We start from the raw sequence: 226,361 nt of genomic DNA on the forward strand, positions 1-226,361 counted from the left end.
TGGCGCCCTCCGCAGCGGTGAAGGCGACGAGTTCCGTCACCCCCGGCAGCCCGTCCGCGAGCCGGCGGGACTGGCCGGGCCAGAACTGCTCGTCCTCCGGGTCGGTGACCAACAGCGGCGTCGTGATCGAGCCGGCGAGGTCGCCGAGCCGGTACTTCAGCACCTCGGTGAGGGTGTCGAAGTACGAGTCCATCCGACGGTAGGGGCGCGCCCGGAACCGCCAGGTGCGTTCGAGCCGGCCCGACAGCCGCATGCCGAAGGCCATGTCACGGTCGAACTTCTCCCGGTCGCCCTTTTCGAGCAGCTCGATCATGTTCTTCGGCATGTGGGCGAGCCACGACGCGGCCACGTCGACCACACCCGGGTCGGCGATTGCGGCGGCGATCCGGTGCTCGAAGGCCAGTGCGCGCGGAACCCAGTATCCGCCCTGGCTGATCCCGTAGAGGGCGATGCGCGAGTCGTCGACCTCCGGGTATCGGAGGAGGAAGTCCACGATCGGGGTGATCACCGCCTCCCAGTCGTGCCGGAACGGCACGCCGCGCTCGAACAGCATGGACTGCTGGCCCGGTCCGTCGAAGAACAGCACGTTGTAGCCGCGCGCCAGGGCGCCGGCCCCGGCGGCGGTCCACAGGCTGCTGATCGGTCCGTCGCTGCCGTTGTTCAGGATCAGCGTGGGGCGGGGCTCGCGGGTCTCCTCACCGAGCGGACGGAGCAGGTAGCCCGGCAGGAAGCCGTCCTCGTAGGGAATGTCGACCCGTTCGGCCGGGTGCGGGGTGGTCTCGACGAACCGGTCCCACGCCGCCCGATGCTGCCGGAACGTCGGCAGCAGCGGGCCGTCGTCGCCCAGCCCGTCGACGGAGTTGACCGCGGTGGCGAAATACGTTGCCGCACGCAGGTATGCGCCCGCGGCACTGACCGCGTGCCCGGCCTCGGCGGAGGCATCGGCGAGGCGTCGGACGCGAGTGCCGAGCGCAACCCAGGCGTCGAACCACTTCTCGTGGTCCTTCTCGCCGAGCGGGGCGATCGTGGCGAGCACTTCGCCGACGTCCGCCGCGCCGTGCACGGCCTGCCCGAGCAGGAAGCGGACGTCGAAGTCGAAGTCCTCGTCGCGGTAGAAACCTGCCGTGAACGCCTGGTGGGGATGCGCGAAGAAGGATGCGGGCATGTGAGCTCCCTCGGGCGGTGGCGGGGCACACCCACCGTACGCCCGAACCGGTCGTCCGGCTCGATTTCCGGTCACAGGCGGTGCAGTGCGACCTCGCCCAGTGCGCCGTCGGCGACGGCGGCGGTCATGAAGGAGCAGAACGGTTGTCGCCGGCGGTCCGTCGGCGACCCCGGGTTCAGCAGCCGCAGCCCCGTGGCCGTGGTGGTGTCCCACGGGATGTGGCTGTGCCCGAACACCAGGACGTCGGTGTCCGGATACGCCGCCGACATCCGCCGGTCGCGGCCCGCCGAGGCTCCGGTCTCGTGGACGACCGCGAAGCGCACATCCTCCAGCGTCACGCGTGCGATCTCGGGCATCCGGCCCCGCAATTCGGCACCGTCGTTGTTGCCCCAGCACGCGACCAACCGGGCCGCCCGCTCGGACAGGGCGTCGAAGAGGGCGATGTCGACCCAGTCACCGGCGTGCAGCACCACATCGGCGCGGTCGACCTCCTCCCACACCCGCGCCGGCAGGTCCCGCGCGCGGACGGGGACGTGGGTGTCGGCCAGCAGCAGCAACCTCATGCGACCAGTGTGCCGCCCACCGGGACATCCGAGGTTTCGCACGGCTCCCACCGGGCACCCGGCCCCGAGTACGCGACGAACGCATACACGACGAACGATGCCCACGGCGGACGGCGGGCACCACCGGGAGGAACACCATGGCCAACGTCGCCGACGGGATTGTCGACCGGCTCCGGGCCTGGGGCGTGCACCGCGTCTTCGGTTACGCCGGAGACGGTATCGACCCCATCCTGGCCGCGCTCGACCGCGCGGGCGAGCACATCGAACTCGTCACGGCCCGGCACGAGGAGATGGCCGCGTTCATGGCAACCGGCCACGCCAAGTACACCGGCGAGGTCGGGGTGTGCCTGGCCACCCAGGGACCGGGAGCGGTGCATCTGCTCACCGGGCTGTACGACGCCAAACTGGACGGCAAGCCGGTGGTGGCGATCGTCGGGCACGTGGTGACGACGGCCCAGGGCAGCGGCTACCAGCAGGAAGTCGCGCTGCCCACCCTGTTCAAGGACGTGTGCGCCCAGTACGTGCAGACCCTCGACACCCCCGAACAGCTCGGCGCGGTACTCGACAACGCGTTCCGCACCGCCCGGGCGACCTCGAGCCCGACGTGCGTGATCGTCCCGCACGACGTGCAGCAGGCGGGCGTCGCGGAGGACGAGCACACGCACGGCGTGGTTCCCAGCGCCGCGACGGTCGCGGTCCCGCGGGTCCTGCCCACCGACGCCGACCTCGACCGGGCCGCCGACCTGCTGAACTCCGGGCAGCGGATCGCGCTGCTCGTCGGCCAGGGCGCATACGGTGCGGCCCGGGAGATCGACGAACTCGCCGACCTGCTCGGTGCGGGGGTGACGACGTCGCTGCTCGGCAAGCCGGTGATCGACGAGTCCCGGGACTGGGCCTGTGGTGTCATGGGGCATCTCGGCACCACCGCCGCGGCGGACCTGACGGCCGGCTGCGACACCCTGCTGATCGTGGGCAGCAACGACCCGTGGACGGAGTTCTATCCCGCTCCGGGCCAGGCGCGGGCCGTGCAGATCGACATCGAGGCCCGCAACCTCGGTGCCAAGTACCCCGTCGAGGTGCCGCTCGCCGGAGACGCCCGCGAAACCCTGCATGCCCTGCTGCCGCGGCTGCACCGGACCGACCGTCCGTGGCGCCGCGATGTCGAGCAGATGGTCCGGACCTGGCGGCGGATCGCCGCCGCACGATGCGCGGAGCCCGCGGACGGGCTCGATCCGCAGGCGGTCGTCGCGGCCCTGTCCGATCACCTCCCACCCGACGCCCAGGTGGCCGTGGATGTCGGCTCGGTCGTGTACTGGTACGCCCGGTTCCTGCGACTGCCACCGGGGGTGCCGGCACACCTGTCGAGCACCCTCGCCTCGATGGGGTCCGCGATGCCGTACGGGCTGGCCGCCAAGCTCGCCCACCCGGATCGCCCGGTGGTCGCGCTGGCCGGGGACGGCGCCATGCAGATGAACGGCATCTCGGAGCTCATCACTCTCGCCCACCGCTGGCGTGACTGGGCCGATCCCCGCTTCGCCGTCCTCGTCCTCGACAACGGCGACCTCACCGAGGTGTCCTGGGAGCAGCGGGAAATGGAGGGCGACGCCCGCATCCCCGCCTCGCAGACCGTCCCGCCGTTCCCCTACGCCGACTACGCCCGCCTGCTCGGTCTCGAAGGCATCCGGGTCGATCGGCCCGAGGACGTCGACGAGGCATGGCGCACCGCCCTGACCGCCGACCGTCCGGTGCTGATCCAGGCGGTCGTCGACCCGGCCACCCCGCTGCTGCCACCGCGTGCCTCCGCCGACAAGGTCAAGACGATGCTCGACGCCCTCGAGCGGGAGGGCGCCCACACGGCCGCACAGCGGCTGCGCCGGCAGCGCGAGCAGGAAACAGCGAACTGACCTCGGCGGTCGGACGAGGTTCCACCTCGGCGGTCAGACGAGGTTCCACCTCGGCGGTCAGACGAGGTTCCACCTCGGCGGTCAGACGAGGTTCCACCTCGGCGGTCAGACGAGGTTCCACCTCGGCGGTCAGACGAGATTTCGCGGGATCCGGCGGTGCCAGTTCTGCGAGTGGACCCGATTCTCCACCGGCCGCGGATCGACGTCCGGATTTCCCAACTCGAACGCGTCCAGTCGCGCGTCGATGATGAATTCGTCTGCCGTGCAGCGCAGCACGGTGTTCGTCGTGATCTCGGTACGCCAGTCGCCGCGTTCGAGGCGGCGCACGGTCCGCGTCTCGCCCCGTACGGAATCGACGTCGTTGCCCCGGAAACTGAACCATTCGGTGGTGGCGCGGCGGACCGTCGTGCCGACGTCGTCGAGCAGGATCGTGCCCTGATCGTTCTCGATCTCGAGGGTGGAGACCCCGGTCGCCAGATCCCGTTCGACCTTCCAGTGGTGCCTGCCCGGTTCCAGGTGCGTCGCGGGCGCCTCGGGAGCAACCTCGGGGGGACCGAACGCTCGTAGTCTCTCGTCGTCCCCGGGACGCTGGGGGCGGTGGGGCAGCGTCAGGGTGCTGGTTCCCGTATTCACCGTCAGCATCACAGGTTCCGGCGACGGCCATGCCAGCGGCCAGTACGACGAGGACACGGACAACCGGATGCGATGGCCGGCGGGGAACGAATGCGCCATTCCGTTGAGCGGGACACGCACGTGATACGTCCGGCCCGGCTCGAGGGGTTGCGGGTCGCCGCTGCCGTCGCGGTGGGTGAGATTCAGCAGGCCGTAGGTGACGCGGGTGGCCTCGCCGTTCGGCGCCACATCCGACAGACGCGCCGCCACCATCGCATTGGGCCGGTCCGCCGACACGTCCAACTCGAGCGTCGGCAGCCCGAACACCTCGAAGGTGTCGCCGAGCGGTTCGGTCTCGAACACCAGCGATCCGCCGTCGTCCTCCCGCTGATCGCCCGGCAGGTCCGGCGTCGCGGCATACGAGGCCCACTTGCCGGCGAACATGCCCACGCTGAGCGGCGACTGCAGCCGGATCCGATGGTGATCGGCTTCCTCGGCGGGCTTGTCGGACAACGAATGCCGGGTCAGGGTGTATCGCCGGTCCTCGATGTTCGGGGACGGCCAGCACGGTTCCGACACCCAGCGACCGGGCCGGTCCGCGTACGACGGCTGCGGCGGGATGCTGTCCTGCATCCAGGCCCGCAACACCGGCTCGTCCATGATCCCGGTGTCGCGGCCCTTGAGCCAGTGGTCCCACCAGCGGACGAGTTCCTGCAGGAACCCGATCGCCGGCCCGGGCACGCCCAGGTGCGGATACCGGTGCCCCCACGGGCCGATCAGACCGAGACGTGGAACGTGGAGATGCTCGAGCAACCGGAAGATCGCGTTGGTGTAGCCGTCGGCCCAGCCGCCCACCGCGAGCACCGGACACTCCACGTCGCCGTAGTTCTCGTTCACCGACGCGCGCTTCCAGTAGTCGTCGCGGTGCTGATGCCCGAGCCACTTCTCGATCCACAATCCGCTGCCGGACAGGCGCTCGTGCCACATCTCCCGCCACCGGTCACCGACGATCGCCGGATCCGGGGGCAGGCTGTTGAACGCGAACATCACCGTTGCCTCGGACAGGTTGTCCGAGAGCAGGCATCCGCCCATGTAGTGCATGTTGTCGACGTACAGATCCTCGGTGGCGGAGGCACTGACGATCGCCTTGAGCGCCGGCGGGCGGCGGGCGGCCACCTGCAGGCTGTTGAACCCGCCCCACGAGATGCCCATCATGCCGACGTTGCCGTCGCACCACGGCTGTTCGGCGAGCCACGCGATGACGTCGCAGGCGTCGTCGTGCTCGGCGTCCAGATACTCGTCGGCGAGCACCCCGTCGGAGTCGCCGCTGCCGCGCATGTCCACGCGCACGGACACGTAGCCGTGCCCGGCGAGATAGGGATGGTTGAGGGCATCCCGCGCCCGGGTCAGGTCCCGCTTCCGGTACGGGATGTACTCGAGCACCGCCGGGAGCGGTTCGTCGGTGATCGGTTGCCATATCCGGGCGGCTAGACGCGCGCCGTCGCGCATGGGAATGAACACGTTCTCGACGTCTCGCACCTCGTACGGGAACGACTCGACCGTGTGCACTAGGTGACCTCCTCGAATTCGAAGGGCAGTGCCTCGAGGCAGTCGCGGTACCGCTGCTCCAGTTCGTCGTGACCGGAAGCGCCGAGGTAGAGGGTGGCGAGCTTGTACCGGTAGGCGTCCTGGTTGGGCAGGTCCGACAGCCGGGTGCCGGGCCGCACATCGATCCGCACGACCGTACCGGGGAAACGTGCCTGCAGCGCGGCGATCTCACTCTCGCTCGGGACGCGGGTGACGATGCCGTCGTCGTAGCGGGGCACCATGCACTGGGCCGCCACCGCGAACTCGCCCTGCCGGTGCGGCATCCGCGGCCGGCGGCCGAGGGCGACGTCGATGGCCACCGCGTGGTTGGACGCTCCGTCCACCTTCGCGAACAGGTCGCTGTGCGACTGCGAGATGCGGGTGTTCACCTCGATGAGCCACAGTTTGCCCGTGTCGGCGTCCCACATGAATTCGGAGTTGAAGCAGCCGTTGTCGTAACCGGTGTGCCGCAGATAGCGCTCGGTGACGTCGATCATCTGCTGCTGCACCTCGGGCGGGACGGTGCGCGCGGGATAGTCGAGATGATCGAAGCTGTGGCCGGCCTCGTCCTTGCGCATGTCGAACACGCCGTGCACCCCGAACTCCCCTTGGAAGATCGACCCTTCCGGTGCAGCCTGCGTCCCGGTGACGATCTGTTCGGCCAGGCAAGTGCGTGCGCCCGCGGCACGCGCCTCCGCCGGGACGTCCACGTGAGCCAGCGCCTGGTCGAAGGGACTCGCGATGCGGCCGATCTCCTCTCGGATGCGGGCGGTGGCGGAGGCGAACTCCTCGGCGTTCGAGACCTCGAATCCCAGCTGGGACGAGTGCGCCTTGATCGGCTTGACCCAGAACGGGAACGGGACGTCGATCTTGTCGAGTGCCTCGGGGTCGAAGGGATCGAAGGCGTCGAAGGCCGGCACACACTCGGGCACGACCTCGCGTTGCAGGATGCGGCTCCACAGCTTGTGTTCGCTGCGGATCACACTCTCGAGGCTCGGGGACGGCAGACCGCGTTCGGCCGCGAGAACGGGCACGAGCACGCTGGTCGGAAAGTCCCAGTGGGCGATGATCGCGTCGACACTGCCCTCGAAGGAATCGAGCTCCTTGTCCGCTCTCTCGAGCAAGGCGTCGAAGTCGAAGCTGTCGGCGGAGACCAGCGACTCGTAGTCGAGCAACCCGTGGAGGGTGAACCCTTCGGGAACCTCGACGGTGCCGAGCTCTCCGCGCTGCAGATCGGTCAGTCCGGGTACGAAAATGTTCTTACTCATCGTGAACGGGCTATCCCCGTCCGGTCGCCCCGAAACCTCGGCCGTCCGTTCGGACCGTATTGCGGAGATCGTCGGACTTCGTGCCGCGACGGTCGACGGCCGGTTCGGGGACAACTCGTCGATGCGGGTATACCGGCGGCCGGCTCGGGGTATGTCTTCCCGACAGCAACGGAGGACAGCGCAGTGGATCGGTACATGAGGGCTTCGTTCGATCAGCAGTTGCGCGATCTCACCGATCGGCTCCGGGGCCTCGCCGAACTCGCGGCGAAGGCGCTGGAGCTGTCGACACGCGCGCTGCTCGACGGCGACGTCGTCGCGGCCGAGGAAGCGCTCGACCTCGGCGAGGACATCGAGACATTGCACACGGAGTGCAGCGAGCGGGCCGTGGCGATCCTCGCGTTGCAGCATCCGGTGGCCGGGGATCTCCGGTTCGTGTTCTCCGCGGTGCGCATGAGCAGCGATCTGGCGCGTATGGGCCAGCTCGCCCTGCACATCGCGCGCGCAGCCCGGCGCCGCACCCCCGGCGAGCTCGTCCCCGATCAGGTCCGGGGCGACATCACCCGGATGGGTGAGCTCACGGCCACGATGGTCCGCGCCCTGTGCGATGCCTTCCGCGAGCCGAAGCTGGAGCCGGCCTCGCAGATCCGGAGCACCGACGCAGAACTCGACCTCGTCCACGCCCGCGTCCTCGGGACCCTGCAGGACCCGTCCTGGACGCACGGCGTGACCCCCGCCGTCGACCTCGCCCTGGTGGCACGCTTCTACGAACGCTTCGGTGACCAGGCCGTGGACGTGGCCGAACGGGTCGTCTTCCTGATCACCGGACGTCGCCCCGACGGCGATCCAGCTCTACCCGGGCGGCCCTGAGAATGTGCCCGGGCCGGTCCGGGTTCACGGTCCGTTCGAGGTCGGCGACGAACTCCTCCACGCGCTCCGTGGGCCACGATTCCAGGCCCCGGCCCGTGCGCTCGGGGTAGGCGGCATGGACGACGTCGAGGATCCGGTGCGCCAGCCGGCTCGCGTCCGCCACGTCGAGACGGTGGGTCGTGCCGTTCAGTGTGACGTCCAGCCCGTCGCCGGTGTCGGTCACGGCAAAGGTGGTCATGTGCGCCTCCTGTGCTCCCCCGCGTGAGGTTACTCGAGACGACCACCCGCCGACCACCGATGACGTGTCGGCGCCCGGCGAGTGGGTACTCGCCGGTCATGAGCATTCCCGCACACGAGCGGCTCGCGATCGTCACCGGTGCCGATTCCGGAATCGGCAAAGCCACGGCCGAGGCGCTGGCGTCGGAAGGATTCGACGTGGGCATCACGTTCCATACCGACGACGCCGGCGCCCGGAACACCCGGGAGGGGATCGAGGAGCGCGGCCAGCGCTGCTTCGTCGTCCGCCAGGATCTGACCAGTCCGGACACCGCCGACGTCGTCGACACGCTCGCCGAGAAGCTCGGCGGGCTGGGTGTTCTGGTCAACAACGCCGGAACCGGGCACATGGACCGGGTCCTCGACCTCGGCTACGAGACGTGGCGCGAGGTGCTCGCGACGGACCTCGACGGTCCGTTCCTGTGCGCCCAGCGCGCGGCCCGCCGGATGATCGCCGGTGGCCGCGGGGGCCGGATCATCAACGTCACGAGCGTGCACGAGCACATCCCCCGGCTCGGGGCCGCCGCCTACTGCAGCGCCAAGGCCGGCCTGGGCATGCTCACCAAGTGCCTCGCGCTGGAGCTGAGCCGGCACGGGATCCTCGTCAATGCGGTTGCGCCCGGCGAGATCTCGACACCGATGACGGGCATGGACGAGTCGCAGGCGTTTCACGAGGACCGTCCCGGAAATCCGGTCGGCCGGCCCGGGCACGTCCACGAAGTCGCCTCGGCCATCGCGTTTCTCGCCTCGCCGCGCTCGTCGTACCTCACGGGCGGTTCGATCCCCGTCGACGGCGGGCTGATGCTCATGGCCGCGCACGGTCACGACATGACCGAGGAGAGCTGGCGCGAGATCTGACGTCACACCGGCTCGACGTCCGGCAGCCGCCACGTCCTGTCGAACCACGGTGCGAGGGGACCGTACAGCCGGAACATGGCCCACCAGCTCTTGCCGGGCACGGTCTGGATCCAGTTGTGGCCGTCCTCGGGCTGCTCCGGACCGAAGTGGATGTCGACGGAACCGTCGTCGTTCGTGGTGAAATCGCGGTCCTGGCTCGTCACCGACGGCCACTCCTGCCCGGTCTGCAGCATGGACCGGGTCTGGGTGTCGTAGACGAGGACCGACCAGAAATCGGCTGCCGGAACGTCCGCAGGGACGCGGAGCCGGTAGGCGCTTCCGCCGTCGAACGGGGCCCCCTCGGAGTCGACGCAGGCGACGACGTACTGGGAGCCGGCGCCGACCTTCTCGACGTCCTCTGCCGGACTGATGCCGATGACCGAGAAGTTGAACTGCGCGGCCGCGTCGAGCAGGGCGACCCCGTCCTCCTCGAACCGGTGGCCGCCGAGGAAGATGGCGCGCCAGGCACCGCCCGGGTGGCGGTAGGCCGCAGGCTCCCGGAACCGGTAGGTGAGGGCGCGACCGGTGGCGTCGCCCACCGCGGCGGCCTCGGTGAGGATCGCCCGCATGCGCTCGTCGGGGTCGAACGGCCGGCCACGCCGGATGCCGATCGAGGCGAAGAATCCGAGGGTGAGCGGATCCGACGACTCGGCCGGCTCGGACTGCACCACCTCGTCGAGCATTTCCCACGCCCGGAAGTCGGCGGGCGGGACGCCGACCATCGGTTCCGGCGACACGTTCACGAACCGCATGGACGGTGGACGATCGGCGAGGGCGAGAGGGTAGGCCCGGGTCCGGGCCTTGACGACCTCGACGGCGGGGTGGGGATCGCCGTGCTCGTCGAGGAAACCCCGCGCGAACAGCACCATCCCGAAGCTGTCGGTCCGCACCACGAAGTAGCCGTCGGGGACCTCACCGTCGTAGCCCGGGGGCAGCAGCAGGTAGGCGCCGCCCTCACCCTTGTCGGGGCCGGACACGCCGACGTCGGCCACCCAGCGTCCCCAGCTGTCGTTGATCGCCCCCAGCACACCGGGCGGCGCCTCGACCACGAGCGGACCGTCGCGCAGGTCGATCCAGATGGCGGTGTAGGAGGTACTCGTGTTCGCCGTGAGCCAGACGGTGCACGGGTGCATCAGGTCTTCGAAGACGTACGCCGTCGAATTGACCGGGCCCCACTTCAGCAGGGCCGTGCGCATTGCTTGTATGTTCAGCACCGGCAGAGCCAGCAGGTATGCCTGGACGGCGCGCTGGAAGTCCAGGTTGTCGAACAACGTCCGGACCGTCGCGTCGTCCGGAACGCCGTCGAAGAACCGCAAGGTGCCCACCCGGGTGTGCACCTGGTCCGGCGACTCGATGCCGGGCGGGATGGGGGTTGCCTTCGTCATCGCCGGCCTCCTCGTCACGATGCCCGACTCCGACGCTACGAATCCCTGCACCGGCCCTCAAGGGCCGAAAGCCCACAGTTCGGCCCCTGCCCGTCGTTCGCCCCTGAGGATCGGCGTTCGGTGACGCCGCAGCGTAGGCGGTCCCGCTCGTGTCGCCGGGCTCGGATCCGAGGCCGCCGGGAGGAGGGACGACGGGTGCTCTCACACAAGCTTCACATTCCGGAACGGGAAGTCTTCACCGACGGTGCGTTGACTCGGTGGGGAGAGAAAGGTGGTGCCGGCAATGAACACACGGCGCAGGACTGTGGCCGCACTCGCGGCAGGGGTGGCGATCGGAATCGCCGGATTCGGAACGGCCGTTGCGACCGCCCAAGCGCCCGAGGGCAATACGAGCGGCGGTGCGCTGTCCACGCAGGAGCAGTCCGATCTGGTGGCGATGCGCGAGGAGAAACGGCTGGCGCGAGATCTGTACCAGCAGTTCGCGCAGAAGTGGGGGGTGCAGACCTTCGAGCGCATCTCCGACAGCGAACAGCGCCACTACGATGCCGTCGGCGGTCTGCTCGACCGGTACGGCGTGAGCGATCCGTCGGCCGGGCTCGCGGCGGGAACCTACGGCGACTCTCGACTGCAGGGCGCCTACGACAGTTGGCTGGCCCGCGGTCTGACCTCCGTCGAGGAGGCGTACGCGGTCGGCGCCGAACTCGAGGCCGCCGATATCGCCGAGTTGTCCCGCGCGATCGATGTCAGCGACGAGGACGCGATCGACCGCGTGTACGGCAGGCTGCGCACCGGTTCCGAGCATCACCTGCAGGCCTTCCAGGCAGCCGCGGCCGGCGAGGAGCTACCCGGCGGCCAGGGGCAGGGGCAGGGGCAGGGGCACGGCCAGGGGCACGGCCAGGGGCAGCAGGGGCACGGCCAGGGGCCGCAGCACCCGGAGTAACATCTGGCAGCCGGCTCGCTGTCGGAGTGCAGCCCGCCGGGAACCTACGGCACGCGGGCCGGTCCGACTCGGACCGGCCCGGCGTCAGTCTCCGGCCGGATGGCGGTTTCGGGTGGGCAACTGCAGTGTGAACCGTGATCCGTGACCGCGGCCGGGGGACTCGGCGGACAGGTCGCCGCCGTGGGCGCGGGCGATTCCCCGGCTGATGGTCAGGCCTATGCCCGAACCTGGATCGTGCTCCTGCCGGCGCCGGGACGGAACACGGTAGAACCGCTCGAAGATCCGTTCCACATCGTCGGGCTCGAGTCCCTCGCCGGTATCGGTGACGGTCACGGTGGCGACGTCCCGACCGGCGGTGACGTCGATGCTCACCCCGCCGGTCTCCGTGGCGGCCAGGGCATTGCCGAGCAGATTGGTCAGCACCTGCGTGATCCGGTCGGCATCTGCCCACACCACGACCGGGCGGGACGGCGGGAGTACGGTCACGGTCAGGCCGGCGTCGTCGAACTGGGGGCGCAGCCGGCCCGCGACCTGGGTCACCAGCCCGTACAGGTCGACCTCGACCGGCTGCAGGTCCAGCCGGCCCTCCTCCGCCCGGGACAGGGTGGACAGATCGTCGGCGAGCCTGCGCAGTCGACCCACCTCGGCTTCGATCCGGACCAGCTCTGCCGGCGCGAAGACCCCGTCGAGGACGCCCTCGGCGTAGCCGTCGATCACGGTCAGCGGGGTGCGCATCTCGTGCGCCACCTCCGACAGCAGCCGGACCCGCCGGGCTTCCGTGTCGGCGAGTCGGACGGCGAGATCGTTGACGTCGCCGGCGACCGCGGCGAGTTCGGACTCCGGCGGCACCGGGATACGGTGCCGGTAGTCACCGGTGGCGATTGCCCGGGTACCCGACCGCACCGACCGCAGCGACCGCAGCAGGCGGCGGGACGCCAGCAGACCCAGCGCGGCGGCCGCGATCACTCCGGCGAGCACCCCGAGCAGCAATGCCGTCGTCACGGCATCGGACACGACCTCCCGCAACGGCCCAGACCCGTTCGCACGACCGCGGCCGTTGCCGGGGCCGGCGGCGCGTTCTTCGAACAGCGCCGGTGCCGCGGCGCGGACGACGGCGAAGGTGACGAGCGCTCCGACCACCGCCACCAGCACGTGGGAGACGAACAGTCGCATCGTCAGGCTCGGCACCGGGAGCCGGAGACCGCGGTTCACCGGTCGACCTCGCTCGCGGCCACGAACTTGTAGCCGACACCGCGGACCGTCCCGATGAAACGAGGGGCGGTGGCATCGTCGCCGAGCGCCCGGCGGATGCTGCGGATGTGCACGTCCACGACCCGCTCGTCGCCGAAGAAGTCTCCGCCCCAGACCTTCTCGAGCAGCTGCCGCCGCGAGTACACCCGGCCCGGGGCCTGCGCCAGGGCCAGAAGCAGATCGAACTCGAGCGCGGACAGTTCCACGGGCATGCTGTCGACCGTCACCTCCCGGGTCTCGGGGTCCACCGTCAGACCGGCGGCCACGACCCGGGAGGGCGCCCCGCCGGTGCCGCGGGCGCGGCGCAGGACGGCACGGACGCGGGCCGCGACCTCGCGAGGCGCGAACGGTTTGGTGATGTAGTCGTCGGCGCCGACCGCCAGTCCCACCAGCTTGTCGACCTCCTCGGCGCGGGCAGTGACCAGCACGACGTACACGTCCGAGAACCCGCGGATCCGGCGCAGCACCTCGAGGCCGTCGAGATCGGGAAGGCGGATGTCGAGCAACACCAGGTCGGGGCGGCGGGACTGCACCGATGTCAACGCTTGTGAGCCTGTTGCGGCTTCGATGACGTCGTAGCCGTCCGCCTCCAGATAGCCGCGCAGGACACGACGGATGTGAGGTTCGTCGTCGACGACGAGGACGCTGTGGGGCACCGTCTCCCCTTTCGATCCGACGGACCGGTTCGGCCGGGCGTCCGGACAGCTGTGGACAGGAGGGTCCGTCGAGGTGTTCGACGGGCAGACCGAGGGTAATCCAGCCGTGCAGTCCTCCGTGGAGTTGCCGTCGCACGCTCCGTCCCCGGTGCGTCCGCCGATGTGTGCGCCGTTCGGTGGGGCTCGCATCACCGGTCGCCCGGAGGTCGAGGTGACGAGGTTGTGGACGTGAGACGAGGTGGAACGCGTGCCGTCGGAGACCGAGCAGAAGAAGAAGTTGTCGCTGACCGGGTCGGTCGCGCTGGGAACCGGGGTGATGATCGGCGCGGGCATCTTCGCCCTGGTCGGGCAGGTGGCGGAACTGGCCGGGTCCTGGGTCCCCTGGGCGTTCGTCGCGGGCGCGGTGGTGGTGGCCTTCAGTGCCTACTCGTACGTGCGGTACTCGAGCACGAACCCGTCCTCGGGCGGGATCGCGATGATCCTGAAAGCCGCCTACGGCCCCGGGGTGGTGGCCGGGTCGTTCTCGTTGTTCATGTACGTGTCGATGATCCTGGCCGAGAGCCTGCTGGCCCGGACCTTCGGCACGTACCTGCTGCGTCCGTTCGGGATGCAGGGCTCGGCGGTGTGGGTGCCGGTCCTGGCCGTGGTGGCGATCGCGGCCGCGACGGTGGTCAACCTGGTCGGCAACCGGTGGGTGGAAGGGTCGGCGACGGTGACCGCCGCGATCAAGATCGTCGGGATCGCGGCGCTCGCGGTGGCCGGGATCGCCGCCACCGGGGTGTCGGCCTTCTCCCGGCTGGTCACCGGGGGTGCGGACGCGACGCCGCCGGACAGCGGACTGCTCGGATTCCTGGCCGGCATCGCTCTGTGCATCCTGGCGTACAAGGGCTTCACCACGATCACCAATCAGGGTGACGATCTGCGCGATCCCCAGCGCAACATCGCGCGCTCGATCGTGATCGCGATCGCGGTGTGCACGGTGCTGTATCTGCTGCTGACGGTCGCGGTCACCGGGAGCCTGTCGGTGCCGGAGATCGTCGCCGCCCGGGACTACGCACTGGCCGAGGCCGCCGAGCCGCTGTTCGGGTCCTGGGGCGTGTGGCTGACGGTGGCGGTGGCGGTGGTCGCGACCCTGTCCGGCTTGGTGGCGAGCCTGTTCTCCGTGTCGCGGCTGTACGACATGCTGCGGGAGATGGGACAGGTGCCCGGGTTGCCGGGGTCGGTGAACCGGCAGTCGTTGCTGATCACGGCCGCGCTGGCGTTGGTGACGGCGACGGTGTTCGACCTGAGTCAGATCGCCTCACTCGGGGCGATGCTGTACCTGTCGATGGACATCGCCATCCACTGGGGCATGGTCCGCCGCCTGCGCGACGAGGTCGAGTTCGCGACCTGGGTCCCGGCCGTGGCGATCGCGCTCGACGTGCTCGTGCTCGTGCCGTTCGTGATCATGAAGGTGCGCACGGATCTGTTCACGGTGGTTGTCACCGCGGTGGTGGCCGCAGCCGTCTTCGCGAGCCAATGGCTGATCGTGCGCCGCCACGTGGCACACCGCCGGCGGTCCACCGGACGCTCGGCGCAATGACGGTGGGCACCCGCCGATCGTCCAGCCCAGCGGCCGAGCGTCCGGTGTTCGCGGCAAGGGTGGTGACGGCGGACTCTCAGCCGAGGGAACCGATCAGGTCCCGGCAGGCCTGCTCGCATCGCCGGCACGCATCGGCGCACGTCTTGCAGTGCGCGTGACGGGAGGCGTGCTGCGCGCACTCGTCCCCGCAGGACTTGCACGCCGCCGCGCAGGTCTCGAGCACCGAACGGGTCAGGTCGGCGTCGTAGCCGGTATGGCGCGAGAGGACCCGGCCGGTGGTTTCGCAGATGTCGGCGCAGTCCAGATCGGTGCGGATGCACTTGATCAACTCCGCCACCGAATCCTCGCTCAGGCAGGCATCGGCGCAGGCGGTGCACGCCTGAGCGCATTCGATACACGCCTCGATGCACGCGGCGAGCTTGCCGGTGTCGACGCCGTCGAGGTCCTTCGGGTAGCTGTCGAGCATGGTCGCTGCAGTGCTCATGAATGTGCGTCCTTTCGTGGGGACTCGTTGTTCGGCTGATCCGGATCGGTGTCGACCGAGATCCGGTACCGACTCGCGTACCCACAGGATCGACGAGATAACACCAGACACACGATTCGTTCCCCGAGGCGATTCCGGTTGCAGGGCGTCCTGTTACGAGGCGCTCACCGGCCGATGCCGGTGGTCGTCAGCGAAGCGTTCGCAGATCTCGTCGACGGTTCCGCCGGTGTGGAGGAACCCGGTGTCCAGACGCCCGGCGAGGCGACGGGTCTGTTCGTCGAGGATCGCCGCGGCCCGGCGGACCTCGACCGCGGACGACCCGGCGCCCGCGGCCGCGAGTCGCGGTGCATACGACAGAGCGGCGGCGAACGAGAGGTCCGCGTCGGATTCGCGGAAGAAGTAGGTCTCGCCGTACTGCATCAGGTCCAGTTCGCACGTGATCAGCGACTCGGTGACCGAGTCGAGCCACTGCACGGCGATGCTCGCCTCGGCGGCGGGAAGGATCTGCTCGGTGCCGGTGGCCGTCAGAAGCACGAGCCGGCGGGCGGTGGCGCGGCGACGGCTCAGCGCCGGATAGATCTGCAGCACCCAGGAAATGGCCGCAGTGAACAGCACGAACCCCATCAGCGCCTGCAACGGAATCAGCAGTCGCAGCGCCGGATAGGCAGGGGTGATGTCCCCGAAGCCGAGGGTGCCGACGGTCACCAGGGACAGATACAGCGCCATGACCGGGTCCGACGCGGCCGACGGGCGCAGCGCACTGGCGAAGTAGAACCCGTCGGGCATGTGCGGCAGGTAGATCAGTGCCCAGCCGAGCACGATCATCGTCGCCCACACCCCGGCGGTGACGACGAGTCCGGCCGGCCCGACCGAGCCCAGCAGCCGCCCTCGTCGCCCGGCGTGGTGCGCCCCACGCCACAGGACGACGAACACCCCCCGGGAGATCGTGCCCAATCCCCGGGGATGCCACAACGTGACGAAGATGTCCCGCAGTGCCCCGACGATCAACGCCGCGCCCACCACGCTCGAGATCCAGATCATGATGTCTGCCATCGTCCTTCGAGGGCGTCGCCTACCTGACGGGTGAGCTCGTCGAAGTGCCCACGCGTCGCGGTACCGTGGCCGGGGATGTGCTCCCGCAGTCGACCGAGCTGGTCCGTGATCGCCGCACGCTGTTCCGCAGTGGTGGCCTTCCATGCCAGCTCCCGCAGCATCGAGAGCAACGCGTCCAGCACGACCGGATCGTCGGCGCCGTAGAGCCGCGGCTGGGTGCACACCAGATCCAGCAGTTCGGCGAAGGTCGGTCGCGCCAGCACCACCCGGACCCGGTCGTGTTCGTCGCACAGGGGGTACGGGCCGAGCTCGAGGTCGAGCAGCTCGCCCAGGACCGCGGTGCACGAGACCAGGCCGTGCACCGCGGTGGTCGGATCGTTGATGCCGGGCGACAGGGCCCGCACCACCACGTCGGTCAGCTGCCGCAGTCCGTACCCGAGGTCCTGGACGGCGGTGCGTTCGCTACCGGTGCGCAGGGCACCGCGCACCCGGTCGCACAGCCTTCGGGCCTGGTCCTCGGTCAGGGGCTGCGGACGCAGGGACCACCACGACGCGACCGGCGTGCCCGCCAGCACCGGGCTGCCCACCGGTCGGTTCACCCACACCACGGCCTCGGCCTCCTCGGCCGCCGCGAGCAGCGCGTACTCGTCGAGCTCGACCAGGAATCCGGACGAGTCCGCTTCGACGACATGCGGGGCCGGCGGGGGGACGGGCAGTGTGGGCCGATCCTGCCGATCCGGAGGTAGCAACCTGGCGGCGGTCTCGCAGGTGTCGGCGCGCACCTGTTCGAGCACGGCCTCGACGCGGATCTGCCGGACCAGATGCCCGAGGAACAGCACGAGGGCGATGACGCTGGCGACCGCGAGCAGGTACGCCGTCGTGACCGCCAGCTGGGGGACGAAGGCACTGTCGTCGGTGTCGTCGGTGCCGCTGCGGACCGTGCGCAGCACGGTCAGCGCGTAGACGAACGTCGCGAGGAACAGTCCCAAGGTGCGTTGGACGACCCGGTCGGCGGCGAAGGTGCGCAGCAACCGCGGTGAATACTGACTACTGGCCAGCTGCAGGGTCACCAGGGTCAGCGAGAACGTCAGCGAGGTGACGGTGATCAGCGAGCCGGCGATCGCACTCAGCACCTCGCGGGCGGCGTCGGCACCACCACCGAACAGATACCCCGCCACCGTCGGTGGCAGCCGGTCGTCGATGGCGGCGTCGAGCTCGGGTATGCCGATGCCGGCCAGCACGGCCACCAGCACCGCAGCTGCCGGGACCGGCCACAGCCGCGACCGTATCGCTTCGACGAACACCTGCCGGCGTTTCAGCGCAGCCCCGATCGGTCCCTGTCGTGTCCGGGTCCGGGAGTCGTCGGTCATCGCAGGCTCACTCGGTGCTGCATCACCGAGCCCACCAGCAGCACCCGCACAATTTCCGACCACGTCTCGAACCACATCTCCTGCGAATACCCCGGGAACGGCCCGGCAATCACACTCGGAACCGGGGCGGCGCTCACCGGTGCCGCTCGGGGGACCGCGCCGCCGGAGCCGTGGCCCGCCGGTACAGCACCCGGCCGGCCACCGCGGTGACACCGAAGATCACCGTGCTCGCCGCCAGCACCAGCGACCCCGCCGCCAGCACCGTCTCGTCCGCACCCATCCGCTCCGCTTCGAGCGTCAGGTAGAACAGCGCCGACACCCCGATGGGACCGAACCAGCCCAGATACAGAGCATCCGGCATCGACAAGCGCAGCGGACGGCGCAGCAACAGCAGAACCGGCACCCGGCGCAACGCCAGCACCGCCACCACGAGACCAACCCCCGCCCAGCCCAGCTCGGCCCACTGCGGCCAGGGCAGCGCCGCCCCCAGCAGGACGAACAGCGGCAACACCGCAAAGCGGTTGATCGCCTCGTCGATCGGCACCTCTGCCGTCCGCTCGCTGCCGGTACTGGTGAGGTTGAATGCCAGCCCGCCGACGAACACCGCCAGCACCCCGTCGACATGGATCAACCCGGCGACACCCAGAATTCCCAGCGCGAGCACGACGGTGAAGAACAGGGCCGGCGCCGGATCCGTCGCCCCGTACCTTTCACCCCAGCGCAGGGCCCGGCCACCGGCCCATCCGCTCGCGGCCCCCATCAGCACGGCCCCGGCCACCTGCCACAGCGACTCCAGTGCCGCCGTGCCCGCTCCCATGCCTCCGGCGACGGCGACCGCGGCCAGCACCAGTGGCAACGCCAGACCGTCGTTCGCCCCGGACTCGAGCGAGAGGACCTGCCGGTTCCGGGCGGGCAGATCCTCCTCGGCCGCCTCTCCGGTGACGACATTCGAGGCGAGAACCGGGTCCGTCGGGCACAGGGCCGCGCCCAGCAACACGGCCGTGGCCAGGGGCATGGACAGCAACGCCCACCCCAACCCGGCGGTGACGGCCGCCATCACCGGCATCGCTACGGCCAGCAACACGGCGACGGGACGCCATTGCCGGAGCACGTCCGCCATCGGATACCGCAGCGCCACCGCCATCACCGATACCGCCAGCAGTATCCGGCTCGCCTCGTGCAACAACCCGTGCTCGGCCGTCAGCGGCGGTAGGGACAGCACATCGAGCACGTACGGTCCGAGCAGCACACCCGCTGCCAGTCCGAGCAGGGGTTCGGACAGCGGCAGGCGGCGCATCTTCGCCGACAACGCCGCCACACCGACCCCCAGCACCCCGACGGTGGCGAGAACGATGTCGATGCTCATGCGTGCAGTGTTGCCCGGAGAACGGCACCGTCAATCCTCTCCGGATTCGGAGAGGGGCAGGCACATCCGGACTTCGGTGCCGTGCGGGTCGTTGGGCAGATAGCGGATGCTGCCCCCGTGTCGCTCGACGATGTGCTCCGAGATGATCAGACCGATGCCGGAACTGTCCTGCTTGGCCGAGAACGCCCCGGAGGCCAGCCGGTTTCCCGAGGCATCATCCATGCCCCGTCCCTGGTCGAAAACGGAGACACAGGCCCACTCTCCACGCCGAGCGGTCCGGACGGTGAGCTCCTTGACGGCGGTCGAGGGCAACACGATCTCGTCGATCGCGTTGAAGCAGAGGTTGATCACCACCTGCCCGATCAGCACGCTCTCCCCTACCACGGGCAACGGCGAACGGGACCTGTCGAGCGAAATGTGCACCCCCCGTTCGGCTGCCCGCAGCCGAACGAAGTACAGGCTCTCGTCGACCGTCTCGTTGAGGTCGATGGCGGCCTTGGTGCTCTCGATCCGCCGCACATAGCGCTTCACGGAGGACACGATCTCCGCCGCCCGGCCGAGCTGCTTCTCCATCCTGTCCAGCCCGTAGCTCAGGGCCTCGGGGTCGAGGGATCCATCGGAGATCCGTGCCTTGAGGCCGCTCAGGTAGTTCGTCGAGGCCGCGAGGGGCTGCCCGAGTTCGTGAGCGAGGATCATGGCCATGTCCCCCATTGCGTTGTACCGGCTGAGGTACTGGAGGTTGGCCTCCTGGTAGGCATGACGGCGTTCCCACTCCACACGATCCGTGACGTCACAAATCGTCAGCACCCGTGACGTCATTCCGTCGTGCACCACGGCCTCGAGGAAGCCGGACAACCAGGTCGTCGTCCCGTCGCTCTTCTCGATCTCCTGCATGATGCCCACCGGTCCTGCCGCCGCGTCCAGTTTGGCCACGACGGGCTCGGCGGTCAGCCGGGGCTCACAACGGCCCAAATCCTCGAGATACACCCCGGACAGTTCGTCCGGGGTTCTGCCGAACAGCCGGGCCGCGAGCGGCGAGATGTCTTCGATGCAGTTCGTCTCGTCGAGCACCACGATGCCCGCCGACGTGTGCGTCATGATGCGCTGCAGCGACTGTGACACCCAGCTGAGTTCCTCCTGCAGCTCCACCTCTTCCGCGATGTTGCGGAACTCGACCATCACGACCTGCCCGTCCTGGAACGTCAGGCGTGAGGCGACCGCATCGGCCAGGAAGTCCTGCCCGTCCTTGGTCCGGTACTTCCATTGTCTGCGGCTCGAACCACGTACGACGGCGTCCTGCAGCCACGCCACCCCGACCGAGCGCCGGTACTGACGCTCCTGGCTGCTCATGTGGTGGGCCTTCAGCGGTCGCAGCTCCTCGAGCGTGAAACCGAACATCCGGCACGCAGCCGGGTTGGCCCAGAGGATGTTCTTCGACGCCGCCTCGTGGATGAGGATCCCCGTCTCCGTCTTCTCCACCATCTCCTGGAAGTCGCGGCCTGTCGGGAACATCGATCCTCACTTCCGGGTGCCGTGACGGTTCATTGTCGACCCACGATCGGCGGATCGACCATAGGGGATTGCTTTACGACCGGCGGAGGAAATCCCGATACCGCCTCGTCCGAACCTTTCCTAGCGTTCTCCTCAGCGCGACACGACGAGGTGGATGGAGACGACGATGGCGATCCGGAGCACGATGAATCCAGTGCGGGCCGCGACAGCGGGCCCCGCGCGGGAGAAGGCCTTCGAGGACGCTCTCGCCGTGCTGCGGGACCGGCGCGACGAGTTCAACCGGCAACGATTCGTACCGAGGGACTTCGTCGCGCTCCTCAAGCGCGCCGGGCTCTACCGCGCGTCGACCCCCGCACAGTTCGGCGGCGAACCGATGGCCCCCGCCTCCTTCATGAAGCAGGTCGAGCGGATCTCCGCGGTGGATCCGGCCACCGGCTGGGTGGCAAGTTTCGGGTCCTCACTCGTGTACTTCGCGGCCCTGCCGGTCGAAACCCAGGAGAAGATCTACTCCGACGGCCCGGACGTCGCCTATGCGGGCGGGCTGTTCCCCATGCAGAAGGCCGAGAAGGTGGACGGCGGCTACCTGTGCAGCGGCCTCTGGCAGTTCGCCAGCGGATGCCTGGGCGCCGACATCCTCGGCATCGGCCTCGCCGGCGGTCCGGAAACGAACGGCAAGCCGCTGACCGCCCTCGTCGACCCCGCCGACGTCGAGATAGTGGAGAACTGGGACGTCGCAGGCATGAAGGCGACGGGATCACACGCAGTGAAGGCCGACAGACTCTTCGTCCCCGAGGAGATGACGTTCGTCCGCGGCGGTGCTCCCCGAATCGACGAGCCGCTCACCCGGTATCCGACGCTCGCCTACGCGGCCCAGGTGCTGGCGGTGGTGACTCTCGGTGCCGCACGGGGGGCTCTCGACTACGCCCACGAGGTCGGGGCGGTGCGATCCAGCATCACCGGCGGTGACAGCAAGGGAAACCGTCCCGCGTACAAGACCGGGCTGGCCCGCGCCGAGGCCGATCTCCGCTCCGCTCGGGCCTTCTTCTACGAGATCACCGACGAGGTGTGGGATCTGGCGGTCCGCGGCGACGAGATCACCGCCGAACATACGGCCCTGCTCCGCCTGGGAGCGACCCAGGCCGCCCACGTCGGCCGCAATGTCGTGCTCGCCGCGTTCGACCTGGCCGGCACCGGGGCGATCTACGAGAGCCACCCGCTGCAGCGCTACCTGCGGGACGCTCTCGTCCCGGCCCAGCACGCCATGCTTCAGACCAACACCTTCGAGGCGGCCGGAGCCGTCCTGCTGGGCCTCGACCCCGGCATTCCCAGCTTCCCCTGACCGGGACACGACCGTTCGAGACCAGTTCCTGCCTTCCCCGCGAAAGGACGCCCATGACCGCCGAACCGTTGCGCACCCTGTTCTGCATCGGCAACAACCAGAACTTCTTCGACCTGCCGAAGGCGGAGATCGGCCCGGTGTGGGTCGGCATCTCCACCATGCTCTCGGCTCTCGCGAACATGGACGGCGTCCAGGTCATCGGCACCTTCGACGACGACGCCCACATGGTCGGCCCGTCCGACGGCTGGCCTTGGACCTGCTACGTCCTGGCCGACGTGAAGGACCAGGAAACCGTCCGGGCGGCGTGCAACTTGTTGCGGACGACGATGATCGGCGAGTACGCCCTGTGGAAGTACTTCAAGATCGAGGCCCGCATGGGCCGGGAACTGACGATCCGCGCGGACGTCGCGGTCTGACCCGTGACCGGCACCGACCAGCGCCTCGAGGTCGTCGAGGCGAAGGACGCCGTCCGTGACTGCATCGCTCGCTACCTGGACCTGTGCGATGTGCCCGGACCTCTGCAGAGCCCGGAGCAGCTCGGCGTCCTGTTCACCGACGACGCGACGTGGGAAGGGCTGGGTCCGGAGTACGCCGACAAGTTCGGAATCGCCCGTGGGCGAGACGAAGTCGTCACTCTCGTGTCCCGGTACCTGCCGCCGGCCGACCACTTCCTCCGCAACGTGCACCTCCTCGGCAGCGAGCAGATCCGTCTCGACGGCAACCGTGCGAGCGGACGGTGGATCATGCAGCAGTTCTCGCTCCATCCGACGGGAACGGCCGAACTTCTCTGCGCCCGGCTCACGATCGACTTCGACCTGGACCGGGCATCCGGACGGACGGCGGCCCGCATGAGCCGATTCCGCACCCGGCGGATGTTCGCCGCGCCGCTGCCGACCGACGCGATGGCCCACCTATCCGGGGCGACCGCCCGACCTCACGAACGAAGGATGACATGACGACGACAGAAGAACCCACCGCACGCACCTACGCGGACCTCGTCGCGAAGGACCGGGTCGCGGGCCGGCTGTACACCGACCCGGACATCTTCCAGGAGGAGATGAAGAGGATCTTCTACAAGACCTGGGTGTGGGTGGCACACGAGAGCGAGATCCCGGAAGCGGGTTCGTTCAAGACCACCCAGGTCGGGGATCAGCCGGTCATCGTGACCCGGGATCGCAAGGGCAACTTCAACACCCTGCTGAACCGGTGCCGGCATCGCGGTGCGACGGTCTGCGATCAGCGCAGCGGTAAGGCCAACGGCTTCACGTGCCCGTACCACAACTGGTCCTACGCACTCGACGGACGCCTTCGTGGCATTCCCTACCCGGACGGATACGAGGGCGTCGTCGACAAGAAGGACTTCCCGCTCCAGACCCTGCGTACCGAGAGCTACCTGGGAATGATCTGGGCAACATTCGACCCGGACATCGAACCCCTCGAGGACTTCCTGGGGGACGCGAAGATCTGGATGGAGCGCTTCTTCAAGCAGAGCAACGGATTTCCGACCAAGGTGATCGGAGTTCACAAGTTCCGTTTCAAGGGGAACTGGAAGATCCAGCTCGAGAACACCACGGACGGCTACCACTTCCCGATGGTGCACAAGTCGTGGATGGCCTCGGTCGACGCCGAGACGGCGGACATGATGTCGTTCATGGACGACCCCACGGCCGAGACCCACGCCCTCGGCAACGGACACAGCGTCGCGATCATGGCCGCAGCCCACGCGGATCTCGACATCGACGACGGCAGCGAGGAAATCCAGCCTCGGTTCCAGCACCTGGTCGACGAGCTCGCCGCCGCGGGAGAAAGCCCCGAACGGATCCGTCGCTACATGCGGTCCATGCACGGTTGCGGCTTCAATCTCAACACTTTCCCGAACGTCGCGATGTCGTCGTCGTTCTTCCGCGTCCTCATCCCCCTCTCCGTCGACGAGACCGAGATCTGGCACATGGCACTGGGAATGGACGGCGGACCCGAGAGCATCAACCGCGAGCGGCTGAGGATCCACGAGCACTTCCAGGGCCCGTTCGGTTTCGGCAGCCCCGACGACGCCGAGGGGTGGATCCGGGTGCAGATCGGGGCCGGCGGCAATCCGAACATGCCGATCCTCGTCAACCGCGGCGAGGGACGCGAGTACACGACCGAAGAAGGCTGGCCCACCTCACATGTCACCGACGAGACGGGCATGCGGGAGGCCTACGCGATGTGGAAGAAGATGATGAGCAATGACTGAGGCCCTGACGATGTCGACCCTGACGGACTCCCGCACCCTCCGCGCGATCGAGCTCGTCTGGAAGGAAGCACAGGTCCTCGATGCCAAGGACTATCGGACCTGGGAGCAGATGTACACGGACGACGCTCACTACGTGATTCCCATCGATCCGCACACCGACGACTTCGCCGCAGGCCTGAACATGGTCTACGACGACAAGCGCATGCGGCACCTGCGCGTCGAGCGGATGATGCAGGGCTATTCGCCTTCTGCGGTGGCCGCGGCCCGGACCGTGCGGATCGTCTCGCGGTTCACCGTGGAGGACGTCACCGACACGTCGGTCACCCTCCGGTCGGCCCAGATCCTCAATGCGTTCAAGCGCAACGAGTTCACGACCGTCGGTGCCGAGCTGACCCACCGGATCGCTCTCGGAGAGGACAGGGACGCGATCGCCCTCAAGGTCGTTCGGCTCATCGACAGCGAGGACGCGGTCAGCGCCTCGGGTTACCTGCTGTAGGGGGCCGATGTGATCTCTCAGTCCACCGGACCCGGCATCGCCGTCGTCACCGGCGCGGCCGGAGGTATGGGTGCGGCGATCGCCCGGAAACTCCACACCGACGGTAGGAGGGTACTGCTCACCGACATCGACACGGCCGGTGTCGAAGCCCTCGCAGCGGAGTTGTCACGCGACGGGTCGACCGCACGTGGCCTCGAGCTCGACGTCAGCCGCAAGGACGGATTCGAGGAAGCGCTGGCGACCTGCCGGCAGATCTGGGGCGTCCCCACGATCGTCGTCAACAATGCCGCCGTCACGCAGGCAGCGGATCTGATGAACCTGGCGGAGGCGGACTTCACGAGCGTCCTCACGACGAACGTGAACAGCATCTTCTTCGGTTGCCAGGTGTTCGGTGCGGCCATGGCCGAGCGGGGCTTCGGACGGATCGTCAACATGGCGTCGCTCGCCGGACAGAACGGCGGGACGGCGACCGGGGGCCACTACGCGGCCTCCAAGGGAGCGATCCTGACCACCACCAAGGTCTTCGCGCGCGAGCTGGCGGGCCGGGGAGTGACCGTCAACGCGATCTCTCCCGGCCCGCACGACCTCCCGGTCGTGCGCGCGACGGTGCCCCCCGACAGACTCGAAGGCATCGTCGCCGGGATCCCCGTGGGACGCTTGGGAAATCCGTCGTTCGTGGCCGACATGGTCGGGCTGCTCACCTCGGACGACGCCTACTTCGTCACGGGCGCCTGCTGGGACGTCAACGGCGGACTGTATCTGCGCTGACCGGAATCCTCCTGCCCGGGAGGGTCCGGTCGGCACTTCCGTCCGGAGAAATTCACGAGGAGAAACGGACATGGCACTCATCGACGTCACCGTCGCCGAGATCGTTCAGGAATCACCCACCGTCAGATCGTTCACGCTGACGAAGACCGATGGGTCGCCACTGGGTACGTACCGGCCGGGTGCGCACATCGACGTCGTCGGGCCCACCTCGATCACCCGTCAGTACTCGCTCTTCAGCACACCCGATGCGCAGGATTCGTTCGCGTTCGCGGTCAAGCGCGAGGAGAACTCCCGCGGGGGTTCAGCGGCCCTCCACGAGCTGCGGGTGGGCGACGCTCTCCGGATCAGCCCGCCACGGAATCTGCTGAGCATCGCGGCGGACGCCACGCACCACGTCCTGGTCGCGGCCGGCATCGGCATCACGCCGATGCTGAGCATGGCACGCTACATGGACGTCCACGGCATCAGCTTCGAACTGCACTACTTCGCCCGCAGCGAGACGGAAGCCGCCTTCCTGCCGCTGCTGCGCGAGCGCTGCCCGGACAAGCTCCATGCCCATCTCGGGGTGGGCCGGGACGAGCAGGACGAGATTCTCGGAACCATTTTTGCGGGAACGGATCCCGGAACCCACGTCTACACGTGCGGACCCGACGGGTTCATGACCAAGGTCGTTGCGCTCGCGAGCCGGCACGTCCCGGCCGGATCGATCCACCTCGAGAACTTCCACGCGACGGAACAGCCGGACGCATCCGAGAACTCCGCGTTCGAGGTGGAACTGGAAGGGGAGACCTATCGGGTCCCGGCCGACCGGAGCATCGTCGAGGTGCTCCAGGAGAACGGCTGCGACGTCGACACGTCCTGCCAGGAGGGCATCTGCGGTACCTGCATCATGCAGGTGGTCGCAGGGACTCCGGTCCACCGGGACAACGTTCTCACGCGGTCCGAGAAGGAGTCCGGCGAGGTCATGGCGGTCTGCGTGTCGCGGGCCGCCGGCGAGCGCCTGGTGCTGGACTACTACTGATCCTCCACCGGCACGTCCACCCCGTACCGGAGCACGTCCCGTACGAGGGTGCTGATGCTGTCGGCGTCGGTCTTGCTCTTGATGCGAGCGCGGTGGACGTCGACGGTCTTCACGCTCATGCCGAGTTTCCGGGCGATGTTCTGGCTGGGCAGACCTTCGACCACCAGGGCCAGGATCTGGCGCTCGCGCGGGGTGAGGGACGAGACCTTGCTCCGCACCGATTCTCGCAGTACGTGATCGGTGAAACGGAGGCGGGCCTTCTCCACCCCGGCCTGCACGGCGTCCAACAGCCGTTGCGGATCGTAGGGCTTCTCGAGGAAATCCAGAGCACCCGCCTTCAGGGTGGAGACGGACATCCGGATGTCACCGTGGGCGGAGACGAAGATGATCGCGACGTGCGGCGCGAACTCGTTGAGCTTCTCCTGCAACCGCGTCCCGCTCATACGGGGCATGCGCACGTCGAGGACGATGCAGGCCGGCCGGCTGCCGTCGTAGGCGTCGAGGAACTGCTCGCCGCTGTGGCAGACCACCGGTCTGATCCCGATGCTCTCCAGCAACCAGTCGACGGATTCGCATACTTCGAAGTCGTCGTCGACCACGTACACCGTCGTCTCGGCTCGGAGGTCTTCCGCGCTTTCCACCATGGCTCGTCACCACCTCCGAATTCGGGAGCCAGGGCTTCTCCCCGACTCCCGACATTGTCCCCGCCCCCGCCGGGCGGGAACGACCGGTTCACGCAACGTCCGCCGGAGCGTCGTCCCAGCAGGCATCGGCAGTCCAATAGTCCATTCCCGCGGCGCTCACCCGGTGCTGCCACTCCGTGGTCCGTCGCAGGAGCGGTTCCTCTCTGCGAACCGACTCGTCGGCCGCCTCCGGGCCGTCGGCCTCCACTGTCCAGTGGACCCAGTTGACCTCACGGCCGTACTCGTCGTGGACGAACAGATCGACGTGGTGCCAACCGCGGTCGAAGGTGTCCTCGTAGCAGGTGAGGAACATCCTGTGATGGTTGGTCGGGCGGGGCTCGAGCATGAGCGGTCCTTTCTACCGAGCGAGCAGATTCACCGAGCCGAGCGAGCAGATTCACCGAGCCGAGCGAGCAGATTTCACCGAGCCGAGCGAGCTTGCCGGCTCAGACGGCAATCTCCGGCAGTTCGCGAAGGAGCACTTCGAGCTTCTCGCCCACGGCGAGCAGCCGGTCCTCGTGCCCCGGTAGCCCGACGATCTGAAGACCCAGTGGCAGTCCCGCGGACGTGCGGGCACCTGGCACGACCACGACCGGCAATCCGAGCAGCTGCCACGGGCGGCTGAGTATCGGCGACCCGGTTGCGGACAGACCGAGCGGGGCCGGTCCCAGCGCTGCAGGGCCGACGATGATCGGATCGGAGGCCAGAATCGCGTCCAGCAGTTCCCGGGAGCGGTCCCGACGGGTCAGGGCCGCGGAATACTCGGTTCCGGCGATCCTGCGGCCGTTCTCCAGCAGATCCCGGATCGGCGCGCTCAGTGCACCCGCGTGTTCGTCGAATTCGTGGGCCCGCGCCCGCGCGGCTTCGTACGACATGACGGTGACGTGGTCCTCGGACAAGGTCTGGACATGATCGTCCCAGTCGAGAGGCTCGGCCTTCACCCCGATCTCCTCCAACAGGGCGGGCACATGTTCCAGCAACGCCGACATTGGGGGCTCCACGGGGTGGAGGGCACCGGCGTTCCAGACCAGGCCCCGAGTCACCGGCTCCGGAGCCGGGACCTCCGAGTGCCCGTGGCCGCTGAATGCGTTGTGCACGAAGCGAAGATCGGACACGGACCGGGTCAGCAGGCCGAGGGCGTCCAGTGACTCGCTCAGACCGGTGATGCCGGACATGTCCGTGGTGCCGTGCGCGAGAACCATGCCGGCGGCTCCGCAGTACGAGGCCGGCCGGGTCAGCGAGCCGGCCGTCTGGGTGCCGAGCGCGAGGGGCACGGTCCCCGCTGCGACGGCCGCAGCAGAGCCACTGGAGGACCCGCCGGGGGTGTGACCGAGGGCGTGCGGGTTGCGGGTGGGCCCGGGGGTGAAGTAGCCGAACTCCGTCGTCACGGTCTTGCCCTGGACGATCGCACCGAGGGAACGCAGGCGGCTCACGCAGGCGGCGTCGGTGCCGACCAGATTCGGGGAGGTCACTGCGGAACCGCCGCGCGTCGGCATCCCGGCGACGTCGATGAGGTCCTTGACTCCGACGGACAGCCCGGCCAACGGTGCAGAGCCGGGGTCCCGGTCGACGGCACGGGCCTGCTCCGCAATCGTCGACGACAGGCACACCCACGCACCGAGTTCCGGTTCCCGCAGCTCGATCGCTCGTCTGACCTGCGTAGCAAGGTCCTCGGCCGTCACCGACCCGGTTCGGACAGCCCCGACCTGCTCACCCAGGGACAGGTCCGACGCGCGCGTGCTCATAGTCCTCCTCCGGTCTCGACCCCTTCATTCTGGGTGAACACGGCGGGAGCCGACAGTAAAGGTTTCCCTCCTACCGCAGTAGGGATGCGTGGAAATAGCTTCTGAACCACTGTCGACTCGCCGACGGATTCAGCATCCGCGGCTCGCTAGGAAAGGTGGCTGCTCATGGCTTCGACCGTGGCGCCCGATGTCTCCGCCTCCCCGGAAAACGGGGAGAAGAGGATCGACTTCCACAGGATGAACCGCAAGGCGTGGATAGTGACGGCGCTGCTCGTCCTCTTCCAGATCGTGGCCTTCGCCGACAAGGCCGTACTAGGCCTGGTGGCCTCCGAGGCCATGCCCGATCTCGGAATCTCCGCCGTCGAGTTCGGATTCATCGGCAGTGCGTTCTTCTTCCTCTACGCAGTGGTCTCCGTGATCACGGGTTTCCTGGCTGCCAGATTCTCGGTCAAGTGGATCATCCTCACGATGGGCGTCGTCTGGGCGGTCATGCAGTTCCCGATGCTCCTCGGTGGCGGTGCTGCGGTGCTGCTGATGACCCGCATCGTCCTCGGCGGCGCTGAAGGCCCCGCGACGGCGATGTCCCTCACCTCGGCTCATTCGTGGTTCGAGCCGCGTCGTCGCGCATTGCCGTCCAACTTGGTTGCTGCCGGCTCGACCCTGGGACCGGTCATCGCCGCGCCTGCCCTCGCCTGGGTGATCGTCGCCTGGGGTTGGCGCTGGGCCTTCGGCGTCCTCGGCATCGTCGGATTCGTGTGGGTCGTCGCCTGGCTCCTGATCGCCGACGACGGTCCGTTCGCCGGGCACGGCAAGCAGAATCGCGCCGACGCCCGTACCGGCGACCGGAAGCCGGCGGACCGCACCGCGGAGGTCGCCACGGCCGATGTGGACGAGCAGAAGCCTGTCGTCGTCTGGCGTGCGCTGCTCAGCATGACCTTCCTCGCCGCGGTGATCGGAGGGGCCTCCAACTTCTGGGTCCAGGGTTTCGTCACGACCTGGTTGCCCCAGTACCTCGGCACCGTGGTCGGCCTGTCACTTCCTCAGGTAGGCACCGTCACCACCATTCCCTGGATCCTCGGAGCCGGCGTGCTGCTGCTGCTCGGCTTCCTCGGCCACCGGTTGATGAAGCACGGCCACAACGCGCATCGCGCGATCGCGGTCCCGTTCGGTATCGCAGCGCTGGTGGCCGGAATCTGCTTCATCCTGGTCCAGACGACGTCGGGTGTGCCGGCCGTCGCCCTGCTGTGCCTCGCCGCCGGCTGCAGCCTCGCGTACCCGATGACCGCCTCTGCGATCGCTTATGCGGTCGGCGCCAAGCAGCGGCCGATTCTCATGGCCACGCTCGGCGGCGTGGCCTCGATCGGTGCCATCGTCTCCCCGACGCTCGTGGGCTGGCTGATGGCCCGCGCCGGTTATGTCTCGCCCGCTGCCGGCAGCACACTGGCTCCCGAGATGGCGACGAACATGGCGGTCGGTGTGCACCAGGCATTCACCATCACCGGCATCATCCTCCTCGTCGGCGGCGTGCTCTGCATCCTGTTCCTCCGGCCCGAGAGCCTCGGCCGGAAACTGCAGTCCGAGTACGTCAAGCATTGAACCGGCATCTCGATGCACGCCGGAGCCATCCCGTCCCCGAGATCAGGAGGACCGCAATGACGGATATCGCGACCCCGGTCGACCGAGGGCTCTTCCGGGAGGTGATGGGGCACTACCCGACCGGTGTGGCCGTCGTGACCGGCCGTGCGGACAACGGCGAACTGCTGGCGCTGGTGGTCGGGACCTTCGGGTCGGTGTCTCTCGATCCGCCCCTCGTCTCCTTCATGCCGATGAAGACGTCGAAGACGTTCGCCAAGCTGCGGGAGTGCGCGTCGCTGTGCATCAACATCGTGGGCGGTGAGCAGGAGGAACTGGTCTCCGCCCTCGCCCGGCGCTGGGAGAACAAGTTCGACGGAATCGACTGGTTCCCGTCCCCGTCGGGGGATCCGGTGCTGGCGGACTCGGTGGCATGGATCGACACCCGCATCACCGACACGGTGGAGGCGGGCGATCACTGGATCGTCCTGTGCGCTGTGGCGGACATGGCCGTCACCAACCCGGTGGCCCCGCTGATCTTCTTCCAGGGCGGTTACGGGAGCTTCGTCGGAACCTCGTTGCTGGCTCGGCTGGAGCACCGGCTGCTGTCGGAGATCCAGGAGGCGGACTGCGCCCGGACGGCCGTCGAGGACCTCGCGCACGACATCGGCTGCGAGGTCACGGTCTACACCGCGGTGGGTCGGGACGAGATGGCAACGGTACTCTCGGCGTCGGCTCCCGGAATCGATCCGGAGAACGGCCTGGCGCAGCGAGTTCCGATCGTGCCCCCGATCGGTGACTCGCTCGTGTTCGATCTCCCGCCGGAAGATCAGGAGCGGTGGCTCGCCAAGGCCCGCGGCGTCGAGGAGCCGGGGAGGCAGCTCTACCGGGACCGTCTCGACTTCGTCCGCGCCCACGGGTTCCTGCTGTCGTTCCTTCCTCGGGAAGGCGGAGCCGCATACGAAGGGATGCGCGACGCCACCCACCGTTATGCGAACGGGAGACTGACCCCGGCCCAGGAGCGGAACATCCGGGAGCGCGTGGTCGAATCGGCGGTCGACTACACCTTGCGCGACCTCGAGGAAGAGGAAACCTACGACATCGGTTCCGTCGTACTGCCGGTTCGCGACCGAGCGGGCGGCTACACGCGCACGCTGCGTTTGGGGCAGCTTCCCCGCCGGGTTTCCGGGACGCGAGTACGGGAGTGGATCGCCCGGGCCGAGGAGGTTGTCGACATCCTCGAACTCGGGGGCGGTTCCGACAGGTAATCCGTTCCCGCGGAATTGTCTTCACCACGGGAGTCGGTGCTCGTGGACGAGTACCGGTCAGCCCGTGACCATGATCTGCGCGGCGCTCTCCTTGAGTTTCGCGTTGGCCCAGCGCAACTGACGCAGGGTCTGCGGGTGGCAGCGTTCGGCCGTGGCGAGCAGTTCCCGGTCCTGCATGGCCTGCGCGGTCTGGGCCAGGATCTCCCAGTCCAGTGAGACCCCGGCTGCCATCCGGTGGATCTCGCGCAGGTCGTGCAGGAGCAGCAGGCCGGGCTCGTGGCGCCGGCCGAGCAGTTCGCTGCCCTTCTGCCGCAGGCGGGCCAGGATCGTGTGGTCGTCCTCCGGTTCGGCGTCGAGGTCGAGGTCGTAGTCGCGCCCGACCCGGGCGAGTTCGCGCACGTGTTCCTGGGACCAGCGCGCGAGATCCCTTCCGAGGTAGAAGATCTCGTGGTCGGCCTTCTGCCGGTCCGAGATCTGCAGCAATTCCCCCGCCAGGTCGTTCTCGGCGCGGTGCAGTTCGCGGATTGCCAGACCTACCTTGTTCACGATGCGCCTCCGCTCGTGTCGACGACGGTCTCGGTCGCGGTGCCGGCAGGACCGCCCACGGTGTCGGGAACGTCGGTGCCCACCGGTCGTGAGGCGGTGGTCGTCGGCGCGGCGGACGGTGTGCCGTCCCCGGCCAGGAGACGCTCGGCCCGGGCGGCGCCGGTCTTGAACAGTGGCTGTTTCGACGCCGGATCCCAGTCGGTGACGGTCAGTTCGTTGGCGGCGCGGCCCTCGGCGTCGCCCGGCTCGTGCCCGCCGGGGGTGTCCCAGTAGCCGTAGTGGAACGGCAGGAACAGCACGCCGGGACGGATGCCGCTGATCCGCAGCCGTGCCTCCACCCGGCCACGCGGGGTGGTGATGCGCAGCAGGTCGCCCTCCCCCCAGCCGTGCCGCTGGGCGTCGGAGGCGGACATCTCCACCCACACCTCGGGGGCGGCGTTCTGCAGTTGGGGCGCCCGCCCGGTCTTGGTACGGGTGTGGAAGTGATACAGGGTCCGCCCGGTGGTCAGCAGGTAGGGGAACTCCTCGGAGACCACCTCGTGCGGGGGCAGATACTCCCCTGCCTTGATCACGGCCTTGCCGAGGGGGTTCATCGCCTTGTACTCGGTCGGTTCGAGCGGGGCGCCGGTGACCATGTCGCGGCCGTAGCTCTCGCAGTAGTCCGGTGCGCTCCAGAACTTCCCGTCGGCGTAGAGGCGCTCGGTGCCGTCGGGGTGCTCGTCGTTGCAGGGCCATTGGATGCCGCTGCCGCCGCGGAGCCTGTCGTACGAGAGGCCGGTGTAGTCGCACGGCCGTCCCGCGGTGCACTGCTTCCAGGCTTCGAACGCCTCCTCCGGCGTGGACCACTTGACCAGGGGCTGCCCGTCCTTGTCCTGCAGTCCCAGCCGGCGGGCGTAGTCGAGGAAGATGTCCAGATCGGGCCGGGCCTGCCCGGGCGGGTCGACGGCCTTCTCCGACAGGTGCACGGTGCGGTCGACATTGGTGAACGTGCCGGTCTTCTCCCCCCACGTGGCGGCCGGCAGCACGACGTCGGCGAGTTGCGCGGTCTCGGACAGGAAGATGTCCTGCACGACGAGGAAAAGCCTTTTCTGGGACAGGATTTCGCGGATGCGGCCGAGTTCCGGCAACGACACCGCCGGGTTGGTGCCGTTGACGTACAGGAACCGGATCGAACCGTCCTCGACGTACCGCATCATCTGCATCAGGTGGGTGGGCGCGGTGTAGTGCGGGATCCGCATCGGGTCGATGTTCCACACCCGCCCCAGCTCCTGGATGTGTTCGTCGTTGGCCCAGTTCCGGAACGCCGGCAGGTCGCCGTCGGCCCCGCACTCGCGGGTGTTCTGCGCCGTGGGCTGGCCGTTCATCTGCAGCACCCCGCACCCCGGCTTGCCGAGCATGCCGCGGATCAGGTGCACGTTGTTCACCTGGACGGCAGCGGCGGTGGCCTGATGGGACTGGTAGAAACCCTGCAGCACGGTGGACAGCAACCGTTCGGCGGTGCCCAGGAGCCGGGCGGCCGCCCGCAGGTCGGCGAGCGGGACGTCGCACACCTGCGCGACCTTCTCCGCCGGGTAGCCCTCGAGTTGCTTCTCCAGCTCGTCGAAGCCGACGGTGTGGGCGTCGACGTAGTCGCGGTCGATCCAGCCGTGCCGCACGATCTCGTGCAGCAGCCCGTTCATCAGCATCACATTGGTGCCGGGCCGGGGTGCGAGGTGCACGGTGGCCGCGCGCGCCACCGGCGTCTCCCGCGGGTCGACGCAGACGATCGCCGGGGGGTTCGGGCCGGCGAGCCGGTCGAGCACCCGGGTCCACAGCACACTCTGGGTCTCGGCCATGTTGTGCCCGTACAGGGCGATCACGTCGGCGTGGTCGATGTCGGTGTACGACCCCGGTTGACCGTCGCACGCGAAGGACTCCTTCAGCGCCGCGGCCGCCGTCGCCGTGCACAGCCGGGTGTTGCCGTCCATGTGGTTGGTGCCGATGCCGCCGTGTCCGATCAGCGCCAGCGTGTAGTACTCCTCGAGGAAGAGCTGACCGGTGGTGTAGAAGCCGATCGAACTCGGACCGCGTTCGGCCAGCAACTCCTTCGTGCGCCCGGCGACGGCGTCCATCGCCGTGTCCCAGTCCGTCTCCACGAGCGCACCGTCGCGCCGGATCAGCGGTGTGGTCAACCGATCCGGCGAATGGTTCGCCTGCCAGCCGAACAGGTCCTTCGGACCGAGCCGGCCGTGATTGACCCGGTCGACCGCCCGGCCCCGCACGCCCACGATGCGCCCGTTCTCGACGGCGATGTCCAGCCCGTCCCCGTTCGAGTGCAGGATCGTCGCCGACTGCACCCAGGTGTCGACGTCGTCCTCGTCCACCCCCTCGGCGAGATACATGTCCACCCTGGTCGGCCACGTCTCACCGGGACCGTAGGGAGTGCGAGCACCCCACGGGTCCCGGATCCGGTCCGTACGCGTCATACCGGAGGCGCTACCCCCTGCGCAACGAACCAAACCTGCCGCCGACGGAACTCAGTGGGAACGAGGAAGGCGCACGATGTGGAGGAAGAAGTTGTCGATCCGCCGGATCACCTCCGCGAACTGCGGGAAGTCGACCGGCTTGGTGATGTAGGCGTTGGCGTGCAGCCGGTAGCTGCGGAGCAGGTCCTCCTCGGCGGCGGAGGCGGTGAGCACCACCACCGGGATGTGCCGCAGTTCCGGGTCGGCCTTGATCTGTGCGAGGACCTCCCGGCCGTCGTAGCGGGGCAGGTTCAGGTCGAGGAGGATCAGATCGGGCCGCGGCGCGTCGGCGTAGGGGTCGCGCCGGAAGAGGAAGCTCAACGCCTGCTCACCGTCGCGTACGACGTGCAGTGCGTTGGCCAGTTTGTGGTCCTCCAGGGCCTCGCGGGTCATCAATTCGTCGCCGGCGTCGTCCTCGACCAGCAGAACGACGATGGGTTCGGCGGGCTCGGTCATGTGGTGGGCTCCTGAACCAGGGGTGCACGGAACGTTCTCCGACCGTACGCGGTACGGCAGCGACTGCGGTTCGGCCCCCATGACCGGCCGCCGCGCCGGCAGTCGGAGAGCACGGCGTGTCCGATGTTGTGCCAGACTCCGGAACATGGCTGTCGATCCACGTGGTGCCGACCTGAAGCGCTTTCTCGCCGAGGACCCGGGCGGGCCGGTGGTGATGCTGAACCTGCTGCGGTTCGGCACCGGTGGTCGCGAGATCTACGCCCGCTACGCCGACGCCCTCCACGAGACGTTCCTGCCGCGCTACGGCGGCGAGGTGCTCTACGCGGGCGACGGGTCGACCGCGCTCGTGGCGGAGACCGGGCAGGACTGGGACGCGGTCCTGCTCGTGCGCTACCCGACGCGGCGTGCCTTCTCCGAGATGGTCGCCGACCCCGAGTACCAGCGGGTCACGGCGTGGCGCACCGACGCGCTGCAGGAGGCTGTCCTGCAGGCGACGGTGCCGTGGCCGGTGCAGTCCTGACACCGGCCGTCAGTAGCGCAGCAGGGCGCCGATGCCGTCCGCCGGCGTGAGGCGCTCGTCCATGCGGAGCACGGCGGCGCCGGTGGCCACGGCCGCGAACGGCAGGGCTTCGTCGGCGCGGCAGACGCGCTCGCTGCCCGAACCCATCTCGGACAGCGCTCCTGCGTCGGCAGCCACGAGCGACGGGTCGTCGCCCACGAGCACCGTGGTGTCGTCGAGGTCCCCCAGGATCAGCGTGTCGACCCGCCGTTCGCGCAGCGCCGCCGTCACCTCGGTCACCCCTTCGACGGCCAGGCCGGTTCCGGCGCCGGCCCGATAGCGCTCGGCCACGTCGTCCATCTCGGCGAGGCGACGCTGCGCCAGTTCCTCCTGGATGACATCCCGGATCCGCTCGCGGTCGGAGCCGTCGGCGCGAGAACCGGTCTGCACCTGCACCAGGACGTCGCCGGTGCGCTGGGGCAGGGCCTCCGCCAGGTCCGTGCGGGAGCGGACCTCGCCGATCACGAACACCGGCTCGGCGTGGTGCTCGTCGGCCAGTTCGGTGATGCGGTCGGCGGCGGCGGCGATGTTGCGGCGCCGCTGCTCCTCGACGTTGGGTTCGGGATCCCCGTAACCGGGCGACTGGGCGCCGGCCGCCTTGTGGATCGGGTAGCCCTCCCCGGCGACCGTCTCCTCGTGGAGCACGCCGCCGTGCCGGTCGTAGACGGTCAGGTCGCCGCCCGCGTGGTCGACGGCGGCCACGAGGTAGGGCCGGCCGCTCGTGCCGTGTTCCACCAGCGGGAGCAGGTAAGGCATGTCGGACAGTCGCACCTCGGTGCGCAGCGGCGGGCGCACGAGCCGCTCGTGCACGAGTACCCCGTCCGGGTTCGCGACGATCGCGCGGCCACCGCTGCCGACCGCCGCCGGCGCCTCGGTCACCGCGCGCTCGACGTGGCCGAGCACGGCCTGCGGAGTCCCGAGTTGTTCCAGTTGCTCCGCGATGGAACGCCAGGTCAGTTCCGCAACCTTTGCGGCATCCTCGGTCGCGTGCGAATCCTCGTAGTACACCGAGGCGAACGGGCCGGTCGCGGTGGTGAAGTCTGCGAATCGATCGGCGTGCACAGCTACTCCTTCGTCGGTGCCTCACGGTCTCTCGATTCGTGTGCCCCCGACCCACGCGAGTAAACGTGCCCGCACCGATCCGGCGGCAATTTCCGTCCGCGCGGTTTACCTGCCGCAGAATCGGCAACCCTGCACCCATGGCGTCCTCGGTGAACGTGCCGTCGTGGCACGTCCACGGCTCGTCGATGCCCCCGCACGTGATGCCCCCGCACGTTCGGAGTCCGGACCTGCACCACGACCGGCGGTGGGTCCGCGGGTCGTACGCGCGGTCGGGCGGCGCGACGAGGCTGTCAGGCGAGGCGCTGTCAGGCGAGGCGACGGGCACGACGATCCGCAGAAGGGAAGGGCCATGAAGATCGCGATGGTGTCCGATCACGCAAGCCCCTTCACGGTCCCCGGCGACGTCGATGCGGACGGCCGGAAGGTGCACGTCGCCGAGCTGTCGGCGGCGCTGGTGCGCGCAGGACACGACGTGACCGTCTACACCCGTCGCGACGACCCCGACATACCCGAGCGAGTCCCGACCGACGACGGGTACGAGGTGGTCCACGTCCCCGCCGGTCCGCCGGCTCCGCTGCCGGCGGACGAGCTGCTCCCACGGATGGGTGAGCTCGGTACCTTCCTCGAACGGGAATGGACGAGGGATCGGCCCGACGTCGCCCACGCCCACTGCTGGATGCCGGGGATCGCGACGCAGCTCGCCGCCCGCACCGTCACGGTGCCCACGGTGCAGACCTTCCACACCCTGGGTGTGGTGGAGAGCCGGCACCGGGGCGGGGCGCAGACCGGGTCGCCGAACCGGATCCGTATCGAGCGGCTCCTGGCGCGCGGCGCGAGCCGGGTCGCCGCGACCTGCACGGACGAGGTGTTCGAGCTCGCCGCGCTGGGCCTGCCCCGCACCCGCACGTCCGTCGTGCCCTGCGGGGTGAACCTCGCGCAGTTCGCGCCCACCGGCCCCGAGGCTCCGGCGCGCGGGCCGGGGCGCCGCATCGTCGCTGTCGGGCCGCTCGTGCCGCGGATGGGCTTCGACGTGGCGATCCGGGCGCTGGCCCTGCTCCCCGGCACGGAACTGGTGATCGCCGGCGGACCGGCGGACGACGGCGCCCCCGACGAGGCCGCACGTCTGCGCGCCGTCGCCGGGGACCACGGCGTGCTCGACCGGGTGCACATGACCGGGCACGTGTCCCGGACGGACATGCCGGCGCTGTTGCGGTCGGCGGACGTCGTCGTATGCACGCCCTGGTACGAACCGCTCGGCCTGGTGCCGCTCGCAGCCATGGCATGCGGGCGGCCGGTGGTGGCCACCGCGGTCGGCGGCCTGCTCGACACGGTCGTCGACGGGGTCACGGGCACGCTGGTGCCCCCGCACGCGGCCGACGCGGTCGCGGCGGCGGTACACACCCTGCTCACCGACGACGTCCAGCGCACCGCCTTCGGTCTCGCCGGCCACGACCGGGCGAGCACCCGCTATTCGTGGGACCGTTCCGCGGCCGACGCCGTGCGCACCTACGAGAGGTGCGTCCCGGCGGATCCGCGGTCGGTGCGGTCCGTACGCTCCGGAGCCCGCTGAGATGCTCGGGCCACGGCCGCGACGGGACTTCCGGGATCTTCACGGAATCTTCACGGATTCGGCCTACGGGCACGCCGCGGAGACGTTACTCTTGCAAACAAGGTTGAGAAGCAGCCGGTTTCGTCTCGTAGAGGCGACTGCTGCGCTCCCTGCCCGGACGGGCGTTGCTCCAGCAGTCGGAAGTGTCGACGGAGGAACAGCCATGGTCCATCTGCTCGCCATCCTGACCACACCCCGCGGGTGCGGTCTCCGAAGCGCGGCACGGCAGGTGCAGCCGTGACCGCCAATGTCGTCCTGCTGCTGTTCGTGCTGGCAGCAGGTATCGGCGGCACCGCAGCGTTGCAGGGGGCGCTGCGGCGTCGCCGCTGATTCCACAGCGGCATCACCGCCGATACGACAGCGGCGTCGCCGCCGATGTCACAGCGGCGTCGCCGCTGATTCCACAGCGGCGTCGCCGCCGAGTGCTCGGCGCGTTGGTAGTGTCTGCGTCAGCTGCCCCGGTCGCCCAGACCCCCGGGAACGGAGAAGCGCGATGCACGACGAACACGTCGACGTCCTGATCGTCGGCGCCGGACTCTCCGGTATCGGCGCGGCCTGTCACCTGCAGGACGAATGCCCGGACAAGACCTTCACCGTCCTCGAGGCACGCGACGTCATCGGCGGCACCTGGGACCTCTTCCGCTACCCGGGCATCCGGTCCGACTCGGACATGTTCACCCTGGGGTACTCGTTCGAGCCGTGGGCCGAGCCCGAGACCTTCGCCGACGGCCCGTCCATCCGCGACTACGTCCGCCGCACCGCACGGGATCGCGGCATCGACGAGAAGGTCCGGTTCCGGCATCGCGTGGTCCGCGCCGAATGGTCCACGCCGGCCGCCCGCTGGACCGTGACGGCCGAGCGCACCGACACCGGGGAACGAGTTCGCCTCACGTGCGGCTTCCTGTTCGTCAATTCGGGCTACTACCGCTACGACGAGGGCTACACCCCCGAGTTTCCCGGCGTGGAACGGTTCACCGGCACCCTCGTACACCCACAGCACTGGCCAGAGGACCTGGACTGCACCGGCAAGCGCGTCGTCGTCGTCGGCAGCGGCGCCACCGCCGTGACTCTCGTCCCGGCACTGGCGAGGACGGCCGCACACGTGACGATGCTGCAGCGCTCTCCGAGCTACGTCATGTCGCGTCCCTCGATCGACCCGGTCGCCGGCGCGTTGCTCGGCCGGATACCGCTGAAGCTGGCCTACCCTATCGTCCGCTGGGCGAACGTGCTGGGCAGCATGGCCTTCTTCCAGTTGAGCCGGCGCCGGCCCGATCTGGTCAAGCGGCTGCTACGCAAGGGCGTGCAGAGCCACCTGCCCGCGGACTACGAGGTGGACGTGCACTTCCGGCCGCGATACGACCCGTGGGACCAGCGCGTCTGTTTCGTGCCCGACGGCGACCTGTTCCGGGCGCTGCGGGAGGGCCGGGCGACGGTCGTCACCGACACGATCGACACCTTCACCGAACACGGGATCCGCCTGGAATCCGGGCAGGAACTCGCCGCCGACGTGATCGTCACCGCGACGGGACTGAACCTGCTTCTGCTCGGCGGGATGGCCGTGAGCGTCGACGGTCGCGACGTCGAGATGGGAAAGACGCTGGCGTACAAGGGGATGATGCTCTCCGGGGTGCCCAATCTCGCATTCACCGTCGGATACACCAATGCGTCGTGGACGTTGAAGGCCGATCTCGTCGCCGGATACGTGTGCCGCCTGCTGCGCCACATGGACGCCCGCGGATACGCCTACTGCACCCCGACGGCCCCCGCGACCACGACCGCGACGTCCCCGTTGGTCGATCTCGCGTCCGGGTACGTCCTGCGCAGCATCGATTCGATGCCCAGGCAGGGCCCCGCGGCGCCGTGGCGGCTGTTCCAGAACTACGTCCGGGACCTGGTGATGATGCGCCGCGGACGACTCGAGGACGGCGCCGTGCGCTTCTCCCGGGCAGCGCTTCCGGCAACGGCGCAGTCGGTGGCCTGAGGTCGCGGGCGAAAGAACCAGCGTAGGAGCGCGGTTCGAGGCCGAGCGCGACACTGCGCACATCCGCCGCATAGACTTCCGGTGGAGGAGGCGGTCGATCCTTCCGGTGCACGGATCCGCAGCCACAGCTACTTCCAGGGGCGGAGAGTGACAGATGCAAGTTGGTGCCCTGTTCGGCAGGTATCGCCTGGACCGTCCACTGTCGGTGGACGCGACGGGCGAGGTATGGGCCGCGTTCGACACCACCACCGGCCGGAACGTCGCGGTGCGGGCGCTGCCACCCGAGGTGACCGAGGACGACGAGTACCGCGCTCGTTTCGAACGCGAAGCCGAGATCGCCGCCCGGATCCGGAACCCTCGTGTGCTCCCGATCCACGACTTCGGGCAGATCGGCACCCGGCTCTTCCTCGCAACGCCCGTCGTCGAGGGCACCGATCTGCAGACGATGCTCCGGTCCACCGGCGCGATGGACGTCCCGCGGGCAGTCGGTGTCGTCGAGCAATTGGCGTCGGCGCTCGAGGCCGTGCACGCGGCCGGGCTGGTCGAACAGGAAGTGACGTCGGCGAACGTCCTGGTGCAGGGCGACGGAAATGTTCTCCTCACCGACGTCGGGTTCCCCCCGCATCCCGGCGCGGCGACGGGCGTCTACGGCCTGGCGACGGTGCTGTACGAATGCCTCACCGGCAGACTCTTCCAGTCCTCGGGTGGACGAGCGGGGGCCCCGCAGTCGTCGTCGGCGGTCTCGGATCTTCCGGCCGGCATGGTCGAGGTCGTCGCACGCGGAACCGCACCCGAACCCGCGCGGCGCTACGGATCGGTGAGCGAGCTGGCCGCGGCGGCACGCGCCGCGGCCGCGCCGTCACATCCCACCGGCAGGTCCGTTCCCGCGGTCGCTCCGCTCACCCGGAACCGGCGCGTCATGATCCCGGTTCTCGCGGCGATCGTCGCCGTCCTCGTCGTCGGCGGCGTGGCCCTCGGGGCCGTGTCGTCCGACGACGCCGACCCGACGCCCGTCCCCATCGCGGTGCAGCCGGCCTCTCCGACGTCCACGCCCTCGGCCGCACCGACCACCTCGACAGCCGCGGAACAGGAGCCGACGCCACCTCGGACGGAGTCCCAGGCTGCCGAGGTTCCAGCCCAGGACGGCGAAGTTCCACCCCAGGACGCCGCCCCCGCGAGGCCGGCGCCTCGATCGGCACCGCCGGCTCCTGCCCCTGCCCCCGTCCCGGCTCCGGCACCTGCGCCCGCAGGACCACAGGTTCTGCCGTGCTACCCCGGCTACGAGCACACCCCGCCGCCCGACGGACCGTGCCTTCCCGCCGGGTCGGCTCCCGCGCCCGCCCCGGCACCTGCACCGGCGCCCGCAGCACCACAGGTACTGCCCTGCTACCCCGGCTACGAACACACCCCGCCGCCCGACGGACCGTGCCTTCCCGCCGGGTAGGCGCCGGCCGCCGCGGAGCGGTAGCGCTCGACCGTCCGCTCCATCCGGACGGCGCGGTCACCGTGCGTTCCGGCTCGTGCTCGTCACTACGCGTGCGCGCCGGCGAGTCGCACCTGGACCGACTTGGCCATCGGACACCGTTCGACGGCCCGCAACGCGAGGGTTTCCCTGGCATCACGATCCTCGACACGAGGCAGCCGCACGTCGACCTCGGCGGAGAGATCGAACTCCTGGTTGCCCCGTGAAGTGAGTTCGACGCGGGCGTCCACGGCGCACTCCCCCAGGTCGTGATCGCCGGCCGACGCCGTCGCGATGAGGGTCTGGTACACGCACGCCGCCAATGCCGCCGCATACAGTTGCTCGGGCGTCACCGCGTCGAACCCGGCGGCGTTGTCCGGCGTCGTCACGCGCAGGTCCGGTGAATGCCCGTCGATGCGCACCGAGGTGTCCTCGGCCGTTGCGGTGTATCGATACGAATTCGGCTCTGTCATCAGGTGTTCCTCCGGTCCGCACTTCGCTCTGAGCGCCGGCGCCGCTCGCTACGGCACCGATGCGATCACCCGGGTGCCCGAACCGAGCCCGGGGAAACCCGCGGCCGGGGATTGACACCCACCGGACCGGGTAACCGCACCCATGACCACCCTTCGTGCCCTCGCCCTGAACTGCACACTCAAACCGTCCCCGGCGGAGTCCAGCACCGACCTGATGGTGTCGCATGTCCTGTCCGCGCTCGCCGGGCACGGCGTGACCACCGAATCGGTGCGCGTCGTCGACCACGACGTCCGTCCCGGTGTGGAGGCGGACATGGGTGACGGCGACGAGTGGCCGGGCCTGCTCGAACGCGTCGCCGCCGCCGACATCCTGGTCGTCGCCACGCCGACCTGGGTGGGCCACATGTCCAGCGTCGCCCAGCGCGTGCTCGAACGCCTCGACGCGGAACTGTCGAGCACCGACGACGAGAACCGGCCACGCATGGTCGGGAAGGTCGCCGTCGCCGCGGTCGTGGGCAACGAGGACGGTGCGCACAAGATCGTCGCCGACCTGTTCCAGGGTCTCAACGACATCGGGTTCAGCATCCCGGCCCAGGGCTGCACCTACTGGAACGGGGAAGCGATGTCCGGCACGGATTTCAAGGACCTGTCCGAGGTTCCGGAACAGGTATCCACGACCACGCAGGCACTGGCACGGAACGCCGTCCATCTGAGCACCGTGCTGCGCGAACGGCAGTACCCGCCGTATCCGGGCTGAGCCCGCCCGCCGCATGCCGCCGGTTCGCCCGCATGCCGCCGGTTCGCCCGCATGCCGCCGGTTCGACCGAATGTCACACGCGTTCGATCGAATCGAACGTATGTGACATTCGGTCGCCGACACCGAGGCGAGCACCGGTCGTCGCGGAGAAGAAGTAGACCTCCCCCGGCTGCGGGAGCAGGTACACCTGCTCCCCCGGACCGATCGCAACTCGTCGATCCACCCGTACGACGACCTTGCCCGTCGCGCTCGACCAGTCGGCCGGCCCGGTCGCCGTCGCATGGACGAAGGCCTCCGCGCCGAGCTGCTCGACCAGGTCCACCGTCAGGGACAGCGTCCCGGACCGCCACGCGCCCACGGGGGTCCATGCCTCGGGCCGCACCCCGACGACGATCCGGTCGGCGCCGACGTCGGCCGGAACCGGCACTCGTAGGGCGCCGAGCACGGCCGCGCCGTCGCGGACGGGTGCGTCGAGCAGGTTCATGCCGGGCGAACCGACGAACCCGGCGACGAAGGTGTTGACGGGGTTGTCGTACAGGACGCGGGGTGCGGCGACCTGCTGCAGGCGACCGCCGTCGAGGACGGCCACCCGGTCCCCCATCGTCATGGCCTCCACCTGGTCGTGGGTGACGTACACGGTCGTCGTGCCGAGTCGCCGCTGCAGTCCGGCGATCTGCGAACGCGTGCTGACGCGCAGCTTCGCGTCGAGGTTGCTCAGCGGTTCGTCCATGCAGAACACCGCGGGCCGTCGCACGATCGCCCGGCCCATGGCCACGCGCTGTCGCTGCCCACCCGAGAGCTTGCCCGGTTTGCGGTCGAGCAGCGGCTCGAGTTCGAGCATCCGCGCGACGTCGAGCACCCGCGTCGTCCGTTCCACCCTGCCGACGCCGGCGTTGCGCAACGCGAAACCCATGTTCTCGGCCACGGTCATGTTCGGGTACAGCGCGTAGTTCTGGAACACCATCGCCACGTCGCGGGCCTTGGGCGGCAGTCCCGTCACGTCGGCCCCACCGATGTCGATGCGACCGTCGTCGACCGCCTCGAGGCCCGCGAGCATGCGCAGGCTCGTGGTCTTCCCGCAGCCCGACGGCCCGACCAGGACCAGGAACTCCCCGTCCGCGACATCGAGGTCGAGGCGGTCCACCGACGGCCGATCGGCACCGGGGTAGCAGTGGGTGACGGACCGGAAACGTATGCTTGCCAAGGCTTTCCCTACAGATTCGGGGTGATCTGACGGTCGATGATCTGCTGCAGCTGCCGCGCGACGTCGCCGAACGCCGTCGGCACGTCGGCCCCCTGCAGCGCGATCTGTTCGAGGCCGGTGCCGATGATCTGGTCGCCGCCGGGCACGAAGACGCGCGCGTAGTCCTGCGACCGGGTGCGCGCGAGCTGATCGACAGCGGTGCGGGCGTTGGGGTTCTGCTCGAGGAATGCTCTCATCCCGGGATCCTCGGTGGCGGACTTGCGCACCGGCATGTAGCCGATCTTCTGCGAGAAGTAGGCGGTGTTCTCCCCGTTGGTGACGAAGTCGACGAACTTCAGCGCGTTGCGCTTCCGCTCGTCGGAGATGTTCGCCGGAATCGCCAGTCCCGCACCGCCGGTGGGGCATCCCGGCGTCCCGTCGGGGGCGGGCAGGAACGCGGTGCCGAAGTCGAACGCGGCGTTCGCGGTGATGCCGGACAGATCGCCGGTCGAGGCGATGGTGGACGCGATGATCCCGGCGGAGAAGTCGTTGGCGATGTCCGTGGACACGCCCGCGTACCTCCCGGTGTGGATCATGTCCTTCAGGAACTGACCCGCGGCGATCGTCTCCGCGTCGCCGAAACGCAGCCGCCAGCCGTCGGAGTAGGCTCCGCCGAACGTCCAGATCGGTCCTTCGAACGTCCAGCCGAGGTAGTCCTTGGCGTTACCCCAGCCGTGTGCCAGCTTGCCGGACCCGACCACCCGCTGCAGTTCGGGACCCCACTCGGCGAACTCCTGCCAGGTGGCGGGTCCGCGGTCGGGAAGACCGGCCTGCCGCCAGACGTCCCGGTTGTAGTAGAACAGCGGCGTCGAGCGGGCGTAGGGCAGCGCGAAGTGACGGCCCTCGAAGAGGTAGTCGGCCAGCAGGGAATCGACGTAGTCCCCGGTGTCCACGCCGACCTCGGCGAAGAGGTCGTCGAGCGGGGTGATCGCGCCGGTCAGCGCGTAGTTGAACCACCACACGTCCGACAGGACGACGACGTCGGGCAGGTCGCCTCCGGACAGGGCCGCGTTGAACTTCTGCGACACCTCTTCGTAGTTCTTGCCGCCGTCGATCAGGTCGACCGTCAGGTCCGGGTACTTCGCCTCGAACCGGGCGATGAGCTCGCGCTCCACGTCCTGGGACTTGCCCGGGTGGTTGGACCAGAACTTGATGGTGTTCGCCGCGGATGCGGATTCCGAGGACCCGGACGACCCGGTGCCGGCGCACGCCGCCAGCGCGGCGCTCGCGGCGACGAGCCCGGTCAGTCCCAGAAATCCACGCCTGTCGATGTTCACGAAATTGCTCCTGGAGAGTTCAGCCCTTGACCGCACCGGAGGTGAGGCCCTTGATCATGTGACGTTGCAGCGCGAGGAAGATCACGAGGATCGGCAGCATGGCCAGCACCGTGCCGGCCATCACCGGCCCCCAGTTGGTGACGCCGTCGTTGTTCTGCAGCTGGGTCAGCCCGATCGGCAGCGGCGCCACGGACGCGTCGTCGGCCATGAGAAACGGCCACAGGTATTCGTTCCACTCGTTGACCACGGTGATGAGCGCGAACGCGACCAGGGTCGGTCCGGACACGGGTAGCACGACCCGCCACAGCAGGCGGACGTGCCCGGCCCCGTCCATCCGCGCCGCCTCGATGATCTCGGCGGGAATGGACAGAAAATGGTTGCGCAGCAGAAACGTTCCGAATGCCACACCTGCCAGCGGCACGATGATCCCCTGGAAGGTGTTGCGCCACCCCCATTCCGCCACCAGCGCGTAGTTGGAGATGACAGTGATCTGGTTCGGCACCATCAGCGCGGCGACGATACCGAGGAACACGAGGTTCTTGCCGGGGAAGCGCAGGAACACCAGACCGTAGGCGCTCAGGATGCCGAGGACGAACTTCACGCTCGACAGCACCGTGGTGATGATCAACGAGTTCCGCAGGAACGTGCCGAACGGCACCGAGGTGACTGCCTCCGTGTAGTTCCGGGGATGGAACACGGAGGGCCACCAGGTGACCGGCAGCGTGTAGATGTCGGGTCGCTGCTTGAACGAGGTCACCACGATCCAGTACAGCGGCAGCGCCACGACGAGCAGTGCCACGACCATCGCGGCGTAGGCGAGTACCCGGATCGTGCGCTCGCGACGCCGATACGGCTGCGCCGCTGCCGGTTCCGTGGTCGTGACCGGGCGCTCCAGGAGCGTCGTCATTCCGCACCCCCCGTCCGCTGGACCGACCGAATGTCACATGGCTTCGATGTGATCGAACGCGTGTCACATTCGGTCGCACGCCCACGCCCACGCCTACCCCCACGCGCGCGCCGGGGACGGCGGGCGGGGCGCGCAGTGTCGTCGCGGTCCATCAGGCGCACCTGGTAGACCGTGACGGCCAGCAGCACGAGGAACATGATCGTCGCGACGGTGGCACCGTAGCCGGCCCGGAAGTTCCGGAAGGACTCGTTGTAGACCTGGTAGACCATCGTGGTGGTGCCGGTACCGAGCGGCCCGCCCCGGGTCATCACGTTGATGATGTCGAAGACCTGGAAGGAGTTGAGCAGCACGGTGATCGACAGGAAGTACGTGGTGGGACGGAGCTGCGGCAGCAGGACGCGTCGAAAGACCGTCCACGACGAGGCGCCGTCGATCGCGGCGGCCTCGGACAGTTCGGGACGCAGGCCCTGCAGGGCCGCCAGATAGATGACGAACGTGTAGCCGAGGTTCTTCCACAGGTAGGTGAGGGTGACCATCACCAGCGCCCAGGCCGGATCCTGGTAGAAGTCCGGGGTGTTGAGCCCCAGCCTGCCCAGCAGGTCCTGGACGAGGCCGAAGTTGGGATCGAACACGAACTGGAACGCCACCCCCACCGCGGCACCGGAGATGACGAACGGAGCGAAGAGTGCGGACCGGACGAGGTTGCGGCCCAGCAGTTTCCGGTCCAGCAGCAGAGCCAGCGCCAGTCCGAGCAGCATGGAGCCCGCGACGGTCGCGACGGTGAAGACGACGGTGTTGCCGACGATCTGCCACGTGTCGGCACGGCCGAACCACTCGCGGTAGTTGCCCAGTCCGACGAACGTCGCGGTGGGGCTCGAGATGTTCCACTCGAAGAACGACAGTCGGATGTTGTCGACGAGCGGCCGGTACGTGAACAGGACCAGCAGCGCGAGATTCGGTCCGATCAGCGCGGCGAACAGCGCGTAGTCGCCCCACGGGCGTCCCCACGGACCCCGGTCGGTTCGGGGCAGTACTCTTTCCGGACTCGAGCGCACTGCGGCAGTGTGTCTGCCGCGGACGAACCGGAGGTTACGCCGGTCTGGCGCCGACGAGTACTCTCGTCACCGTCGAGGTACGAAGTGCTCGCCGGCGCCGGCCGTTGTCCGGCTAGAGGTTCCAGTCACCGAGGCCGTCCCAGCCGTTGAGGATGCCGCCCCCGGTGTTCTGCACGATCACCGGGTCACCCTTCCGGGCGTTCTCGAAGAACCAGCGGCCGTCCTCGGTGCTCACGTTCAGGCAACCGTGGCTGACGTTCGTGTTGCCCTGCGCCCACTCGGACCACGGCGCCGCGTGCACGAAGATGCCGCTGTTGGAGATGCGGGTCGCGTACTCGACGTAGGTGCGGTACCCCTCGGGCGAGTCCACCGGCACGCCGTACGTGGACGAGTCCATGTACATGTCACGGAACTTCTCGCCGACGATGTAGGTGCCGTTGGGCGTCTCGTAGCCCGGCTTGCCGAACGACGTCGGCATGGTCTTGACGACCTCACCGTTGCGGGTGACGGTGATGGTCTTGGTGGCGTCGTCCGCGACGGTGATCAGCGCGTCGCCGACGGTGTACGACGACTGCGTGCCCCCGGCGTTCACGGTGACCTGGGTGTGGGCGGGCCAGAACTCGTAGGGCCGCCAGCGCACCTGCCGGTCCGACGCCCAGTAGAAGTGCCCGTCGACGGGCGGGTCGGCCTGGACCTCGATGTGCCGCTCGGCGGCGGCGCGGTCGGTGATCGGCTCGTCGAAGCGGATGATGATCGGCTGCGCGACGCCCACCGTCTCACCGTTCGACGGGTTGATCGACGGTGCGGAGAACGGGGCGGGTTCCGGCGCCTGGCCGGGCAGCCGTTCGACGAGTTCCTGCACGCTCGGCAGTTCGGGTCCGCCGGGCCACAGGGGTACCGCGGCGGCGGGTCCGGTCATGGTGAGCGTGGCGGCGCCGACGCCCACCAGCGCGGTGACGACACGGCCGGACCAGCGTCCGGCGCGGCCGCGACTGTTCGGCCGACCCTTCTTCTCGAACATTCGACAACCCATCGTTCGTTCGTGCCGTCGCACCCACGTCCGCCCCGACAGCGACGACTTGGCGCACCCATTAGACACAGCACACCTGCGGGCGGGCAATTCGACCGCGCCCGTCCGGGTGGCCCGTCGGGAGCTCGACGCCAGGTCAGGACTCGATTCGGGAGGCAGCGAGGAGATCGTCGACAGCGACGAACTTCACGCGGGAGCGGCCCACAGCACCGCCCCGGGCGCGTTCCTGCTTGTCGATCTGCTGCCAGCCCCGGTAGTCCACATAGTCCGGCCGGCGCTCGGAGATCAGCGCCGCGAGCTTCTCCCGGTCGGCGACGGGGGCGACGAGGCGGCCGGCCACGAAGTCCTGGACCAGATGCTCGACGGTCTGCGCGGAGCACTGCTTGTTGGTGCCGATGACGCCGGTGGGCCCGCGCTTGATCCAGCCTGCGGTGTACACCCCGGGCAGGGGCTCGTTCGTTTCCGGGTCCACGACCCGGCCTTCCTCGTTGGGGAGGATGCCGCGCGTCTCGTCGAACGGCAGATCGGCGACGGGACGCCCCCGGTAGCCGACCGACCGCAGGACCAGGCCCGTGGGCAGGGTCTCGGTCTGCCCGGTGCGGTGCGCCTCGAGGCGGCCGTTGGTCTCGGCCAGTTCGGTGCGTTCGAGGGTGATCGAGTCGACCCGGCCGTCCCCGTTCAGCGCGACGGGTGCGGCGAGGAAGCGCAGCACGATCCGCTTGTTGTCCTCGGTCGGGGTCCGGCGGGCGAAGCCCTGGACCTGTTCGACCTTCAGTGCGATCCGTGGTTCGACGGCGGGGTCGTCGACGAGGGCCCGGCTGGCCGGGTCGAGTTCGGCGTCGGCCGGGTCGACGACGACGTCGACGCCCCGGAGCTGACCGAGGGCCAGCAGTTCCGGATTGGTGTAGGCGGCCTGGGCGGGTCCGCGCCGTCCCACGACGACGACCTCGCGGATGTTCGACGCGCGCAGGGCGGCGACGGCGTGATCGGCCATGTCGGTCTTCGCCAGCTCGTCCGGGTCGGCGACCAGTGCCCGCGCGACGTCGAGGGCGACGTTGCCGTTGCCGATGATCACCGCGCGTTCGCCGGACAGGTCGAAGGTGCGGTCGGCGTAGTCGGGGTGCCCGTTGTACCAGGCGACGAACTCGGTGGCGGCGTGCGAGCCGGGCAGGTCCTCGCCGGGCACGTCCAGGTGCCGGTCGGCGGCGGCACCGACGGCGTAGATCACGGCGTGGTGGTGCGCGAGCAGTTCCTCGTGGCTGATGTGGGTGCCCACCTCGACGTTGAACCAGCACTGGCTCTTCTTGTGGCCGAGGGCGCTGCGGAACAGCTCACCGACGGACTTGGTGCTCTGGTGGTCCGGGGCGACACCGGCGCGGACGAGTCCGTACGGGGTGGGCAGACGGTCGAAGATGTCGACCTCGACGCGGGACCGGCTGGTCAGCTCCAGCGCGGCGTAGCAGGCGGCCGGGCCCGAACCGACGATCGCGACCCGCAGGGAGCCGAGTTCGGCGGGGATCTTGGTGCGGTCGCGCTCCTCGGGCCAGTCCGGTCCGATCGGGTAGCGCCGGTAGTAGTCCTCGGCGATCTTCAGGTACGGCTCGTGCTCGGCGGGAAGCTCGTTGTCGGCGTAGATCGCGTCCACCGGGCATTCGTCCACGCACGCGCCGCAGTCGATGCAGGTGTCCGGGTCGATGTAGAGCATCTCGGTGGTGGCGAACGGCGCCTCGTCGGGCGTGGGGTGAATGCAGTTGACGGGGCAGACCTCGACGCACGAGGCATCGTTGCAACACGCCTGGGTGATCACGTAAACCACGGTGGATACCTGCCTGAAGTGCCGGGGGTTCGACGACCCCCCCAGACTATAACGTGTTCCAATTCCGGTCGAGATCCGGTTCGCTGCACCTGCTCTCCCGGCGTGTCCCCCGCGCCGGGGGTCAGCCGTCGCTCGGCTCGATACGGAAGCCGATCTTCACGGTCACCTGGAGGTGCGCGACGGCCCCGTCGTCGATGTGGCCCCTGACGTTCATCACCTCGAACCACTCGAGATGGCGCGTGGTCTCCGCCGCCCGCGCGACGGCCTGCTTGATCGCGTCGTCGACGCTGTCCGTCGACGACCCCACCACCTCGATCACCCGGTACACGTGGCTCACAGCTTCGCTCCCTCCGTATCGAACTGCTTCGAACACTCGTGGCCGTCCTCTCACGCGCGACGGGCGAGTTCACGCGCCACCGCACCCAGTCGCGCGAGCCGCAGATCGCCCAGCGCGATCGGGCCGCTGCCCAGTCGGTTCGTCGTGAACGCGAGCGACAGGCCGGTGTCGAGGTCGGCGAAGGCGCCCGAACCGCCGACCCCGTAGTGGCCGAGCGCCCCGCGCGGCCGTTCCCGGCTGACGAACACCGGCTGGTGGTAGCCGAGGCGCCACGCCATCGGGACGCCGAGCACGTAGTCGCGCCCGCGTACCCGGACCTCGTTCATGGCCTCGACGGTCTCCGGCTTCAGGAACTGCACTCCGTCGATCGTGCCGCCCGCGGCGATCGCCCCGTACATCCGTGCCAGCGCCCGCGCCGAGAACACTCCGTTCCACCCGGGCATCACCGCGTCGTGCACCGACGGATCACGCACCAGCTCGTCGAACTCCTCCGGCATCGCAGCCTCCGCGAGACCGCGGGTGAGGCTCACCCGCGACAGCACCGAAGCGGTCATCCCCCAGTGCAGTCCGGCGGGATTGATCCGCGGGAACAGCTTGGCGATGCGGTGCCGCTGGTCCTCCGGAACCCGGAACCAGAATTCGGGGGTGCCCAGGGGTTCGGCGATCTCCTGCCGGACGACGTCGACGAACGGCAGCCCGGTCACCCGCTGCACGATCTCCGCGACGAGCCAGCCGTAGGTCACCGCGTGGTACCCCGGTCCGCTCAGCCGCCGAGAATCGGGCGGCGCCGCCGCCAGCGCACGAACCGTCGCGTCGTAGTCGACGATGCCCATCCGGCCGGGCCGCAGGTTGCGCACCCGGTGCAGTCCGGCCCGGTGGGTGAGGACGTCCGCGACGGTGACGTGCTCCTTACCGGCCGCCGCGAATTCCGGCCAGTACCGGGCGACCGGCGCGAAGTAGTCGATCAGGCCGCGGTCTGCGAGGCGGTGCACCACGGTCGACGCCACGCCCTTGCCGGTGGAGAAGGACAGCGACACCGTGTCGCGGTTCCACCGCCGGTCGCGGGTGGCCCAGCCCGCCCAGATGTCGAGTACCTTCTCGCCGTCCAGGTAGGCGGCGAGGGCACCGCCGCCGTGCCGGGGCAGCCGGTACAGGTCGAAGAAGCGATCCGCGAGCGGCAGGAATCGCCGGTCGACGTGCATCTCGGTCGGCGGCGGGTCCTGGACCGCCGCCGCGCCCCGCACCGGTCGGGCTGTCATCCGTGATACCTCCCAGTCGACTTCGTGCCGCCAGGCTACGTCGCAGCGTCCGTTCCCGAACGGGTTTTGCCGAAGGGTCCCGTCAGGGGGCGACGTACCGGAACGTCCCCAGCACGACGCAGCCCCGTCCCGTGGTGAGGTTGACCGCGGTCGCGGCGGACCCTTCACACAGCACCGGATCGCGCAGGTCACCGATGAACGCCTGGGACTGCGGGCCGGCCACGACGAGCGCGGCCGCGGGCTCCTCGACGATCCCCAGTGCCAGGGCGTTCTCGCCGTAGCCGACGGCGGCGAGAGGACCTCCCGCAGCTTCGCCCGCCCCGACACCCCCAGCCAGTCCGGCCGCGAGCACGCGCGCCCCGGTGCGGGCGTCGGCGAAGCCGACTCCGCCGTCGCCGTAGCCCCACGCGCCGCTCGGCGCATCCGCGACCGCACCGCACGCGGTCCGCCCGTCGAGCTGGGTGACCGAGGTCGCCGAACCCGGGGGCGCCGCGCACGTCACCGCCTGGGCGGGCGGTGCCGCGACGAGTGCGGCCGCGACACCCGCGACCACCACCGCACCACCGCCGAGCACCCGAACCGACTTCCGTGCATCCGCTACCACCGACACGGTGACTGCCTCCTCCGGCCTCGTCCCCCGCAAACCGAATCCCCTCAGGGGAGTCTACGGAGACGCGCACCGGTTCACCGGGTGGGCGGGCATCGATGCGGTCACGGGACGTCACCGCTCCGGTGACTACGCCCAGCGGAATGCCTAACCGGGCCGCTTGCGATCCGTGTCGCGCGACGGCTGCACCCGTTTCGGCTCGCCCGGCATCTTCGGGTGGGTGGGCGGGTAGGGCAGGTCGCCGAGGCCTGCGGCGGCGTCCCGCTCGGCCATCTCGAGCAGCACGTCGAGCGTCTGCGCGGTCTCGTCCATCGCGGCCATCGGGTCACCGCGGCGTTCGAGCAGCCCCGGCACGGTCGCGATCGTGAAATCGTCCGGGTCGGCGTCGGCGAGTTCGTCCCACGTCAGGGGTGTCGACACCGTCGCGATCGGGGTGCGCCGCACCGAGTAGGCCGATGCGATCGTCTTGTCCCGGGCGTTCTGGTTGAAGTCGAGGAAGATGCGCTGCCCACGCTCCTCCTTCCACCACGCGGTGGTGGCCCGTCCGCCGCTGCGACGTTCCACCTCCCGCATCAGGGCGATCCCGGCGCGGCGCACACCGACGAAGTCCCATTCCGGGACGATGCGCACGTACACGTGCAGGCCGCGGCCCCCCGACGTCTTCGGGAACCCGACCAGACCCAGTTCGTCGAGCAGCGGCCGCAGCACCTCGAGGGCGACCGCCCGGGCGTCGTCGAAGGCGGTCCCCGGCTGCGGGTCCAGATCGATGCGCAACTCGTCGGGGCGGTCGACGTCCCCGCAGCGCACCGCCCACGGATGGAACGTCACGGTGCCCAGGTTCGCCGCCCACACGACGTCCGCGGCGGCGCGCACCCGCAGCACGTCGGCGGTGCGGCCGGACGGAAACGTGACCTCGCATGTCGCGATGTGGTCGGGCCGGCGGGCAGGCACCCGCTTCTGGTAGATCTCCTCGCCCTCGATCCCGTCCGGGAACCGCTGCAGGTGCGTGGGCCGCTCCCGCAGCGCCTGCAGCAGCGGCGCCGAGCCGGCCGTCGCGACGGTCCGGTAGTACTCGACGAGGCGGCGCTTGCTGCCGGCCTCACCGAGGCGGGGAAAGTAGACCTTGTCGGGGTTGGACAGGCGGACGGGCACACCGCCGACGTCCAGTTCCATCGCGGGAGAGCGCTTCGCGTCGGGCACCGCAGGTCACACTCCTGTCCGGTCGAGGACGTCGGCGAGGTCGTACCGCACCGGCACGTCCAACTGCTCGAAGGTGCAGCTGCGCGGATCGCGGTCGGGCCGCCACCGCAGGAACCGGGCCGCGTGCCGGAACCGCAGGCCGGCCTCCGCGTTGCCCTCCATCTGGTCGTAGGCCACCTCCAGGACCCGCTCGGGCCGCAGCGGTATCCAACGGCGGTCCGCGGCCGTCCGCCACCGGCTCGGCTCGCCCTCGGCGACGACGTCGGCACCGACCCGCAGCGGCGCGAGGTCGGCGAGCAACTCCTGGCGCTGCTCGACGGTGAACGCCGACGCGCCCCCGACCATCACCGGTTCGTCCCCGCCGTCGTACAGCCCCAGCAGCAGGGACCCGACCCCGTCGATGCTCTTGTGCGGGCGGTAGCCGATGAGCACACAGTCGGCGGTGCGGGCATGCTTGACCTTGCGCATCTCCCGCTTGTCCGGCACGTAGGGTCCGTCGAGACGCTTGGCGACGACCCCGTCGAGGCCGGCGCCCTCGAACTCGGCGAACCATCGGCCGGCGATCTGCGCGTCGAGGGTCGCGGCGGTGACATGGCAGCTCGGGCCGCCCCCGACCGCCGCCCGCAGCCGCTCCCGGCGCCGCGCGAACGGCGTCTCCATCAGGTTCTCGTCGCCGAGGGCGAGCAGATCGAAGCCGACGAACTGCGCGGGGGTCTGTTCGGCGAGCAGCGCGATGCGGCTCGCCGCCGGGTGGATACGCTCCGACAGGGCCTGCCAGTCGAGCCGGCTGCGGCCGTCGTGCGGGCGCGGCACCACGATCTCCCCGTCGACCACGCACCGGGCGGGCAGCTCCGCCCGCACCGCGGCGGTCAGTTCCGGGAAGTAGCGCACCAGGTCCTTCCCGCCCCGCGAGCTCAGCACCACCTCGTCGCCGTCGCGGAACACGACAGCCCGGAAGCCGTCCCACTTCGGCTCGTACGACCACTCGGGGTCGCCGTCGGCAGGCTGGGCCGGAACCTCGGGCACGGCCTTGGCGAGCATCGGTGCGATCGGCGGTTCGACTGGCAGCTGCACCGGCTCATGGTCGCACCCGGGGCCGACACGTGCCCGCCGGATCTGTGAGAAATCGCCCTACGGTTCCCGCCCGAGGCGGACATTCCGTACTCTCCCCCCATGAACTTCATTCGACGGGTGAGCGGCACCGTCGTCGCGGTGGCTGCGGCGGCTCTGGTGCTCGGCGCGTGCGGATCGGACGTCGAGCCCCGGGCGGTGCCCGAGCCCGGGTCCGAGACCACGTCGGCGAGCGCATCGGATACCCGGACGACCACCGGCCGTCCGACCACCACCACGGCACCGACGTCCCCCGGCTCCTCCGGTCTGGACATCGACGTCGAGATCGGTGACTGCGTGCGCCTCGGTGGCACCGTCGACGACGCGACCATCGAGAATGCGACCTGCGGCAGCATGGATTCGAACTACAAGGTGATCGACATCGTCGAGACGAGCGATCAGTGCGTCTCGGACGCCGACCAGACCTACTACGAGTCCTCCGCCGGGGTCGAGGTGGGTGCCCTGTGCCTCGACGTCGACTGGGTGGTCGACAGCTGCATGGACATCTCCGGCGAGGACCCGCAGCGCATCGACTGCGCCGCACCCGGCCCCGAAACGGAGAAGGTCACCGAGATCCTGCAGAACACCGACAACGTGAACGACTGCTCCGTCTCCGAGGGTGGATTCGTCTACAGCGAGCGTCGTTTCGTGGTCTGCACCGACACGCTCTGAGGCCGCCGTCCGCCGCGGCCGGCTACAGCCAGCCGCGGCGGCGGAAGATCGCGTAGAGACCCGCGCACGTCATGACCATCATCAACAGGGCCATGGGATAGCCTGCGGCCCAATGCAATTCCGGCATGGTGTCGAAGTTCATCCCGTAGACCGTGCCGATCAGCGTGGGCGCGAACAGAATTGCCGCCCACGCCGAGATACGCTTGATCTCCTCGTTCTGCTCGATGCTCGCCCGGCTGAGATTGCGCATCTCCTCGTTCTGCATCTGCGACACCATCGTCGCGTTGACCGTGAGGATGTTGCCGAGCAACTGCCGGAAGCTGTCGACCTGCTCGACGACCGTCGTCGCGTGGTCGGTGACGTCCCGCAGGTAGCGTTGCAGTTCGTCGTCGGTGCGGTACTTGGCGAAGCCCGACGACAGACCCGACAGCACGGTGAGCAGCGGTTTGGCCGCGCGCTGGAACTGGATGACCTCGCGGGAGAGTTCGTAGATGCGGCGCGAGACCCCGGGATCCCCGCTGAAGACCTCCGTCTCGATCTCGTCGATGTCGTTCTGCAGGCCCGCGACCACCGGAGCGTACCCGTCGACGACGGCGTCGAGGATCGCGTAGAGAACCGCCTCGGGACCGAGCCGCAGCAGATCGGGCTCGCTCTCCATCCGGTCCCGCACCGCCGACAGGTCGGGCGATTCGCTGTGCCGGACCGTCAGCACGAACGTCGGTCCGACGAAGACGTGCACCTCACCGAAGTCGACCCGCTCGGATTCGTCGACGTAGCGGGCAGCGCGCAGCACGACGAACAGGGTGTCGCCGTAGCGCTCGAGCTTCGGGCGCTGGTGGGCGGCGATGGCATCCTCGACGGCCAGTTCGTGCAGTCCGAATTGCTCTGCGGCGGCATGGAGTTGCGCGTCGGTGGGCCGGTACATCCCGATCCAGGCCATCGAACCGGGCTCGGGCAGGCAATCGAGGGCCTGCGCGAGTGTCGCCGGCGACGCGACGCGGCGGCCGTCCCGGTAGACCGCGCTGTCGACGATGCTGTTCTCCGCCCGCGCCGCACCGTCCCGGCCGGGGCTCTGCGCGGCGGCAGGATTCAGGGACGCGCCGAAACCGGCGGACGGGTCGGTGGTCGCCGGGGCGGAGCGACGCGGCAGCAGGGCACGGACGGAACGGTTGGGCAGCATGTCGGCACGGCCTTTCGGAGGCACGGAGGGCGACGGCGAGGGTGGTCGCCGTGGGACGCACACGCGACGGCAACCGTCGCGCACCGACAGGGCGCGTACGGGCTGCCGTCAGCTGGTACTCGGAGGTCGACTGCGCATCGCGAGTCCCACCTCCTCCACATCACCCGGAACCGTGCCGGGGGCCTGACGAACCCCCAGCAGCGTACGCCTTCGTGCCGTGCGGAGCCAGCCGGTCCCGTGCACGGCGTCGCGCCGCGCGCGGTGTCGGTGGCTGCGGCCACAATCGCCGTGACCGACCCGACCGACCGACGACAGGACCCCCCGATGACGCACTGGCCCGATCGACCGATCTGCGCGTTCGACCTCGAGACCACCGACCGCGATCCGCGGGTCGCGCGCATCGTGACTGCGTCCGTCGTCGTCCTCGACGGCGACACCGTCTCGTCGCGGACGTGGCTGCTCGATCCGGGCATCGAGATCTCGGAGGAGACGGCGGCGATCCACGGCGTGACCACGGAGCGGGCGCGCGCCGAGGGCCTCGAGTACACGGCCGGCTACACCCAGATCCGCGAGGCGCTGTGCGAGGCGTGGGTCCGCGATCACATCGTCGTGGCGTTCAACGCCAGTTACGACCTCACGGTGGTCGACGCCGAGGGCCGCCGGCTGGGCCTGCCGGGACTCGAGACGGGCCTGGTGTTCGACCCGTACGTCGTCGACCGCGAGATGGACCGCGACCGCGAGGGCAGCCGCACCCTGCAGGCGGTCTGCGATGCGTACGGCATCGCGCTGACCGCCGCGCATCAGGCCGAGGCGGACGCCCTCGCGGCGGGGCAACTGGCGCGGGCGCTGTGCACCCGCTTCCCGCAGCTCGCCGACCTGGACATCATGACGGACCAGGCGGCCTGGCACGCGGAGCGGCAACGCACGTTCGCCGAGTATCTCGCGGGTCTCGGGCGCGACGTGTCGGATGTGGACCCGCAGTGGCCCATTCGCGGTATCGCTTGAGAGCTGTTGCCGCGCCCGGGTTTCGACGTCGACCCTCACGACACCGCCCGGCGGGGCGACCGAATGTCACATCGCATCGATGTAGGGGGTTGTTGCAGAATCGTGGGTCGGCCCCGTCATGTCACGGCGGGGCTGACCTGCGGTTTCGTGTAGAATCCGTTGGTGGCCAAAGGATATCGACCCGTCGATCGTGACCAGCAGTTCCTGATCCCCCCGGACATGCGCGACTGGCTCGGCACCGACCATCCCGTGTGGACGGTCATCGACATCATCGACCGGATCGACACCACCGCATTCCATCGGACCGCCAAGACCGGTGGCGCCGGCCGTGCCGGCTACCACCCGGACATGCTGCTCACCTTGCTGGTGTGGGCCTGGTCCCGCGGGGAACGCTCCTCCCGCCGCATCGAACGGCTGTGCACCGAGGACGTGGCCTACCGGGTGATCTGCGCCCAGGACATCCCCGATCACGTGACGATCGCCCGGTTCCGCAAAACCCACGCCACCGCCTGCGAAGACCTGTTCACCCAGGTCCTGCTGCTGGCTGCAGCCCTGGGACTGGGCCGGCTGGAGACCATCGCGTTGGACTCGGTCAAGATCGCCTCCAACGCCTCGGCCGGCGCCAACCGCACCGAATCGTCGGTGCGGGCCGAAGCCGCCGCCCACGCCCGAGCAGTGGCGGCGGCAGCGGTGGCCGCGCATGCGGCCACCGATGCCGCCGAAGACGAACCCCACGATCACGGCGACCGCGGTCCCGGTTCGGTCCCACCGGCGTTGACCGACCCCCGGTCACGGGCAGCGCGGATCAGCGAGGCGATCGCCGCACTCGACGCTGCCCGCGCCGCCGACGAGCAGGCCCGGGCCGACAAGGACACCTCGGCCCGTCTGTATCTCGAGCAGGCCCGCGGCGGGCAGATGCCGATGGGTGCCCCGCCCGCCTCGGCGGCGGTCGCGGCAGCGGAACTGGCGTTGGAGAAGACCCTGGCTGCCCATGCCGCGAAAGTTCGGCGGTACGAGCAGCGGCGGGCCGAAGCGGCAGCGAAAGGCCACCGATACGGTGGCTGGGTGATCCGGCCGGCCGGGCAGGACCCGAAGGTGATCAAGGCCCGGGCACGTCTGGCTCGTGCCACCGCCGCAGCGGCGGCGGCGACTGCGGTCGCGGCGGCACGAGCCGATGCCGACACCGAGGGCCGGCCCGAGCGGGTGGTCAACACCACCGACCCGGAGTCCGGGTTGCAACCGTTGCGTGGTGGCGGCTGGGTGCAGGGGTTCAACTGTCAGGCCGTGACCAGCGGTGACGGGCTGATCATGGCGGTGTCGGTGGCGGCCAATCCCACCGATGCGCCGACGTTCGTGCCGATGATGCAGGCGGCGGTGGCCGCTGCCGGGTCGATCATCGCTGCCCGCCCCACCGGCACCGCCGATACGGACGGCACCGACGGCACCGACGGCGAGGGGATCGGGATGCTGCTCGCCGATGCCGGGTACTTCTCCGAAGCCAACATCACCGCGCCGGGACCGGACCGGTTGATCGCCCGCGGCAAGGCCCGCCACCTCGAACACGCGGCCCGGCACACACCGGTGTCTGGGCCGGCGCCGGTCGAGGCTTCACCGGTCGAGGTGATGGCCCACCGGTTGCGCACCGAGGAGGGAATCGCCACCTACCGCAAGCGTTCTCACATTGCCGAGACTCCGTTCGGGCATGCCAAACACAATCTGAATTTTCGGCGGTTCACCGGCCGGGGACTGGTCCGTGCCCGTGGTGAGTGGAGTTTTCATGCCGCGGTGCACAACATCGGCAAGATCCTCGCTGCGGTGGGTGGGGGCGGGTTGCCGGCCGCTGTGTGAGGCGGTGGTCCCGGGGCGGGAGACCCCGCCCCGGGACCGGCGCTTTGGTTCGCGGTCGCGGACCCTCGGCGATTTCGCAACAGCCCGGTAGTCGACCGAATGTGACATTCGGCCCAGGGCGGGGGTGCTTACCCCTTGACGACGCCGAGCGGCACGAGCCGTGCGACCCGACGGGCCAGACCGGCCCGCTCGCTCACCTCCGTGACCGCGTCGATGTCCTTGTACGCCTGCGGCTTCTCCTCGGCCAGTCCCCGCCACGAACTCCCCCGCACGAGCACGCCGTGGGACTCGAGCGCGTCGCGTACCGCCCGGCCGTCGGTGTGTCGAGCGGCGCGGTGCCGGCTCTGCACCCGGCCGGCCCCGTGCGCGGTGGAGAAGAACGCCGGGTTCCCGGCGACACCGGCGAGCACGTACGAGGCGGTGCCCATCGTGCCGGGAATGAGCACGGGCTGACCGACGTCCGCCAGGTCCTCGGGGACGTCGGGATGGCGGGGCGGCAGTGATCGCGTCGCGCCTTTGCGGTGCACGCACAGGGTGCGGACCTGCCCGTCCACCTCGTGCCGCTCGATCTTCGCCAGGTTGTGCGAGACGTCGTAGAGGAGGTCGAGAGTGGTACCGGCCGTGTCCTCGAAGACCCGGCGGGTCGCCTCGGTGAGCAACTGCCGGTTGGCCCGGCCGTAGTTGGCCGCCGCCACCATCGCCCCGAGATACGCCTCCCCCTCCGGTGACCGGACCGGCACGCACGCCAGCTGTCGGTCGGGAACGTGAATCTCGTAGCGGCCCATCGCCTTCTCCATCTCACGTACGTGGTCGGTGCAGATCTGGTGGCCGAGACCGCGGGACCCGCAGTGGATCATCACGCACACCGTGCCCACGTCGAGACCCATCGGCCGGGCAACGGCCGGGTCGAAGACCTGCTCGACGGCCTGCACCTCGAGGAAGTGGTTGCCCGACCCCAGGCTGCCGAGCTGACCGAGGCCCCGCTCGACGGCCCGGTCGCTCACCGCGGCCGAGTCGGCGCCGGCCAACACGCCCCGGTCCTCACACCGCTCGAGATCGCGGACGACACCGTGCCCCTGGTCCACCGCGAACCGGGCGCCGCCCTCGAGCACCCTATGCAGCACGCTGCGGTTCGGCAGCTCCCACACGCCCCGGGTCTGCATGCCACGGGGCACGACGTGACCGAGCCGGTCCATCAGCAGCCCGAGGCGCGGCGCGAGCGCGGACCGGTCGGCGTCACGCGCGATCAGCAGCCGCACGCCGCACGAGATGTCGAAGCCCACCCCACCGGGAGAGACGACGCCGCCGTCGTCGATGTCCGTCGCCGCAACTCCACCGATGGGAAAGCCGTAACCCCAGTGCACGTCCGGCATGGCGAACGACGCGGTGACGATTCCCGGCAGGGTCGCGACGTTCGCGACCTGGGTCAGCGCCTCGTCTCCTTCCGCGGCGGGAAGCAGGGACCGGGCCGCGAAGACGATCCCGGGTACGCGCATCGCGCCGGTCCGGTCGATCCGGAACCGGTACTGGGTCTCCTCGACGATCCTCATCACTGTCCGATCCGGGGCGGAGAACGCGGCGTCGGCGGCTTCGTTCCACCATAGAATCTGCAATGCCCGCTGCACAGGAGCGCGTCATGAACGAAAGCGGATACCGGTCGGTGCCGCACACGGCGGACCTGCGCATCGAGGCGTGGGCACCCACCCGTGACGAGTGCATCGCGCAGGCGGTGCACGGCGCCGTCGCGAGCTTCGCGGAAACCTCCTCCGCCGGGCCGGTCCGGGTGCGCACCCGCCGGCTGACAGCCGACGGCGACGAGGACCTGCTCGTCGCGGTACTCGACGAGATCGTCTACCTGCTCGACGCGGCCGGGGAGGTCCCGGTCGATGTGGCCGTCGACTCCGGTGCCGGCACGGCGGAAGTGCGGTTCTCGATGGCCGACGTCGCCTCGGTCACACAGGTGGGTGCGGTCCCGAAGGCCGTGTCGCTGCACGGGCTGCGCCTCGAGCGCGGACCGGGAGGATGGTCGTGTTCGGTGACGCTGGATGTGTGAACCGGCGCCGCACACGCGGTCCCTGTTGCGGCGCGCCGCGCAGGCGACCGTGGGGGTGTTCCCGCCTGGGATCTTCCACTGTAGACGGCCGGAACTGCCGGCTGGGGCGGGCCCCGGACAGTCGGCGAGATGCGACGAGCGGTGGCGCTACATCGGCATGTTCATCATGGGCATCCCACCCATCTCGTGGAGCCACATCATCAGCTGGTGCAGCAGGGTGTGCGCTTGGTCCATCATGCCCATCATGTTCACGGCCGTGACCTTTCCTGGAGCCGAGTAGTCCTCGGGGAGGGATCGTCCCACTATCGCCCGCCGACGATCCCGATGTGCCGCCTCGAGTGCGAGATCCGGGATCTTCAACAGATCTTCACGGGATCTCGACCATCGGGGTCCCGGCACGGCAGGAGGAGGTGCGGTTGCCCGCTCGGAGGTCAGTCCGCAGCGATGAGGGGGGTGCCGCGGTCGGCCAGCCACTGCGCCGGGTCGGTCTTGGCGCCGGAGGGGTCTTCGACCTCGAAGTGCAAGTGGGGTCCGGTGGAGTTGCCGCGATCTCCGATGGTGGCGATCTTCTGCCCGGCTTCGACTCGTTGCCCGACCTTCACCAGGTTGGCGTTGTTGTGGCCGTAAGTGGTCACCGTGCCGTCGTCGTGCCGGATGCGTACCCACAACCCGTAACCCTGTGCCGGTCCGGCGCTGACGACCTCTCCGTCGGCGACGGCGACGATCGGTGCGACCATGGTGTTGGCGATGTCGATGCCTCCGTGTCCGCGCCCGTCACCGAAGGTGGAGGTGATCACCCCGGCGGTCGGGGCGACGGGCCGGCCGGTCCCACCCCAACGCCCGCCCTCGGCCGGGCGCGGCGGGGTAGGGCTTGCCGGTGCGGCGCCGGGGTCTTCCAGCCGGGTGGCGCCCTCGTTCCCGGGGGCCGTATCGGGTGCGCCCGCAGCCGGCGCATCGTCTTCCTCGGGTGGCGTCCCGGGCTCCGGTGCCGGGGGGCCGTGACGACCCGGTGCCGTAGGTGTACCGGGGTCGGCGGCCAACGCTGCCAGCAGACGCGGAGCGATGCTGTAATCCAGTCCGGCCAGTTCGGTGCGGCACACCGACAACAGGCTTGCCCCGGTGCCCTGGGCGCTCCATCGGGCCGCGCAGCCGGCCAGGGACTGCAGGGTGGCGACCGTGTCGTCGAGTGCGCCGTTGTCCCGGGCGGCGCGCACGCCGGCGGCGGCGATGTTCGCCACCGTCTGCCATCGAGCGGGATCGACCACCTGCCCGGCCGGGTCGGCTCCGGTGATGGTCAGCGCATCGGCCACGGACGCCGCCACCGGCTCCGGTGACAGATGCGTCGCTCCGGCCGTCGGGGCCGTGAGCAACGGACCGTCAGTCCCGCCGTCGACGCTCCCAGGATCAACGCGGCCCACCGGCCGCTGTGCGTGCGGTGCATGGCACTTCCTCCCGCCGCCTCACGAGAAATGTCCGATTGGAGAGGTATATGGGGGTTTGTCAAGGCGACACACCGTAACGCTAGTGCACTTTCATCACTTGTGTCTCTGTAATCGCATCCTCACCCACTGACCCAGCAGTGTCGGAGCGGGTGCCGAAACGGGGCGACGGGATGTACGGTCGGCCGGGTCGCCGGTGCTGCACTGCTACAGTCGGGAAGTTGTGACGGCCCGATCGACTTCTCCGCCCCTGCGGACCGCGGTCGCATTGGTCGTCCTCTACCTTCTCGGCTACACCCTGGTGCAGTGCGGTCTCACCGTGGCGGACGGCCATCATCACGACGATGTGCACGTGAGTGCGACCGCGCAACCCGGTGCGGAAACGGCGCCCGGGCATGCCCATGTCGATCACGACTCGTCCGGCCTCGATCCTCACCACGATCAACTGTTCCTCGGCCCTCGTGCGGACAACGCCGGGCGTCCGATCGCGGTGGTCACGGTGGTCGCGGTGGTGGTTACGGCCGCGATCGCCCGGCGGCACGCCCCGACCCTGTCGCGGGCCCCGCCACCGGCGCCCGCCCCGGCCCGCAGCGGCCGGGCGATCCTCGACGAACTCTGTATCAGCAGGTGCTGATCGGCAGCGGACCGGCCGCAGGGACCCCCTGTCGGCCCGTCTCGTGCTGCCCATCGCATCGTGCGCTCATTGCGCGCCACCACAGAGATGACTCGTCATGAACAGTGCTGTCTTCCCCGTTTCCACTCCGCCGCAATCGTCGGCTCGGCTGTTGACCTCTGCCCCGTGCTGCCCGGAGCCGACCACCATGGTCGGCAACACGCCGGTGCTGTGGATCGGTGAACCCTTCGCCGATGCCGGCGCCGGGTTCTGGGCCAAGCTCGAAGGGAACAACCCGGGCGGCATGAAGGACCGCCCCGCCCTGCACATGGTCGAACGCGCCCGCAGCCGGGGCGAGCTGGCCCCCGGGGCCCGCATCATCGAGTCGAGCAGCGGCACTCTCGGACTCGGCCTGGCGCTGGCCGGCATCGTCCACGGTCACCCGGTGACCGTGGTCACCGACCCCGGTCTCGAACCGATCATCCGTCGCATGCTCGCCGCCTATGGTGCCGACGTGGAGCTCGTCACCGAACCGCACCCGACCGGCGGATGGCAACAAGCCCGGCGGGACCGGGTGCGTCAGCTGCTCGAGGCCCACCCCGGCTCCTGGTGCCCGGATCAGTACAACAACCCCGACAACGTCGAGGCCTACCAGTCACTGGCCCTGGAACTGCTCGGCCAGCTCGGTCGCGTGGACATACTCGTCTGCTCGGTCGGTACCGGTGGGCATTCGGCCGGCATCGCCCGGGTGCTGCGCCAGTTCTGCCCCCAGTTGAAACTGGTGGGCGTCGACACCGTCGGCTCGGCCCTGTTCGGCCAGCCGGTCACCTCCCGCCTGATGCGCGGGTTGGGCTCGAGCATCCATCCGGGCAATATCGACTACGGCGCGTTCGACGAGGTGCACTGGGTCGCTCCGCGGGAAGCGGTGTGGTCGTGCCGCACCCTGGCCGCCACTCACCACGCCAGCGGGGGCTGGAGTGTGGGGGCGGTCGCCCTGGCCGCCGGCTGGCTCGCCCGCACCCACGCCCCCGACCTTCGGATCGCCGCGATCTTCCCCGACGGCCCCCAGCGGTACTTCGACACCGTCTACAACGACGACTTCTGCGCCGAGCACGGCCTGCTGGACGGACCGGCGCCGACCGAACCGATGACCATCGACCATCCCACCGACCGCGTCGTACGCTCGTGGACGCGGTGCGCCACCGTCGTCGACCCCGCGGAGTTGCGGTCGTGAAGGCGCTGATCACCCGATTCCGCAGTTTCGACCGCCCCAGCCAGGTGCTGATGGTCAACCAGTTCTCCATCAACGTCGGCTTCTACATGCTCATGCCGTACCTGGCGAGCTACCTGGCCGGACCGCTCGGATTGGCAGCCTGGGCCGTCGGGTTGGTGCTGGGGGTGCGCAACTTCTCCCAGCAGGGCATGTTCCTGGTGGGCGGCACCCTGGCCGACCGGCTGGGTTACAAGCCGCTCATCGTCGCCGGTTGCCTGCTACGGACCGCAGGGTTCGTGCTGCTCGCCGCCGTCGACTCGCTGCCGGCGGTGCTGGTGGCCGCAGCAGCCACCGGATTCGCCGGCGCGTTGTTCAACCCCGCGGTGCGGGCATACCTGGCCGCAGACGCCGGGCCCCGCCGCGTCGAGGCCTTCGCGGTGTTCAACGTCTTCTACCAGGCCGGGATCCTGCTCGGTCCGCTGGTCGGTCTGGCGTTGACCGCGGTGGACTTCCGGATCACCGCGCTGGTGGCAGCGGCGGTATTCGCGGCGCTGACGCTGACGCAGATCCGAGCGCTGCCGGCGCAGACCGTCGAGGCCACTACCCCTGCCGGACCCCGCCCCTCGATACTCGACGACTGGCGCACGGTGGTGACCAACAGGTCGTTCGTGCTGTTCGCGGCGGCGATGATCGGCTCGTACGTTCTCTCGTTCCAGGTGTATCTGGCCCTGCCGCTGCAGGCCGAGGTCGTCGCCCCGGACCAGGTATCGGCCACGGTGCTCGTGACCTCGCTGTTCGCGGTCTCCGGGCTGGTGGCGATCGCCGGGCAGCTACGTATCACTTCTTGGTGCGGCAACCGGTGGGGACCCGGACGCAGCCTGGCCGTCGGGATGGTGGTCATGGCGACCGCGTTCGTACCCGTAGCGGTGTTCTCTTCCCCCACTGGGACCGGCTGGGCGATGGCCGCGGGGGCGTTGGTGCTGTCGGCGGTGATCCTCTCCGTCGGTACGGCGGCGGTGTTCCCGTTCGAGATGGACACCGTCGTCGCACTCTCCGGGAACCGGCTTGTGGCCACCCACTACGGGTTCTACAACACCGTCGTCGGGGTCGGCATCCTGCTGGGCAACCTCGGCACCGGGGCGGTGTTCGGGTGGGCCGCCGACGCCGGCCTGGAATGGCTGATCTGGGTGCTGCTCACCGCGATCGGGATCGGGTGCGCGGCAGCGCTGTTTCTGCTCCACCGCACCGGCCGGCTCACCGCGCCACCCCCGACGCCGACCGACGAGCAGGTCTCGGCCTCGGCATGATGCCCCCGCCGGCACCCTTTCGTCCGGCCCGAAGAGAGGAATCCCCGTATGTCTGTGTCCCGCCTGCCGGGCGCCGTGTCGGCAATTGCCGCAGCCGCCTTGCTCGTGGCAGGGTGCTCGTCCCCCGACACCCGGAGCGCGGCGACCGCACCTCCCGGCGCTGTCGTCGCACCGCACGTTGCGTTGTCCCCGACGCTCGATCACGTGCACGGGCTGACCGTCGATTCCGCCGGCACTATCCTGGCCGGCACCCACAGCGGACTGGTCGCTCTCGCGCCGTCCGGCACCACCACCGAGGTCGGCACCTCCGACGACGACTTGATGGGGCTGGCCGGGGTGCCCGGCAGCGACGTCCTGGTCGCCTCGGGCCACCCGGGGCCGTCGAACCCCGGTCCGAACCCGCTGGGACTGCGCCGTAGCGACGACGGCGGGCGCACCTGGACCGATCGGTCCCTGGTCGGAGAGGTGGACTTTCATGCTCTGGCCACGGACGGCACGGTGGTGGTCGGTTTCGACGGCACCCGCGGGATCCGGGTATCCACCGACGCCGGCACCACCTGGAGCGCCGGTGCTCCCGTGGCGGCTGCGGCCCTGGCGCTGACCCCGGCCACGGTGTGGGCGATCACGCCGGCCGGGCTCGAGCGCAGCACCGACCTGGCACACACCTTCACCCCGGTCGAGGACACACCCGCCCTCGTGCTGCTCACCGGCACCGGCGACGGACTGTGGGGCATCGACACCGACGGCTACGCCTGGCGCAGCCGGGACGGAGCCGCCTGGGAGCAGCGGGTCTTCGTCGGGGCGGTGGAGGCGCTGACCGCCACAGGGTTCGACACCGCCTACGCCGCTACCGCCGAGGCCTTGTACACCCTGACCTGACGCGACCGGCCGCGCTGCGGCCCAGCAAACCGGTAAGGCCCGGCACACGTGTGTGCCGGGCCTTGCCGTGTCGGTCCCGCGAGCTCACCGACTCTCTCGTGATCACAACGAGGACAGGATGTTCTCCATCGTCGCGATCTCCTGCTGCTGGGTCTCGGCGATGGTGCGGGCCATGGCCACCGCCTCGGGATTCTGCCCGGTATCGATCTCGGTCTGCGCCATTTCGATCGCGCCGCGGTGATGTTCGATCATCTGGGTCAGGAACAGGCGGGAGGCGTCGACGCCTTCCGCGTTCTGCAGCGCGGCCATGTCTTCGGCCGACATCATTCCGCTCATGCCGCCGCCCATCTGTCCGCCGCCGGGCATGGGGGTGGACTGCATGGGCATGTCGTGACCGGGCATCTCCATGCCGGGTGACGACATGGGCATGTTCGGTGTGGTCATCGGCATGCTGGTCGTGCCCATGGGCATGGTGGGCTGCCCCCAGTCGGCGAGCCAGCTCTGCAGCTGTTCGATCTCCGGACCCTGGGCGGCCTTGATCTGCTGGGCGAGTTCGGTGACCCGTGGGTCGATGCCCTCCTTGGCCAGGATGACATCGCTCATCTCGATGGCTTGGCTGTGGTGCGGAATCATCTGTTGGGCGAAGGTCACGTCGGCTTGGTTGTGGTCGGCGGCAGCCTCGGCGGAGGCACTCGCGGTCGCCGTCGCCGACGGGCTCGCCTGCGAGGCCTGATCGTTGCCGGAGTCGCTGCAGGCGGCCAGGGTGAGCGCCGCGGCAACTGCCACCGCGCCGGTGGCCAGGGACTTCTTCCTCACAAGCACATTCCTTTCCGTTGTGTACGCGCACCGGCAGGCCCCGCGGTGGCGATATCGCAAGCATCCCCTCACAGGGGAGGCGGCAAACCCGGTCCCGTTACGGGCCCCTCGTCGGGACGCGGACCACTGCGGGCGCCGGCGCTGCAGACCGGCCGGTGAGCCGGTGCACCTTGTTCGGATCCGAGCCTGGCAGCTGCACCCGGTGGCAGCCCGGACCATTCTGTGAAGATTTCCTGAAGAACTCCACCCGGGCGTCCGAGCGGCCGTCACCGGAGTTCTTGAGCAGATCTTCACGAAAACGACGGAGAAGAACGCACCCGGGCCGGGCACCGTGGACAGCGCAGAACCGGGATCGCGCCGCTGAGCACGGGACCGGCACTGTGGGCCCTGTGCGGGGGCCGGACAGTCGGTGCACGGGCACCGACCGAGGAAGGGTGGTTGACGATGATGTTCTGGTACGGCGACGGCATGAGCGGTTGGGGTTATGTGCTCATGACAGTCGGGATGGTGGCGTTCTGGGCCCTGGTGATCGTCGGAATCGTGATGCTGGTGCGCGCCGCGGCTCCCCGGTCGACACCGCCCCCGTCGGGCTATGCCCCGACGCCGGAAGAGGTCGTAGCCATGCGCTTCGCCCGGGGCGAGATCGACGAGGACGAATACCGGCGCCGTCTCGACGCCTTGCACACCCATCGTCCGGACCCGAAAGCGTGACCCCTGCAATCGGATTCGATCGCTCCGCCCACGTCCGCTGCGCAGGGACCGGAAGCGGCGGTGTCAGCGACGGTAGTGGCGACCGGTGGAGTCGTCGGTGACCAGGCGGTACAGCACATAGACCGAGAACCAGACGATCAGCACGGCCACCAGCACGAGCGCGATCTCGTATACGAGGACCACACCACCGATTCTACCGCCACGCCGGCCCACCCGACTTCTCGTCGGTGCCCACTGATGCACCGGCACCCCGAAAAGGATCAGCGGCCCGAAAAGGATCAGCGGCGCGGACTGGTGGGAATCGGCTCCGGCGCCGGGCGCGGGGCCGGCTGCTCCTGCGGTGGGGACGGCAGTTGCAGCCGCTTGAGCATCAGCGCGTTGACCGCGACGATCAGACTCGAGCCGGACATCGACAGCGCCGCGATCTCCGGGCGGAGCACCAGTCCGAAGGCGGGTTCGAACACGCCGGCGGCGATCGGCAGCGCAATGGTGTTGTAACCGATCGCCCAACCGAGATTCTGCCGCATCTTGCGCAAGGTGCCGCGGCCGATGCGCAGCGCGATCGGCACATCCAGCGGGTCCGAACGCATCAGCACCAGGTCGGCGGTTTCGATCGCGACATCGGTGCCGGCACCGATGGCAATGCCCAGATCCGCCTGCGCAAGAGCCGGGGCATCGTTGACACCGTCGCCGACCATCGCGACCTTCTTCCCGCCGCGTTGCAGTTCGGCGATCTTGTCGGCCTTGTCACCGGGCAGCACCTCGGCGATGACGGTGTCGATGCCCAACTGCCCGGCGATACGCCGGGCCGTGGCCTCGTTGTCGCCGGAGAGCATGACCACCTCGATGCCGAGATCGTGCAGCGACGCCACCGCCTCGGCCGAGGTCTCCCGGGCGGCGTCGGCCAGGGCGACCACCCCGACGCCGCGGCCGTCGACCGCCACGAGCACCGCGGTACGCCCGGTCGAGGCCAGCTGGTCGCGCCGGTCCGTCAACGCGCCGAAGTCGACGTTCTCGGCCACCATCAGCTTGCGGTTGCCCACGGCCACCCGCCGGCCCGCCACCTCGGCGACCGCGCCGTGACCGGGCACGTTGCGGAAGTGCCCCAACGACACCTCTGGAATGTCACGGGCGGTCGCGTAGCGCACGATCGCCCCCGCCAGGGGATGCTCCGATTCGCGTTCGACCGCGGTCACCAAGGCCAGCATCTCGTCCTCCGGCAGCCCGTCGGCCACGACGTCGGTGACCTCCGGCTCGCCCTTGGTCAAGGTGCCGGTCTTGTCCATCACGACCGTGTCGATCCGCGCCGAGGTCTCGAGGGCGGTGGCGTTCTTGAACAGCACGCCGCGCTTGGCGCCCAGGCCGGTGCCGACCATGATCGCCGTCGGGGTGGCCAGCCCCAGCGCGTCGGGGCAGGTGATCACCACGACGGTGATCGCGAACAGCAGCGCCCTCTGCACGTCACCGTCGACGAGCCACCACACCAGGAAGGTGCTCACCCCGCCGATCAGGGCGACCAAGACCAGCCAGAACGCGGCCCGATCGGCCAGGCGCTGACCGGGCGCCTTCGAGTTCTGCGCCTCCTGCACCAGGGCGACGATCTGGGCGAGGGCCGTGTCGGAGCCGACCTTGGTCGCCCGGACCCGCAGGGTGCCGGTGGTGTTGATCGACGCACCGATCACCTCCGCGCCTTCGGCCTTGGTCACCGGCAGGGACTCACCGGTGACCATCGACTCGTCGACCTCGGAGCTGCCCTCGACGACGACACCGTCGACCGGGATCTTCGCCCCCGGCCGGATCAGCAGCAGATCCCCGACCACGACCTCGGCGGTGGGGACCTCCACCGGCTCACCGCCGCGCAGCACCACCGCCTTCGGGGGCGCGAGTTCGAGCAGGGTGCGGATGGCATCGTTGGCGCCGCCGCGAGCACGCATCTCGAACCAGTGCCCGAGCAACACGAAACTCGCCAGCACGGAAGCGGCCTCGTAGAACACCTCGCCGCCGCCGGTCAGGGTCACGCCCACGCTGTAGAGCCAGCCGGCGCCGATGGCGACGGCGACGAGCACCATCATGTCCAGGGTCCGGGCCTTCAGAGCCCGGTAGGCGCCGTCGAAGAAGATCCAGGACGAATAGAAGATCACCGGCAGGCTCAGCACCAGGGCGAACACGTCGTCGCGCAACCCGAAAGGCGCCGGCGTCGTGAAACCGAACATGTCGCGGCCCATCGGCGACCACAACATGATCGGAATCGACAGCGCCAGCGCCACCAGGAACCGGTTGCGCATGTCCCGAACCATCGCATCCATCGACATCCCCGCATGCCCGCCGTGACCCATCATCTCCTGGGCGGAGCGGGTGCCGTGCTCGGCGTGGGGGCGGTGCTCCTTCCCGGCAGGTCCCTGTTGTTCGACGTGGCTGTGCGCCGCCGGGTGCGGGGGATGTGCGGGTGCGCCGGGGCCGGGAGCCGGTTCGCTCATCGGGTCGCACACGTGCTCGGGCACCGACCGTCCGGCGCAGTGATAGCCGCAGTCCCGCACCCACCCCGACAGCTCCACCACCGACGTGCGGTCGGAGTCGTAGGTGACAGTGGCGGTCTGATTCACCGCATTCGCCTCCACCGCGGACACCCCCGGTCGGCGCAGCAAGGTGGATTCGATGGCCGACGTCGACGTCGCCCAGTGCAGGCCGCCTACTTCCAGAACGGTGGTTCGGTTCATACGATCCGGTCCCTCCCTCTCATGGCCGGGCACGCAATGCCCGCCCTCTGCGCGGTGCGATGCTCCGATACCGCTACCGATGGTCGGCACCGATACACGCTCGTCGCCGACCGTGTCCGAGTCTGCTCGGCCCCGCCGTGGCATCTTCTGGCGGTTGGATGAAGATTCGTTGAAGAACTCCGGGTCTCGGGTCAGGGTCCGTGTTCGTCCGAATGCTCTCGCTCGGCCCCCTCGTCGGTGCCGTGACCGGGGGTGGTCGACGTGGGAAGCGGTAACTGGGTGCGGCTGCCGGCCACCGCAGGCGAGCGGGGAGAGAAACTGACCCCGTTGGGCCGCTCGCCCACCGGCACGGTCGCCACCACGGACAGGCTGGGCAGATCGACCACGGACACCGTGTCGTCGTAAGTGTTCGTCACCCACGCCCGCGTACCCGAGGGATCGATCACCACCCCGTGCGGACCGGCGCCGGTGCCGACCGCCCCGCGGATCGTCATCTCGGCTGTATCGATCACCGAGAGGGTGCTCCCGGGCTGCTGCCGGGTGCCCTGGTCTGCGGAGACCACGGTCTTCTCGTCCGGGGACAGGTACAGCTGCACGGGCGCGGCCGGCACCGGAGCGGCACCCACGACCAGGCGGGCAGCGAGATCCACCTTGACCACCGCGGCCGGCTCGGTGGTCCCGGCGTAGGCGAACCGTCCGTCGCCGGTGACCGCGACCTGAGCCGGGGCGGCGCCGACGGGTACCGCCCCGATGGCCCGATCGGCGGCCGGGTCGATCACGTGCACCACGCCGGCTGCGGTGTCGGCGACCACGATCACCGAGCCGCCGGCCGCGGGCCGCAGACCGTGCGGCATCCCGCCGAGCTCGATTCGCCCTGCCGGCTGCAGTCCGGGGGTCGCGAACACCGAGACCGTGCCGTTCCCCGCATCGGTGACGTACACCTTGCCGTTGGGTGCGTCGATCACGTGTGCCGGCGCTGCACCGGTGGGCGCGACGGCGCGCACCGCATAGGTGGCGGGATCGATCTCGATCACCCGGTCGTCACCGCTGACGGTGTACACGGTCGCACCGTCGCGCCCGACCTGAACATTGTGCGGGGAGTCCACCCCGGTCACGGTCGTCACCACCTCGTCGGTGGCCGCGTCCAGGACCGTGAGGCTGTTGCCGTCCTCGTCGGCGACCCACACCGACCCGGTCACAGGCCCGGGCGGGCCGGAGGTGGCCGCCGTCGAGGCCGGACCCGGGGTGGGACCGCTTTCCTCGGAACACCCTGCCAGCGCCACCGCCGTGAGAAAGACCGTGGCGGTCACCGCACTCCGGCGCCGACGTCGGGACCGAAGAGACGGTCGGGACGCAACCGGCTCACCGATGACGTTCACCTTGCACCTCCGGCAGCAGTTCGGGGACGGTCAATGGCGGTGACTGCCGGCTGAGGCCATCATCATCGCCATCATCGCCACGCAGACGACCGCGAACACGAGCCCGCCGACGCTCACATTTCCGGTCACTACCAGCACCCCGGCAATGATCAACATCGGTACGCAGCAGACGAGCATCATCCAGCGGTGACGGATCCGTCCCCCGGTGCCCGCCGGTTCCGTCGGGGGGTCGGAGGCCACCGATTCCCTGGGACGCCAGTCGTGTGCGTTCGTCTCGTTCATCGCGATTCCGTCCTCGACGACGTCGGCACGCAGCTGAACTCGTGGTACAGCGGCCAGTGTCCGATCGCTGCGGTGACCGGCAGGTCCACCCCGGCCGCCGGCGGCAGCACCGCCGGCACGACGGTCCATCCGGTGGCGCCGCCGAGGAACATCCGCCCCACGCGTTCGACTCCGGTGATGTTCACTCCCGGCGCGTCGACCATCTCGCCTCCTCGGATCGGCGATGTGCGGGTGGAAGTACCACGCCCACCGATGACTCTTCCGGTCCCGGTACGTGTTTCGGCTGGCGGTTCCGTGAAGATCGGTTGAAGATTCGGAGGTGGGCATCGCAGGTGGCCCGGACCCGTACCGGCCGATCCTGCGGTGCCAGTTGCTCAACCGCCGTGGTGTTCGCCGTGGTCGGCCGGAACGGTGGAGGTCGGCACCGGACTCGGTCCCGGCGCCGGATCGGGATCCGAGCGGCCGGTCAGGGCCGGTCCGATCACGAACGCCGACAACGCGAACATCACCGCGAACACCACCAGGGCGATCGTTGGGGCCTTCCAGGTGGCGAACCGCCGATACAGTCGGCGCAGCAACGGAATCGAGAGCACCACCCCGAGGGCGAAGAACAACAGGTTGCCCCCGGCTCCGGTGACCAGCGCGGCGCCGGCGATCAGGCCCACGTGATGCAGCACGTGCGGCACGAGCCCCATCACCGCGCCGAGGGTCGCGGACACGGCGTTCCAGGCTGCGGCCAGCGGACGCTTGTGTGACGGCAGGGCCGCCGAGGGGATACTCGTGGCTTCGGCGGTGCCGGGACGGTCACCGGGAGGAGTTGTCATACGCAGGCTCCGTTGTCTCCAGGCGCTTCTTCAGGCGCGGTAGGACAGGGTCGTCATCATCCCGGCTTCCTGGTGGTAGGCGTTGTGGCAGTGCAGGGCCCACTGGCCGGGGTTGTCGGCGTCGAACTCGATCTCCACGGTCTGCATCGGGCGCACCGTCACGGTGTCCTTGCGGGCTCCGCCGTCGACCAGGGCGAAGGTGTGGCCGTGCAGGTGCATCGGATGGAACATGTCGGACATGTTCCGCAGCCGCATCCGCACCCGTTGTCCCTCGGCGACGGTCAGCGGCGCGGCGTCGGGGAAGGTGGCGCCGTTGAGCATCCACCGGTACGGCATCATCGTGCCGCCCATGTCGACGCTCAGGTAGTTGTCGTGGGAGCGTCGGGGCAGGCGAACCTGCTCGGCCGGGGACAGGTCGGTACCGAGCAGCACCAGTCGATCCAGCTCGTCGGGCCGGGTATCGGTGGTGGCTGTCCCGGCGGCGGTGCGCACAACGGCCACCGCATGACCGGGTTTGCCTTCGGCGTCGGCGAAGAGCGGGAACACCCCGTCGGCGAGGGTGACCAGCACATCCAACCGTTCGCCCATGCCGAGCAACACCGCGTCGGTGTCGACCGGTGTCACAGGAAAGGCGTCGCTGTGGGTGACGGTCATCGCATGTCCGCCGAGCCCGACGCGAAAGGCGGTGTCCGAGGCGGCATTGACCAGCCGGATCCGCACCCGCTGTCCCGGCGCGGCGGTCAAGGTCACCGGGTCGACAGGGGTGCGGCCGTTGAGCAGGTAGTACGGGTAGTTCACATCGCCGGCGCCGCCGAGCAGGTCCGAGCGCATGCTCTCTGCACCCATCATCGAGCCCATGTCGCCCATCGCGCCGTGGTCCATCATCGAGCCCATCCCACCCGTGCGGGGGGCGGGCCGGCCGGGGGCCGGCATGCCGAGCTCGCGGGCGACATCCTCGGGGGTTCGACCGGTGCCGTCGACCCAGTCGTCGAGCACGACGACCCATTCGTCGTCGTAACCGCCTGGCTCGGCCGGATCGTCGATCACCACCACTCCGTACAGTCCGCGGTCGAGTTGCAGCCCGCTGTGCGAGTGGTAGAAGTAGGTGCCTGGGTGCGGGGCGGTGAATTCGTACGTGAACGACTCCCCGGCCGTGATGGGCTGCTGCGTGAGTCCCGGGACCCCGTCCATGTCGTTGCTCATCGCGATGCCGTGGAAGTGGATGCTGGTGTCGACGTCGAGCCGATTGTCGACCTGCACTCGCAGCAGATCTCCGGCTCCGGCTCGCAGCAGCGGACCGGGCAACGAGTCACCGTATCCCCAGGTCGACACCACCGCACCGCCGAGTTCGACCTGCACCGGCCGCGCTGTCACCTGCGCGGCGACCACCGTCTGCCCTGCGGTACGGCGCTGGGCCTCGAGCCGGCGCACCACCTCGGCACTCGGCCCGACCGGATCTCCCGCCACACCGGGGCGGGCGCAGCCGGTCAGCCCACCGAGGGCCATCGCCCCGGCGGCTGCGGACGCACCGAGCAGAAACGAACGGCGGGACATCTGCATCACACGATCTCCTGGATCGACTGGCGACGACAACGCACGACACGGGGTCGGCGCCACTCACGGTTGGGGACGCAGGGCCCGACGCCGGGCCCGGTACTCCTCGGCGTCGATCTCGCCCCGGGCGAACCGGTCGTCGAGGACGCGCAGTGGATCCCCCGATGTCGGGCGCGGTGGCTTACCGGTGCGGAACACTGCGGCGATGCCGAAGACCACCAGGGCCCAGAAACCGATCATCACCAGCCCCATGACCATCCAGCCGGCCCAGCCCATCGCACCCGTACCCCACATCACGGCTGCTCCCTTCTCGAAAGTCTCGCATCCGAGTCTGGGTGCGTTACCCGACGCCGGGGGTGGGGGTTCGATGAAGGTTCGCTGAAGAACGTCGCCACCAGCCTGCTGCGACGGCCACGATAGGACCATGGCCTCCGGTTCCGATCAGCTCGTCCCTGTACCCGCCGCGACCGCACCGGGCCCCCCGACCGGTCTGCGGGCGCTGGTCGTCGAAGACGAAATGGCGCTGGCCACGGTGGTAGGCACCTACCTCGAACGCGCCGGCTTCGAGATCACGCTCGTACACGACGGGCTCGCTGCCGTCGAGCGTGCCCGCCAGGTCGATCCGGATGTCGTGGTGCTCGATCTGGGGTTGCCGCGTCTGGACGGGATCGAGGTGTGCCGGCAGCTGCGCACGTTCTCCGATGCCTATGTCGTGATGCTCACCGCCCGCGCCGACGAGATCGACACCCTCGTGGGGCTCTCGGTCGGCGCCGACGACTACATGACCAAACCCTTCAGCCCCCGCGAACTCATCGCCCGCATCCAGGCAATGCTGCGTCGCCCCCGGCCCTCGACCGGCGACAGCATTGCGTCTGCGTCGTCCGGCGCCGACACCGGCCGCCGTACCTTCGGATCATTGACCCTCGATGCCGCCGGACGCGAGGTGTGGGTCGACGGCGTCCCGATCGCATTGACCCGCACCGAATTCGACATCCTCGCTGCGCTGTCGGCGCACCCCCACGTCGTGTTCACCCGGGCGCAGCTCATCACCGCGGTGTGGGGGCCGAGCTGGGTCGGTGACGAACACCTGGTCGACGTGCACATCGGGCATCTGCGTCGCAAGCTCGGTGACGACGCCACCCGCGGGGTGTTCGTCCGCACCGTGCGTGGGGTCGGATACCGCATGGGAGCCGGGCAATGACGACCCCACCCGCGGCCGCAGGACGGAGGTCCGGGCGTCGCAGTGCAGGCTTCGGCAGCCGACTACTGGCCGCGCAAGCGATCGTCGTCGTCGGCGGCGCAATCAGCGCCTGGCTGGTGGCCGCCGCCGTCGCCCCGGGACTGTTCCACAATCACCTCCAGCAGGCCGGTATCGAGCACGTCTCGACCGAGGCGGCGCACGTCGAGGAGGCGTTCACTTCGGCGATGATCATCTCGTTGGCCATCGCGCTGGTGGTCTCGGCGCTGATGGCGCTGGCGGTGAGCTGGTATTTCACCCGCAGGGTGCAGCGCTCGGTCACCGGCGTGGCCACCTCGGCCACCGAGATCGCCGGCGGCCACTACGACGTGCGTCTGCCCGGCCCCGGTCTCGGCCACGAGTTCGACCAGCTCGCCGAAACATTCAACAAGCTCGCCGATCGGCTGGACTCGGTGGAAACCACCCGGCGGCGCATGCTCTCGGATCTCGCGCACGAGATGCGCACCCCGCTGGCCACACTCGATGCCCACATCGAGGCCCTCGAAGACGGCATCCGGGTTCCCGACGCCGAGACCCTCGCGGTCCTACGGTCGAGCACTGCCCGGCTCGGACGGCTTGCCGAGGACATGGGCGCCGTCTCCCGTGCCGAAGAAGGCCGGCTGTCCGTCACGCCCGCGCGCACCGACACCCGCTCCCTCGTCGACGCCGCCGTCCGCGTCGCCGCCGACCGCTACGCCGCCAAGGGCGTTGCGCTTGTCGAAGACGTCGAGCACCCCGACGCGGTCACGGCCGACCCGGATCGGATCGGGCAGGTGCTGGGCAATCTGCTCGACAACGCCCTGCGGCACACGCCGACCGGGGGCACGGTCACCCTCGCCGCCACCACCGTCGACAGCGACGTCGAGATCACCGTTACAGACACCGGCGACGGCATCGCCCCCGAACACCTGAGACACCTGTTCGACCGGTTCTACCGTGCCGACCCCTCCCGTCGCCGGCAAGAAGGGGGCAGCGGCATCGGGTTGACCATCGCCCGCGCCCTGGTCGAGGCCCACGGCGGTACGCTGACCGCCTCCAGCGGCGGACCCGGAACCGGCGCCCGATTCACCGTGCGCCTGCCCGCCACCGCCGCCGCAGGTGCCCGCAGCACCGCGCGCACCATCCCTGCCCGCGGTACCGCGCAGGCCGGCACCAGCGGACGGGGGCGGCGATGAGGAAGCTCTCGCTCGACGCGCTCGCCCGGCACCTGGCCGCGCATGCCGCCACCGCATCCAGCGGTCGAAGTGCCGAAACCGTTTACGGTGGGCACGACCATGTGCTGCGGCAGACTCTGATGGTGTTGCAGGCCGGGCAGTCCACGGCCGAGCACGTCGGTCCCGGTGAGGCAACGGTGTACATCCTGCGCGGGCGGTTGCGGGTCGTCGCCGACCAGGCGAGCTGGGACGGGCGCGGCGGGGACCTGATCGCCCTGCCCCGCACCCGGCACCGGATCGACGCCGTCGCCGACACGGTCGCGCTGCTCACCGTTGCCAGCTACTGACCTGCCGGGTGGTTCAGAGCCCGGCGCCGGGCCGCGGTGTGCTTGCCGGGGCCCGGCGGAACAACCAGGCCGCCACCGCGGTGAGCCCGACCAGCCACCCCAACGCGGCCAGCAGCGGGCCGGCGGTGTCGAAGCTGTCGGTCAGCCCGCCGTCGAGGATCATCCGGGTCGCGCCGTAGCCGGGCAGCAGCTGCGCCCACTGCGGCGGCTGCGGACGAAGCATCGGACTCTGCCCGATCCCCAGATCCAGGAAGGGCACCAAGAACGCGATGAACACGCCGCCGACCCGCCCGAACAGCGGCCCGAGGCACACGCCCACCAGCCCGTAGGTCCATGCCAGCAGTAGATTCCCGGCCGCGTACAGGCCCCACTGACGGGCATCGAACACCGCGGCGGTGACCAGCAACGACGAGGCGGTCACCACCATCGCCGCCACCGCGATCACCGTCAACCGGACCGCCAGCAGCACCCCGGCGCCGAAGCCGGCCAGCGACAGTCGCCGATCACCGCTGCGCGCATCGAGCACCACGAACAACCCGGCCAGCGCCGACAGCGACGCAATCGCGATCGGAGTCATGGTCCCGGCATGCACGTCCGGCAGCCAGAACACCTCCGTCACCGCCTGTCCGTCCTCGACCAGGGAGAACATTCCGAACTCGGGGACGGTCATCGCCTTCGACAAGGCGATGAACACGATCGGCACCACCACCAGCAGCACCCACAGCACCGGATTGCGGCGCCAGTCCCGCAATCCCATGGTCAGACCGACCGAGAACCGGTCCGCCCGCCCACCCCGGCCGGTGCGCTTGCGGTGCCCGTGCAATCCCCCGACGGTGGCGGTGACCACCATCGCCCCGAGCAGCAGCGCCCCGGCCATCCACACCAGTGCCCATCCCAGGTCCCCGACCTTCCCGCCGTGTCGGGAAGGCACATCCACCATCCACAGCGTCACGAAGTGGGTGGGAAATCCGCGGGTGGCCACCCGCTGCGCCGAGCCGATCGCCGGCCCGAAGAACACGTCGACGATCCAAACGAACAGGATCAGCACGGTGCCGTTGACCGGGTTGCGCACCAGTGCCCCGACCATCGCCCCGATGGCCAGATAGATCACCGCGAACATCATCGTGCCCACCGTCACCCGCACCGGAGCATCGATTCCGACCCGCACCGCCAGCGCCAGCAACGCCACCGCCGAGACCAGCACCGCCAACACCACTCCGGTACCGAGCCGGGCCAGCACCAGCCGCCGTGCCGTCAGGCCCGCCGACACCAGTCGACGGTCCGCCGCGCGGGCGGCATTGATCTGGAAGTACATCGCGATCCCGGCCAGGAAACCCGCCGCCCACCCGGCCGTCGCCGTTTCCACCGCCGGGCCGCTCGCACCCCCGAGCAGCCGGGCCGCATCGGCCATCGCGCCGGCCGCAACGATCACGAACACCACCGGCACAACCACCAGCACCAGCAGATTCACCGGGTTGCGGGCGTAGTCGGCCAGGAACCGGCCGCTCAGCGCCCGGACATCGTCGACCGCGGACCGCGCGGTGGGGGTGAGGATCATCGCGGCACCGTCCGCCCCTCCCGCAGATCGACGATGCGATCGAACCGTTGCTCGTCCGCCACGAAATGACTGATGATCAGCACCGAGCGACCCGCCTGCTGACGCTGCGCCACGATCTCCCAGAACCGCAGATAGGTGTCCCAGTCGAACCCGGCATACGGCTCGTCCAGCAACAACACCTCCGGATCGGCCAGCAGCGCCAGCCCCAGGTTCAGTTTCGCCAGCGTCCCGCCGGACAACCGGTCGGCACGGGTACCGGCGTAGCGGTCGAACCCCAACGCGGTGTACAGGCGGCCGCGGGAGAGGTGCGCGGCCTCCGGACTCATCCGGTACGCCCGTCCGAACAACTCGAAGTGCTCGTCGCAGGTGAGCCGGTCGTAGACCACCGGCTGCTGCGGGCAATAGCCCAGTCGCCGCGGACGACGCACACTGCCGGCATCGGCCCGCAGATCCCCGACGAGAATCTTCATCAGCGTCGATTTGCCCGAGCCGTTCTCCCCCACCAACCCCACCACCTCGCCGGGGTGCAACTCCAGTTCCGCCCCGCGCAGCACCGCGGTGCGGTGCCGCCGCGGCCACCAGCCACGACCGAAACTCTTCTCGACCCCCTCTGCCGTCAGCAGCGGGGCCTGGGTCGAACCACCCGATCCACCTACGGATTCCGCAGAACCAGCTTCGGGTGCAGACATCTCTCACCTCGGAGGCATGCGCGCGCCACCGGCGCCTTCTCCGACCGCGGTTGCGGCGGGTTCACCCACCGTAGGTGTCCACTTCTGTAGTCGGGCACGAAATCCCGTGAAGATCTGTTGAAGAAGCTCATCCGATACCGGTGCTGCCCACCGCTACCGGCTGGCGCCGAGCCGGGAATCCGACTCGGTCCGCTACGCAGGTGGGCTGCGACAAAGCTTCGCTAGGGCAGCAGGCCCTGCCGACGGGCCTCGACGACGGCCTCGTGCCGGCTGCCCACCTCGAGCTTGCCCATCAGGTTGCGCATGTAGCTCTTGACGGTCTCCACGCTCAGCGCCAGCCGCTCGGCGATCTCGGCGTTGCGGCACCCGAGCGCCACGTACGCCAGCACGTCCCGCTCCCGCGCCGACAGCCGCACCGCCGGTGCCGCGTTCCCACCGGTCAGCGTCCGCAGCTTCTCCTCGACCTCCCGCAGGCGCGCTTCGATCGCCGGGTCGGACGTCTGTGCCGCGATCTCCCGCAGGGCCAGGTAGCTCTCGGTGATGCCCTCCGACACCGCCGCGGACACGACCGGCGGGGCCGCGGCGCGGGCGTTGTCGAGGAGGGCGACCCGCCGGTCCACCTCGTCACGGATCTCGATTTCGCGGGCGAGGGTGCGGGCCGACCGCAGCACCTGCTCGACGACGACGTCGCCGATGGGCAGGTTGGTGCGCAGGCCGCCGTACAGGGCGGCGCGGGTGCGGCGGCGCACCACCACCGGCACGGCGAGCAGCGACTCGATGCCCTCACCCGCGACCTCACGGTCGTACTCGTGGGAGATCTGGCGGGAGTTGAAGTAGTCCGACACCGCGCCGGGCCGCTGCTCGGCGACCACCTTGCCGCCGAGCCCGCACTCGGAGCTGATCACCAGGTCGCGGAGGATGCCGCTGCGCGTGCCGACGAACCCGGACAGGAGCATGTCCCCGCCGTGCACGGTGCCGCCGAACAGCACGGGCATCCCCGTGGAGGTCTGCAGCCGGCGCAGCTCGGCGCGCAGCGCGTCCTCGTCGCTCGGCCGCAGCTGCGCGTGCCGGCCCGGCCGCGTCGGCGCAGCAGTCGACGTCCCGAGCTTCTCCGACACAGAACTCACCGGAACCACCTCCGAGACCACGAATACCCACTTCGGAGGGTAGCGGGGGATCTCCCGTGACCCATAACCTCCACCCGTTCCGGTGTTGCAGCGATCACAATGGCGTACACCGACCGAGTGCCGAAGTTCCGGAGGTATCCGTGTCCACCCCGTCGTCCACCCTCACGTCCAGCTCCGCCGCCCGAACGGCGAACCACACCCCGCTCAGCCCGCTGCGGTTCCTCGAACGATCGTCGTCCGTGTTCCCGGATCGCACCGCGATCATCCACGGCGACCGCCGCTACACGTACGCGCAGTTCGCCGACGAGGCACAGCGCTTCGCACGGGTTCTGCGCAGCCGCATCCAGCCCGGCGACCGGGTGGCGTTCCTGGCGCCGAACGTGCCGGAACTTCTCATCGCGCACTTCGCGGTGCCGCTCGCCGGTGGCGTGCTCATCGCGCTGAACTCCCGGCTGGCCGGACCCGAGCTCGAGTACATCCTCGGTCACGCCGAAGCGTCGCTGCTGTTCGTCGACTCGGAGTTCGTCGGCTCGGTCGCGGGCGTCGCGGACAGCGTGCCGTCGCTGACCGAGGTCGTGGAGGTGCCGGATTCGACGGTTCCGTACCCGGACGTTCCGGCCGGGATCGTCACCGCCCGGTACGACGAGTTCCTCGCCGCCGCCGACGGCCTCGACGACACCCCGCTGCACTGGGGCGTCGACGACGAGGAACAGGTCATCACCCTGAACTACACGTCGGGCACCACCGGCAAGCCGAAGGGCGTGATGTACACGCATCGCGGCGCGTATCTCAATTCCTTCGGCGAGACGTTCCACAACGCGTTCGACGGGAAGACGCAGTACCTGTGGACCCTGCCGATGTTCCACTGCAACGGGTGGTGCACGCCGTGGGCGGTGACGGCGGCGGGCGGGACGCACATCTGCCTGCGCGCCGTGCGGGCCGACGCCATATGGGACGCAATCGACAACCTCGGGGTCACCAACCTGTGCGGCGCTCCGGCGGTGTGCTCGACCATCGCCGAAGCCCCGCAGGCCCACCGGTTGGACCGGCCGCTGCGGATCACCACGGCGGGCGCGCCGCCGTCGCCGACGGTGATCGCACAGCTCGAGAAGATCGGCGTGACCGTGGTGCACGTGTACGGCCTGACCGAGGTCTACGGGCCGTACACGATCTGCGAGTACCAGGACTCGTGGGACGACAAGCCCGCCGAGGAACGCGCGGCGCTGCTGTCGCGTCAGGGCGTGGGCATGCTGCAGGCGGAGAACGCGCGGGTCGTCGACGCGAACATGAACGACGTGCCCGCCGACGGGCAGACGATGGGCGAGATCGTGCTGCGCGGCAACAACGTCATGGCGGGCTACTTCAAGGATCCGGAAGCCACGGCGAAGGCGTTCGAGGGCGGCTGGTTCCACACCGGCGACCTGGGCGTGATGTACCCGGACGGCTACATCCAGCTCAAGGACCGCGCGAAGGACATCATCATCTCCGGGGGCGAGAACATCTCCACCGTGGAGGTCGAGCAGGCCATCGTGAGCCACCCGGCCGTGCTGGACGTCGCGGTGGTGGGCGTGCCCGACGAGAAGTGGGGCGAGCGGCCCAAGGCGTTCGTGATCCTGAAGAAGGACGAGACCGTCACGGCCGAGGAACTCATCTCCTACACCCGCACGTTGCTCGCCGGGTACAAGGTGCCGCGGGAGATCGTGTTCCCGCTGGATCTGCCGCGCACGCCGACCGGCAAGATCCTCAAGTTCGAGCTGCGGGCCGCGCACTCGCCGCAGGCCTGAGGCCGGCCGCGGCGCAAGGATCGGCGGCGCGGCCGTTTCGACTTCGATGCGGCGGATTGGATACTGACAACCATGGCACTCGGTCCCGACTCCACCCGCCGCATCGACGCGACCGGCCCCGATCCCGCCCAGTTCCGGGTGCACGTGGTGACGCAGGCGATCCGCCTGTTCTCCGAGTACGGCTACGAGTCGACCACCGTCGAGCAGATCGCGTCGGCCGCGGGGGTCTCGCGCCGGACCTTCTTCCGGCAGTTCCGCTCGAAGGAGGACGTGATCTTCGCCGATCACGAGTCGCTGCTCGAGCAGGTCGCGCGGTACCTGTCGGGGCATTTCGCGGATCCGTGGGCGGCCACCGCCGAGGCCGCGGAGCTGGTGTTCGGGCACTTCCGGGACAAGCGGGAGCTTGCGGTGTGGCGGTACCGGGTGGTGCAGCGGGTGCCCGCGCTGCGTGAGCGGGAGCTGGTCACGACGTACCGCTACGAGCGGCTGTTCACCGACTACCTGCGTTCCGCCGTGCCGTCGGAGTCGGGGGTGCGGATCGTCAGCTTCGCGGCCGCGATGACCGCGACGCACAACTTCCTGCTGCGCGCGATGATCCGCGGCGACGAGTCCGCGACGGCGGAGGAACTGCGCCGCGCGCTGCTCGAGGTGCGACGGTCGTTCGGTGTCGCACCGGGACAGGGCGGGGCCCCCGATGCCGCGCACGCCACCGGCGAGCGGGCGATCACGGTCGTGACCTATCCGCCGGGTACCCCGCCTGCGGAGGTCGCCCGTCGGGTGCAGGCGCAGCTCGAGGGGACACCGGACTGACGTCGCGGGGGACAACCGACCAGCACAGCCATTGACTTGGCACTGAGTGCCGTGCTTCACTTGATGCAATTTCATGACGTCGCGCGCCCTACGTCCGCTAGGGTGAAGGCGACACCAACTCAGATACTGGCACTGCGTGCCGATAGGAGTCCGCCGTCATGGCCTTCAACCCGGAGTTCGGTCTGTTCAAGCTGAACGAGGAGCACGACGAGCTTCGCGCCGCGATCCGCGCGCTGGCCGAGAAGGAGATCGCGCCCTTCGCCAAGGACGTCGACGAGAACTCCCGCTTCCCGCAGGAGGCGCTCGACGCCCTCAACAAGTCCGGCCTGAACGCGATCCACGTCCCCACGGAGTACGGCGGCGACGGCGCCGACTCCGTCGCCACCTGCATCGTCATCGAGGAGGTCGCGCGCGTCTGCGGTTCGTCCTCGCTGATCCCGGCCGTGAACAAGCTCGGCACCATGGGCCTGATCCTGTCCGGCTCCGAGGAGCTCAAGCAGAAGGTCCTGCCCGACCTGGTCAAGGGCGAGATGGCGTCGTACGCGCTGTCCGAGCGGGAGGCCGGCTCCGACGCCGCGGGCATGCGTACCCGTGCCAAGGCCGACGGCGACGACTGGATCCTCAACGGCTCGAAGTGCTGGATCACCAACGGCGGCAAGTCCAGCTGGTACACCGTCATGGCCGTGACCGACCCCGACAAGGGCGCCAACGGCATCTCCGCCTTCATGGTCCACAAGGACGACGAGGGCTTCGTGGTCGGTCCCAAGGAGAAGAAGCTCGGCATCAAGGGCTCCCCGACCGCCGAGCTGTACTTCGAGAACTGCCGCATCCCCGGCGACCGCATCATCGGCGAGCCCGGCACCGGCTTCAAGACCGCCCTCGCCACGCTGGACCACACCCGGCCCACCATCGGTGCGCAGGCCGTGGGCCTGGCCCAGGGCGCGCTCGACGCCGCGATCGCCTACACCAAGGACCGCAAGCAGTTCGGCAAGCCGATCTCCGACTTCCAGGGCGTGCAGTTCATGCTCGCCGACATGGCCATGAAGGTCGAGGCCGCACGCCTGATGGTGTACACCTCGGCGGCACGCGCCGAGCGCGGCGAGCCGAACCTCGGCTTCATCTCCTCCGCCGCCAAGTGCTTCGCGTCCGACGTCGCGATGGAGGTCACCACCGACGCCGTGCAGTTGTTCGGCGGCGCCGGATACACCACCGACTTCCCGGTCGAGCGCATGATGCGCGACGCCAAGATCACCCAGATCTACGAGGGCACCAACCAGATCCAGCGGGTCGTCATGTCCCGCGCGCTGCTGCGCTGACCCCGCGGCAGTAAGTTCACCCTGGTCCAACCTTCGTAACGAGGAGAATCCCCCGTGGCAGTGGAATTGATCGGCGTGGTCGGTGGCGGCACGATGGGTGCCGGCATCGCCGAGGTGTGCGCCAAGGCCGGCAGCGACGTCATCGTGCTCGAGACCAGCGAGGAATTCGCCGAGGCGGCACGCAAGCGTGTCGCCGGCTCGATCGGCAAGGGCGTCGCCCGCGGCAAGATCACGCAGGAGGAGGCCGACGCCGCCGTCGCGCGGGTCCGCGTCACCACCGACGTCACCGATCTCGCCGACCGTGATCTCGTCATCGAGGCGGCGCCCGAGATCGAGTCGCTCAAGGTCGACATCTTCACCAAGCTCGACGCGGTCGTGAAGCCGTCCGGCATCCTGGCGACCAACACCTCGTCGCTGCCGGTGATCAAGATGGCCCAGGCGACGTCGCGTCCGGGTCAGGTCGTGGGTGTGCACTTCTTCAACCCGGTGCCGGTGATGCCGCTGGTGGAGATCATCTCGGCGCTGACCACCGAGGAGGAGACGGCGAACGCCGTCTTCGACTACGTCAAGAACACCCTCGGCAAGACGACGGTCCGCGCCGGCGACCGCGCAGGCTTCATCGTCAACGCGCTGCTGATCCCCTACCTCACCTCCGCCGTGCGGATGCTCGAGTCGGGCTATGCGACGAAGGAAGACATCGACGCCGCGATGAAGGGCGGCTGCGGCTACCCGATGGGTCCGCTCACCCTCATCGACACCGTCGGCCTCGACGTCACGCTCAACGCCGCCCAGTCGCTGTACGACGAGTTCGCCGAGCCGCACTACGCGCCGCCGGCGCTGCTGCGCCGCATGGTCGACGCCGGCCGTCTCGGCCGCAAGACCGGCCAGGGCTTCTACAGCTACAACTGAGCCTCACACCGCGGACCCCCGTCGAGTTCTCGGCGGGGGTCCGTGCCGTCGTCGTCCCCGCGCGGGGTGGTGCTGTATGCGCCCGTAAATGCCCGCGCGACAAGGTTTTGCGCGCGCAAGTGCACGGCCGGGCCTAGGCCGGCGGCGCCTCCTGCTGCGACCCGGCGATGCGGTCCTCCATGCGCCGGTGCAGGGCGCCGATCCGCGAGTCGAGGTCGCGGGCACGCTCGGCTGCCGCGCCCAGCTCGTCGAGCATCTCCGGAGGCAGGTGATCGGCGAATCCGGTGCGCAGCCGGGTCGCCACGAACTCCCACGATTCCATGATCCCGGTGCGGATCTGCACTTCGACGCGCACCGCGCGCACGCCGTCCGACCGTGCCACCGGAACCTCCACGACGAGGCACAGACCCCGGTATCCGTCGGGACCCGCGCGTCTGATGTAGTCCCGCGCCTCCACCACCCGCACGTCCCGCCGGACGGCGAGCAGATCCCGCAGCCGGTACACGTCGGCGTTCACTCCGCACGTGATGCGGATTCCGGCGAGCCCGGCCGACGGCGCGGCAGCGGCTGTCCACGACTCGACGTGTTCGACGGGGTCGTAGCCGTGACGATCGACGAACTCGTCCCGCACGATTCCGACCTTGGTCCGCAAGTCCTCCAGGGCGAACCCGCCGGACCTGCCGACACCGGCCGGATCCCGTCGGGGGCTGTCAGTCCGCTCGGGTCCGATCCCCGCCATCGCCAGCCTCCTCGACGCGCGTCGGCGACTCCACCGGCGGCCCCGCGCGACGACCGTCGCGCAGCACCTGCCGCAACGTCCGCGGCGATACGCCCGCCTCGCGGCGAGCCTTGCCGCGGGTGACGAGCACCCCGACGATCGCCACGATCCACACGGGATACTGCGCCAGCCAGGCGACCCGGAACGCCTCGAAGGTGTAACCACCGAGACGCTGCAGGATCACCCCCATCGCCTGGATCACCAGCAGGGACGCCAGGAATCCGCCGATGTTGACCATGCCCTGGGCGGTGCCGAGCGCGGTGCTCGGGTTGAATGTCCGCGCATAGTCGAATCCGATCATAGACCCGGGCCCGCCGACCGAGATGATCACGATCAGCAGGACGAGCAGCCACATCGGGGCCGGCGCCGGCAGCAGCAGCACGATCGTCCACATCACCGCGTTGCTCACCATGATCGACAGCACCAGCCACGAGCGGTGCAGCGGGAAGCGGCCGCTGAGGATCCCGAGCACCGGGCCGGCCGCGATCGCCGACACCACGGAGAGGGTGAGCAGCGAACCGGCGGCGGCCGCGGACAGTCCCTGCGCCGACTGGAGATACGGCATGCCCCACAACAACGCGAACGTGGTGATGGAGAACTGGGTCCCCATGTGGGTGAAGAACCCGAGCCGCGTCCCCGGCCGGCGCCACACCACCCCGAGCTGCCCGAGCACCTGCCGCATCCCCGCAGCCTGGGTCCGCACGACCACGCCGGGCGGTGCATCGCGCACCACGGCCACGGCGAGCACGCACGCGAGCACCCCCAGAGCGGCAGCGCTCGCGAAGGCCGCACTCCACCCCGATCCGTTCAGGATCAGCACGAAGGGCAGCGCCGAGAGCACCTGCCCCAGTTGCCCGAGGATGCCCGTGAGCTGGGAGACCAGCGGCACCCGTCGCACGTCGAACCACACCGGCACCAGTCGGAGCACCGAGATGAACGTGAGCGCGTCGCCCGCGCCGACGAAGACTCGGGCCGCATAGGCGGCGGGCAGGGATTCGGTGAACGCCAGCACCAGCTGCGCCGACGCCATGATCGCCGCACCCGAGGCGATCATCACCCGCGAACCGAACCGGTCGAGCAACACCCCGGCCGGGATCTGCATGCTCGCGTACACCACGATCTGCAGGACCACGAATCCGGAGAGCACGGCCGGAGTGATGTCGAAACGTTCGGTGGCGGCGAGACCGGACACGCCGAACGACGTGCGATGCATGACGGCCACGACATAGGCGAAGACACCCACGCCCCACACCCACCACACCCGTTTCATGATGAAACGACCCTACGCGGCGAGGCGTCTACCCGCCGGTAGTCACTCCCGGCCCCACGACACCCAGGTCGGGTCCGCGGCCCGCCCGCCCACGACGGTGTCGGCGAGGGCGTCGAGCCGGACGAGCTGCTCGTCGGTGAGCCGCACGTCGAGTGCCCCGGCGTTCTCGGTGACGCGCGCGGCGTAGCGGCTGCCCGGGATCGCGATCGACGGCAACCCGAACTGCTGCGCCCTGGCGTCGAGCCACGCCAGCGCCACCTGGGCGACGGTCGCCTCCGCCTCGTCCGCGACCGCGCGCACCGCGGCGCGCACCTGCAGGTTGGCGGGCAGCGCCTCGGCGTCGAACCGGGGGAAACGCCGGCGCAGATCCCGGTCGCCGATCTGTCCGGCGTCGAAGTCGTCGGTGAGCAGACCCCGGCTGACCGGCGAGTACGGCACGAATCCGATGCCCAGCTCGGCGGCCGTCGGCACGACGTTCTTCTCGACGTCACGGGAGACGATGCTCCATTCGGACTGGATCGCGGCGATCGGGTGCACGGCGTGCGCGCGCCGCAACTCGTCGCCGGTGGCCTCGGACAGGCCGATGTGCCGGATCTTGCCCGCCTGCACCAGCTCGGCGAGGGCGCCGACGGTGTCCTCGATCGGGACGGTCGGGTCCACGCGGTGCAGGTAGTACAGGTCGACGCTGTCCACCCCGAGCCGGCTCAGGGACTCGTCGATCGCCCGCTTCGCGTATTCGGGGCGGCCGTCGATACCGCGGTTGCCGGTACCCAGCGCGCCGACCAGGCCGAATTTGGTGGCCACCTGCACCTCGTCGCCGCGATCCTTCAGCAGCTTCCCGACGACCCGCTCGCTGGTGCCGTCGCCGTAGACGTCGGCGGTGTCGACGAACGTGATGCCGAGATCGACCGCGTGATGCAGCGTGGCGAGGGCCTCGTCGAGGTCGACCGGGCCGTAGGCGGGCGAGACGGACATCGCGCCGTATCCCTGGGCACTGACGGTCAGGCCGGGCGCGAGGGCGACGGTGGGGACGGGCATGAATTCTCCAGTGCATGTCGGACGAGCGGGAGGCGCGCCGGGCGCGCCTGCTCGATCCTTCCGAACATCGGCATCCGGCGCACGTCCGGGAAACCCGGTGCCGTCGCCACCACCCGCCTACGCTGAATCCATGTCGTACGACTGGCTCGAATTGCAGCGCATCGCCCGGCAGGGTTTCGAGAACCGGCTCTCGGCGGTCACCGACTGGTCCGCCCCCACCCCCGACACCGAATGGGACGTCGCCACGCTGGTCCGGCATGTGGTGGACGAGCAACGGTGGGTGCCGCCCCTCCTCGCCGGAAAGACGATCGCCGAGGCGGAGGCCGACCTCGTCCCCCTCGGCGACGACCTGTCGGCCGAGTGGGACCGGCACGCGGTCGACGCGTCCGTCGCGTGGGCGTCCACCGATCCGGACAGACAGGTACACCTGTCGTACGGGATGGTCCCCGCGCGGGACTATCTGCGACAGCAGGTGGGCGACATCGCGATCCACACCTGGGATCTGGCGCGGGCCGTCGGCGCCGACGAGACCCTCGACCCCGACCTGGTGACGGCCGTCTGGGAGGACCTGCAGCCACAGCGCGAGATGCTGGGTGCGAGCGGGCTGTTCGCGCCGCCGGTGCCGATGCCCGACGACGCGCCCCTGCAGGACCGGTTGCTGGCGCTGACCGGGCGCGACCCCCGGCCGGGAGGAATGCGATGAGCAGGGCGACCGAGCCGGAGGCGAGCAGGGCGACCGAGCCGGAGGCGAGCAGTGTGACCGAGCCGGAGGCGAGCAGGGCGACCGAGCCGGAGGCGAGCAGGGCGACCGAGCCGGAGGCGAGCAGGGCGACCGAGCCGGAGGCGAGCAGTGTGACCGAGCCGGACATCAAGCCCCGCAGCCGCGACGTCACCGACGGCCTCGAGAAGACCGCCGCACGCGGCATGCTCCGTGCGGTCGGCATGGGCGACGACGACTGGGACAAGCCGCAGATCGGGGTGGCCTCGTCGTGGAACGAGATCACCCCGTGCAACCTGTCGCTGGACCGGCTGGCGCAGGCGGTCAAGGACGGCGTGCACGCCGCCGGCGGCTACCCGCTCGAGTTCGGCACGATCTCCGTCTCCGACGGCATCTCGATGGGCCACGAGGGGATGCACTTCTCGCTGGTCTCACGCGAGGTGATCGCCGACAGCGTGGAGACCGTCATGCAGGCGGAGCGGCTCGACGGGTCGGTGCTGCTCGCCGGGTGCGACAAGTCCCTGCCCGGGATGCTGATGGCCGCCGCGCGTCTCGACCTGGCGGCCGTGTTCCTGTATGCGGGGTCGATCCTGCCGGGCGTCGCGAAGCTGTCCGACGGATCCGAACGCGACGTGACGATCATCGACGCCTTCGAGGCGGTCGGCGCGTGTGCCCGGGGACTGATGAGCCGGGAGGACGTCGACGCGATCGAGCGGGCCATCTGCCCCGGCGAGGGCGCGTGCGGCGGCATGTACACGGCGAACACGATGGCCAGCGCGGCCGAGGCGCTCGGTATGTCGCTGCCGGGCAGTGCGGCGCCGCCGGCGACGGACCGCCGCCGCGACGGATATGCCCGCCGCAGCGGCCAGGCCGTGGTGAACCTGCTGCGCCGCGGCATCACCGCTTCCGACATCCTCACGAAGGAGGCGTTCGAAAATGCGATCGCCGTGGTGATGGCGTTCGGTGGGTCGACCAACGCGGTGCTGCATCTGCTGGCGATCGCGCACGAGACGCGGGTCGAGCTGACGCTGGACGATTTCTCCCGCATCGGTGCGCGCGTCCCGCACCTGGCCGACGTCAAGCCGTTCGGCCGGCACGTGATGCAGGACGTCGACCGCATCGGCGGCGTGCCGGTGATCATGAAGGCGCTGCTCGATGCGGGTCTGCTGCACGGTGACTGCCTCACCGTCACGGGGCGGACCGTCGCCGAGAACTTGGCCGAGATCGCCCCGCCCGATCCGGACGGCAAGGTGCTGCGCGCCCTGGGTGAGCCCATCCATCCCACGGGTGGCATCACGATCCTGAAGGGCAGTCTCGCCCCGGGTGGGGCGGTGGTGAAGTCCGCCGGTTTCGACGAGTCGGTGTTCGAGGGCACCGCCCGGGTCTTCGAGCGCGAGCGGGCGGCGATGGATGCCCTCGAGGACGGCACGATCACGGCGGGCGACGTGGTGGTGATCCGGTACGAGGGCCCGAAGGGTGGGCCGGGAATGCGGGAGATGCTCGCCATCACCGGCGCGATCAAGGGCGCCGGGCTCGGCAAGGACGTGCTGCTGCTCACCGACGGCCGGTTCTCCGGGGGCACGACGGGCCTGTGCGTCGGGCACGTGGCGCCGGAAGCCGTGGACGGCGGCCCGATCGCGTTCGTCCGCGACGGCGACCCGATCCGGCTGGACGTCGCGAACGGCACCCTGGACGTGCTGGTCGACGACGACGAACTCGCGTCCCGCCGGCAGGGGTGGGAGCCGCTGCCTCCCCGCTACACGCGCGGGGTGCTGGCCAAGTACACGAAGCTGGTCGGTTCGGCGTCGGGCGGGGCGGTCTGCGGCTGACCCGATTCGCGGATCCGTCGGGACGGTGGAGAATCGGCCTGCGCGACGGCGCCCTACCGATCGAGGCCGAGGTCGACTTTCCGGCCGTCGAGGGCGCCCCGCAGGTTCGCCTGGTCGGCCAGGTCTTCGGCCAGGAATTCCCGGAGCAGGTCCACCGCCTGCACGATCTTCCGGCTGCGCAGCGAGTAGAAGACGTTGTTGCCGGAACGTCGCGCGTTCACGATCCCGCGCTCGCGGAGAACGGACAGGTGCTGGCTGGCGTTGGACTGGCTGAAGCCCAGCGCCTCGCACAGGTCACCGACGCTGAGTTCACCGTCCCGGAGTTCGTTGATGATGAGCAGTCGCTTGGGGTCGGCGATGGCCTTGCAGACTCGGGCGTGGAGTTCCTGCAACTGTGCCGCGATGTCTTGTTCCATCACTCCTCCGAGCGTCGGGTGCCGAGTATAGGTGTGCCGGTCGGGGGGCAGCGGCGTCCCGGATCGCGGCCGGGGCGCGAGCGCGGCGAGCGTGCTGGTGTCGTCGGCGGCCGTGCCGCTCAGTGGGCGGCCTTCAGGGAGGTCGAGGCCGCGCATTGGTTGCGGCCGACGTCGAGGACGTCGATCTCGTCGTCGGCGGGAGCGAGTTGTCCGGCGTTCACGCGGCGGATCGTCTCGTAGGTGTCCGGGGCGGCGGGCAGCGAGTTCACGATCTGCTCGACGAAGCGTTCGAGGGCGTGCTCGTTCAGCAGTGTGGCGGTGAAGATCTCTTCGAGCGTGGTGACGACCAGTCCGTCGGCGTTGATCTCCTCGTTGCTCGACCAGTGGGCCGGGGCGATCGTCGTTCGCGGGTCGAGGGGCCGCAGCCTGTCGTGCACGCTGCGGAACAGATCCCGCGCCAGCTCCTCGGCCCGGCCGGTCAGGTCGGGCCGGCCGAGGCCCCGGACGAAGACGGTGTCGCCGACGAGCAGGACCGATTCGCTGACCAACAGTGCCGTCGTGCCGGGAGTGTGGCCCGGCAGGTGCATGGTCATGGCCCGGACGGCGGCGGATCCCAGGTCGAGTTCGTCGCCCTCCTTCAGCGGCCGGTTGGGGAACGGGACGATGCCGCCGGCGTCCTCCGGCGGCAGGTGATACTCCGCATCGAGCCGGGCCGCCAGCGCCGGGCCACCACTGACGTGGTCCGCGTGCACGTGGGTGTCCACGACGTGCACGATCGAAACATCTTGTTTTCGAGCGAGTTCCAGGTATGCCTCGGTCGACCTGGCGGGGTCGACGACGATGCCGCGGCCGCCGGGCACGCCGACGAGGTACGACAGGCAGGCCTTCGCCGGGCGCTGGAACTGCCAGATGCGCACGTCGCCGGGCAGTCCGGCGATCTCGACGGGAACGAGGAGCCGGTTCCACGCGTCGGTACCGCCCTCGAGGGAACGGGTGCGCAGGCCCAGCGTCTCGAATTCCTCGGCGACCAGTTCGGAGCCGTTGCCCTGCCCGCAGACGACGACGGCACCCGACCGCGTGGCGGCGGCCTGTTCCTCGAGCTCTTCCATCACCCGATAGACCGGGACGTGGCGAGTGGGAACGGGCCGGGGTCCTTCGATCCTGCCGGCCCGGAAATCCTCGGTGCTGCGGATGTCGAGGATCTCGGGAACGGTGCCCGCCCGGAGCTCGAGAAACAGCTCCGAGGCGGTGACGGTATCGGCCACGTGTCCTCCCAGGGACGAAACGGGCGGGTGGTCCGCACACCGGGAGGGCGACTTTCCGAACCATCTTGCGGTATGCGCATACACGAATGTAGTGTCCTGGATCACATATCGCAACACTCCGCGCGAAGGCCGGACAAGGCCTCCCCGGCAACCACGAAAGGGGCCGGCGCATGTCGGACAACCCGCAGCGTGACGTCGACGACGAGAGCATGACGATCGTGGCCTGGAGCGGCGATCTGGACAGGATGTGGCCGGCGCTGATCCTGGGCTCCACCGGTGCCGCCTACGGAATGTCCACCACGATCTTCTTCACCTTCTGGGGACTGTTCCCCCTGGTGCGCGACGACGTCCGGATCACCGGGACCGACGCGATGACCAAGGCGCTGGCCGGCATGAACCGGCCCGGGATGCAGCACATGAAACTGTCCAAGCTCCACCTGGGTGGCGCCGGCCCGTGGATGATGAAAAAGCTTGCCCGCCAGAAGAATGTGGCCCATCCCGCCGAGCTGGTCGAGATGTGCACCGAAATGGGGGTGAACCTGTGGCCGTGCGAGATGAGCATGGACCTGCTCGGTGTGCGCCACGACCAGCTCATCGAGGGCGTCGGCGAGCCCGTCGGTGCAGCCACCGCCCTCTCCGCCATGAGCAGGTCCCAGATCAGCCTGTTCATCTGATCCGTTCCCGACACAGGAGCCGACCGTGGACTACCAGATCGACGTCGTCGTCGACGCCAAGGGACAGAAGTGCCCGATGCCGGTGCTGCTCGCCTCGCGCGCGATCAAGAAGCTCGAGTCGGGGCAGATCCTGCTCGTCGAGGCCACCGACGGCGGATCGAGACGCGACATCCCCTCGTGGGCGAACGACACGGGAAACGAACTGCTGGACAACAACAGCGAAGACGGCATCCACCGCTACCTCATCCGGAAGAAGTGATTCGGTGCGCTACGGCTTCGCGATCGACCAGCGCACGTGCATCGGCTGCCACGCCTGCACGGTCGCCTGCAAGACTGAGCACGAGGTGCCGCTCGGCCAGTTCCGTACGTGGGTGAAGTACGTCGATTCCGGCGAGTTTCCGAACACCACAAGATCTTTCGGTGTCATGCGGTGCAACCACTGTACCGATGTGCCGTGCGTGAAGATCTGCCCCACCGGAGCCCTGTTCAAGCGCGACGACGGGATCGTCGACTTCGACAACGAGCGCTGCATCGGGTGCAAGAGCTGCATGCAGGCGTGCCCCTACGACGCGATCTACATCGATCAGGACACCCACACCGCGGCGAAGTGCAACATGTGCGCGCATCGTATCGACAACGAGATGGAGCCTGCCTGCGTCGTGGTGTGCCCCACCCACTCGATCTGGGTCGGTGACCTCGACGATCCGACGAGCGGCATCGCCACCCTGGTCAGCACGCAGCAGACCACCGTGCGTTCCCCGGAGCAGAACACCGGGCCGAACGTCTTCTATCTCGGTGCCGACCGGGCGGTCCTCGATCCGTTGGCCGCGCCGGTCGCCGACACCTACATCTGGGCGGAGCCGGACGCGCACCGCCGCGAGACCGCCGCCGACCTGCCCAGGGATCGCACGACCAAGGCGCGCACCACGCTGAACACGGCCCATCCGCGGCCGTGGGGATGGCGCGTGACGACCTACCTGTGGACCAAGGCCGTCGGAGCCGGCGCCCTCGCCGTCGCAGGGCTGGCCCACCTCCTCGGCATCGACCTGGGGTGGCTGGGCGACTACGCGGCCCCCGTGGTGGCCATGGCGGGCGCGGCGCTCACCGGAGTGCTGTTGATCTGGGACCTGAAGCGGCCCGAGCGTTTTCTCTACATCTTCCTCAAATCCAACTGGTCCTCGTGGCTCGTGTGGGGCGCGTACGCGCTGGCCGTCTTCGGCGGTGTCGCCGCCCTGTGGGTCCTCGCCAGCCTGCTCGAATCAAGCTGGGCGACAACGGTACTCGCCTGGGCCGCCCTCGCCTCCGGCGCGCTCGTCGCCGGCTACACCGGGTTCCTCTTCGGGCAGGCCGAGGGGCGCGACCTGTGGCAGTCACCGCTGTTGTTCTGGCACCTGCTGGTCCAGGCCGCCATGGTCGGGACCGGGGCACTGCTCGTCCTCGCGCCGTTCGCGGGTCTCACCGACGGTGCGGTCGCCTTCCTCGTCCGCGTCTTCGTGATCTCGACCGTGCTGCATCTGCTGATGCTGGGCATCGAGTACTCCGGCAGGCATGCGAGCCGGCAGGCGACCGTCGCCGCGCACATCGTCACCCGAGGCCGCTACGCCCGGCTGTTCCGGCTGGGGGCGATCGCCCCGGCAGTGGTGGCGGCCGCGCTGGCCGCCCCGTCGTGGAACGGCTCCGCCGGTGCCGTCCTCCTGATTGCCGCCGGTCTGCTGACGCAGGTCGCGCTGCTGGCCTACGAGACGGTGTTCGTCCGGGCGGGTCAGGATCCGCCGCTGTCGTGAGGGGCCCACCGGGCACCCGCCCATCCATCCGAAGGGAACTGCCATGACTGCCGAGACGGAGCGCATCGCGGCCGAGCCGGAACACATCGCGGCCGAGCCGGTGCTGCCCGGTCAGCGCACGCACGAGCGGCTGCGGAACTTTCCTCCGGTCGAGAACTGGGACCATCACGTCGAATACGACGCCAAGGCCCACCCGCGTAAGGTTCCGCACGAGTACATGCTGGTGCCCACCACCTGCTTCAACTGCGAATCGGCATGCGGTCTGCTCGCGTACGTCGACAAGTCCGATCTGTCCATCAAGCGACTCGAAGGGAACCCGGCCCATCCGGGCTCACGCGGGCGCAACTGCGCCAAAGGTCCCGCGACGATCAACCAGATCAACGACCCCGAGCGCATCCTGCACCCGCTCAAGCGCGTCGGTGCCCGCGGCAGTGGGCAGTGGGAGCGCATCGGCTGGGACGAGGCCCTCGACGACATCGCCGCCCGGATCCGGGCCGCCATCGTGGAGGACCGCCGGGACGAGGTCGTCTACCACGTGGGCCGGCCCGGCGAGGACGGCTTCGCCGAGCGGTTCCTGCTGGCGTGGGGCGTGGACGGGCACAACAGCCACACCAACATCTGCTCCGCCGGCGCCCGGCTGGGCTACTCCCTGTGGGGCGGCTACGACCGGCCCTCCCCGGACTACGCGAACGCCAGGGTCATCCTGCTGATCTCGAGCCACCTCGAGACCGGGCACTACTTCAACCCGCACGCGCAGCGGATCATGGAGGGCAAGATCCAGGGCGGCGCCAAGGTCGTCGTCCTGGATCCGCGGTTGTCGAACACCGCGTCGCACGCCGACCTGTGGATCGCCCCGTGGCCCGGCAGCGAGGCCGCGATCCTGCTGTCCGTCGCATCGCATCTGCTGCGCACCGACCGCATCGACCGGGCCTTCCTGCGTCGCTGGGTGAACTGGTCCACCTACATGAAGCACCGCCACCCCGAACTGCCCGCCGACGACTTCGACGCGTTCGTCGGCGCACTGACCGAGGACTACTCCGGGTATACCTTCGCCTACGCCGCACAGGAAGCGCAGGTTCCCGAGGCGCAGATCGCCGAGCTCGCCCGGATCGTCGCCACCGCCGGTTCGGCCCTGTCGGCGCACGTCTGGCGGGCGGCGACCGCCGGCAACCTCGGCGGGTGGCAGGTCTCGCGGGCCCTGTTCTTCCTCAACGTGCTCACCGGCAGCGTCGGCACCAAGGGGGGCACCAGCCCCAACGGCTGGGACAAGATCATCGCGCACGGCCCGAACGTGCCGCAGGGACACGAGTCCTGGAACGAGCTGCTCTGGCCCGCCGAGTTCCCCCTGTCGACCAACGAGATGTCGATCCTGCTGCCGCATCTGCTCCGGGACGGCCGCGGCACGCTGTCGATGTACTTCTCGCGCGTCTACAACCCGGTGTGGACCAACCCCGACGGCTTCAGCTGGCTGGAGGCCCTGACCGACGAATCGCTCGTGGGCTGCCACGTCGCGCTGACCCCCACGTGGTCCGAGACGGCCACCTTCGCCGACTACGTCCTGCCCATGGGCCACAGCACCGAGCGGCACGACACCCAGTCCTACGAGCAGTACGCCGGCAAGTGGCTCGGGTTCCGTCAGCCCGTCACCCGGGTGGCGCTCGAGCGCATGGGCCGGAGCGTGTCCGACTCCCGCGAGTCCAATCCGGGAGAGGTGTGGGAGGAGAACGAGTTCTGGTTCGAGCTGTCCTGGCGCATCGACCCCGACGGCAGCCTCGGGATCCGCAAGTTCTTCGAATCCCCCTACCGGCCCGGGGAGAAGGTCACCGTCGACGAGTACTACCGGTGGGTGTTCGAGAACAGCGTGCCGGGTCTGCCGAAGGCCGCAGCCGACCGAGGGCTCACCCCGCTGGAGTACATGCGCAGATACGGCGTCTTCGAGGTCGCCAAGGACACCTACCGACTCGACGAGCGGCCGCTGACGGCCGCCGAGACCGAGGGGGCGGACCCGGACGAGCACGGGGTCCTGCGCAAAGCCGTGACCCTGGACTCGACCCCACCTCTCGTCGGCGAGGCGGGTGCGGTCGGCGTCGTCCACGAGGACGGCAGCAGGACCGCGGGGTGGCTCACCCCGTCGCGCAAACTCGAGCTGTTCAGCGAGACCATGGTCGATTTCGGGTGGGAGGAGTACGCCACCCCGGGCTACATCGAGTCCCACGTCGGGCACCGCTCGATCGACCCGGCGAACAACGAGATCGTGCTCGTACCGACCTTCCGGTTGCCGACCCTGGTCCACACTCGCTCCGGGAACGCGAAGTACCTCAACGAGATCAGCAACACGCATCCGCTGTGGACGAATCCCGCGGACGCCGCGCGCTTCGGCGTCGGCACGGGCGATCTGGTCCGGATCAACACCGAGATCGGGTACTTCGTGGCCCGGGTGTGGGCCACCGAGGCGATCCGCCCCGGCGTCCTCGCGCTCTCGCACCACATGGGCCGCTGGCGCACGTCCGAGAACGCCGGCTCCCGGTGGGCCATGGGCCTCGTCGATCTCGACAACGACGGAAACGGGGTGTGGCGGCTGCGCTACAAGCAGGGGGTACAGCCGTTCCGCAGCGACGATCCCGACAGCGAGCGGATCTACTGGGACGATCCCGGCGTGCATCAGAACCTCGCCTTCGCCGTGCACCCCGACCCCCTGTCGGGCATGCACTGCTGGCACCAGAAGGTGCGCGTGGAGAAGGCCCGCACCGACGACCGGTACGGCGACGTGGTGGTGGACACCCGGCGGTCCCGGGAGGTCTACCGCACCTGGATGGAGTGCACCCGGCCCGGGCCCAGCCGGTCCGGGCTGCGCCGCCCGGAGTTCCTGATGCGGCCGGTCAAACCCCGTCGGCGTGCCTTCCGCGCGCCCGGGGCGGAGGAGCGAGCATGAGTCTGCTGTCGCGGAGGACGTCCGGCCCGGCAGTCTCCGCGGCGGCGGTGCGGGCCGCGGTGGCCCGGGTCGAGGATCCCGAGTTGCATCTGCCGCTCGAGCAGGCCGGCATGCTCGGCGAGGTGCAGATCGATCGCTCCGGACTCGTCCGGGTGACCGTCCGGCTCACCACCGCCTCGTGTCCGATGCGGGCCACCCTCTCCGCCGACGTCGCCGCGGCCGCCGGGGCAGTCGCCGGCGTGACCGGCGTCGAGGTCGACTTCGCGACGATGAACGAAACCGAGCGGAGGCAACTCGCCGCCCGCTTGCGCGGCGCGAAACCCACGGACGCTCCCCCCTTCGGTCCGGATTCGCCGACCCGGGTGTACGCCGTGGCCTCCGGCAAGGGTGGTGTCGGCAAGTCGACGCTCACGGCCAACCTCGCGGTGGCGCTGGCCCAGCAGGGCAAGCGGGTCGGCGTTCTCGACGCCGACGTCTGGGGTTACTCCGTTCCGCATCTGTTCGGAGTGCGCCGCGCACCGGTCGCCTTGCACGGAACGATGCTGCCGGTCGAAGCCTTCGGCGTCGCTCTCATGTCGGTCGGGTTCTTCGTCCGCGACGACGAGCCGGTGGTCTGGCGCGGCCCCATGCTGCACAAGGCGATCGAACAGTTCCTGCGCGACGTGTACTGGGGTGAGCTCGACGTCCTGCTCGTCGACCTGCCCCCGGGCACCGGAGACGTCACCCTCTCGCTGCTCGAACTCGTGCCGGATGCGGCGCTCCTCGCCGTCACCACGCCGCAACCGGCGGCCCAGACCGTCGCCCAGCGGGTGGGCCGCATGGCGCGTGACCTGCGGATGCCGGTTGTCGGCGTCGTGGAGAACATGTCGGCACTGGTGTGCTCGTCCTACCAGGCGAGCACACCGCTGTTCGGTACCGGAGGCGGCGAGCGCCTGGCCCGGGCCATCGCGGCACCGCTCCTCGGGCAGGTGCCTCTCGACATCGAGCTACGCGCGGCGGGAGACAGTGGCGTCCCGGCCGTGGTGGCGACGCCGCACGCCCATTCCGTCTCGCAGATCCGGCAGATCGCCGCGGCCCTGCCGGCCCCGAGACGGAGCCTCGTCGGCCGGCCGCTACCGCTGTCGGTCCCGTAGCCGACGAGCCCGCGCCGGTACGTCAGATGGGGCGGTACCCCGCACCGACGCCGCCGCGGGCGTCGACGTCGCCGAGGATCGTGACGAAGTTGGTGCCCACCTCCGGGCCGATGCACGGGGTGAGCAGGTACGCGTTGACCATGGCGACGAGGGTCGTGCCGACGACCAGCGGGGCACCGGAGTCGCCCTCGACCACGCACACCTGCGTCCAGGTCTCTTGGGAGTTGAACACGTCGCCCCAGACGACACCGCAGGTGTTGCCGGTGGTGCGGCCCTCCTTGCACGCCACGTTGGGGAACCCCACGGGGGTGCCGACGCCGGTGATGGTGACGTTGCCGACCCGATTCACCGGTGCGACTCGGCCGCGGTCGAACTCGATGACCGAGTAGTCGAGCACCTCGTTGGTCCCGACGATCCGGCCGAGGACGCCGGCGCCGAGGTCCATCTCGGACTTCACGGTCGTCCCGGGCCCGCCGCAGTGTCCGGCGGTGAAGCCGACGAGCCGGCCGGCCCGGTCGTTGCCGATCGTGGCGAGCGTGCAGTCGAACAGATCCTCGGAACCGTTGCCGAGCGTGATGCCCGACCCGCCCCCGAGCGGAACCGGCGGCGCCGCGACCGCGACGCCCGTCCCACCTGCCAGCAGTGCAACACCTGCGACGATCGCCATCGCAACGCGCTTGAACATGAGCCCTCCCGCCCGGCCGGTTCCGGCCGCATCAGCGGGTCAGCCTACCCGGTCGAACCCGACCCCAGGCTCTCCAACGCCTTTCTGGCCTCCTCGAGTTCACGGCTGAGCTGAGCGACGCGTTCCTCCGCCGCCTGACGCGCCGCGTCGATCACCGACCGGACCGCTTCGAGGGCCGCCTCGTCGCCGAGTTCGAGCACGGCGCGCTCGACGGCGTCGGGGCTGACGGGATTGGCCTTGCTCAGACGTCTGGTGCCCTGCGCGACACCGACCGTCCACTCCTGCTCGGGATCGATCGTGATGGTGACGGTCACCCCGGGCTGCTTCTTGGCCCGGCGCGGCGCGGCCTTGGGCTTCGGGGTCGCGCCGGTCTGCGGTTCGGGTGCGGTGGGCGGCACGGCGGTGGTCTCCTTCGTGGCGGGCGGGGACGCCGGGGACGAGCTCGTCGGGGCGGGACCGCGGGCGGCCCCCGATGCCGCCGGCTGCGGCGCGGGGGTGCGCGGGGCGGTGGGGCGCGCGGCGGTGGGGCGCGGGGCGGTGGGGCGCGGGGTGGATCGATCCGCGGCCTTGCGGGCCGGCTCCTTCGTCAGGCGCAACTCCTCGGCCTCGAAGGGCAGTTCGTCGTCGACGCCCTTGGGCCGGACGGTGACGGTGCGGCCCGCCACCGACACAGCCCGGGCCGACGCGCCCGGCGCGATGCCCAGGCTCGGGATGCCCTCGATGAGATAGACGGTGGCACGGCGACCGTCCGCGACGGCGGAGGTCAGCTCGGCGAGCTGCTCGTCGGTGAGGTGATCCGGGCCGGTGGCGCCGGCTCGTCTGCGGGGCGGCATGCGCGTCCTTTCGTGCTGGGGGTGCAGGAGGCGCGATCACTGTCGCACACAGGTGCGACACTCTCGCGAATTCGTTGCGCACCCGAACTGTGGTGGGCGATGCTGGGTCGGCCGGTCACCTTCGGCGGCCGGGAAGGAGCGACGTGAGCGCGTCGGAGCAACCGGAGCTCGGGACCGAGCTCCTGCAGGCCGTGCAGGCCGAACTCGAACGAACCCTGCTCGGCGGCGAACGCCGCTACACCCAGGAGGAGAGCGCCGCCCTGGCCGGCGTGGACTTCGAACGCGCCCAACGGCTCTGGCAGGCGCTGGGATTCACCGTGGACCCGGACCCGGACGCGCGGACGTTCACGGACGGTGACGTCGCGGCTCTGCGCAACATCGACGCGATCGTGAGCAGCGGCGCCCTGCACCCCGACCTGGAGCTCGCGGCCGCGCGGTCGCTGGGGCAGTCCATGTCGCGACTGGCCGAGTGGGAGGTGACGTTGATGAACACCCACATCCTGGACCGGCTCGAGACCGAGTACACCGGAGCCACCCCGTCCGAGGAGGAGATCCGGTCGTTCGTCGACGGCCTGCTGCAACGGGTGCTGCCGCTCACCGAGAACCTGCAGCTGTACGTGTGGCGCCGGCACCTGGTGGCCACGACCGGGCGCAACGTGGTGCGGGCCGGGGGCGAGTCCGCCGGCCGGGTCCTGGTGGTCGGCTTCGCCGACATGGTGGGGTACACCCGCCTGACCCGTCGGATCGACGCCGACGAGCTCAACGATCTGCTCGAGGACTTCGAGTCGACCGCGACGGGCATCGTGACCCAGGGCGGCGGCTGGGTGATCAAGACCGTGGGCGACGAGGTGATGTTCGCCGCCGAGGATCCGGCAGACGCGGCGCGGATCGCGCTCGCGCTGCAGGAGTCGTCGACTTCGCGACCCGACGCCCCGGATCTGCGGGTGGGCATGGCGCAAGGGCCGGTCCTGGCCCGGTTCGGGGACATGTTCGGCTCGGCGGTCAACATCGCCGCGCGACTGACCGGTGCCGCACGACCGGGGACGGTGCTGGTCGATTCGACCCTCGCCGACGTTCTCGAAGGCGACGACCGTTTTCGGCTGCGTCCCCTGCGGGCGCTGCGGGTGAAGGACTTCCATCGGCTGCGCCCCTCGGTGCTGCGGCCGGCCCAGGACTGAGCAGCGCCCCGATTCACGGCGGTGTGTCGTCGACGCACTGCCGGGCCGGACGCGCACGGGCCCTCACGGCCCCGATCCGCACGCACCCGTTGTGCACCGACGGCTGTCGAGGTAACCTCGGATTAACAGTTACCAGTCGTCACACTAAAAGGTGGAGACATGACCGCATCGCTCACCCGCCCGTCGGAAGCCGAGAGCAAGGGCTTCGTCCCCGGCGTCCCGCTGTCCGAGCGCGAGGAGACCGCGCAGCGCCTGCTCGCCTCGTCGGCCCGCAAGTCCTACGACCCGACGGTGGAGGTCGACTGGGACGCCCCCGTCCCCACCGACAAGTACGGCATGACCCCCGAGTGGAGCACGCTGTACGGCACGGCACTGTGGGACGAGATGACCGAGGAACAGCGCATCGAACTGACCAAGCACGAGGCCGCGAGCGTCTCGAGCGTGGGCCTGTGGTTCGAGATCCTGCTCATGCAGATGCTGCTGCGCGACGTCTACAACCGTGACAAGCACTCCCGCCACGTGCAGTTCGCCCTCACCGAGGTCGCCGACGAGTGCCGCCACTCCGTCATGTTCGGCCGGGCCGGGGAACGCCTCGGCATGCCGGACTACGGCCCGGCCCGCTACATCCACCGCCTCGGCCGGGTGTGGGGCGGGTTCTTCCGGGGTGCCAACGCCTACGCGAGCGTCATGGCCGCGGAGGAGATCCTGGACATGATGCAGCGCGACTTCATGCGCGACGAACGCGTCCAGCCGGTCACCCGCACGGTCAGCAAGATCCACGTCCTCGAAGAGGCCCGGCACATCCGGTTCGCCCGCGAGGAGGTCGCGCGCCGGCTGGCCGGGGCGAGCCGCGCCCGCCTGCAGTTCGAGCGGATCAACACCGCGGTGACCGTGTACTTCGTGGTCAAGAGCATGATCCATCCCGACGTGTACAGCAACGCGGGACTCGACCGAGACCGCGCACTCGCCGAGGCCGCGAACAACACCCACTACCACGACCGCGTGCGCAAGTCCGGCGCCAAGCTCATGACGTTCCTCGACAGCGTCGGCCTGATCGGTGGGCCGTCGAAGATTCTCTACAAGAAGGTCCACCTGCTCTGAGCCGTCACCGGCGGGGTCGCGCGAGGTCGTGGGGTCTCGCGCGACCCGTCCGGTCGGGGTCGCCGGCACGCACCCTCATCCGGTCGGCCGCTCGAGATCGGCTCGCTCCCAGCGGCCGAGATCGGCGGCCGCCTCGTAGGTGCTGCGCAGGAACCGCAGTAGTTCCGCGTCGGGGTCGGCCGCGGTCCGCACCGCCTCGTACGGCAGCAGGAACTCGCCCAGTTCGGTGGAGTAGTACGCGGCGTCCGGGTGCACCGGATACTCGGCGAAACCCTCCGGCGCCGGATAGGCGTAGGAATAGAAGGCGCCTTCGTCCGCGCCCCCGGGCCAGAATCCGCAGCTGCTGAGCTCGTGCGAATAGGCCTCGGTCATCACCCAGTCGGCGCAGTTGGGGATGCCTCCGGGGTGCGGTGGCGCGGTGCGCCCGGAGAAGCGCGTGCAGGCGAGATCCATCGCGCCCCAGAAGAAGTGCACCGGACTGACCTTGCCGAGGAAGTCCCCTCGGAACTCGTGCAGGACGCGATCGGCCTCGAGCAGTTGCCGCCAGAAGAGGTGGGCCGCGTCGGGGTCGTACGTGTTGTGCTCGTGGTCCTGCACAAACGGAATCGCCGGATCCACCTCGTTCGGGGTGCCCTGGATCCGGGTGGCGATGCCCAACTCGTCCAGGGTGCCGAGAACGCGTCCGTGAAAATCCGCCACCGACTGCGCAGCGAGCGGGACGCAGCCGCTGCCACCGTCGCTCGAGCGGATGCGCAGGATGTGCTCGCAGAGGTCGAACTCGATGTCGAATACGTTGTGCCGGTAAGGAATCGACGAGGTCCCCAGCCCGCGAGGCGTGACGTACAGCGTCGCCTGCCACCAGTGGTTGACCATCGGCGCGTGAGCCAGCCGGATCTTGCCGACGATCTGCAACCACATGTGCAGGGTGTCCCGAGTCGCGGCCCAGTCGGCCGTGCGCAATCGCGGCCACGCCTCGCCCGGAACCGATGCCGATTCGTTCACCACGCCTCCCCGGTTCGGGAAACGACCCTACTCGGCCGGGCCGTCCGCCGGGCCTCCTCGACGGAATCCCGTCGCCGGCGCACCCGCTCCGGGAACGCGTATCCGGACAAGTGCTGCGCCGCCGTCGGCGGCGGCGCAGAATTCAGGTACGAACCGCGACTCCCGCCGGGGGCACCATGGCCACATCGTCCGACCTCCCCACGGTGGGGGTCGAAGAGGAATTCCTCCTCGTCGACGCGGAAACCGGAGAACCCGCCGTCAACAACTCCGACGTCGTCGAGCAGGCCCGCGCCCTCGGGGTGGAACTGCAGTACGAACTGGACCGGTGCCAGGTCGAAACGGCGTCAGGGGTCTGCCACGACGCCCACGAGCTGTACACCGACCTGTCCACCCGGCGATCCCTCGTCGCCGAGGCCGCCCGCCGTTGCGGTTCCCGGCTGGTGGCGGTGGGTGTCCCGGTCGTCGGGTCCCGGGAGCTTCCGGTCACGGAGAAGCCGCGGTACCTGCGGATGGAACGGCACTTCGGCATGCTGGCCCGCGAACAGGGCATCTGCGGCTGTCACGTGCACGTGGCCGTGCCGGACCGGGCGACCGCCGTGCAGGTGAGCAATCACCTCCGTCCGTGGCTGCCCACCTTGCTGTCGTTGTCGGCGAACTCCCCGATCCACCGGGGAGTCGACACCGGGTACGCGAGCTGGCGCTCGATCCTGTGGTCGCGCTGGCCGAGCGCCGGTCCGCCACCGTACTTCTCGTCGGTGGAGGAGTACGACAACACCGTCGCGGCCATGCTGGAGTGCGGCAGCATCCTCGACAAGGCGATGGTCTACTGGGACGTCCGTCCGTCGACCAATTTCCCCACCGTCGAGGTGCGGGTGTGCGACGTCCCCGTGACCGTCGCCGAGACGGTCCTCGTCGCTGTCCTCGTTCGCGCTCTGGTGCTCACCGCTCTGCGCGATCTCGAAGCGGGCCGCACCGCCGTGGCCTTCTCCTCCGAAGTACTGCGGGCCGCGTACTGGCGCGCGGCGCGCGACGGCCTGCCCGGCGACGGCATCGACCTGCCCTCGACCGCCCGCCGCCCGGCCGCGCACCTGCTCAGGGCGATGATCGAGCACGTCCGGCCGGCCCTCGAGGATCTCGGCAGCTACCAGCAGGCGCGTGAGGGTCTGCACGCCGTGCTCGGATGCGGAAACGGGGCCGTCCGGCAGCGACGGGTGTTCGCCGCCGGCGGCACCGCCCAGGACGTGATCGCCCGGCTGGCCGAACTGACGTCCGCCGGGTGCACCCACTGAGCCGCGGAACACACGCACCTATCCCTAGCTTTCCGGTCGGGAATTGGTTACGGTCTGCGCCGTGCTCCTGCTGACCCGTCGCCGCCACATCGACTTCGCCCGCACGGCGACGTCCACGTGTCCGTGTCCGTAGGCCCGTCTCTCCCCCGAACCGACTGTCGAGGAAGCACATTCATGACCACTGCTCCGTCCACCCACCTGCGCGCCGTCGTCGACACGAATCGTGAGGCGATCGCCGGCGACCCCATCCGGGCTCACGCCGTCTTCCGCGCCGAAGCGCACGGGCACGACGCCGTCGCCAGCACCGTCGCCCTCGGCAGGTTCAGCGTCGAGGTCGACGAACCGCCGGCTCTCGGCGGGGAGAACACCGCGCCGAACCCCGTCGAGTACTACCTCGCCTCGCTGCTGTCCTGCCAGGTGGTGACCTACCGCGTCTGGGCAGAGCAGCTCGGGATCCGCGTCGACGACATCTCGGCGCGCGCCGAAGGCGATCTGGACGTGCGTGGGTTCTTCGGCTTCGGCGACGTCCGCCCCGGATTCGGGGAGGTGCGGGTCGCCGTTACGCTGTCGGGACCGGAGCCGCGCGAACGCTACCTCGAACTGCAGGAAGCGGTGGACGCCCACTGCCCCGTCCTCGATCTGACGCGCAACCCGACCCCGGTGCGAACCGTGGTCGAGATCGCGTGAATTTCGGGGCGCACTGGTCGGCGTCCCGCGGAGCAGATAGTGTCGGGCGCGTGAGCCGGACACGAATTCAGGCAATGCCGGGGCCCTCCGCCCGCTGCCACGCCGTGCGCATGTGTATGTGCGGGTGTCCGGCCGTCTGACCGGCCGCACCCGATCCTCGCCCGTACCGGGCATCCCGAGTGTGCATCGACGTGGCGTCCCCGTGTCTCGTCCCGGGCGGGAACCGTCACGTCACCCCGAGACGATCGTCGACCGAACAACGGAGCAGCAACCCCATGAGCGAAACCCCCATCGATCCCGCAGCCTCCTGGAGCTTCGAGACCAAGCAGATCCACGCAGGACAGCCCGCCGGCGGCGACACCCGCGCCCGCGCCCTGCCGATCTACCAGACCACCAGCTACACCTTCGACAACACCGACCACGCCGCCGCCCTGTTCGGCCTCACCGAACCCGGCAACATCTACACCCGCATCATGAACCCCACCCAGGACGCGGTCGAACAACGCATCGCCGCCCTCGAGGGCGGCGTCGCCGCCCTGCTCCTCGCCTCCGGCCAGGCCGCCGAGACCTACGCCATCCTCAACCTCGCCGCCGCCGGCGACCACCTCGTCGCCAGCCCCTACCTCTACGGCGGCACCTACAACCTGCTGCACTACACCCTGCCCCGCCTCGGCATCGAGGTCACCTTCGTCGACGACCCCGACGACCTCGACCAGTGGCGCGCCGCCGTCCGCCCCACCACCCGCGCCTTCTACGGCGAAACCATCGCCAACCCCAAAAACCACCTCCTCGACATCCCCGGCGTCGCCGCCGTCGCCCACGAGCACGCCCTGCCGCTGATCGTCGACAACACCGTCGCCACCCCCTACCTGATCCGCCCCCTCGAGCACGGCGCCGACATCGTCGTGCACTCGGCCACCAAATACCTCGGCGGCCACGGCACCGCCATCGCCGGGGTCATCGTCGACGGCGGCACCTTCGACTGGACCGCCGCCGGACCCGACGGCACGGCCCGCCACCCCCAGTTCACCACCCCCGACCCCAGCTACCACGGCGTGGTCTACGCCGACCTCGGCGCCCCCGCCTACGCCCTCAAGGCCCGCGTGCAACTGCTGCGCGACCTCGGCGCCGCGGTCTCCCCGTTCAACGCCTTCCTCATCGCCCAGGGCCTCGAGACCCTGAGCCTGCGCATGGAACGCCACGTCGCCAACGCCGGCAGGGTCGCCGACTTCCTCGCCCGCCGCCCCGAGGTCACCGCCGTCGCCTACGCCGGCCTCGACTCCTCCCCCTGGCACCAGCGCGGCCGGGCTCTGGCCCCGCGCGGGACCGGCGCGATCGTCACCTTCGAACTCGCCGGCGGCGTCGACGCCGGCAAGAAGTTCGTGAACGCGCTGACCCTGCACAGCCACGTCGCCAACATCGGCGACGTGCGCTCGCTGGTCATCCACCCCGCCTCGACCACCCACTCCCAGCTCACCGCCGCCGAACAACTCGCCGCCGGCGTCACCCCCGGCCAGGTCCGCCTCGCCGTCGGCATCGAACACATCGACGACATCCTCGCCGACCTCACCACCGGCCTCGAGGCCGCCGGCGCCTGATCCTGCCTCCCACACGCGGCCCCGCCCCGGATACCGGGGCGGGGCCGTGCCTTTCGTGGGCGTGATCTACCGGGCGGCGACGCGGGTGGAGGCCTCGCCGAGTGCTCGCAGCGCCGGAACTCCCACCGGTTCGGTCGCGAGCAGCGGCACGACCGCGTAGCGCTCGGCGAGTTCGGTGCGGACCTTGTCGATCTGCTCGAGCTCGGCGGCGGCGCGGCGGCGCAGCAGCGGTGCGGTGGGCGCGGCGGCGGCCACGGAGTTGTCGATCACCCACGCCCAGGGGTGAATGCCGGCACGTTCGAGGTCGCCCTGGAGCCCCGCGGCCTCGAGCACGGGAGTGGTCTCGGCGAGGGTGATCAACAGGACCTTCGTCGAAGCCGGGTCCTGCAGGCGCATCATCGGGGTGACGGCGTGCAGGCCCGGGCCCAGCTGCCGGGTGACGTCGCGGTGGTAGGACCCGGTGGCGTCGAGCAGCAGCAGGGTGTGGCCGGTGGGCGCGGTGTCGACGACGACGAACTTGCGCCGGGACTCCTGGATCACCCGCGAGAATGCTTGGAACACCGCCACTTCCTCGGTGCACGGGGAGCGCAGGTCCTCGGCGAGGGTCGCCCGGCCCTGCTCGTCGAGGTGCGCACCCTTGGTGGCCATCACCCGCTCGTGGTAGGCGCGAGTGGCCTCGGCGGGATCGATGCGCGAGACATGGAGGTGTTCGACGTCGCCGTGCAGGGTCTCGGTCAGGTGTGCGGCAGGGTCGGTGGTGGTCAGGTGGACCTCGTGCCCGCGTTCGGCCAGGGCCACGGCGACGGCCGCGGCGACCGTGGTCTTCCCGACCCCGCCCTTGCCCATGCACATCACGAGACCGTGTCCGTCCCGCTCGATCTCGTCGATCAGGGCGCGCAGCGGTGCATCCGCGACGTCCGGCACCGCACCGATCTCCGGAGGGAGGTCCGTGCCGACGTCGGCCGTCTCGAACAGCGTCCCGAGGGCATCGAGACCGATCATGTTCGCGGCCTTGAGCTCGATCAGGTCCAGCGGCAAGGGTTTCAGCGCCGCCGGCATGCCCGCCAACGCGGCCTGTTCACGGCGGTGGATCGCGAGGGCGAGGGGGTCCGTGTCGCCGGACGGCGCCGGCAGGACGCCGTTGACGACGACGTGCTGGCGGCTCAGCCCGAGCGCGGCGAGTTCGCCGTGGGTGCGGTCGATCTCGGCGAGAGCGGAGCGGGTGGCGCGGGCGACGAGCACGAGCTGGGTGCGCCGCGGGTCCGCCAGGGCGTCGACCGCGGCGGCGTACATGGTCTTCTGCTTGTCGAGCCCGGCGAGCGGTCCGAGGCACGATGCGTCGCCCTTGCCCGCCGCGAGGAATTCGGTCCAGTTCCCGGGCAGCTGCAGCAGCCGGATGGTGTGTCCGGTGGGGGCGGTGTCGAACAGCACGTGGTCGAACGACGCGATCTCGCCGTCGGTGTCGGTCAGCAGCGAGGTGAACTCGTCGAACGAGGCGACCTCGGTGGTGCAGGAGCCGGAGAGCTGCTCGGTGATCGAGGCGATCTCGGCGTCGGGCAGCAATCCCCGCACCGGCCCGACGATGCGTTCACGGTAGGCGTCGGCGGCCTGCTCGGGATCGATCTCGAGCGCCGACAGGCCGGGCACCGCGGGAATCGCGGTGAGGGCGTTGCCGATCGTGAGGCCGAAGACCTGACCGACGTTCGAGGCGGGGTCCGTCGAGACCAGCAGCACCTTCTTCCCGGCGCGGGCGAGACGCAGTGCGCTCGCACAGGCGATGGAGGTCTTGCCGACGCCGCCCTTGCCGGTGAAGAACACGAACCTCGGCGGGTCGGTCAGAAACGTGGGGGTGGTCATCCGGTGATCTCCTCGTCCTCGACGGCTCAGCAGCAGGTGGCGTCGCCGGGTGTACAGCAGGCATCGTCCGCGACATTCAGCATCGTCGCGCCGACGGGTGCCTGGGCGACGTCGAGTCCCGCCCACGCGGCGAGCTGGGTCCGATCGGGGTAGCGCCCGGTGAGCACGGTGACGTCGTCGACGAGCACGAGCGGCAGACCGGCGGAGCCGGCGACCTCGAGGAAGCGCTTGACGGCGGGAGTGTGCGCGAAGGCCAGCGGATCGTTGGCCAGGTTGTGGCGGGTGATGGTGGCACCCTGATCCTTCAGCCACTGCATGTCGGCCGTGAAGGTGACGAGGTTGCGGTCCACGTCGTCGCCGCACACGCCGGTGTTGCAGCACAGGGCCGGTTCGAAGACTGCGATGGTGCTCATGGTTTCTCCTGGTCGGATCAGCGGGTGGGGGAAGCGGAGTCGAGCAGCCGGGCGGCGAGGGCGTCGACTCGGGCGGCGATGTCGTCGCGCACGAGGCGCATCCGTTCGATGCCGTCGATGCCGCGCTCGGACGGCTCGTCGGTGTCCCAGTTCTCCGCGTGCGCCGCGTCGACGCGGGCGTCGCGGCCGAGGGTGACGACCAGGTCGACCTCGGTCAGTAGCTGCGGATCGACCGGCTTGGGGTACTCGCCGGCCACCGGTGCGCCGACCTCCTCGAGCACCTGCACCGAGAGGGCGTTGAGCGCCGAACCCGGTGCCGTCCCGGCGGAGTGCACGACGATGCGGTCACCCGCCGCCTTGCGCATCAGCGCGGCGGCCATCTGGGACTTGCCGCCGTTCTTCACGCAGACGAACAGCACCGAAGGTGTGCGCACGGGAGGGTTTCCTTTCGACCGGGCCGGCTGTCCGTTTGACGCCGTGTTTCGACAACCGTCAATATAGACGCATGCCGAATCAACCGCCGCGCGGGGACGAGCCCTGCTGCCCGCCGCTCAGCCGCGAGCCGCTCACCTCCGATTGGGCCGGTGACCTGGCCCGCATGTTCAAGGCCCTGGGCGATCCGGTGCGCCTGCGGATGCTGAGCCTGATCGCCAGCCACGAGGGTGGCGAGTGCTGCGTGTGCGACATCTCACCGTCCTTCGACCTGTCGCAGCCGACCATCTCGCATCATCTGAAGGTGCTGCGGGAGGCCGGCCTCCTCGACTGCGAACGTCGCGGCACCTGGGTGCACTACCGGGTCGTCCCCGCCGCTCTGGCACAGCTGTCCGCGGTGCTGTCCGTCGAATCCGGGCTCGTCGCGACCTCGTCGTGCGCGCCCGCCGGCACCCTCGAGGAGGTCGCCTCGTGACCACCACCAGCGACCACCCGGCCGTGGTCGGCAAGCTGTCCACCCTCGACCGGTTCCTGCCGGTGTGGATCGGCGTCGCCATGGTCGCCGGCCTGTTGCTCGGCCGCCTGATCCCGGGTCTCGGCGACATCATCTCCACCGTCGAGATCGACGGCATCTCGCTGCCGATCGCCCTCGGCCTGCTGATCATGATGTACCCGGTGCTGGCCAAGGTGCGCTACGACCGGCTCGACACCGTCACCGGCGACCGGCGGATGCTGATCGGCTCGCTGGTCCTGAACTGGATCGTCGGGCCGGCGCTGATGTTCGCCCTGGCCTGGCTGATGCTGCCCGACCTGCCCGAGTACCGCACCGGGCTGATCATCGTCGGTCTGGCCCGCTGCATCGCCATGGTCATCATCTGGAACGATCTCGCCTGCGGCGACCGCGAAGCCGCCGCCGTGCTCGTCGCACTCAACTCCGTCTTCCAGGTGATCATGTTCGCCGGCCTCGGTTGGTTCTACCTCTCGGTGCTGCCGGGCTGGCTCGGACTCGAACAGACCACCCTCGACGTCTCGCCCTGGCAGATCGCCAAGTCGGTGCTCATCTTCCTCGGCATCCCGCTGCTCGCCGGCTTCCTCACCCGCCACTTCGGCGAGAAGGCCAAGGGCCGGACCTGGTACGAGCAGAAGTTCCTGCCCAGGATCGGGCCGTGGGCCCTGTACGGCCTGCTGTTCACCATCGTGATGCTCTTCGCGCTGCAGGGCGAGCAGATCACCTCCCACCCGTGGGACGTCGCCCGCATCGCCCTGCCGCTGCTGGCGTACTTCGCGATCATGTGGGGCGGTGGCTACCTCCTGGGCGCGGCGATGGGCCTGGGCTACGAGCGCACCACCACCCTCGCGTTCACCGCGGCCGGCAACAACTTCGAACTCGCCATCGCCGTGGCCATCGCCACCTTCGGCGTCACCTCCGGCCAGGCCCTCGCGGGCGTCGTCGGACCGCTCATCGAGGTGCCCGTGCTCGTCGGCCTCGTCTACGTCTCGCTCGCCCTGCGCAAGCGCTTCACCCCCTCCGCCACCCCCGCCGCTTCGTGAAGCCCGAGAGCCAGGGAGCCGACATGTCCGACCACTCCGACCGCTACCAGCCCGAACTGCTCATGCCGCAGGCGGTACTCCAGCGTGCCGCCGAGCACCTCGCCGACAAGTACGACGGGATCTTCTCCCCGCAGACCGTCGAACGGGTGGTGTTCGAGTCCTATGCGGCGCTGCGCCGCACCGCGACCGTCTACACCCACCTGACCGCGCTCGCCCCGCGCTTCGCCGCCGAACGCCTGACCGCACTGGCCCAGGCCGAAGGCGCCGTCGCCAAGGACGTTCCGGAGGTGCTGTTCGTCTGTGTGCACAACGCCGGCCGCTCCCAGATGGCCGCCGCCCTGCTGGATCACCACGCGGGTGGCCGCGTCCACGTCCGCTCCGCGGGCTCCGCGCCGATCGCGGCGATCAACCCGGTGGTGGTCGAGGCCATGGCCGAGCTCGGCCTCGATCTCGGCGCCGAGTTCCCCAAACCGCTCACCGACGACGTCGTCGCCGCCGCGGACGTGGTCGTCACCATGGGCTGCGGCGACGCCTGCGCGGTCTACCCCGGCAAGCGCTACCTCGACTGGACCGTCCCCGACCCGGACGGGCAATCCCTCGAGGTCGTCCGCACCATCCGTGACGACGTCGACGCCCGGGTCCGCGCTCTGCTCGCCGACCTCACCGCCGTTCCCACCGCCTGACACCCGAAAGGTTCCCTCGATGACCACCAAGCCGTCCGTGCTGTTCGTGTGCGTGCACAACGCCGGCCGCTCCCAGATGGCCGCCGGATTCCTCACCGCCCTCGCCGGCGACGCCGTCGAGGTCCGTTCCGCCGGCAGCGCCCCCGCCGATCAGGTCAACCCCGCCGCCGTCGAGGCCATGGCCGAGCTCGGCATCGACATCTCCACCCAATCCCCGAAGATCCTCACCACCGACGCCGTCGAAGCCTCCGACGTGGTGATCACCATGGGCTGCGGCGACACCTGCCCGGTCTTCCCCGGCAAGAGCTACAGCGACTGGGTGCTCGAGGACCCGGCCGGCAAGGGCGTCGAGTCGGTCCGCCCCATCCGCGACGAGATCAAGACGCGGGTCGAGGCGCTGATCGCCGAACTCGTCCCCGGCGCCGTCCGCAGCTGACCGAGCGCAGGGCGTGTCCGGCCGGATCCACCAGGACACGCCCTGCGGCCCGGCCGGGTCGGCCACACTGGAGCCGGGTCGACTCCCACCTTCCCCGCGAACCGAGAAGGGGTGCGCGATGACGGCACTGCCCATCGTCTGGCAACGCCTGGTCAGCCAGGGACAGACGTGCCGCCGCTGCGCCGGCACCGGTGAGCAGGTCCAGGACGCGATCGGCACGCTCGAGCAGGTCCTGCGCCCGCTCGGCATCGCACCGCACCTCGAGGTCCGCGAACTCGACGACGCCGCCTTCGCCGCGAACCCGGCCGAATCCAACCGCATCTGGATCGCCGGCCGCCCGCTCGAGGACTGGCTCGACGCCGACGTCGGCAGCAGCCGATGCTGCTCGGTGTGCGGCGACTCCCCGTGCCGGACAGTGGCACTCGGACCGGTCACCTTCGAAGAGATCCCCGAACGACTGATCGTCAAGGCCGCCCTGATCGCCGCGGCGAGCCTGCTCGACGCCCCCGGTCACCCCTGACGGCCGGGATCGACGATCTGCGCACGCGATGACGAGGGAGACGATGAGCACGGTCGAGGTGGACGTCGTGGTGATCGGGGGCGGGCAGGCCGGCCTGGCCGCCGGGTACTACCTGCGCCGGGCCGGGCTCGAGTTCGTCGTCCTCGATGATCAGCCCACACCGGGCGGCGCGTGGCCTCACACCTGGCCGTCGCTGCGGCTGTTCTCCCCCGCGGAGTACGCGTCGCTGCCGGGATGGCCGATGCCGCCGTGGCGGGACGGGTTCCCACCCGCCCGGCACGTGATCAAGTATCTGACCGCGTACGAGCGCCGCTACGGCCTGCCGGTGCGGCGGCCGGTGCGGGTGCGGGCGGTCACCCGCGACGACGACGGGGAGCGGCTGCGGGTGGACACCGCGGAGCGGGTGTGGCGGGCACGGCGGGTGATCAGCGCCACCGGCACCTGGCAGCAACCGTTCTGGCCCGCTTGTCCCGGAGCCCGCGGCTTCGCGGGCAGACAGTTGCACACCGTGCAGTACCGCACCCCGGGTGAATTCGCCGGTAAGGCGGTCGTGGTGGTCGGCGGCGGCAACTCCGGCGCCCAGCTGGTCGCCGAGATCTCGGAGGTCACCGACACCACCTGGGTGACCACCCGGCCGCCGCGGTTCCTGCCGGACGACGTCGACGGACGCGTGTTGTTCGAGATGGCCTCGCGGCGCGCGCTGGCGCTGGCGGCCGGACGCCCCGATCCGGGCGGTATCACCGACCTCGGTGACATCGTGATGGTTCCGGAGGTCCTCGCGGCCCGGGACCGCGGCGCGCTGGATCCGCTGCCGATGTTCGACCGGCTGACCCGGGACGGCATCTCGTGGGACGACACCGGGGAGAGCCGGCGCGCGGACGTGATCGTCTGGGCCACCGGATTCCGCCCCGCCCTGGCGCCGCTGCGGCCGCTGCACCTGCGCGGGCCCGACGGTTCGATCGATGTGGCGGGCACCCAGGCGTTGAAGGAACCCAAGCTGCATCTGCTCGGCTACGGGGATTGGACCGGCCCCGGCTCGGCCACGTTGATCGGGGTCGGGCGCACCGCCAAGGCCACCGTCGCCGGCCTGGCGCTGGACCTCTGAGCCGGCACCGCGGCCGGAACGCCCCTATGAGCACCCCCGGGGCTCGAGCGGGACCGGAAGCCTCACACGATGCCGTAGGCGCGGTGGTCGGCCTCGCGGAGCGCGCCGACGTAGTCACCGCGTCCGCGGCCGGTCCCGTCCGCGCCGGACGACACGGCGAGCACGCCGCGGAACTCGTCGACACTGTGATATCCCTTGCGGCGCATCCACTCACGCACACCGTCGAGCAGGACGGCGGCGTACTCGGGTCCGTGGCGCAGCAATGCCGAGGCGGACTGCACGACGTCCGCACCGGCGAGCAGATACTCGATCACGTCGGTGGCGTCCTCGACGCCGGTGGTCGCGGCCAGGTCGGCGCGCACCCGTCCCCGCAGCAACGCGATCCAGGTCTGCGGCAACCGGGTCTCCGCGCGGGTCGACAGGGTCACGGCCGGGACCACCGTGAGGGTTTCGGAATCGATGCCGGGCTGCAGGAACCGGTTGAACAGCACCAGTCCGTCGGCCCCGGCCTCGTCGAGACGGAGCGCCATCTCGCCGATCGAACTGAACTGGGGGCTCATCTTGACCGCGACCGGCACGGTGACGGCGTCCGCGACCCGGTCCAGGACGTCGAGGTGTCGTTGTTCGACGTCCCGGCCACTGATGTGCGGATCACCGGGCAGGTAGTAGATGTTCAGCTCGATGGCGGCCGCACCGGCGTCCTGCATCGAGCGTGCGTAGCCCGCCCACGCGCCCGGGGTGACGCCGTTCAGGCTGCCGATCACCGGGACGGCGACCGCCTGCGCGGCGCGTTCGAGCAGGCTCAGGTAGCGGCGCGGTCCGTGGTCCTCGACGGCGTCGCCCGGAAAGTACGACAAGGACTCGGCGTAGCTCTGCGAACCGTGCTCGGTCAGTGCCGCATTGCGTTCCGCCTCACGCAGCAGCTGCTCCTCGAACAGCGAACACAGCACCACCGCACCGACGCCCGCGTCGGCGAGCCGGCGGACCCCACCGACCGTGCGGGACAGTGGGGATGCCGCCGCCATCAGGGGATTCGGCAGGTCCAGGCCCAGGTAGCGCGTCGACAGGTCCATCAGCGATCCTTGCGGGCGTCGGCGGTGAAGTGGTGCGACCCTTGCGATGCCATGTCCTCGTACCGGTCCCAGCGCTGAGCGATCGCCTCCTCGGCGAGGCCGAGAAGCCGGTCGTATTCCGCCGGGTCGGTGTTGGCGAGCGCGCGGTACCGCAGCTCGCGGCTGCGGTAGTCCTCGAGCGAAATCCTCGGCCGGTGCGAATCGAGCAGGAACGGATTCTCCCCGGCCGCCCGCAACACCGGGTCGTAGCGGATCAGCGGCCAGTGCCCGCTGGCCACCGCGCGGTACTGCTGGTCCATCCCGTGACGCATGTCGATACCGTGCGCGATGCACTGACTGTAGGCGATGACGAGCGACGGGCCCTCGTAGGCTTCGGCTTCCCGCATCGCCTGCAAGGTGTGCTGCGGATCGGCACCCATCGCGACCCGGGCGACGTAGACGTTGCCGTAGGCGATGGCCTGCAACGCAAGGTCTTTCATCGGAACCGTCTTGCCGGCTGCGGCAAACTTCGCGATCGCGCCGAGCGGGGTGGCCTTGGACATCTGTCCCCCGGTGTTGGAATACACCTCGGTGTCGAGGACCAGGACGTTGACGTTGCGACCGCTGGCCAGGACGTGGTCGAGACCCCCGGCACCGATGTCGTAGGCCCAGCCGTCGCCGCCGACGATCCACACGCTGCGCCGTACCAGGTGGTCGAGCACACTGCGCAGGTCGGCGGTCGTGGTCGGATCAAGCTCTGCGAGACGGGTTTCGAGTTCGGCGACCCGTTCCCGCTGGGCGCGCAGCTCGGACTCGCGCAGTTGCGGCGCCGTCAGGATGCTCTCGACGAGGTCGGCACCGACCGCCTCCCGCAGTTCGGTCAGGCGCCGCCGGGCGAGCCGGGTGTGCTCGTCGGCGGCCAGCCGGAACCCCAGCCCGAATTCGGCATTGTCCTCGAACAGCGAGTTGGACCAGGCGGGGCCGCGGCCGTCCGCATTGGTCGCCCAGGGGGTGGTGGGCAGATTGCCGCCGTAGATCGACGAGCAGCCCGTGGCGTTCGCGATCATCAACCGGTCGCCGAACAGTTGGGAGAGCAGCTTGAGGTACGGGGTCTCCCCGCAGCCCGCGCAGGCGCCGGGAAACTCGAACAGCGGCTCGAGGAACTGCGTTCCGCGGACGGTGCCGAAGTCCACCCGGGCCCGGTCGGCCGTCGGCAGCGTCTCGAAGAAGGCGATGTTCTCGCGTTCGGCGGCCACTCGCGGTTCGCGGGGTGCGAGGTTGATGGCCTTGGTGACCGTCGCGCCGGGAGTCACGGCGGGACAGGCCTCGACGCACAGCCCGCACCCGGTGCAGTCCTCGGTGTAGACCTGCAGGGTGTACCGGGCGTCCGGCAGACCCACGGCCCCCAGTGCCGCCGAGCCGAACTGCTCCGGGGCACCGTCCAGGTGGGATTTGTCGTAGAACTTGGTGCGGATCACGCTGTGCGGACAGACGAAACTGCAGTTTCCGCACTGGATGCAGGTGTCCGGGTCCCATGCTGCGACCAGTTCCGAAATGTTGCGCTTCTCGTAGGCGGTGGTGCCGCTCGGATAGGTCCCGTCGACGGGAAACGCGCTGACCGGCAAGGCATCCCCACGCCCGGTCATCATCTCCGCGGTGACGGTGCGGACGAACTCGGGCGCGTGCTCCGGCACGATCGGCGCCGGTACTCGGGTGGTGGTCACCCGGCCGGGCACCTCGATCCGGTGCAGCTCGTCCAACGCCCGGTCCACCGCGGCCAGTTCGCGTCGCAGCACGTCGGCTCCACGGTTGCCGTAGGTCTTCTCCACCGACTTCTTGATCCGGGCGACGGCCTGCTCACGCGGCAGCACATCCGAGATCGCGAAGAAGCAGGTCTGCAGCACGACGTTGATCCGCCCGGCGAGCCCGACCTCGCGAGCGATCCGGCCCGCGTCGACGGCGTACAGCGTGATCCCCTTGTCGAGGATCTGTTCCTGGACCCGGCGGGGCAGCGCGTCCCAGACCTTGTCCGGCCGGTGTCTGCAGTTCAGCAGCAGGGTCGCTCCCGGTGCGGCCGGTCCCAGGACGTCGATCTTGTCGAGGAATCGGAACTGATGGCAGCCGACGAGGTCCGCGCGGCTCACCAGATACGGTGCGCGGATGGGCCGCGGTCCGAAACGCAGATGCGAGACGGTCTGCGAGCCGGACTTCTTCGAGTCGTAGACGAAATAGCCTTGCGCGTGCAGGTGTTCCTCGTCGCCGAGGATCTTGATGGTGTTCTTGTTGGCCCCGACGGTGCCGTCCGAGCCCAGGCCGTAGAAGATCGCCCGCACGGTGTCGGGGGATTCGATGTCGAAGGACGGGTCGTAGGCGATGCTGGTGCCGGACACGTCGTCGTCGATGCCGACGGTGAACCGGCGCCGGGGCCGCCCACGGGCGAGCTCGGCGAAGACGCCGGCCACCATCCCGGGTGTGAACTCCTTCGACGACAGGCCGTAGCGGCCGCCGCAGATCCGGGGCATGACGGCTCGCTCACCGTCGGCATGCGCCTCCGCGAGGGCCGCGACGACGTCGAGATACAGCGGCTCGCCGTGCGACCCGGGCTCTTTGGTGCGGTCCAGCACGCCGATCGCGCGCACCGTCGCCGGCAGCGCCGCCAGCAGCGCCTCGGCGGGAAAGGGTCGGTACAGCCGCACCTGCACCACCCCGACGCGCTCACCGCGGGCGGCGAGCGCGGCAGCGGTGTCGGATGCGGTCTGCGCCCCGGATCCCATCAAGACCAGCACTCGTTCCGCCTCGGGGTGCCCGGCGTACTGGACGATGCGCAGGCCGCGGCCGGTGCGCTCACCCAACTGCGCCATCAGCTCGTCCACCACCGCCGGAACCCGGGCGTAGAACGGGTTGACCGTCTCCCGTGCCTGGAAGTAGGTGTCCGGGTTCTGCGCGGTGCCCCGGATGAACGGCCGCTCCGGCGACAACGCGCGTCCGCGATGCTCGTGGATCAGCTCCTCGGGCACCAGTGCCCGCAGGTCGTCGTCGGTCAGCGTCTCGATGGTGTTGAGCTCGTGCGAGGTGCGGAAGCCGTCGAAGAAGTGGACGAACGGCACCCGCGTCCGCAGGGTCGCGGCCTGCGCCACCAGCGCCAGGTCGTGTGCTTCCTGCACCGAGGCCGAGGCGAGCAGCGCGAACCCGGTCTGGCGCACCGCCATCACGTCCGAATGGTCACCGAAGATCGACAGTCCCTGCGCGGCCAGGGACCGGGCCGCGACGTGCATGACCGCCGAGGTCAGCTCGCCGGCGATCTTGTACATGTTCGGGATCATCAGCAGCAGGCCCTGCGACGCGGTGAACGTCGTCGCCAGTGCCCCGCCCTGCAGCGCGCCGTGCAGCGCGCCCGCCGCGCCGCCCTCGCTCTGCATCTCCACCACACTCGGCACGGTGCCCCACAGGTTCGGCCGGTGCCGGCTGGACCATTCGTCGGCCAGCTCGGCCATCGCCGACGACGGGGTGATCGGATAGATGCAGCACACTTCGTTGAGCCGGTAGGCGACCGACACGGCCGCCTCGTTACCGTCCACCGTGGCACGCGTCATGTCGGCTCCGGAAACATCTCGATGGCGTGCACCGGGCACTGCTCGAAGCACTCCGCGCAGCCGGTGCACTTGCCGTAGTCGTACCGGTAGCCGTGGCCGGGACCCAGCTTGACGATCGCGTCCTCCGGGCACGCGCCGAGACAGCCGTCGCACTCGAAGCAGTTGCCGCACGACAGGCACCGGCCCGCCTCGAAGGTCGCCGCCTCGGCCGACACTCCGCCGACCACCTCGTCGAATCCGGAAAGACGTTCCTCGACAGGTAATTCCGGCTGGACCCGCCGATCCGCGTCGGCGAAGTACCACAGGTGCAGCTGGTCGAACGTCGCGATCGGATGCTTGGCGGGTCGCTTGCCGGACACTCGACTCAGCCAGGCGTCGATGTGGTGCGCCGCCTTCTTCCCGTGGCCCACCCCCACCGTGACGGTGCGCTCGCCGGGCACCATGTCGCCGCCTGCGAACACCCCGGGGCAGCCGGTCATCAGCGACTCGTCCACCCGCACGCTGCCGTCCCGCTCGAACTCGACCCCGGGCAGCGTGCGCATGAACGCCGACTCGGTCTCCTGGCCGATCGCCATGATCAGGGTGTCCGCGGCCAGCGTCTCGAAACGGCCGGTGGGCCGTGGACGACCGGACTCGTCGAGTTCCATGACCTCGACCTGCAGTTCGGGCCCGTCGAAGGCGGTGACCGTGCGTAGCCAGTTGATCCGCACGCCTTCGCGTTCGGCGTCCTCGGCCTCCCCCACGTGGGCGGGCATCTGCTCGCGGGTGCGGCGATAGACGATGACCGCGTCCTCGGCCCCGAGCCGGCGGGCCACCCGGGCCGCGTCCATCGCCGTGTTGCCGGCGCCGTAGACGGCCACGTGCCGCCCGACGGGCGGGTTCTCCCCGGAGGCGACACCGCGCAGGAACGACACCGCGTCGATCATCGTGCCCGCGTCGCAGGCCGGGATGTCGACCCGTTTGGCCAGATGCGCGCCGACCGCGACGAACACCGCGTCGAAACCGCCCTCCGCGCGTTCCGCCGCGAGATCCTCGACCCGGTGGTTGCAGGTCAGCTGCACACCCAGTGCCGCGACCCGCTCCAGCTCCGCCTCGAGCACGTCGCGCGGAAGCCGGTAGTTCGGGATGCCGTAGCGCATCATCCCGCCGGGCTCGGCGCCGGCGTCGCGGATCTCGACGTCGTGGCCGCGGCGGGCGAGGTGACAGGCGGCGGACAGCCCGCTCGGCCCGGCACCGATCACCAGTACCCGCTTGCCGGTGCGGGTGGGGGGCGGCTCGAACATCCAGCCCTGCTCGCGTGCCCGGTCGCCGAGAAAACGCTCCACCGAATGGATGGACACGGCGCTGTCCAGAGTGGCGCGGTTGCAGACGGATTCGCAGGGGTGGTAGCACACCCGGCCGTGGACGGCGGCGAACGGATTGTCGGCGACGAGCTGCCGCCAGGCCTGCTCGTACCGGCCGGCCTTCGCGTGCGCGAGCCAGGCCTGGATGTTCTCCCCGGCGGGGCACCGTGCGTTGCACGGCGGCAGCAGATCCACATACACGGGCCGACGCCGGCGCACCGGCCCCGCGCGGGGACGGCCGTGCACCAGATCCGGCAGCGGCGTGAGCTCCTCCGACGGCCGGGCCGGACGCCCGCCCGTCGCCCCGCCACTGCGCTCGTCGGCAGTCATCCCCTCACGATAGGGCTCCGGCCGGGTGTCCGGCACCGGATTGCGGCGGCGCCGGCATGCCGACGACGCGCCGGCTCGGGCCCGCCTACGGGCGGGGGCCCGGAGCGGGGCCGTGGGTGTCGCTCAGCAGCACGTCGTCGCGGCGGGCGCCTTCTCGGTGCCGGTCGCCGATTCCTGCTCCCGTTCGGCGGCGGAGCCGCAGCACACGCCCTCCGCGTTCTCGTCCTGGTCGAGCAGCTTCGGGCTCGTGCCGAAGGTCTCGCTGTCGGCGAGGACGGTGTAGACCTCCCACTTCTCCCCCGCCGGGCCGGTGACCCACACCTTGTCCTGGGTGGCGAAGCAGCAGGTGGTGCCGATCTCCTCGTCGGTGAACAGGCCTTCGTCCGTGAGGCGGGCGATCTCGGAGTGCACCTTCTCGCTCGAGTCGACCTCGACGCCGAGATGGTTGATCGAGCCGCCCTTGCCCGCGTTCTCGATCAGGACGAGCTTCAACGGCGGCTCGGCGATCGCGAAGTTCGCGTAGCCGGGCTTCAGCTTGGCCGGCTCGGTGCCGAACAGCTTGGTGTAGAACGTCACGGCCTCCTGCAGGTCGTCGACGTTGAGGGCGAGCTGGACGCGGGACATGATGACCTCCACCTGTGAGACATACGTCGAATTACTGGTTTCACTGTCGCCACCTTTTTGACATATGTCAAGAGGGGTGGATGATGGGAGCATGCCCAAGGCGCTCCCGGTCATCGACGTCTCCGCCCCCATCTGCTGTGCGCCGGTCTCGGCGGCACCGATGAGCGAGGCAGCCGCCCTCGAGGTGGCGCTGCGGCTCAAGGCGCTCGCCGACCCGACCCGCATCCAGCTGATGTCGATCCTGCTCACCACGCGGGAGGACGACGTGTGCACGTGCGACCTGGCGTCGGCCGTCGGGCTGACGGAGTCGACCGTCAGCCACCACCTCGGCCAGCTGCGCAAGGCGGGGATGGTGCAATCGACCCGCCGCGGCATGAACGTCCACCACCGTGCCTGCAGCGACGCACTGCAGGCACTCCGCCTCGTCCTCGACCCCCACTGCTGCACCTGAGTGGCCGAATGTCACACCGGTTCGATCACATCGAACCGGTGTGACATTCGGCCGGACGGCCCCCGCTCACACCGCGCCGAACAGTGCCTCCGCGTTGTCCCAGCACACCGCGCGGACCCATTCGCTGCCGAGATCGAGCCGTTCGACCGCCTCGAGCTGATGGATGTACGGGTACGGGATGTTCGGGAAGTCGCTGCCGAACAGCACCTTCGAGCCCAGTGCCCGCAGCCGCGGCAGCTCGTCCTCCGGGAACGGCATCGACTCCTGGGTGAAGTCGGTGAACGCCATGGTCGTGTCGAGGTGCACCCACGGATATTTCTCGGCCAGTTCGAGGAACTCGCGATACTCGGGCATGCCCATGTGCGCGACGATCAGCGCCAGCCGCGGGAACCGGTCCAGCAGCGCGGCGATCGGCCCGGGCCCGGTGTGCGCGCCCGGCGCCGGCCCCGAGCCGCAGTGGATGACGATCGGCACCCCGGCGTCTTCGAGCAGGCCCCACACCGGATCGAGCAGCGGATCGTTGGGGTCGTAGTCCCCGACCTGGATGTGCGACTTGAACACCCGTGCGCCGTGCTCGAGCGCCGCGGCGACATAGTCACCCGCCTCGGGCTCGGGGTAGAACGTCGCGGTGTGCAGGCAGTCGGGGGTGCGGGCCGCGAAGTCCACGGCCCAGGAATTCAGCCACGCGGCCATCGCGGGCTTGTGCGGGTAGAGCATCGCCGTGAATCGACGGACCTCGAAACGCCGCAGCCGCTCGACGCGTTCCTCCTCGGCGTGCCGATAGGTGATGGGCCATTCGCGTCCCACGAGCGGTCCGGCGGAATCGAAGTATCCCCACACCTTGTCCATGACGCTCTTGGGCATGAAGTGGGTGTGCACGTCGATCAGACCGTCGAGGCCGTGCCGGTCCCGGAAGTCGGCTACCTGCTGCGCTTCGTCCATCCCCCGAAGGTAGCGACCCCACCGCCGGTGCGCCTTTTGGGCTGCCCCAGCCGCCCGAAGGACACACCGGCGCCGAAGGCGCCTCAGAAGTACACGGCGATGCGACGGCCGTCGATCTCGTGCACGGCGATGTCCATGTCGTAGACCTTGCGCAGCACCTCGGGCCGGAGGATCTCGTCGACGTCCCCGTCGGCGACGACGGCACCGTCGCGCATCGCGACGATGCGATCGGAGTGGCACGACGCGAAGTTGATGTCGTGGATCACCAGGATCACGGTCTTGCCCATCTCGTGGGCCATCCGTCGCAGCAGCTGCATCATGTGCTGCGAGTGCTTCATGTCCAGGTTGTTCAGCGGTTCGTCGAGCAGCACGTAGTCGGTGTCCTGCGCGAGCACCATCGCGACGAACGCCCGCTGCCGCTGCCCGCCGGAGAGCTGGTCGAGGAAGCGGTGCTCGAACCCGCCCAGGCCGGTGTACTCGATGGCGCGGTCGACCGCGTCGTGGCAGGACGCCGACAGCCGGCCCTTCGAATGCGGGAAGCGCCCGAACTCGACGAGTTCACGCACCGACAACCGCACCGCGGTGGTGTTGTCCTGGCGCAGCACCGACAGTTTCTTCGCCAGCGCGTCCGAGGGGGTGGCCCGCAGGTCGAGCCCGTCGATGCTGACCGATCCGGCGTCGGAGTCGAGCAGCCGCGCGACGATGGTCAGCAGTGTCGACTTGCCGGCGCCGTTGGCACCGATGATCGACGTGAGCCCGCCGCGCGGGACGTCGATATCGACGGGCCCGAGCACGGTGGTGCCGGCGTAGTTCTTGGCGAGATCCCGGACGGTGATCACAGGCGTGCACCCCTCACGAGCAGGGAGATGAAGTAGATGCCGCCGACGAAGTTGACGACGACGATGAGGCTCGAGTTGTAGTCGAGCAGCCGGGCGAGGACGAACTGCCCGCCGACCAGCGCGACGATCGCGACGAGCGTCGCGGCGGGCACCGTCCAGCGGTGCCGGAACGTGCCGACGAGTTCCCGGGCCAGGTTGGCCACCAACAGCCCGAGGAACGTGATGGGCCCGACGAGCGCGGTGGACACCGAGACCAGCACCGCGACGACGATCAGCGCGCGAGTGACGACGCGCCGATGGTCGACGCCGAGGCCGACCGCGTGCTCGCGGCCCAGCGCGACGACGTCGAGCTGACGCAGCAGCGGCACCGAGAACGCCGTCGCCGCGACGACGAGCAGGGCCGACACGGCGAGCAGGTCGACCTGCACGTTGTTGAAGCTGGCGAACAGCACGTCCTGCAGGGTCATGAAGTCGTTGGGGTCGATCAGCCGTGACACCAGCGACGACAGCCCCCCGAACAGGGCGCCGAGCACGATACCCACGAGCACCAGCACGTACAGGTCGCGGGATCCGCGGTCGAAGAGCCATCGGAACAGCACGAGCGCGAAGGCGACCATGGCGAGCACCTCGACCCCGAACTTCAGGCGCGGATCCAGTGTCGCGAGGGCGCTCGCGCCGAACAGGAACACCACGAGGGTCTGCAGCAGCATGAACAGGCTGTCGAAGCCCATTACGCCCGGGGTGAGGATGCGGTTGTTGGTGACGGTCTGGAAGATCACCGCGGCGAAGGCAGTGGCGTAGCCGACGAGCACCATCGACAGCACCTGCCGGCTGCGGATCTTCATGGCGAAGTCCCACGAGCCGGTGACGAAGAGGAACAGGTAGGCGCACACCGCCAGTGCGGCGACGACGCCGAGCACGACGAGCACGCGGGCAGGGTTCCGGCGACGGGTCGCGGGGGGTGCGGCGAGGACCTGGCTCATCGCGCACCTCGCCGGGTGCGCAGGATCAGCGCGATGAACACGACGGCGCCGACGACGCTCGCGACGGTGCCGACCGGGATCTCGTACGGGTAGCGGATGACACGGCCGACGACGTCGCAGGCGAGCACGAATCCGGCGCCGGCGAGCGCGGTGATCGGCAGGACGCGGCGCAGGTTGTCGCCGAGCGCCATGGTGACCAGGTTGGGCACGACGAGGCCGAGGAACGGGATGGCGCCGACGACGACGGTGACGACGGCGGTGGTGACGGCGACGACGACCATCCCGATGTTGATCACCAGCTGGTACGGGACGCCGAGGTTCTTCGCGAAGCCCTCGCCGAGGCCGGCCACGGTGAAGCGGTCGGCGTACAGATAGGCGACGGCCATGACGGCGACGACGACCCAGATGATCTCGTAGCGGCCGCGCAGGATGCCGGAGAAGTCGCCGCTGGTCCACGTGTTCAGGGCCTGCATCAGTTCGAGCCGGTAGGCGAAGAACGTGGTGACGGCCATGACGACGCCGCCGAACATGAGGCCGACGAGCGGCACGACGATCATGTCGGTGAACCGGACACGGCGCAGCAGCCGCAGGAACAGGAAGGTTCCGACGAGGGAGAAGGCGACGGCGACGAGCATCTTGCCGAGCACGGACTGGCCGCCGAGGAACAGGGTCGCGACGAGGATGCCGAGCAGGGCCCATTCGACGGTGCCGGCGGTGTCCGGCGCCACGAACCGGTTGCGGGTCAGGTGCTGCATGATCAGGCCGGACACGCTCAGGGCGGCGCCGGCGAGCAGGATCGCGATCAGTCGGGGCACGCGCGAGACGAAGAACACCTCGAGGGTCGCGGTGTCGCCGCGCAGCAGGTCTGCGGGCGTGACGTCGGCGACGCCGACGAACAGGGACGCGAAGGCGGCGACGGCGAGCAGCACGGGGCCCAGCAGGACGGGACGCAGACGCACGGCCGGGCCGGCGGCCGCACGCGGGGTGCGGGCGCCGGCCCGGCCGGTCGTTACGGGGGCGCTCACGGGCGGGAGGAGGTCATGCCGCCGCGGCCGTGCCGACGGCCTGCCCGACGACGTCGATCTGGGACTGGACGGAGCTCAGCGCGCTCGGCGCCATGTACCAGGTGTACAGGTCGAGGTAGGTGATCCGGCCTTCCTTCGCGGCCGTGGTGCCGCCGACGAGGGGGTTGTCGAGGACTCGGGACGCGTTGGGGCCGGTGGTGTCGCCGAAGGGTGCCTCGCGGTCCTGGACGAACATCAGGTCGGGATCGGCCTGGGCGATGTACTCGAAGGACACGGCGTCCCCGTGGGCGACGTCGTCGGCGAAGGTCTCCGACACGGGCTTGACGCCGAGGTCGTGGATGATGCCGTACCGGGAGCCGGGTCCGTACGCGGTGACCTCGGCGGCCTCGACGCGCGCGATGAGCCCGCGCAGATTCGCCTGTGCGGCCGCCGCGGACACGGCGTCGAACGACTCCTCGATGCCGGCGAACTTCTCCTCGAACGCGTCCTCGGCTCCGAAGATGGTGGCGAGGTTGCGGTTCTGCGTCTCGACGCTGTTCAGGAAGTCCTTGGAGTCGACGGAGAGGTCGACGGTCGGGGCGATCTCGCTGAGCGCGTCGTAGCTGGTGGCCGACCGGGCGGCGACGATGATGAGGTCGGGCTCGAGGGCGTTGACGGCCTCGAAGTCGGGCTCGAACAGCGATCCGACCTTGGCGACGTCGTCGCCCCGGTAGCGTGCGAACGATTCGGGCCAGTTCGTGAGGGCGGGGACGCCGACGGCATCGGGCAGGTCGAGGTCGATCATGGACTGCAGGACGCTCTGGTCGAAGACCACGACCCGTTCGGGATCGACGGGCACCTCGGTCTCGCCCTGGGCGTGACTGATGACCACGGTCGCGCCGGTGTCCGCCGCGGTGTCGGAGGAGGTGTCGGAGGAGCACGCGGAAAGCCCGAGCGAGGCGGCCGCGATTAACGCGACGGCGGCGGACAACCGGATACGCATGGGCAATCTCCTTGAAAATTGAACTTCCGGGGTAGGCGAAGTCGCTCGTGCGGTCCCGCCGCCACCCCGAACTCAGCGAAGCGTTGCCTAACTTAGCATGCCTTTACTTACTGTTGGCAAGAGTCGTGTCTCCACACGGACGAGCGCGCCGCCACTACGGTCGGATCATGACCTCCACCACGTTCTCCGCCTGGGTCGCGCGCGAGCACGACGGCGCGATCGACTTCGCCCCCGAGACCGTCGACGAGACGATGCTGCCCGACGACGGCATCACCGTCCGCGTCCTGCACTCGAGCGTCAACTACAAGGACGCCCTCGCCGTCGTCCCGCGCGGCGGCGTGGTCCGCAACTACCCGATCATTCCCGGCATCGACCTCGCCGGTGAGGTCGTCACCTCGGATCACCCCGACTTCGCGCCGGGCGACCGGGTCCTCGCGCACGGCTACGAGATCGGCACCGGCCGCCACGGCGGCTACGCCGAGTACGCCCGCGTCCCCGCCGACCAGCTCGTCCGGCTCGGCGAGCTCTCCACGGCCGACGCCGCCGCCATCGGCACCGCCGGCTTCACCGCGGCGCTCAGCGTGCAGGCGCTGCTGCGGCACGGCCTGACCCCGGACGACGGACCCATCGTCGTCACCGGCGCCTCCGGCGGCGTGGGCACCGTCAGCGTCGACCTGCTCGCCGCCGCCGGATTCGAGGTGGTCGCCTCGACCGGCAAGCCCGAAGCCCACGACCTGCTCACCGAGCTGGGCGCCGCCTCTGTGATCGGGCGGCTGCCCGAGGACCCCGACGCGAAGCCGCGACCGCTCGGCAACGCGCACTGGGCGGGGGCCGTGGACTGCGTCGGCGGCGCGACCCTCGCCCATGTCCTCAGCACCGTGCAGTGGGGCGGCGCGGTCGCCGCGAGCGGGCTCACCGGCGGCGCCGCCTTGCAGACCACGGTGATGCCGTTCATCCTGCGCAGCGTCGCGCTACTGGGAATCGACTCGGTGCAGCTGCCCATCGTCCCGCGGCGCGAGCTGTGGGAGCGCCTCGCGGGCGACCTGCGTCCCCGGCACCTGGCCGACATCATGCGCCGCATCCCCGCCCGGGAGCTGGTGTCCGTGCTCGATCTCGTGCGGGCCGGCAAGTTCACCGGCCGCGCGGTGATCGAGGTCGCCGACGGATTCTGACGGCTCGTCAGAAGAGGGTGAGCTCGACCTCCTCGACCACCTTCACCGTCCGGCGCACCGCCTTCTTCGCCCGCGCGGGCGCGGGGGTCGGCTCGGGCCGCGCGGGCGCGGGGGTCGGCTCGGGCCCGGCCGGTTCGGAGACGGGCGCCTTCGGAGCGGGCGGGGCCGCCCCCTGGGCGCGTGCCGCCTCGCCCGCCAGTTTGTCAGCGAGTTCGTTGAAGTGGTTGCCGACGTGCCCGCGCACCCACCGGAACCGCACCGGCCCGGACCGCTCGGCGAGGACGCGATCGATGGCCTGGACCAGGTCGAGGTTCTTCACCGGCGCGCCCGTCGCCGTCTTCCAGCCCTTGCGCTTCCATCCGGGCAGCCACTCCGAGGCGCACTTGATGGCGTATTGCGAGTCGGATTCGATGATCATCGGTTCCGGACCGGGGTGGGCCTTCAGCGCCTCGAGCAGCGCCCGCAGCTCGGCGATCTGATTGGTGCCGGAGCGTTCCCCGCCGGCCCGGCTCGGCCCTTCGTGATTGACCCACGCCCATCCGATGGCGCCGCCCGGGTTTCGAAGGCACGAACCGTCGGTGCTCACGATGATCATGTGCCAGACCATATCCCGTGGCAGAGGCGACGTCGCGCCCGAGGCACCGACGCGCCGCGGCTGTGCAGAAATCGCGGCGCTCCTCGGCGTGTCGGCACGAGAAGCGCACACTCGGCGGGTCGCCGCCTTCGATCCGCACCTCGTCGCCCGGTACGGCGGCACAGTACGGTGGACCGGTGCCCGTCCCCGCTCCACCCAGCACCGGCGCGCTCGTCGTCCGCGCCGAGCTGCCCCGGCCGGTGGACGTCGCGCTGACGTTGCAGCCGCTCCAGCGCGGCCCCTACGACCCCTGCCACCGCCGTGACGGGCACGCGGTGTGGCGCACGTCCCGGTTGGCGTCGGGGCCGGTCACCTACCGGCTCGTGCAGGACGGTCCACGTGGCGTGCGCTGCCAGGCGTGGGGTCCCGGAGCCGCGGAACTGGCAGACCGTCTTCCCACCCTGCTCGGCGCCGACGACGATCCGACCGGGTTCCGGCCCGAGCATCCGCGCCTGGCCGAGGCCCATCGACGTCTCCCGGCCCTGCGGATCCCACGCACCGGCCGCGTGCTCGAGGCGCTGGTCCCGGCGATCCTCGAACAGCGGGTGCACGCCGTCGCGGCGTTCGCGTCGTGGCGGCGGCTCGTCACCTGGTTCGGCGACGACCCGCCCGGCCCGGCACCGGAGGGGATGCGGGTGCCGCCGGCCGCCGAGACGTGGCGCCGCGTTCCGTCGTGGGAGTTCCACCGGGCGAACGTCGACCCCGGCCGGGCCCGCACCGTCGTGCGCTGCGCCCAGCTGGCCGACCGGCTCGAGCGGCTCGTCGACCTCGATCCCGTCGAGGCACAGCGCAGACTGCACTCGATCCCGGGCGTGGGGATCTGGACCGCCGCCGAGGTCGCGCAGCGCGCCTTCGGAGACGCGGACGCGCTGTCGGTGGGCGACTACCACCTCGCGAAGATCGTCGGCTGGTCGCTGCTCGGCGCGCCACTGGACGACGCCGGCATGGTGGAGTACCTGGAACCCCTTCGGCCACATCGTTACCGGGCCGTGCGGCTGATCATGGCGACCGGCGGGGCTGGGCGGGTCCCGCGGCGGGGGCCGCGCACGCCGATCACCGATCATCGTCGGCACTGAGCAGGTCCCCGCGCCGGTCGCGCCGCCGGGGCCGGAGTCGTCGGCCCGGTACCGCCGGGCTGCGCTGCCGCGGCGCCGACGGCTGACCGTCGGATTTCGGCCGCCGGACCGTACCCTGGTGGCATGTCCGACCCAGACATTTCGACCGCGCCCACGAGACTCGCGCGGCTCCCGAGCTGGCTGCTGACCCAGTCCGCGCGCCATGTGCACCGAGTGGTGTCCGGCCGGCTCGGCCTGGCCGACGCCCGCGGCTACCACTACCGCGCGCTGGCGGCGCTCGAGGAGTACGGCTCGCTGTGTCAGGCGGATCTGGGCCGACGGGCGGGGATGGACCGCAGCGACATCGTCGCCACCGTCAACGAGCTGGCCGATCGGCGGTTCGTCGATCGCAGTCCCGATCCCACCGATCGGCGCCGCAACATCATCAGCGTCACGCGCCGTGGGCGGCAACACCTGCGCACCCTCGACGACGTCCTCGTCGCGGCGCAGGACGAGGCGTTCGCGTCGCTGGACCCGGCCGAGCGGGACCAGCTCGCCGTCCTGCTCACGAAGGTGCTCGCGCACCACACCCGGCAGGCGAAGGGCTCCTCGCGGGAGCCCTCCACCTCCGACGGACTCAGAGGGAGCGGGCGATGATCTGCTTCATCACCTCGTTCGCGCCGGCGTAGATCCGCTGCACGCGGGCGTCCTCGTACATCCGGGCGATGAGGTACTCGCGCATGTAGCCGTAGCCGCCGTGCAGCTGCACGCAGCGGTCGATGACCTCGCACTGCTTGTCGGTCAGCCAGTACTTGACCATCGCGGCGTCCGCGGCGTCGAGTTCGCCCTTCAGGTGCTGCTCGATGCAGTGATCGAGGAACACCTGGCAGGTGCGGGCGATGGTTCGGCACTCCGCCAGCTCGAACGCGGTGTTCTGGAACTCGAACAGGCTGTGCCCGAACGCCTGCCGCTCCTTCGTGTAGCGCACCGTCTCCTCGACCGCGCGGTCCATCGCCCCGGCCGCCTGCGCGCCGATGATGAGCCGTTCCTGCACCAGCTGCGCCATCAGCTGCGCGAAGCCCTGCCCCTCGCTCTCGCCGAGCAGGTTCGACACCGGCACCCGCACGTCGGTGAACGACAGCTCGGAGGTGTCGGCGCCGTGCTGGCCGACCTTGTCCAGCACCCGCCCGACCGCGAAGCCGGGGCAGTCCCGCAGGTCGACGATCAGCAGGGAGACGCCCTTGGCGCCGGCCTTCGGGTCGGTCTTGACGGCGAGCACGATGACGTCGGCCGACGAACCGTTGGTGATGAAGGTCTTCGAGCCGTTGACCACGTACTCGTCGCCGTCGCGGAGCGCGGTGGTCTTGATGGCCTTGAGGTCCGACCCGGCGCCCGGCTCGGTCATGCCGATCGCGCCGAGGATCTCGCCGGTTGCCATGCCGGGCAACCAGGTTCGCTTCTGCTCCTCGCTGCCGTACTCGAGGATGTAGTGGGCGACGATGCCGCTGTGCACCGAGATGCCCAGGGCGAGGTCACCCGAGTAGCCCTGCGCCTCGAAGACCGCGAGGTCGTGCGCGAAGGTGCCGCCCCCGCCGCCGTACTCCTCCGGGATCGAGCACAGCAGCAGTCCCAGTTTGCCGGCCGCGAGCCACACCTCGCGGTCGATGCGCCGCTGGCTGTCCCACTTCTCGGCATGGGCCATGACCTCGCGCTCGAAGAAGTCGCGGGCCAGTTCCGACACGGCCTGTACCTCGTCGTCGTGCCAGGACGGCACGTGCTTCGTCACCATCGGTGTCCTTCAACCTTCCGTCCGGCGTGACCGAATGTCACATCGCGTCGATTCGATCGAACCCATGTGACATTCGGTCACCGGGTGCGCAGCTCGCGCTTGAGAAGCTTGCCGCTCTGGTTGCGCGGGAGGGTGTCCACGAACCGGACGAGCTTCGGAACCTTGAACGGCGCCAGGCGCTGCTTGACGTGGTCGATCAGCTCGTTCTCGTCGGTGTCCGCGCCGGCGCGCAGCACGACGACGGCGGTGACGGCTTCGATCCACTTCTCGTCGGGGGTGCCGATGACCGCGACCTCGGCGACGGCCTCGTGGGTGTAGAGGGCGTCCTCCACCTCCCGGGACGCGACGAGGATGCCGCCGGTGTTGATGACGTCCTTGATCCGGTCGACGACGGTGATGTAGCCCTCGGCGTCGCGCGTGACGAGATCGCCGGAGTGGAACCACCCGTCGCGGAACGCCTCCGCGGTGGCGTCCGGGTTGTCCCAGTAGCCCAGGCACAGCTGCGGCGACCGGTACAGCACCTCGCCGGGTTCGCCGTCGGGCACGTCGTTGCCGTCGGCGTCGACGACGCGGGTCTCGACGAACAGCACCGCCTTCCCGCACGACGACGGCCGGTCCGCGTGCTCCTCTGGGCGCAGAACCGTTGCCAGCGGCCCGATCTCGGATTGACCGAAGCAGTTGTAGAACCCGAGGTCCGGGTAGCGCTCGCGGAGCCGGTTCAGCACGGTGACGGGCATGATCGACGCGCCGTACTGCGCCTTCCGCAGCGACGACAGGTCGCGGGTCTCGAGGTCGGGGTGGCTCGCCAGCGGCACCCACACCGTCGGGGCGAGGAAGAGCGAGCCGATCCGCTCGGACTCGACGAGCCGCAGGATCTCCGGGATGTCGGGGGCGGGCAGCAGCGTGACCGTGGCGCCGACGGCCAGGTACGGCAGCATGAACACGTGCATGCCGGCGGAGTGGTACAGCGGCATGCAGATCAGCGGATTGTCGTCCGCCGCCAGGTCCAGGGCGACGATCGACGAGGTGTACTCGTGCACCAGCGCCCGGTGGGGCATCATGGCGCCCTTGGGTTTCGAGGTGGTGCCGGAGGTGTAGAGCAGCTGCACGAGGTCGGCGTCGGAGACGGTCACGTCGAGTTCCGGCACGTCGCCCGTGCACGCGACGGCGAGGAGCGAGTCGTCGGCGTCGCGCAGGGGCACCACATGCTCGGCCGGGACGTCGCCGAGGACTGCGTCGAGGTTCTCGCGCAACGCGGGGTCGACGAGGACGGCGCGCGCCCCGGACTGGCCGAGCAGGTAGCTCAGTTCCTCGCCGCGCAGGGCGTAGTTGATCGGCACGTGCACGAGGCCGGCCCGGGCGGCCGCGAGGTACCCGACGACGTAGGCGTCGGAGTTGGTGCCGTACGCGGCGACGCGATCGCCCTGGTCCAGGCCCAGCGCGCGCAACCGTCCGGCCGCCCGGGTGACCGCGTCGTCGAGCTCGCGGTAGCTGAGGGTGCGGTCGCCGAACCGCAGGGCGGTGCGGTCGGGGAAGCGGACGGCGCTGCGGTGCAGCACGCCGTCGACGGTGTTCGCGCGCGGGTCGAGGCTCATGGCCGACAGGTTATAGGACGTCCAACCAATTGACCAGACCGATCGATCGATAGCGTCAGCGACCCTGCCACACCGGCCGGCGCTTCTCCACGAACGCCGTCATGCCCTCCTGGGCGTCGCAGATCATCGCGTTGGTCGCCATGGTCTCGGCCATCGCCTCGTAGGCCTGCTCCTGCGGCAGCTCGATCTGCCGGTAGAAGGCTTCCTTCCCGATCCGCACCGTCGCCGGGGACGCCGAGACGATCTTCGCGGCCAGGGCCGCGGTCTCGGATTCCAGGGCCGCCGGGTCGACGACGAAGTTGATCAGCCCCCAGTCCGCCGCCGTCGCCGCGTCGATCGTCTCGCCCGTGAGCAGCATCTGCATGGCCCGCTTGCGCCCCACGGCCCGGCTGAGCGCGACCATCGGCGTGGAACAGAACAGGCCGATCTTCACCCCCGGGGTGCCGAACACCGCGTCCGACGACGCGACCGCCAGGTCGCACGACGCCACCAGCTGGCAGCCGGCCGCGACGGCCGCACCCTGCACCGACGCGATCACCGGCTGCGGCACCGACTGCACGGTCTGCATCATCTCGGTACAGGTGTCGAAGATGACCCGCTCGTCCTCGAGGGTCCGGCCGATCATCTCGCGCAGGTCGTGGCCCGCCGAGAACACCGGGCCCTCGGCGCGGATCACGATCACCCGGGTCGCGGACTCCGCGGACAGCGCGCGCAGCCCCATCGTGACCTCGCGCATCGCCGACGCGGACAACGGGTTTCGCTGATCGGGACGGTTCAGGGTGAGCAGGCCGATCCCGGACGCCTCGTCGACGGCGATGAGTACGGCGGCGGGCTGGTCGGTGCGCGTGTCGGTCATGCGCTCCTGCCTACACCACCGCGACGGGGGCGGCCACCCCCCGAACGTGGGTGAGCAGTCGCAGCAGCGCGGCCGCCACCTCGTCGGCGCGCTCGACGATCACCGAGTGCCCCGCCCCGTCGACCCGCACCAGTTCGGCGGCGGGCAGCCGCGCGGCGATGGCCCGCGAGTGCGCGAACGGCGTCAGCTCGTCCGCCGAGCCGCCGAGCACCAGGACCGGGATCGCAGCCAGCACGGCGAGGGCCGCCGACTCGTCGAGCACGGCGAACGCCGCCAGGAAGCGCGAGAGCGTCACGATCGACGTCTCGGTGGCCAGGGCCGTCGCCAGCGACCGTGCCCACGAGTCCGCGGCGCCGCGACGGACCACAGGACCGCACATGCGCCCGCCGATCCGCATCGATCCCTGCATCACCCGCGGCGCGCGTCGCACCGCGCGGTGCAGCACGGACACCGCCGGGTGCCGCAGATAACGGCCGAGCCCCGACTCGGCCAGGCCACTCGCCGCGGTCGCGACGAGGGCGGCACCGACGACGCGGCTGCCGATCCGCTCCGGGTACAGCCGCGCGTAGGCCATCGCCACCATGCCGCCCATCGAGTGCCCCGCCAGCACCACCGGCCCGGGGGGCACGACGGTGCGCAGGACGACGTCGAGGTCGTGGGCGAGTTGCTCGATGGTGTACGTCTCCGGCGCGCCGATCCCCGACCGGCCGTGCCCGCGCTGGTCGTAGGCGACGATGCGGACCCCCGCGCCGGCCTGCCCGGCAAGGCGCTCGCGTACCGCCGACCAGCTGCCGGTGTGCAGGCAGTGGCCGTGCACCAGCACGACGGTGACGAGCGCGTCGACGGGTCCGTGCACCCGCACCGACAGGGGCACACCGTCGTCGGCGGCGACGGTCACCCGGCGCGGATCCGGTCCAGGCATCGCGGCCTCCCAGCGGTCGATCTGCCGGGAATGTCGTCGATGCCCGAGCCGCGCGTTACGGCCGCGACCGAATCGTGACCGATGGTCAGCGCGGGGCGAGGGCCCGGATCATCTCCGTCGGGTCGCCGGCGGTGGTCATCGCGATCACGGGAGTGGTCACGCCCGCCTCGACGTACCGTTCGATGTGCTCGCGGCACGCCTCCGGCGGCCCGTGCACGACGAGCTGGTCCACCACGTGGTCCGGGATCGCAGCGAGGGCCGCCGACCGCTCCCCCTCCGCCCACAACCGCCACATGCCCTCGAAATCGTTGCTGCGTCCGAGGAATTCGTGGAAGGCACGGTAGACGGGGACGTTCATGTAGGCGGCGATCATGCGACGACCGATGCTGCGGGCGGTTTCGGCGTCGAAACCGGGCAGCACGAAGATGCGGGCGACGATCTCCTTGCCCGCTCCTCCCTCGTGCACGTACGGCGCGACGGTGCGCACGTCGTCGGCCGAGAGCCAGTTGACGATCGCGCCGTCGGCCTCGCGTCCGGCGAGGCGCAACATCCCCGGGCGCAGGGCGGCGAGCAGCAGCGGCGGGGCGGGATCGGGGACGAGTCCGGCGCGGAACCCGCCGACCTCGAACGTGTCGTACTTGTGGCTGATCTTCTCGCCGGCGAGCGCGGCACGCAGGAACTGCAGGGTGTCGCGGGCTCTCTTGAACGGCTCCTCGAACGGGGTGCTGTTCCACTTCTCGACGATCACGTTGGACGAGGTGCCCACGCCGAGGACGAAACGGCCCGGGGCGGCGGCGGCGAGGGTGGCCGCGGAGATCGCCAGGGTGGCGGGACCGCGCGTGAAGACCGGCACGATCGCGGTGCCCAGCCGCAGCGTCGGGGCCCACACGCTCGCCAGCGCCAGGGGCGTGAAGGCGTCGGCCACGCTGCTCTCGGACGACCACACGTCGGTGTAGCCGAGGTCGGGCAGTTCGGCGATCAGATCTCGCTGGTCGGGCAGGGCAATGCCGTCGAGGGGGATCGTCAGGCCCCAACGGCGAGGCGTCGCATCATCGCTCATACGCCACACCTTAGGCTGCGCCGGTGCGTCCTTTGGGCTGCCAGGACCGCCCAAAGGGCACACCGGTCCGTATGCTGGCCCGTTGTGCAGGTCTCTCAGCTCTGGCGTTACCCGGTCAAGTCGTTCGGCGGCGAGCAACTGCCGTCGGCGACGATCGAGCCGGACGGGCTGCGCGGCGACCACCTGTGGGCGGTGATCGACGCCGAGACCGGCGCCGTCGCGACGGCGAAGAAGGTGCGCGCCTGGTCGCGGCTGCTCGAATGCCGCGCCCGGCTGCTCGACGACGCCGACCCCTCGGATCCCGCCGTCCTCGAGATCACCCTGCCCGACGGCCGGTGCACCCGCGGCGACGACCCCCGTACCCCCGCGCTGCTGTCGGAACTGACCGGGCGGGCACTGACGCTGGAGGCCCGCTCGCGCACCTACGACGAGGCGCCGCTGCACCTGCTCACGACGGCAGCCGTGGACGCGCTCGACACGGGCGACCCCGCCGACGTCGCGCTGCGGCGCTTCCGCCCCAACGTCGTGGTCTCGGCGGACGGCACCGGCTTCGTCGAGGACGGCTGGCTGGGCCGGCGGCTCGAGGTGGGGACGGCGGCGCTCGTACCGACGCAGCGCACGGCGCGGTGCGTGATGGTGACGTTGCCGCACCAGGAGGTGCCGGCGCGGCGCGACATGCTGCGCACCGTCACCGACCGCAACCGCGTCCCGAACCGTCCCGAGGCCAGGCCGGCACCGTGCATCGGTGTGTACGCCGACGTCGTATCGGAAGGCGTTCTCTCGCTGGATGACTCACTGACCGTTCGCTGAAACGGATCCGCGCGCCGACCGGACGTCGACGCGCGGAGTTCACCGCGCCGCTGTCGAGCCGGCGCGCGGATCCGGGTCGGTCAGCGGCCCGAGTCCTTCGCGGGCAGGATGCGGGTGCGGACCTCACCGAACCCGATGCGGGTGCCGTCCGGCCCGGGCGCGGTCGCGGAGATCGAGATCTCGTCGCCGTCCTCGAGGAAGGTCCGGGTCTCGTCGCCGACCTGCACGGGTTCCTTACCGCCCCAGGTGAGTTCGATGAACGCCCCGCGCTGGTCCTTCTCGGGACCGGAGATGGTGCCCGAGCCGAACAGGTCGCCGGTGCGGGTGGCGGCACCGTTGACGGACGTGTGCGCGAGCATCTGCGCCGGCGACCAGTACATCTGGGCGTACGGCGGACGCGAGACGACGTGACCGTTCCACTCGACCTCGAGATCGATGTCCAGGCCCCACTTCTCGGTGCCCTTCAGGTACGGCAGCGGTTCCGGGTCCTGCACCGGGGTGTCGACGCGGGCAGCCTCGAGCGCGGCCAGCGGCACGACCCACGGGGAGATCGAGGTCGCGAACGACTTGCCGAGGTTCGGACCGAGCGGCACGTACTCCCACGCCTGGATGTCGCGGGCCGACCAGTCGTTGAGGATGACGGCCCCGAAGCAGTGGTCGGCGAACTCGTCCGGGGAGATCGACGATCCCATCGGCGACCCGACGCCGACGACGAAGCCCATCTCGGCCTCGATGTCGAGGCGGATCGAGGGGCCGAACACGGGCGCCGGATCGTTCGGGCCCTTGCGCTGTCCGCACGGACGCACGATGTCCACTCCCGACACGACCACGGTGCTCGACCGGCCGTGGTAGCCGACCGGCAGGTGCTTCCAGTTCGGCATCAGCGGCGACGGATTGTCGGGCCGGAACAGGCGCCCGAGGTTCGACGCATGGTTCTCCGAGGCGTAGAAGTCGACGTAGTCGGCGACGTCGATCGGCAGATGCAGGGTCACGTCCGCGACGGCGTGCACGGCCTCGGCGGGCACGTCTCCCGCGACGAGATCCTGCAGCGCGGCCCGCACCTCGTCCCAGCGGGCGCGGCCCTGCGCCATGAAGGCGTTGAGGGTCGGGGCGGCGAACGCGGGATCGTCGAACACGACGGACAGGTCGAGAACGGAGTCACCGACACGCACGCCGACGCGCGGCTGCGTTCCGGCCGTGGAGAACACGCCGTAGGGCAGGTTGTTCGCGCCGAAGAGCGAACCTTCCGGGATGTCGATGACGGTCATGCGAGAGATCCTTCGGTGATCGGGGACATCGTCGGCGGAGCCAGGCCGACCTCGACGAGATCGGCGAGCGGCTCCACGATGCTGCAGGTGCCGAACGAGCGGAAGCTGTTGCGCAGCTCCTCGATTCGAGCAGGCGACAGGTCGCGCAGCCGGGCGGCCAGGCCGGCGCCGTCCCGGTCGGCGAGCACCGCCGCGACGGCCGCGGTGTCCGCACCGTCGAGCACGGCGTCGACGGCGGCGAGCACGTTGAGGAATCCGTGCTGTTCGAACCCGGTGTGCGGGTCGGTGTTGCGGACCGCGTGGTGCAGGCCCGCCGTGGCCTTGAACGGGACCTTCGTGCGGACCACGGTCGAGAGGGCGTCGGCGAGTTCCCGTTCGTCGGGGTACGCCTCCGCGACCACCCCGCCCGTGCGGAACTTCGCCGCGTAACGCGATCCCACGAGTCCCTGGAGGATCTCGGCGCGGCGCTCGTCGCGCGGAACCTCCACGAACAGTGCGACTCCGGGGTACTCTGCGGCGATCAGGTCGAGGGCGACGAGCACACCGGCGGGGCTCTCCCCGGCGGGCACGGCGATCTCGAGGGCGGCCACGGTGACGCCGTCGACGTCGCGCAGGCTCTCCATTGCGGGAACGACCGCGGACGGCCCGCCCGGAACGGTCAGGCTCAGGGTGAGGTCGCCCCCGAACGGGCGCTGTCCGAGTGCCTCGAGCAACTCCGGGATCCGCGGCGCCGGGAACACGAACGTGCCCACCAGCCCGGCATGGTCGGCGATGCGGTGCGCGGCATGGGCCGGCAGGGCGCGATCGAGCGGGGCGTTACCGGGCGGGAACAGCGCGGCGTCGTCGCACAGTTCCGTCAGCAGGGCTCCGAGAGTGCTCACTTCTGCAGCCCCCGGTTCCAGCTTCCGGCGTAGGCCGCGTCCTCGCACGCGAGCGCACCCTCGCCGAGTTCGAGCGGCCGGAACGTGTCCACCATGACGGCGAGCTCGTCGAAGAAGTCGACGCCGATGCTGCGCTCGTAGGCGCCGGGCTGCGGGCCGTGGGCGTGGCCGCCGGGATGGACGGAGATCGATCCCTGGCCGATGCCGGAGCCCTTGCGGGCCTCGTAGTCTCCGCCGCAGTAGAACATGATCTCGTCGGAGTCGACGTTGGAGTGGTAGTAGGGCACCGGGATCGCCAGCGGGTGGTAGTCCACCTTGCGGGGCACGAAGTTGCAGATGACGAAGTTGTTGCCCTCGAACGCCTGGTGCGCCGGCGGCGGCTGGTGGACCCGGCCGGTGATGGGCTCGTAGTCGTGGATGCTGAAGGTGTACGGGTACAGGCAGCCGTCCCAGCCGACGACGTCGAACGGGTGGTTGGGCACGAGGTAGCGGGTGCCGACGATGCCGTGCGAGGTGCGGTGCTTGACCAGGACCTCGACGTTGCTGTCCTCGACCTGGATCAGCTCGGTCGGGCCGTGCAGGTCGCGTTCGCAGAACGGCGCGTGCTCCAGGAACTGGCCGAACCGCGACAGGAAGCGCTTCGGCGGGACGATGTGGCTGTTGGCCTCGATGACGTAGGCGCGCAGCGGCTCGTCGCCGGTGGGGATCCAGCGGTGGGTGGTGGCCATCGGCAGCAGCACGTAGTCGCCGGCCTTCGCGTCGAGCACACCGAAGACGGTCTCGACGCGGGCGGTTCCCGACTCGACGTAGACCATCTCGTCGCCGACGACGTTGCGGTAGAGCGGCGACTCCTTCGCCGCCACGACGTACGACAGGCGCACGTCCGCGTTGCCCAGGATCAGCCGGCGGCCGGTGACGACGTCGGTCTCGGCCCAGACGGTCTGCGGGAACAGATCGTGCAGCTTCAGATGGCGCGGCTTGAGCGGGTGGTTCGGGGTGGTGGCCTGGTCGGGCAGCTTCCACTCGGTGGCGTCGACGATGGCCGACGGGATGTGCCGGTGGTAGAGCAGCGCCGAGTCCGAGGAGAAGCCCTCCTCGCCCATCAGCTCCTCGTAGAACAGCCCGCCGTCTTCGTTGCGGTGCTGGGTGTGGCGCTTCGGCGGGATGACGCCGAGCTGTCGGTAGAACGCCATGAGATTCAGCTCCTCGGGCTCTTCGTGGCGGATCCGCGGGAGGCCGCGGTGTTGATAAACACCTTAACTACTTTTCGGGCGTGAGCGCAACCACATCGGCCCGATCGGTCGTCAGTTGCGGTCGCGCATGTCGAACTGGCTGCGCTTGGTGATGAGCTTGTTGAGGAGCATGACGAGAATCTGCTGCTCCGCCTCGCTCAGCACGTCCACCCATGCCGCTTCCCGCTCGTTCTGGGCACGGAACGTCTCCATGATCTCCCGCTCGCCGGCCCCGGTGAGCGACAAGCGGACCGACCGGCCGTCTTCCGGATCCGGGGTTCGCGTCAACAGACCCGCCTCGACCAGCGGTTTCGCCAGATTGGAGACGGCGGCACGGCTCATGCCGGTGAGCTTGGCGGCCATCTTCGGCTCGATCGGACCGGCCAGCCAGGTGACGAACATCAGCCGATAGGCCGACCACGACCGCCCCCGCGGGCGGTGCACGGCCGCCTCGAGGTCGTACGTGACGATGTCGGAAGCGCGGTTCAGCGTCAGCAGCACCTCGGTGGCCTGCTCGTGGTAGTCGCCGTATCGGTTGCTCAGGCGCCGGTTCGCGAGTTCGACGAAGGACCAGTAGTCGAGGTCGCGGGCGTCCGCTTCGGTCATGGCCTTCACCTTATCCGAGCTCGATAATTTAGTACACGTATTAATTACATGGGTGTGCCCCCCGACCCGGCAGAGCATCGGAGGGCACCGGCGGCCGAACGACCACGGCTCACGCGCGGGTCGGCCGGATCATCCCGATCGACCGCCCGCCTACGCTCCTACCTCGCCCCTCGTTCGGACCCCGACCGGTGCCCCGCTCCGGACGCGTCGGAGCCGAACAGCGCCCCCAGCCGCTGCAACAGACCCCGGCGCGGTCGCCGGTCGAGGTCCCGGACGATGACTGTGCTGCCGCCCTCGGCCGCGGCCTCGACGATCACGACGTCGCCGGGGAATCGCAGCTCCCACCGGCCGCGATCGACCGTCTGCGCGGTCGGCTCCTGCCTGCGCACGATCGCGTCGACCGTCGCCTGCACCGGATCCGGCGAGTGGTAGACCTCGGTGTTTCTCCTCGTCTCCCGATGCTCGTAGGTCTCGGCGATGTGGTCCCGGCTCTCGCCGCCGCAGCCCACGAGCAGCAGCGACGACACGAGCACCGGCACCGCCCGTTTCGCGACGGACGCCCGGCCCGCGCGCACGATTTCCCCCATGAAATCCCCCCGTATCGAATTGTTCCGCGGGGCACCATACAGTCCGGGAGTGAGCTGCCTCGCGGGCGTGCACGTTTCGTGTCTCGTACCACGAGGCGGCGGGGAAGCATCCGCATCTGACTACGGGTGTGCACAATTGAAGGGCACCGCACCGACTCGACGCATCACGGAAGGCCTGGAATGAGTTCGACGGAGATCAGCGCCGACCCGCACGCCGGCACCCTGCGCAGCCCCCGCTTCTGGCTGGCGCCGGTCGTCGTGGTGACCGCCGTGATGGCGGCCCTGGCGGCCCTCTACATCGGCAGCATGATCAATCCGGCCGACAATCTGCACAGGTTCCCGGTCGCCATCGTCAACCAGGACGTCGGCGACGTGCTGCCCGGTTCGGACCAGCAGCGCAATCTCGGCGCCGAGATCACCGCCGCCGTCGCCGACGGGGTCGATCCGGCGGAGATCGACCTGCAGCAGGTCGGGATCTCCGGGGCGATCTCGGGTCTCGACTCGGGCCGACTCTACGGCGCGATCGTGATTCCGAGCGACTTCACCAAACGCACGTCCATCCTGGCGCAGGGCAGCGTGATCCCCGGCGACATCGAGAAGCCGATCATCACCGTCTACACCAACCCCCGCATCGGCACCTTCGGCAAGGGCATCGTCGAATCGATCGCCGACCGCGCCCTGACCACCGTGAACGCCACCGTCGGGGAACAACTCACCACCACGGTCACCGACACCCTCGCCACCAGCGCCCCGGATCTGCAGCTGTCCGGCGGCAGCCGGTTGACGCTGGCGGATCCGATCGATGTCCGCTTCGTCGAGCACAAGCCGCTGCCCGACGGCACCGGACTGGGCCTGTCCGCGTTCTACTACACACTGCTGCTCATCCTCGCGGGCTTCACCGGCGCCACCATCGTCAACTCGCTCGTCGACAGCGCCCTCGGTTTCGTCCCCACCGAGTACGGGCCGTGGTACGTCGACCGGAAGACTGCGCATCTGTCGCGGTTCCGGGTGCTGCTCGTGAAGTGGGCGATCATGGTGATCCTGGGGCTGATCGTGTCGGCGCTCTACCTGTGGATCGCCACCCTGCTCGGCATGCCCGTGACCCGCGCCCTGCTGCTGTGGGAGTACGGGGCCCTCGCGATCACGGCCGTGGGCGTCACCTCGATCTCGGTGATGGCCGTGTTCGGTTCCGCCGGACTGCTGGTGAACCTGTTGATCTTCATCATCCTGGGCCTGCCGTCGTCGGGCGGGACCGTGCCGCTCGAGGCGATGCCCCCGCTGTACACGTGGCTGTCGACCTTCGAACCGATGCATCAGGTGTACATCGCGACCCGGGCCATCCTGTACTTCGACGGCAGTGGCCCCGCGGGGCTGACCCGCGGCGCCCTGATGACCCTGCTGGGTCTCGGGATCGGCCTCGCGCTCGGGGCGGTGGTGACTCGGATCTACGACGTGCGCGGGTTCCACCGCCGCAGCGACGCCGACCCCGCACTCGTTCCGGCGCAGGACACGTGAGACAGGACCCCGCTGCTCCTCGAGGGCAGAGCAGCGGGGTCCCGGGTCTCGAAGGTAGCGTTCCGATTCCGCCCGGCCCAGCCGCGCCGGGGTGAAACGGGGGATGAAACTGTCCCCGGCTGCGGCGTCGCCGGCAGCAGCGTGACCGAGCGGGCCAGCGGATGCCCGCGGACCGATAGCGGAGTATGCTCATTAATGAGTCCACTCATTCCGGGAGGCGCGAAATGGTCGAATCGGCGGGAGCGCCGGGTCGCCGAGACCGGAACATGCGTGACAAGCAGAGCCGAATCTTCGCTGCCGCCTCATCGTTGTTCGCGGAGAAGGGCTTCGCGGGGGTCACGACACAGCAGATCTCCGAACGCGCGGACGTCGCGGCCGGAACGTTGTTCCGCTACGCGACGTCCAAGGGCGAACTGCTGATGATGGTCTACAACCAGCAGTTCCGGGCGGCCCTGAGCATCGGCGAGCGCGAGTCACGCTCGCGGCGCGACCCGGTGGACGCCGTACTGGCCCTCGTCCGGCCCATTCTCGAGGCGGCCGACAGCAACGTCGAGAACACGGTGAATTACCAACGCGAGCTGCTGTTCGGCTCCGCAAGCGAGAAATACCGTTCCGAGGGACTCGATCTCGTCGCCCTCTTCGAGGAGACGGTCGCGTGCCGGCTCGTCGAGGCCGCGCGCAACCGCGGGCTGGACGAGAGGCAGGCGGAGGACCGGGCCCGGCACGCCGGCCGGAGCATCTTCGCGATCCTGCACCTGATCCTTGCGCGCGCGTTCACCGGTGCGCATCCACACAACGACCCCGAAGCCGACCTGCACGCCCAGATCGACCAGATCGTCACGGGCTTCTTCGCAGCACTCGACGACGACCGCCCGGCCCGCGGCACGCCGCAACCGGGCACGTCCTCACCCCAACGAAAGAAGGAATCATGACCAGCCGGATCAGCAAGGTGACGGTCCTCGGGACCGGTGTCCTCGGTGCGCAGATCGCGTTCCAGTCCGCCTACAGCGGGTTCGACGTCACCGCCTACGACATCAGCGACGACGCCCTGACCAACGCGCAGAAGCGCTTCGGCGAGCTCGCCGAGACGTACAAGCGTGAGGTTCCCGGTGCCGGCGACGGGAAGGCGGAGGCGGCTGCGACCGGCATCCGCCTGTCCTCCGACCTCGCGGACGCCGTCCGGGACGCAGACCTCGTCGTCGAGGCCGTACCCGAGGTCCTCGACATCAAGCGGGACACCTACACGAAGCTGGGCGCCGTCGCACCCGCGGAGACGATCTTCGCCACCAACTCCTCCACGCTCCTGCCCAGCGACATCAAGGACTTCACCGGCCGTCCCGACAAGTTCCTCGCGCTGCACTTCGCCAACCAAGTGTGGAAGTTCAACACGGCCGAGGTCATGGGCACCGACGACACCGACCCCGCGGTATTCGACCGGGTCGTCGACTTCGCCGCGGCCATCGGCATGGTCCCCATCCCGATCCACAAGGAGAAGGCCGGCTACGTCCTGAACTCGCTGCTGGTGCCGTTCCTCAACGCCGCCGGTGAGCTCGCCGCGGGCGGCTTCGCCGCCCCCGAGGACGTCGACAAGGTGTGGCGGATCGCCACCGGGGCACCCATGGGCCCCTTCCAGATCTACGACGTCATCGGACTCACCACGCCGTACAACATCCTGTCCCACGGCGACGAGAAGGACCGGAAGATCGCCGCGTGGTTGAAGGCGAACTACATCGACGCCGGCAAGCTCGGCGTGGCGACCGGCGAAGGGTTCTACTCCTACTCCGACGGCCGGTAGAGGCAGATGCCGCGACAGGGCGGCGACTCGGGTACGACGGCAGTGGAACCACGAAGCATGCGCACGGCCCCGTAAGCCCCCACGGGTGGACGAGAACAGCGCATGGTTCCCCGGGCCGGGCTCGCCTCCCCGTCCGGAGCCGCCTTCCCGATCACGGACTTCCCCGAGAGCGACGTCCGGCTCCGCCGTGCGGGTGCGGAGCCGGACGTGGACGGGACCGTCCGCCGGCGGTGTCGGCACGGCGGTGCAGACTGGACCGGTGCGCACCGTGCTGGTTCCCGACACCGCCGGCGGGCAGTCGCCCGGCGGGTGGACCGTTCCGGTCGACCCCGACGGACGACCGCTCGCCGCTGCCGAGCACCACGACGACCTGACGACATTCGTGCGGACGTGCGAGGCGACGAACCCGCCGCGCTGGATCTGGACCGGCACCGCCTCCGTCTACCCCGCACTGCTGCGCGGCGGGGCCCGCGTGCGCCGATGCCACGACCTCGCCTCCACCCGCGCAATCCTCAACGTACGCGCCGGGATTCCCGCGCCGCCGGGACAGCCGATCGACCAGCGACCGGGACTGTTCGACGTCGCTCCCACCGCCGACCTCGACTCGGTGCTCGCCGAGTTCGCCCGGCAGCGGGCCGAACTCGGTGGCCGCGCCCGGCTCGAACTGCTCGTCGCCGCCGAATCGGCGGGCACGCTGGCCGCCGCCGAGATGAGCTTCGACGGGCTGCCCTTCTCCGCCGACGCCCACCGGCGGGTGCTCGAGCGCACCCTCGGCCCGCGCCCCACCGACGACGGATTGCCGCCTCGGATAACCGAACTGAACGCCCGGATCGGTGCGGTTTTCGGTCGTGCGCTCAACCCGGCCTCGCACACCGAGGTGCTCGACGCGTTCCGGCGGGAAGGCATCGAGGTGCCGTCCACCCGCAAATGGGTACTGCGCGAACTCGACCATCCGGCGGTGCCGCTGCTCCTGCAGCACCGCGATCTGTCGAAGCTGCACAGCACCAACGGCTGGCACTGGCTCGACACCTGGGTGCGCGACGGCCGGTTCCGCCCGGTCTATGTGCCCGGTGCCGTGGTGTCCGGGCGCTGGGCGAGCCGCGGCGGTGGGGCCCTGCAGATTCCGAAGGCGTTGCGGTCGAGCGTGATCGCCGAGCCCGGCCACGTTTTCGTGATCGCCGATGCCGGCCAGCTCGAACCGCGCATCCTCGCCGCGATGTCCGGCGACCCGCGGATGACGACGGCGGCGGGGGCCGAGGACCTGTACGCGCCGGTGGCGGCGGCGACGTTCGGCGGCGACCGCGCGAAGGCGAAGGTGGCCGTGCTCGGCGTGCTCTACGGTGCGACGTCCGGTGAGTCGCGGGCGTTGCTCACGATGCTGAGGCGTAGTTTTCCCGAGGCGGTGGAGTTCGTCGAGCACGCCGCGCGGGCCGGGGAACGCGGCGAGGTGGTGCATTCGTGGCTGGGCCGCGCGTGCCCGCCGCCCGACGCCGGCTTCTTCGTGCACGGCGACGCGCGGGCCCGGGGACGGTTCACCCGCAACTTCGTCGTCCAGGCGACGGCCGCCGAGTGGGCGCTGTGCGTGCTGGCCGACCTGCGTCTGCGCCTGGCCGCCGGCGACGCCGGTGAGCTCGTCTTCTTCCAGCACGACGAGATCGTGGTGCACACCCGCACGCCGGAGACCGCGACGGCACACCTGTCCGCCGCGGTGGAGTCGGCCACCCGGTTGCTGTTCGGAGCCACCGAAGTGCGTTTCCCCATGCAGGTCTCGGTGCGCGACTGCTACGGCGCGGACGAGTCGTAGGCGGCGTGCGTCCACAGGTGGAATGAGGCGTAGGCCCGCCACGGACTCCACCGCCGCGTCCGGACCGTCACCTCGCGGGCGGTATCCACGCCGAGGGCCCTGCGCAGCACCAGATCTCCGACGGGACACGCGTCGCGGTCCCCGAGCACGCGCACGGCGAGGTAGTCCACGGTCCACGGCCCGATTCCCGGCAGTCCGAGAAGGTCCCGGCGGAACCGCACGGGGTCGGACGGATCGAGACCGTCGGCCGCGGCGCGGGCGAGCGCGAGCACGGTACGCACCCGGGCGCCGGTCAGCCCCACGGCCGCCTGCAGTTCGTGCGGGTCCGCACCGACGAGCCCGGTCGGCAACGGGAAGCAGAGCAGGCCGTCGCGTCCCGGATCGCCGTAGCGGGCGACGAGGCGGCCGGCGAACGTGGCGGCCGCCGCGACGCTGACCTGCTGTCCCAGCACCGTCTGGACGGCGGTGTCGAACCAGTCCGTCGTCCCGAGCACGCGCAGTCCCGGCCGGGCCGCCACCATCGGCGCGAGGTACGGATCGGCGCCGAGCGCCGCGTCGATCACGGCCGGGTCGGCATCGAGGTCCAGCCACCGCCGGACCGTCTGCTCCACCTCGGGTAGGTCGCGACGATCCGCGTCGATCCGGACGGACACGTGCTCGGAGCCGGGACGGATCGCGACCACCGTGGGACCGTACCGCCCCCGCACCGACCGGACGTGCGTGCCCGTGTCCGCGTCGTGCCGTTCGAGACCGGCGACGGTGTGGCTGCGCAGCGCGGCGAGCATCGGCGCCGCGGCCAGCGGCGGCGTCACGGTCGGCCGCAGGACGACGCTCACGCCGCGGTCTCGAGCCGGAGCAGGGCACGCTTGGCTTCCACCCCGCCCACGTACCGGCCGAGGTCGCCGTCACCGCGCACCACGCGATGGCACGGCAGGACGACGGGCAGCGGATTCCTCGCGCACGCCGTGCCCACCGCCCGGACGGCGCGGGGGCTGCCCGCCACGGCCGCCACCTCGGCGTAGCTCGCGGTCCGGCCGTAGCCGGGCAGGTGCGTGATCACCTCGCGCCGGAAACCCCGCGCCAGGGTCAGGTCGAGCGGCAGGTCGAAGGTGGTGCGCGTGCCGCGGAAGTACTCGTCGAGCTGGCGGGCGGCGGTGCCGAGCCGGGCGGGTGCGGCAAGGATGCGGGGGCTGATGTCGGCGGCGAGCCGATCGAGGACCGCGTCGTGGTTCTCGACGGCGTACGCGACCCGCACGAGTCCGGCGGGGGTGGCGGCGAGCAGCAGCGGCCCGACCGGGGTGTCCACGATGCGGTAGGCGACGTCGAGCAGGTCGGCGGCGCCGGCAGCGACGGTCAGCCGGGCGTGCAGGCGGGTCAGATCGGCGGTGGCGACAGGGGACGGTTCGAGCGTCATGACGGTTCCTCCGTCGGATAGCGGCGGCGCAGCGCGGCCCGGCCGTCGGCGGCGGCGCGGCGCGCGGCGTCGGTGGAGTTGCCGAGGATCGTGGCGATCTCGGCGTAGGGCAGGCCCACCACGTGGTGGTAGACGACGGCGGCGCGTTGGGTGAACGGCAGCGCGGCGACCGCGGACCACAGGTCGTCGTCGGGTGCGGGGATGCCCGCGTCGGCCGGGCGCTCCGGGAGGACGGCGACGGGTACCGGCGTGCGAGCCCGGGACCGGTGGACGTCGACGGCCTTGCGATGGGCGATCGTCACGAGCCACGCCTCGACGTTGCTGCCCGGACGCAGCGCCGGGTAGGCGCGCAGCGCGGCGAGAAACGTCTCGGACCAGGCGTCGTCGGCGTCGACGGGACCGAGCAGCGCGCGGCACACCCGCAGGACGGTGCCGCCGTGCTCGGCGACGACCCGCTCGAACGGGGGCAGCGGGTCACGGGACGGCACGGGTCACCTGCGCCTCCCGGTCGAGCAGGTAACGCTTGCGGTCGAGACCGCCGGCGTACCCGGTGAGGGTGCCGTCGCGGCCGATCACGCGGTGGCACGGCACCACGATGCTCACCGGGTTGCGGCCGTTGGCGGCGGCCACCGCGCGCACGGCGGTGGGTTGCCCGACCGCGGCGGCGAGCTCGGTGTACGTGCACACCGTGCCGTACGGGACGGCCTGCAGCGCCTGCCATACCCGGCGCTGGAACGGGGTTCCGTGCAGCCCGAGCGGCACGGTGAACTCGGTGCGCCGGCCCGCGAAGTATTCGTCGAGCTGCTCGGTGATCTCCTCGAAACCGGTCGCCGCGAGATCCCCGAAGGTGTGCGGGCCGGGTCGGTGCCGATGTTCGGCGAGGTACAGGCCGCTGAGGGCCCCGGCGGTCCGCACCAGAGTCAGCGGTCCGATCGGTGAGTCGACGACCGTGTGGGTTCGCGTCGCGTTCACGGGTTCGATCCTTCCATCCGGTGTATACGGGGTAGACGCCTCCACGGGCGGAAACGTGAGATCGGTCCGTGACGCAGTTCACCGGACCGTGGCCGGAATACCCGGGAACGGGTCGGTGTTGAAGAGTTCGGATCGGTACGCTCCGTGTCCCCCGGGCTCAATATTTCTGCCTTTGCAGAGTTCCGTCCGGCTGGAGCTGCATTGCGCCTTTCGCCGTGAGGCGACCGAGCGTGCCGGTCCTTCATCTTTCGTCGGGGGGCGTGGCCCCGCCCCGGCCGGGGAACCCGGACTCATGGCCAGGCGAACCGAACCCGCGGTCGCGGCGTCGAGCCAGTGGATCGACGACGACGGAATCCGATACCCGCGCGGCGATACGCACGCCTGGACGCCCGGCACCAATCAGACCCTGTGCGGACTCCCGCTCTCCCGCGCCCGCCTCGCCCGCTTCCCGCACGTGCCGTGGAGCGAGGCGCTGTACCTGGCGGACACCGGCGAACACGGTGTCGTACCGTGCCGCCGCTGCACCGCGGCCACGCGCCACGATCGGCCCCGGTGGACCCGCACGGACCCCCGGCCGTGACCGCCGTTCGGCTCCGCGCCGGGACGCGCGATGCCATGCTGTGAAGCCATGGCGGAACCGAGAGAGCGGGACCGGAGCTTCGAACGGTATCTGACGTTCCTCGACGCGATCGTGGCCATCGCGATCACCCTGCTGGTGCTGCCGCTCGTCGATCGAGCCTCCGACCACGAGGGGACGACGATCGAATTGCTGCACGACGCCACCGGAGCGATCGGGGCGTTCGCCCTGAGCTTCGTCGTCATCTTCCGGTTCTGGTGGGGGCAGCACCGGCTGGTCCGCGACATCGTCGCCGACGATCCCTGGGTCGATCGGGCGCTGTTCCTGTGGGCACTCACCATCGTCTTCCTGCCCTTCCCCTCCGCGCTGGTGGCGACGAACTCCGACGAGACCGCGACCCGTGCGCTGTACATCGGCACCATGGCGGCCAGCGGGGCGGCGCTGATGTTGTCGGCGTGGGCCGCCGGCCGGCACCCGGCCGTCACGGCGGGCGCCGAGCCACCGGATCTGGCGGGGACTGTCGTGCTGACGGCGCTCATGGTGGTGGCACTGGTCCTGAGCGTGACCGTCCCGCCGCTGTCGTACTACCCCCTGCTGTTGTTGCTGCTGTCGGGTCCGTTGACCGGGCTCGTGCGGCGCGGCCGTCACCCGTCCGGCGCGTGAGTCAGGTCACCGATGGGAGCCGCTCGCCGCCCAGTCATCCGCGGCGACGATCGTCAGAGCGGATGACCGGCCGGAGAGCGGGTACCCGCTCGGACAGCACCCGCTCGAGCTTCCCGGCTGCGCCCCGCAGTACCTCGGTCGCGTTCCTCGGCAGCATCCCGTAGTTCGGTGCCGCGGCGAGCACCGCAAACCCTCCGCCCGTGCAGAATCCGATCACGCCGACCTTGCCGGTGCAGTCGCCTGTCCACCGGCAACAGCCGCGCGCCGGCCAGTCATCCGCGGCGACGATTGCCGACGCAGACGACCGGGCGGCACGCGGATGTGGGAACGCAACCCCTCCGAAGTGGACTTATTTTTTCTTTTGGGTATGGTCGAGCCGAGTTCGCGATTGCCGATTCGGAAAGGATTGACAATGGCTGCCAAGTCCGCCGTCAAAAGTTCCAAACAGTCCGCCCGCGCTTTGAAGGAGCGCCGCGCGGAAAAACGAGCCAAGGCTCAGGATGCGGGTCAGCTCATCCGCAAGCGCAAGAGCTGACCACTCGATCAAAGCCGGGACACACACTCGAATGCACTCCACGACAACGACTCTGGAGACCCTCTACCGGAACATCGGCGAAATGATGACGCGAGACCGGAATCTCGAAATCGACTTTCCGGGATACCGCCAAGGGCTGGAAACCGCCCGGCTGTACGTACTCGACGAACTGGCCCGATACTCCGCTTTTTCGATGGCGAGAAAGGACAGCGCAGAGAAGAAGGCACGAGCCGCATGAAAATCACCAGGCATGCGCTGCAGAATATTCGCAGCAATCTGGAAAACGAACTGGCGACCGTCGGATCGTCCACCCACACCCGGGGCTACCGCCGCGGGCTCCACGACGCCCTGGCGCACGTGGTCGCCCTGCAGGACACCACCGACGCGCGCACACCGCACTGAAAACCTCTCCCCTCGCTCCGTCCCGGCCGATGCACCCGGGACGGAGCGTCGTCTCGGCCCGGTGTGGCCGGTGTCGAAAGCGATGACCGAACCATGATGCGCATCCCTGTGAGCGCGCCCGGCGCCCGGCTCGAGTCGGGCAGCACACCCGTGCGGGCCGCCGTGCTGAAGGTGATGTTCCTACCCCTGGACATCGGCGAACGGCCCGTACCACCCCCGGTACCCGCCGTGCCCTACGCCGAGCCGTTCCTGCCGGCCCGGATCGCCGGCCGCACCGGCTACCTCGAACGCCCCGCTGCCCTGCTGGCCTTCCGGCACCGCGCCGAACCCGGCACTCGGCTGACCTTCGGGGCGCCGACCCCCGCCGCGCACCCACGCCCGTACGACGGACCGGCGGGGGCATGTGCGTCACTGTGGGAGGTGCCGGGGGCCGGACCGGTACTGGTCTGCGAGATCCTGTCCGCCGATCCACCGGGTGCCGTGCTCACCTGGCACAGCGACCCCCTGTTCGACGGCGCCGAGACGGGCTTCCGGCGGACCCTCGACACCTTCCTCGCCCCGTTCGGGATCACCGCCGACGCCAGCCTGGTCGACCTGTTCCCGCGACTGGACACCCGGCTGCCCGACACGGAGGTGTACCGCCCCCTCGCGCAGGTCGCCGTCCGCACCGCGCCTCCCCTTACCGACGAACCGTCGATCGAGGGACTGGTGGTCGAGGTCGCCGGCGACGCACGCGAGGCGGCGCGCCGTCTGGTGGACGGCCCACCCGCCGGCGTACTGGCCGAGGCAGCGGCGCGCTCGTGCGGACGGTTGCAGGCCTGGCACCGGCCGGCCGCGACGGACGTGGCCGTGCGCAAGGACGGCCGGGCGTTGCTGCTCGACCTCGGGGGCGGATATGTCGGCGCGGACAGCCGGGAGACGCTGTACCACCTGCTCGGCTGGACGGGCCTGCGCGCACAATTGCATGCCGATCACCGTCGCCTGCTGACCGCGCTCCGGCGGCACGAGACGCTCGACCCCGACGAGATCCGCACCGCTCTCGGCGATGTCGCGCGGGCACGGGTGCGACTCGTCGAACTCGCCGTGCTGTCCGCCGAGGCTCGGCCGGCGCACGACGACCCGAAGTGGGTACGCACCCTGCTCGTGTCGTCCGGCGCCGGGGAGGTCACCGCGGTGCGGGCGGCGGTGGAGGAGTTGTGCGCCGCCGCCGAGCGGGTGCTGTGGCAGCGGCTGCACCTGTGCTCGACTCGCCGGTCGTGGTGGGCCGACCCGAAGGCGATGGCGGCCGCCGCGACCTGGGTGGTGTTCGTCGTGGCAGTCACCGCGTTCGCGGCGTCGACGCAGGTGCTGGCCGGTGCGGCGATCGTCGCCGTGGCCGCCGGTGCGGCCCTGGGGTTCGCCGAGTCCCTCGAACGCCGACGGGCGCCGAAGCGACGACGTCGCGACCGCCGGTGAGTGCCACCCTCCAGTACGCGCGCGCAGAACGCACCCTCACGCCGCCATCGTCGGAGCGATCGCCTCCATCTGTTCGAGTACCAGCTTGATCGCGCCTGCCTGCCGATCCGGCGGGTATTTGTACCGCGTGAGCAGCCGCTTGATCTGCGAGCGCAACTTGGCCTTGACGTCGGCCCGCACGCGCCAGTCGGTCCTGACGTCGCGACGCATGACGGCGACGAGTTCCCGGGCGATCTGGGCGAGCACATCGTCGCCCTGCTCGGTGACGGCGGATTCGTTCTGGGCCACGGCGTCGTAGAAGGCGAGTTCGTGCCAGTCCAGCGGCGGATCGAAGCGGCGGCCGCGGTCGCCCTCGGCCTGCACCTCCTGCGCGACCTCGACCAGCGCGGCGATCACCTCCGCCGAGGTGAGCTGCGAATTGGTGTACTTGTTCATCAGCTCCTGCAGGCGTTGTGAGAACGCTCGCTGACGTACCAGATTGTGCCGTGCGACCTTTCGCGCCTCCTCGTTGATGAGCTTGCGAAGCGCCTCGATCGCGAGGTTCGGGTTCTTCGCGTGTTCGGCCCGTGCCAGGAACTCCGCATTGAGTTCGGTGAGCGAGGGCCGCGGAATGCCGGCGGCGTCGTAGATGTCGAGTACCTCGCCCGATTCGACCGAGGCGGCCATGAGCTGACGCAAGGCGCGCCGCACGTCCTCCGGAACAGCGAGCCCCCGCGCCTGCCGATCCTCGGCGTCGAACTTCGCCATGTAGACGCGGACTTCCTCGAAGAACTTCGCGTCGGCGGCCAGCCCTCCCAGATCGGGATGGGTGCCGCAGATCGCCCAGGAACGGGACAGTTGGGAGGAGAATTTCCGGAAGCGGGCCGCAAGAGTCTCGTCCCCTTCCGGCACCCGGTTCTCCGGAAGCTTCGGGTCGCGCAGGTAGTTCACGGTGGCGAGCACGGCTTCGATATAGCTACGCGGTCCGGTGGCGGACCGGAGGCGCGACCGCCAGTCGAAACCGTGCAGCATGTTCGCGAGCACCGTGAGCAGGTTCTTGACGGCGTCGACGGACTCCTCGATCGGCCGGCCCAGCGGTTTGGTCTCCTGATCGGTCGCCGTGTACTCGGCCAGCGCCTCGGCGAGGTTGTCGGCGACGGGCGCGTAGGCCACGAGCAGCCCGTCGCGCTTGCCGCGGAAGGTGCGGTTGACCCGGGCGAGGGCCTGCATGAGCAGCGCACCCTTCAACGGCCGGTCGAGGTAGAGGGTGTGCAGCGGCGGCGCATCGAAGCCGGTGAGGAGCATGTCCTTGACGATGACGATTTCGAGCTCGTCATCGATGTCCTTGAGTCGCTTCTTGATCGCGGCGTTCGCCGAGTCGCGGCGCACATGTCTGTCGATCGGCGGCTGATCGGCCGCGGTTCCCGAGTAGACGACTTTGATTCGCCCGCTGGAGATCTCGTCCGAATGCCAATCCGGGCGCAGCGCGACGATCTCGTCGTAGAGATTGGCGCAGATCTCGCGGGTCGCGCACACGATCAGGGCCTTGCCGGGCGCGGTGGGGTTGTCGTCGGACCCGACGAATTTGGCCATCTGCTCGCGGCGACTCTCCCAGTGCTCGACGAGGTCGGCGGCGAGCTTGTGCAGCCGGGCCGGCGCGCCGTAGACGGCGTTGACGACCGCGACGGACTTCTCGATGCGGTCGCGGTCGGTGTCGTCGAGTCCGACGGTGAGTTCGTCGGCGGACGCGTCGATCTGCTCCTCGGTCACGTCGCCGGCGAACGCGACCTTGACCAGCCGGCTTTCGAAGTGGACCGGGACGGTGGCGCCGTCCTCGACCGCACGGGTGAGGTCGTAGACGTCGATGTAGTCGCCGAACACCGCCCGGGTGTCCCGGTCCTCGAACGAGACGGGCGTGCCGGTGAAGGCGATGAGGGTCGCGTGCGGCAGCGCGTCGCGCAGGTGGCGCGCGTAGCCGTCGAGGTTGTCGTAGTGGCTGCGGTGCGCCTCGTCGACGATGACGATGACGTTGCGCCGGGCCGAGAGGAGGGGGTGGCTGTGGCCGGATTCGCGTTCGTCGCGGCTGCGCCCGAATTTCTGCAGGGTCGTGAAGTAGATCCCGCCGGTTGTCCGGCCGGACAGTTCCTGTCGGAGTTCGTCACGGCGCCGAATCTGCCGCGGCTTCTCGGGGAGCAGCTGGGAGCGCAGAAACGTCTCGTAGAGTTGGCCGTCGAGTTCGTTGCGGTCGGTGATGACGACGACGGTCGGGTTGGCGAGCCGGGGGTGGCGGATCACCTGGTTCGCGTACAGCTCCATTTCCATCGACTTACCGGAGCCCTGGGTATGCCAGACGACGCCGGCCTTGCCCTCGGAGTCGACGGCGTGCACGGTCGACGCGACGGCTTTGGTGACGGCGAAGTACTGGTGCGGCTTGGCGATGCGCTTGATCAGCCCGCCCTCGCTCTGATCGAACGCCGTGAAGTCGCGTACGAGCTGCAGGAACCGTTCGAGGTTGAACAGCCCGTACAGGGCGACGTCTAGGGCTGTGTGGTCGCCGGTGGGTTCGATCGGGCGGCCGTCGTCGTCGACGTTCCAGGGGGAGAAGTGTTCGTACGGGGTGAAGGGCGTCCCGTACTTGGCGGTGATGCCGTCGGAGACGAGCGCGACGACGGCGAAGCGGAACGCGAGCGGGAACTCTCGTAGGTAGGTGTGCAGCTGGGCGTGGGCACCGTTGAGCCCGGCATGCTCGCTGCCGGCGTTCTTCAGTTCGATCACCGCGACGGGCATCCCGTTGAGGTACAGAACCACGTCGAAGCGGCGCTCATGGTCGCCGCGGATTACGGTCACCTGACGCGCGGCGAGCCAGTCGTTGTCGTCCGGGTCCACGGAAATCAGGCGGATCGTGGGTGTGACCTCCACGCCGCTGTCGTCGACATAGTTGATCTTGCGCAAGCCTTCGGTGAGGTATGCGTGCACGGCGCGATTCTCCGAGATCGCGTCGGTGGATCCGGCGGTGGTGACCACGTCCACGGCCTGCTCGATCACCTGGGGCGGCAGGTCGGGGTTCAGCCGGGCGAGCGCCGTGCGCAGGCGCGGCTCGATCACCAAGTCGTCCCACGACGAGCGTTCCCCGCTGCCAGGGGCGATGTCCACTCCGGACACGGGACGCCAGCCCAGTTCGCCGAGGGTGTCGAGCGCGAGCTGCTCCCACACCGACTCGTTCAGGCTGGGGCCCGTGAAATCCAGGATGTCTGCCATGGCACCAACTTAAGAGGTCGGCTCGCGTCGAGCGAGCAGGCGGGCGGTGATCTGTCGAGACTTGTCGTCGATTGCACGGGGCGCTATCAGTCGATTGATAACCCGCGTTATCGCGTTCAAGGTACTGCGATTGAGCTACTCGGGTCGAAGCTGGGAGCGTCCCGCACCGCTCGATCGAGGAGATCTTGTGACGTACCCGAGCCTTCATCCCGCCCCTGCGGCCGAGGTCGATTCGTCCCGGCGCGCCTTCCGTCGGGGTTTCGCCGCCGGCGTCGCCGCCGCCCTCGCCGTCGGTGCGCTGGTGACGGGGGTCGTGCTCGTGGTGCGGAACATCGCCGGCCCGGACTCGTTCACGGTGGGCGGCACGATGACGCTGCAGGACGGATTCACCCCCAGTTCCGCGACGCAGTTCGACTGCGAGGGCGAGGGTGGCTACTCCGACATGTCCTCCGCGGCGGCGGTGACTGTCTCGGACCAGTCCGGCACCCTCCTCGCCAAGGGCCGGCTCGACGGCAGCATCGACATGGGCGACAGCTGCATCTTCACGTTCGCCGTCGCGGACGTCCCGCGCGGGGCCGCCTTCTACGAGGTGGAGATCTCCCACCGCGGAGGCATTTTGTTCACCGAGTCCGAAGCCGAGGACGGCATCTCCCTCAGCCTCGGCGACTGATCACCCATCTTCCATTCGAAAGCAGGTTTGTCGTGAACCAGAACGATCCGCGTATCCAGCCGCCGCAGGGCTTCCCGGCCCCGCAGTACCCGGGCTGGCAGAACTCGGCCGTCCAGCCGCAGCCGCCGCAGAAGAAGCGCAAGAAGTGGCCGTGGGTCGTCGGAGCCGTCGTCGCGCTGTTCGTGATTGCCGGTGTGTCCGGCGGTGACGAAGAGGACTCCTCCACGGCGACCGCGCCGTCGGCCGGGCAGACCCGAGAAGATCGGGAGTCGGCACCGTCCCGCCCCACCCAGGCCGAGCAGCCGGCCGCAGGGCTCGACACCCCGGTGCGCGACGGCAAGTTCGAGTTCGTCGTCACCGAGGTGCAGACCGGGCTGACCACGTTGGGCGACAACCAGTTCCTGGCCGAGGAAGCCCAGGGCCAGTTCGTCATCGTGACGATGACGGTCTCCAACATCTCCGATCAGCCGAAGGGTCTGAGCCCGAGCGATCAGAAGTTGATCGACTCCCAGGGCCGCACGTTCAGCCCGGACACGTCCGCCGCGCTGAACCTGGAGACCGACGTCGCGTTCTGGGACGAGATCAACCCCGGCAACACCGTCACGATGCCGGTCGTGTTCGACATGCCGGTCGATGCGGTTCCCGCCTCGATCGAACTGCACGACTCCATGTTCTCCGGCGGAGTCACCGTCTCCCTGCGGTGACGTCCCCGGGGCCGGTGCGCCCGCGAGGGGTCGGGCGCACCGGCACTTCCCCGGCTCGGGGAGCGAGCGAATGTATCGCTCGTCCGGCCCCCTCCCATCCCGAGCGAATGCATCGCTCACCACCTCAGGAGCGGCACACTCACTCGCTCCTGCGGTCGATTCTCAGACGAAGGGCAAGACGATGTCGGACGACAAGACGCCCGCACCCGCCGGCTGGTACCCCGATCCGAACGGGGGACAGCGTTACTGGGACGGCACCCGGTGGCTGGACTTCCCCGGCTCCGGTGCCGTCGACGGCAAGAAGCGCCGAATCAGGAAGAAGCCGCTCCTGATCATGCTGGCAGTCCTGCTGCTCGCCGTGGGTGGTGGGGCGCTCACCTGGAAGCTGAATCACGACGCCCAGGTTGCGGCACAGGTCGCGGCGGCAGAGGAAGCTGCACAGCGCGAAGCGGAACGTCAGGCCGCAGAGAAGGCGGCGCAGCAGCAGCGCGACAACGCCGAGCGCGCCTCCCGCGCGCGCTCCGTCTCGGAGATCGAGTCGAGTGTGGAGCAGATGGCGAACAAGCACATCGACAACGGAATGTTCGACGGGCCGGTGATCGAGGTGACCTGCTCACCCGTCAACGGCGGGTCCACCGACAACCTCACCGAGACGACGACGGTGTTCGAGTGCTTCGTGGCGACCGAGGACAACGGCGACGGCACGATGAGCGGGTACAAGTACCACGCGACGATGAACTGGACGACGGGCAGCTTCACCTACGGGTTCGGGGCGCCGTAGCGACGACGACAGCCGCACGCTTCGGCGTCCTGTCGCACCTCAGGACGTTACGCCCGTCCCTCCACACCTGCGCCGTACATCGACAACGAAAGCGACGGTTGTCGATGTACGGCGCCGTCCAGACTGCGAGGCGAGCGGCAGAGGGCCGAGCTCAGTGGCGCAGTCCCAGCGTGGCGCTCAGCTCGGGAATCCGCGTCGCCAGGGCCGAGTACACGAGACGGTCGTTCACCTTGTCGTAGTGGTGTGCGATCAGGTTTCGCATCCGTCCGATCGCAACCCAGTCGACGCCGGGGAACTCGGACTTGAACGTCTCCGGCAACTTCTCGACGACCGTGGCCACCTGGATCAGGATGTGCCGACCGTTGTTCCGCAGCACGCGCCCGTGGGGACTGTCCTCCAGGTAGGCCTCCAAGCCGAGTCCCACCGTGTAGGACGCGTCTGCCGCGAAATCGGCGAGGTCCTGCAAACGACGGCGAACGCGCTCATCCGCATATTTCTCCGGCGTCACAAGTTCTCCGACGTCACAGCGCCACGGCTTCCTTTCGGGCGCGGTCCCCCACGCGCCCCCCGGCTCGCCCGTCGACGATCTCGACCCGCACGGTGAGCAGGTCTTCCAAAGCTTGCTGCAACTCGAGCAGATCGACGATGTCGTGGCGATCGCTGAAATCCACGATGAGGTCGATATCCGAGGCGAAGTCGTCGTCGCCGCGCGCCACAGATCCGAACACCCTCGGGTTCGGCAGCCCTGCCTCGGCGAAGAGCTCGCACACTTCTCCACGTCGGGCTGCCAGAGCCTCGGAGGGACGAACGGGCAGGGCTGCCGTCAGCGCCGAACGAGCCGGCTCGGACGGCTGCCGTCGTCCTGTCTCGATCGCGGCGATCAGGGGTTGCTTGATGCCGGAGCGCTCGGCGAGCTCCCGCTGCGAGAGACCCAGAATCCCCCGCCGGATGCGAACGAAGTCACCGAAGCCGACAGCCACGACATCACGATAACAGGTGTTGTTATCGCTTGAAGCGATGTGGGCCGGATGCGGCCCATGCCCCCCGGGGAGTCACGGGTTCGCTCGAATGTGCAGTTCTCGTGACGACTCGCCGGGCAACCACCACGAGAACTGCACGCTCGGCACAGTGCCGCTCAACCGAAGTTCACCTGACGACGAGCGTTCGCCAGGCACGTGACGGCGCCCGTCCCGAACGGGCCGAGCCGGTCGAACAGCACCGAGGTGCCCACCGCGACGCCGTCGGCGCTGAGGTGGTGGTCGGCTTCGACGCCGACCTCGGTGCCGACGGGCAGCCGCGAGAGGGTCAGGGTGAGATCGCCGTTGATGAAGCCGACGCCCTCGTCGCTCCAGTTGGCCATGAAACTGGTGCCCTCGCCGACGACCGCGGTCCGCACGAACGGCGACATCTCCTCCCCCACGAGCACCGGAATCTGCCGGGACCACATGCGTTTCCGGCTCGCGTTCTGGTGCTCGGCCCGCACCTGCGACCAGCCCTCGGGGTGCGCGTCGCTGCCGAACCAGGTGCGCGCGAATCCGGTCTCCGGGCCGTCGAACGCCTCGGCGGGCGGCGTCGGGTGCTCGTCCCGGGTCCACACCGTGCCCGGCGGCTGCTCGGACGGGCGCAGGTAGACGACGGTTCCGCGGGCGGTGACGTCGTCGCCCTGGATGAGGTAGGCGTCGGCGACGCGAATGCGGTTGCCGTCGCGCACGCGGGTCGTCTCGAACCGCACGGGCGCGTTCTGCACCGGCCGGAACAGGTCGACGGTGAGCCGGGCGGGGACGAACCCGTCGGGACCGTGGTCCTTGTCGAGCTCCCGGGCGAGCAGGCCGGTCACGCACGGCCCGGCCAGCATGGTCGACGACCAGGGGCTGACGGCGTACTTCGTGGGAAGGTACGTGCCGTCGGATTCGGTGAAGTATCCGCGCGTGGAGTCAGGCATGCTCGGATTCTCGCAGTGTCCGTTTCCGCGGCTCCCGGTCAGGTTCCGACGTCCTCGCTCGCGCTGCGGTATCGAAGCCATGCCATCGCCGCACCGCAGGCCAGGACGGCGGCGGTCGTCGCACCCACCGACGTCCACGTCCACGCACTCGGGCTCCACCCGGCCGGGTCGTCGGTGAGCGGGGTGTAGGCCGTCCACCCGAACTGCGCGAGCAGCGGCAGCGCCAGCACCGCCAGCAGGGTCAGCGAGGTGGCGGTCACGGGCGCCGTCGACGGCAGTGACGCGACGATCGAGTACGCGGCGGCGAACGGCACCACAAGGATCGTCGCCACAAAATTCGCGTTGTCCCACGGGGGACGATCGAAGATCCCGGCAGCCGCGGCGAGCGCGAGCAGACCGACACCGATCAGCGGGATCGGCCTGCGGCGACCCAGCCACACACCGACGGCCACAAGAGCCGGCGCGATCAGCAGCGCCGGCCACGCCGCCGGCGACCACGAGACGGTACCGCCCACGGCGACGACCACCGCCGTCGCCGCCAGGAGCACCGCCCCCGTCCGTCCCCGCAGCCACAGCGCCGCGGCGATGAGCACCGGCACCGCCACCAGGCCCAGCAACCATCGCCCTTCCCCGGCATCGTCCAGAGAGAACAGCGCGTGGTGGAACGACCAGTACAGCCCCACCCCGAGGATCGGCACACCGATACCGACGGCCACCTCCCGCCCGCGGGCCCGGGGCGCGTCGACCGGCACCGTGTCGTTTCGGGCGGTCAGCGCCAGCACCCCCGCCGCGACGGCAGTCACGATCGCCAGCGGCAGCCACACGGCATTGACCGGTCGCACGCTCGCTGCCAGGTAGGACGCGTACCGCTGAGGCGCCGAGTCCAGCTCACGGAACTGTGCGAGCGGCTCGGCCGTCAGCAGCCCGGCCACCACCGCTCCGACGAGGGCGGCGTGCAGCTTTCCGGTGCCCAGCACGACGAGCGCGCCGAGCAGCAGGCCCGCGCCGATCGTCGCGACGTACACGTCGAACCGCCACCCTCCCGGCAGCGCGACGACGGCCACCGCCATCGCCCCCACCAGGGCGACCGCGAGCACGCGCCGACGAACCGATGCCGCCACGGCCAACGCCGCGAGCGCTCCCGCTGCTGCGGCGGCGACGTCGGAGGTGAACACCGAGCCGGGCAGCAACCCGTCGGCCAAGGGATAGGTGTCGACGCTCGGGGCGGCCAGCACCAGCCCCGCGGTGAAGCCGCCGACGACAAGAAGGATATATCGGAAAATTGGCGCCACGCCCTACCATCGCCGGGCGTCCCACCTCGGGCGTGCCCGACGCGCCGGAAACTCTTCTGATTTCGCTGCGCGCGTCGAAAGATCCGAACGCACGTTCGAGTTGACGGTGGGCGCCGGCCGTGCCACCATCCCTCCATTGGCCTGAAAACAGGTCGACCCCGGCAGGTGTTGCAGCACCGCACCGGGGTCTGGGCACACGACAGAGGAGACTGTCATGCACCGTAGGGTGGAGTCTATCCACACGCCCGGCAGGGGCGTGTATCCGCAACCGCGCGCACGTTCCGTCGCGTTGATCGCACACCGCCGCACCCGGCCGGCGTCCTGACGCACGAGCCCCTCGGCATCGAGGGGCTCGTCGTGCATCGCTGCTCCCGGTGTGCGCGAGGGCAACCGAGGCACACCGGTCTACGTCGCTACTCTCCCGTGGTCCGACGTCAGTGCACGGACGCTGCGAGTGCGAGTTCGTTGCGCTCGAAACCGACTGGGCACCAGTACCTTTGTCCCCGTAGCTGGTGGCGGGGCACCTGATCGCGCGGGTCGACACGTTCGTTCGGGTCCAGTACAGCCGCACGTCGCCCGCGACGTGCGGCCGAAAGTGCTGGCCGAGACGGTCTATCGGGGTATGGCGACCGGGCAGCGTTGGGGAAGGGGCCGAAGAACACAGGGACCCGCAGGGTCTCCGCTCGGTCGGGGACAGCCGCCCGCAGGGCGTCCGCCTCCTCGACACGCCTCCCACCCCGGCACGTTCGTCATCCGGCGGGAACGCCACCACCGAGGAAGTCCGTGACCGCCTCCATCACCTCGGCGGGCTGCTCGTCGTGCGGGTTGTGCCCGGCCCGGTCGATGATCCGAAGGCGCGCACGGGGAATGCCGGCGGCCAGCTCCCGCTGACACTCCGGGGGGAACACGAAGTCGTCGCGCCCGGCCACGACGAGCGTGGGAGCGGTGATCTCGCCGAGCCGATCGGTGACCGTCCAGTCCTTCAGCAGATGCCGGCCGGCGAAGATGAGCGGCGCCGGCCGCAGCCGCGAACGCCACGCGCCGCTGCTCAGCTCGCGCGCCAGTACGTCGAGGCCGGAACGGTAGAAGTATGCGTCCCCGATCTGCGCGAAGATCGGAAAGTACTCGCGGGCAGTGAACTCGCCGGTGAACCACCGCCGCACCAGCTCCGCCTTCTCCCGGCCGTAGCCGCGCTCGAGGAGCACCTTCGGTGCGTTCTGCCGCTCCCAGTGACTGTCGGCGCCGGTGTCGAGCAGCACGAGGTGTGAGACCCGCTCGGGGTAGCGCAGGGCGTACTCGAGCGCGACCTGCCCGCCGAACGAATGGCCGAGCACCGCCCACCGCTCGAACCCGAGCCGCTCGCGCAGGGCATCGGCATCCGCGGTGAGGTTCTCCCACGTCATCGATTCGACGGGCGCACCGATCGAGCGCCCGTTGCAGCGGTGGTCGTAGAACACCAGGGTGAACCAGTCCGCGCACTGCCGGAAGGCCTGCATCGTCCACATGTCCGCCGACGGTCCGCCGTGCATGAGCACGAGCGGCGGCCCCTGCCCGACGACGTCGACGTAGAGGGAGGTGTCCCGGATCGGAACCCGGCCGGGCCGGACGCGGTGCAGGCTGCCGCGCCATGTCACCGCCGCCGACGACGGACCACGAGAGTCGCGTCGTCGCACCTCGCTTGTCGTCGTGTTCGAACCCGTTGCCTGCGAGTCATTTTCGATGTTGCGTTTGAGGACTGCCAGCATGCGCGCCTGCATGATCCACACGACCGGCGGGAAGATCCCGGAGTAGACGAGGCGCGTAAGCCATCGCGGTCGACCCGCCTGATACCCGCTGACGACGAGGCGGGTGCGCCCGCCGGGCAGCTCCTTCAGTTGGAAGCCCCACAGTCCTTCCAGGTAGGCGGACGGGCGCGGCTGACCGGGGTCGAGGGTGCCGCCCCGCAGATCGATCAACCCGTACAGCCCGAGGAACCGGTTCGGCTCGATCTGCGCGACCTTGTACGCGTCCAGAGGTCCCGCCCCGGGCGCCCAGTACTTCAGTTGGTCGCCGGGCCGGATGTCCTGCCATTCCGGGTGCACTTCCCGGGCACTCGGACGACCGGCGTTGTCCAGGTGATCCCAGGAGTACCAGCCGCCGCGGTCCCAGCCCATCTGCACCAGCCACGGCCACACCTGCTCGGGCGGCGCGTCGATGGTGACAGCCATCGCGCCCGATCTCTCCCCGTCGGGCACCAGATCCGCACCGGGGAACGGTCCGCGGACCTCCTCGTCGGTGGCGCCCCACCGCACGAGCCGCGGGCGCACGAAGCGTCCGTAGACCACGGCTGCCGCCGTGCCCGCTACCGCCACCTTCGGTGCGACTGCCATGTGTCCAGCGTGCGCCGGTTTCCCGGTGCTCCACAAGGGACCACCGGCCCTCGTCATCGCAACTCAGCCGCCGACCACCCGACAGCCTCGCGTGTCTCGAAGGACTCGGCTCGGCGATCTCGCCGAGGCCTCGTACCGGCCGTAGCGATACCGGCACGCGGCGATGCAGGCATCGACGTCCCACACCAGCTGCACAGTCAGTCATCACCGTCGATCAGTTCGTGCACCTGCCCCTCGCCTGCTTCGAGCCGTTCCATCGCATCGAGCAGACGTCGAGCGTTCGCCGGTGAACGCGTCAGGTAGGCCGCTTCACGCAGCGACTCGAAGTCCGCCAAGGAGACGATCACGGCCGGTTCGCGGCCCGAGCGGGTAATCACTATCTCCTCCCGGTCGTTGACGACTGAGTCCAAAACCTCGGCGTACCGGGCGCGCGATTCGCTGTAACTCATGGTTCGCATGACGACCTCCGTCCTTTACAGAAAATCGTACGTCCCGACCGAGATGGGTTGTCTGTCCGAAGCGGTCGACGAATCCACGTTGCTCCCAGCCACGCCACGAATCCGTCGTCAGGAGCAGTCGCCCGGCTCCCCGTCCTTGACGACGGACAGCACTGCGTCGCCTTCACCGATGAGCACGCCCGGGGCCGGCGCTTGGGATACCACCACCCAGTTCCGGTCGAGGATCTGTGCCCGTCCCCGTCCGGTGGCATCGATGCTGCGGGAGTAGAAGACCCCGGCGGCTTGGATGCTGGCCTGCGCGGCTTGCAGGTCCATGCACGTCACGTCCGGCATGACGGCGGTCGGTGCGGTGTCGGCGACGTTCGTCGTCGGTGCCGCCGCAGACGTGGTCGGAGACGGCATAGGCGTCGTTGTGGTGGCCGCCGCCGCGACTGTCGTCGACGGGGCGGGCGGGGTCGTCGGCATGGTTCGCGACGCCGGCGCAGCGGCAGGCGGTGTCGCCGAGTTAGTGGGGTCCGGCTCGCCGGGGTCTTCGAGTCCGTCCTGGATGTCGGTGACGATCCCGAAGACCACGAACAGCGCGGCGACCGCGGCCGCGATGACCACTCCCCTGCGGACCGGCGGTCGGGGCGTCGGGTCGGGCGGCGGCGAGAGTGCGGCCGGATCCCCGGCAAGGTAGGCCCGGTGGCCGGCCTCGGCCCTGGCCGCCAGGGCGGTTCGTTCGGCCTCGAGCCGGGCGCGACGGTCGCGAACCAGCTTTCCGATTGCCGCGTAGCCGAGCCCCGCTCCGATGCCGAGCATGAGGAGGAAGCCGGCGACGTCGCCGTGGATGACGTACAGGAACGCCATCCACACGAAGATGGCGGCGAACATGCCTGCGACGACGCGCAGGTAGGGCGCGATGCGTTTCATGGGTGACCTTTCTCGGATCGCACCGGTGTCCATGTGAACGCTGCACGAGTCCCACCGCACGAATCGGTGTGCGCGTATCCGCGCGATGGTACTCGACCGAGTGACAGCTTCGGTCAGACGGCGTCGGCGACGACTGCTTCGGCGTCCTTGACGCGGAGTTCCCCGGACATGAGGCGCGGGAGGAGGGTGTCGCGGAGTGCGGCAAGAGTACGCGTCTCGCCGCTAGCGACCGAGGCAACCTTATGCAGACCAGCGGCTTGAGCAGAAAACTCCTGAATCACAGCATCTCCGGGAACGTTTACAGTCATGGTTTTGAACCGCCCTCGCGGCAATTCAAGGAACGTCGCACCGTTAGCGTGAGCGACGAACTCTTCTACCCGCGAACGCATGTCATGGTAAAGCCACCATTGAAGTACCGGATCCTTGGCATTTACGACGATGAACCCTTGGTTGACGGCGAGTGGTCTCTCGGCGATTGCGAATGCCCCGATCGTGGCACGCGACGTCATCAGAATCGAACCAGCCGGATACAAGTTCGCGGAACTGTTCGCAAGCCCCTGCTCGGTGATCGACCGCGCCGTCTCACCTAGGGACGGCACGTCGAGTGCGGTGATGTCTGTTGGAGTCGCCCAGGGAATTGATCCCCCCCAGTACTCAGGAACGCTCGTCTTAGGAGTTCCACCGCCACCAACATTTGCGATATCCCCGTACGCAATCTTTCGACCTAAAGCTCGATGAGCTATTGCCTGAAAATACTTATGTGCGAGCGCATCTGCTGCTCGCGCGAGACTGCGGTTTGCGGCAAGTTTGTCGTCAAGGGCGCCAAGAACGTCTGAAATCGCTTCTTGTTGAACCAGTGGAGGCACCGGTATTCGAAGCTTAGGCACATCTCGGACATTTAAGCTGTCGAAGACAGCCCCAACATTTCCAAGGCGGTCAATCTCCATTCTCCACAACGGCGATCTCGTTGCCCATCTAAGAAATCTCTGATGAACCTTCATCCCGTCGGAACGCAGCAGTACAAGGTTCTGCCCGATCGCACAGTCAAGGCCAACCGGAATCACCGCGGTATCCCCCACGCGCGCACGGCGTGTAAGTACGACGTCCCCGGCAATCGGCCTGGTTCGACGTGTCCATTCGACGTAATCCTGTGGAGTGATGCGACGGCATTCGGTTAGGTCGAGACGACCGTCGCGAACGTTAGGAATCGCGATGTACGCATAACCTTCGCCGGCGTCGGACGGGGTCCTGTGCTCACAGTCAAGTACCTGCACGCCAACGTCGCCCAATGGCCGAAACTCAAATCGGTCACTAGTCACTGCAACCTCCCCAACTGCTCCCGCACCACAGCCGCCAACTGCGCCGACTCGTTGAACTGCTCGTACAGTTCCTTCGTCAGCCGCGCGATCTTCTCCGCGATCGGCTCGCCGTCGTCCTCGATCGGGGCCGCACCGACGTACCGACCCGGCGTGAGTGCGTAATCGGCTTCCTTGATCTCCGCGAGCGTCGCCGAGTAGCAGAAGCCCGGCTCATCCGCGTACTCCTCACCGGATGCGGATTCCGTTCCGCGCCAAGCGTGGTAGGTGCCGGCAATCTTGGCGATGTCGTCGTCCGACAGCGCGCGCTCGGCGCGATCCACCATGTAGCCGAGGTTGCGGGCGTCGATGAAGAGCACCTGGCCGCGACGATCGACCTTGCCCTTCACACCGGCCGACTTGTCCTTCGCGAAGAACCACACGCACACCGGAATGCCGGTGCTGCGGAACAACTGCGTCGGCAACGCCACCATGCACGAGACCAGGTCGGCCTCGACGAGCCGCGCCCGGATCTCGCCCTCGCCTCCGGAGTTGGACGACATCGACCCGTTCGCCATTACCACGCCCGCGCTGCCCTTCTCGGCGAGCTTGGAGATAATGTGCTGGATCCACGCATAGTTCGCGTTGCCGGCCGGCGGAACGCCGTACTTCCAGCGCTTGTCGTCTTCCTTACGCGTCCAGTCCTTGATGTTGAACGGCGGATTCGCCATCACGTAAGCGGCGAGCAGATCCGGGTGCTTGTCCTGGGCGAACGTATCCTCCCAGCGGTCGGCGAGATTCGCGGTGATGCCGTGGATTGCGAGGTTCATCTTCGCCATCCGCCACGTGCGCTCGTTGAGTTCCTGCCCGTATACCGCGACGTCGGTCGGGTTGCCGCCGTGGTGCTCGATGAACTTCTCGGTCTGCACGAACATGCCGCCCGACCCGCAGCACGGGTCGTACACCCGCCCGTTGTACGGCTCGAGCACTTCCACCAGCACCCGCACCACGCCGGCCGGCGTGTAGAACTCACCGCCGCGCTTGCCCTCGGCGCGAGCGAACTTCTCCAGGAAGTACTCGTACACCTCCCCCAGCAGGTCGCGCGCCTTGCGGGCGCCCTCACCGGTGAAGCGGGTGTCGCCGAGCAGGTCCATCAGCTCGCCGAGGCGCCGCTGGTCAACGCTGTCGCGGTTGAAGATCACCGGCAGGGTGCCCACGAGGGTCTCGTTGGCGTTCATCAGCTCCCGCATCGCCGCGTCGACCAGCTGGCCGATGGTGCGGGCCTCGACACCGGCCGCCTCCTGGATGCCCTTGGCGTTCTGCGCCAGGTACGACCACCGCGCCGGCTCCGGCACCCAGAACACACCCGACCCCAGGTACTCGTCCTGGTCGTCGATGAGCGAAGCGATGCCGTCCTCGTCGAGACCGTCGGCGACGAGCTCGGCACGGATCTGCTCACGGCGCTCGTCGAACGCGTCGGACACGTACTTGAGGAACACCAGACCGAGGATCACGTCCTTGTACTGGGAGGCGTCCATGGAGCCGCGCAGCTTGTCCGCTGCCTTCCACAGCGTGTCCTTCAGTTCCTTCATCGTCGACGGCGCGGTGGGCGCCGCCTTCTTCCTCGGTGGCATGGTCAACCTTCCTCCCGGCCGGGCCGGGTTCCTGCGGTGACGGTGAGGACGCCGTGGCCCACACCGTCGGTCAAGGTATCGGTGAGTCGGTCGAGGGTGTCGAGCAGCTGCCGTGCGGCCTCGCGTCGCGCGCGCAGCTCCTCCAGTGCGGCGCTCACCGCGGGAATCCGGTCGGCCTCCACGACCGGGATCGGCCAGTCCCGCCACACCTGCCCGGACCGGATGGCCCCGGCGGGCTTAGGTGCGACGGGCATGCGACGCAGCGTGCGCGCCACGAGTTCCGGCAGGACTCCCGAGGCGTGCGGGTCGGCGACCCGCAGCACGCGCGCTGGTGACAGCACGACCGCGGCGCCCTCGTGGTCGACGACGACGCCGAATTCCGGTGCCGTGCAGAAGACGATGTCGCCCGGCTCGGTGTAGCGTCCGCTCGGGTAGCGAGTCGCCAGGACGAGGCGGTCGATGCCGCGGTCGCCGATGCGCGCGCGGCCGAGCAGCTCGTCGGTGCCGATGACGCGCACGTCGCCGCCGACTTCGACATCGTCGTCGTCGATGCGGTTGCCGGGCATCACCTTCAGCACCCCGGCATCGGCGAGCCGGCCGGCGGTCGGCGCCGGGCGCGGAGCCTGCCGGTATTCGACGCCGAGGTGCAGGTCGTCCCGCACCGCACGCGCCGCCCGGTTCGCCGCGCCCACCAGTTCGGCCGCCTCGGCCGCGGTCTCGTTGCCCGCGATGCGGCGACGCCGGCGCCGGGGCGCGGGTGGCAGCAGGCCGCGACGGTCCTCGGCGAGCAGCGTGGAGGTGCGGTGCACCGAGGCGAACTCGAATGCGTGGGCTCGCAGGTGCTCGCGCGACCCCATCGCGGCGGTCACGTCGGCGACGATTCCGTCGGTCACCGCTTCGTCGAGCGCCCTGGTCCGCAGGTCCGCCAGCACCGTCCACCGGTCCGTGGGTGTGACGGAGTCGTCGGGCGCTCCGAGCACCCACAACGCCATCGACGATCCCGGTTTCGTGACGAGCAGTCCCTCCGGGAGGCGGAATACGGCGCGCAACCGGTCCGACCGCAGCAGGTCGGCCCGGACGGCGGCAGCCTCCCGGTCGCGCAGGGGATCGGTCAGCGCGGATGCCGGCCCAACGATCACCGCGAGGTGCTCGGCGCCCATCTGCACGGTGATGTTGTCGATCTCCGCGAGGATTCGGAAATCGGAGTAGCCGAGGGTGGACGGCGACGGATACTGGGTGAGGAACACGGCGGGCCCGTCGATCGAGAAGTCCTCGTCGAATCCCGTTGCCGGCGTGGGTCGGCGACGCCATCGGTGCACAGACAGCCGGCGCCGCGCCAGGCGCGCCGTCGGGGTGTCGGCGTGGCCGGTCATCGTGATCGGCTCGACGAACTCCGGCAGGCGCTGCCGCAGCGCGACGAACAGATCGCTGCCGTCCGGCGACGGATCGACGAAGACGGCCCGGTCGTCGGGCGCCAGCGCGCCGACGACCTGCGCGCACATCTCGAGCGCGGCAGGGCTGAGCGCCGTATCGGCCAGCGCGTCGAGGGGCAGGCGGAACCGCTGCGCCATGAGGGTCTCGAAGGCGTGCTCGACGGTGTAGGCGGCGTCGGCCATGCGGTCGGCGTGCGCGGCGTAAGTGGGTAGCCGCCCGCCGAGCGCCTCGATCTCGCGGTAGAGGTACGCGTCGTCGGGGTCGAGGTCGTCGGCCTCGTCGAGCAGGTCGTCGCCGTCGAGGTCCGCGAGTTGCTCCCCGGTGCGGGCCTTGACGCACAGCAGGGCGGTCAGCGCCGCGAACGCTGTGGCCGCGTCCGCACCGGCGGGATCCTCGAAGGCTGCGTGCGCGGCGAGGTCCTCGGCGACGGACGCATTGTTGCCGAGTCCGCGGCTCGACAGCCAGGCGACTACGTCGTCCGCACGGTAACGGTGTTGTCGGCCGTCGGCGCGCACCGGCTCGGGAAACGGCCGATCCGGGCCGCGATACCGCTTCGCCCACATGGTGACGACGGGCCGCTGCACGCGGGCGAGTGCCGCGATGTCCGCCTTGGACAGCAGGAGCGCAGAACCGGTACTCACGTGTCGGCCCTCCCCTCTACTCTTGCCTCGACGCCCGCGATCGGCGCGGTTTCCCCAATCTAGACGACGTTTCCGACACGCCCTTCACAAAGATCGATAACCCCGGTTATCAATATGCACTCGGCGAATGGTGGCTCAGTCGCGGCATTCTCGTCCGTACCCGATTCGGACGAGGAGGACGTCATGCTCGCAGCGATCCACATCAGGCAGACCACCACCGCCACCGGCCCGCTCAGCTGCGCGGCACTGGCCACCGGCACGGGCATCGCCCTGTTCGTCCGCCCGGAGCACAGCGCCGAGGCCCGCTTCGCCGTCGGCCTCGACGCCTTCGCCGAACTGTGCGCCCGTACCGCCGACACGTCCGTGCGGCTGCACCTGACCGACGCGGACCTGCGCCGGGAACTGCACGCCGTCGCGGGCTCCTTCCCCTCGATCACCCTGATCGACATCGGTTACGGCCCCTTGGGGGAGCTGGCCCGCGCCGCCGCCGACGCGATCGGCCGCCACGTCGCCGAGCGGTTGGCCGCCGAGGACGCCGCCCGCGAGGCAGAGACCAACCCTCTGGTCGAGCAGACGGTGGCCACCGACGCGTCGAAGGGTTCGCGTCGCGGCGTGGGAGTGGCGTGTGTGCGGGCCGACGGCAACTTCCGGCAGAAGATCTTCCCCGACACGCGCTCGATCCTGGCCGGTGAGCTCCTCGCCATCGAACTGGCCGTCACCACCTACCGGAACCGGCCCCTGCACATCCTCAGTGACAGTCGGCACGCGCTCGCGGGATTGCGCGGCGAAGCCCCGCTCACCACCGAAGCGACGGTGATCGCCGACCGCATCCGGCACCGCACCCGCGGCCTGCCGATCCGTTACTCGTGGGTGCGCGGCCACAGCGGGCACCCGCTCAACGAGGTCGCCGATCGCCTCGCCGTGGCCGCCCGGCGCGCTCACGAGGCCCAGGTTCCTTCCGCGGCCCGGCAGACGATTGCCACGAACATCGTCGCCTCGCTGCTCACCCCTACGTCCGCAGCAGCCTGAGCCGCCCTCGCCTATACGCGCGAAATCGGCCGAACCGGGAAATGGTCGAGGCCGGCCGGAACGGGACCGCCCTAGGATCGATGGTGGAAGCCTGGAGTGCGTCCGATGGCGCACAGCTCACGAAAGAGATGGCCATGGCCGACGAACAGTCCTTCTGGCAGTCCCACCGCACCCTTGCCGGTGTGGCCCGCGACGCCGAACGCTTCGCGGTGCGCCTGCCCCTCGTGGGCCGGCTCGACATCCCGCGGCCCGAACAACTCGCCTACTTCGCCGGCCTCGGCCTGCTCGTGGCGTTGGATCTGATCGAGTGGCCCGTGGCGGTGGCGATCGGCGTGGGCCAGGTCCTGGTCACCGAGCATGCCAAGTCCGCCGCCGAACGTCCTGGCTCGCCGGGAGCGGCGACGAACGGCAACGCGGGCGCCGCGGTCGTCCCTGCGACGTAGTCGAGCGCACCGGACGCCAGCCTCGCGGCGGTGCACTCGAGCCTCCGATCACCGCTTCCGTGCCGGGGCCTTCTTTGCCGGCGGCTCCCCCGTCGTCGACTTCCCCGCCGACGGCTTCGCCGCTGCCGCGATCGGGGGCGCACCGGGACTCGTGGGTGCGGTGTCCGGGGTCGGCGCCGGCGCACGCTCGGTCGCGGGAGCGCCGGGCGTGGGGGTGGGACGAGGCGCGAGCAGCCGGATGGCCAGGGCCGTGGCGCCGAGTCCGGCCAGCACGGGCGCGGCGGCGATACCGGTTGCCAGGCCGGTAGCGCCCAGCACGACGATCGTTGCCGCTGCCGTCGGCGTCGACTCGGCTCCGCTGCCGAGACCGGAGCGAGCTCCTTCGGCGGCGCCGCGCACGCTGCCTGTCAGTGCGCCCAGCGCGGCGCCGCCGACGGCGCCGGCGGCGCGGGTGGTGGCGTCTGCCACGCCGACGACCGCCTGCGCGGTCTTGTCGAGGACATTCATCACTGCTACCTCCCGATCCGAGCGAAATGCGTCGCGGGTTGCCCCCGACCGCGGTGTCGCGCGACCGCAGCGGCCGGGCTCGGAATCGGCAGGTTCGAATGCCACTTGCGGAGACACACTCCCGGATCTCCGGTCGACACGGCCGATGCTCGCCCGGAGACCTGGTGACGCAAACGATACGGCGTCCGCCACCGCGATGTCACACCCCGACGATCGGCGTTCCCCCAGGATGCCGGCGGGGCTCGACCGCGCCCTGAACTCTCGCCGGTCCCCGCGCGGCCCACGTACCTCGGTCCGGCAGGATGAGCACATGATGTCGCTTCTCGCCGCGCCCGTCGGAGCCGCCCGCCTCGTCCTGGACCGGACCGTGGAGGTCGCCGAGTTCGCGGTGTCCGTCCCCGGCCGGGTCGTCAACCTGCTCGAGACGACCGAGGCCCTGGTGGGGCGCATCGACGGCGTCGTCACCGATGCCCGCGAGATCGTCGCGCGGATCGACGACGTGGTCACCGAGGCCCGCGCGACCGTCGGGCGGGTCGGCGAGGTCGTCGACAGCAGTTCGGCGGTGGTCGGCGAGGCGGCGACCACCGCCCGCCGCGCACAGGACGTGGTGGCGTCGGCCGGCCGCACGTCCGACTCGGCGGGCGAACTGCTCGACACGTACGCCCCGATGGCGACTCGGGCGGCGCCGCTCGCCGGCCAGTTCATCGACGAGCTCAGCGCCGAGGAGGTACACGCGGCGGTCGTGCTGCTCGATCAGCTGCCCGAGCTCGCGGACCGGATGACGGCGCTGATGCCGATCCTCGGCACGCTCGAGACCGTCGCCCCGGAGATCCACGAGCTGCTCGGAGTGGCGAAGGACGTGCGGCAGGCGATCGTCGGCGTGCCGGGGTTCGACTTCCTGCGCCGTCGCGGCGAGGACAAGGAGAACGGCGACGACGACTGACCGTCACGGCCGGACGAGGATCTTGACGTTCTCCTCCTTGTTGGAGATCAGTTCCTCGAACCCGTGGGCCACGATGTCGTCGAGGTCGATGCGGCCGGTGATGAACTGGTAGGGGTCGACCTTGCCGGAGGCGATCATCTCGATCGTCGCGGGATGATCGTTCGCGTAGGCCAGGCTGCCGAGCAGGTTGACCTCGCGGAAGACCAGATCGTTCATCGCGACGGACGCCTCGTGGCCCCAGATCGCGACGTTGACGCACGTGCCGCCCGCCCGGGTGGACAGGATCGCGGACTTCAGCACCGCGTCGATGCCGGCGCATTCGAAGGAGACGTCGGCGCCGCGTCCGCCGGTCAGCTCGAGGACCTGCTCGGTGACGTCGCCGTCGCGCGGGTCGATGATGTGGTCCGCGCCGGCCGGTTCGGCCTTCTTCTTCCGCACGTCGGCGGGTTCGACGACGATGATCTGGTCGACACCGGCGGCGCGCAGGGCCGACGTGGTGACGAGCCCGATCGGCCCGGCGCCGAACACGAGCGCCGAGTGGCTCGGTCGCGCTCCGGACAGGCGTACGGCGTGGTAGGCCACGGCGAGGGGTTCGACGAGTGCGCCGACGTCGGTGCCGAGTTCGCCGAGTGGGTGGATCCAGCGCCGCTCGGCCACGACGTACTGGGAGAACCCGCCGCCGTAGCCGGACAGTCCCACGAATCCCAGTGTGCCGCAGACGTTGTAGCGTCCGTTGCGGCAGGCGTCGCAGCGTCCGCAGATGATGTACGGCTCGACCGCGACCCGGTCGCCGACGCGCAGATCGTCGACGCCCTCGCCGACTTCCGCGACGACGCCGGCGAACTCGTGCCCGAGGGTGATCGGCACGGTCTCGCCGGTGATGGGGTGCGGTGCGTCGGCGGGCGGGGCGAAGATCGGGCCCTCGAGGTACTCGTGCAGGTCGGTGCCGCAGATGCCGCACCACTCCACCTCGACCTTGACGGTGCCGGGGCGGGTGGCCGGTTCGGGAATGTCCTCGACCCGGATGTCCCCGGGGCCGTGGAAGCGGGCTGCCTTCATGGGTCGATCTCCTCGCTGTACGGGCGTCGGATCTTGGTCGGCCGAGTCCGACGCGGGATCATCCGGGTGCGCCGCTGCCGAGGTCGGCGCGTGATCCAGCACACATCGAGCGCGCCGCCGCGGCAAACGTTGCAGCGCGTTGCGCGTACCGCCGGGTGTGGTGCCGGACACACCCGAGGGCATATGCTCGCGACAACTCGACCGACGAGAGACGGAGACCGTGGGCAACTTCAGCGCCATCGAACCGGGCACCGACCTGCACCGATACGCGCGCGAGCTGGCGCGTATGCACGACGCGGTGATCGGTGGCGGCCGCTCGCCGCTGCGGCCGCGGTCGGTGGTCGCGCGGTCGTGGACGCGGGTGCTCGGCGCCGGTCTCGCCCCCGACGGCAGCAACGCCCGCGCCCTGCTGCCGCTCGCCGAGGTCGAACGCCGGCGCCGCGCCTCGCCCCTGTCGGGGGTGATCGGCGACCTCGAGCAGGTGGTGTGCTCGGTGGCCGAGGCGTCGCACATGCTGATGGTGGTGACCGACGCGGACGGGATCGTGCTGTGGCGGGCCGGGTCGGCGAAGGTTCGCAGCCGGGCGGACAGCCTGGGGTTCAGCGAGGGCGCCCGGTGGACGGAGTCGACCGTGGGCACCAACGCGATCGGCACGGCGCTCGCCGAGGCCGCCCCGGTGCAGCTGTTCTCCGCCGAACACTTCGAGCAGTCCCAGCACCCCTGGTACTGCACGGCCGCCCCGATCCACGATCCCCGCACCGGGGAGCTGCTCGGCGTGGTCGACGTCAGCGGCCCGGCGCTGACGATCCACCCCACGATCAGCGCGCTGGTGGAGACGGCGGTGCGGCTGGCCGAGGCGCAGCTGTGGCGGCTGCACGAGAACCGGCTCGAGCGGCTGCGCACGGTCGCGGCGCCGGTGCTCGCCTCGATGAGCGGTCCGCTGCTGCTCGTCGACGAACACGGGTGGGTGGCGCACGCGTCGGGCGTCGCGGCCACCAAGCGGGTCGCGGCACCGACCGCCGACCGCACCCTGAGCGTCCCGGGCCTGGGGATGTGCGTCCCGGAGCAGCTCGCGCACGGCTGGTTGATCCGGCCCGCCGGCGGCCCGGCGCGGATCACGATGGAGCTCGACCTGTCCGGCGCGCCGACGGTGGTCGTCAGCGGCGCGGACTCGACGTGGCGCAGCGCGCTGTCCGCGCGGCACGCGGAGATCCTGCTGATACTGCACCTGCGGGGCCGCGAGGGGATGACGGTCACCGAGCTCAGCAACGGCATCTACGGCGACCCGGACCACGCCGTCGCGGTGCGGGCGGAGGTGTCCCGGCTGCGCCGCGCGCTCGGCTCCGTCGTCGAGAGCCGCCCCTACCGGCTCGCCGACTCGGTCGATCTGACGCTCACCCTCGGTGCGGCCGAGCGGCTCTCGGACTGTGCGTTCGTCCGGCACAGCGCGAGCCCGGCCGTCCGCGCGCTGGCGGACGGCCGGTGAGTGCTCACGCCCGGTAGGCGTCCGTTCCGGCGCGGCTGAGCACCAGGCGCGGCAGCACCGCGCGCGACGACAGCCGCAGCACCGCGTCGACGAGTTCGACGACGTCGTTCACCTCGAGCATCTCCTCGGCGGGGATGCGGTCCTTGATCCAGTCGGACATGTCGGTGTCGACGTAGGCGGGCGCGATCGCGGACGCGCTGATGCCGTTGCCGGACTCCTCGGCGTTGAGCGTCTCCACGAGCGAGATCAGCGCCGCCTTCGTCGCCCCGTACACGGCCAGACCCGCCTCGGCATAGACACCGGTGATCGACGACAGCGCAACCACTTTCGCCCCGCGGCGCGGAACAGCGGCCGCGGCCTTGCGCAGCAGCGGCAGCGCCGACTGGGCGAACGCGAACGGGGTCTCGAAGTTCACCGACACGGTCTTGCCGAACCGCCGCATCGGGAACTCGGCGATGGTGCCGGCGGTGCCGACGCCCGCGTTGAGGACGAGCGCCCGCATGCTGCCGAACGTCTCCTCGTGTGCCGCGACGACGCGGCTCGCGGTCTCGGGATCGCCGAGGTCGGCAGCGACGACGCGCACCTCGGGCGCGCCCGCGTCGCGCAGGTCGGCGGCGACCGCGCCGAGCCGCGCCTCGTCGCGCGCGGTGAGGGTCAGACCGTAGCCCTGCTGCGCGAGGCGGGTGGCGACACCGAGCCCGATGCCGCGGGACGCACCCGTGACGAGCGCACTGGGGTTGGCGAGATCGGTTGTCATGCGCCACCTCCCCGCAGCGCGTCGAGTCCGGCGGCCGCGAAGACCGGCACGGCCTCCCCCGCCTTGTCGAAACCGTCGCCGACGGTCGCGCCGACGCGCCAGCGGTGGTTGATGCCCTCGGCGATGACGGCGAGCTTGAAGTTCGCCAGTCCCATGTAGAAGTCCCAGTGGGCGAGCTCGCGGCCCGTCGCGACCGCGTAGCGCTGGGCGAGGTCGTCGGCCGACGGCAGGCGCGGGCTGGTCCACGCGGCGGACTCGCCGAGCACCTGGTCGAGCGCGGGGTTGCGGTACACGCACATCAGGGCGACGTCGGTGAGCGGGTCGCCGAGCGTCGACAGCTCCCAATCCACCACCGCCGCAATCTTTCCGGCGTCGCCGGGATCGAGGATCGTGTTGTCGATGCGGTAGTCGCCGTGCACGATCGACGCCGCGGACGATTCCGGAATCGAGTCGGCGAGGGCGGCGTGCAGGCGGTCGAGGTCGTCGAGGTCGCGGGTCTTGACCCGACCCCACTGACCGGCCCACAGCTTGACCTGCCGCGCGACGTACCCGTCGGGGCGACCGAGGTTTCCGAGGCCGACGGCCTCGTAGTCCACCGAGTGCAGGGCGGCGAGCACACGGACGAGTTCGCCGGTGCACGCTTCGATCTCGGTGTCGCTCAGGGTGGCGAGGTCGTCGGTCGTGCGGATCACCCGTCCGGTGACGTGCTCGACGACGGTGAACGGGGCGCCCATCACGGACTCGTCCTCGCACAGGGCGACCGTGTGGGCGACCGGCACACCGCACCCCTGAAGTGCCGAGGTGATGCGGAATTCGCGGGCGACGTCGTGGGCGGACGGGGTGAGTCCCGCCGTCGGCGGCCGGCGCAGCACCCACCGCGACGTGCCGTCGGAGATCGCGTACGTCAGGTTCGACTTGCCACCGGAGATGAGATCGGCGCGCAGTTCGCCGTCGAGGGCGATGCCCGAGTCCTCCAGGTAGCGCTGCAGGGCGGTCAGGTCGAGCCCCTCATGCTGTGCGGTCTTCATGCCCGGCTCTCCTTCGCGGCGGCGGCCTTCTTCGCGGCGCCGACGGCTCGCTTGGCGATGGCCCAGCGGTGCACTTCGGAAGGCCCGTCGTAGATGCGGAACGGGCGGACCTCGCGGGCCAGGCGCGCGACGGGCAGGTCGGCGGAGACGCCGAGTCCGCCGCACATCTGCATCGAGCGGTCGACGATCCGGAACACCGCCTCGGCGGCGAAGGTCTTGGCGATGGACGTGGAGTTGGACGCGTGGGAGCCCTGGTCGAGTTCCCAGCACGCCTGCGTCAGCAGGGCGCGGGTGGCGGCGATGTCGATCTCGTTGTCGGCGACCATCTTCTGGATCATGCCGAGGTCGCCGAGCTTGCTCCCGAATCCTTCGCGTTCGGCGACGCGGGCGACGGCGATGTCGTGGCCGCGGCGGGCGGCGCCGAGCCAGCGCATCACGTGCGTCATGCGGGCGGGTCCGAGCCGCACCTGCGCGTAGGCGAAGCCTTGGTCGACCTCGCCGAGGACGGCGGAGTCGGGCACGAACAGGTCCTCGAAGAAGACCTCGCAGTGGCCACCGATCATGGCGCGGTCGATGGTGTCGATGTGCCGGCCGACGGTCAGCCCGGGGGCGTCGGCGGGCGCGAGGAACATCGTCGCCCCGCCGCGCTGACCGGGCTCACCGGAGGTGCGGGCCATGATGATGAAGAAGCCCGCGCCGTCGGCGCCGGTGATGAAGTACTTGCGGCCGTTGATCTTCCAACCGCCGGGGGCCTTCTCGGCGCGGGTGGTCAGGGCGTTGGGGTCGGATCCGGCACCGGGGGCCGGCTCGGTCATCGCGAAGCCGGACCGCACGTCGCCGTGGGCGAGCGGCGCGAGGAACTGCTCCTTCTGCTCCGGGCTGGCGATGTGCGCGAGCATGTGCACGTTGCCCTCGTCGGGCGCGGCGATGTTGAGCGCGATCGGTCCGAACAGCGAGTACCCGGCCGCCTCGAACACCGGGGCGCGGTCGACCATGCCGAGACCGTGGCCGCCGTACTCGACGGGCGCGTGCGGCGCGAAGACCCCGGCTTCCTTGGCCGCCTGCTGCAGCTTCACCCGCAGGTCGTCGCCGCCCGCGGCAGTGATGTCACCGTTGTGGGCGTCCTCGACGGGCAGCACGTGCTCCCGGACGAACTCCTCGGTCTTCGCCACCAGCGCCTGGACGTGTTCCGGGTACGACAGATCGACAGCCATCGCGATTCCTCCTCCTCACCCCGACCGATCGATCGCTCGGTTGCTTCAACCGTGACATACCCCACCCCGCGCGGTCAACCCAGGGCGCCCTACCGGGCGCCCACCGCGCCGGGCCTACCGGGCGTCTGCCGCGCCGTGCCTACCGGGCGTCTGCGGCGCCGGGCCTACCGGGCGCCTACCGCGCAGCGTGCGATCGCGAGGTAGCGGCGGACGACCTCGTCGGGGGACAGCGGTCCGTCCGGCCGGTACCACGAGGCGACGGCCACGCACATGGTGGTCACCGCCCGGCTCGCATCCTCCGGGAACGCGGTGCCGAACCCCCCCTTCGCCACCCCGTCCCGGACGATCTCGTCCAGCATCCGCTGCTGCTCGTCACGCAACGCGATGTACGCCTTCCGGTTACCCGGTTCCATGCTGCGCATCTCGGTGGAGGCGACGAACGCCTGGTTGCGCCGGAACATGTGGAACCGCAGCAGCGACTCGACAACGGCGTCGAACCGCTCGGACGGTGTCGGTCCGGCCTCCGCCAGGGCCTGCTTGCTCCGGTCGAGCAGGTCGCGCATCACCAGCGTCGTCAACGACACCAGCAGTGCCTGCTTGGATGGGTAGTGGTGGTACAGACCCGGAACCGACAGCCCGGCCCGGGCGGCGACCTCCCGTATCGAGGTGCCGTCGTACCCCCGCTCGGCGAACGCCTCGAGGGCGGCCTCGAGGGGCTTCGGCAGGGTCGACGGCCCGTACTGCCGCCACGTCCCCGGTTCGACGGCTTCCTCACGCGTTTCCATGGCATCACCGTAGGCGACCCCCCGGCGCCGTCGTCACCAGTCGTGCTCTCGCACTTCCGCTGCCGGTCCGAACTTCCCACCCCTCCCGCCGACCACAGGAGAAGGTCTATTATCTGCGTATGCATGCAGACAATGGACCATGTCGGCGGAGACTCGACGACGACCAGGTCGGGTTGGTCGTCGAGGTGTTCCGCATGCTTGCCGACGGGACCCGGGTTCGACTGTTGTGGGCCCTTGTCGACCGGGAGTTGTCGGTGACCGAACTGGCCGAGCATGTCGGTAAGGCCGCCCCGTCGGTGTCGCAGCATCTGGCCAAGCTGCGGATGGCGCGACTGGTGCGGACCAGGCGCGAGGGCACGACCATCTACTACAGCCTCGAGAACGAGCACATCAAGCAGTTGGTGACCGATGCCGTGTTCAACGCGGAACACGCCGGCCCGGGTGTGCCGGGGCACCACCGCGCCGACGCCGGACTGCGCACCCTGCACGAAGGCTCCGGTCGAGCCGGCCTGCAGCAGGAGGCCACATGACCTCCCGGCGCGGCCACGGCCACGGCGACCACGGGCACGGCCACGGCGACCCCGGGCACGGCAGCCACGAGCACAGCAGCCACGAGCACAGCAGCCACAGGCGTTCGGGGCTCGTCGGCGCCCTGAGGGATGTGTTCGCGCCGCACAGCCACGACTCGGCCGACAGGGTCGATTCCGCCCTGGAATCAAGCAACATCGGCATCCGTGCCGTGAAGATCAGCCTGGTCGCCTTGGCCGTGACGGCGGCACTACAGGTCGTCATCGTCGCTGCATCCGGTTCCGTCGCGCTCGCCGCAGACACCGTGCACAACTTCTCCGACGCACTGACCGCCGTGCCCCTGTGGATCGCGTTCGTGCTCGGACGTCGGGCCGCCACCAGGCGATTCACCTACGGCTACGGCCGGGCCGAAGACCTCGCCGGGCTGTTCGTGCTGGCAATGATCGCCCTGTCCGCGGTGATCGCCGGCACCGAATCGATTCGGCGCCTGATCGATCCCGTCCCCATCGAACACCTCGGCTGGGTCGCACTGGCCGGGCTTGTCGGGTTCATCGGCAACGAACTCGTCGCGGTCTACCGGATCCGGGTGGGCCGGCGCATCGGCTCGGCGGCCCTCGTCGCGGACGGCCTACATGCCCGGACGGACGGATTCACTTCTCTGGCAGTTCTTTTCAGCGCCGGCGGGGTCGCACTGGGTCACCCTGTCGCCGATCCCGTGATCGGAATCCTCATCACCGTCGCCATCGTGCTGGTTCTGCGCACCGCCGCCCGGGACGTCTTCCGCCGGTTGATGGACGGCGTCGATCCGGAGCTCGTCACCACAGCCGAACGCGTCCTGTCGGGCCGGGTCGGCGTCGACCGCGTTCGCAGCCTCCAGATGCGCTGGATCGGTCACCGCCTGCACGCCGATGTCGAGCTCGACGTCGATCCGGGGCTCAGTCTGAGCGCTGCGCACTCCGTCGCTCACGAAGCCGAGCAGGCACTGATCGCCGCGGTCCCGCACCTCACCACGGCACTGGTGCACGCCTATCCCCCTCACGAAACGGAACTGCACGCCACCTGAGGTCAGTTGCTCGACCTGCGTCGTGCAGTACGGACCGAACCCCGGTCAGGACACGCCGGTTCCGGGTTGCCCGTGGACGCAGGGGGTCGCACAGGTCGAGGGTGCGGTTCGCGTGCGGCCCCTCCGGGACGTTCCGGCCGCGCGTCGGCGACGTCCGCTCGACAGTCCGGACCGGTGGCATGCGACGACGCCGGAAGACCGAACGAGCGGCGGATCCGTCGTGGGATCCGCCGCTCGTTCGCCCGCTCACTCAGTAGTCGTCGTCGCCGTAGAGCACCATGCCACGCAGGTTCCGGCCCTCGTGCATGTCGGCGTAGCCGTCGTTGATGTCCTCGAGCCGGTACGTCTTGGTGACCAGCTTGTCGAGTTCGAGCTGCCCGCTGCGGTAGAGGTCGAGCAGCTTCGGGATCTGCGAGCGCGGTCCGACACCACCGAAGATCGCACCCTGCAGCCGCTTCTGCAGCAGGGTCAGCTCGAACAGGCTCAGCGTCACCTGGGTGTCGGCGGCGCTGCCCATCCCCACCACGACCACCTGACCGCCCTTGCCCGTCAGCGCCATGGACGGAGCGATGATGTCGCCGTGGATCTCGCCGACAGTGATGATCGTGACGTCGGCCATCGCCCCCCAGGTGATCTCGCCGATCACCGGCAGCGCCTCCTCGATCGAGGCGAAGGTGTGGGTCGCCCCGAACTTCTTGGCCTGATCGCGCTTGAACTCCACCGGGTCGATCGCCACGACATGCCGGGCACCCGCGTGTGCGGCACCCTGTACCGCGTTGATGCCCACGCCGCCGATGCCGATCACGACGACGGAGTCACCCACCTTGGTGCCGCCGATCGCCGTCGCGGAGCCCCAGCCCGTGGCGACGCCGCAGCCGAGCAGGGCGGCCTTGTCGAGCGGGATGTCGTCCTCGATCTTGATGACCGACGCTTCGTGCACGGTGACGTACGGCGCGAACGTGCCGAGCAGGCACATCTGGATCACCGGGTCACCGTTGAGCGTCACCCGGTGGGTCTTGTCGGCGATCGCCTGCCCGGTGAGGAGGTTCGCCCCCTCGTCGCAGATGTTCTGCAGGCCCTTCGCGCACGCGCGGCACCGCCCGCAGGCCGGGATGAAGGCGAGCACCACATGGTCGCCCTCCCGGATGTTGGTGACTCCGGGCCCGACCTTGGTGACCACGCCGGCGCCCTCGTGCCCGCCGAGGACGGGGAAGGACGGCATCGGCGTCGCGCCGGTGCGCAGATGTTCGTCGGAATGGCACAGCCCGGACGCAGCCAGACGTACCTGTACTTCGCCGGCGACCGGATCGCCCAGGTCGATCTCCTCGATCTCCCACGGTTGATTGAGCCCTTTGATCACCGCAGCCTTGGTCTTCACGAACCCTCCCACCGGATCCACTGTGAACTGTGTCACCATGAGTAGAGCAGGACGAGCGTCCGAACGGACGACTTTGAGGATCTCCCCAGGACGCGAGTTACCTGATACCTTGGGTAACAGAAATGTCCCCACGGAGGTACAGATGATCCACATCCGCCACAGCGCCGTCGCGGAGGTCCCCCTCGACGTGGCGTTCGCCTACCTCGACGACCACCGCACGGTCCCCGAATGGATGTACGGCGTCCACCGCTTCGAACCGGTGGGGTCACAGGTCAACGGCATCGGCGCGATCTTCGACGCCACCATGCAGATCGGGCCGAAGGGCCTCGATTCGCGCCTGGCGATCGTCGACTGGGAACTCGACCGCAGGATCGTCCTCGACTCCATCGCCGGATTCCGCACCTCCTCGTGGTGGGAACTCGCCGACCTCGGCGACGGCCGGGTCCGTCTCGACGTCGACTTCGCCTACCAGCTCCCCGGCGGGCTGGCCGGGCGGGCACTGGGCAAGCTCATCGAACCGGTGGTGAGTACCGCGATCCGCCAGACGGAACAGGCGCTGCGCTCGAATCTCGGCCACGTCGCCTGAGCGCGCGCCGGCCTCGGGCGGGGCAATTCGCGCGCTCGTCCGGAATCCGCCCGCACTGCTGCCTGGGCGGATTCCGAAGGTGCGAGCAAGTCCGCTAGGTTCCCGGCGGAGGTTCCGCCGTATGACTGACGATCGCCGCATGATCCACGTGCGCCACGACGGGGTGGCCCACGTCGAACTCGACACCGCCTTCGCATACGTCGCCGACCACCGCACGGTCCCGGAGTGGATGTACGGCGTGACCCGCTTCGAGCCCGAGGGCGAGCAGGTCCGCGGCGTGGGCGCGGTGTTCGACGCGTGCATGCGGATCGGTCCGGCCGCCTTCACCTCCCGGCTCGAGATCGTCGAGTGGGAGGACAACCACCGGATCGTGCTGAGCTCGATCTCCGGCTTCCGCACCCGCTCGGCGTGGCAGTTCGACGACCTGGGCGACGGCGACATGCGGCTCGCCGTCGACTTCGGCTACCAGCTGCCCGGCGGCCCGGCCGGGCGTGCGGCCGGGCTGCTCATCGAGCCCCTGGTGGGCACGATCGTGCGGCGGACCGAGAACGCGCTGCGGGACCAGGTCGTCCGGAACGCCTGATCCCGCAGCCCTGATCCCGCAGCCCTGATCCCGCAGCGCGGAAGAGATCAGAAGTTGCCGCGCGCTTCCTGCTCCCGCTCGATCGCCTCGAACAGGGCCTTGAAGTTGCCCTTGCCGAAGCCGAGCGAACCGTGCCGTTCGATCAGTTCGAAGAAGACGGTCGGCCGGTCGGTGATCGGCTTGGTGAAGATCTGCAGCAGGTAGCCGTCCTCGTCGCGGTCGACGAGGATGCCGCGCTTCTGCAGCTCCTCGATCGGCACCCGCACCTCGCCGATCCGGGCCCGCAGCTCGGGGTCCTCGTAGTAGGCGTCCGGGGTGGCGAGGAACTCCACGCCCTCCTCACGGAGCCGGTCGACGGCGGTGAGGATGTCGTTGGTGGCCAGCGCCAGGTGCTGTGCGCCGGGACCGCGGTAGAAGTCGAGGTACTCGTCGATCTGCGAGCGCTTCTTCGCCACGGCCGGCTCGTTGAGCGGGAACTTGACGCGGTGGTTGCCGTTGCAGACCACCTTGCTCATCAGGGCCGAGTAGTCGGTGGCGATGTCGTCGCCGATGAACTCGGCCATGTTGGTGAATCCCATGACGCGGTTGTAGAAGTCGACCCACTCGTCCATGTGGCCGAGCTCGACGTTGCCGACCACGTGGTCGAGCGCCTGGAAGATCCGCTTGGGAGCGCCGTCGCGCTTGCGGTAGGTCGACGACTTGTCCACGTAGCCGGGAAGATACGTGCCGGAGTACCGCGAGCGGTCGACGAGGGTGTGCCGGGTCTCGCCGTAGGTGGCGATCGCGGCGAGACGCACCGTGCCGTGCTCGTCGCTGATCTCGTACGGCTCCTCGAGCACCGTCGCGCCCTGGGCCCGGGCGTGCGCGACGCACTTGTCGACGTCGGGCACCTGCAGCGCGATGTCGACGACGCCGTCGCCGTGCCGGCGGTGGTGGTCGACGAGCGGGCTGTCCGGATCCACCGCACCCTTGACGACGAACCGCACCGCACCGCTCCGCAGGACGTAGGCGTGGTGGTCGCGGTTGCCGGTGGTGGGACCGGAGTAGGCGATCAGTTCCATTCCGAACGCGGACTGGTAGTAGTGCGCGGCCTGCGTGGCGTTACCCACCACCCACACCACCGCGTCCCAGCCGCTGACGGGGAACGGGTCCCGATCGGCGTCGTACTCGACGAGGCCGACGAGCTGCCGCAGTTCCTCGGCGTTCAGCTGGGCGAGCTTCTCGCTGTCGGTAAGGGTGAACTCGAGAGTCATGGCGATTCCTCCTGCCGCCGGACGCGGCGCCATCGGTGTGTCGTGTGTCACCAGGAAAAACCTGTCGCAAGGACGGCGCAATCTCCCCCTTTTCAGCTGGCCCACCTGACTGGAATACGAGGGATGCCGGGCGCACCGCTATACAATCGGTACAGTTTCCGCCGCCTCTTCGGAAGGAACGGCCATGCGTGACGCCGTGCAGCTGGACGAGTTGGATTTCGCGCTCCTGGAAACGCTGCACACGGATCCGAAGATCGGTGCGCTGGAGTTGTCCCGGCGGTTGCGGGTGGCGCGCGCGACGGTCTCGGCACGGGTGCGCCGGCTCGAGGAGTCCGGCGTCATCGCCGGCTACGAACCGCGCCTGAACCTGGCGGCGGCCGGATTCGAGGTCCAGGCCTTCGTGACGATGGAGATCGTCCAGGGTGCGCTCGAAGCCATCACCGATGTCCTCGAAGCGATTCCCGGGGTGCTCGAGGCGTTCGCGACGACCGGCGCCGGCGACATCCTGTGCCGGATCGCCGCGGACTCCCACCTCGGGCTGCAACAGACGCTGATCGAACTGAACCGCTCGTCGATCGTCGCCCGGTCGACCAGCGTCATGGTGTTGTCGGAGGTGGTCCGCTACCGGGCCATGCCCCTGCTGCGCACCCTCCAGCCGGGCAGAACCGCCAAAGCGCCCGCCTACCGCCGGTAGAGCTGACGACCGGCCCACCAGCCCTCCCCCGCAGAAAACGGCGGCACAGCTCTGCACACTGCACAGAAAATCGGCATCCCGCTGCGCTACAGCTCTTCAGGCTGATCAGTAGCGCAGGCCGCACTTGCGCGGCGTTTGTAACCACGGTCACAGTCTTCTTCATTCGCCCGCACCCGGGCACCGCACCGTCCCGACTCCCGAGAGAAGACATGAAGAACCTGCTGACCCGTTTCGAGGACAAGGCCCCCGAGATCGTCTTCGAGTGGCACGACACCGAGACCACTGCCCGCGGCTGGGTCGTCATCAACTCCCTGCGTGGTGGAGCGGCCGGCGGCGGCACCCGCATGCGCCGCGGCCTCGACCGCCGCGAGGTCGAGTCCCTGGCCAAGACCATGGAGGTCAAGTTCACCGTCTCCGGTCCGGCCATCGGCGGCGCCAAGTCCGGCATCGACTTCGATCCGTCCGACCCGCGCAAGGACGGGGTGCTGCGCCGCTGGTTCGCGGCCGTCGCGCCGCTGCTGCGCGCCTACTACGGCACCGGCGGCGACCTCAACGTCGACGAGATGAGCGAGGTCGTGCCGCTCACCGAGAGCAACGGTCTGTGGCATCCCCAGGAGGGCGTCGTCAACGGGCACTTCGCCGCGGACGAGCGCGAGCGCATCCAGCGGGTCGGGCAGCTGCGGCTCGGTGTGGCCAAGGTCGTCGAGGACACCCGCTTCACCCCCGCCCCGGACGCGAAGTACACGGTGGCCGATCTCATCACCGGCTGGGGCGTCGCCGAGTCGGTGCGGCACCACTACCGCATCTACGGGGACGCGGCCGGCAACCGCGAGCTCACCGGCAAGCGCGTGCTCGTCCAGGGCTGGGGCAACGTCGGGGCGGCCGCGGCCTACTACCTGGCGCAGGCCGGCGCCCGCGTCGTCGGCATCATCGACCGCGACGGCGGCATCCTCGACACGGACGGACTCGACTTCGACGAGGTGCGCACCCTGCTGCTGACCAAGAACGGCAACGCGCTCCGCAGCGACCGGATGCGTCCCTTCACCGAGGTGCACGACGCGATCTGGGACCTCGGCGCCGAGGTCTTCCTCCCGTGCGCCGCGTCCCGGCTGGTCACCCGCGAGCAGGTCGACCGTATGGTCGCGGCGGGCCTCGAGGTGATCGCCAGCGGCGCGAACGTCCCCTTCGCCGACGACGAGATCTTCTACGGTCCCACCTACGAGCACGCCGACAAGTCCGTCTCGGTGATCCCCGACTTCATCGCCAACAGCGGCATGGCCCGCGCCTTCGCGCAGCTCATGGAGGGCGACGTCGAGGTCTCCGACGCCGCGATCTTCGGTGACGTCTCGGACACGGTTGCCGGGGCGCTGCAGCGCTGCCACGAGCGCAGCGCCGACCATACGGGCGTCGCGGCCACGGCGTTCGAGATCGCCCTCGACCAGCTGGTGCCGGCGGGGGAGCGCATCGATGACTGACACCTTGGCCACCCCACCGGCCACCACGGCCGCGCCCGCCCCACGGGCGATGCTGCATCAGGCGATGCGACCGCGGCAACTGGTGATGATGAGCCTCGGCGGCGCGATCGGCGCGGGCCTGTTCGTCGGCTCCGGCGCCGGCATCGCGGTCGCCGGCCCGGCCATCCTCGTCTCGTTCCTCGCCGCTGCAGCCCTCGTGGTCCTCATCATGCGGATGATGGGCGAAATGGCGGCCGCGAACCCCGCCAGCGGTGCGTTCTCGGTGCACGCGGAGAACGCCCTCGGTTCCGTCGCCGGTCGCACCATCGGCTGGCTGTACTGGATCCAGGTGGTCATCGTGATCGCGGCGGAGGCCACCGGCGCCGCCGCCATCACCGCCGCCTCGATCCCCGGGATCCCGCAGTGGGCCGCGGCCCTGTTCTTCATGGTCGTCCTCACCGGCGTGAACCTCGTCGGCGTGCGCCGGTTCGGTGAGGTCGAATTCTGGTTCGCGGCACTGAAGATCGTCGCCATCGTCGCCTTCCTCGCGATCGGCGTCGCGATGATCGCCGGCTGGGTGCCGGCCTTCGACAGCACCGGGTTCGCGAACCTGACCGCACACGGAGGCTTCGCCCCCACCGGTATCGCCGGCATCGCCGCCGGACTGCTCATCGTGGTGTTCGCGTTCGGCGGCACCGAGATCATCGCGATCGCAGCCGCCGAGACCTCGGATCCGCGCCGCAACGTCGGCCGCGCGGTGCGCACGCTGATCTGGCGCATCCTGGTCTTCTACATCGGCTCGGTGCTGATCATGGTGACGGTGCTGCCGTGGACCTCCGAGGATCTCGTCACGGGACCGTTCGTCGCGGTGCTGAACGCCGGCTCGGTGCCGGGGGCCGCCGCCGTGATGACCGTGATCGTCGTGGTGGCGTTGCTGTCCTCGCTCAACGCGATGCTCTTCAGCGCCTCACGGATGATCTACTCGCTCTCGCAACGCGGTTCGGCGTACCCGGTGTTCGGCCGGGTGGCCGCCAACGGCGTGCCCCGCAACGCGGTCCTGGCCTCGGTGGCGTTCGGATTCGTCACCGTCGCACTCAACTACGTGCGTCCCGACAAGGTCCTGCCGCTGCTTCTCAACGCGGTCGGCTCGACCATCCTCGTGCTGTGGACGTTCGTGGCGGTCTCGCACCTCGTGCTGCGTAAGCGGGCACGCCGCGAAGGCACCGAAGACGCTCTGCCGCTGAAGATGTGGGGCTTCCCGTACCTGTCGTACGCGACGCTCGGCCTGCTCGCCGGCATCGCCGTGCTCGCACTGTTCGACTCGGCCGCGCGCACCCAGCTCGTCGCGACGGGTGCCCTCACCGCGACGATCGCGGGCGCGTGCTGGCTCCTGCACCGCCGGCAGGCGGTCCGGCAGCCGTAACCGACCGTACAGACGACGACGCCGTGCGTCCTCCCGCAGGGGGGAAGGACGCACGGCGTCGTCGTGGTTCGGTCTCCGCCGTCAGTCCTTCGGACCACCGGCGACGTAGATGACCTGGCCGGAGACGAAGCCCGCGCCCTCGCTCGCGAGGAACGACGCGGTGTGCGCGATGTCCTCGGGCTTTCCGGTGCGGGCGACGGGGATCTGCGACGCCGCGGCGGCCTTGAAGTCCTCGAACGACATCCCGACCCGCTCGGCCGTCGCCGCGGTCATCTCGGTCTCGATGAAACCGGGGGCGATCGCGTTGGCGGTCACGCCGTACTTGCCGAGCTCGATCGCGAGGGTCTTGGTGAAGCCCTGCATGCCGGCCTTGGCAGCGGAGTAGTTGACCTGGCCGCGGTTGCCCAGCGCGGAGGTGCTCGACAGGTTGACGATGCGACCGAACTTGGCCTCCACCATGTACTTCTGCGTCGCACGGGACATGAGGAACGCGCCCCGCAGGTGCACGTTCATCACGGCGTCCCAGTCGTCGACGGTCATCTTGAACAGCAGGTTGTCGCGGGTGATGCCGGCGTTGTTGATCAGCACCGTGGGATCGCCCAGTTCGCTCGAGACCTTCTCCACGGCCGCGGCGACGGACTGCTCGTCGGCGACGTTCGCACCGACGGCGAGGGCCTTGCCGCCGGCCGACTCGATGGCCGAGACGGTGTCGGCGCATGCGGACTCGTCGAGGTCCAGAACCGCGACCTGGAATCCGTCCTCGGCGAGACGCTTGGCCACTGCGGCGCCGATACCGCGCGCGGCGCCGGTGACGATGGCGGTACGGGTGCTTGCTTCGCTCACTGCTTACCTCCGGTGTGGTTGGAAACTTCAGTTGATGGTGAGGCCGCCGTCGACCGCGATCGTCTGTCCGGTGACGTAACCGGCGGCCGCCGAGGTGAGCCACACGGCGGTGGCGGCGATCTCGGCGGGATCACCGGTGCGGCCCAGGACGATTCGCGGCTTCATGCTGTCGAGATAGCCGGGCTGGTATTCGTCGGTCATCTCCGTCTCGAAGAATCCCGGCGCGATGGCATTGACGCGGATGCCCTTGCGAGCCCCCCACTGCTGGGCCAGGTCGCGGGTCAGACCGATCACGCCGGCCTTGCTCGCGGCGTAGGCGGCTTGCGGCAGTCCCGCGGTGGTGAGGCCCAGGACGGAGGAGATGTTGACGATGGCGCTGCCCGGCTGCATGACGCGCCCGGCGGCCTGCGCTGCCCAGTACGAACCGTTCAGGTTGATGTCGATGACGCGCCGGAACTGCTCCGGAGTCTCCTTGGTGGCCGGGACGGCCGTGCCGATACCGGCGTTGTTGACGAGGATGTCGACCTTGCCGAAGTGCTCGACCGCGGCGTCGACCATCCGCTGCGCCTGCTCGGGCTCGGCGATGTCGGTCTCGACACTCAGCGCGCGGCGACCTGCCGCACGGACGAGTTCGGCGGTCTGTTCGAGCCGGTCCGCGCGACGGGCCGCGAGCACGACGTCGGCTCCGGCCTCGGCGAGGGCCTGAGCGAAGGCGACGCCGAGGCCGGAGGACGCGCCGGTGACGATCGCGACGCGGTCGTCGAGTCGGAACTTGTCGAGTACGGACATGGGGGTAGTCTCCTCCGAAAATTGGTACCTACGCGACTTGTATAGTTGAATTCGCGCTCGAGTTCAAGATTGTTTTTTCGAAAAAGGCGCGGTCACAAGCCCTTTCGGGCCCGCGACCGCGCCTCGTTCGCGTTCCGGTCGAGAGGGGTCAGCTCAGGCGCTCGAGCACCATCGCCATGCCCTGACCACCGCCGACGCACATCGTCTCCACGCCGAACTGCTTGTCGTGGGTCTGCAGGTTGTTGAGCAGCGTGGCGGTGATCCGCGCCCCGGTCATGCCGAACGGGTGGCCGAGGGCGATCGCACCACCGGAGACGTTCAGCTTGTCCTCGTCGATGCCGAGCTCACGGGCGGAGCCGAGCACCTGCACGGCGAACGCCTCGTTGATCTCGAACAGGTCGATGTCGGAGATGGTCTTGCCGGCGTTCGCGAGGGCCTTCTTGACCGCCTCGATCGGGCCCAGGCCCATGATCTCCGGCGACAGGCCGGACACGCCGGTCGAGACGATCCGTGCCAGCGGGGTCAGGCCCAGCTCCTCGGCCTTGGTGTCGGACATGATCACCAGGGCCGCGGCGCCGTCGTTGAGCGGGCAGGCGTTGCCCGCGGTGATGGTGCCGTCGGGGCGGAACACCGGCTTGAGCTGGCTCACGGCCTCGTACGTGGTGCCGGGCCGGGGGCCGTCGTCGGTGGTCACGACGGTGCCGTCGGCCAGGGTGACGGGGCTGATCTCGCGCTCGAAGAAGCCGGACTTGATGGCTTCCTCGGCCCGGTTCTGCGACCGCACGCCCCACCGGTCCTGGTCTTCGCGGGAGATGCCGGTCATCGACGCGACGTTCTCCGCGGTCTGGCCCATCGCGATGTACACGTCAGGCAGCAGACCCTCGCTGCGCGGATCGGTCCACGCCGTGCCACCCTCGGCGAGCGTGGCGGTGCGGGCCTCGGCGTCGGCGAAGAGCGGGTTCTTGGTGTTCGGCAGGCCGTCGGCGTTGCCGGTGACGAAGCTCGAGACGGACTCGACACCGGCGGAGACGAACACGTCGCCCTCACCGGCCTTGATCGCGTGCAGTGCCATGCGGGTGGTCTGCAGCGACGACGAGCAGTAGCGGTTGACGGTCACGCCGGGCAGGAAGTCGTAGCCCAACTGCACCGCGACGACGCGGGCGATGTTGAACCCGGACTGGCCGGCGGGCTGGCCGCAGCCGAGCAACAGGTCGTCGATCTGGGTCGGGTCCAGCTCCGGCACCTTCGCCAGGGCGGCGGCGACCATCTGGGTGGCCAGATCGTCCGGGCGCACGGTCTTGAGCGACCCCTTCATTGCCCGCCCGATGGGAGAACGGGCGGCGGAGACAATCACAGCTTCGGGCATCACGCGCTCCTTGTTCGGTGTTGACGCTTCGAGTCTCTACAGGCCCAGATCGCGGCCGATGAGTTCTTTCATGATCTCGTTGGTGCCGGCCCAGATCTTGGTGACGCGGGCGTCCTTCCATGCACGAGCCACACGGTACTCGTTCATGAACCCGTAGCCACCGTGGATCTGCACGCACGCGTCCAGGACCTCGGACTGCGTCTGCGCGCTCCACCACTTCGCCTTGGCCGCGTCCACGGCGGTGAGCTTGCCGTCGGCATGCGCCTCGACGGCCTGGTCGACGTACGCCTCGGCGACCTCGATCTTGGTGACCAGCTCGGCCAGCAGGAACTTGTTGTACTGCATGGCGCCGATGGCCTGGCCGAACGCCTTGCGCTCCTTCGCGTACTCGATGGTCTCGAGCAGGATGTGCTTGGCGTGGTGCACATTGTTGACCGCGGAGCCGAGTCGCTCCTGCGGCAGCATCTTCATCATCGAGATGAAGCCCATGCCCTCCTCGCCGATGAGGTTGGCGTGCGGGACGCGAACGTCCTTGAAGAACAGCTCTGCGGTGTCGGCCTCGGGCTGACCGACCTTGTCCAGCTTGCGGCCGTTCTCGAAGCCCTCCATCCCGCGCTCGACGGCGAACAGGGAGATGCCCTTCGCGCCCTTCGACGGGTCGGTGCGGGCCGCGACGACGACGAGGTCGCAGTTGTAGCCGTTGGTGATGAACGTCTTGGCGCCGTTGAGGATCCAGTCGTCACCGTCGCGCACGGCGGTGGTCTTCAGGTTGGCGAGGTCGGAGCCGCCGGACGGCTCGGTCATGCCGATGGCACAGATGAGCTCGCCGGTGGCGCAGCGCGGCAGCCAGCGCTCGCGCTGTTCCTCGTTGCCCAGGTGGACGATGTAGGGGACGGTGATGTCCGAATGGATACCCATCGACGAGGACAGCGCCATGTTGGCCCGGGCGAACTCCTCGCCGAGGATGGCGTTGAAGCGGTAGTCGTTCGCCTCCATGCCACCGAAGCGCTCCGGGATCTCGAGCCCCAGGAAGCCGGCCTTACCGGCCTCGATCCAGATGTCACGCGGGATCTCGTGACGTTCGATGAGCTCCTCCGCACGGGGCATGACGAACCGGTTCACGAACTCGCGCGCCGACTCGCGGAACGCCTCGTGATCGGGGCCGTACAGGGTGCGTCGCATCAACCGCTCCTCAAATCTGTAAGCATCTGCTTATTTTCTAAGCGTGCGCTTATAGTGAACCGCGGCCGCTATCTTGTCAACCAGGCCGCAGCAGGAACGGGAGCACGACGTGAGCACATCCAGGGACGCGGTGATCAGCGGATCGAAGGCCGCGGCCCGGCTACGCGAGGCAGCCGTCGAGGTGTTCGCCGAGAACGGCTACGGCGGCACCACCACCCGCCAGATCGCCGCCCGCCTCGACATGAGCCCGGCCGCGATGTACCCGCACTACAAGTCCAAGGAAGAACTGCTCTACGCGATCAGCTACGAGGGCCACGATCTCGCCCTCGAGGTGGTGCGCACCGCCGACCTGCCCGACGAGGACGCCACCACGCGTCTGTCCACCGTCATCGCCCGGTTCGCCGAGTGGCAGGCCGAGCACCATCGCCGCGCCCGCGTCGTCCAGTACGAACTGACCGCCCTCACCCCGGAGCACTACCGCGTCATCACCGGCCTGCGCCGACGCACCACCCAGGTCGTCCGCACCATCGTCGACGCCGGGGTCGCCTCCGGCGAGTTCACCGTCCCCGACACCGAGGGCGTCACCCTGGCCCTGATGTCGCTGTGCGTCGACATCTGCCGTTGGTACCCCTCCGGCCGCTACAACGAGCCCCACGCCATCGCGAACCTCTACTCCGATCTGGCCCTGCGCCTCGTCGGCGCCGTCCGTTAGGATCTGCCCCACACGACGGATCGGGGGGTCCATGATCGGGGGGACGTCTTCGCGCGGCGATCGGCCGACTGCGCACGCAACGGATGTCGCGGGTGACCGGAGAGCGCGTCGGCCACACGCTCGCGCCGCGACCTACCGAGAACGACGACGGGTACGCACGCGTGGGTGGATCGTCGCCGTCGCGGCGGCGACGGCCGGCGCGTGCACCTCCGTCGCACCCCCGGAACCCACAGCACCCGCGGAGCCGCCGGCCACGTCGACCACCCGTGTGCCGCGCATCGTCGACGAATCCGACCGGCCCCCGGTCACGTTCGACCCCTGCCTCGACATCCCCGACCAGGTACTCCGCGACGCCGGCTACGACCCGAAGTCGGAGGAGGTCAGCGACTTCGCCGCGACGCACTACACATTCCTCGGGTGCAGCTATCAGGGCACGTTACGCATCCCCGGAGTTCTCCGCCGTTACGGACTCAATCTCAATTCCGGCAACATCACCTTCGCCGAAGTGCAGGAGAAGGTCGGCGGGTACGCGACCCCCATCGAAGTCGACGGCCGACGCGCCCTCCTCGAGGTCGACCCGAGCCTGCGCCACGCGTGTGCCGTCAACGTGGAGACGTCGTTCGGGGTCCTCATCATCTCGCGCGTCTACCACCCCGACCACGGCAACGGCGTCCCGCAAGGGGAATGGTGCGCCGGACTCGAGGACACCGCCGCGCGGATCTCCGTACTCATCGGCAACTGATCGGAAGGAACAAGGTGAGCAGACCGCTGCGACTCGACCCCCACACGATCGACGAGATCGTCGCACTATGCGACACCATGCTCGCGACACTGTCCCACGCGATCGACCGATCCGAGGACCTGACCCGAGCCGTGAGCTTCGGCGGATTCGAGTCCGCGGAACAACTTCGCCGAGGCTTCCTCATCAAGGCCAGGGGCACCCCGGAGTCCGCCTACGAGCGGCTCACCCAGTTCCACGAGGTCCTCGCCCGCATGCGCGAGACCTTCGCCGCGGGCGGGCAGGGATTCCTCGACGCCGAGTACGACTGGGCCCGGCACCTCGGCACGACCGACTCTGCCTGAACGCCAGCACTTTTGCGCCGGTCGACGAGTCGCGCGATATCCGCGCGGGCGGCAGTCATCCGCGAACTCAATCGAGGGCGCGGACGACTGGGGACCGCGCGGATGCGACGAGGGCGATCGCGGCACCACCTGCACGGCCCGGCACGACTCGCCACAGGACTGTCCGGTCCGCTACGATCCTGCGCACTACCACGGAATCGGGGGGACTCCATGGGCATGTCAGTCGAGGCTTCACACGGCACCGGAAGACGCGCGGCGCGACACGTCGCGGTCGTGAGCGGAAGTGCCGAATAAATTGTCGTACAACGAGAATCCGATCCGGTCGATGCTCGATCCGCTGCTCGATCCCGCGGTGCCGGAGCGGGTCGACGCCCTGACGAACTGGCACACCAGCCTCGTTGCACGGCTCGACGGCAGCTTCGATCCGGACTATGCCACCGTGTTCGAGAACTTCCACAGCATGGAGCACGACGCCATCTACCGGGACGTCCAGAGAATGGACCCGGGTGCGATGAGGAGCCTGGCGGAGAGCTGGCGCGCGATCGCGACCGACATGAGCATCGGCTTCATCTTCGGAACCCAGATGATCTGCAACAAGATTGCCGAGGGATGGGACGGCGAGGCGGCACAGCAGGCCGTGGCGGCGACCCGCTCCTTCGCGACGTCGGCCGAACAACTGGTCGCCGCCCTGCTGGCGGTGTCGACGAAGCTGGCTGCGGCATCGGAGATCGCCACCGCCGTCCGAACCAATGTGCAACCACCGCCGATACGGATCCCGATGCCGTCGGGTGTGGTGGTGCCACAGGACACGGCGGAGTTCGCGCGGGCGGCGGAGGCTGCACGCACCGAGGCCGTGCGCGTCATGGAGTCGCTCTACGTCCCGCACTACCGCGAATCCGGCACGGCGGTCCCGATCCTGCCGTCCCCGCACGAGGCGACGGCAGGATCGGGACCGCTCGGACCGAGCCCAGCGGAGCGCCCCGCGGATAGTGCGAACGGCCGAGGTGGCGGTTCCGGGCCCGCGGGAGCCGGCAGCGACGGCCGACCGGTCACGGACACCGCGTCCCCCGACGCCCCAGCCCCCGACGCCCCAGCCCCAGACGCCCCTGCCCCAGACCGTCACGCGGCACCGGGCGACCCGACGACGGGTGCTGCCGAGCCCTCGACGACCGTCCCGGCCGCGACGACGGCGGCCGGCGCGACCACGACCCCGGAGCGCTCCCCTGGGGGATTCCCGGGCGGAACCGGCGGAGCGACGTCGGGGGGCGGTGGCGCGGGAGGCGCCGGCGCGGGGACCGGCGCCGGCGCTCCGGGACTCGGCGGACCCGGTCCCGTCGGCGGCGTGCCGATGGCGAACGGAACGACCGGTTCGGCGACGTCGGGTCCCGGCGCGCGCGCCGGCTCCGGCCGCGCGGGCGGCATGTACCCGGGCATGCTGGGCGCCCCCGCACGCCCGGCACGGGACGACGACGCCGCCCGCACGGTGCCCAGCTACCTCGTGGGCATCGACAACGGGAACGAGCTGATCGGTCCGATGCCGCTCACCGCGCCGCCGGTACTGGGGGTCGATCCGGCATGACGTGGCGGCTCACACCCGACCGGTTCCTCGCGCTGTGGACCGCGACAGGACTCGACGAGGTCCCGTTTCCCCTGCGCTACCGCTCGACCGCGCTGTGGGAGGACGAACACGCCGCGAACGTGGAGGCGGCCCACCGGTGGCGGCGCATGAATCCCGACGAGCAGCTCGCGGCGGCGATGGCGACGATGCGGCACGCGGAGGTCACCGTCGAGGCGTACGGGCAGACCTCGGCCGACTCCGAGCTGCGGCTGCGGGGCTGCATCAGGCACGACTCCGCGGTCCTGGTGCGACAGGAACCGGGGCGTGCCGGCGACTTCGTCGTCACGACCACGTCGGCGTACACCTTGGCGGACGCCGTCGTGCAGTGTCTGCCCGACGCACCCGCAGGCACGGCGCCGGCGCTGTCCGCGCCCACCGCGGAGGTGGCGGAGTTCTCGACCCCGACGCAGGTACTGCGGACCGCGCAGGCGCCGCCCGCAGTCCGATTGCGACGGCTGCTGACCGATCCCCGGTCCGGGACGGGCAACCTGCGGGTACTGTCCTCACCGGACGGTCTGACCTTCACGCCGGTCACCGATCTCGGTTGGTTCGACGTCGTCGGGGACGGCCGGTACCTGTTCCGGACGGGCCGCCACACCCACGTCTGTCCCGCGTCGCCGGAGCTGCTGCGCGACGAGCTGGCCCGCGCCGTCGACGGGGCTCGCGAGAAGCGCGGTCGGGTCGGCGATACCGGTTTACGCTGGGTTCATGGTTGAACGGGATCGAACCGTCGACGGTAGGCCGCAGAATGCCCGTCCGCGCGACGCGCTGGGGCGTCCTCTCCCCTACGGCGAGGAGGGTGTCGAGCGGGTCCCGGAGGACCTGGACCTCGAGCCCGACGAGGCGATCACCGAGGCCCAGCGGCTGCTCGACCACGGCCATCCGTTTCATGCGCACGAGGTGCTGGAGAGCACGTGGAAATCGGCGCCGGTCGAGGAGCGGCCCCTGTGGCAGGGGCTGGCGCAGCTCGCCGTGGGGCTGACGCATCTGCTGCGGGACAATCCGGCGGGTGCGGCGTCGTTGTTGCGGCAGGGGGAGGCGCGGATCCGGCACTACGAGGACGAGCCGCCGCACGGGCTGGACATCGACGGTCTGGCGGCGTGGGCCGAGCACCTGCTGACCGAGATCGAACGCGGCGAGCCGATTCCGGAACCGCCGATTCCCCGGCTGCGGCTGCCCTGATGCCCGTGCTCCCGATGTTCCCGCTGGGAACCGTGCTGCTGCCGGGCGACGCGCTTCCGCTCCATGTGTTCGAGCCGCGCTACCGCCGCCTGGTCCGGGACTGCCTCGCAGATCCGGACGGGCCACGATTCGGCGTCGTGCTCATCGAGCGAGGGCACGAGGTGGGGGGCGGGGAGACCCGCCACGACGTCGGCACGATCGCGCGGATCGTGATGGACACCGAACTCGACGACGGTCGATACGTCCTGGAGTGCATCGGGGAAGAGCGGATCCGGGTGAAGAACTGGCTTCCGGACGACCCGTACCCACGCGCGGAGGTCGAGCCGTGGCCGGACACGGTTTCCGGCCCGGTGGATTTCGCCGAACTGAGCGTGGGGCTCGGCCGGCTCTACGGTCTGCTCGACCGGCTGTCGAACGGTCGGATCGAACCGCCGAGCATCACCGAACTGCCCGACGAGCCGGGCGCGCGGCTGTTCGCACTGGCGCGGTTCGTTCCGATCGGCGAGGCGGACCGATTGCAGGTGCTCACGGCGCCCGGACCCGCCGAACGATCGGCGGTGGTGACCGAATGCGTCTCGAACGCAGTCCAGCTCGCCCAGTGGCGCCTCGACAGCATGTGAGATCGACCGATCCCGCGGACCACGCAGAACCCCGTTCTCCCACGTCCCGGCGGCCGTTGCTCGTTCGGCGGTCCCGGTTCTCCACACCCTCGGGGCGCGGAAAACCCTGTGGACCAGATCAACTGGTATGGTTCCGCTGTCGACAAGGGGGGTCGAGAAATGTCGAAGTGGGGCGTCGTCGTCTTCGAGCTGGGCAAAGTGGTGTTGTGGTGCGTGGGGAGCGCGCTCGCCATCGGCGGGATATCGGCAGCAGGGAGCCTGCTGGCGCCGGATGTTCCGGATGCGGCGCCGGAGTGGGCCCCACCGGTCACGACGTCACGTGCCGAGTCACCTACTGCCACAACACCACGACGTGAACTGCCACCGGGATTCCCAACGATGGAGCGGGCTCCGAAACTGCCCGACGTTCCCGAGGGCGCACCGCAACCGGTACCGACGAAGTTCGGGCTCACGTACACCACGCCACCCGGCTGGTTCGGGGGAGAGTCCATTATGGGGTGGAACGGCCGTGGCGGTGAAATGATGGTGATCGGTTCGGCATCCTCCTTCGGGAATGGGTACTGCGCCGCGGAAGACACGTCCACGCTGGCGTCCGTGGGTATCACGGGGCGGCCCGCCGGTGACCTGCTGACCGTGGCTGCTCACGAGGTTCGAGCAGTCGAGTGGATGTACTCCGGCCGGGAACAGTCGCCGACGGTCGAGTATTCGGCCCCGGTCCATTTCGACATCGACGGAAATCCGGCGGTCCGGATCACGGCGCGTGTAGCCGACATCCCGCACATCCACGAATGTGCCCCGCCGGCAGCACGGTGGGACTTCGTGGCCACCACCGGCCTGGCCTCAGCGGAGGTCGCGGTCTTCGTCGTGCAGGCGGATCGCGGTGTGGCCGGCCAGCTCGACGACGATTCCATCGACGGCCTCGTCGAGTCGCTGAGGAGGTCGTGATGTCCGAGACATACGAGAGGTTCAGCGCCACCGCGAATCAGATCGCCGGCGCTGCCGTCGCTGCGCAGGAGATCGGCAACGATGTGTTGTGGGCCAACCGGTACCTCGCCGTCCACGGTGAGCCGGCCGGCACACTGGACGGTGCACTGTTGCGGACGATCCAGGACGGGTTCCGGGCAGTTCTGCCGTCGGCACAGTCTCGATACTTCGTCCTTGCCGATCTCTGCCTGAAGACCGGCATCGAATTGAACCGCTGCGCGTGGATCTACTACGACACGGAGGAACGCAACTACGAACGGCTCAATGCCAACCTCCTCTTTCCGGAGTCGATCGACGCATACGATCCGGAGACACCGGCCGCCGGCCCGGCGCGACCGTACCCCGATCCCGTCCGGACCGGGGTTGCGGGCAGGACCGAACTCCCTCACCCCGAAGCCCCCGACGAGGACGTCCGTGAGATCGTCGCGGAGGCGGCCGGCTGGCTCGGCGACGTCGACAAGACAATCGAGATGCTGACCGAGTGGAGCCCGATCGCCCAGGTGATCGAACCGCTGGACGGAAACTGGAACGAACTGCGGCGACTCGGCAACGCGTACCGCATCGCCGGGGAGGCGGTGGAGGCCGGCGGGGAGAATCTCGACGCCGTGGTGCGGGCTCTGGATCCCCACTGGAACGGGCAGGCTGCCCGGGCGTTCACGGACTACGCCGGCCGGATCGTCGACGCGCTCCGGTGGGAGGGACCGGTCGGACGCGTGGTCGAGGAGACGTGCAACCTGGTTGCGGAGAAGATCCGGGAAGGGATCGTCACCGCGGTTCGGTCGCTGAAGGAGATGCTCGAGGAAGAGGTGGCGTTCGACGACGGGATGCAGACGCTGAAGTTCGCGCTGAAGAAGGTCCCGTTCGCCGGCACGGCCGTACAGATCCTCACCCTCGCCAGGATCGTTCGGGACACGATCGCATTCGTCGACGACGTCGTGACGCGGATCCGCGAGCTCACGGACGCACTGACGGCATTTCTCGAGGCCCTGGCGTCTCCGACGAACGCCCTGCAGGAGCAGGTCGAGCACACGCTGGCGCCGTTGACCGAGGCGTACGAGCGCACCGAGCACCGGGCGGCGGTGGCTGTCGACCTCGCCGGCGTCGCAGACGTCCGCGGCCCCGCGAACAAGCCCTCCGACGCGTACTCGGTCGGCGAGAACCCCTGGGCGGATGCGCCGTGAGGGACGTGCCCTCGCATCTCGACGGTCCACTGGACCGCATCCACCGAGCCGTGACCGACCTCGACACCGCCGTGATTCGCGCACAGCGGTTCGCCGGCGCGAACCGATGCATTCAGGTCGACGATGCGGTGATGGAACAACTCGCGGCGAGCAGCGACGCCTCTCCCGCACTGCGGCAGTACGCGTCGAGAGTTGCTGCCGGACAGTGCCGCTGGTCCGAGATCGAGGCGGTGGCACATCCGGTTCCACCGGAGGTCGCCGAACTGAAGGCGAATCCGCGGTTCCGGTGGTTCCCGGCCTCGCCGCGTACCACGCCTGCGGCCGGGCAGGACCAGGAGCCGTACCGGATCCCCTGGCAGTCGTAACGCCCCCAGCGGTGTGTCCTTTGGGCTGCCAGGGCAACCCAAAGGACACACCGGCCGCGTCAGCGGCCGATGAGGGCCAGGCGCTCGATTTCGCTGAAGTCGGTGCCGGCCGCCACCGGCCGGACTGCGGCACCGCTCGCGGCCGTGGGGTGAAGCTGCTGCGGGGCGCTCCTCGTCCGAGCGGACCGGGAGCGCCTCGCCGTCAGCACCGGGCGCGGCGCTCCCGCTCCGACAGCCCGCCCCACACCCCGTGCCGCTCGCGGCCGAGCATCGCGTGGGTCCGGCACTCCGTCAGCACCGGGCAGCTCGCGCAGATCCGTTTCGCAGCTGCCTCCCGCCGTCGCCGCACGACCGGTTCCTCGCCGTCCGGGGCGAAGAAGTAGAACTCGCCGAGGGAGCGGCAACTGCCGCGGAACTGCCACCCGAACCCGGACCGGGTGCGGGTGGCGGTCATCCGACGATCACCACGATCAGGGTTCGTGGCCCGTGCACGCCCTCGACCCGCTCGAGTTCGATGTCGGACGTCGCGGAGGGGCCGCTGATCATGGTGGTGGGGCGTTCCGGCACCAGCCGCATCAGCGCCTCGGGCACCCCGACTTCGACGTCGGCGAGGGGCACGACGCACACGTGCAGGTCCGGCACGAGGGTCAGCGCGCGCCGGCCCTGGTCGGGGCCGCCGTCGAGGAAGATGGTGCCCGTCTCGGCACACGTGACCGCGGAGGCGGTGACGACGCCGTCGAGGTCGCCGAGGTCCGGGGCGGGGATCTCGGACGAGTCCACCACCACGTCGCCGTCGAACCGTGCGAGCCACGACCGGTCCAATCCCGCGGGGACCCCCACGCGGCGCACGCCGTGCTCGGTCAGCACCCGTGCGAGCACGTCGGGAAGGTCGGCCGGCGCGCACTCGTGCACGTGCGCCTTGTAGTCGACGAGCCGGTCCACGAGCAGTTCCCGCCGCTGTGCGTCCGGCAGGGTGCGCCCGGTGCGGTACTCGCGGGGTACCTGCACCGGTACCGGTGGGGCAAGTGTCCGGGCGTCGCGGATCCGGCCGAGGATCACGTCGCGGGTGCTCACTGCTGCCGTCCCTTCTCGCGCGCCTGTGCCAGCGCGGCACGTCCCTCGTCGGAGTTCCACCATTGCCGGAAGGTCTGTCTCGGCGGCGCCGGGATGTCGCGGGCTTCCGTCCAGCCGGCGAGCGGACCCGGCAGCGAGGTGATCTTCCCCTTCTTCCCGGCGAGGAGCCGGCCGAGTCCGGCCGCCTTCTGCGCGGTCGTCCAGCGACGCGACGACGACATCGCCAGTGATGCCGCCTTCATCGCGGCCGCCTCGATCCCGAACGACGCGTGCTCGACCTTCTGGTGCCGCAGTTCGACGAGCAGCGAGGGGATGTCGATCTTGACGGGGCATGCGTCGTAGCACGCCCCGCACAGGCTCGAGGCGAAGGGCAGGGTCGCGTTCGGATCCCCCGGGGCATCCATGCCGGCGAGTTGCGGGCTGAGCACGGCGCCGATCGGGCCGGGGTACGTCGAGCCGTAGGCGTGGCCGCCGGTGCGCTCGTACACCGGGCACACATTCAGGCACGCCGAACATCGGATGCAGTGCAGCGCTTCGCGTCCCATTTCGTCGGCGAGCGCCGCGGTGCGTCCGTTGTCGAGCAGCACGAGATGGAACTCCTGCGGACCGTCGCCGGGGGTGACGCCGGTCCACATCGACGTGTACGGGTTCATCCGCTCGCCCGTGGACGAGCGCGGCAGCAACTGCAGGAACACCTCGAGATCCCGGTAGGTGGGCAGCAGCTTCTCGATGCCCATCACGGTGATCAGGGTCTGCGGCAGCGTCAGGCACATGCGACCGTTGCCCTCGGATTCGACGACCGCGAGCGTGCCGGTGTCGGCGATTCCGAAGTTCGCGCCCGACACCGCGACCGGCACGGTCATGAACTTGTGACGCAGGAACTTCCGCGCCGCAGCCGCGAGATGCCGGGGATTGTCGTCCAGATCGGGGTCGACGCCCGGCATCTCGCGCAGGAAGATCTCACGGATCTCGGCCCGGTTGCGGTGGACGGCGGGAACGAGGATGTGCGAGGGCTTGTCGTGGCCCAGTTGGACGATCAGCTCGGCGAGGTCGGTCTCGTAGGCCGTGATGCCCTGCTCCTCGAGGTGCTCGTTGAGCCCGATCTCCTGGGTGGCCATCGATTTGACCTTGATGACCTCGTCGGAGCCCGTCGCGCGGATCAGGTCGGTGACGATGGCATCGGCCTCGGCGGCGTCGGCCGCCCAGTGCACGACGCCGCCACGGGCGGTCACCGCGGCCTCGAACTGGGTGAGCAGCTCCGGCAGCCGGTTCAGCACGTCGGTCTTGACGGCGGCACCGGCGTCGCGCAACTGCTCCCAGTCGGGCAGCTCGCCGGTCACGCTCAGGCGCTTGGCCCGGATGGTGTGGGTGGCCTTGCCGATGTTGCGGCGCAGCTGGGTGTTTGCGAGTTCCTGGTGCGCCGCGGCGGGAAACGCCGCGACACCCCGCAGATTTCCGGAGCCGCGCGGCGGGACGGGCGGCATGCCGAGAGCGATCACGCGGGCACCCCCTTGGGAGAGACGGCCGGTTCTACCGAGGCGAGGATCTCGGCGAGGTGGATGGTGCGGGTTCCGGTGCGCAGACGTGACAGTCCGCCGCCGATGTGCATGAGGCACGACGAGTCGCCGGCGCTGCAGTATTCGGCACCGGTTGCGGTGATGTTGCACAGTTTGTCCGCGAGCATCGCGGTGGAGGTCTCGGCGTTCTTGAGCGCGAAGGTGCCGCCGAATCCGCAGCAGGAGTCGGCCTCCGGCAGCTCCACGAGGTCGATCTCGCGGACGGCGCGCAACAGCTGCAGCGGCTTGTCCCCCACGCGCAGCATGCGCAGCGAATGGCAGGTGGGATGGTAGGTCACGCGGTGCGGGAAGTAGGCCCCGACGTCGGTGACCCCGAGGACGTCGACGAGGAACTCGGACAGCTCGTACGTCTTGGCCTTCACCTCGTCGACGCGGCTGCACAGCGCCGGCGAACCGTAGCGACCGGCGACGATCTCGTGCTGGTGCCGCACGGACCCGACGCAGGATCCGGAGGGTGCGACGACCGCGTCGATGCCGTTGTCGCCGAAGGCGTCGGCGTAGTTCTCGACGAGTGGCAACGCGTCGGGCTGGTAGCCGGTGTTGACGTGCATCTGGCCGCAGCAGGTCTGGCCGTCGGGGAAGACGACGTCGTGGCCGAGCCGCGCGAGGAGGAGGGCGGTGGCCGAGACGGCGCCGGGGAACATCGTGTCCCCGAGGCACGTCGCGAACAGGGCGATTCGCATGTGGATCTCCGCATCGGGTCTATGTGGTCAGACCACAGTAACCCATGGTCGGTGCCCTGCGTCACCCCCTGTCCGGATTTTCTGCGAATTCCCTCCGGTTCTGGATTGTGACCGAGGTCATGGTGTACGGTCCTGTGGTCTGACCACAGATCCCGTCGCGGTCCGCGACGCAAACCTGGAGTTTCATGTGGAAACCGAACTGCTCGCGGTGACGTACACACCGTCGACCACCGCCGTCGCCGGCAACCTCACCGCGACGGCTCTGCTGGGCCTGGTCCCCCTCCTGACCTTCTTCGTGCTCCTCGCCGGCCTCAAACTCAAGGCCTGGTACTCCGGGCTCGGCGCGCTCGCCGTGGCCCTCGTCGTCGCCGTCGTCGGCTTCGGGATGCCGGCGCCGCTGGCCGGACTGTCCGCCCTGCAGGGCTTCACGTTCGGCCTGTTCCCGGTCATGTGGATCGTCGTCACCGCGATCTGGTTCTACGAACTCACCGTCGTCAGTGGACGTTTCGAAGACCTGCGGCACGTGTTCAACTCCGTCGGTCACGGCGACATGCGCATCCAGGCGATGCTCATCGCCTTCTGCTTCGGCGGAATGCTCGAGGCGCTCGCCGGTTTCGGGGCACCGGTCGCGATCACCGGCGCGATGCTCATCGCGATCGGCATGCCCCCGATCCGCGCCGCCGTCACCGTACTCGTCGCGAACACCGCACCGGTCGCGTTCGGCGCCATGGCAATTCCGATCACCACCGCCGGAAACCTCACCGGTATCCCGGCGACCGAGATCGCCGCCGTCGTCGGCCGGCAGACACCGGTGCTCGCCTGGTTCGTGCCGATCCTGTTGCTGCTGCTGGTCGACGGCCGGCGCGGCGTCCGCCAGGTGTGGCCGATCGCGCTGGTCACCGGCTTCGCGTTCGCGATCGCGCAGTACTGGTGCTCGAGCCACTTCTCGTACGAGCTCACGGACGTCGTCGCCTCCCTCGTCGGCCTCGCCGCGGCCGTGGTCATGCTGCGGTTCTGGCGTCCGAGCACCCCCGACGACCAGCACTCGCACGTCACCGCGGAACCGATCGGTGCCGCACGCACGGCGATGGCGCTGTTCCCGTACCTGCTCGTCATCGTCGTGTTCGGCATCGCCAAGCTGTGGACGCTCGGCGTGGACGTGCCGAAGTGGCTGGCGGGCACCGATATCAAGGTCGAATGGCCGGGCCTGTACGGGAATCTGCTCACCGCGAGCGGAGATCCGTCGACGGGCGCGATCTACACGCTGCCGTGGCTGTCGAATCCCGGTACCCTCCTGCTGTTCTCGGGCATCGTCGTCGGCCTCGTGTACACGGTGTTCAGCGGCGGCGGCCGGTTCCCGATGACCGTGCGCCTGACTCTCAGCACCTTCCCCGGGACACTGTGGAGGATGCGGCTTTCCGTCGCCACCGTAGCCACGGTGCTCGGCCTGGCCTACGTGATGAACCATTCCGGGCAGACCGTCGCCATCGGCACGTGGCTCGCCGGAACCGGCGCGATCTTCGCGTTGCTGTCGCCGATCCTGGGCTGGCTGGGCACCGCGGTGACCGGCTCGGACACCTCGGCGAACGCGCTGTTCGCGCGGCTGCAGCAGACCGCGGGGCAGGCCGCGGGCATCGATCCGACGCTGCTGGTCGCGGCGAACACCTCGGGCGGTGTCGTGGGCAAGCTCATCAGCCCGCAGAACCTCACCATCGCGGCGACCGCTGTCGGCCGGCCGGGCAGCGAGCCGCTGCTGCTGCGCAAGGTCGTCGGCTACAGCGTCGGCATGCTGGCCCTGCTGTGCGTGCTGGTCTATCTCCAGTCGACGCCGGTGCTGTCGTGGATGCTGCCGTGAGTCGTCCCCCGGGAGGACGCGGCACGGGATCTCCTCTGCCGCACCCGGAACGCCGCGCCCGGCCGCCGAGCGTCCGGCCCGTCCGGCGACCGGCATAGGCTCACACCATGCCGCACTCCGAGCCCCGCGCATGGGAGACCGTGTTGAACCACCTCGAGCAGCAACTGGTCTCGGGACAACTCGCGCCCGGCCAACGGTTGCCCGGGGAGCGCGTCCTGGCCGCCGATCTCGGCGTGGGCCGCTCGTCGGTGCGGGAGGCCCTGCGCGTCATGGAGGCGCTCGGGTTGCTCAGCGCCCAGACCGGATCCGGGCCGACGGCGGGCGCGATGATCGTCTCGCGCCCCACCGGGGGCATGTCGATGCTCATGCGCATGCAGGTGGCGGCGCAGAGCTTCCCGGTGGCGGACGTGGTCCGGACCCGGCTCGTCCTCGAGACGGAGGTGATGCGCGCCCTGGCCGGGAGCGATCCGGCCCCCGACCTCGCCCACGCGGAACAACTGCTCGACGCGATGGACGACGCCGAACTCGTGGCCCACGAGTTCCTGGTGCTCGACGCCCGGTTCCACATCGCGATGGCGGACGCAGCCGGGAACCAGGTGATCGCGGCGATGATGACCGGACTGCGCGACTCCATCGAGAGCTACGTGCTCGCCGGCGCTCCGCTCGCCACCTGGCCCACGACGTGTGCCCGGCTGCGGTGCGAGCACCGGGGACTGCTCGAGGCGGTCCGCGCCGGCGACGCCGACCTCGCCCGCTCCCGCATCGTCGACCACATTCGTGGCTACTACGCGGAGAGCCTCGGGCGTCTCCAGGACCGCCCGGACGACCCTGGAACGGAGCACTCTCCGCCTCGTGTATAGTCGGTGATGCAACGCGGGGTGGAGCAGCTCGGTAGCTCGCTGGGCTCATAACCCAGAGGTCGCAGGTTCAAATCCTGTCCCCGCTACCACCGCCGGCCCGGACTCTCACGAGTCCGGGCCGGTTTCGTCGTATCGGCCTCGTCCGGCTCGCCTCGCGCTCGTCCCGGCCTCGTCGAGCGAAGGCATCGTCCGTCTCGATAGTGGTGGCGACCGATACATTCGCTCTGCCCGGGCGGCGCGGACGGGTAGATTCCGGCTGTGAACGGATCTGTCGGGCGACCGCGGAGAGTGCGATGAGCGAGGACGGGCCGGCCCCGCTGCCGGCACACCGCAAACGCAACGGACCCCGGGCTCCACAGTGGCTTCGCCCGGCGATCCTGTACGTCCTCCTTGCCGTCGCCGCCTACCAGCTGTCCGGTTGGCTGTTCCACAACCTGCGCGGCTTCCTCGGATTGCTGTTTCTCGCATGGTTGCTGAGCATCACGCTCGAGCCCGTCGTCGACTGGCTCGAGCGTCACGGGCTGCGCCGGGGAGCGGCCACCGGGTTGGTGCTGTTCGGACTGCTGGCGTTCGCCGTCGGATTCGTCGCTCTGTTCGGGACGTTGCTCGCCGAACAGTTGGGCCAGTTGCTGAAAGCCTTACCGGACGCGCTGACCGCAGTCACCGAATGGGCCAATCGTGTCTTCGACACGAACTTCACCACGGGTCCGGAACTGCTGCGACTGACCCCCGAGACGGTGCGCGATCTGGTTCAGCGGTTCACCCCCGGCGTGCTCGGCGTGGTGTCGTCGGTGGTGGGCGTGGTCTTCCAGGCCATGACCATGCTGCTGTTCGTGTTCTACATGTCGGCCGAGGGCCCGGCGATGCGCCGCACGATCTCGAGCTGGTTCCCGGCCCGGCAGCAACGAGTCATCTCGACCGTGTGGGAGATTTCCGTCGAGAAGGCCGGTGGCTACGTCGTCTCCCGCCTCATCCTCGGTGCGGTCAGCGCCGTGGGCACCGGCATCTTCCTCATGATCATCGGCGTGCCGTACTGGCTGCCGCTCGCGTTGTGGACCGGAATCGTCTCGCAGTTCGTGCCCACCCTCGGGACGTACCTGGCGATCGCGCTGCCCGCGATCATCGCCGCGGCCAACCAGCCGATCGACGGGTTGTGGGTGGTGCTGTTCGGCACGGCCTACCAGCAGGTCGAGAACTACGTCCTGCACCCGCGCATCACGTCGAAGACCGTGTCGATCCATCCGGCCGTCGCGTTCGGGTCGGTGATCGTCGGGGCGTCGCTGTTCGGTGCGATCGGTGCGCTGGTGTCGGTCCCGGTCGTCGCCGTCCTCCAGGCTCTCGTGGAAACGTACGGCCGGCGCTACGAACTCGTCATCGACACCGGCGACACGGACGCCACCGCCGCGCCCGGCCCCGAACCGGGCGACGGCTGAGCGGCTACGCGCGGGGGACCCGGCCTATCAGGTAGAACTCCGGATTGGGCATCATGCCGGCGACGCCGGCCATCCTGTTGCTCAGACCGAAGAACGCCGTGACGGAGGCGATGTCCCAGGCGTCCTCGTCCGTGAAGCCGTGTGCGTGCAGAGCCTCGAAGTCCGCGTCGTCGATCTCGTATGCCCGCTCGTTGACCTTGGTGGCGAAGTCGAGCATCGCGCGCTGGCGCGCGGTGATGTCCGCGGTGCGGTAGTTGATCGCCACCTGATCCGCCACCGTCGGCTTCTTCTCGTAGATCCGCAGGATCGCCCCGTGCGCGACGACGCAGTACAGGCAGTTGTTGGCGGCGGAGATCGTCGTCACGATCATCTCGCGGTCGCCCTTGGTGAGGCCGGAGTCCTCGCGCAGCATGATCGCGTCGTGGTAGGCGAAGAAGGCCCGCCACTCGGCGGGACGTCGCGCGAAGGTGAGGAACACGTTGGGCACGAAGCCCGACTTCTCCTGCACCTCGAGCACGCGCGCGGCGATGTCCTCGGGCAGATCCTTCAGTTCCATGGCGGGAAAGCGCGTACTCACGGGGGCTCCTGGTCCGTCGGCAACGAGTCTCGAAGTTAATCGTTGTTAACCGAGTTGTCCAGATCCCCCAGCCGCCCCGGCTACCGGTCGAACCACGCCTGCGCGTCGAGCCGGACGTCCTGACCGTGCGTGACGGCGCGCAGGTCGACCTCGAGGCGCTCGAGCCGGTCCGCACCGAGCGTCCGCCCCCACTCCGCCCGCAGGTCGTCGAAGATCACCGCCGACCGCCGCAGGCAGTCGAGGCCCCGGTCGGTGAGCACGACGATCCGCGCCCGCGCGTCCGACGGATCCGGCTCGCGCCGAACGTAACCGAGACGCTCGAGCCGGTCGACGGTCTTGCCGGCGGCCTGCTTGGAGACGCCGAGGCGGCGTCCGATCTCGCTCGCCGACGCGCCGGTCGCTCCGACGGCCTGCATCGCGAACCCGTGGGCCGGACGCACGTCCGGGTGACCCTCCTCGGCCAGCCGGCGATGCAGCGCGTCGACGAGCGAGCGGAATCCGGCGAACAGGAGCAGGGGCAGCTCGTAGCCCGGGGTCGGGTCTTGCACATTTTCGACAACTCGGTTTACTATTTCGTCAACCACATTGTCTATCTTATCGGAGGCCGTCCCGTGTCCACAGCATTCCTCCACCATCGACCCGAGACTGCACCCCTTGCGTCGCGGGCCACCATGGAAGCGATCCGGCAGAAGTTCGGCTACGTGCCGGCAGCCGTGGCGCTCATGGCGGAATCCCCCGAACTGTTGTCCGCCTTCACCCGCGCCGGTGCGCTGTTCGAGCGCAGCAGCCTCGACGAACTCGAACGCGAGGTGCTCGTGCTGACGATCGCCACGCGCAACGAATGCCACGTCTGCGTCGCACTGCACACCGCCGTGCTGACGCGGATGGGTGCGCCGGGCAACCTCGTCGACGCCCTGCGGGCCGGCCGACCGCTCACCGATCCCCGACTCGAGGCCCTGCGGACATTCACCGTCGCCGTGCTCGACTCGGCGGGCGCGGTCCCGGCCGACCGGTGGGCCGCGTTCACCGCCGCCGGCTTCACCACCCGCCATGCACTCGACGTCGTCCTCGGCGTCGGCACCTTCACCCTCTCGACGCTCGCCAACCGCCTCACCGGTGCCGAACTGGACCCGCCGCTCGCTTCGTTCGCGTGGCACCCCGCACCGGCTCCGACGCCGACGGGCCGAATGTCACATTCGGTCGGTCAGATCGACGCGGTGTGACATTCGGCCCGTAAGTGTTCGGCCCGTGAGCCTTTCGGAGACGGTGAGATCAGACGAGAAGGGTCGCGGCCGTCGCGGCGACGACGTCGTCGACGCTCACGCCGGGCGCGGTCTCGACGAGCTTCAGGCCCTCGTCGGTGACGTCGATGACGGCCATGTCGGTGATGATCCGCTGGACGCAGCGCTTGCCGGTCAGCGGCAGGGTGCACTCGTCGAAGATCTTCGGTTCACCCTTCTTCGTGACGTGTTCCATCATCACGATGACGCGCTTGGCACCGTGGACGAGGTCCATCGCGCCGCCCATGCCCTTGACCATCGCGCCGGGGATCATCCAGTTGGCGATGTCGCCCTTCGCGGAGACCTGCATCGCGCCCAGGACGGCGACGTCGATCTGGCCGCCGCGGATCATCCCGAACGACTGCGCCGAATCGAAGAACGACGCGCCCGCAATGGTGGTGATGGTTTCCTTACCGGCGTTGATCAGTTCGGGATCGAGTTCGTCCTCGGTCGGGTACGGGCCGACGCCGAGCACGCCGTTCTCCGAGTGCAGGATGACCTCGACGCCCGGATCGAGGTAGTTGGGCACCAGGGTCGGCATGCCGATGCCGAGGTTGACGTACTGCCCGTCCGAGAGTTCCCGGGCCACACGCGCGGCCATCTGCTCGCGGGTCAGCTTCTTCACGGTGGTGGCGGTCTGGGTCATGAACGAACCGTCCGATTCTCGATGCCGACAGCGACAGGTCCGACGGGCACGACGCGCTGGACGTGGATGCCGGGGGTGTGGATCTCGTTGGGGTCGAGCTCGCCCGGTTCGACGAGGTGCTCGACCTGCGCGATGGTGATGCGGCCCGACGTGGCGGCGGGCGGGTTGAAGTTGCGGGCGCTCGCGCGATAGACGAGGTTGCCGTGCCGGTCGCCCTTCCAGGCGTGCACCAGGGCGTAGTCGGCGACGATTCCGCGCTCCATGACGTAGGTCTCGCCGTCGAACTCGCGGACCTCCTTCGGGGGCGACGCGACCGCGATGCCGCCGTTGCCGTCGTAGCGCAGCGGAAGCCCGCCCTCCTCGACCTGGGTGCCGACGCCGGCCGGGGTGAAGAACGCGGGGATGCCCGCGCCGCCGGCGCGCAGCCGCTCGGCGAGGGTGCCCTGCGGGGTCAGTTCCACCTCGAGCTCGCCGGAGAGGTACTGGCGGGCGAACTCCTTGTTGGAGCCGACGTAGGAGGAGATGGTGCGTCGGATGCGCCCCTTCTCCAGCAGTACGCCGAGGCCGAAGCCGTCGGTGCCGCAGTTGTTGCTGACCGTCTCGAGGTCGGTGGCGCCCTGGTCGAGCAGCGCGTTGATGAGGATTTCCGGGACGCCGACCAGGCCGAATCCGCCCACGGCGATGGTGACGCCGTTCGGGATGTCGGCTACGGCCTCGGCGGCGGTGGCAACGACTTTGTCCATGCCCTTACGATAGCGCCAGTCGTACGTAATGTGAACCCTCGTCCGTCATGCGAACCATTTCGATACTGTTTCAGTTTCGAATATTGATTCGTGCCGGGTGACCCACTAGCCTTGTACGCATAGCGTCCCTCCGTCCATATCGCGAACACGCGCCGAACACCGAGGTCTCATGCTTCATCTGCCGCCCCGCTTTGCGCGCCCCGACGGCGCACACCCGCCGCTGGACTTCCCCGACTACCGGACCACCGCGCTGCGCCGCCCGGCCCAGCCGCTGACGCTGATCCCGCAGCGCCTCGGCGAACTCACCGGACCCGTCTTCGGCGAGGACCGCGTGCAGGAGGGCGACGCCGACCTGACCCTCGCCCACGGCGGCGAGGCCGCCGGGCAGCGCATCATCGTGCACGGCCGGGTGCTCGACAGCGACGGCAAGCCCGTCCCGCACACGCTGCTCGAGGTGTGGCAGGCCAACGCCGCCGGCCGGTACCGGCACGTGAACGACAACTGGCCCGCCCCGCTCGACCCGCACTTCGACGGCGTCGGCCGGTGCGTCACCGACGCCCAGGGCAACTACCGGTTCACCACGATCAAGCCCGGCGCCTACCCGTGGCGCAACCACCACAACGCGTGGCGCCCCGCCCACATCCACTTCTCGCTGTTCGGCACGGCGTTCACCCAGCGGCTCGTCACCCAGATGTACTTCCCCGACGACCCGATGTTCTTCCAGGACCCGATCTACAACTCGGTGCCCGCCGAGGCACGGCACCGCATGGTCAGCGTCTTCGACTACGACGCCACCGTCGACAACTGGGCCCTCGGATTCCGTTTCGACATCGTCCTGCGCGGCCGCGAGGCCACCCCCTTCGAGAACGAGGAGGACGACGATGAGTGAGTTCGCTCCTCGTTACCCCGTCACCCCCGGCGACCAGAGCACGGCCACCTTCGGCCCCACGCCGTCGCAGACCGTCGGCCCGTACTGGAAGATCGGCCTCGACTGGGGCGCCGACGGTGAGAACGTCGTCCCCGCCGACACGCCCGGCCGGATCACCGTGCGGATCACCGTGATCGACGGTGACCGTACGCCGATCGCCGACGCGATGGTCGAGACCTGGCAGGCCGACGCCGACGGCCGGTTCGGCACCGACGGTTTCCGCGGCTTCGCCCGCAGCGCCGCCGACGAGACCGGCACCGCCACCGTCTACACGATCAAGCCCGGCGCCCACGAGTCCGACACGGACGCCGACGAGGCGCCGCACCTGAACGTCGGGATCTTCGCCCGCGGCATGCTCGATCGTCTCTGCACCCGCCTGTACTTCCCGGAGGATCTCGCCGCGCACGCGACCGACCCGGTGCTCGCCGCGCTGCCGGAAACGCAGCGGCGCAAGCTGATCGCCGAGAAGTCCGACGACGGGTACGTCTGGACCGTGTACGTTCAGGACCTCGATCCGAACGGTGTGGAGACGCCGTTCTTCGCGATCTAGACGGGAGCGTGTCTTGACCGTGCCGGCGCAGTCCGACCCCACCCGCGGTGCCCTCTTCGACCCCGTGTTCGGCGCCGCCGACCTCGCGCCGCTGCTGTCCGACCGCGCGTGGATCACCGCCCTGCTCGAGGTGGAGGTGGCGATCACCCGCGCCGCCGAGAAGCACGGTCGGGCGACCCCCGCCGATGTCGTCGCCGTCGCCGCCGCGGCCGACGACCTCGGCCGCGACCTGGACCCGGCCGAACTGGGCCGGCTCTCGGCGGCCGGGGGCAATCCGGTGATCCCGCTGGTGAAGATCCTGCGGGCGCGCGCGGACGCCCCCGCCGCCGCGGTGCACGTCGGGGCCACCAGCCAGGACGTCCTCGACTCCGCGCTGATGCTGCTCGCCCGCGAGGCCGGCCGGCGCGTCGTCGCCGAGCTGCGCGACGCCGCCGACGCCGCGGCGCACCTGGCCCGCCGGCACCGTGACACCCCGACGGTCGCCCGCACCCTCGGCCAGCAGGCGCTGCCCACCACGTTCGGCGCCCTCGCCGCGACGTGGCTCGTCGCACTCGACGACGCCACCTCCGAACTGGACCGCGCCCTCGGCGATCTGCCGGCCCAATACGGCGGAGCAGCAGGAACTCTCGCGGCCGTGCACCCCGACGGACTCGCGTTCGCGGACACCCTCGCCGACCTGCTCGGCCTCGCCCGGCCCCTCGTGCCGTGGCACACCGCCCGCACCCCGGTCACCCGGCTCGCGACGGCGCTCGGCGTCGCCGCCGGTGCTGTCGCCAAACCCGCCACCGACGTCGTGCTCATGGCCGCCACCGAAGTCGGCGAGGTGAGCGAGGACGCGCCCGGCGGTTCGTCGGCGATGCCGCACAAGCGCAACCCGGTCGCCGCGATCACCGCCCGTGCCGCCGCCCGCCGGGTACCCGGCCTGGTCGCGACCGTGCTCGCATCGACCGACCACGAATTCGCCCGCGCCGCGGGTGCGTGGCACGCCGAATGGGAGCCGCTCACCGACCTGTTGCGCCTGACCGGCGGTGCGGCACATCAGCTTTCGACCAGCCTCGGCGGACTGCACGTCCACCCGGACGCACTCGCCCGCAACCTCGACCGCACGGGCGGCGCGATCCTCGCCGAGAAGGTCACCGCCGCCCTGGCCCAGCACACCGACGAGGCCCGCGACATCGTCACCGCCGCCGCGCAGACCGGCACCCCCCTCGACCGCGACCCGGCGATCACCGGACACCTCGGTGCCGACCGGGTCCGCGCCCTGCTGGACCCCACCCGCTACCTCGGCCACGCCGGCGATCTCGTCGACCGTGCCCTCGCCCACCACGACCGGCTCCTCGGAGGACAAGCATGACAGTCACGCTCGACTACGAACAGTACGGCGACCCCGCGGCCCCGCCGGTCGTGCTGCTCGGCTCCCTCGGCTCCGACCGGTCGATGTGGACGCCGCAGATCACCGCGCTGTCCCCGATCGCGAACGTCGTCGCCGTCGACCACCGCGGGCACGGCAAGTCACCCGTCGTCGACGGGCCCTACACGGTGGCCGATCTCGGCGGCGACGTCGTCGCGCTCCTCGATTCCCTCGGCCTCGACTCGGTGCACTTCGTGGGCCTGTCGCTCGGCGGTGCCGTCGGCCAGTGGCTCGCCGCGCACCGTCCCGAGCGCATCCGCACCCTGACGCTGCTGTGCACGTCCGCCGCGTTCGCCCCGGCCCAGCCGTGGCTCGACCGCGCCGCGACCGTCCGCGCCGACGGGCTGGCATCGATCGCCGAGTCGATCGTCGGCCGCTGGTTCACCCCCGAACTCGCCGAACGCGACCCCGAACTCGTCGCACGGCACGTGCAGATGGTCTCCGGCACGAGCGACGAGGGATACGCCGCCTGCTGCGAGGCGCTCGCGACGTGGGACGGGCGCCCCGACCTGGCCCGCATCGTCACGCCCACCCTCGTCGTCGCCGGCGAGCAGGATCCGGCCACCCCGCCGGCCACCATGCAGCTCATCGCCGACGGCATCGCCGGCGCCGACTTCCACGTCGTCGGCCCGGGCGCGCACCTGGCCAACGTCGAGCAGGGCGGCCGGATCACCGCCCTCATCCGCGAGCACATCACCCGCGCGACGCCCGCCGGTGCGCAGCGCACCGCCGCGTTCGAGCAGGGCATGCGGGTGCGGCGCACGGTCCTCGGCGACGCCCACGTCGACCGGGCCGTGGCGTCGGCCACCGAGTTCACCCGGCCGTTCCAGGATTTCATCACCCGCACCGCGTGGGGCGATGTGTGGTCGCGGCCGGGCCTGGACCACCACACCCGCCGGCTGCTGACCCTGGCGATCCTCACCGCCGTCGGCAACGAACACGAACTCGACATGCACATCCGGGCCGCGCTGCGCGCCGGAGCCGACCCCGACGAGCTCGTGGAAGTATTCCTGCACACCGCGATCTACGCGGGAGTGCCGAACAGCAACCGGGCCTTCGCGCTCGGCCGGCAGGCACTCGCAGACGGCGAGGGGAGCACCACATGACGATGACCCACGGCGAACCGATCGCGGCGTCGCCGGACTACGTGCAGTCCCTCGCCCGCGGACTGTCCGTCATCAAGGCATTCGACGCCGAGCATCCGCGCCGCACCCTGAGCGAGGTCGCCAAGGCCACCGACCTGACCCGGGCCACCGCGCGACGGTTCCTGCTCACCCTGGTCGAGCTCGGATACGTACGTACGGACGGCTCCCAGTTCTGGCTGACGCCGCGCGTGCTCGAACTCGGCTACAGCTACCTGTCGAGTCTGACGCTGCCGGACGTCGCCCGCCCGCACCTCGAGGCGCTCGCCCAGAAGGTGCACGAGTCGACGTCGGTGTCCGTGCTCGACGGCGGCGACGTCGTGTACGTCGCGCGGGTGCCGGTCAGCCGCATCATGACCGTCTCCATCACCATCGGCACCCGCTTCCCGGCGCACGCCACGTCGATGGGCCGGGTGCTGCTGGCCGGCCTGTCCCCCGCCGACCTCGACGCCTACCTCGCCACCGCGACGCTCGAGCCCCTCACGTCGCGGACCCTCGTCACTCCCGATGACCTGCGCGCCGAGCTCGACCGGATCCGGCGGGACGGCTACTGCATCGTCGACCAGGAGCTCGAGGAGGGCCTGCGGTCGCTGGCCGCACCCATCCGCGACGCCTCGGGTGCCGTCGTCGCGGCCGTGAACATCTCCACCCAGGCCGCCCGCTACAGCCTCGACGCCGTCCACAGCGACCTCGTGCCCGCTGTGGTCGACACCGCGGCGGCGATCTCGTCCGACCTCGCCCGGACCCAGAACCACTGACCCCGATTCCCCGACAAGGAAGTGCCATGCGCGACGTCGTGATCTGCGAACCCCTCCGTACCCCCGTCGGCCGCTTCGGCGGCGTCCTGAAGGACGTCGCGCCGGAAGACTTGGCCGCCACCGTGATCCGCGAGCTCGTCGCCCGCACCGGCCTCGCCGGCACGGACGTCGACGACGTGATCCTCGGTCAGGCCTCGCCCAACGGCGAAGCTCCCGCGCTGGGCCGCGTCGCCGCATTGAACGCCGGTCTGGGCGTCGAGGTTCCGGGACTGCAGGTCGACCGGCGCTGCGGCTCCGGGCTGCAGGCGATCCTGCAGGCCGTCATGCAGGTCCAGTCCGGCGGCAGCGACCTGATCCTCGCCGGTGGCGCCGAGTCGATGAGCCAGGCCGAGTTCTACGCCACCGGCATGCGGTGGGGCGTCAAGGGCGAGGCCGTGGCCCTGTCCGACCGGCTGGCCCGCGCGCGGGTCACCGCCGGCGGCCGCGACTTCCCGGTGCCCGGCGGCATGATCGAGACGGCGGAGAACCTGCGCGCCGAGTTCTCCCTCAGCCGGGCGGACCAGGACGCCCTGGCGGTGCAGTCGCACCAGCGGGCCGTCGCCGCGCAGAAGAACGGCGTCTTCGCGCAGGAGATCGTTCCCGTGGCGGTGCCGCAGCGCAAAGGTGAACCGCTCGTCGTCGACACCGACGAGCACCCCCGCGCCGACACCAGCATCGAATCGCTCGCCACGCTGCGCCCGATCCGGGCCAGGATCGACCCGGAGTCGACCGTCACCGCCGGCAACGCCAGCGGCCAGAACGACGGTGCGGCCGTCGCGATCGTCACCACCGCCGAGAAGGCGGCCCAGCTGGGACTGCGCCCGCTGGCCCGGCTCGCGAGCTGGGCGGTGGCGGGAGTGCCGCCGCGCACCATGGGCATCGGCCCGGTGCCGGCCACCGAGAAGGCCCTCGGCCGGCTCGGCCTGACCCTGGCCGACATGGACGTGATCGAGCTCAACGAGGCGTTCGCCGCGCAGACCCTCGCCGTGACCCGCAGCTGGGGCCTCGAGCCCGACGACACCCGCCTGAACCCCAACGGCTCCGGCATCTCCCTCGGCCATCCGGTCGGCGCGACCGGCGGCCGCATCCTCGCGACCCTGCTGCGCGAACTGGACCGTCGCGGGGGGCGCTACGGCCTCGAGACGATGTGCATCGGCGGCGGCCAGGGCCTGGCCGCGGTGTTCGAGAAGGCGGCGTAGCCGCCGGTGTGTCCTTTGGGCTGCCAGGGCAGCCCAAAGGACACACCGGCCGCGTCAGCGGCGGGCGGGCACGACGGCGGGTTCCGTCTTCGAGAGCGCGTTCGGCGCGGTGATCCGGCCGAGCACCGCGATGAGGACCAGGGCGGCCAGGACCGGGACGCAGGCGACGAGGACGATGGTGCCGGTGGGGACGCCGAGGCCGATCAGTGCGCCGCCCAGGACGGGCCCGACCACGGAGCCGAGCCGGCCCATCGACGCCGACCAGCCCACCGCCGTCGTCGCGGTGGCCTGCGGATACATCGAGACCGACAGTGCGGTCTGGCCGATCATGCCCGCCTGGACGCCGAGCCCCACTCCACCGAAGACGATCAGCAGCAGCACCTTGTCGGCGCCGAGGAACGCGGACACGACGAGGAAGACGATCGCCAGCGACGTCGTGACCACGAGCACCGACGACATCCGGAACCGCAGCGCGCCGATCATCAGGACCGCCGCGCCGACGATGCTGCCGATACCGAGCGCCGCCGACCCCAGCGGCGCGAGGCTCGCCGAGAACCCGTAGCTCGTCAGCAGCGTCGGCAGCCACGACGAGAAGATGTAGTACACGGTGAACATCAGGAACGAGAAGCCCCACAGCAGCAGCGTGCGGCTGCGCAGACCGGGGTCGAACAGGCGCGCGACGGAGGCCTGCCGCGCCGCCGACGTCGTGGCCTCCGGTGCGGGCCCACCGGCGGCGGCGCGTCCGTCGGGCAGTCCGATCCGCAGCAGCGGCAGCAGGACGGCGGATGCGGCGGCGCCGGCGAGGAACACCGACTCCCAGCCGAACGCGGCGATCAGGCGCGTGCCGACCAGGCCGGCGAGCAGCGCACCGAGCGAGATGCCCATCGTGACGAACACCGCGATGGACTGCCGCAGCCGGGGCGGATTGAGCACCGTCGCATGCGACACGGCGGCGGGCAGCACCGCGCCGAGACCGAGTCCGGTCAGCACCCGCAGGGCCGTCAGTTCGGTGATCGTCGACGCGAACGCGGTCAGCAGCGAACCGACGGTGAACACCACCACGGCCGCCAGCACGACGCGGCGGGCACCGAACCGGGCGACGAGCCGGCCGCAGGCGAGGTAGCCGAGCGCGACGCCGGCGCTGGTCAGCGACAGCGCGGGAGTGAAGTGGGACGGGGCGACGCCCCAGTCCCTCGCGAGTGCCGGGACCGACAGGCCCAGGGCGATCGTGTCGTAGCCGTCGAGGACGACGGCGACGAAGGTCAGGACGAGGACCAGCCAGTTGGGCGAGTCCTCATCGGTTCGGGTGAGGGACGGTGTGCTGTCGGTTCCGCGCATGATGGCGTCCTCGGGTCGGTCGATGCCCTGCCACGGGCGTCGAAACGGAAGATTACGCGTCCGCCGTCGCGGTCGCTGAGATGATGCCCTGTGCCTCGACCTCGACGCCGAGGCCGGCCTCGACCAGGGCCGACACCTCGACCAGGGTCGAGCACGGGAAGTCGCCGTGGAACACCTCCGCCCGGGCCCGCCCGACGGCGGCCTTGTCCGCGATGTCCGTGACGTAGATGCGCAGGGCGAGGATGTCGTCGACCTGCGCCCCGCAGGCTTCGACCAGGACGCGGGTGCGCCGGAACGCCTCCCGCGCCTGCCGGTAGACGTCGCCGCCGCCGACGGGACCGTCGGGGGTGCCGGCGTGCATACCGGAGACGAAGAAGTGCCGGCCGACGACGCGGGCGTTGCTGAACATGCCCGGCCGCGGGGGTTCCGGGACGGACGGGTGGCCGACGCGGCTCATCGGACCACCCGTGCGTCGGATTCGCGGGTCAACCGCTCGCGTACCGGCACGAAGTCGTAGGTCGGGTAGCACTCGGTGCGGAACACGCCCCACGCGCGACGCTCGAGTTCGACGTTGACGGCGGCCAGCCGCTCGGCGGGCAGCCGCAGGGTCACGATCTGGCCGATCCCCATCGCGACGACCCACGAGACGACCTCGCACCCCTCGGGCGGGAACCCGTGCCACCAGTCCGCGTCGTCGAGCCGGCCCTGCAACTGTTCGAGGTTCCGGCTCTGGTCGTGCCGCAGGACGACGGTGAGCATCAGGGTCCCGCCGCTCATGCCGGCACACCCGCGAGCACGGCCGCCTGCTGCTTCGCGTCGGCCCGGTAGATCCGGCGGATCCGGGAGACACCGAGGTCGTGCTGGTAGAGGTGTTCCTCGACGTCGGCGTCCGCGGCCAGCGCCTCGAGGACGGCGCGGTCCTGTTCGAGGACCTCCCAGTGCCGTTCCTCGAGCCGGGTCCGGTACAGGAAGCGCCACGCCTCCCGTTCCCAGCCCGACACCCGCCGGGTGCGCCAGTGGAAGATGGCGGAGTGGTCCCGGTCGATCGGGGTGCACATCCCGACGATGCCGAAGACCCCGCCGGGACCGGCGTTGGGGGCGTACGGGATCTCGAGGTCCACGTAGTCCATCGATCCGCGCACGAATTCCACCCAGTCGAAGTTCACGCCGCGCTGGTCGGTCTTCTCGAAGAAGAACCCGCGGTCGGTCTCGCGGATCCGGAACCGCGCCGAGGTATCGCCGCCGAACATCGAGTGCGAATTGCGGTGCAGGAACGCCCCGTGCATCGGGTCGAGCACGTTGTCCATGTAGAACCGCCACGGCCCGGCCCACTCCGCGTAGTTCGGGAACCACGACACCTCGTCGTCCGCGAGCCGGTCCGGCAGCACGAACGGGGTGGGCACGGAGTCGTGGGTCAGGGGCACGAACGCGAAGATCGTGTCGGCGGCTTCGACCACCGACAGCGACGCGGTCGCGCGTTTGCCCTCGAGCGCGCATCCGGGCATGCCGGGCACGGAGACGACGGTGCCGGTGCCGTCGACCTGCACGCCGTGGTACAGGCAGGCGACGCGGTCACCGAGGTGCTGGCCGACGGACAGCGGCGCGCTGCGGTGCGGGCACCGGTCCTCGAGCATGTGGACTGCGCCCCGCGCGTCGCGGAACAGCAGCCAGTCCACGCCGAGGCGGGTGACCTTGACCATGGCGCCCGGTTCGACCATGCGCGACGGGAGGATCGGATACCAGCGGTCGCGCAGGCCGGTCGCGGCGATCTCGTCGGCGTCCATCGGCCGGCGGGTGCCGACGGCGAATCGGGGTCCGGTCGGGCGCGAGCCCCCGGGGGTGGTCTGTGTGGTCTCGAAGGTGGTCATGTCATCTCCCCAGTCGTCGCATCTCGGCGCGGAAGGTGTCCTCGGTCCAGGGCCGGCCGTCGGGGCCGTGCAGCCCCAGGCCGTTGAGTCCCTCGACGACACCGGGCAGGTCGTGGGTGCCGGTCCCGAAGATCTCCATCAGGGAACCGGCGAGCTTGTCCTCGTAGGGGGTCAGCGGATCGGGATGGGTCTGTCGGGGTTCCAGGTACGGTTCGGCGGATCGTGCCGTCGCGGTGCGGTTCACGCGAGAACTCCTTCGATGTGGGGGTGGGGGCGGCGAGCCCGGAGCGGTAGCGGGCGGCGAGTCCCTCGGCGATGGCGGCGAAGGCGCTCGCCCATTCGGCGAACGACTCGGGCCGCGTGAGGTGGACGGGCGCCGGACATCCGTCGACGACGACGAAGACTCCGTTGTCGATCTCGCCGGCGAGGCGCTGCGGTACGGACAGATCGGTGTCGTCGCCGAGCGCGGAGGCCACCACCAGGGTGGGGACGGTGATCCGGCCGAGGACGCCGGCGACGGTGTCGACGTCGAGCACGGGATCGGCGAGGATCAGGCTGCGCAGCAGGGATTCGTGACGGTCCGCCGCGCGCAGGGCGGGTTCGGCATCGGCACCCGCGGCGCACAGGTGCACCGCGCGGCCGTCGCGCAACGCCGTCTCGGCCTGCCCGCCGGCCCACCAGAGCGCCTCGGCCGGCGAGTTCATCGCGCACCTCCCGTCGGCACGTGCACCGGTGGGACGAACGGTCCGGGCGGGGGGTCGAGTGCGGTCACGTCGACCTCGACGAGGGCGGGCCGGCGCGCCGCGACCGCCTCGGCCAATGCGGCCTCGAAGACGCCGGGCCGCTGCACGAGGGTGTACGGCATGCCCATCGACGCGGCGAGCAGATCGAACCGCGGCGTGTGCAGGTCCACCCCGGACCGACAGAAACCGTTGGCCTCCTGCATGTTCCGGAGAACGCCGTAGCCGCCGTCGTTGAACACCAGCACGACGCACCACGCGTCGGTGCCGGCGAGCGAGGCGAGCTCGCCGAGGTGCACGGCCAGACCGCCGTCCCCGGCCATCACGACCGTCGGCACGTCCCGGCGGGCCTGGGCCGCACCGAGTCCCATGGCCAGGCCCTGCCCGATGCCGCCGCCGAGCGGGAAGATGTTGGTCTCCCGCTCGTAGAACGGCAGCAGGCGGTTGCCCCACTGGCTGGACGGGATCGTCACGTCGCGGGCGACCACGGACCGGCGGGGCAGCACGCGGCGCATGCCCTCGCAGATCTCGGCGTAGCCGCCGATGTACTCGGTGAGTGCGGCCCGGCTGCGCTCGCGCACCGTTCGGACCCGGGCCGCCCAGTCGTCGCGCCGGCCGGCGCCGTCGAGCGCGTCGAGGATGCCGCGCAGTGCCGTGCGGGCGTCGGCGACGATGCCGACCGTGGCCGGATACACCCGGCCGATCGCGGCGGGATCGACGTCGATCTGCACCTGGGTCGCCGGCAGTGCGAGGTGGTAGCTCTTGGTCTCGTTGGACCGGAAGTGGGTTCCGACGGCGAGCAGGACGTCGGCGTCGGCGAGGAGCCCGGCGACCTCGGGGGAGGCCGCGAAGTTCCCGACGACGAGGTCGTCGTCCTCGGACACGATGCCCCGTCCGGAGTTGCTGGTGAGAATCCCGGCCCCGAGCCGGTGCGCGAGGGCACGCAGTTCGTCGCCGGCGCCGGCGGCACCCCCACCGAGCCACAGCAGCGGCCGCTCGGCGGAGGCGAGCACCGCGGCGGCGCGGTCCAGCGCAGCAGCGTTGGGGGCCGGTGGCCGTGCGATCCGGGTATCGGCCGCCCGCTGCTCGTCCGGCGACGCCAGATACTGCAGGTCGGTGGGCCATTCGACACTCGCCGGCCCCTGCGGTGCCGACAGGACGCGGCCGATCGCGGCCTCGAGTTCCGCCTCGGCGTCCTTGGCGTCGGTGATCGTCGCCGCGTAGGCGGACACGGCATCGAGCATCTGCCGTTGCCGGGGGAATTCGTGGATCACGCCGCGGCTCGACGAGGCCGGTTCGGGCGTGAGGAATTCGCTTTCGATCTGGCCGGTCACGTGCAGGACGCGGCTGCCGGCGGTGAGCGCCTCTATCATCGATCCGGCGGCGTTGCCGGCGCCGGTTCCGGTGCTCGTCAGTGCCACGCCGATGCGGCCCGAGGCGCGGGCGTACCCGTCCGCGGCGTTGACCGCCGCGGCCTCGTGCCGCACCTCGACGAAGTTCAGGTCGCGGGCGACGGCCTCGACGAGGGGCAGGTTGTGGATGCTGACGACGCCGAACGCGGTGTCGATGCCGTGCCGGCGCATGACCGACACGAGGACGTCGCCGCCGGTGGTGCGCCGGGCCGGCTCGGTCGAGGGGGTGTCCATGGTTCCTCCGTTGCAGATGACCGCTGGGGGTCAGACGTAGCGTCCGACTCCGCCGCCGACGTCGACGGTCGCGCCGGTCACGTAGCTGTTGCGGGGTGAGAGCAGGGTGGTGACGGGGAAGGCGACCTCGTCCGCAGTTCCGAAGCGGCCCAGTCCGATTCCGCGGTCGGCGGCGATCTCGGCGCTCCACTCGTCGAAGTCGCGGCCGGCGCCGGATTCGGCGTGCCGGCGCTGCCACTGGCCGGTGTCGACGAGGCCGAGCAGCACCGAGTTGACGCGGATGCCGTCGGGGGCGAGTTCCCCGGAGAGGGACTGCGCCAGGTTGAGCAGTCCGGCACGGGCGGCCGAGGTGACGGCGAGCCGCAGTTCGGGTTGCCGCGCGAGGATCGCGTTGACGACCACCACGGAGGCCGCATCGGACTTCGCGAGCGCCGGCCGGGCCGCGCGGATCAGATGCAGCGCGCCGAAGATCTTGAGCTCGAACTCGTCCCGGATCTGCTCGTCGGTGGTGTCGGTGAGTGTCGACATCAGTGAACGCCCGGCGTTGCACACCACTCCGTCGATGCCGCCGAACCGGTCGACGACCGCATCGGCGAAGGCCTGCACGGAGTTCCGGTCGGTGACATCGCACGCGGCGGTCAGGACGTCGGCCGGGTCGGCCGCCAGGGTGGCGGCGGCGCGGCGCAGGCGTGCGAGGTCGCGGGCGCAGAGTGCGACGCGGGCGCCTTCGGCGGCGAGCATCCGGGCGGTGGCGAGGCCGACCCCGGAACTCGCGCCGGTGACGATCACCGTGCGTCCGGTGAGGTGCAGGTCCATGGGTTCTCCGTGAGTTCGGGTGCTCGCCGGGCGAGCAGGTCAGTTCAGGACGAATCCGCCGTCGACGACGACGGTCTGGCCGGTGACGAAGGCGGCGTCCTCCGAGAGGAGGAACCGGACGACCCCGGCGACGTCCTCGGGGGTCTGGTCGCGCGGGAGGGCGCGGCCCTGCGCGTAGGTGGCGTAGCGGGCGGCGGGAACGGACTCGGTGGCCTCGACCCGGACGAGCCCGGGGGCGACGGCGTTGACCCGCACCCCGTGGGGGCCGGCGTCCCGGGCCATCGAACGGGTCATCGCGACGACTGCGCCCTTGGAGGCGACGTAGTGGACGAGCCGCGGTGATCCGTAGAACGCCACGTCGGATGCCATGTTCACGATCGCGCCGCCGGCGGCGGCGAGCAGCGGCCACAGGTGTTTGGTCACGAGCCAGGTGCCGCGCACGTTGACCGAGGTGATCCGGTCGAACTCGGGTTCGGGCAGTTCCCAGAAGGCGTCCCCGCCGACACCGTCGGCGACGGCGGCGTTGTTGACCAGGCCCACCAGCGGCCCCTCCTCGGCGACGCGCACCGCCAGAGCGCGCACGGACGCGGCGTCCGCGATGTCCGTGACCACCGCGATCGCCTCGCCGCCGCGGTCGCGCAGGGCGGTGGCGGCGGCTTCGGCGTTCGCCGCGTTGCGCTCGGCGATCACCACGCGCCGTCCCTCGGCGCACAGCCGTTCGGCGATGCAGTAGCCGAGTCCGCGCCCGGCACCGGTCACCACGACGGTTCCGCTCATCACGCCACCTCTTCCCAGAATCGGACGAGTGCGCCGGCGACCAAACGGGGCTGCTCCTGGATCGCGGCGTGACCCGCACCGGTGACGACGGTGAGCCGCGCCCCGGGAATGGCGTCCGCCAGGAGTTGCGACTCGGCGACGCCGGTGACGCGGTCGTGCTCGCCGACCACCACGAGGGTGGGGACGGCCAGCGTGTGCAGGATCGGCCCGTGGTCGGTCGACGCCATGCATTCGGCGGCGGCCGCGTACCCGGCGGGGCGGACGGCCGCCATGTCGGCGGCGACGCGAGCCCGCACGTGCTCGGCCGCGTCCGGTGCGGTCAGTTTCGGTGCGCGTTCGGCCGCGAAGCGCTCGGGGCCGGCGGCGCGCAGCGCCGGGACGCGGTCGCGCATGGCGGCGGCGCGGGCGGGTGACGTGCCCGAGCCCCGGGTGCTGTCGGCGAGGACGAGCGTGCGGACCCGGCCGGGCCGGCGGCGCGCGACCTCGAGCGCGACGACACCACCCCAGGACGTTCCGACGAGGTGAACGGGCCGGTCCGGGTCGATGTCGTCGAGGACGGTCAGGACGTCCCCCGCGTGGTCGTGGTGGACGCCGGCCGGGTCGGCGGAGCGACCGTACCCCGCGGCATCGAGCCGGTAGGTCGCATGTCCGCGGGCCGCGAGTTCCGCCGCGAGCGGTGCACAGGAGTTCGCGTTCCCGCCGATGCCGTGCAGCATCAGCACCGGATCTCCCGTCCCGAGACGCTCGACGTGCAGGTGCGCGGGGGTCACGACAGCGCCCCGGCCGCGACGGCGGCCCCGTAGAAGTAGCCGGCGTCGCGGGCCTCGACACGGTCGCGGTGCCCCGGGTCGGGGCTGCCCGCCATGGCGGAACGCACGGTCGTGGTGGGCGGTCCGGCCGTCCCCCACTGGTCGGACAGTTCCGGGGTGCGCTTCCAGGTGCGGCACAGCCAGGCGTCCTCGTCGATCTGGGCGACCTCGGAGGTGTACTCGCACACCAGGCCTGCCGGGTCGGTGAAGTAGGAGAAGGTGTTGTCGCCGGGACCGTGCCGGCCCGGGCCCCACTGCGGCGCGATGCCGTGGGCCTTCAGGCTGCCGATGCCGCGCATGAAGTGATCGAGGCTCTGCATCTCGTACGCCACGTGGTTGAGTGAGGGCCACGGCGCCCGGTTGAGCGCGATGACGTGGTGGTCGGAGTTGCAGCGGAGGAAGGACATCTGCCGCTCCGACCAGTCGGAGACCCGCATGCCGAGCACCTGGGTGTAGAAGGCGGTGGTGCGTTCGATGTCGGTCGTGTTGAGCACGACGTGGGCGATCTTGCGGGGAACGGCGCGGCGTCCCGCCGGTTCCTGCTCGGTGACGGCGTGGGTATCGGCCGACAGCTCGAGGCAGCGTCCCTCCGGATCGAC

224 protein-coding genes, 1 tRNA gene and 2 pseudogenes (2 of these 227 cut by a window edge) are annotated in these 226,361 nt (G+C 69.9%); 104 read left to right on the top strand and 123 right to left on the bottom strand.

Features of this window, described 5'->3' with window-relative positions; genetic code table 11:
• Positions 1-1,165, bottom strand: the 5' portion of a protein-coding gene (locus QNA09_RS20260) for a S9 family peptidase (protein ID WP_102031649.1). The gene continues 134 nt to the left of window position 1, outside the view; only the first 1,165 of its 1,299 coding nucleotides appear in the window; it begins with the start codon at positions 1,163-1,165; the stop codon falls past the left edge of the window.
• 71 nt (positions 1,166-1,236) lie between these two features.
• A complete protein-coding gene (locus QNA09_RS20265) occupies positions 1,237-1,728 on the bottom strand; it encodes a metallophosphoesterase (RefSeq protein WP_010593610.1) in 492 nt (163 codons plus the stop codon).
• Between the two features lie 137 nt (positions 1,729-1,865).
• On the opposite strand from QNA09_RS20265, the gene QNA09_RS20270 reads away from it, so the two are divergent.
• A complete protein-coding gene (locus QNA09_RS20270) occupies positions 1,866-3,632 on the top strand; it encodes a thiamine pyrophosphate-requiring protein (protein WP_010593611.1) in 1,767 nt (588 codons plus the stop codon).
• 129 nt (positions 3,633-3,761) lie between these two features.
• On the opposite strand, the gene QNA09_RS20275 is transcribed toward QNA09_RS20270, so the two are convergent.
• Positions 3,762-5,813, bottom strand: coding sequence for a CocE/NonD family hydrolase (locus QNA09_RS20275; protein ID WP_308072045.1), 2,052 nt, complete (start codon positions 5,811-5,813; stop codon positions 3,762-3,764).
• Entirely contained in the window at positions 5,813-7,099 is a 1,287-nt protein-coding gene (locus QNA09_RS20280; protein ID WP_010593613.1) for an acetyl-CoA carboxylase biotin carboxylase subunit family protein, read from the bottom strand. The genes QNA09_RS20275 and QNA09_RS20280 overlap by 1 nt, the downstream gene beginning before the upstream one ends.
• A gap of 195 nt (positions 7,100-7,294) precedes the next feature.
• Between QNA09_RS20280 and phoU the strand changes: the two genes are divergently transcribed.
• On the top strand, positions 7,295-7,966 hold the full coding sequence (gene phoU, locus QNA09_RS20285; protein WP_048773774.1) for a phosphate signaling complex protein PhoU: 672 nt from the start codon (positions 7,295-7,297) through the stop codon (positions 7,964-7,966).
• Here the strand turns inward: phoU and QNA09_RS20290 are convergent.
• Positions 7,917-8,204 (bottom strand): hypothetical protein, encoded by a 288-nt coding sequence (locus QNA09_RS20290; protein ID WP_010593615.1) that lies wholly within the window; start codon positions 8,202-8,204, stop codon positions 7,917-7,919. The two genes, phoU and QNA09_RS20290, sit on opposite strands and share 50 nt — an antisense overlap.
• Before the next feature lie 98 nt (positions 8,205-8,302).
• Between QNA09_RS20290 and QNA09_RS20295 the strand changes: the two genes are divergently transcribed.
• Positions 8,303-9,100 (top strand): SDR family oxidoreductase, encoded by a 798-nt coding sequence (locus QNA09_RS20295; RefSeq protein WP_010593616.1) that lies wholly within the window; start codon positions 8,303-8,305, stop codon positions 9,098-9,100.
• Between the two features lie 2 nt (positions 9,101-9,102).
• Here QNA09_RS20295 and QNA09_RS20300 read toward each other — a convergent pair whose 3' ends face one another.
• Positions 9,103-10,524: a DUF1254 domain-containing protein gene (locus QNA09_RS20300; RefSeq protein ID WP_048773727.1), complete on the bottom strand. Its 1,422-nt coding sequence runs from the start codon at positions 10,522-10,524 to the stop codon at positions 9,103-9,105.
• A gap of 283 nt (positions 10,525-10,807) precedes the next feature.
• Between QNA09_RS20300 and QNA09_RS20305 the strand changes: the two genes are divergently transcribed.
• Complete coding sequence (locus tag QNA09_RS20305; RefSeq protein WP_308072046.1) at positions 10,808-11,464, top strand: DUF2202 domain-containing protein; 657 nt, start codon at positions 10,808-10,810, stop codon at positions 11,462-11,464.
• 84 nt (positions 11,465-11,548) lie between these two features.
• Here QNA09_RS20305 and QNA09_RS20310 read toward each other — a convergent pair whose 3' ends face one another.
• Together QNA09_RS20310 and QNA09_RS20315 are read right to left on the bottom strand one after the other, a co-directional pair.
• Positions 11,549-12,676: a cell wall metabolism sensor histidine kinase WalK gene (locus tag QNA09_RS20310; RefSeq protein WP_017680769.1), complete on the bottom strand. Its 1,128-nt coding sequence runs from the start codon at positions 12,674-12,676 to the stop codon at positions 11,549-11,551.
• Positions 12,673-13,371 carry a response regulator transcription factor gene (locus QNA09_RS20315; protein WP_010593620.1) on the bottom strand — a complete coding sequence of 233 codons (699 nt, stop codon included), beginning with the start codon at positions 13,369-13,371 and terminating at the stop codon, positions 12,673-12,675. The genes QNA09_RS20310 and QNA09_RS20315 overlap by 4 nt, the downstream gene beginning before the upstream one ends.
• Positions 13,372-13,609: 238 nt before the next feature.
• Here QNA09_RS20315 and QNA09_RS20320 point away from each other — a divergent pair, with 238 nt between their 5' ends.
• Positions 13,610-14,953, top strand: a complete 1,344-nt coding sequence (locus QNA09_RS20320) for an APC family permease (protein ID WP_052455352.1) — start codon at positions 13,610-13,612, stop codon at positions 14,951-14,953.
• Between the two features lie 76 nt (positions 14,954-15,029).
• Here the strand turns inward: QNA09_RS20320 and QNA09_RS20325 are convergent, their stop codons facing one another.
• The 5 genes from QNA09_RS20325 to QNA09_RS20345 form a co-directional block, all read right to left on the bottom strand.
• Complete coding sequence (locus QNA09_RS20325; protein WP_010593622.1) at positions 15,030-15,437, bottom strand: four-helix bundle copper-binding protein; 408 nt, start codon at positions 15,435-15,437, stop codon at positions 15,030-15,032.
• A 153-nt stretch (positions 15,438-15,590) separates the two neighbouring features.
• A complete protein-coding gene (locus QNA09_RS20330; RefSeq protein ID WP_228287121.1) occupies positions 15,591-16,490 on the bottom strand; it encodes a potassium channel family protein in 900 nt (299 codons plus the stop codon).
• Positions 16,475-17,860, bottom strand: a complete 1,386-nt coding sequence (locus tag QNA09_RS20335; protein ID WP_017680771.1) for a DUF2254 domain-containing protein — start codon at positions 17,858-17,860, stop codon at positions 16,475-16,477. Before QNA09_RS20335 ends, QNA09_RS20330 begins: the two co-directional genes overlap by 16 nt.
• Positions 17,861-17,993: 133 nt before the next feature.
• Complete coding sequence (locus tag QNA09_RS20340) at positions 17,994-19,226, bottom strand: cation:proton antiporter (protein WP_010593626.1); 1,233 nt, start codon at positions 19,224-19,226, stop codon at positions 17,994-17,996.
• Between the two features lie 30 nt (positions 19,227-19,256).
• Complete coding sequence (locus QNA09_RS20345; RefSeq protein WP_308072047.1) at positions 19,257-20,738, bottom strand: PAS domain S-box protein; 1,482 nt, start codon at positions 20,736-20,738, stop codon at positions 19,257-19,259.
• Positions 20,739-20,892: 154 nt separating this feature from the next.
• Between QNA09_RS20345 and QNA09_RS20350 the strand changes: the two genes are divergently transcribed.
• The 7 genes from QNA09_RS20350 (at position 20,893) to QNA09_RS20380 (ending at position 26,595) form a co-directional block, all read left to right on the top strand.
• Positions 20,893-22,077: an acyl-CoA dehydrogenase family protein gene (locus QNA09_RS20350; RefSeq protein ID WP_010593628.1), complete on the top strand. Its 1,185-nt coding sequence runs from the start codon at positions 20,893-20,895 to the stop codon at positions 22,075-22,077.
• 53 nt (positions 22,078-22,130) lie between these two features.
• Positions 22,131-22,493, top strand: a complete 363-nt coding sequence (locus QNA09_RS20355) for a hypothetical protein (protein ID WP_010593629.1) — start codon at positions 22,131-22,133, stop codon at positions 22,491-22,493.
• Positions 22,494-22,496: 3 nt separating this feature from the next.
• Positions 22,497-23,033, top strand: a complete 537-nt coding sequence (locus tag QNA09_RS20360) for a nuclear transport factor 2 family protein (protein ID WP_010593630.1) — start codon at positions 22,497-22,499, stop codon at positions 23,031-23,033.
• Positions 23,030-24,310, top strand: coding sequence for a Rieske 2Fe-2S domain-containing protein (locus tag QNA09_RS20365; protein WP_010593631.1), 1,281 nt, complete (start codon positions 23,030-23,032; stop codon positions 24,308-24,310). Before QNA09_RS20360 ends, QNA09_RS20365 begins: the two co-directional genes overlap by 4 nt.
• Positions 24,303-24,806, top strand: coding sequence for an aromatic-ring-hydroxylating dioxygenase subunit beta (locus QNA09_RS20370; protein WP_010593632.1), 504 nt, complete (start codon positions 24,303-24,305; stop codon positions 24,804-24,806). Before QNA09_RS20365 ends, QNA09_RS20370 begins: the two co-directional genes overlap by 8 nt.
• 9 nt (positions 24,807-24,815) lie before the next feature.
• Positions 24,816-25,574, top strand: coding sequence for an SDR family NAD(P)-dependent oxidoreductase (locus QNA09_RS20375; protein ID WP_210063064.1), 759 nt, complete (start codon positions 24,816-24,818; stop codon positions 25,572-25,574).
• Between the two features lie 70 nt (positions 25,575-25,644).
• Complete coding sequence (locus QNA09_RS20380) at positions 25,645-26,595, top strand: PDR/VanB family oxidoreductase (RefSeq protein WP_010593634.1); 951 nt, start codon at positions 25,645-25,647, stop codon at positions 26,593-26,595.
• Here the strand turns inward: QNA09_RS20380 and QNA09_RS20385 are convergent.
• The 3 genes from QNA09_RS20385 to QNA09_RS20395 form a co-directional block, all read right to left on the bottom strand.
• Positions 26,589-27,239, bottom strand: a complete 651-nt coding sequence (locus QNA09_RS20385; RefSeq protein WP_010593635.1) for a response regulator transcription factor — start codon at positions 27,237-27,239, stop codon at positions 26,589-26,591. The two genes, QNA09_RS20380 and QNA09_RS20385, sit on opposite strands and share 7 nt — an antisense overlap.
• Before the next feature lie 88 nt (positions 27,240-27,327).
• On the bottom strand, positions 27,328-27,624 hold the full coding sequence (locus QNA09_RS20390; RefSeq protein ID WP_010593636.1) for a hypothetical protein: 297 nt from the start codon (positions 27,622-27,624) through the stop codon (positions 27,328-27,330).
• Between the two features lie 100 nt (positions 27,625-27,724).
• Positions 27,725-29,023: an amidase gene (locus QNA09_RS20395; protein WP_017680779.1), complete on the bottom strand. Its 1,299-nt coding sequence runs from the start codon at positions 29,021-29,023 to the stop codon at positions 27,725-27,727.
• A gap of 165 nt (positions 29,024-29,188) precedes the next feature.
• Between QNA09_RS20395 and QNA09_RS20400 the strand changes: the two genes are divergently transcribed.
• Together QNA09_RS20400 and QNA09_RS20405 are read left to right on the top strand one after the other, a co-directional pair.
• Complete coding sequence (locus QNA09_RS20400) at positions 29,189-30,619, top strand: MFS transporter (RefSeq protein WP_026137766.1); 1,431 nt, start codon at positions 29,189-29,191, stop codon at positions 30,617-30,619.
• Positions 30,620-30,675: 56 nt separating this feature from the next.
• Positions 30,676-31,863 carry a flavin reductase family protein gene (locus QNA09_RS20405; RefSeq protein WP_308072048.1) on the top strand — a complete coding sequence of 396 codons (1,188 nt, stop codon included), beginning with the start codon at positions 30,676-30,678 and terminating at the stop codon, positions 31,861-31,863.
• 57 nt (positions 31,864-31,920) lie between these two features.
• On the opposite strand, the gene QNA09_RS20410 is transcribed toward QNA09_RS20405, so the two are convergent.
• The 3 genes from QNA09_RS20410 to QNA09_RS20420 are packed head-to-tail and all read right to left on the bottom strand — an operon-like array spanning position 31,921 to position 35,369.
• A complete protein-coding gene (locus tag QNA09_RS20410) occupies positions 31,921-32,409 on the bottom strand; it encodes a hypothetical protein (protein ID WP_010593640.1) in 489 nt (162 codons plus the stop codon).
• Positions 32,406-34,874, bottom strand: a complete 2,469-nt coding sequence (locus QNA09_RS20415; protein WP_102031657.1) for a molybdopterin oxidoreductase family protein — start codon at positions 34,872-34,874, stop codon at positions 32,406-32,408. Before QNA09_RS20415 ends, QNA09_RS20410 begins: the two co-directional genes overlap by 4 nt.
• A gap of 51 nt (positions 34,875-34,925) precedes the next feature.
• A complete protein-coding gene (locus tag QNA09_RS20420) occupies positions 34,926-35,369 on the bottom strand; it encodes a response regulator (protein WP_010593642.1) in 444 nt (147 codons plus the stop codon).
• A gap of 145 nt (positions 35,370-35,514) precedes the next feature.
• On the opposite strand from QNA09_RS20420, the gene QNA09_RS20425 reads away from it, so the two are divergent.
• Entirely contained in the window at positions 35,515-35,889 is a 375-nt protein-coding gene (locus QNA09_RS20425; RefSeq protein WP_010593643.1) for a DUF1330 domain-containing protein, read from the top strand.
• 9 nt (positions 35,890-35,898) lie between these two features.
• Here QNA09_RS20425 and QNA09_RS20430 read toward each other — a convergent pair whose 3' ends face one another.
• A complete protein-coding gene (locus tag QNA09_RS20430) occupies positions 35,899-36,990 on the bottom strand; it encodes a hypothetical protein (RefSeq protein WP_040274798.1) in 1,092 nt (363 codons plus the stop codon).
• Positions 36,991-37,339: 349 nt separating this feature from the next.
• Between QNA09_RS20430 and QNA09_RS20435 the strand changes: the two genes are divergently transcribed.
• From QNA09_RS20435 to QNA09_RS20445, 3 genes are all read left to right on the top strand, one after another.
• On the top strand, positions 37,340-38,560 hold the full coding sequence (locus tag QNA09_RS20435; protein WP_010593646.1) for a glycosyltransferase: 1,221 nt from the start codon (positions 37,340-37,342) through the stop codon (positions 38,558-38,560).
• A gap of 532 nt (positions 38,561-39,092) precedes the next feature.
• The gene (locus QNA09_RS20440; protein ID WP_308072049.1) at positions 39,093-40,580 is read left to right on the top strand and encodes an NAD(P)/FAD-dependent oxidoreductase; all 1,488 of its coding nucleotides are present in this window, start codon (positions 39,093-39,095) and stop codon (positions 40,578-40,580) included.
• Between the two features lie 154 nt (positions 40,581-40,734).
• Positions 40,735-42,024, top strand: coding sequence for a serine/threonine-protein kinase (locus tag QNA09_RS20445; protein WP_026137767.1), 1,290 nt, complete (start codon positions 40,735-40,737; stop codon positions 42,022-42,024).
• A gap of 86 nt (positions 42,025-42,110) precedes the next feature.
• Here the strand turns inward: QNA09_RS20445 and QNA09_RS20450 are convergent, their stop codons facing one another.
• A complete protein-coding gene (locus tag QNA09_RS20450; RefSeq protein WP_017680791.1) occupies positions 42,111-42,515 on the bottom strand; it encodes an OsmC family protein in 405 nt (134 codons plus the stop codon).
• A gap of 142 nt (positions 42,516-42,657) precedes the next feature.
• Here QNA09_RS20450 and QNA09_RS20455 point away from each other — a divergent pair, with 142 nt between their 5' ends.
• Entirely contained in the window at positions 42,658-43,272 is a 615-nt protein-coding gene (locus QNA09_RS20455; protein ID WP_308072050.1) for an NAD(P)H-dependent oxidoreductase, read from the top strand.
• Positions 43,273-43,345: 73 nt separating this feature from the next.
• Here the strand turns inward: QNA09_RS20455 and QNA09_RS20460 are convergent, their stop codons facing one another.
• From QNA09_RS20460 to QNA09_RS20510, 11 genes are all read right to left on the bottom strand, one after another.
• Positions 43,346-44,476 carry an ABC transporter ATP-binding protein gene (locus QNA09_RS20460; RefSeq protein ID WP_203011151.1) on the bottom strand — a complete coding sequence of 377 codons (1,131 nt, stop codon included), beginning with the start codon at positions 44,474-44,476 and terminating at the stop codon, positions 43,346-43,348.
• A gap of 8 nt (positions 44,477-44,484) precedes the next feature.
• Entirely contained in the window at positions 44,485-45,792 is a 1,308-nt protein-coding gene (locus tag QNA09_RS20465) for an ABC transporter substrate-binding protein (RefSeq protein WP_010593652.1), read from the bottom strand.
• A gap of 19 nt (positions 45,793-45,811) precedes the next feature.
• Positions 45,812-46,699, bottom strand: a complete 888-nt coding sequence (locus tag QNA09_RS20470) for a carbohydrate ABC transporter permease (protein WP_040274788.1) — start codon at positions 46,697-46,699, stop codon at positions 45,812-45,814.
• Positions 46,696-47,754 (bottom strand): carbohydrate ABC transporter permease, encoded by a 1,059-nt coding sequence (locus QNA09_RS20475; protein WP_203011152.1) that lies wholly within the window; start codon positions 47,752-47,754, stop codon positions 46,696-46,698. Before QNA09_RS20475 ends, QNA09_RS20470 begins: the two co-directional genes overlap by 4 nt.
• A gap of 112 nt (positions 47,755-47,866) precedes the next feature.
• Positions 47,867-48,775, bottom strand: a complete 909-nt coding sequence (locus QNA09_RS20480) for an Ig-like domain-containing protein (RefSeq protein ID WP_010593655.1) — start codon at positions 48,773-48,775, stop codon at positions 47,867-47,869.
• A gap of 145 nt (positions 48,776-48,920) precedes the next feature.
• The gene (locus tag QNA09_RS20485) at positions 48,921-50,600 is read right to left on the bottom strand and encodes an FAD-dependent oxidoreductase (RefSeq protein ID WP_010593656.1); all 1,680 of its coding nucleotides are present in this window, start codon (positions 50,598-50,600) and stop codon (positions 48,921-48,923) included.
• 121 nt (positions 50,601-50,721) lie between these two features.
• Positions 50,722-50,937 carry a dodecin gene (locus QNA09_RS20490; RefSeq protein WP_010593657.1) on the bottom strand — a complete coding sequence of 72 codons (216 nt, stop codon included), beginning with the start codon at positions 50,935-50,937 and terminating at the stop codon, positions 50,722-50,724.
• A gap of 50 nt (positions 50,938-50,987) precedes the next feature.
• Positions 50,988-52,196: a serine hydrolase gene (locus tag QNA09_RS20495; RefSeq protein ID WP_010593658.1), complete on the bottom strand. Its 1,209-nt coding sequence runs from the start codon at positions 52,194-52,196 to the stop codon at positions 50,988-50,990.
• A gap of 82 nt (positions 52,197-52,278) precedes the next feature.
• A complete protein-coding gene (locus QNA09_RS20500; protein ID WP_010593659.1) occupies positions 52,279-52,806 on the bottom strand; it encodes a DUF6764 family protein in 528 nt (175 codons plus the stop codon).
• A gap of 144 nt (positions 52,807-52,950) precedes the next feature.
• Positions 52,951-53,976: a DNA polymerase domain-containing protein gene (locus QNA09_RS20505; RefSeq protein WP_040274821.1), complete on the bottom strand. Its 1,026-nt coding sequence runs from the start codon at positions 53,974-53,976 to the stop codon at positions 52,951-52,953.
• 33 nt (positions 53,977-54,009) lie between these two features.
• Positions 54,010-55,077 (bottom strand): ATP-dependent DNA ligase, encoded by a 1,068-nt coding sequence (locus QNA09_RS20510; protein ID WP_017680797.1) that lies wholly within the window; start codon positions 55,075-55,077, stop codon positions 54,010-54,012.
• A 99-nt stretch (positions 55,078-55,176) separates the two neighbouring features.
• Here QNA09_RS20510 and QNA09_RS20515 point away from each other — a divergent pair, with 99 nt between their 5' ends.
• Positions 55,177-55,785, top strand: a complete 609-nt coding sequence (locus QNA09_RS20515; RefSeq protein ID WP_010593663.1) for a hypothetical protein — start codon at positions 55,177-55,179, stop codon at positions 55,783-55,785.
• A 22-nt stretch (positions 55,786-55,807) separates the two neighbouring features.
• On the opposite strand, the gene corA is transcribed toward QNA09_RS20515, so the two are convergent.
• Entirely contained in the window at positions 55,808-56,965 is a 1,158-nt protein-coding gene (gene corA / locus QNA09_RS20520; protein ID WP_010593664.1) for a magnesium/cobalt transporter CorA, read from the bottom strand.
• Positions 56,966-57,289: 324 nt separating this feature from the next.
• Between corA and QNA09_RS20525 the strand changes: the two genes are divergently transcribed.
• Together QNA09_RS20525 and QNA09_RS20530 are read left to right on the top strand one after the other, a co-directional pair.
• On the top strand, positions 57,290-57,970 hold the full coding sequence (locus QNA09_RS20525) for a 3'-5' exonuclease (protein WP_029539975.1): 681 nt from the start codon (positions 57,290-57,292) through the stop codon (positions 57,968-57,970).
• Between the two features lie 219 nt (positions 57,971-58,189).
• The gene (locus QNA09_RS20530; RefSeq protein ID WP_228287210.1) at positions 58,190-59,818 is read left to right on the top strand and encodes a transposase; all 1,629 of its coding nucleotides are present in this window, start codon (positions 58,190-58,192) and stop codon (positions 59,816-59,818) included.
• A gap of 128 nt (positions 59,819-59,946) precedes the next feature.
• On the opposite strand, the gene QNA09_RS20535 is transcribed toward QNA09_RS20530, so the two are convergent.
• Positions 59,947-61,368, bottom strand: coding sequence for an RtcB family protein (locus tag QNA09_RS20535; RefSeq protein WP_010593666.1), 1,422 nt, complete (start codon positions 61,366-61,368; stop codon positions 59,947-59,949).
• Positions 61,369-61,454: 86 nt separating this feature from the next.
• Between QNA09_RS20535 and QNA09_RS20540 the strand changes: the two genes are divergently transcribed.
• Positions 61,455-61,871: an archease gene (locus QNA09_RS20540; protein ID WP_010593667.1), complete on the top strand. Its 417-nt coding sequence runs from the start codon at positions 61,455-61,457 to the stop codon at positions 61,869-61,871.
• A gap of 431 nt (positions 61,872-62,302) precedes the next feature.
• Here QNA09_RS20540 and QNA09_RS20545 read toward each other — a convergent pair.
• Positions 62,303-63,312, bottom strand: a pseudogene (locus QNA09_RS20545) (M23 family metallopeptidase).
• Between the two features lie 221 nt (positions 63,313-63,533).
• Here QNA09_RS20545 and QNA09_RS20550 point away from each other — a divergent pair.
• From QNA09_RS20550 to QNA09_RS20565, 4 genes are all read left to right on the top strand, one after another.
• Positions 63,534-63,944 (top strand): hypothetical protein, encoded by a 411-nt coding sequence (locus tag QNA09_RS20550; RefSeq protein WP_228287122.1) that lies wholly within the window; start codon positions 63,534-63,536, stop codon positions 63,942-63,944.
• Between the two features lie 97 nt (positions 63,945-64,041).
• Positions 64,042-65,157, top strand: a complete 1,116-nt coding sequence (locus QNA09_RS20555; protein WP_026137770.1) for a PLP-dependent cysteine synthase family protein — start codon at positions 64,042-64,044, stop codon at positions 65,155-65,157.
• 8 nt (positions 65,158-65,165) lie between these two features.
• Positions 65,166-66,443 (top strand): MFS transporter, encoded by a 1,278-nt coding sequence (locus QNA09_RS20560; RefSeq protein WP_228287229.1) that lies wholly within the window; start codon positions 65,166-65,168, stop codon positions 66,441-66,443.
• 48 nt (positions 66,444-66,491) lie between these two features.
• Complete coding sequence (locus QNA09_RS20565) at positions 66,492-67,322, top strand: F510_1955 family glycosylhydrolase (RefSeq protein WP_010593672.1); 831 nt, start codon at positions 66,492-66,494, stop codon at positions 67,320-67,322.
• A gap of 102 nt (positions 67,323-67,424) precedes the next feature.
• Here QNA09_RS20565 and QNA09_RS20570 read toward each other — a convergent pair whose 3' ends face one another.
• Entirely contained in the window at positions 67,425-68,138 is a 714-nt protein-coding gene (locus tag QNA09_RS20570) for a DUF305 domain-containing protein (RefSeq protein ID WP_017680803.1), read from the bottom strand.
• A 444-nt stretch (positions 68,139-68,582) separates the two neighbouring features.
• On the opposite strand from QNA09_RS20570, the gene QNA09_RS20575 reads away from it, so the two are divergent.
• Positions 68,583-68,849 (top strand): SHOCT domain-containing protein, encoded by a 267-nt coding sequence (locus tag QNA09_RS20575; protein ID WP_010593674.1) that lies wholly within the window; start codon positions 68,583-68,585, stop codon positions 68,847-68,849.
• 278 nt (positions 68,850-69,127) lie between these two features.
• On the opposite strand, the gene QNA09_RS20580 is transcribed toward QNA09_RS20575, so the two are convergent.
• The 7 genes from QNA09_RS20580 to QNA09_RS20610 form a co-directional block, all read right to left on the bottom strand.
• Positions 69,128-71,566, bottom strand: a complete 2,439-nt coding sequence (locus tag QNA09_RS20580; protein ID WP_010593676.1) for a cation-translocating P-type ATPase — start codon at positions 71,564-71,566, stop codon at positions 69,128-69,130.
• A gap of 191 nt (positions 71,567-71,757) precedes the next feature.
• The gene (locus tag QNA09_RS20585) at positions 71,758-72,876 is read right to left on the bottom strand and encodes a hypothetical protein (RefSeq protein ID WP_010593677.1); all 1,119 of its coding nucleotides are present in this window, start codon (positions 72,874-72,876) and stop codon (positions 71,758-71,760) included.
• 99 nt (positions 72,877-72,975) lie between these two features.
• Positions 72,976-73,227, bottom strand: coding sequence for a hypothetical protein (locus QNA09_RS20590; RefSeq protein ID WP_010593678.1), 252 nt, complete (start codon positions 73,225-73,227; stop codon positions 72,976-72,978).
• A complete protein-coding gene (locus QNA09_RS20595; RefSeq protein ID WP_010593679.1) occupies positions 73,224-73,430 on the bottom strand; it encodes a DUF2892 domain-containing protein in 207 nt (68 codons plus the stop codon). The genes QNA09_RS20590 and QNA09_RS20595 overlap by 4 nt, the downstream gene beginning before the upstream one ends.
• A 171-nt stretch (positions 73,431-73,601) precedes the next feature.
• Positions 73,602-74,051 (bottom strand): hypothetical protein, encoded by a 450-nt coding sequence (locus QNA09_RS20600; protein ID WP_010593680.1) that lies wholly within the window; start codon positions 74,049-74,051, stop codon positions 73,602-73,604.
• Between the two features lie 30 nt (positions 74,052-74,081).
• Positions 74,082-75,611, bottom strand: coding sequence for a multicopper oxidase family protein (locus tag QNA09_RS20605; protein WP_010593681.1), 1,530 nt, complete (start codon positions 75,609-75,611; stop codon positions 74,082-74,084).
• 57 nt (positions 75,612-75,668) lie between these two features.
• Positions 75,669-75,899 (bottom strand): SHOCT domain-containing protein, encoded by a 231-nt coding sequence (locus tag QNA09_RS20610; RefSeq protein ID WP_010593682.1) that lies wholly within the window; start codon positions 75,897-75,899, stop codon positions 75,669-75,671.
• 205 nt (positions 75,900-76,104) lie between these two features.
• Between QNA09_RS20610 and QNA09_RS20615 the strand changes: the two genes are divergently transcribed.
• The 3 genes from QNA09_RS20615 to QNA09_RS20625 are packed head-to-tail and all read left to right on the top strand — an operon-like array spanning position 76,105 to position 78,343.
• A complete protein-coding gene (locus tag QNA09_RS20615; protein WP_026137774.1) occupies positions 76,105-76,806 on the top strand; it encodes a response regulator transcription factor in 702 nt (233 codons plus the stop codon).
• The gene (locus QNA09_RS20620; RefSeq protein ID WP_010593684.1) at positions 76,803-78,017 is read left to right on the top strand and encodes a cell wall metabolism sensor histidine kinase WalK; all 1,215 of its coding nucleotides are present in this window, start codon (positions 76,803-76,805) and stop codon (positions 78,015-78,017) included. Before QNA09_RS20615 ends, QNA09_RS20620 begins: the two co-directional genes overlap by 4 nt.
• Positions 78,014-78,343 (top strand): cupin domain-containing protein, encoded by a 330-nt coding sequence (locus QNA09_RS20625; protein ID WP_010593685.1) that lies wholly within the window; start codon positions 78,014-78,016, stop codon positions 78,341-78,343. The genes QNA09_RS20620 and QNA09_RS20625 overlap by 4 nt, the downstream gene beginning before the upstream one ends.
• A 13-nt stretch (positions 78,344-78,356) precedes the next feature.
• On the opposite strand, the gene QNA09_RS20630 is transcribed toward QNA09_RS20625, so the two are convergent.
• The 3 genes from QNA09_RS20630 to QNA09_RS20640 form a co-directional block, all read right to left on the bottom strand.
• Positions 78,357-79,901: an ABC transporter permease gene (locus QNA09_RS20630; RefSeq protein WP_010593686.1), complete on the bottom strand. Its 1,545-nt coding sequence runs from the start codon at positions 79,899-79,901 to the stop codon at positions 78,357-78,359.
• Entirely contained in the window at positions 79,898-80,590 is a 693-nt protein-coding gene (locus QNA09_RS20635; protein WP_228287123.1) for an ATP-binding cassette domain-containing protein, read from the bottom strand. The genes QNA09_RS20630 and QNA09_RS20635 overlap by 4 nt, the downstream gene beginning before the upstream one ends.
• Positions 80,591-80,811: 221 nt before the next feature.
• Complete coding sequence (locus QNA09_RS20640; protein ID WP_010593688.1) at positions 80,812-81,708, bottom strand: LuxR C-terminal-related transcriptional regulator; 897 nt, start codon at positions 81,706-81,708, stop codon at positions 80,812-80,814.
• A 149-nt stretch (positions 81,709-81,857) separates the two neighbouring features.
• Here QNA09_RS20640 and QNA09_RS20645 point away from each other — a divergent pair, with 149 nt between their 5' ends.
• From QNA09_RS20645 to QNA09_RS20660, 4 genes are all read left to right on the top strand, one after another.
• Positions 81,858-83,501 carry an acyl--CoA ligase family protein gene (locus QNA09_RS20645; RefSeq protein ID WP_010593689.1) on the top strand — a complete coding sequence of 548 codons (1,644 nt, stop codon included), beginning with the start codon at positions 81,858-81,860 and terminating at the stop codon, positions 83,499-83,501.
• 72 nt (positions 83,502-83,573) lie between these two features.
• Entirely contained in the window at positions 83,574-84,311 is a 738-nt protein-coding gene (locus QNA09_RS20650; protein ID WP_010593690.1) for a TetR family transcriptional regulator, read from the top strand.
• 158 nt (positions 84,312-84,469) lie between these two features.
• Entirely contained in the window at positions 84,470-85,627 is a 1,158-nt protein-coding gene (locus tag QNA09_RS20655; protein ID WP_010593691.1) for an acyl-CoA dehydrogenase, read from the top strand.
• A gap of 60 nt (positions 85,628-85,687) precedes the next feature.
• Positions 85,688-86,536: a 3-hydroxybutyryl-CoA dehydrogenase gene (locus tag QNA09_RS20660; RefSeq protein WP_010593692.1), complete on the top strand. Its 849-nt coding sequence runs from the start codon at positions 85,688-85,690 to the stop codon at positions 86,534-86,536.
• A 133-nt stretch (positions 86,537-86,669) separates the two neighbouring features.
• On the opposite strand, the gene QNA09_RS20665 is transcribed toward QNA09_RS20660, so the two are convergent.
• The 3 genes from QNA09_RS20665 to QNA09_RS20675 are packed head-to-tail and all read right to left on the bottom strand — an operon-like array spanning position 86,670 to position 89,622.
• Positions 86,670-87,275 (bottom strand): GTP pyrophosphokinase family protein, encoded by a 606-nt coding sequence (locus tag QNA09_RS20665; protein ID WP_010593693.1) that lies wholly within the window; start codon positions 87,273-87,275, stop codon positions 86,670-86,672.
• On the bottom strand, positions 87,247-88,584 hold the full coding sequence (locus QNA09_RS20670) for a nitrate/nitrite transporter (protein WP_040274755.1): 1,338 nt from the start codon (positions 88,582-88,584) through the stop codon (positions 87,247-87,249). The genes QNA09_RS20665 and QNA09_RS20670 overlap by 29 nt, the downstream gene beginning before the upstream one ends.
• A gap of 42 nt (positions 88,585-88,626) precedes the next feature.
• Positions 88,627-89,622 (bottom strand): aldo/keto reductase, encoded by a 996-nt coding sequence (locus QNA09_RS20675; protein ID WP_119700097.1) that lies wholly within the window; start codon positions 89,620-89,622, stop codon positions 88,627-88,629.
• 130 nt (positions 89,623-89,752) lie between these two features.
• Here QNA09_RS20675 and QNA09_RS20680 point away from each other — a divergent pair, with 130 nt between their 5' ends.
• The gene (locus QNA09_RS20680) at positions 89,753-90,325 is read left to right on the top strand and encodes a TIGR03086 family metal-binding protein (protein ID WP_119700098.1); all 573 of its coding nucleotides are present in this window, start codon (positions 89,753-89,755) and stop codon (positions 90,323-90,325) included.
• Positions 90,326-90,474: 149 nt separating this feature from the next.
• Positions 90,475-92,169 (top strand): dihydroxy-acid dehydratase, encoded by a 1,695-nt coding sequence (gene ilvD, locus QNA09_RS20685; RefSeq protein WP_119700343.1) that lies wholly within the window; start codon positions 90,475-90,477, stop codon positions 92,167-92,169.
• 53 nt (positions 92,170-92,222) lie between these two features.
• Here ilvD and QNA09_RS20690 read toward each other — a convergent pair whose 3' ends face one another.
• Complete coding sequence (locus QNA09_RS20690) at positions 92,223-92,585, bottom strand: helix-turn-helix transcriptional regulator (RefSeq protein ID WP_026137777.1); 363 nt, start codon at positions 92,583-92,585, stop codon at positions 92,223-92,225.
• A gap of 119 nt (positions 92,586-92,704) precedes the next feature.
• Positions 92,705-93,850: an MBL fold metallo-hydrolase gene (locus QNA09_RS20695; RefSeq protein ID WP_017680818.1), complete on the bottom strand. Its 1,146-nt coding sequence runs from the start codon at positions 93,848-93,850 to the stop codon at positions 92,705-92,707.
• A gap of 170 nt (positions 93,851-94,020) precedes the next feature.
• On the opposite strand from QNA09_RS20695, the gene QNA09_RS20700 reads away from it, so the two are divergent.
• The 5 genes from QNA09_RS20700 to QNA09_RS20720 are packed head-to-tail and all read left to right on the top strand — an operon-like array spanning position 94,021 to position 100,373.
• A complete protein-coding gene (locus tag QNA09_RS20700; RefSeq protein WP_010593700.1) occupies positions 94,021-94,524 on the top strand; it encodes a DsrE/DsrF/DrsH-like family protein in 504 nt (167 codons plus the stop codon).
• 25 nt (positions 94,525-94,549) lie between these two features.
• Positions 94,550-94,783: a sulfurtransferase TusA family protein gene (locus tag QNA09_RS20705; RefSeq protein ID WP_010593701.1), complete on the top strand. Its 234-nt coding sequence runs from the start codon at positions 94,550-94,552 to the stop codon at positions 94,781-94,783.
• A 4-nt stretch (positions 94,784-94,787) separates the two neighbouring features.
• Entirely contained in the window at positions 94,788-96,308 is a 1,521-nt protein-coding gene (locus tag QNA09_RS20710; protein WP_119700099.1) for a 4Fe-4S dicluster domain-containing protein, read from the top strand.
• Positions 96,309-96,351: 43 nt separating this feature from the next.
• Positions 96,352-99,240: a molybdopterin-dependent oxidoreductase gene (locus QNA09_RS20715; protein ID WP_017680820.1), complete on the top strand. Its 2,889-nt coding sequence runs from the start codon at positions 96,352-96,354 to the stop codon at positions 99,238-99,240.
• On the top strand, positions 99,237-100,373 hold the full coding sequence (locus QNA09_RS20720; protein WP_119700100.1) for an Mrp/NBP35 family ATP-binding protein: 1,137 nt from the start codon (positions 99,237-99,239) through the stop codon (positions 100,371-100,373). The genes QNA09_RS20715 and QNA09_RS20720 overlap by 4 nt, the downstream gene beginning before the upstream one ends.
• Before the next feature lie 22 nt (positions 100,374-100,395).
• Here the strand turns inward: QNA09_RS20720 and QNA09_RS20725 are convergent, their stop codons facing one another.
• Together QNA09_RS20725 and QNA09_RS20730 are read right to left on the bottom strand one after the other, a co-directional pair.
• Positions 100,396-101,058, bottom strand: coding sequence for a hypothetical protein (locus tag QNA09_RS20725; RefSeq protein WP_010593705.1), 663 nt, complete (start codon positions 101,056-101,058; stop codon positions 100,396-100,398).
• A gap of 44 nt (positions 101,059-101,102) precedes the next feature.
• Positions 101,103-101,891, bottom strand: coding sequence for a DUF6319 family protein (locus QNA09_RS20730; protein WP_010593706.1), 789 nt, complete (start codon positions 101,889-101,891; stop codon positions 101,103-101,105).
• 143 nt (positions 101,892-102,034) lie between these two features.
• Here QNA09_RS20730 and QNA09_RS20735 point away from each other — a divergent pair, with 143 nt between their 5' ends.
• Positions 102,035-103,069 carry an adenylate/guanylate cyclase domain-containing protein gene (locus QNA09_RS20735; protein ID WP_017679674.1) on the top strand — a complete coding sequence of 345 codons (1,035 nt, stop codon included), beginning with the start codon at positions 102,035-102,037 and terminating at the stop codon, positions 103,067-103,069.
• 159 nt (positions 103,070-103,228) lie between these two features.
• The gene (locus tag QNA09_RS20740; protein WP_017679675.1) at positions 103,229-104,170 is read left to right on the top strand and encodes a diiron oxygenase; all 942 of its coding nucleotides are present in this window, start codon (positions 103,229-103,231) and stop codon (positions 104,168-104,170) included.
• Positions 104,171-104,245: 75 nt separating this feature from the next.
• On the opposite strand, the gene QNA09_RS20745 is transcribed toward QNA09_RS20740, so the two are convergent.
• Entirely contained in the window at positions 104,246-105,175 is a 930-nt protein-coding gene (locus tag QNA09_RS20745; RefSeq protein WP_072786501.1) for a DUF5996 family protein, read from the bottom strand.
• A gap of 173 nt (positions 105,176-105,348) precedes the next feature.
• Here QNA09_RS20745 and QNA09_RS20750 point away from each other — a divergent pair, with 173 nt between their 5' ends.
• The 3 genes from QNA09_RS20750 (at position 105,349) to QNA09_RS20760 (ending at position 108,746) form a co-directional block, all read left to right on the top strand.
• Entirely contained in the window at positions 105,349-106,461 is a 1,113-nt protein-coding gene (locus QNA09_RS20750; RefSeq protein WP_102031666.1) for a glutamate--cysteine ligase, read from the top strand.
• A 174-nt stretch (positions 106,462-106,635) separates the two neighbouring features.
• The gene (locus tag QNA09_RS20755; RefSeq protein ID WP_119700101.1) at positions 106,636-107,148 is read left to right on the top strand and encodes an OsmC family protein; all 513 of its coding nucleotides are present in this window, start codon (positions 106,636-106,638) and stop codon (positions 107,146-107,148) included.
• Between the two features lie 275 nt (positions 107,149-107,423).
• Complete coding sequence (locus tag QNA09_RS20760) at positions 107,424-108,746, top strand: bifunctional o-acetylhomoserine/o-acetylserine sulfhydrylase (RefSeq protein WP_119700102.1); 1,323 nt, start codon at positions 107,424-107,426, stop codon at positions 108,744-108,746.
• Between the two features lie 66 nt (positions 108,747-108,812).
• On the opposite strand, the gene arsA is transcribed toward QNA09_RS20760, so the two are convergent.
• From arsA to QNA09_RS20775, 3 genes are read right to left on the bottom strand one after another with little or no spacing between them, the layout of a single operon-like run.
• Entirely contained in the window at positions 108,813-110,603 is a 1,791-nt protein-coding gene (arsA, locus tag QNA09_RS20765) for an arsenical pump-driving ATPase (RefSeq protein WP_140188961.1), read from the bottom strand.
• 26 nt (positions 110,604-110,629) lie between these two features.
• The gene (arsD, locus tag QNA09_RS20770; RefSeq protein WP_017679680.1) at positions 110,630-111,016 is read right to left on the bottom strand and encodes an arsenite efflux transporter metallochaperone ArsD; all 387 of its coding nucleotides are present in this window, start codon (positions 111,014-111,016) and stop codon (positions 110,630-110,632) included.
• A gap of 17 nt (positions 111,017-111,033) precedes the next feature.
• Positions 111,034-111,450 carry a low molecular weight phosphatase family protein gene (locus QNA09_RS20775; RefSeq protein ID WP_308072051.1) on the bottom strand — a complete coding sequence of 139 codons (417 nt, stop codon included), beginning with the start codon at positions 111,448-111,450 and terminating at the stop codon, positions 111,034-111,036.
• Positions 111,451-111,521: 71 nt separating this feature from the next.
• Between QNA09_RS20775 and QNA09_RS20780 the strand changes: the two genes are divergently transcribed.
• The 6 genes from QNA09_RS20780 to QNA09_RS20805 all read left to right on the top strand — a co-directional run bounded on the left by QNA09_RS20780 (position 111,522) and on the right by QNA09_RS20805 (position 115,743).
• Positions 111,522-111,923: a helix-turn-helix transcriptional regulator gene (locus QNA09_RS20780; protein ID WP_029540137.1), complete on the top strand. Its 402-nt coding sequence runs from the start codon at positions 111,522-111,524 to the stop codon at positions 111,921-111,923.
• Entirely contained in the window at positions 111,920-112,999 is a 1,080-nt protein-coding gene (arsB, locus tag QNA09_RS20785; protein ID WP_006945076.1) for an ACR3 family arsenite efflux transporter, read from the top strand. The genes QNA09_RS20780 and arsB overlap by 4 nt, the downstream gene beginning before the upstream one ends.
• Before the next feature lie 23 nt (positions 113,000-113,022).
• Positions 113,023-113,682, top strand: coding sequence for an arsenate reductase ArsC (locus QNA09_RS20790; protein WP_010595622.1), 660 nt, complete (start codon positions 113,023-113,025; stop codon positions 113,680-113,682).
• A 19-nt stretch (positions 113,683-113,701) separates the two neighbouring features.
• The gene (locus QNA09_RS20795) at positions 113,702-114,118 is read left to right on the top strand and encodes an arsenate reductase ArsC (protein ID WP_308072052.1); all 417 of its coding nucleotides are present in this window, start codon (positions 113,702-113,704) and stop codon (positions 114,116-114,118) included.
• A gap of 118 nt (positions 114,119-114,236) precedes the next feature.
• A complete protein-coding gene (locus QNA09_RS20800) occupies positions 114,237-114,638 on the top strand; it encodes a DUF2703 domain-containing protein (RefSeq protein WP_308072053.1) in 402 nt (133 codons plus the stop codon).
• Positions 114,639-114,681: 43 nt separating this feature from the next.
• Entirely contained in the window at positions 114,682-115,743 is a 1,062-nt protein-coding gene (locus QNA09_RS20805; RefSeq protein ID WP_308072054.1) for an ArsO family NAD(P)H-dependent flavin-containing monooxygenase, read from the top strand.
• 62 nt (positions 115,744-115,805) lie between these two features.
• Here QNA09_RS20805 and QNA09_RS20810 read toward each other — a convergent pair whose 3' ends face one another.
• From QNA09_RS20810 to QNA09_RS20825, 4 genes are all read right to left on the bottom strand, one after another.
• The gene (locus QNA09_RS20810; protein WP_308072055.1) at positions 115,806-116,816 is read right to left on the bottom strand and encodes a dihydroorotate dehydrogenase-like protein; all 1,011 of its coding nucleotides are present in this window, start codon (positions 116,814-116,816) and stop codon (positions 115,806-115,808) included.
• Positions 116,816-120,388 carry a pyruvate:ferredoxin (flavodoxin) oxidoreductase gene (gene nifJ, locus QNA09_RS20815; RefSeq protein ID WP_308072056.1) on the bottom strand — a complete coding sequence of 1,191 codons (3,573 nt, stop codon included), beginning with the start codon at positions 120,386-120,388 and terminating at the stop codon, positions 116,816-116,818. Before nifJ ends, QNA09_RS20810 begins: the two co-directional genes overlap by 1 nt.
• A complete protein-coding gene (locus tag QNA09_RS20820) occupies positions 120,385-122,061 on the bottom strand; it encodes an NAD(P)-binding protein (protein WP_302070014.1) in 1,677 nt (558 codons plus the stop codon). The genes nifJ and QNA09_RS20820 overlap by 4 nt, the downstream gene beginning before the upstream one ends.
• A 123-nt stretch (positions 122,062-122,184) precedes the next feature.
• A complete protein-coding gene (locus QNA09_RS20825; RefSeq protein ID WP_010595628.1) occupies positions 122,185-122,685 on the bottom strand; it encodes an ArsI/CadI family heavy metal resistance metalloenzyme in 501 nt (166 codons plus the stop codon).
• 91 nt (positions 122,686-122,776) lie between these two features.
• Here QNA09_RS20825 and QNA09_RS20830 point away from each other — a divergent pair, with 91 nt between their 5' ends.
• Positions 122,777-123,136 carry an Rv2640c family ArsR-like transcriptional regulator gene (locus QNA09_RS20830; protein WP_010595629.1) on the top strand — a complete coding sequence of 120 codons (360 nt, stop codon included), beginning with the start codon at positions 122,777-122,779 and terminating at the stop codon, positions 123,134-123,136.
• Between the two features lie 66 nt (positions 123,137-123,202).
• On the opposite strand, the gene QNA09_RS20835 is transcribed toward QNA09_RS20830, so the two are convergent.
• The 5 genes from QNA09_RS20835 to QNA09_RS20855 all read right to left on the bottom strand — a co-directional run bounded on the left by QNA09_RS20835 (position 123,203) and on the right by QNA09_RS20855 (position 127,796).
• Positions 123,203-124,078, bottom strand: a complete 876-nt coding sequence (locus QNA09_RS20835) for an amidohydrolase family protein (protein WP_102031673.1) — start codon at positions 124,076-124,078, stop codon at positions 123,203-123,205.
• Between the two features lie 83 nt (positions 124,079-124,161).
• On the bottom strand, positions 124,162-124,917 hold the full coding sequence (locus QNA09_RS20840; protein ID WP_010595631.1) for an ABC transporter ATP-binding protein: 756 nt from the start codon (positions 124,915-124,917) through the stop codon (positions 124,162-124,164).
• Positions 124,914-125,900, bottom strand: a complete 987-nt coding sequence (locus QNA09_RS20845; protein WP_234420126.1) for an iron chelate uptake ABC transporter family permease subunit — start codon at positions 125,898-125,900, stop codon at positions 124,914-124,916. Before QNA09_RS20845 ends, QNA09_RS20840 begins: the two co-directional genes overlap by 4 nt.
• Complete coding sequence (locus QNA09_RS20850) at positions 125,897-126,925, bottom strand: iron chelate uptake ABC transporter family permease subunit (protein WP_308072057.1); 1,029 nt, start codon at positions 126,923-126,925, stop codon at positions 125,897-125,899. Before QNA09_RS20850 ends, QNA09_RS20845 begins: the two co-directional genes overlap by 4 nt.
• A 13-nt stretch (positions 126,926-126,938) precedes the next feature.
• Positions 126,939-127,796, bottom strand: a complete 858-nt coding sequence (locus QNA09_RS20855) for a siderophore ABC transporter substrate-binding protein (protein ID WP_228287124.1) — start codon at positions 127,794-127,796, stop codon at positions 126,939-126,941.
• Between QNA09_RS20855 and QNA09_RS20860 the strand changes: the two genes are divergently transcribed.
• A complete protein-coding gene (locus QNA09_RS20860; RefSeq protein ID WP_228287125.1) occupies positions 127,789-127,929 on the top strand; it encodes a hypothetical protein in 141 nt (46 codons plus the stop codon). The genes QNA09_RS20855 and QNA09_RS20860 overlap by 8 nt on opposite strands.
• Positions 127,930-128,074: 145 nt before the next feature.
• Positions 128,075-129,079 (top strand): acryloyl-CoA reductase, encoded by a 1,005-nt coding sequence (locus QNA09_RS20865; protein WP_017679692.1) that lies wholly within the window; start codon positions 128,075-128,077, stop codon positions 129,077-129,079.
• Positions 129,080-129,086: 7 nt separating this feature from the next.
• Here the strand turns inward: QNA09_RS20865 and QNA09_RS20870 are convergent, their stop codons facing one another.
• Entirely contained in the window at positions 129,087-129,674 is a 588-nt protein-coding gene (locus QNA09_RS20870; RefSeq protein WP_010595636.1) for a ribonuclease H, read from the bottom strand.
• 176 nt (positions 129,675-129,850) lie between these two features.
• On the opposite strand from QNA09_RS20870, the gene QNA09_RS20875 reads away from it, so the two are divergent.
• Together QNA09_RS20875 and QNA09_RS20880 are read left to right on the top strand one after the other, a co-directional pair.
• Positions 129,851-130,789 carry a DNA-3-methyladenine glycosylase gene (locus tag QNA09_RS20875; protein WP_017679694.1) on the top strand — a complete coding sequence of 313 codons (939 nt, stop codon included), beginning with the start codon at positions 129,851-129,853 and terminating at the stop codon, positions 130,787-130,789.
• A gap of 123 nt (positions 130,790-130,912) precedes the next feature.
• Positions 130,913-131,425 (top strand): MarR family winged helix-turn-helix transcriptional regulator, encoded by a 513-nt coding sequence (locus tag QNA09_RS20880; RefSeq protein WP_026137526.1) that lies wholly within the window; start codon positions 130,913-130,915, stop codon positions 131,423-131,425.
• Here the strand turns inward: QNA09_RS20880 and QNA09_RS20885 are convergent.
• The 5 genes from QNA09_RS20885 to QNA09_RS20905 all read right to left on the bottom strand — a co-directional run bounded on the left by QNA09_RS20885 (position 131,406) and on the right by QNA09_RS20905 (position 136,990).
• Positions 131,406-132,557, bottom strand: coding sequence for an acyl-CoA dehydrogenase family protein (locus QNA09_RS20885; RefSeq protein WP_040274706.1), 1,152 nt, complete (start codon positions 132,555-132,557; stop codon positions 131,406-131,408). The two genes, QNA09_RS20880 and QNA09_RS20885, sit on opposite strands and share 20 nt — an antisense overlap.
• Positions 132,558-132,634: 77 nt before the next feature.
• Positions 132,635-134,152 (bottom strand): acyl-CoA synthetase, encoded by a 1,518-nt coding sequence (locus QNA09_RS20890; protein ID WP_040274704.1) that lies wholly within the window; start codon positions 134,150-134,152, stop codon positions 132,635-132,637.
• Between the two features lie 55 nt (positions 134,153-134,207).
• Entirely contained in the window at positions 134,208-135,008 is an 801-nt protein-coding gene (locus QNA09_RS20895) for an enoyl-CoA hydratase (RefSeq protein ID WP_010595641.1), read from the bottom strand.
• A 10-nt stretch (positions 135,009-135,018) separates the two neighbouring features.
• On the bottom strand, positions 135,019-135,906 hold the full coding sequence (locus QNA09_RS20900; RefSeq protein WP_010595642.1) for an alpha/beta fold hydrolase: 888 nt from the start codon (positions 135,904-135,906) through the stop codon (positions 135,019-135,021).
• 109 nt (positions 135,907-136,015) lie between these two features.
• Entirely contained in the window at positions 136,016-136,990 is a 975-nt protein-coding gene (locus QNA09_RS20905; protein ID WP_203011164.1) for an LLM class F420-dependent oxidoreductase, read from the bottom strand.
• A gap of 84 nt (positions 136,991-137,074) precedes the next feature.
• Between QNA09_RS20905 and QNA09_RS20910 the strand changes: the two genes are divergently transcribed.
• Positions 137,075-137,800 (top strand): MOSC domain-containing protein, encoded by a 726-nt coding sequence (locus tag QNA09_RS20910; RefSeq protein ID WP_017679701.1) that lies wholly within the window; start codon positions 137,075-137,077, stop codon positions 137,798-137,800.
• A gap of 80 nt (positions 137,801-137,880) precedes the next feature.
• Here the strand turns inward: QNA09_RS20910 and fahA are convergent, their stop codons facing one another.
• From fahA to QNA09_RS20935, 5 genes are all read right to left on the bottom strand, one after another.
• Complete coding sequence (fahA, locus tag QNA09_RS20915; RefSeq protein ID WP_059174828.1) at positions 137,881-139,068, bottom strand: fumarylacetoacetase; 1,188 nt, start codon at positions 139,066-139,068, stop codon at positions 137,881-137,883.
• Positions 139,065-139,949 (bottom strand): hypothetical protein, encoded by an 885-nt coding sequence (locus QNA09_RS20920; RefSeq protein WP_010595646.1) that lies wholly within the window; start codon positions 139,947-139,949, stop codon positions 139,065-139,067. Before QNA09_RS20920 ends, fahA begins: the two co-directional genes overlap by 4 nt.
• Positions 139,946-141,142 carry a homogentisate 1,2-dioxygenase gene (locus tag QNA09_RS20925; RefSeq protein WP_010595647.1) on the bottom strand — a complete coding sequence of 399 codons (1,197 nt, stop codon included), beginning with the start codon at positions 141,140-141,142 and terminating at the stop codon, positions 139,946-139,948. Before QNA09_RS20925 ends, QNA09_RS20920 begins: the two co-directional genes overlap by 4 nt.
• A gap of 111 nt (positions 141,143-141,253) precedes the next feature.
• Complete coding sequence (locus tag QNA09_RS20930; protein WP_010595648.1) at positions 141,254-141,787, bottom strand: MarR family winged helix-turn-helix transcriptional regulator; 534 nt, start codon at positions 141,785-141,787, stop codon at positions 141,254-141,256.
• A 158-nt stretch (positions 141,788-141,945) separates the two neighbouring features.
• Entirely contained in the window at positions 141,946-142,374 is a 429-nt protein-coding gene (locus tag QNA09_RS20935; RefSeq protein WP_010595649.1) for a DUF4247 domain-containing protein, read from the bottom strand.
• A gap of 180 nt (positions 142,375-142,554) precedes the next feature.
• Between QNA09_RS20935 and QNA09_RS20940 the strand changes: the two genes are divergently transcribed.
• From QNA09_RS20940 to QNA09_RS20955, 4 genes are all read left to right on the top strand, one after another.
• The gene (locus QNA09_RS20940) at positions 142,555-143,889 is read left to right on the top strand and encodes a YhgE/Pip domain-containing protein (RefSeq protein ID WP_010595650.1); all 1,335 of its coding nucleotides are present in this window, start codon (positions 142,555-142,557) and stop codon (positions 143,887-143,889) included.
• A 266-nt stretch (positions 143,890-144,155) separates the two neighbouring features.
• Complete coding sequence (locus QNA09_RS20945) at positions 144,156-144,821, top strand: TetR/AcrR family transcriptional regulator (protein ID WP_017679707.1); 666 nt, start codon at positions 144,156-144,158, stop codon at positions 144,819-144,821.
• Positions 144,818-145,684: a 3-hydroxyacyl-CoA dehydrogenase gene (locus tag QNA09_RS20950; RefSeq protein WP_017679708.1), complete on the top strand. Its 867-nt coding sequence runs from the start codon at positions 144,818-144,820 to the stop codon at positions 145,682-145,684. The genes QNA09_RS20945 and QNA09_RS20950 overlap by 4 nt, the downstream gene beginning before the upstream one ends.
• Positions 145,685-145,943: 259 nt before the next feature.
• The gene (locus tag QNA09_RS20955; protein ID WP_029540140.1) at positions 145,944-147,488 is read left to right on the top strand and encodes a bifunctional 3'-5' exonuclease/DNA polymerase; all 1,545 of its coding nucleotides are present in this window, start codon (positions 145,944-145,946) and stop codon (positions 147,486-147,488) included.
• On the opposite strand, the gene QNA09_RS20960 is transcribed toward QNA09_RS20955, so the two are convergent.
• From QNA09_RS20960 to QNA09_RS20975, 4 genes are read right to left on the bottom strand one after another with little or no spacing between them, the layout of a single operon-like run.
• Complete coding sequence (locus tag QNA09_RS20960; RefSeq protein ID WP_010595654.1) at positions 147,467-148,324, bottom strand: DNA-3-methyladenine glycosylase; 858 nt, start codon at positions 148,322-148,324, stop codon at positions 147,467-147,469. The two genes, QNA09_RS20955 and QNA09_RS20960, sit on opposite strands and share 22 nt — an antisense overlap.
• A complete protein-coding gene (locus tag QNA09_RS20965; protein WP_010595655.1) occupies positions 148,321-148,902 on the bottom strand; it encodes a methylated-DNA--[protein]-cysteine S-methyltransferase in 582 nt (193 codons plus the stop codon). Before QNA09_RS20965 ends, QNA09_RS20960 begins: the two co-directional genes overlap by 4 nt.
• Positions 148,899-149,390, bottom strand: coding sequence for an RNA polymerase sigma factor (locus QNA09_RS20970; protein WP_010595656.1), 492 nt, complete (start codon positions 149,388-149,390; stop codon positions 148,899-148,901). The genes QNA09_RS20965 and QNA09_RS20970 overlap by 4 nt, the downstream gene beginning before the upstream one ends.
• Positions 149,377-149,874 carry a methylated-DNA--[protein]-cysteine S-methyltransferase gene (locus QNA09_RS20975; protein ID WP_010595657.1) on the bottom strand — a complete coding sequence of 166 codons (498 nt, stop codon included), beginning with the start codon at positions 149,872-149,874 and terminating at the stop codon, positions 149,377-149,379. The genes QNA09_RS20970 and QNA09_RS20975 overlap by 14 nt, the downstream gene beginning before the upstream one ends.
• Positions 149,875-150,166: 292 nt before the next feature.
• On the opposite strand from QNA09_RS20975, the gene QNA09_RS20980 reads away from it, so the two are divergent.
• Both QNA09_RS20980 and QNA09_RS20985 read left to right on the top strand, forming a co-directional pair.
• Positions 150,167-150,454 (top strand): hypothetical protein, encoded by a 288-nt coding sequence (locus QNA09_RS20980; RefSeq protein ID WP_010595658.1) that lies wholly within the window; start codon positions 150,167-150,169, stop codon positions 150,452-150,454.
• Between the two features lie 48 nt (positions 150,455-150,502).
• The gene (locus tag QNA09_RS20985; RefSeq protein WP_010595659.1) at positions 150,503-151,114 is read left to right on the top strand and encodes a TMEM175 family protein; all 612 of its coding nucleotides are present in this window, start codon (positions 150,503-150,505) and stop codon (positions 151,112-151,114) included.
• Between the two features lie 118 nt (positions 151,115-151,232).
• Here QNA09_RS20985 and QNA09_RS20990 read toward each other — a convergent pair.
• A pseudogene (locus QNA09_RS20990) lies at positions 151,233-151,379 on the bottom strand (dienelactone hydrolase family protein); the annotation flags it as partial.
• A gap of 147 nt (positions 151,380-151,526) precedes the next feature.
• Here QNA09_RS20990 and QNA09_RS20995 point away from each other — a divergent pair.
• From QNA09_RS20995 to QNA09_RS21010, 4 genes are all read left to right on the top strand, one after another.
• Positions 151,527-151,649: a hypothetical protein gene (locus QNA09_RS20995; protein WP_255325546.1), complete on the top strand. Its 123-nt coding sequence runs from the start codon at positions 151,527-151,529 to the stop codon at positions 151,647-151,649.
• A 31-nt stretch (positions 151,650-151,680) separates the two neighbouring features.
• Positions 151,681-151,887: a hypothetical protein gene (locus QNA09_RS21000; protein ID WP_017679712.1), complete on the top strand. Its 207-nt coding sequence runs from the start codon at positions 151,681-151,683 to the stop codon at positions 151,885-151,887.
• Positions 151,884-152,051, top strand: a complete 168-nt coding sequence (locus QNA09_RS21005) for a hypothetical protein (protein ID WP_017679713.1) — start codon at positions 151,884-151,886, stop codon at positions 152,049-152,051. Before QNA09_RS21000 ends, QNA09_RS21005 begins: the two co-directional genes overlap by 4 nt.
• A gap of 93 nt (positions 152,052-152,144) precedes the next feature.
• On the top strand, positions 152,145-153,506 hold the full coding sequence (locus tag QNA09_RS21010) for a hypothetical protein (protein ID WP_043805634.1): 1,362 nt from the start codon (positions 152,145-152,147) through the stop codon (positions 153,504-153,506).
• Between the two features lie 36 nt (positions 153,507-153,542).
• Here QNA09_RS21010 and QNA09_RS21015 read toward each other — a convergent pair whose 3' ends face one another.
• Entirely contained in the window at positions 153,543-156,743 is a 3,201-nt protein-coding gene (locus QNA09_RS21015) for a type I restriction endonuclease subunit R (protein ID WP_048771560.1), read from the bottom strand.
• A 187-nt stretch (positions 156,744-156,930) separates the two neighbouring features.
• Between QNA09_RS21015 and QNA09_RS21020 the strand changes: the two genes are divergently transcribed.
• The 3 genes from QNA09_RS21020 to QNA09_RS21030 all read left to right on the top strand — a co-directional run bounded on the left by QNA09_RS21020 (position 156,931) and on the right by QNA09_RS21030 (position 158,898).
• Complete coding sequence (locus QNA09_RS21020; RefSeq protein WP_308072058.1) at positions 156,931-157,413, top strand: hypothetical protein; 483 nt, start codon at positions 156,931-156,933, stop codon at positions 157,411-157,413.
• Positions 157,414-157,445: 32 nt separating this feature from the next.
• Entirely contained in the window at positions 157,446-158,117 is a 672-nt protein-coding gene (locus QNA09_RS21025) for a DUF4352 domain-containing protein (RefSeq protein ID WP_010595663.1), read from the top strand.
• Positions 158,118-158,298: 181 nt separating this feature from the next.
• Entirely contained in the window at positions 158,299-158,898 is a 600-nt protein-coding gene (locus tag QNA09_RS21030; protein WP_040274672.1) for a DUF2510 domain-containing protein, read from the top strand.
• Between the two features lie 151 nt (positions 158,899-159,049).
• On the opposite strand, the gene QNA09_RS21035 is transcribed toward QNA09_RS21030, so the two are convergent.
• From QNA09_RS21035 to QNA09_RS21080, 10 genes are all read right to left on the bottom strand, one after another.
• Positions 159,050-159,406: a DUF86 domain-containing protein gene (locus tag QNA09_RS21035; protein WP_237211312.1), complete on the bottom strand. Its 357-nt coding sequence runs from the start codon at positions 159,404-159,406 to the stop codon at positions 159,050-159,052.
• 13 nt (positions 159,407-159,419) lie between these two features.
• Positions 159,420-159,878, bottom strand: a complete 459-nt coding sequence (locus tag QNA09_RS21040) for an XRE family transcriptional regulator (protein WP_010595666.1) — start codon at positions 159,876-159,878, stop codon at positions 159,420-159,422.
• A gap of 155 nt (positions 159,879-160,033) precedes the next feature.
• A complete protein-coding gene (locus QNA09_RS21045) occupies positions 160,034-160,840 on the bottom strand; it encodes an acyl-CoA thioesterase domain-containing protein (RefSeq protein ID WP_017679716.1) in 807 nt (268 codons plus the stop codon).
• 38 nt (positions 160,841-160,878) lie between these two features.
• On the bottom strand, positions 160,879-162,132 hold the full coding sequence (locus QNA09_RS21050; protein ID WP_308072059.1) for a hypothetical protein: 1,254 nt from the start codon (positions 162,130-162,132) through the stop codon (positions 160,879-160,881).
• 749 nt (positions 162,133-162,881) lie between these two features.
• Positions 162,882-164,501: an alpha/beta fold hydrolase gene (locus tag QNA09_RS21055; RefSeq protein ID WP_308072060.1), complete on the bottom strand. Its 1,620-nt coding sequence runs from the start codon at positions 164,499-164,501 to the stop codon at positions 162,882-162,884.
• 197 nt (positions 164,502-164,698) lie between these two features.
• Positions 164,699-164,959, bottom strand: a complete 261-nt coding sequence (locus QNA09_RS21060; protein WP_308072061.1) for a type II toxin-antitoxin system prevent-host-death family antitoxin — start codon at positions 164,957-164,959, stop codon at positions 164,699-164,701.
• Positions 164,960-165,067: 108 nt separating this feature from the next.
• Positions 165,068-165,871 carry a hypothetical protein gene (locus QNA09_RS21065; protein WP_308072062.1) on the bottom strand — a complete coding sequence of 268 codons (804 nt, stop codon included), beginning with the start codon at positions 165,869-165,871 and terminating at the stop codon, positions 165,068-165,070.
• 113 nt (positions 165,872-165,984) lie between these two features.
• Complete coding sequence (locus tag QNA09_RS21070; protein WP_102031685.1) at positions 165,985-167,190, bottom strand: restriction endonuclease subunit S; 1,206 nt, start codon at positions 167,188-167,190, stop codon at positions 165,985-165,987.
• Positions 167,187-168,800: a class I SAM-dependent DNA methyltransferase gene (locus QNA09_RS21075; RefSeq protein WP_308072063.1), complete on the bottom strand. Its 1,614-nt coding sequence runs from the start codon at positions 168,798-168,800 to the stop codon at positions 167,187-167,189. Before QNA09_RS21075 ends, QNA09_RS21070 begins: the two co-directional genes overlap by 4 nt.
• A gap of 2 nt (positions 168,801-168,802) precedes the next feature.
• Entirely contained in the window at positions 168,803-170,875 is a 2,073-nt protein-coding gene (locus QNA09_RS21080) for a hypothetical protein (RefSeq protein ID WP_308072064.1), read from the bottom strand.
• Positions 170,876-171,058: 183 nt separating this feature from the next.
• Here QNA09_RS21080 and QNA09_RS21085 point away from each other — a divergent pair, with 183 nt between their 5' ends.
• The gene (locus tag QNA09_RS21085) at positions 171,059-171,904 is read left to right on the top strand and encodes a ribonuclease H family protein (protein ID WP_124258465.1); all 846 of its coding nucleotides are present in this window, start codon (positions 171,059-171,061) and stop codon (positions 171,902-171,904) included.
• 134 nt (positions 171,905-172,038) lie between these two features.
• Entirely contained in the window at positions 172,039-172,347 is a 309-nt protein-coding gene (locus QNA09_RS21090) for a hypothetical protein (RefSeq protein WP_026137535.1), read from the top strand.
• Positions 172,348-172,395: 48 nt separating this feature from the next.
• On the opposite strand, the gene QNA09_RS21095 is transcribed toward QNA09_RS21090, so the two are convergent.
• Entirely contained in the window at positions 172,396-172,854 is a 459-nt protein-coding gene (locus QNA09_RS21095) for a hypothetical protein (protein ID WP_308072065.1), read from the bottom strand.
• A gap of 310 nt (positions 172,855-173,164) precedes the next feature.
• Between QNA09_RS21095 and QNA09_RS21100 the strand changes: the two genes are divergently transcribed.
• Positions 173,165-173,797 carry a ribulose 1,5-bisphosphate carboxylase large subunit gene (locus QNA09_RS21100; protein ID WP_203011178.1) on the top strand — a complete coding sequence of 211 codons (633 nt, stop codon included), beginning with the start codon at positions 173,165-173,167 and terminating at the stop codon, positions 173,795-173,797.
• A gap of 3 nt (positions 173,798-173,800) precedes the next feature.
• Here QNA09_RS21100 and QNA09_RS21105 read toward each other — a convergent pair whose 3' ends face one another.
• Positions 173,801-174,856 (bottom strand): 2,3-butanediol dehydrogenase, encoded by a 1,056-nt coding sequence (locus QNA09_RS21105; RefSeq protein WP_010595688.1) that lies wholly within the window; start codon positions 174,854-174,856, stop codon positions 173,801-173,803.
• A gap of 220 nt (positions 174,857-175,076) precedes the next feature.
• Here QNA09_RS21105 and QNA09_RS21110 point away from each other — a divergent pair, with 220 nt between their 5' ends.
• On the top strand, positions 175,077-176,342 hold the full coding sequence (locus tag QNA09_RS21110; RefSeq protein WP_040274623.1) for a GAF domain-containing protein: 1,266 nt from the start codon (positions 175,077-175,079) through the stop codon (positions 176,340-176,342).
• Between the two features lie 4 nt (positions 176,343-176,346).
• Here the strand turns inward: QNA09_RS21110 and QNA09_RS21115 are convergent, their stop codons facing one another.
• The 4 genes from QNA09_RS21115 to QNA09_RS21130 all read right to left on the bottom strand — a co-directional run bounded on the left by QNA09_RS21115 (position 176,347) and on the right by QNA09_RS21130 (position 180,126).
• Positions 176,347-177,099: an SDR family oxidoreductase gene (locus QNA09_RS21115; RefSeq protein WP_010595691.1), complete on the bottom strand. Its 753-nt coding sequence runs from the start codon at positions 177,097-177,099 to the stop codon at positions 176,347-176,349.
• On the bottom strand, positions 177,096-178,127 hold the full coding sequence (locus tag QNA09_RS21120) for a phosphotransferase family protein (RefSeq protein ID WP_102031689.1): 1,032 nt from the start codon (positions 178,125-178,127) through the stop codon (positions 177,096-177,098). Before QNA09_RS21120 ends, QNA09_RS21115 begins: the two co-directional genes overlap by 4 nt.
• Positions 178,124-179,341, bottom strand: a complete 1,218-nt coding sequence (locus tag QNA09_RS21125) for an acyl-CoA dehydrogenase family protein (protein WP_210063102.1) — start codon at positions 179,339-179,341, stop codon at positions 178,124-178,126. Before QNA09_RS21125 ends, QNA09_RS21120 begins: the two co-directional genes overlap by 4 nt.
• 164 nt (positions 179,342-179,505) lie before the next feature.
• Positions 179,506-180,126, bottom strand: a complete 621-nt coding sequence (locus QNA09_RS21130) for a TetR/AcrR family transcriptional regulator (protein WP_140188988.1) — start codon at positions 180,124-180,126, stop codon at positions 179,506-179,508.
• 119 nt (positions 180,127-180,245) lie between these two features.
• Here QNA09_RS21130 and QNA09_RS21135 point away from each other — a divergent pair, with 119 nt between their 5' ends.
• Complete coding sequence (locus tag QNA09_RS21135; protein WP_051009397.1) at positions 180,246-180,656, top strand: metalloregulator ArsR/SmtB family transcription factor; 411 nt, start codon at positions 180,246-180,248, stop codon at positions 180,654-180,656.
• On the top strand, positions 180,653-181,717 hold the full coding sequence (locus QNA09_RS21140) for a cation diffusion facilitator family transporter (protein WP_248957358.1): 1,065 nt from the start codon (positions 180,653-180,655) through the stop codon (positions 181,715-181,717). The genes QNA09_RS21135 and QNA09_RS21140 overlap by 4 nt, the downstream gene beginning before the upstream one ends.
• A gap of 250 nt (positions 181,718-181,967) precedes the next feature.
• On the opposite strand, the gene QNA09_RS21145 is transcribed toward QNA09_RS21140, so the two are convergent.
• Positions 181,968-183,095 (bottom strand): NDMA-dependent alcohol dehydrogenase, encoded by a 1,128-nt coding sequence (locus QNA09_RS21145; protein WP_040274655.1) that lies wholly within the window; start codon positions 183,093-183,095, stop codon positions 181,968-181,970.
• Positions 183,096-183,237: 142 nt separating this feature from the next.
• Here QNA09_RS21145 and QNA09_RS21150 point away from each other — a divergent pair, with 142 nt between their 5' ends.
• Positions 183,238-183,681 (top strand): SRPBCC family protein, encoded by a 444-nt coding sequence (locus QNA09_RS21150; protein WP_010595699.1) that lies wholly within the window; start codon positions 183,238-183,240, stop codon positions 183,679-183,681.
• Between the two features lie 139 nt (positions 183,682-183,820).
• Positions 183,821-184,264 (top strand): SRPBCC family protein, encoded by a 444-nt coding sequence (locus tag QNA09_RS21155; protein ID WP_308072477.1) that lies wholly within the window; start codon positions 183,821-183,823, stop codon positions 184,262-184,264.
• Positions 184,265-184,311: 47 nt separating this feature from the next.
• Here QNA09_RS21155 and hppD read toward each other — a convergent pair whose 3' ends face one another.
• The gene (hppD, locus tag QNA09_RS21160; RefSeq protein WP_010595701.1) at positions 184,312-185,517 is read right to left on the bottom strand and encodes a 4-hydroxyphenylpyruvate dioxygenase; all 1,206 of its coding nucleotides are present in this window, start codon (positions 185,515-185,517) and stop codon (positions 184,312-184,314) included.
• A gap of 184 nt (positions 185,518-185,701) precedes the next feature.
• On the opposite strand from hppD, the gene QNA09_RS21165 reads away from it, so the two are divergent.
• The 3 genes from QNA09_RS21165 to QNA09_RS21175 all read left to right on the top strand — a co-directional run bounded on the left by QNA09_RS21165 (position 185,702) and on the right by QNA09_RS21175 (position 189,088).
• The gene (locus tag QNA09_RS21165; protein ID WP_017679733.1) at positions 185,702-186,211 is read left to right on the top strand and encodes an Lrp/AsnC family transcriptional regulator; all 510 of its coding nucleotides are present in this window, start codon (positions 185,702-185,704) and stop codon (positions 186,209-186,211) included.
• 209 nt (positions 186,212-186,420) lie between these two features.
• Positions 186,421-187,686 (top strand): Glu/Leu/Phe/Val dehydrogenase dimerization domain-containing protein, encoded by a 1,266-nt coding sequence (locus tag QNA09_RS21170; protein ID WP_191902675.1) that lies wholly within the window; start codon positions 186,421-186,423, stop codon positions 187,684-187,686.
• Positions 187,679-189,088 carry an amino acid permease gene (locus QNA09_RS21175; RefSeq protein ID WP_010595704.1) on the top strand — a complete coding sequence of 470 codons (1,410 nt, stop codon included), beginning with the start codon at positions 187,679-187,681 and terminating at the stop codon, positions 189,086-189,088. The genes QNA09_RS21170 and QNA09_RS21175 overlap by 8 nt, the downstream gene beginning before the upstream one ends.
• Before the next feature lie 81 nt (positions 189,089-189,169).
• On the opposite strand, the gene fabG is transcribed toward QNA09_RS21175, so the two are convergent.
• The 4 genes from fabG to QNA09_RS21195 form a co-directional block, all read right to left on the bottom strand.
• Positions 189,170-189,931: a 3-oxoacyl-ACP reductase FabG gene (gene fabG / locus QNA09_RS21180; protein ID WP_017679735.1), complete on the bottom strand. Its 762-nt coding sequence runs from the start codon at positions 189,929-189,931 to the stop codon at positions 189,170-189,172.
• 27 nt (positions 189,932-189,958) lie between these two features.
• A complete protein-coding gene (locus QNA09_RS21185; RefSeq protein ID WP_017679736.1) occupies positions 189,959-190,720 on the bottom strand; it encodes an SDR family NAD(P)-dependent oxidoreductase in 762 nt (253 codons plus the stop codon).
• A 148-nt stretch (positions 190,721-190,868) separates the two neighbouring features.
• Entirely contained in the window at positions 190,869-192,086 is a 1,218-nt protein-coding gene (locus QNA09_RS21190) for an acetyl-CoA C-acetyltransferase (protein ID WP_026137538.1), read from the bottom strand.
• A gap of 36 nt (positions 192,087-192,122) precedes the next feature.
• Positions 192,123-193,268 (bottom strand): acyl-CoA dehydrogenase family protein, encoded by a 1,146-nt coding sequence (locus QNA09_RS21195; protein ID WP_003934461.1) that lies wholly within the window; start codon positions 193,266-193,268, stop codon positions 192,123-192,125.
• Positions 193,269-193,377: 109 nt separating this feature from the next.
• On the opposite strand from QNA09_RS21195, the gene QNA09_RS21200 reads away from it, so the two are divergent.
• The 10 genes from QNA09_RS21200 (at position 193,378) to QNA09_RS21245 (ending at position 201,013) form a co-directional block, all read left to right on the top strand.
• Positions 193,378-193,980, top strand: a complete 603-nt coding sequence (locus tag QNA09_RS21200) for a TetR/AcrR family transcriptional regulator (protein WP_010595708.1) — start codon at positions 193,378-193,380, stop codon at positions 193,978-193,980.
• A 169-nt stretch (positions 193,981-194,149) separates the two neighbouring features.
• The gene (locus QNA09_RS21205) at positions 194,150-194,722 is read left to right on the top strand and encodes a DUF3558 domain-containing protein (protein ID WP_029540143.1); all 573 of its coding nucleotides are present in this window, start codon (positions 194,150-194,152) and stop codon (positions 194,720-194,722) included.
• A 14-nt stretch (positions 194,723-194,736) separates the two neighbouring features.
• A complete protein-coding gene (locus tag QNA09_RS21210) occupies positions 194,737-195,063 on the top strand; it encodes a hypothetical protein (RefSeq protein ID WP_119700119.1) in 327 nt (108 codons plus the stop codon).
• Positions 195,064-195,346: 283 nt separating this feature from the next.
• Entirely contained in the window at positions 195,347-196,642 is a 1,296-nt protein-coding gene (locus tag QNA09_RS21215) for a WXG100 family type VII secretion target (RefSeq protein WP_237211308.1), read from the top strand.
• Positions 196,639-197,397, top strand: coding sequence for an ESX secretion-associated protein EspG (locus QNA09_RS21220; protein WP_010595712.1), 759 nt, complete (start codon positions 196,639-196,641; stop codon positions 197,395-197,397). Before QNA09_RS21215 ends, QNA09_RS21220 begins: the two co-directional genes overlap by 4 nt.
• Positions 197,390-197,863: a DUF309 domain-containing protein gene (locus QNA09_RS21225; protein WP_010595713.1), complete on the top strand. Its 474-nt coding sequence runs from the start codon at positions 197,390-197,392 to the stop codon at positions 197,861-197,863. The genes QNA09_RS21220 and QNA09_RS21225 overlap by 8 nt, the downstream gene beginning before the upstream one ends.
• Positions 197,863-198,483 (top strand): LON peptidase substrate-binding domain-containing protein, encoded by a 621-nt coding sequence (locus QNA09_RS21230; RefSeq protein WP_010595714.1) that lies wholly within the window; start codon positions 197,863-197,865, stop codon positions 198,481-198,483. Before QNA09_RS21225 ends, QNA09_RS21230 begins: the two co-directional genes overlap by 1 nt.
• A gap of 108 nt (positions 198,484-198,591) precedes the next feature.
• Entirely contained in the window at positions 198,592-199,428 is an 837-nt protein-coding gene (locus tag QNA09_RS21235; protein WP_244213193.1) for a hypothetical protein, read from the top strand.
• Positions 199,428-200,648, top strand: coding sequence for a hypothetical protein (locus QNA09_RS21240; RefSeq protein WP_119700120.1), 1,221 nt, complete (start codon positions 199,428-199,430; stop codon positions 200,646-200,648). Before QNA09_RS21235 ends, QNA09_RS21240 begins: the two co-directional genes overlap by 1 nt.
• A complete protein-coding gene (locus tag QNA09_RS21245) occupies positions 200,645-201,013 on the top strand; it encodes a hypothetical protein (RefSeq protein ID WP_010595717.1) in 369 nt (122 codons plus the stop codon). Before QNA09_RS21240 ends, QNA09_RS21245 begins: the two co-directional genes overlap by 4 nt.
• A gap of 202 nt (positions 201,014-201,215) precedes the next feature.
• On the opposite strand, the gene QNA09_RS21250 is transcribed toward QNA09_RS21245, so the two are convergent.
• Genes QNA09_RS21250 through QNA09_RS21265 form a run of 4 tightly spaced genes read right to left on the bottom strand, consistent with a single transcriptional unit; the run spans position 201,216 to position 204,347 of the window.
• Complete coding sequence (locus tag QNA09_RS21250; RefSeq protein WP_010595718.1) at positions 201,216-201,467, bottom strand: WhiB family transcriptional regulator; 252 nt, start codon at positions 201,465-201,467, stop codon at positions 201,216-201,218.
• The gene (locus tag QNA09_RS21255) at positions 201,464-202,087 is read right to left on the bottom strand and encodes an LUD domain-containing protein (protein ID WP_010595719.1); all 624 of its coding nucleotides are present in this window, start codon (positions 202,085-202,087) and stop codon (positions 201,464-201,466) included. The genes QNA09_RS21250 and QNA09_RS21255 overlap by 4 nt, the downstream gene beginning before the upstream one ends.
• Entirely contained in the window at positions 202,084-203,586 is a 1,503-nt protein-coding gene (locus QNA09_RS21260; RefSeq protein WP_308072066.1) for a LutB/LldF family L-lactate oxidation iron-sulfur protein, read from the bottom strand. The genes QNA09_RS21255 and QNA09_RS21260 overlap by 4 nt, the downstream gene beginning before the upstream one ends.
• The gene (locus QNA09_RS21265; protein WP_010595721.1) at positions 203,583-204,347 is read right to left on the bottom strand and encodes a (Fe-S)-binding protein; all 765 of its coding nucleotides are present in this window, start codon (positions 204,345-204,347) and stop codon (positions 203,583-203,585) included. Before QNA09_RS21265 ends, QNA09_RS21260 begins: the two co-directional genes overlap by 4 nt.
• 187 nt (positions 204,348-204,534) lie before the next feature.
• On the opposite strand from QNA09_RS21265, the gene QNA09_RS21270 reads away from it, so the two are divergent.
• The 4 genes from QNA09_RS21270 to QNA09_RS21285 all read left to right on the top strand — a co-directional run bounded on the left by QNA09_RS21270 (position 204,535) and on the right by QNA09_RS21285 (position 208,495).
• Positions 204,535-206,202: an L-lactate permease gene (locus QNA09_RS21270; RefSeq protein ID WP_308072067.1), complete on the top strand. Its 1,668-nt coding sequence runs from the start codon at positions 204,535-204,537 to the stop codon at positions 206,200-206,202.
• A gap of 107 nt (positions 206,203-206,309) precedes the next feature.
• Positions 206,310-207,062 carry a FadR/GntR family transcriptional regulator gene (locus tag QNA09_RS21275; protein ID WP_029540144.1) on the top strand — a complete coding sequence of 251 codons (753 nt, stop codon included), beginning with the start codon at positions 206,310-206,312 and terminating at the stop codon, positions 207,060-207,062.
• 12 nt (positions 207,063-207,074) lie between these two features.
• Positions 207,075-207,151 (top strand) — tRNA-Met (locus QNA09_RS21280).
• 204 nt (positions 207,152-207,355) lie between these two features.
• Positions 207,356-208,495: an AI-2E family transporter gene (locus QNA09_RS21285; protein ID WP_010595724.1), complete on the top strand. Its 1,140-nt coding sequence runs from the start codon at positions 207,356-207,358 to the stop codon at positions 208,493-208,495.
• A gap of 4 nt (positions 208,496-208,499) precedes the next feature.
• Here QNA09_RS21285 and QNA09_RS21290 read toward each other — a convergent pair whose 3' ends face one another.
• Positions 208,500-209,051, bottom strand: a complete 552-nt coding sequence (locus QNA09_RS21290) for a peroxidase-related enzyme (RefSeq protein WP_308072479.1) — start codon at positions 209,049-209,051, stop codon at positions 208,500-208,502.
• A 101-nt stretch (positions 209,052-209,152) separates the two neighbouring features.
• Positions 209,153-209,620 carry a MarR family winged helix-turn-helix transcriptional regulator gene (locus tag QNA09_RS21295; RefSeq protein ID WP_010595726.1) on the bottom strand — a complete coding sequence of 156 codons (468 nt, stop codon included), beginning with the start codon at positions 209,618-209,620 and terminating at the stop codon, positions 209,153-209,155.
• Positions 209,621-209,683: 63 nt separating this feature from the next.
• Here QNA09_RS21295 and QNA09_RS21300 point away from each other — a divergent pair, with 63 nt between their 5' ends.
• Positions 209,684-210,295: a carboxymuconolactone decarboxylase family protein gene (locus QNA09_RS21300; protein WP_308072068.1), complete on the top strand. Its 612-nt coding sequence runs from the start codon at positions 209,684-209,686 to the stop codon at positions 210,293-210,295.
• Between the two features lie 49 nt (positions 210,296-210,344).
• Here QNA09_RS21300 and QNA09_RS21305 read toward each other — a convergent pair whose 3' ends face one another.
• Both QNA09_RS21305 and QNA09_RS21310 read right to left on the bottom strand, forming a co-directional pair.
• On the bottom strand, positions 210,345-210,998 hold the full coding sequence (locus tag QNA09_RS21305; RefSeq protein WP_010595728.1) for a CoA transferase subunit B: 654 nt from the start codon (positions 210,996-210,998) through the stop codon (positions 210,345-210,347).
• On the bottom strand, positions 210,995-211,741 hold the full coding sequence (locus tag QNA09_RS21310) for a CoA transferase subunit A (RefSeq protein WP_048771497.1): 747 nt from the start codon (positions 211,739-211,741) through the stop codon (positions 210,995-210,997). Before QNA09_RS21310 ends, QNA09_RS21305 begins: the two co-directional genes overlap by 4 nt.
• A gap of 169 nt (positions 211,742-211,910) precedes the next feature.
• Between QNA09_RS21310 and pcaH the strand changes: the two genes are divergently transcribed.
• From pcaH to QNA09_RS21340, 6 genes are read left to right on the top strand one after another with little or no spacing between them, the layout of a single operon-like run.
• Positions 211,911-212,630: a protocatechuate 3,4-dioxygenase subunit beta gene (gene pcaH, locus QNA09_RS21315; protein ID WP_010595730.1), complete on the top strand. Its 720-nt coding sequence runs from the start codon at positions 211,911-211,913 to the stop codon at positions 212,628-212,630.
• Positions 212,623-213,219, top strand: coding sequence for a protocatechuate 3,4-dioxygenase subunit alpha (pcaG, locus tag QNA09_RS21320; protein ID WP_010595731.1), 597 nt, complete (start codon positions 212,623-212,625; stop codon positions 213,217-213,219). Before pcaH ends, pcaG begins: the two co-directional genes overlap by 8 nt.
• Before the next feature lie 13 nt (positions 213,220-213,232).
• Positions 213,233-214,573, top strand: coding sequence for a lyase family protein (locus QNA09_RS21325; protein WP_010595732.1), 1,341 nt, complete (start codon positions 213,233-213,235; stop codon positions 214,571-214,573).
• On the top strand, positions 214,570-215,736 hold the full coding sequence (pcaD, locus tag QNA09_RS21330) for a 3-oxoadipate enol-lactonase (protein WP_308072069.1): 1,167 nt from the start codon (positions 214,570-214,572) through the stop codon (positions 215,734-215,736). The genes QNA09_RS21325 and pcaD overlap by 4 nt, the downstream gene beginning before the upstream one ends.
• Positions 215,733-216,530, top strand: a complete 798-nt coding sequence (locus QNA09_RS21335) for an IclR family transcriptional regulator (RefSeq protein ID WP_010595734.1) — start codon at positions 215,733-215,735, stop codon at positions 216,528-216,530. Before pcaD ends, QNA09_RS21335 begins: the two co-directional genes overlap by 4 nt.
• A 26-nt stretch (positions 216,531-216,556) precedes the next feature.
• The gene (locus QNA09_RS21340) at positions 216,557-217,768 is read left to right on the top strand and encodes an acetyl-CoA C-acetyltransferase (protein WP_191902676.1); all 1,212 of its coding nucleotides are present in this window, start codon (positions 216,557-216,559) and stop codon (positions 217,766-217,768) included.
• A gap of 54 nt (positions 217,769-217,822) precedes the next feature.
• Here QNA09_RS21340 and QNA09_RS21345 read toward each other — a convergent pair whose 3' ends face one another.
• From QNA09_RS21345 to QNA09_RS21390, 10 genes are all read right to left on the bottom strand, one after another.
• On the bottom strand, positions 217,823-219,106 hold the full coding sequence (locus tag QNA09_RS21345) for an MFS transporter (protein WP_119700123.1): 1,284 nt from the start codon (positions 219,104-219,106) through the stop codon (positions 217,823-217,825).
• Between the two features lie 52 nt (positions 219,107-219,158).
• Entirely contained in the window at positions 219,159-219,563 is a 405-nt protein-coding gene (locus QNA09_RS21350; protein WP_010595737.1) for a RidA family protein, read from the bottom strand.
• The gene (locus QNA09_RS21355; protein ID WP_017679754.1) at positions 219,560-219,883 is read right to left on the bottom strand and encodes a hypothetical protein; all 324 of its coding nucleotides are present in this window, start codon (positions 219,881-219,883) and stop codon (positions 219,560-219,562) included. The genes QNA09_RS21350 and QNA09_RS21355 overlap by 4 nt, the downstream gene beginning before the upstream one ends.
• On the bottom strand, positions 219,880-220,974 hold the full coding sequence (locus tag QNA09_RS21360) for a Rieske 2Fe-2S domain-containing protein (protein ID WP_040270992.1): 1,095 nt from the start codon (positions 220,972-220,974) through the stop codon (positions 219,880-219,882). Before QNA09_RS21360 ends, QNA09_RS21355 begins: the two co-directional genes overlap by 4 nt.
• Position 220,975: 1 nt before the next feature.
• On the bottom strand, positions 220,976-221,218 hold the full coding sequence (locus QNA09_RS21365) for a recombinase-like helix-turn-helix domain-containing protein (protein ID WP_003934497.1): 243 nt from the start codon (positions 221,216-221,218) through the stop codon (positions 220,976-220,978).
• A 456-nt stretch (positions 221,219-221,674) separates the two neighbouring features.
• Entirely contained in the window at positions 221,675-223,360 is a 1,686-nt protein-coding gene (locus tag QNA09_RS21370; RefSeq protein ID WP_308072070.1) for a thiamine pyrophosphate-binding protein, read from the bottom strand.
• 30 nt (positions 223,361-223,390) lie between these two features.
• Complete coding sequence (locus QNA09_RS21375; RefSeq protein ID WP_048771479.1) at positions 223,391-224,176, bottom strand: SDR family oxidoreductase; 786 nt, start codon at positions 224,174-224,176, stop codon at positions 223,391-223,393.
• Positions 224,177-224,215: 39 nt separating this feature from the next.
• Entirely contained in the window at positions 224,216-224,953 is a 738-nt protein-coding gene (locus QNA09_RS21380) for an SDR family oxidoreductase (protein WP_017679757.1), read from the bottom strand.
• Complete coding sequence (locus QNA09_RS21385; protein ID WP_017679758.1) at positions 224,953-225,723, bottom strand: alpha/beta fold hydrolase; 771 nt, start codon at positions 225,721-225,723, stop codon at positions 224,953-224,955. The genes QNA09_RS21380 and QNA09_RS21385 overlap by 1 nt, the downstream gene beginning before the upstream one ends.
• A protein-coding gene (locus QNA09_RS21390; RefSeq protein ID WP_010595747.1) for a VOC family protein crosses the window boundary here: on the bottom strand, positions 225,720-226,361 show its 3' portion. 360 nt of this gene lie beyond the right edge of the window; only the last 642 of its 1,002 coding nucleotides appear in the window; its start codon lies off the right edge, out of view; the stop codon is at positions 225,720-225,722. The genes QNA09_RS21385 and QNA09_RS21390 overlap by 4 nt, the downstream gene beginning before the upstream one ends.

This window comes from Rhodococcus sp. AH-ZY2, from assembly GCF_030916465.1.
In the GTDB taxonomy this organism is placed as follows: domain Bacteria; phylum Actinomycetota; class Actinomycetes; order Mycobacteriales; family Mycobacteriaceae; genus Rhodococcus; species Rhodococcus ruber.

Coding starts and splice junctions, on each gene's coding strand:
- QNA09_RS20795 (WP_308072052.1), top strand. CDS start 113,702: ATGACCACCAAGCCGTCCGTGCTGTTCGTGTGCGTGCACAACGCCGGC.
- QNA09_RS21155 (WP_308072477.1), top strand. CDS start 183,821: ATGATCCACGTGCGCCACGACGGGGTGGCCCACGTCGAACTCGACACC.
- QNA09_RS20495 (WP_010593658.1), bottom strand. CDS start 52,196: ATGACAGCCCGACCGGTGCGGGGCGCGGCGGCGGTCCAGGACCCGCCG.
- corA (WP_010593664.1), bottom strand. CDS start 56,965: ATGCTGCCCAACCGTTCCGTCCGTGCCCTGCTGCCGCGTCGCTCCGCC.
- QNA09_RS21005 (WP_017679713.1), top strand. CDS start 151,884: ATGAAAATCACCAGGCATGCGCTGCAGAATATTCGCAGCAATCTGGAA.
- QNA09_RS21060 (WP_308072061.1), bottom strand. CDS start 164,959: ATGCGAACCATGAGTTACAGCGAATCGCGCGCCCGGTACGCCGAGGTT.
- QNA09_RS20890 (WP_040274704.1), bottom strand. CDS start 134,152: ATGAGCCTCGACCCGCGCGCGAACACCGTCGACGGCGTGCTGCACCGC.
- QNA09_RS21375 (WP_048771479.1), bottom strand. CDS start 224,176: ATGGACCTGCACCTCACCGGACGCACGGTGATCGTCACCGGCGCGAGT.
- QNA09_RS20380 (WP_010593634.1), top strand. CDS start 25,645: ATGGCACTCATCGACGTCACCGTCGCCGAGATCGTTCAGGAATCACCC.
- QNA09_RS21075 (WP_308072063.1), bottom strand. CDS start 168,800: ATGCCACCGAGGAAGAAGGCGGCGCCCACCGCGCCGTCGACGATGAAG.
- QNA09_RS21335 (WP_010595734.1), top strand. CDS start 215,733: ATGACGATGACCCACGGCGAACCGATCGCGGCGTCGCCGGACTACGTG.
- QNA09_RS21175 (WP_010595704.1), top strand. CDS start 187,679: ATGACTGACACCTTGGCCACCCCACCGGCCACCACGGCCGCGCCCGCC.
- QNA09_RS21350 (WP_010595737.1), bottom strand. CDS start 219,563: ATGAGCCGCGTCGGCCACCCGTCCGTCCCGGAACCCCCGCGGCCGGGC.
- QNA09_RS21130 (WP_140188988.1), bottom strand. CDS start 180,126: ATGGAAACGCGTGAGGAAGCCGTCGAACCGGGGACGTGGCGGCAGTAC.
- QNA09_RS20700 (WP_010593700.1), top strand. CDS start 94,021: ATGTCGGACAACCCGCAGCGTGACGTCGACGACGAGAGCATGACGATC.
- QNA09_RS20590 (WP_010593678.1), bottom strand. CDS start 73,227: ATGAACGAGACGAACGCACACGACTGGCGTCCCAGGGAATCGGTGGCC.
- QNA09_RS21085 (WP_124258465.1), top strand. CDS start 171,059: ATGCTCGCAGCGATCCACATCAGGCAGACCACCACCGCCACCGGCCCG.
- QNA09_RS20675 (WP_119700097.1), bottom strand. CDS start 89,622: ATGCCCGTCCCCACCGTCGCCCTCGCGCCCGGCCTGACCGTCAGTGCC.
- QNA09_RS20600 (WP_010593680.1), bottom strand. CDS start 74,051: ATGACAACTCCTCCCGGTGACCGTCCCGGCACCGCCGAAGCCACGAGT.
- QNA09_RS20330 (WP_228287121.1), bottom strand. CDS start 16,490: ATGGCAGACATCATGATCTGGATCTCGAGCGTGGTGGGCGCGGCGTTG.
- QNA09_RS21305 (WP_010595728.1), bottom strand. CDS start 210,998: ATGACCCAGACCGCCACCACCGTGAAGAAGCTGACCCGCGAGCAGATG.
- QNA09_RS20415 (WP_102031657.1), bottom strand. CDS start 34,874: ATGACGCGTACGGACCGGATCCGGGACCCGTGGGGTGCTCGCACTCCC.
- QNA09_RS20325 (WP_010593622.1), bottom strand. CDS start 15,437: ATGAGCACTGCAGCGACCATGCTCGACAGCTACCCGAAGGACCTCGAC.
- QNA09_RS20610 (WP_010593682.1), bottom strand. CDS start 75,899: ATGTGGGGTACGGGTGCGATGGGCTGGGCCGGCTGGATGGTCATGGGG.
- QNA09_RS20305 (WP_308072046.1), top strand. CDS start 10,808: ATGAACACACGGCGCAGGACTGTGGCCGCACTCGCGGCAGGGGTGGCG.
- QNA09_RS20480 (WP_010593655.1), bottom strand. CDS start 48,775: ATGTTCGAGAAGAAGGGTCGGCCGAACAGTCGCGGCCGCGCCGGACGC.
- QNA09_RS20395 (WP_017680779.1), bottom strand. CDS start 29,023: ATGAGCACGCGCGCGTCGGACCTGTCCCTGGGTGAGCAGGTCGGGGCT.
- QNA09_RS20925 (WP_010595647.1), bottom strand. CDS start 141,142: ATGGCGTTCTACCGACAGCTCGGCGTCATCCCGCCGAAGCGCCACACC.
- fahA (WP_059174828.1), bottom strand. CDS start 139,068: ATGACCGTCATCGACATCCCGGAAGGTTCGCTCTTCGGCGCGAACAAC.
- QNA09_RS20835 (WP_102031673.1), bottom strand. CDS start 124,078: ATGGACGAAGCGCAGCAGGTAGCCGACTTCCGGGACCGGCACGGCCTC.
- QNA09_RS20885 (WP_040274706.1), bottom strand. CDS start 132,557: ATGGTGACGAAGCACGTGCCGTCCTGGCACGACGACGAGGTACAGGCC.
- QNA09_RS20860 (WP_228287125.1), top strand. CDS start 127,789: ATGACCACGGTCGCGCCGGTGTCCGCCGCGGTGTCGGAGGAGGTGTCG.
- QNA09_RS20405 (WP_308072048.1), top strand. CDS start 30,676: ATGACGGATATCGCGACCCCGGTCGACCGAGGGCTCTTCCGGGAGGTG.
- QNA09_RS21355 (WP_017679754.1), bottom strand. CDS start 219,883: ATGAGCGGCGGGACCCTGATGCTCACCGTCGTCCTGCGGCACGACCAG.
- arsA (WP_140188961.1), bottom strand. CDS start 110,603: ATGACCACCCCCACGTTTCTGACCGACCCGCCGAGGTTCGTGTTCTTC.
- QNA09_RS20635 (WP_228287123.1), bottom strand. CDS start 80,590: ATGTCTGCACCCGAAGCTGGTTCTGCGGAATCCGTAGGTGGATCGGGT.
- QNA09_RS20865 (WP_017679692.1), top strand. CDS start 128,075: ATGACCTCCACCACGTTCTCCGCCTGGGTCGCGCGCGAGCACGACGGC.
- QNA09_RS20760 (WP_119700102.1), top strand. CDS start 107,424: ATGAGCGAAACCCCCATCGATCCCGCAGCCTCCTGGAGCTTCGAGACC.
- QNA09_RS21360 (WP_040270992.1), bottom strand. CDS start 220,974: ATGACCACCTTCGAGACCACACAGACCACCCCCGGGGGCTCGCGCCCG.
- QNA09_RS20355 (WP_010593629.1), top strand. CDS start 22,131: ATGACCGCCGAACCGTTGCGCACCCTGTTCTGCATCGGCAACAACCAG.
- QNA09_RS21090 (WP_026137535.1), top strand. CDS start 172,039: ATGGCCGACGAACAGTCCTTCTGGCAGTCCCACCGCACCCTTGCCGGT.
- QNA09_RS21100 (WP_203011178.1), top strand. CDS start 173,165: ATGATGTCGCTTCTCGCCGCGCCCGTCGGAGCCGCCCGCCTCGTCCTG.
- QNA09_RS20630 (WP_010593686.1), bottom strand. CDS start 79,901: ATGATCCTCACCCCCACCGCGCGGTCCGCGGTCGACGATGTCCGGGCG.
- QNA09_RS20270 (WP_010593611.1), top strand. CDS start 1,866: ATGGCCAACGTCGCCGACGGGATTGTCGACCGGCTCCGGGCCTGGGGC.
- QNA09_RS21135 (WP_051009397.1), top strand. CDS start 180,246: ATGCATGCAGACAATGGACCATGTCGGCGGAGACTCGACGACGACCAG.
- QNA09_RS21000 (WP_017679712.1), top strand. CDS start 151,681: ATGCACTCCACGACAACGACTCTGGAGACCCTCTACCGGAACATCGGC.
- QNA09_RS20505 (WP_040274821.1), bottom strand. CDS start 53,976: ATGGAACTGGACGTCGGCGGTGTGCCCGTCCGCCTGTCCAACCCCGAC.
- phoU (WP_048773774.1), top strand. CDS start 7,295: ATGAGGGCTTCGTTCGATCAGCAGTTGCGCGATCTCACCGATCGGCTC.
- QNA09_RS20470 (WP_040274788.1), bottom strand. CDS start 46,699: ATGACGACGCTCCTGGAGCGCCCGGTCACGACCACGGAACCGGCAGCG.
- QNA09_RS20390 (WP_010593636.1), bottom strand. CDS start 27,624: ATGCTCGAGCCCCGCCCGACCAACCATCACAGGATGTTCCTCACCTGC.
- QNA09_RS20880 (WP_026137526.1), top strand. CDS start 130,913: ATGTCCGACCCAGACATTTCGACCGCGCCCACGAGACTCGCGCGGCTC.
- QNA09_RS20935 (WP_010595649.1), bottom strand. CDS start 142,374: ATGGGGGAAATCGTGCGCGCGGGCCGGGCGTCCGTCGCGAAACGGGCG.
- QNA09_RS21150 (WP_010595699.1), top strand. CDS start 183,238: ATGATCCACATCCGCCACAGCGCCGTCGCGGAGGTCCCCCTCGACGTG.
- QNA09_RS20450 (WP_017680791.1), bottom strand. CDS start 42,515: ATGACAGAGCCGAATTCGTATCGATACACCGCAACGGCCGAGGACACC.
- QNA09_RS20790 (WP_010595622.1), top strand. CDS start 113,023: ATGTCCGACCACTCCGACCGCTACCAGCCCGAACTGCTCATGCCGCAG.
- QNA09_RS20665 (WP_010593693.1), bottom strand. CDS start 87,275: ATGGCGGGGATCGGACCCGAGCGGACTGACAGCCCCCGACGGGATCCG.
- QNA09_RS20435 (WP_010593646.1), top strand. CDS start 37,340: ATGAAGATCGCGATGGTGTCCGATCACGCAAGCCCCTTCACGGTCCCC.
- arsD (WP_017679680.1), bottom strand. CDS start 111,016: ATGAGCACCATCGCAGTCTTCGAACCGGCCCTGTGCTGCAACACCGGC.
- QNA09_RS20810 (WP_308072055.1), bottom strand. CDS start 116,816: ATGGACCTGTCGACGCGCTACCTGGGCCTGGACCTGCCGAATCCCCTG.
- QNA09_RS20300 (WP_048773727.1), bottom strand. CDS start 10,524: ATGACGAAGGCAACCCCCATCCCGCCCGGCATCGAGTCGCCGGACCAG.
- QNA09_RS21105 (WP_010595688.1), bottom strand. CDS start 174,856: ATGAAGGCAGCCCGCTTCCACGGCCCCGGGGACATCCGGGTCGAGGAC.
- QNA09_RS21185 (WP_017679736.1), bottom strand. CDS start 190,720: ATGTCCGTACTCGACAAGTTCCGACTCGACGACCGCGTCGCGATCGTC.
- QNA09_RS20625 (WP_010593685.1), top strand. CDS start 78,014: ATGAGGAAGCTCTCGCTCGACGCGCTCGCCCGGCACCTGGCCGCGCAT.
- QNA09_RS21190 (WP_026137538.1), bottom strand. CDS start 192,086: ATGCCCGAAGCTGTGATTGTCTCCGCCGCCCGTTCTCCCATCGGGCGG.
- QNA09_RS20655 (WP_010593691.1), top strand. CDS start 84,470: ATGGCCTTCAACCCGGAGTTCGGTCTGTTCAAGCTGAACGAGGAGCAC.
- QNA09_RS21065 (WP_308072062.1), bottom strand. CDS start 165,871: ATGAAACGCATCGCGCCCTACCTGCGCGTCGTCGCAGGCATGTTCGCC.
- QNA09_RS21380 (WP_017679757.1), bottom strand. CDS start 224,953: ATGAGCGGAACCGTCGTGGTGACCGGTGCCGGGCGCGGACTCGGCTAC.
- QNA09_RS20845 (WP_234420126.1), bottom strand. CDS start 125,900: ATGAGCCAGGTCCTCGCCGCACCCCCCGCGACCCGTCGCCGGAACCCT.
- hppD (WP_010595701.1), bottom strand. CDS start 185,517: ATGACTCTCGAGTTCACCCTTACCGACAGCGAGAAGCTCGCCCAGCTG.
- QNA09_RS20420 (WP_010593642.1), bottom strand. CDS start 35,369: ATGACCGAGCCCGCCGAACCCATCGTCGTTCTGCTGGTCGAGGACGAC.
- QNA09_RS20565 (WP_010593672.1), top strand. CDS start 66,492: ATGTCTGTGTCCCGCCTGCCGGGCGCCGTGTCGGCAATTGCCGCAGCC.
- QNA09_RS21120 (WP_102031689.1), bottom strand. CDS start 178,127: ATGAAGACCGCACAGCATGAGGGGCTCGACCTGACCGCCCTGCAGCGC.
- QNA09_RS20265 (WP_010593610.1), bottom strand. CDS start 1,728: ATGAGGTTGCTGCTGCTGGCCGACACCCACGTCCCCGTCCGCGCGCGG.
- QNA09_RS20870 (WP_010595636.1), bottom strand. CDS start 129,674: ATGATCATCGTGAGCACCGACGGTTCGTGCCTTCGAAACCCGGGCGGC.
- QNA09_RS21165 (WP_017679733.1), top strand. CDS start 185,702: ATGCGTGACGCCGTGCAGCTGGACGAGTTGGATTTCGCGCTCCTGGAA.
- QNA09_RS20365 (WP_010593631.1), top strand. CDS start 23,030: ATGACGACGACAGAAGAACCCACCGCACGCACCTACGCGGACCTCGTC.
- QNA09_RS20905 (WP_203011164.1), bottom strand. CDS start 136,990: ATGAGCGATGATGCGACGCCTCGCCGTTGGGGCCTGACGATCCCCCTC.
- nifJ (WP_308072056.1), bottom strand. CDS start 120,388: ATGACGCGTGCCACGGTGGACGGTAACGAGGCGGCCGTGTCGGTCGCC.
- QNA09_RS20555 (WP_026137770.1), top strand. CDS start 64,042: ATGAACAGTGCTGTCTTCCCCGTTTCCACTCCGCCGCAATCGTCGGCT.
- QNA09_RS21010 (WP_043805634.1), top strand. CDS start 152,145: ATGATGCGCATCCCTGTGAGCGCGCCCGGCGCCCGGCTCGAGTCGGGC.
- QNA09_RS21265 (WP_010595721.1), bottom strand. CDS start 204,347: ATGCGAATCGCCCTGTTCGCGACGTGCCTCGGGGACACGATGTTCCCC.
- QNA09_RS20945 (WP_017679707.1), top strand. CDS start 144,156: ATGCGTGACAAGCAGAGCCGAATCTTCGCTGCCGCCTCATCGTTGTTC.
- QNA09_RS21250 (WP_010595718.1), bottom strand. CDS start 201,467: ATGACCGCCACCCGCACCCGGTCCGGGTTCGGGTGGCAGTTCCGCGGC.
- QNA09_RS20825 (WP_010595628.1), bottom strand. CDS start 122,685: ATGTCCCGCGTCCAGCTCGCCCTCAACGTCGACGACCTGCAGGAGGCC.
- QNA09_RS20650 (WP_010593690.1), top strand. CDS start 83,574: ATGGCACTCGGTCCCGACTCCACCCGCCGCATCGACGCGACCGGCCCC.
- QNA09_RS21285 (WP_010595724.1), top strand. CDS start 207,356: ATGAGCGAGGACGGGCCGGCCCCGCTGCCGGCACACCGCAAACGCAAC.
- QNA09_RS20345 (WP_308072047.1), bottom strand. CDS start 20,738: ATGTTCCCGACAGGCCGCGACTTCCAGGAGATGGTGGAGAAGACGGAG.
- QNA09_RS20280 (WP_010593613.1), bottom strand. CDS start 7,099: ATGAGTAAGAACATTTTCGTACCCGGACTGACCGATCTGCAGCGCGGA.
- QNA09_RS21370 (WP_308072070.1), bottom strand. CDS start 223,360: ATGGACACCCCCTCGACCGAGCCGGCCCGGCGCACCACCGGCGGCGAC.
- QNA09_RS20440 (WP_308072049.1), top strand. CDS start 39,093: ATGCACGACGAACACGTCGACGTCCTGATCGTCGGCGCCGGACTCTCC.
- QNA09_RS20445 (WP_026137767.1), top strand. CDS start 40,735: ATGCAAGTTGGTGCCCTGTTCGGCAGGTATCGCCTGGACCGTCCACTG.
- QNA09_RS20385 (WP_010593635.1), bottom strand. CDS start 27,239: ATGGTGGAAAGCGCGGAAGACCTCCGAGCCGAGACGACGGTGTACGTG.
- QNA09_RS20965 (WP_010595655.1), bottom strand. CDS start 148,902: ATGACGCTCGAACCGTCCCCTGTCGCCACCGCCGATCTGACCCGCCTG.
- QNA09_RS20620 (WP_010593684.1), top strand. CDS start 76,803: ATGACGACCCCACCCGCGGCCGCAGGACGGAGGTCCGGGCGTCGCAGT.
- QNA09_RS20340 (WP_010593626.1), bottom strand. CDS start 19,226: ATGAGCATCGACATCGTTCTCGCCACCGTCGGGGTGCTGGGGGTCGGT.
- QNA09_RS20290 (WP_010593615.1), bottom strand. CDS start 8,204: ATGACCACCTTTGCCGTGACCGACACCGGCGACGGGCTGGACGTCACA.
- QNA09_RS21030 (WP_040274672.1), top strand. CDS start 158,299: ATGTCGGACGACAAGACGCCCGCACCCGCCGGCTGGTACCCCGATCCG.
- QNA09_RS21240 (WP_119700120.1), top strand. CDS start 199,428: ATGTCCGAGACATACGAGAGGTTCAGCGCCACCGCGAATCAGATCGCC.
- QNA09_RS20980 (WP_010595658.1), top strand. CDS start 150,167: ATGGCCAGGCGAACCGAACCCGCGGTCGCGGCGTCGAGCCAGTGGATC.
- QNA09_RS21195 (WP_003934461.1), bottom strand. CDS start 193,268: ATGCGACGCACCCTGTACGGCCCCGATCACGAGGCGTTCCGCGAGTCG.
- QNA09_RS20800 (WP_308072053.1), top strand. CDS start 114,237: ATGACGGCACTGCCCATCGTCTGGCAACGCCTGGTCAGCCAGGGACAG.
- QNA09_RS20525 (WP_029539975.1), top strand. CDS start 57,290: ATGACGCACTGGCCCGATCGACCGATCTGCGCGTTCGACCTCGAGACC.
- QNA09_RS21045 (WP_017679716.1), bottom strand. CDS start 160,840: ATGCCTGACTCCACGCGCGGATACTTCACCGAATCCGACGGCACGTAC.
- QNA09_RS20805 (WP_308072054.1), top strand. CDS start 114,682: ATGAGCACGGTCGAGGTGGACGTCGTGGTGATCGGGGGCGGGCAGGCC.
- QNA09_RS20995 (WP_255325546.1), top strand. CDS start 151,527: ATGGCTGCCAAGTCCGCCGTCAAAAGTTCCAAACAGTCCGCCCGCGCT.
- QNA09_RS20740 (WP_017679675.1), top strand. CDS start 103,229: ATGACCGCATCGCTCACCCGCCCGTCGGAAGCCGAGAGCAAGGGCTTC.
- QNA09_RS20295 (WP_010593616.1), top strand. CDS start 8,303: ATGAGCATTCCCGCACACGAGCGGCTCGCGATCGTCACCGGTGCCGAT.
- QNA09_RS20400 (WP_026137766.1), top strand. CDS start 29,189: ATGGCTTCGACCGTGGCGCCCGATGTCTCCGCCTCCCCGGAAAACGGG.
- QNA09_RS20425 (WP_010593643.1), top strand. CDS start 35,515: ATGGCTGTCGATCCACGTGGTGCCGACCTGAAGCGCTTTCTCGCCGAG.
- QNA09_RS21340 (WP_191902676.1), top strand. CDS start 216,557: ATGCGCGACGTCGTGATCTGCGAACCCCTCCGTACCCCCGTCGGCCGC.
- QNA09_RS20820 (WP_302070014.1), bottom strand. CDS start 122,061: ATGACTGCCGACGAGCGCAGTGGCGGGGCGACGGGCGGGCGTCCGGCC.
- QNA09_RS20595 (WP_010593679.1), bottom strand. CDS start 73,430: ATGGTCGACGCGCCGGGAGTGAACATCACCGGAGTCGAACGCGTGGGG.
- QNA09_RS20580 (WP_010593676.1), bottom strand. CDS start 71,566: ATGAACCGAACCACCGTTCTGGAAGTAGGCGGCCTGCACTGGGCGACG.
- QNA09_RS20730 (WP_010593706.1), bottom strand. CDS start 101,891: ATGCCGCCCCGCAGACGAGCCGGCGCCACCGGCCCGGATCACCTCACC.
- QNA09_RS20895 (WP_010595641.1), bottom strand. CDS start 135,008: ATGACCGACACGCGCACCGACCAGCCCGCCGCCGTACTCATCGCCGTC.
- QNA09_RS21230 (WP_010595714.1), top strand. CDS start 197,863: ATGCCCGTGCTCCCGATGTTCCCGCTGGGAACCGTGCTGCTGCCGGGC.
- QNA09_RS21225 (WP_010595713.1), top strand. CDS start 197,390: ATGGTTGAACGGGATCGAACCGTCGACGGTAGGCCGCAGAATGCCCGT.
- QNA09_RS20715 (WP_017680820.1), top strand. CDS start 96,352: ATGACTGCCGAGACGGAGCGCATCGCGGCCGAGCCGGAACACATCGCG.
- QNA09_RS20680 (WP_119700098.1), top strand. CDS start 89,753: ATGTCGTACGACTGGCTCGAATTGCAGCGCATCGCCCGGCAGGGTTTC.
- QNA09_RS21345 (WP_119700123.1), bottom strand. CDS start 219,106: ATGCGCGGAACCGACAGCACACCGTCCCTCACCCGAACCGATGAGGAC.
- QNA09_RS20985 (WP_010595659.1), top strand. CDS start 150,503: ATGGCGGAACCGAGAGAGCGGGACCGGAGCTTCGAACGGTATCTGACG.
- QNA09_RS20830 (WP_010595629.1), top strand. CDS start 122,777: ATGCCCAAGGCGCTCCCGGTCATCGACGTCTCCGCCCCCATCTGCTGT.
- QNA09_RS20720 (WP_119700100.1), top strand. CDS start 99,237: ATGAGTCTGCTGTCGCGGAGGACGTCCGGCCCGGCAGTCTCCGCGGCG.
- QNA09_RS21140 (WP_248957358.1), top strand. CDS start 180,653: ATGACCTCCCGGCGCGGCCACGGCCACGGCGACCACGGGCACGGCCAC.
- QNA09_RS20690 (WP_026137777.1), bottom strand. CDS start 92,585: ATGGAACAAGACATCGCGGCACAGTTGCAGGAACTCCACGCCCGAGTC.
- QNA09_RS20370 (WP_010593632.1), top strand. CDS start 24,303: ATGACTGAGGCCCTGACGATGTCGACCCTGACGGACTCCCGCACCCTC.
- QNA09_RS20670 (WP_040274755.1), bottom strand. CDS start 88,584: ATGAAACGGGTGTGGTGGGTGTGGGGCGTGGGTGTCTTCGCCTATGTC.
- QNA09_RS21015 (WP_048771560.1), bottom strand. CDS start 156,743: ATGGCAGACATCCTGGATTTCACGGGCCCCAGCCTGAACGAGTCGGTG.
- QNA09_RS20350 (WP_010593628.1), top strand. CDS start 20,893: ATGGAGACGACGATGGCGATCCGGAGCACGATGAATCCAGTGCGGGCC.
- QNA09_RS20455 (WP_308072050.1), top strand. CDS start 42,658: ATGACCACCCTTCGTGCCCTCGCCCTGAACTGCACACTCAAACCGTCC.
- QNA09_RS20755 (WP_119700101.1), top strand. CDS start 106,636: ATGACCACTGCTCCGTCCACCCACCTGCGCGCCGTCGTCGACACGAAT.
- QNA09_RS21125 (WP_210063102.1), bottom strand. CDS start 179,341: ATGGCTGTCGATCTGTCGTACCCGGAACACGTCCAGGCGCTGGTGGCG.
- QNA09_RS20540 (WP_010593667.1), top strand. CDS start 61,455: ATGAACGAAAGCGGATACCGGTCGGTGCCGCACACGGCGGACCTGCGC.
- QNA09_RS20750 (WP_102031666.1), top strand. CDS start 105,349: ATGGCCACATCGTCCGACCTCCCCACGGTGGGGGTCGAAGAGGAATTC.
- QNA09_RS21095 (WP_308072065.1), bottom strand. CDS start 172,854: ATGAATGTCCTCGACAAGACCGCGCAGGCGGTCGTCGGCGTGGCAGAC.
- pcaG (WP_010595731.1), top strand. CDS start 212,623: ATGAGTGAGTTCGCTCCTCGTTACCCCGTCACCCCCGGCGACCAGAGC.
- QNA09_RS21170 (WP_191902675.1), top strand. CDS start 186,421: ATGAAGAACCTGCTGACCCGTTTCGAGGACAAGGCCCCCGAGATCGTC.
- QNA09_RS21290 (WP_308072479.1), bottom strand. CDS start 209,051: ATGGAACTGAAGGATCTGCCCGAGGACATCGCCGCGCGCGTGCTCGAG.
- QNA09_RS20725 (WP_010593705.1), bottom strand. CDS start 101,058: ATGTTCAAGCGCGTTGCGATGGCGATCGTCGCAGGTGTTGCACTGCTG.
- QNA09_RS21115 (WP_010595691.1), bottom strand. CDS start 177,099: ATGACAACCGATCTCGCCAACCCCAGTGCGCTCGTCACGGGTGCGTCC.
- pcaD (WP_308072069.1), top strand. CDS start 214,570: ATGACAGTCACGCTCGACTACGAACAGTACGGCGACCCCGCGGCCCCG.
- pcaH (WP_010595730.1), top strand. CDS start 211,911: ATGCTTCATCTGCCGCCCCGCTTTGCGCGCCCCGACGGCGCACACCCG.
- QNA09_RS20575 (WP_010593674.1), top strand. CDS start 68,583: ATGATGTTCTGGTACGGCGACGGCATGAGCGGTTGGGGTTATGTGCTC.
- QNA09_RS20515 (WP_010593663.1), top strand. CDS start 55,177: ATGAACTTCATTCGACGGGTGAGCGGCACCGTCGTCGCGGTGGCTGCG.
- QNA09_RS21310 (WP_048771497.1), bottom strand. CDS start 211,741: ATGGACAAAGTCGTTGCCACCGCCGCCGAGGCCGTAGCCGACATCCCG.
- QNA09_RS20950 (WP_017679708.1), top strand. CDS start 144,818: ATGACCAGCCGGATCAGCAAGGTGACGGTCCTCGGGACCGGTGTCCTC.
- QNA09_RS20535 (WP_010593666.1), bottom strand. CDS start 61,368: ATGAGGATCGTCGAGGAGACCCAGTACCGGTTCCGGATCGACCGGACC.
- QNA09_RS21055 (WP_308072060.1), bottom strand. CDS start 164,501: ATGGCAGTCGCACCGAAGGTGGCGGTAGCGGGCACGGCGGCAGCCGTG.
- QNA09_RS20930 (WP_010595648.1), bottom strand. CDS start 141,787: ATGACCGAAGCGGACGCCCGCGACCTCGACTACTGGTCCTTCGTCGAA.
- QNA09_RS21220 (WP_010595712.1), top strand. CDS start 196,639: ATGACGTGGCGGCTCACACCCGACCGGTTCCTCGCGCTGTGGACCGCG.
- QNA09_RS20335 (WP_017680771.1), bottom strand. CDS start 17,860: ATGACCGACGACTCCCGGACCCGGACACGACAGGGACCGATCGGGGCT.
- QNA09_RS20605 (WP_010593681.1), bottom strand. CDS start 75,611: ATGCAGATGTCCCGCCGTTCGTTTCTGCTCGGTGCGTCCGCAGCCGCC.
- QNA09_RS20940 (WP_010595650.1), top strand. CDS start 142,555: ATGAGTTCGACGGAGATCAGCGCCGACCCGCACGCCGGCACCCTGCGC.
- QNA09_RS20530 (WP_228287210.1), top strand. CDS start 58,190: ATGCGCGACTGGCTCGGCACCGACCATCCCGTGTGGACGGTCATCGAC.
- QNA09_RS21275 (WP_029540144.1), top strand. CDS start 206,310: ATGCCGCACTCCGAGCCCCGCGCATGGGAGACCGTGTTGAACCACCTC.
- QNA09_RS20780 (WP_029540137.1), top strand. CDS start 111,522: ATGCCGAATCAACCGCCGCGCGGGGACGAGCCCTGCTGCCCGCCGCTC.